Raw genomic sequence first — 230,686 nt, 5'->3', positions numbered from 1 at the left:
TGCCCGAACGTCAACGAGAAGACGACGTTCATCGGACCTGCGGCGATATCTCAGGTTCGCCTGTTCAACAGCCATCCGACAGGGGAAATGAATCAGGAAGAGCGGCTGGAGGCGTTGATGACGGACGACGGGCTGGAAGGGTGCGGGAACTCGCAAAACTGCGTACGTTCTTGCCCGAAAGGCATTCCGTTGACAACTTCTATTGCCGAAATGAACAAGGAAACGACCAAGCATATGTTCAAGCGCTGGCTGACTGTATAGCACTGGACAGCGTATAGGTTATGCCCAAACAGGCTTTTTCTCAAACTGGAGAAAGCCTGTTTTTTTGCGCTCAGGAATGATGGAGGGTAACATGGAGGAAGGAGCACGGGATAGCAGTTATGGTATAATTATGGTATTGTGTATCGTTTTTGGTGAAAAGGAGGCTGGACAGGTGACTGTACAACCGATAACGAATCGACCTGTCACTAGGTCGGATGTAATGAAGGGATTAAAGGATCTGGGAGTTCGGAGCGGCATGACATTGCTTGTTCACTCGTCGATGCGCAGCTTTGGACGCTTTGTTCCAGGCGGGGCCTCGGCCATTCTTGCCGCTCTAACCGAAGTGGTTGGCCCGGAAGGGACGCTGGTAATGCCGACACAGTCTCATGACTTGACTGATCCCTCGACTTGGATGAACCCGCCTCTGGATGAGTCATGGTGGGAACTGGTACGCGAGGAAATACCCGCTTATGATCCGGCTTGGACGCTGACCGGAGGGATGGGCGTCATTGTAGAAACGTTCCGCGGTCTGCCGGGAACCAAGCGTAGCGGACATCCGCATGTTTCTCTGGCGGCACGTGGACCTGCTGCTTCAGACTTGCTGGAAGCGCATGAGCTTGATTTTGGGCTGGGTGAGCATTCGCCCTTGGCAAAGCTGTATGAGGCAGATGCCTATGTACTGCTGTTGGGCTGCGGACATGACAGCAATACGTCCTTGCATTTGGCGGAATATCGAACAGCCTATAATGGACGAGAAGTGATCACGCATCAAGCTCCTATGATGGTGGATGGAGCAAAAGCGTGGGTATCTTTTCAGGATTTTAATATTACCTCAGATGACTTTGAGAAGCTGGGACTTGATTTTGAACGGGACTGTCCCTCAGCCTTTATGCGGGTGAACATCGGAGAGGCTTCATGTTTTTTCGCGAGGCAATGTGATTTGGTAGACTATGCGGAGCAGTGGTTGTCCAACTACCGCTAAAGCAGCTTCTGGACAGCAAGAATTTCTAAAAAGTGAGATCAAGGAATAGATTGCAGGGGGAATGCATATGGAGAAGACGCCGCACACCCGCCGCGAGAGTCAGGATGGCCCGCATCAGGGGGCCGCTATCCCTCCCGGTTCTTCGCGGCGTTCCATTTCAAATGAACCAGCCAATCCTTCGCGCCGCCATTTTTTGAAAAAAGCGGCTTTAGCCACAGCCGGAACCGCGCTTCTGGCTGGAGGATATGCTTCCTTATGGGAGCCTAATCATTTGGAAATTACACGCTTCAACTTGTCTCTCCCTCGTCTTCCGTCTGCTTTTGACGGAATCAGGGTCGTACATTTTAGTGATGTGCACTTGGGTTTTCACATGGATGAGCAGGATCTACGCGAGCTTGCGGACCGTATAGCAGGTCTGAAGCCAGATTTGCTCTGTTTTACAGGCGATATTGTGGATGACTATGCAGTATCCATGAAGGCTGCTGTTCCAGTTATGGCTTCTATGCACGCCACACTTGGCAAATTTGCTATTCTGGGCAATCATGATTATAGAGGTTTACCAGCCGGAGTACAGGAATTGTATCCGAAAACCGGGTTTACGTTGCTGAGAAACGAGCATGCGATTGTAGAGCTTGCGGGACAGCGTGTAGCCATGGTCGGTTTAGAGGATAACATCATGGGCAAGCCCAATCCGCAGCGTGCCATCCACGGACTACCTGATGAGATGTGCAAGCTCCTGCTGATGCATGAGCCGGACTATGCAGATGTGGCGGCGCAAATGTCCTTTGATCTTCAACTGTCAGGGCATACGCATGGAGGACAGGTACGCTTGCCGGTCATTGGAGCGCCGATGCCGCCTCCGGGTGGACGCAAGTACATCCAGGGATTATTTCATGTGGGAACGGAGAGAATGCCGCTGTATGTCAGCCGAGGCATTGGCATGACACATCTGCCGATTCGCGTGCTGTGCAGACCGGAGCTTAGTGTTATTACGTTAAAATCCGGCCAATAGGCCATGATCTTTTTTTCATCTTTATCATATATGTTGGAACTACATAAAGATGGCTTGAATGTAGTGTAGAGATGTAGTCGTTTCGGACAAAGGAGTGAGGTTCAGATGGATCGTATTGCTGTCATTTCAGATATTCATGGCAATTGGCCTGCCTGTGAGGCGGTGCTGGAGGATATTGCTTCCCGAGGCATTAGCCGTGTGTTTTGTTTGGGGGATCTGATCGGCAAAGGGCCTAGCCCGTGCGAGGTTCTGGATGCTGTCCGTCAACGTTGTGAAGTGGTCGTGCGGGGGAATTGGGATGAGCTGGTTAGTATTACGGATGATCTCAATTTTAGCTGGCAAGCTGAACGTTTGGGGGCAGAACGAGTGCAGTATTTGGCACAGTTACCGTTTCATTATGATTTCAGAATGAGCGGACGCCGTATCCGTCTGGTGCATGCCTCGCCGCAAAGTGTATATCACCGTGTGCAGCCATGGGATGAGCCGGAAAAACGGCTTGCCATGTTCGATCCGTTAGCAGAAGAAAATGGAAAAGTTGCTTTTGCTCCGGATGTCGTGGGATATGGTGATGTGCACAATGCTTTTATCCAGCATTTTCAGGGAAAAACACTTTTTAACGTCGGTAGTGTCGGGAATCCGTTGGATGTTACGCAGGCTTCCTACTGCATTTTAGAGGGGGAGATGGGAGAGGAGCAGCCTACGTCCTTCTCCATTCATTTTGTACGTGTACCTTATGATATAGAACTGGCGGTAAAACAAGCGGAGGAAGCTGCTGTACCTTCTTTGCCGTATTATATTCGAGAGCTGCGCACAGGAATTTACCGGGGGATTCAGGAACTGGATTAAGTATGGAAACATTCATTTCTAAAAGCCAATCCATCCGCAGGAGGGGACATTGTGCTGACCAGAGAAATGCTTCGTCTTGGGCTACCGGAGCTTTACGCCCGTCGAGTCCGATTGCGCCAGCTAAGAGCAGAGGATTATCCCGCGCTGGAGCGGATCCTATCCGATCCATTGGTGATCCAATATGTGAATCGAATTCGCAAGCCAGTCTATACACGAATGCGGCGTCTGGTTGCGCAAATTAAAGTATCTGCTGATTCACTAGATTCCCTGCATTTTGCGGTGGAATGGCATCAGAGAAATACAGGAGAAAGCAATTTACTTGGTGAGTCCAATGAGCCTACCTCCTCACCGTTGCTCGGTATCGTCTCTTTTCAGCAATGGAATGAAAGAATGGGTGAGGCGCAATTGGGCTATATTCTGGATCGTCCTTTTTGGGGACAGGGGCTGGCTACAGAAATAGTAGGAGAAATGCTGAATTTTGGTTTCGGATCTTTGAAGCTCAAGCGGATCGAAAGTCGTTGCCAAGAGGATAATCAGGCTTCCATGCGCGTGCTTATTAAAAATAAGATGCGCCTGCTGCGTACAATTGGTGCTTATGATCCCTCAGGCGAGGTACCGAGTGTATTGGTATTTTCGATGACCCAAGGGGATTATGCGTAGAAATGGCAGTGGAATATTTTGTTACAAAGATGAAATATAACTGCAAAACAACTCTAACACAGGACGGGTACAATACAGACATGACCCCCTTTTGAATAATATATGTTGCTGGGACCCGATGATTCGGGTCCTCTTTTTTTGTTATCCTATAGTTAGAACCGAACAGGAAAGAAGGGCTGGCATTGGCTTTAAATATATGGAGTGCAGACATTCATCATTTATTTGACCAATTCACTGAGCTTGTGGATGGTCATATTCATCATAAAAAATCGGAGCAACAACTCACGATTCCCCCGCATATGGGTAAGGGAAGTATGACTCGCACACGGATTCGTCCAGGTATGGAAATCGTGGTCACGGATCTCACCTTTGAACAGAATATGAAGCTTCATATTCAGGAGGCTTGTCCGCTCTTTGAACTCAGCTATTGCTTAAACGGTGAAATATACTGTGAATGGAACGGCAAAGAAAGTCATACCAATCGCTTGACCGGGAATGTTTTATATTTAGAGGATGAACTGGTTTATGAGGAAAAGAAGGCAGGCGTTCACCACCAAATGGTGGAAATAAGGTGTTCTCCCCAAGAGCTAATTTCTTACGCCGGAGATATTGCAGAAAAGCATAGTATAGAAACATGGTTACAGCGTTACAAAGGGAATATTGACGCCTACGCGGATACGCCCGCCATGCACAAGTGTGTTTATGACATGATACATTGTAACTACAATGGGACGATGAAACGGTTATACATGGAAAGTAAGGCAATGGAGTTTATTGCATTGTTTGGGGAGATGGATGGACATGTAACAAGGGGGACAAGCCATTTTATAAGTCGTGAAGATATTTCAAAGCTCCATAAGGCTCGAGAATTCGTCATACTTCATTTTGAGCACCCCTTGTCGATTCAAGCGTTGGCCCGAAAGGTTGGGCTTAATGAATTCAAGCTAAAGAAAGGATTCCCCCATTTATTCGGAATGACTATTTTTGAAATGGTGCGTAAGCAAAGAATGGAAAAAGCTCTCTGGTACTTGGAAGTTGAACAATTAAACATTGGAGAGACGGCATTTTCAATCGGGTACAGCAACGCCAGTAATTTTACGACAACCTTTCGAAAGTATTATGGTTGTAATCCTAGCGAATATATCAAAAAAATACGTAATCCAGATACATTTACGAATAAATTTTAATGAAACAATCCTTCAAGCATGTCCATCATGTTTGGAGGATTTTTTATTGGTGCTCCTTCTATAGGGATAGAAAATACCTTTGCAGGTAGAGACCCCCTTGCTTTATAGATGATAATGGTTATCAGTTTAGATGAGAAATGAAAAGATTAAAGATGCCCATTATAGGTTGGAGGAACTACAATGAAAGATCGTTTTGCCATAGCCATGACTAATCCTCAAGCAGTACAGCAGGTAGATTCGCGTCGCTGGTACGCATTAGCTCTTATTTTACTTCCTACTTTATTAATTTCACTGAACAACTATATGATGCAGGTTGCCCTTCCGATGATGCAGGCGGACCTGCATGCCAGTTTTTCAGAGGCACAGCTCATATTTACGGGATATTCTCTGGGATTGGCTGTGGCCTTGATATTGGGCGGCAAACTTGGAGATATGTATGGTAGAAGACGCATGTTATGTATCGGGGTGTTGGGATTTACATTGATGGCTCTGTTAGGGGGGATCGTATCGAAGCCTACGTTAATCATTATGATTCGTGTGCTTCAAGGGATATCAGCTGCCATGATTCAACCCCAGGTTCTATCTATCATGCAAAGCAGCTTTCTTCCCAAAGAGAAGGGACTGGTATTTGCAATTTACGGAGCTATCATTGGGGTTGGGTTTACACTTGGTTTAATACTGGGTGGATTTTTGGTAGACTGGAACCTTTTCGGCCTGGGCTGGCGCATCATTTTCTTTTTTAATGTCCCCTTTGGGCTGTTAGTGTTACTCTTTTGTCCTATTATTACGGAATCCTATGGCAGATCCGTGCCGAATATGGATTGGAGTGGGGCTTTTCTATTGCTTCTTGGTTTATTGCTGTTTGTCTATCCGTTGACAACCGGGCAAAAGCAGGGCTGGGCTTTATGGACATGGGGGTGTCTGCTGTTGTCCATTCTGGTTTTGGTTGCTTTTATAGTTACGCAGATGGGAAAAGAAAAGAGGGAAGGCTCGCCTTTTATTCGTCTATCTATATTTAGAAAGAGTTCATTCGGCGCAGGGATATTGACGGTAATTGTCATCTATCTTAGTATGTTTTCGTTCTTCTTTATTTTAAATTATTATGTACAATCCGGTTTGAAATACAATGTTCGATCCACAAGCATGGTCTTTTTGCCGCTTGGTGTTGGCTTTTTTCTCACCTCATTATGGTCGTCCAGGCTAGTAAAGAAGTGGGGGAATAAGGTGTTGAAATCAGGTATGCTAATCATGGGGATTTGTAGCTTTCTGCTCATTGGATCGTTACATCTAGATGCAATCCATTTATGTCATATTCAAAATATCATGATACTAGGTGTATATGGTCTGGGTCTCGGGATGGCCACAACGCCACTGGCCCATGTCGTCCTTGGTGCTATATCGGCTGAAGAGGCAGGAACGGGTTCAGGCTTGTTTACGACCTTTATGTACTTGGCTAATTCGTTGGGAGTCGCTTTGATCGGGTTCTTGTTCTCTTCCTTGCTCAATCACACGCTTTCAGAAGCTAATCTGTCAGATTATATCAGAGCATTCTCTATTTCTGTGGCAGTGAGTGGAGTTCTTGCCTTGGCTGGACTCATTTGCATTTCATTTTGTTACAAAGATGAAACATAACTGCAAAGTTACTTTAACATAGAGTGGGTACAACATAGATATGACCCCCTTTGAATTATATATATTGCTGGGACCCGAAGCTTCGGGTCCTCTTTTTTATGATTTTAGGAACGGTTCAGGCTGGTTATCAGCTCTGGAAGCCATTCATTTAGGGAGAGAAATGAGTACCCCTCTGACTGGGCTTTGGACGTATCCATGTACCACGATTGTGTAATACCAAATGGAGACATGTGCTCGTCTGCTGTTTTTTCTTTCACCACAGCTCGTTTTCCCGTTGCCTGCTCAATGATCGAAATGATCTCTCCAATTCTCACTGTACCGTCGGAACAAGCATTTACAGGGCCTATTAAAGGAGTGTGACCGAGCCAAAGCAGAAAATCTGCGGCTTCATCGGAACGAATAAATGAGATTTGTGCTGTGGAATTAGGTACTCCGATTTCTGTTCCTTCACGAACATGTTCGATATGAAAATGAAGCCTTTTCGTATAATCATCTGTTCCCAATACAATCGGAAAACGAACAGCGACTACAGGGAATGTAGCTTGTTGCATAAAAACTGCTTCCGCCTGCCGTTTAGCCTCCTGATATGTAAAATCGTCTTTCCCGCCCTTGCGAACCGGGTAAGCTTGAGGGTCGAAGATGCTCTCTGTCAGCACTTCCGGGCTCGAATCATAGACGGATAGGCTGGAGGTCACAATATACCTCCTGGCTTTAGCATCAAAAATCCGGCAGGCTTCGCTGGCTTCATCTGGAGAAAAGCAAATATTATCATAAACAATGTCCCACACTTGCTCACCTACCGCCTCTGCGAGCGCTTGCGGGTCGGTACGGTCTGCACAGATCCGCTGAACGCGGTCACCAAACGAATCGCTTGTTTGGCCTCGTGTGAGGATGGTAACGGAGTTCTCGGAACTCTCCAGCAGACGTTCCACTAGTCTCTTGCCAAAAAAGCGCGTTCCACCCAATACAAGTACCTTTTTCATACTTTAATCACTCCTTATAAACTTGTTTTCATAGATCAGGATTTTGCAAAATCCTCAAATATTAAGGTAGACGAAATAATGACTGAAAAGGGTACAGAGCGAATGAAAAGAGCTTAACATACTTTGATGAAGTGTTCTTAGTGCGGAGCCATTTTGCAATCTATCATATACTTAGTTTATTTACATAGTTCATCTAACAGTTAAGTAAAAAAAAGGAGGATCATATGCCATACGTAGAGATTCAGGATTTAGAAATGTATTACGAAAAAATGGGTACAGCTGTGGAGGCAATGTGGCTTTATACTGCGCGGTGAAGCACCCTCAAATGTTCGCAACCGTTACGACTATAGGCTGTAGTGGAGTCGCATGTCCTGAGGGGGCAGATGAATTTGAACCGGAGTGGCTCATCAAAAACGAACGTTATGAAATGATTCATCAAATGGTGGAACGGCATGAGGAGGCACATCAGGGGAATTGGCAAGAATTTATGCGACAGAGCGCACAGGATTGGCGCCAATATCCGCAATTGACACGTAACGAGCTAAGCAGCATTACGTGCCCTGCATTATTTATCGCGGGTGAACATGATGATTTCGCCACCGAAGAGCAGCTTCTGGAATTATGCTCATGGGTACAAGACTCACGTTATCTAATTGCCCCGGGTTGTAGTCATCGACCGCACATGCTTAGAGAGAAGCCGATCTTAATCAATGATTCTATTCTTTCATTTTTGAACAAGCATGCAATCCGTTGATCATAAGATCAAATTATTCGCATAGCGGTGGAGCGCCGCCTAATCTTACTCTCCTAGAAGCTTCAAGAAATTGGCCGGCACCGTAATTTGCTGATTATTAATTATAATCTTCCGAAGCTCCTCTATGGAGTCCTCTTCACCTCTAGCGTCTTTAATTTCCTTGATCTCACGATGTAGACGCTCCATTTGGAGATCTAGCGCATTAGCGGAATCCGCTGCGTTCTTTAATTCACGCGTCAGACTTTCGGGAACGGACTGGTTGTACTTATAAAAGATTTTATGCTCCAGGCTGGCCCAGAAATCCATCGCAATGGTTCGAATTTGCACCTCTACGCAGACTAGTTCCTCACAATCCGACATGAATACAGGAACTTGAACCAGCAAATGCAGGCTCTGGTAACCGTTCGGCTTGGGGTTCTTGATGTAATCCTTAATTTCCAGCACCTTCAAGTCACTCTGTCTCTGAAGCATGTTACTGACATCATAAATGTCAGAAATAAAAGAGCAAGTAATACGTAAGCCGGCGATATCCTTAATATGATTTTTGACAGCATCCAGGGATAACTCGCTATTTTTACGAAGCATTTTGTTCATGATGCTCTCAGGAGATTTAAGGCGTGATTTGGTATGCTCAATAGGGCTGTAATCGTGCAATGCTTGAAATTCCTGCTTTAATATTTCAATCTTGGTTTCCATTTCGTCGAGCGCAAATTTATAAATTAGCATAAATCGCGTGATGTCATGCTTTAGCTTTTTGATCTTGTCCATAGGATCTTCCAAGTGCATATGTAATTCTCCTCACACATAGATGTCATAATCTTGCTAAGCGTTCGCCTTTGCAATGGAATTATCACTATATAAATACAATCCCCAACAATCCCATTGCAACAGCGTTCGTAAGATCAAATGATTTGCGGAGCGGCAATTCCCACCTTAAATTTTAAAGCGCCACAGGAATTTTACGTTTTTCTTTAAAATAGACCCATTCCCGGAAGCCGATATCCTTCAGCATTGCCTTTACTTCTTCCCAATCATCGCCTACCCGCGAAGGCTTATGGGCATCCGAACCAAAAGTAACCTCTACACCAAAATGGTGCGCTCTTTCTAAAATAGAAGCAGACGGGTACCATCCGCCACTTAGCTTGGTTTTACCCGAAGTGTTAATTTCAATCGCCACATTGGATTCCGCAATTACCTGCAAGGTTTCATCAATGGCTTCATCGGCAGGAATGTCTGAAAAGGCAGGGAAGTTCCCCTTCATTGCGTCAATATGACCCAAAATCTGAAACATGCCACTTCGCGCAGATTCCTGAATGAGCGTATAGTAGGCTTGTTTGACCTCGATTTTACGAGCGTCGCTTAATTTGTTCCAACGGTTACGGTTAAAAATGCTGTCCCCTTCGACATTGTGAATCGACCCAATGAGGTAATCAAATGGATAAGGAGCCAGAGTGGAACGATATAATTCAGCAAAATCAGGAAAATAATCCGTTTCCAATCCGAGGAGCACGTCAATACGGCCTTCATATTCCTTTTTGAGCTGTTGTACCTCTTCTACGTATTCAGCAAGCTGTGACTTAGCCATATAAATTTTAGGAAAAGCCTGATCCTGTTCGCTACATAGAAAGGGGGAATGATCCGAAATGCCAATAGCTTGTAAGCCCGACTGAATGCCTGCTTCAATGTAATCTCGAATGTTTCCGTCTGCATGACCGCAGCGGAAATGATGGGTGTGCAGATCAAATTTCATAGTCTGTCTTCCTTTCGTAATCAGGGTTTATATTTCGTATGGTGTTCATAGCGAATTACGTTATTCAGAACTGGTGAAATTCGTCTCCGGCATCCCCTTCAGATCACTTAAAAATTGCTGCATGGCTGAGTTTAGATATCGGCCGGATTTATAAATCACTCCTACCGGATGACTAACTTCCAGCTCGGGAATATGGATCATTTTTAATGTGCCTGCACGCAGTTCAGAAGTGACCGATAGTCTGGAAATAATGGCAGCACCGAGATTAATTTCGACCATCCGTTTGACTTCCTCGCTGCTGGACAACTCGATCACGACATGAGGTACGATTTGGTGCTTTTTAAATACATCATCCACGAATTTTCGTCCCACCGTATCGGGAGAGAGCAGAATCAGCGGAATTTCCCGAAGGGCTTCAATGGTAGCATGTGGTTGTGAGGCCAGTGGATGAGTAGGAGACACGACTAGCTCAAAGGAATCGTAGTACAGAACCGAAGTGCTTAAATTGGGATTACGTTCAATCAGATAACCGATGCCAACATCAATAAGTCCGTTCTCCACCTGCTGATAAATCATTGAGGAAGCCATGGATTGAATGGAGGTTTTGATGAGAGGGAACTGATCCTGAAAGTAGGAAAGCACGCGCGGTAAAATTTGAATAGCGATGGATGTTGTGGTGCCCAGCGCAATGTGACCCTGCGGTGTTTCGTTTAGATCGTATAATTTTTGTCTTAATTCCTCAACAACCTCTAATATGCGCTCGGCGTGTTCCAAAAAAACAGCTCCCCGGTCGGTCAGGGTGACAGGCTGGTTGCGGTCAATCAGAATGGTTTTGAACTCATCCTCTAGACTTTTAATTTGGGCGGACACCGCCGGCTGCGTCAAATTGAGAAGTTCTCCGGCTTTGCGGAAGCTCATCGTTTTGGAAATCATGATAAGTGTTTCAAGTTGACTGATGTTCATGAAGTTCCTCCTCTCTTTTCTTAATCTTATCGCAGCTGTATAGAATGAATATTTTTAGCCAATCCATAGGTTCATATGTAAAACCGTCGTTATGCTTTATTTCATTAAATTATAGGTTATTCGAGCAGGAAGGGCAATGAATCGAAGCAGAGCACCTTAAAGTGTGGTATATTGGGAAATAAAGACTAAAGTCCTGATATCCTTCAAAAATAATCAATCTAAAACCGGTAAGAAGTAAAGATATAGGACATTATTCACATTTTTTGTGATTTAGCTATAAAAAATTACCGGGTAGCTGTCGATAAGTGATATAGAGAGCATTTTATTGAGGATCGATGCGTTTTACAGTAATATTTAATTAAAAAATTCTAATTTAAATGGGACTTTTGTTGTGTGTCTAAAAGCCCATCGTAAAGGGGCGCTTTGATCGTGAAGGCAGAAGTGATAAATCCTTTTTTGGAGTCGGCGCGACGGGTCATTGAACAATTGATCCAAGTATCTCCTTCACCCGGAAATCTTGGTGTGAAAAATGTCGAGCTGGTGGACGACCACATCTGGATTATGATCGGGATGACCGGACAGCTTAGCGGAAATATTGTGTTCGGCCTGAATGAACAGGTGGCGCTACGTATGGTATCAGCGATGATGGGCGGATTTGTGTTGACTGAAATTGATGAGATGGGAAAAAGCGCAATTTCAGAATTGGGCAATATGATTAGTGGTAATGCCAGTACGATTTTGTCCAATCAGGGAATTGTCGTGGATATTACGCCTCCGCAGGTCATGAAATCAGAAAACTTGACCACTTTTGTGCCTCAGCGTGCCCTTTATATTCCGCTCACGGTGGAAGGAATCGGTGAGCTGGATATTCAGGTGATGATCTCTTAATATTAAAGGAGCAAGTTTCTTTAGTGTGGAGGGATGACCGTGAGTATACTACAGGACAAGATAGTTGTGATTACAGGTGCATCTAGTGGAATTGGCGCCCTTTGCGCTCAGTTGTTAAGCGAAAAGGGCGCGATTCCTATTTTAACAGCACGCTCGCAGGAGCGACTGGAGCAAGTATCTGCGGGAATCAGCGGCAGGCATGAGCTTATCCAACTGGACGTCACCCGCCAGGAGCAGGTAGAGGCTGTTGCTGCACGAGTATTGGAACAGTACGGACGGGTCGATATATTGCTTAACAATGCGGGCTACGGAAAATTTGAGTATTTTAATGAAACCGACCTGACGGAGTTTGAACAAATGATGGACGTGAACTACATGGGTGTTGTTCGCTGCATCAAGGCGTTTCTGCCGCAAATGACAGAGCGGGGCCATGGACAGATTGTCAATGTAGCATCGATGGCTGGGAAAATCGGGACAGCCAAATCGTCTTCTTACACGGCGACGAAGCATGCTTTGCTCGGTTTCAGCAATGCGCTCCGGCAAGAGCTGCGCGGGAGTGGAGTGACTGTAACGACGATTAATCCGGGGCCGATCGACACACCGTTTTTTGAGCTGGCAGATCCTACAGGAGGATATGTTCGCAATGTAAGCTGGTTTATGCTAAAACCTGATAAGGTAGCACGGCATATCGTAAGAGCGATGGAGCTTGGCAAGGAAGAGGTTAATCTGCCACGGTGGGTATCTCCTTTTCTCAAGCTGTATCAGTTAGCTCCCAGACTAACCGACAAGCTGGGTCATGGCGTGATGAATAAGAAATAAAAGATGTCCCGTAAGCCATTAGCTATGGTGAGGGACATCTTTTATTTTTGTGATTTGGTAACAGGGCTATTTTCGCATATAATGGAGAGTAACGAATTTACGTATAGGGGTTGGACCTTTTCATGACATTGAATTTTGAATCGCTCGGCGTTGAACAAGATCTGTTGGACAAATTGACTGAGCATGAAATTACACAGCCTTCGCCAGTTCAGGCAGAGGCTATACCGGAAATAATGAAGGGAAAGCATGTTTTGGCGCGTTCACAAACTGGCACAGGCAAGACACTGGCTTATTTGTTGCCGCTGTTGCAAGCGATTGATCCACAGAAAAAGGCTACGCAAAAGCTGATACTAGCTCCAAGCCAGGAACTGGCCATGCAAATTGTACGTGAGGGTCAGCGGTACGGAGAGCATCGCGGAATCCGTGTACTCGGTCTGATTGGTGGTGCGGCTATCAAACGTCAAATCGAAAAGCTCAAGGATCATCCACAGCTTGTCGTGGGCACACCAGGACGTGTACGGGAACTCATCGCTTCGAAAAAGTTGAAAATGCACAATATTACAGCCATTGTCATCGATGAGGTGGATCAGATGTTCCAGCTCGGCGGAGCAGGCGATGTAACAAACATATTGGGCACCGCCCAACGTGATCGTCAATTGGTATTCCTGTCCGCAACGCTGAACGATGAGATCCAGTCGCTGGCGAAACGGGAGATGCGTGACTACGTAGAAATTGGGATTGATCCCGACCAGAAGACAGCCAGTGGATTGGAACACTATTACTTTGTATCTGAAGAACGGGATAAGGTGGATATGCTGCGCCGTCTGGTACGTCATTTTAATCCAAGAAAAGCGCTGGTGTTCGTGAATACAACCAATGCCATCGGGGAGATTGAAGCCAAGCTCAAGCATATGGGGCTGACTACGGCATCCTTGTATGGAGATGCGGATAAAGTCACGCGTAGCAACGTGTTGGCCCGATTCCGCGAGGACAAGCTCAAAGTGCTGGTCGCTTCGGATGTGGCAGCCCGTGGTCTGGATATTGAGGGCCTTGAAATGGTCATTCATTTTGACCCGGCTACGGATAGTCAAGCTTATGTTCACCGTGCAGGACGGACAGGACGGATGGGACGCAAAGGATTGGTGGCGTCAGTTGTTACCGACCGTGAAACGTTCATCATGCGTAAGTTCTCCCGTGAACTGGGCATTGACATCGCAGAGCGTGCGTTGCACGGAGGTCGAGTAGTTGTGCCACGTCCGGCGGATGCCAAGCGTGCACCTGTAAGACCATCCGAGGCCAGATCCATATCTGACGGAGCACAGACGGAAAACCGTAAGGCACCTGTTCGTACCGAAAACGGACGTCCTGGCAGGAATTCCGCGAACGGTTCAGCTCCGGGCAAGAGCAAAGGAGCAGCCTTGTCCAAAGCAGGAAAAGCACAGCGCGAGCGTGATCGCAAAAACAAGGGTGCACCAAGATGGCTGAAGGAAAAAGGATCAAAACCGAACGAGTAAGGGAGAAGAGGGGGAGCCATGGAACAACAGCCTGTGTTGCAAATTAACGGACTGACCGGCGGATATAGCGCCAAGCGCCCGGTGCTGCATCAGATTTCGCTGGATGTGAAACCGGGCGAAATGGTAGGATTGATCGGTCTGAACGGGGCCGGGAAAAGTACGACCATGAAGCATATTTTGGGCCTGATGACACCGCAGGCCGGAGAAATTCGTGTGCAGGGTCATAAGCAGGATGAAAATCCCGAGGAGTACCAGGGAGCCATTGCTTTTGTACCTGAATCTCCAGAGCTGTATCCTGAAATGACGGTGATGGAGCATATGGAATTCACGGCCAGAGCGTACGGAGTTAGCGAAGCAGATTTCCGCACGCGCAGTGATCAAATGCTGGACTTGTTCCGTATGCGGGATAAAAGTGGAAGTATGTCGATGCACCTGTCTAAAGGGATGCGCCAGAAAGTGATGATTATGTGCGCATTTTTAGCAGGACCGCCGTTGTATGTCATAGATGAGCCTTTTTTGGGTTTGGACCCGCTTGGTATTCGTTCCCTGCTAGACTTTATGTTAGAGATGAAGCGTTCGGGTTCGTCCATTCTGCTCAGTTCTCATATTTTGTCCACGATTGAAAATTATTGTGATCGTTTCATTGTACTTCATCAGGGTGCCATCATTGCACAGGGTACGCTGGACGAAGTGACAGCACAGGCGGGTAAGCCGGGCATGCCGCTGGAAGATGCATTTTATGAGCTGGTACAGGGCAGGGAATGAGCATGGATTTGCAACGTTTGCATAAAGAAAGACGTGTAGCGTTCTGGGGACAGGTGCTGCCCTATCTGGGCTATGTCATTCAGAGCGGTCTGGCAGTGGTCTTCGGCTTTGCACTGATTGCCTTTGCCGCATGGTACACGTCGCTGCTGATGCATACTCCACCGGATTTGCCCATCCGCTGGATCATGCTTATTGTGGCTATTCCGATTGCTCATGCGAGCTTTCGTACGTATCTAAACGCGGCGGATATTGTTTTCCTCCGTCCACAGGAGCACGCGATGCACGATTATTTTAAGGCCAGCCGGATTCGGGGTGTGGTGTATAAAATATTCGGTTTGCTATTGCTGTCTATTATCGTGTGGCCGCTGTATATTCGCAGTGATGTCGCGCCTAAGCCGCTGCTACTAACCCTGCTACTGTTCGTGCTGTTAAAGCTGCTATTTAGCTACGGCGGCTGGCAAGAGCTTCGCATGGTATCGATTGGCGGAAGTGTAGGCTATCGTCTGCTTCGGTGGGTGTTGGCTGTGCTGATGGTAGCCGCATGGCTATGGCAGCCTCCACTACACAGCGTGCCATTTATCATATTGGTCGGTGTGGTGTACGTGCTTGTTCTGCGTTTTCCGGTCAAGCTGCTAGTGGCTTGGGAAAAGCTGATTCGTACAGAGGGGATGCAGGCTGCTCGGGTGATGCGCACTTTGGGCTGGTTTGTCGATGTGCCCGCCCTTACGCAGAGAGTGACGCCACGTCGTTGGTTGTCCTGGTTGGGAGGTAACATACCTTGGAACAGAAGGGGAGCGTATCGTTACCTGCTGTTTAAGACGTTCCTGCGTACAGAGCCAGCAGGTATTGTCATTCGGCTTGGAATTCTGGGGTTGTTAATTATATATATCACCCATGCTAGCTGGATTGGTATTGCAGTATATTTATTTTTCATATTTCTCATTGGTGTACAGGTCACTTCACTAAGGCAGTATCACAAGGATTCGTTATGGCTTCAGTTATATCCGATTCCTGCGCATAGTCGTCGTGCGTCTTTTCTCGACTTTGTTGTTCGGTTGACGTTGCCGGCTGCTGTGGTGCTGTGGCTTCCTTTTCTGGCAAAAGGAACGGAAGATCTACTGTCTACACTGCTCACGCTGCTTGGGGGAGTTGCAGTAGTGTTCCTGTTGCGAGGCGCTCAAGCCAAAAAATGGCGTTTGGACGGCCAGGATGAAGAAGAAGTGTAATGTGTATCTATGTGAATAAAGTAAAGGCTAATTCGCAAGCAGCAAGAGCTGTCTGCGAATTAGCCTTTTTTTTGTACGCTCACTGCTATCGTAGCCGTGGGTGCAGATAATCGTCTGCTTATATGAAGATCGTTTTGCTGATGATAACTAATAAAATGAACAGTACCAGAATTGTTCCTGTGCTTGTAAATGCGCCGTAACCACCGTAACCGCCTCTTGTTTCTTCTGCTCCCATGCTCATTCTCCTCTCGGTCATTGTGATAAAGGATACATCGTATCTTATGAAGTGGATTTTCAGATTGCGTGGGCCAATGCTCAGTTGTGTTGCCGAATCGCCTTATATTTTTCATCAGATGTAGGGGAGGAGAGAGGAAAAGGCACGTATTATCGAGAATAGAAGAAGTACGTAGTCATTATCACTTGGAAAGTGGGAAAGACGAGATGCTGATAGATAAGCTGCTCGTGAACATATTTCTTGTGTTTGTACCATTATTAGTATATAGCGCTTTGTCAGATCATCGGCATAGGAAACATACCCCGTTGCTTATGGGAGGGGTGCTGGGTGTGTCTTCTGTGCTTTGCCTAATGTTTTCGTACATCTGGTATGGATTATATTGGGATCTTCGATATGTTCCTCTGATCCTTTCTGTTTTATATTTTGGTCCTAAGGCAGGGCTTCTGAATATAACGCTGATGGTGATGGCTCGTATGTATATAGGTCCTGAGTCTATAGTGGTAGGATTTCCTAGCATGATGTTGTGTTATTTGGGCCCTCTCTTGGTGAGAAAGAAGTTTATGCAGCTCAATAGTATGTTGCTTCGGGTGGGCATGAATATGCTAATGAGTATATGGACCAATATTGCCATGCTTATAATTCTATTAATACATTCCTGGGCCAATGGCAGGCTGGATAAGGATGAGATTGAGCTGATCCGGGCAATACTCTGGTTTGGTGTGATCCAACTCCTAAGCATTGGAGCCTCCTCTTTCTGGATGGAGTTTAGTTTGGAACGGGAAGAAATGAGAAGGAAGGTTAAATATGCTGAGCATCTGAATACGTTAGGTGAACTGGCTGCCTCTATGGCTCATGAAGTACGGAATCCATTGACCGTTGTTAAAGGGTTCCTGCAAATGGTTCAGTCAGGGCTAGAAGGGAAAAATCGCAGATATATTGCTTTGGCACTAGCGGAGGTCGACCGGGCCGAAAGAATTATTAGCGACTATCTGAACTTATCCAGACCGCAGATTGGGAACACAGAACTGATGGATCTGTCTGGCATGGTTCAACAGATTGTTTTGCTTTTGAAACCGATGGCAACCAAGCAAGGCGTAAGACTGTATACTGAGCTAAGGAGTGAAATATACGTACACACAGATCGTAATCAGCTGTTACAGGCGTTAATACATGTGACGAAAAATGCGATCGAAGCTGCGGATGATGGAGGCAGGGTATACATAAAGCTGGCGATTCAGGAAGAGAAGGCATGTCTGCATATTAGGGATACGGGAAAAGGCATGAGTCAGGAGCATCTGGAGCGAGTGGGCACTTTGTTTTTTTCAACCAAAGAGGTAGGAACGGGACTGGGAACGGTCGTCTCCTTTCGAATCATTGAAGCCATGAACGGAAGTATACACTATGAGAGTGAGCCCGGAGTCGGAACCGAGGTAGTCATCCTGTTGCCACTCGCACAGGAATCTTTGCTCGCTGCTGAAGGATAGTCTGTTTCGAAGTGTGATACAATGGTTCAGCTCATTAAAAAGCGGTATGCCGCAACATCCGGCATACCGCTAATGATGCTATATTTAATCTGTTACATATTAGGTGTTCAACAAGTCTTGTGCGCCACGGTAAACAATGTCATACAGGTCTTCCAGATACTCTTCCTCGATACATGAGAATGCGATTCGGAGATCATATTCACCCAGTGCAATCGTTCCTACCCCATATTGTTCCAGCAAATGTGTACGCAGTCGTTCAGCGGACAAGCCGTTCAGCTTGAGGCACATAAAATAACCTGAATTGAAAGGATAGTAGCTCCATACATCTCCGTATTTTCCACTATCGAGCAACGCTTTGACTTTGTTAGCCCGTCCCTTCATAATCTGGAACTTTTCCTTCTTCTGTTGTTCAAAGTCCGTTGACTTGAGGGCATCCAGGACGAAGGTTTGAGATGGATGAGGACCGCTCGAAATCGTTGCCCGAATAATCCCTAATGTTTTTTGTTCCAGTGCGCTCAGTACATCCTGATGTTCCGAAGCAAAGGTAATAAACCCGACACGGAAGCCCCAAACGAATTCTTCCTTGGTAGCTCCGTCAATTTTGACTGGTAGAATTCTCGGATGAAGTCCAGCTAACTGACCGAATAGTGATTCATGCAGGGAGTCCTCGAAGAACAGACCAAAATAAGCGTCATCCGTCACAACTACGACATTGATGCCCGCTTCCGCGGCTTCCTGGATGGCAGCAACAATTGCTTTACCCTCTTCCACTCCCGGTGTGTAGCCTGTCGGGTTATTCGGGAAGTTCAGCACAACAATCGCTTTGCCGTATTCTTTCTGAGCCAGTAGCGCCTCGCGTAATCCTTCACTATTAAAACGTTGATCCTCTGTGAACAACGGGAAATTCACCAAACGTCCATGACGGCGAATACCGAAAGTCAGCTCATAGTTTTCCCAGTTTTTATCTGGGTAAATGACAGCGTCCCCTTCATCCGTGAACAGATCGGCAACGATGCTCAAACCGTGGGTCAGCGCGTTCGTAACTACGGGAAGGCCGTAATTTTTCCCAGCCAATGAAGGGTTTTCCTTCAGCATTTTGTCACGCCATACACTACGAAGCTCAGGTTTGCCCGCAGGGGGAGCGTAAGGGTATAAATCCTTGGGATTGTAAGCGGACAGCTTCTCCTGAATGACCTCCAAATGCATAGGACCATTGCCTTCAGTAGCAATACCAATCGTGGCATTGTACTTTTTAGCAAGCTTCCCTGCTTCTGCGGATTGACTCAAAATCCCTTCTTTTGGGAAATAAATTTCTTTCCCTAAAAGAGAAAGCATTTGATATACATGCTCGTTGCCTGTCTGAATGTTTTGGTTTAACTGCGCTGCCAGTGGATTCATTCCCGTTTCATCCTTCCAAGTCATTTTGATTACATATTATAGCATTACACACGGTAAGCGTCACGCAAAAGCATCTGGAACATAAAAGTGCATTTTTTTGCTTAATGACGGCGCTGAGCTTATATTATAAATTAACGGGATAAAGGACAACCAAAGATGAACAAAGGAGGTGCAGATTTTGCTGGATACATCTGCGTCATCGTTTATCCTGTTGTCGGCCTTCGCCAAAATTGTGTGTGAGCCGGGCTGGAAGTGGCAGGTACGCGAGAAGCCGATGCCAAACTATGATTTATTTTATGTATGGAGCGGAGAAGGAACAGTGGTCTTAAACGGGACGTCGTATCCGGTAAGCAAGGGGAGTTGCTTCCTGTTCAAGCCGGGGGATGATACCCGTGCCACACATAACCCGCAAAAGCCGCTCATACTTACCTATATTCATTTTGATCTTATCGAACAGCCAAAGCTTATCCCTGCAAGCTACCGTATGCTGGAGGAAACGTTCGAGGTAGAGCATATGCTTGCCAGATACGTTCGACTACGTCTGGAGAGTGCTTACGGAGCTGACGAGGAAGGCAAGCTGATCCTGAAACAACTGATGATTCATCTGCTGCGTGCGGACCGCAAGGAGCCTCAGGAGCAACAGGCCAGTAACCAGCTCACCGAGGTCATACGGGAAACGGCCAACTATGTGCGTCAGCATCCGGGACTTCCTCATCGCGTCGAAGATTTGGCTGCACGGGCGGGGCTGTCACCGCGTTATTTTTCGATCAAATTCAAGGAGCTGCTGGGTGTGTCCGCGCAATCTCATATTATCAGCATGCGGATTGAGCGTGCACAGCATCTATTACTACATGCCGGAATGAATGTGACCGAGGTGGCAGAGGCTTTGGGGTATCGTGACATCTTTTTTTTCAGCCGCCAATTCAAGCAGTACACGGGGAAAAGTCCGTCTGAGATCCGGTAATGTTATGGACGGTGGACAAGCTGTTTCGGATTTAGGCGTAATGGGATTAACGAATAACGAATATAAAGGATAAATTCCAAAAAGGACCCGAGCAGTTACGCCGGGTCCTTTTTTTATGAGCAATTTAGCATCATCCGATTCCGATGCTCATATGTGTAGCTATAATACGGTTACAGTAAATCCACTTATGCTTTGGGATCATGTCGAAAGCAACCCAGACGTTGTCCCATTTTCACCGCATCCCCCGGTTTCAATGCGGGGTCTGGATCAAACGTACCGTTTTCAGTTAGCAAAACGACAGTTGATCCAAATTCGAAATAGGCGAGATCGTCTCCTTTTGTCCATGAGACGGCTTTATCATCCGTATATTTGATGCTACTCACATTCATTGCGCCAACCTTGACGACCGCCACCTCACCATATTCATGGGCAATGTACGTAATCTGTCGTTCATTGCGGCTAAGAACTGCTCGCATATGTTGCAAGCCGAAGTCATTTACTGGGTATACCTTGCCGCGCAGATGTTCTTTTTCTACCAGCGTACCGGATACTGGTGCATGAATGCGATGATAATCCGTCGGGCTGAGATAGAGCACAAAAGCATAGCCGTGTGTGTATTTTTCAAGACGCGGAGAGCGGTTAAGAAGCTCTTCCAGCGTATAGTCCTGCCCTTTGACATCCAAAAGAGTGCCGGACGTAATTGGGCCAGTGAAAGTAATCCGTGCATCCACCGGACTGGTCATCACCTCGGCGTTCGTATCAATCGGGCGCATGCCCGCTTTTAATTTGCGTGTAAAATAGGCGTTTAGGGAACGGTATTCCTTCCATTCCTGTTCCGCCTCATGCGTCTGGATCTGGTACGTACGTATAAAGGTGGGGATAAAAAGTCGGCTTGCACCGCTTTGCGCGAAGGAGCCTACAATCCGGCACACCCACTTGCGCGATGATAGCTCCGTCATGAGCCGCAGCCACTGTTTTGCCATTACAGATCCCCCTTGTTCATTTCCGAGCCGTCTTGGCCGGAACCTGTCCGGCCGCTCTGAACTATATTGACACAGAATGTGACGTAAATCAATACAGTGGACGGCCTGGTGAACGTTCGGTGTCTGACGAAGGCATCCGTTCGAGAAGCCAACGAGCGTAAGCCATCGGCTGAGAGTATGTTTCTTTCCAGACATTGTGCATGCCCGCCTGGCTGAAGCCATAGCGCTGGTCACGACCGTTACATTCGATAAAAACAATCTTGCCCTTATGGGTAATCCCCAGATCCAGACCGACGTCGGCGAGACGGGGAAGGTTTTGTGCCAGTCGGTGCACGATTTGTAACGAGAGTCGCTCCAGTTCATTCATCAGCCGGACTGCGTTCGAAGTCTGAACCGTCTCTGTTTGTGATAACACTTCCAGTAAGGAACGGGCCGTACCACCCTGTGCCACATTCGAGACGAAGGTGTGGGAAGGAGCAATTTTAGCATACATGCCTGTTACACCCCAGATACCGCCATATCCGCGCTGAACCGACACACGGACATCAAACGGACGATTGTTGTACAAAGCAAGCGGTATGGTTTCCTGTACGATATGAGGCGCATGCAGCAGTCGTTTGTGTAGAAATAATGGGAGTTCTTCGACATTCAAACGTAGTGTGGACCAACGCTCAGGTATAGCCGGATGAGCACATTGCAAAGTCCAGCCTCCGCGGGAATGCCGCAGACGCATAATTCCTCTACCCACGCTGCCGCTACTGGGTTTAATTACAACATCTCCGGTTTCCTCCATCAAGGTATGGATGGAGGAAAGGTTGCCTTGCAATGTTTTGGGGAGGTGTATGCGTAGCAAAGGGTCTTCCTGCAGAATTGCATGTATATGGTCTTTGTGGAAACGGTTTTGTTCATTAAAAATATAGAATCCCTTTTGGACAAGCTTGTTGATATCTTTAGCATTTTCATTTTGCCGATAGAGAGTCCGATTGTGGATGACCGGCGGCAACGGAAGAGTCATCTGCCGATACTCGTTGCCGTGTTTAACAAAAGCCCGGCATGTTCCGGTCGCTATATGAATATCCTCCAGACGAAGAAAGCAGGGGATGAGCTCGTGGCTTAACCCGGCGTCCTCGTAATTGGCGATAGATTCATATCGCGTCCTCATGGCGGGAATGCCCCGGTAGGTTGCCGGGTTGAGCATGACGCCGACATGCAACATGAGTATGTCCGCCCTCCTTGTAGTCACTCCAACTGATCATACTGTGATTCTAGTCCATCATATGTATCAAAGATCGGCCAGGCATGGACGCTAGCCTTGCGGTAAGCCCAAAGTTAGAAGCGAGGCACCTTTCAGGGAGGCAGACGATATGATACAAGATGATTGTTGAAGAGTGTTGGAATAGGGTCAGAAAGTAGGTGAGGTGATGCAGAGACCGAAGGTGGCAGTCGTTACACCGGGCTCCTTTGTTATACCTTCGCCCCGCAGCAGTTCTGTGGAACGGGTAATTGCCCACATGGTACCGCTGGCTAGTCATGAGCTCCAAGCGCAGATCTATGGCATAAAGGGAGCAGAGGCACCTGATCATGGCGATGTCGGCGGAATTCTCTGCATGCGTTATACGCGGGGAGCAGGTTATATTTCTGAGGTGATTGCTGATTTAAAGAGATGGTTACCAGCGGTAGTAGATGTACACAACCGCCCGGCAGTTGCGTATGCAATTCGCGAGGCTTTACCCGATAGTCGGGTTGTACTGACTTTGCATTCGACCACGTTCATCCGGGAGCCCCACCTCAAACGGGAGGAGATGGGTAGGCTGCTGGGATCGATGGATCGCATTATCGTGAACAGTGCGTATTTGGGGGCAATCGTAGCTTCTGACTGTCCCGACGCGGTCAGGGAACGCATCGTCATAAACAAGCTGGGTATCCATCCCGGCGATTTCCTGCCAAGATGGACTCCTGCAGCAGAAGCGGCCAGATCGGCGCGATTGGATGATTTCGGCTGGTCAGGCCGTCAAATCGTGTTATTCACGGGCAGACTGATGCCAGGAAAAGGCGTTCACCGACTGCTCAAGGCCTTGCGGCATGTCGTTCGCGCTTGCCCGGACGTACTGCTGCTCATTGCAGGTAGTGCCTATTACGGGCATGACCGCCTCACGCCGTACACGGCGTCGTTGCATCGGCAGATGCGTAAACTAAGGTTGGGGAAGCATGTGCAATTCCTAGACTATGTTCCGCATCCAGCATTGGCCTCGCTATATCAGCTAGCCGATGTGACCGTTGTTCCTTCAGTGAAGGATGAGGCCTTCGGGCTGGTCAATCTGGAAGCCATGGCAGCAGGAGTGCCTGTGGTCGCTTCACGAATCGGCGGTATTCCAGAAGTTGTACAACACGGCGAGACAGGCTGGCTTGTGTATCCGTCTCACGGTGAGCAGGAAATGGCCGATGCCATCATCAGGCTGCTCCAGCAACCTGGCTTGCGACGACGGATGGGAGAAGCCGGGCTTGGTGAGGTACGAAGACGATTTTTATGGCAGCACTCAGCACAACGCTGGGCACAAATCATAACGGACTGCGCAACGGAGTGACGTAGGCGCTGTTACGCGCATAGGCTATCTTATAGGCATTAGCCATGATTTCCAGCCGGGTGAATGAAGCGGGGCGACCGCTGGTTCACTCCTGTGCCAAAGGAGCGATCACCATGAACCATCGTACGAACCATAGCCCTAAGGATAAAAGAACAGCGCGGCGTAACCTTTCCAATGCAGTTCCCTCACCCGTTAACAAGGAGAAAGCGGCTTCGACTTCCGGCAGTCATAGACCGAGCCAGCGCGGGACGGCAACGGTCCCTGCCCCCGTAGAGAAGGATACCTCGGTTCAAGCTATAGAGGAAGCGGCATGGAAGAAGCATAAGCTTCCCAAAACGCTAGAGGAAGCGATGCAGATGAATCGAGCATCTGTACTGCTGTTGTCTGTGCCTGAGTCAGATACGGAATACAGGACGGATAACGACATACCGTCTATTACGACGGAAGGTCAGGCAGAGCAAGATTCGTTACTGGATTGTTCCATAACCAGTATTCACATTGCGGAAGGAAGACACCGCCCAAAGCAGCGCGTGGTCTTGCCCGAGCAAGATATCGATCTAGCTTTCGATACGGAGAAAGAATTAGAACTGAATGCCATTCACGACGGATCAGCGACCAGTGATGAAGCTTCTGACGATCATATGGCTTCACCTCAATATGGTAGCATTTCTTTTCACCTCCCGGCCCGAGCGGATAGGGCTGAAGTGAGCGTTGTATTTGAGAAGCCTTTTGTAGATACACAATATGTAATCACCGCCAATGGGAGTGTACCGGGAGTGATGGTATCCGTCACACAACGTCAGAGGTATTCGGCAGTACTTACTGTGGAACGCATACACTCGGGACCGATATGTGAAGGGTTGGTCCTTTGGATTGCCATGGGGCAATAATGAGAAGCTAGGAATATAAGTTGCCAATAATCAACTTCATACTAGAAAAAGGCGTCCCATAGTGGGACGCCGTATACATAAGAGGTAAGGGGGTAGACTTGTAATATCGGGGAAGTTTGTATTTATTACTTATCTCACACCTACAGCGTCAAAAGACTTAATAGCAGAGGTTACCGCTATTGAATTTTCACCATAACTATCTCTGGCCGCTTGGATAACAGCAGCACGCGCGGTGGAGAAGTTAGATGTGGAAGTCAGATAATTGGTGAAGGCATTATAATAAATATATACGGCTGCATCACGTCCGATTCCATCTACCTTGACACCATGGAAGGTGCCGCCTTGTGCCAGTAGATAGTAGGCTTTATTAATAATACCGCTATTAATGTGGGCTCCACCATAATCCTCGTTGTTGGGGTCAGGATAGAGATTACTGTAGTGATCGACTTGACCATATTTGACAGGATCGGAAAGGGAGCGTATTGCGTCGCCCTTAATATTTGGTGTATAAGCAACTTTACCAAAATCCCAATTGGTACGCTCAATGTCGTTGCCTATAATATCTGAGATGGCTTCACTTAATGCACCAGATTCAGCGAAATACACGAGCCCTGATGAATGCTCGGTCACACCGTGTGTTAGCTCATGGGCAACAATTTCGAGGTCGCTGCTGAAAGGGGCAAATAACGTGCCGTCTCCGTCTCCGTAAAGCATATGAGTGCCGCCCCAGTGGGCATTATTGTAGTTTTTTGCGCCGTAATGTACTGCCGAAGCGATGGCCATGCCATGCCCGTCAATGCTGTCGCGTCCAAATCTATCCTTGTAATAATCGTAAGTACGGATAGCGTAAGCGTGGGCATCCACCGCAGCCGGATCTTCCCATACGTTATCGGAATCTGTATACAGGGTGCCGGGGAGCGTCTCGGTGTTGTGGACGTTATAAGTTAAAATGCCTTTACCACGAGTCATATCCTTTAGTTGATACTTTTTGCCCGAAGCTGTTGTTTCAAATGTTTTGGTATCACCGAATACACCGCGCCCTGTGCCGATCACTTCGTTAAGGATGTCATACTTGAATACGATTTTTCCATCATTAGCGTCAATAAAGTAACGTGTGCGCAGCAGAGTGGGGTGTAAAGTATTAACTTCGGTTACATAGACTAGACGTGTTGAGTCTCCATCGGGATAGATGTACAGTTCTGCTTTAGGGTTCACGCTTGGTTCCAGATTGGCAATTTTGGGGATAGAAGATGCAGGCTCTACCGCTTCCAATTTACTGTTCTCCAGTTTAGTTGCTTTATCCAAATCCAAGGAGTCCTTATCAAAAGAGATTGATAATTCATTGTTAGATGCTTTTTCGTAAGTGTCTTTACTTACACTGCTTGTACCCTCGTAAGGTTCAGGAACGATTTGGACGGAGGAAGAGGGAGATTGAACCCGTATAGCTGCATCTTCATATGCGGTATATACAGCCTCAGTAGCACTGATTTTTGGAGTTGTATTTTCTTTAGCATCGGCTTGTTGATCTTCTGAAAGGACCGCTCCCAAATAAGAGGTGATTTGACCAGACTTGTTTACATGGATGGTCTGTTCGGCTCCAAATACGGGAATTCCGTCTACGTATTGTTTTAACCGATAATGCTTTGTACCAAATTTGTCACTGGTACGATCCACGATACGAAATTGCTCGCGCACATGGGAACCGATGTGGGTATTGTCCAGACTCAATAATGTTTTTTGTTGTCGATTTAAAAAGCTCCAGACCAGATTGTCGCCTGTTACCGTTGAAGGAGACTTCCAGTTGACCGTTTGGAATGTTGGCGTAAACTGAGTCGGATCGGAAACAGAATTTTCAGCTTCGGAGGTCCCCGGTGCTATAGATCCTAATAACATAGCTCCTCCTAGAAGTGAAACCCATACTTTTTTCAATTCATATCACTCTCCCTAATTAATGTTGGGGTAAAAACACCCTGTTTGCAGAAGCCTTGCATTATATATGTAAGTCTTGTTGCTCCTTTGAAACGTGAAGAGGCTGGATAAAAATTACCTTTTGTAAAATATTAAGGTTTATTTTTTTTGCAATTTCAACGTCTCGGCTCTGATATTAGCACAGAGGTTGTCGAACGAGAAGGTTAATTTTACAAAATACCCCAAAATGAATCTTTAGTCCCTGATTTACTGTTTATTTGTCTTATTTAGTCGAAAATGATCGAAGGGACCCGATGAACAAGAAAAGGGCGCCCCTTTGAGGGGACGCCATAAATAAGGGGGGAAGGGGCGCAGACTTGTACACTGCACCCCTATTTTTTCGTCCATTGTATGAGCAGGGCCAAGTGACAGTTGCACAACGGCAAAGGTCTATGGACGGGATATGAGGATTATAGCGTATATGATTTAGTTTACGCCTACAGCGTCGAAAGATTTGGCAGCTGCAGTTGCTTCTGCCGAGTTCGCACCGTACAGATCTTTTGCCGCTTGGAGCACAGCAGCGCGTGCGTTGGAGAAGTCGGAAGAAGAAGTCAGGTAGTTCGTAAAGGCACTATAGTAAATTTGGACCGCTGCATCGCGGCCAATTCCATTTACAGTTACGCCATGGAAAGTACCACCTTGTGCCAACAGATAGTAGGCTTTATTGATAATACCGCTGTTCGTATGAACGCCGCCGTTATCGGAGCTGCCTGTATACAAGTTGGAATAGTGATCTGGTTGATCGTACAGGGTAGGATTGGACATAGAGCGCAGAGCATCGCCTGCAATGTTTGGCGTATAAATATCATCGCCTACAAGCCAGTTTTTACGCTGAATGTCATTGCCGATGACGTCCGAGAAAGCCTCATTCAATGCACCGGACTCTCCGTAATATTCCAAATTCGAAGTATACTCTGTGACACCGTGCGTAAGTTCATGACCTACCACATCGGGGTCCCCGCTGAATGCGATAAATGTGCTACCGTCCCCGTCTCCATAAGTCATTTGGGAGCCATTCCAGAAGGCGTTGTTGTAGCGGCTACCGTAATGGACTGTCGAACGGAGTTGCAGGCCGCGTCCGTCAATGCTGTTGCGTCCGAATTTGGACTTATAGTAATCATATGTTTTGGCAGCATACGCATGGGCATCCACGCCGGCTGGATCATTCCATACATTATCGGCATCGGTTAGAAGGGTACCTGGGATGCTTTGACGGTTGGAGGCTGTATAAGTCACAATCCCGTTACCGCGTGTTGTATCTTTTAACTGGTAGCTACTGCCAGAAGCCGTCGTGGTGAATGATTTGGTATCACCAAGCACACCTTTACCTGTGCCTGTCGCTTCATTAATGATGTCATACTGGAATACGATGCTGCCATCATTGGCATCAATAATGTAGCGAGTACGCAGTGGGGCAGGTTCTAAAACATTGACTTCTGTTACATAAACCAGCTGCAGGTCATCCCCTTTAGGATAGAAGTACAGATCGGCTTTAGGATCTACTTCTGGCTGCAGATTAGCGATTTTGGCAATGGAACTTTTTTCTGCCTCCACCGCTTCAATTTTGCTATCTTTCAGGGCAGATGCTTTATCAAGACTCAGCTCGTCCTTATCAATAGATAGCGTTTTTTCGTTGTTAGCTGCTTCGGCGTAAGTGTCTTTGCTTACACTGCTTTGTTCCTCAGCATCTTTAGAAATCGTATCGTCGGAGGTAGGGAGGGCTTCAATCCGTGCAGCTGCTTCTTTATATGCAGTGTAGACTGCTTCAGAAGCGCTGATTTTTGGAGTTGTACCTTGCGTAGCTTCAGCTTGCTGATCCTCAGTAACCACCGCTCCTAAGTAAGAGGTGACCTCACCAGATTTGCCCACATGAATAGTCTGTTCAGCTCCATATACGGGAATCCCGTTTACATACTGTTTCAGCCGATAATGGCTCACACCGGACTTGTCGCTTGTGCGATCAACGATTCGGAATTGTTCACGTACACTAGAGTCGTCCGCACCCAGTAACGATTTCTTTTGCCGATTCAAATAGCTCCATACAATGTCGTCCCCGGATACCGAGGAAGGGGCTTTCCATTGCTCGGCGTGAAAGGTCGGTGTAAGCTGAGTTGGCCCCGAAACGGAACTCTCCGCTGATGCACCAGACGCGACAGACCCTAATAACATAGCTCCTCCAAGAAGCGAAACCCATACTTTTTTCATTAAAAATTCACTCTCCTCGATTAATGTCAGGATGAATCATCCTGTCTTGAATAAGGCATTGCGCCATTTATGTAGGTCGTGTTGTCGTCTGGAATAGAAGAAAATGGAACATGAAGAGAAATACCGAAGTGTTTTTCATGAAGCGTACGTGAAAAGAGGGTACTGCAATATGAAGCATGTAGCCTAAAAAGGTGACAAACTCCTCCTTTCCTGTCGTATATAAAGAAAATAGAATAATGGTGGATAATGGAAAAGAATTTCCTTATGCAAAAATAACAAATGTTGATTTTTTGAACTCCCATCATCTGGCTCTGATATTAGCACAGAGAATGACGGACGAGAAGATCTATGTCACAAATTTATCCAAAATGATTCTTTAGACCCTAATAACTCATTTATTTAATAGGATTAATAAGCTTTGTAAAATAAAGTCGAAAATTGCTGTGTCGAAAAGACTCCACGATTGCCGTTACACACGGCTTTTGGACCGCATAGGTTATGTTGAACTGTCCTAATCATGCTGTCCATCTATACAGCAGGAAGGGAGGTGAGACGGGAGCATGAAGAAGCAGGGAAGAGCTGGATACAAGATCAAACGGAGGCGGCATTCTGGCGCTTACTATCATTCTAAGATGTGGCTGCCGTTACGAATGCCGAACATGCATAAAAATCCGGTAGCCCCTGCCATGAGGGAGGTACTTGACACGAAGAGAGGGGCACAGATCGGCGAAGAGCGACCATCTGAACCGTCATCGGTGGGAAAGTTTTTCGTATCTGTCATTATCCCGGCCATGAATGAGCAAAAAACAATCGGAGCTGTGATTCGCGAAGCGCGCCGTGTCCATCCACATACAGAGGTTATCGTCGTTGAGAACGGATCACACGATAGAACGGCGAAGGTGGCAGCAGCGGCGGGAGCTCGTGTACTTTCTTTCCCGGAACCGCTCGGACATGATGTTGGCCGTCGTATTGGAGCGGAGGCGGCATCCGGACAGATCCTGCTTTTCCTGGATGGGGATATCGTCATTCCCTGCGTTAGACTCCGGCCGTTTATACACGCCATATGTGCAGGGGCGGATGTGGTGCTGAATGATTACCATGGACCTGTGAATCGTACGCCCGTACATCCTGTAGTGGAGGCAAAGCACGTATTGAATATCTTGTCGAATCGTGCTGATTTAGGGGGAGCATCTATGACTGGCATTCCACACGCTATAAGTCAAAAGGCTCTAAAGGAAATAGGTCTAAAGCCCCTGGAGAAACCTCCTTTATTTCAAGCTATGTCCATCGTCTCTGGGTTACGAGTGGTGACTGTATATGGAATAGCTGTCGGTAAAATAAATGCGACACGTAAAAAACAGAACGGCAAGGACCCGCTGGCAGATGTAATTGTTCAGGATCATCTGGATGCCATTGCCTGGCTTACATCGCGTCTGGGAACGCGTGCGGGATATACGGATTTGGGGCGCAAACGGATCAGAGACGAGGTGAAACCGTGAGTAGACAGTATCGCAGAGGGAAGCGTGAAGAACCGAGCTGGGGGATCAGACGTGTTCAGCGAAAACGAGGAACGACGACTTCAATGCATAGCCGTAGGGTGAGAAAGCCCACGCCTCGGGCGAAAGGAATGAGCGAAGTGACTCCGCCTGTGGAACGCGAAGTTCCGGGAGATATTGTGTTACAGGGAACGGCAGCGGCCGTGGTCAGCGCCTGTAATGAAGAGTCAACGATTGACCGGGTACTGGCCGAGCTGGAAAAACTTCCGCTTACGGATATCATTGTCGTATTGAACGGCTGCACGGACGGCACGCGCTCCACCGTAGCCAAACATCATCCCAGTGTGACTCTTGTCAACGTGCCGGATCGACTGGGGCATGATGTTGGCCGTGCAGTAGGCGCGCGTATGACGCAGGCTGATATTGTGCTGTTCGTGGACGGAGATTTGCCGATTCCAGCATCTGATTTGTTGCCTTTTCTCCACGCCGTGGATCAGGGAACGGATGTTGCGCTTAATGATCTGGGCAGACATTTGCCGCCCTATGCCCAGCAGGATAGCGTGACACGGTGCAAAGCATTCCTGAATCGCGTACTGCGCAGGCCGGATCTGGGAGCAAGCTCATTGACTGCCGTACCGCATGCATTATCTCGGCGTTTACTGGATCAGCTTGGCTCAGCCGTGCTTGCCGTACCGCCAAAAGCCCACGCCATGGCAATTCTGCATGGCATGATCGTGGCGGCAGTACATGCTGTCGATGTCATTAAAACAAACCGTAAGCGGACCTTCAATGTTGGCAAAGGGAACGCTATGGAACAGTTGATCGTCGGTGATCATGCAGAGGCACTGACGGCGGTATTTCAGGTAGCCGGGTATTCCCCGCTCGGGCCTGTTCCAACACGGGTAGACGTTGCCAAAGGGAGGAATGCACAATGAGTCTGACGAGCATCATTATTCCGACTTATAACGGCCTGCATCTGTTAAAGCCGTGCATTGAGGCGATTCGGACACATACGATAGATGTGCCGTATGAAATCATTGTTGTGGACAACGCTTCGAATGACGGAACGGATGATTTTTGCGCATCCGAGCGGCTGATCAGCATACATCTTCCTGAAAACAGAGGTTTTCCAGCAGCATGTAATACGGGGCTCCGGCTGGCTTCGGGTGACCAGTTCGTTATTTTAAACAATGATGTGACGGTTACGCGGGGATGGCTATCGAATATGTTGGCTGCATTACAGAGCGAAAGCATAGTGGGATTGGTGGGACCGGTGACGAATTATGTCAGCGGTATTCAGCAGATACACGGATTAGAAGGAGATTTGGCCAGTTGTCTGAGATATGCGGAGCAGAATAATGCAAGTAATCCCTCCAGATGGCAGGAGGTCAAGCGGTTGGTCGGATTTTGTTTGTTGTTCCGGCGCGATCTGATGGAACGGATCGGATTGCTGGATGAACGGTTCAGCCCCGGACATTATGAGGATGACGATTATTGTCTACGCGCACGCGTGCATGGCTACAAGCTGCTCATGTGCAACGACTGTTTTGTCTATCACGAGGGAAATGCGAGCTTCTCACGCTCGGAAACTTCCTGGATGGAAGAGCTGATCGAGCGGAACTATCGTTTGTTTATAGAGAAATGGAGTATAGATCCCAGAATGTTCATCGAAACTGGAAACGCTGGGGTTGTATGCACTGAACATGCTGTCGAAGGAGGAAGGAAGATATGAAAGGGGTTATTCTCGCAGGAGGAACCGGATCGCGCCTTCATCCGTTGACTACATTACTCAACAAGCATCTGCTTCCGGTCGGCAAGTATCCCATGATCGTATATGGTATCGAGAGGCTGCGACAGGCGGGGATCACCGATATGCTTATTATTATTGGTAAACAATCGGCCGGACTGTATACCGATTTTTTGGGCAGTGGCAGCGATTATGGTGTCCAACTGACATACCGGATTCAAGAAAAGGCGGGCGGCATTGCGGAAGCACTCGAACTGGCAAGAAGCTATATGCAGGCAGAAGAGAAATTCACTGTTTTGTTAGGTGATAATTTGTTCAAGGAAGACTTGGGACCTGTGATCGAACGGTTCAAGCAACAGCCCCCGGGGAGCGCCAGAGTGTTGTTGAAAAAGGTGGCAGATGCTCGTCGTTACGGGGTACCCGTATTTGATCCTGAGCGCCCGGAGAGCATTACGCGGATTGAAGAAAAGCCGCAGCATCCCCAATCCAAATATTGCGTTACGGGTATCTATATGTACGATACTGCCGTGTTCGATAAGATCCGGCAAATTACACCTTCGGCACGGGGTGAGCTTGAAATCACGGATGTTAACAACTGTTATGCCGCTGAAAGCAAGCTGGAGTATGATATTTTACGGCGCTATTGGAGCGACGCAGGAACCTTCGATTCCCTCCAGGAAGCTGGAGTGAAAATGAAAGGACTTCTACCCTAATCTCAATGAAACACCATCCGGCCGGGCCAGGCATATAGTATAGGCATAATGCCACCCGGAGGAGTGAACGGCATGAAACGCCTGAATATGCAAAGGAAACACAGCAAGCGGCTCGGAAAGAAAGGCTATTGGTCAGGATATAAAAGGGGCCAGGAGCAAGGCAACAGGTTGGGCCAGGCTTCGTTCGGCAAGGTTTTTGAAGGCGTCAGTATTATCATTCCGTCCTGCAATCAGCTTCAACAGCTCCGTGCATGCATTCACCGTATTGAGGAGAATACGAGCCATCCTCACGAAATTATTGTGGTGGACTGCGGCTCGACGGACGGGACATCCACCTATTTGCTCCGTAAAAGCATCGCTGTGCGTTATGCACTGCTAAAAAAGGATGTTCAAATGATAGGTAGCCTGAATCAGGGGCTGATGATGGCAAAAGGTACAACTATTGTGGTACTGGATCAAAACTCCATGGTGACCCCCGGCTGGTTGGATCGGTTGTTAGGGTGTTTATACAGCGATCCGCGTATTGGTGTTGTCGGGCCTGTAACGAATGGTCCATTCGAAGAACAGCAGATTGAGATTCCTTATATGAACGAAAATGGAGCACGTCAATTTGCCATGAACTTCAATATCCCCAAACCGGCTGCATGGCGAGAGACCGAAAGCTTAGCCGGATTTTGTTTATTGCTGCGCAGAGAGACACTTGAAAAAACGGGCTACTGGGACGAAGGCTGCCACAGTACTCAGGAAGCCCATGCAGATTGGCTACTGCGTGTGCGTTTGTTGGGGATACGTATGGCAATTGCCGGAGATGCTTTTATCCACTATGAAGAAAGAGATCGGGATACGGTGTATGGTTTTCCTCAAACGACCGAAAAAAGCGGTTCAATGGAGGAAAGCAGCCGGAACCGATCCTTTTTTGTACAAAAGTGGGGGGACACGGATAAGCTGTTACACAACCTGAAATTCAGTACAGCGGAGACGGGCGGCCAGATATCAACAGGTAAGGAAACACACGTATCAGCGGCAAGCTTTTATCCCATCGGAGCGGTTGTTCAGGGACCGTCTGGAGCAGTATTTCGGTTAGAGCCGGGAAGAAGGCGGTATCTGCATGGAGTCAGTACTGCGGGAGGTGAAAATGTGCACCCTGTTAGAGTGTCTCAGCTGGATTTGTTGGTGCTTCCCTTGGTAGGGAAGCCGGAGGCCACAGTTTCCGGCAGCATTGATGCACCTGTAGCTGAGCCGCCAGAGGAACCTATTCCTGTACTGGCGGCTCCCGATCTGAAGAACATGTCCATGTTGCCCACACTTCATATCCCGGCTCAACGTAAGCGATGGATCGAGTTACTGTATGCTGAAGGTGGGCAACTGTACCAAATCGGCAACGGCTGGAAAAGACCGTTTCTTACCCTCTACGCTGTGATGAGCTGGCGGGCTGAGGACTATCCAATTCAATTTTTGTCCTCCGAAGAATTGTCGGCATTGACGGAGAAGCAGCCTATTATTGCTCCACCGGTGCTGCGAGGACATTTGTAATGATTAATAGGCTTTTTTTAGGCGAACCGACTACTCGCTGCGGCATACGCTGTAGTAGCGGAAAGCCCGTAGTTATTTCGTGCGTTCCGCAAGGCGGAACACATAAAGGAGGGGCTTATGCATAACGAGTTAGATGATTTGCTGATCCATATTTCGCACTCGCAGCAGCAGATGTCGAGGCTGCTGGATGCGGAACGGCAGGTGGTCGTGCGCATGGCACAGATCATACATGAACTGCCGGATGAGGAGCCGCGATTTGATGGAATTCCGGGCATTCTCGATAGTTCGGGACAGGTAAACAAAAGTATTGTTGCCTATTTGAACGGTATTGCCGACCTTCAGGAAGCCATGGCTGAAATGCTTGTTCGTGTGGTGAAGGAGACGGCATACCCGGAAGAGGAGTAGTGTAACAACCGAAGGTAGGGAGTGAACACATGAGTAGGGAAAAAGCAATGATTCACATGCTGGACGCAGCTTCCAAGATGCAGCGGAATGTGTCTATGATTTTGGAGGCCAAGGCGGTCGAAGCTGAAAAAATGCGTAATTGGGCGCTGAACCATCTGGCGCCTTCCGCATTTGAAACCGATGAAGAGCAGTTGGGACGGCCTTTGGAAATTCATGAGCAGATGGTGGAAATGCTGGAGGGATTGACCCGGCTTCAGACTGGACTGTGCAGCAACCTTAAAGCATTGCTGGATCAGGATGAGCAGCAGGGTGGCGGCATGGAAGGGATGATGGGAGGAATGGGCTCGGGGGATATGAACTAATGAGCATGAGGCGTGAACGTGAGATCAAGCTGGATATGATGGAGTCTATTGCTGCCAGCCAGCACGCCGTTGCTCGGATGCTGACCAGTCTTGCGGACTTGACGCCCCATGTGGATATGTCGGCTTCCCGTCTGGAAGAGACCATCCGTCTACTCAGCAACTACCAGGGAAAAATCACGCAAATGCTGGCGGGTATTCCATTAAGACGACAGGTATATGGGAAACCGACTAAGCCGTGGCTCCATGTGCCTGTTCAGAAAAATGAAACCACCACAAGAAAGCAAAGGAGGAATGAAAATGAGTACAAGGTGGGAACGCGCCACTCGGGACAAAGCCCGCAAAAGACGTAAAGATGCCCGGCGTTCCAGCATGCGGAGATTAAAACGGAGAAGAAGACGTCTCCTTGCTCTAAGACGCCGTAAAAGAGGACTTCATTCTGCACGTAGAAGACATCCTCATTTGCGGCGGCGGAAAAAACCTCAAGCTAACCAGGCGGCAACCCCTTCTGCGGAGAATCCACAGCCCGGGACTGTTGTATTGGAGCATGATCCGCAGGCATTTCAGCAGGGATATGATGCAGCTTACAACGAGGGTTTTAATTCAGGCTTTGCCAAAGGTTATGAAGATGGACACCAGCTCGCTTACAAAGCTCAGTAAACTGTGCAAATCATCTATTACTGTTCTCCCCCCGAAGCTAACAGCTTTGGGGTTATTTGCGGTTCGGCAGTTGGACGGGCAAACGCCAATTTTGTCCGGGCAGTGGCAGTCGTCCATGATGCGTTTGACCCCTCCGCATATAGTTTAGGAGTGACAGAAGTTTATCCTACAACAGGACAGGGTGAAGGATGTGAACGATCAACAAAGCGGAAATGAACGCGAAGCGTACCGATGCGGCTATCGGGAAGGACGCAGAATGGGCGGTTGCGCGGCTGCTCTGTCACAGGTCGTGGCAATACAGCCTGCTGTTCGTCATTTGAAAGTGTTATATATTCCGCAAGGTTTCGCAGCTATAGACACAGGTGTGCAAGAGGCATTAGGCCAAATATGCAGCTCATGCGCCATCGGTACGCCTGCTACGATGCTAGCTGACGCCGAGGCTCAACGTCCAGACCTCGTGCTGGTCATGAACGGGCTGCATGTTTTTCCGGCGGATCATCTGGAGCAGGTACAGCAAATACGAGCCCTTGGCATTCGGACGGCCATATGGTTTGTAGATGATCCTTACTTTACGGAGGATACGGCGTTGATCTGTCAATCCTACGATGTCGTATTTACGCACGAAATTTCTTGCCTGCCGTTTTATCGCGATCAGGGAGTAACGAGGGTTCACTATTTGCCGCTGGCTGCGTCAACTCGTATCTTTTATCCCCGGCGGGTAGAGCGGGAACATCAGCATGATATTTGCTTCATTGGAAATGCCTTCTGGAACCGTGTGAAGCTGTTCGACTACCTTGCTCCCTTCTTGGCGGACAAAAGAGTGCTGATCGTAGGTGGGCACTGGGATCGGCTGACCCGGCGGGATGTGCTGGAACGCTTTATCCGTCCAGGTTTTATGGAGCCGGAAGAGACCGCTCAATATTATAACGGCTCCAAAATTGTCATCAATATGCACCGCCCGACAGACCCTGGACTGGATAATCGGAATACACACCAGCTTTCAGCGGAGTCCATCAATCCTCGGACATACGAAATTTCTGCTTGTGGCACGCTTCAAATGACGGATATTCGGAAGGATTTGAGCCGTTATTACCGACCAGGCTATGACATTGAAACCTTCTCTGGAGCAGAGGAACTGAAAGTGAAGCTGGACTACTATCTCAAGCATGACTGGGAACGCGAACGCATGGCCTGGCGCGCATTGCACACGACTATACAAAAGCATATGTACTCCAATCGCATGGAAGAACTGCTGGACAAGGCGATGGCCTAAAGTAAACACCATAAACAGTGAGGAGTGAAAGTGATGACGATATCTACGACAGGACCGTATGACCCGGCTGTTCACCAGACGGCGGCAGCCTCCTGGGAAAGGGGGAGAATTGCGGGAGTGCATGACGGATACGACGAAGGATATCTGCGCGGACGTGCTAACGCAATGGTTGGGCGGATGAAAGCAGTTTTCCCATTTCGACAAATCCATGTACTGTATGTCGTCTCCGGTAAAGGCCTTCCGTATTCTCCGCTGGATGAGGCAGTCATTACCACGTTGCAAAGCATGACGGCTCAGGTTACCGTAACAGACCCACGTCAGCCGGTAGGAGATATTGCCGCTCAGCTCCGTCCGAATCTGATGCTGGCACTGGATGGAATGGATCTTCCGTTGGAGCAGGTTACTGCGGTACGCCAGTTGGGCATCCCCACCGCCATCTGGCTAACGGACGATCCATATTATACCGACACGACGACCAAAATCGTTACGAATTATGATTATGTGTTCACGTTAGAAATGAACTGCCTGGAGCTGTACCGTCAGTTGGGTTGCACGTCTGTGCACTATTTGCCCTTTGGGGCATTTCTGACTCACTATTTCCCACTCAGCTCGCCCGCTTCGGTACGACGTGAGATTGGGTTTACAGGCTCAGCCTACTGGAACCGCATATATTTCTTCAATCCGATTATGCCTCAGCTCATGGCCCGTAACATTAAAATCAACGGAATCTGGTGGGATCGTCTCCCGGATTATCAGTCGTATGGTGACAAAATTGAGCTGGGTCGCTGGATGTCTCCGGTCGAGACCAATGATTCGTATAACGGCAGCAAAATCGTAATTAATCTTCATCGTTCCCATCAGGATGATTCGGTGAACAACAACTCACTGAAAATTCCGGGGGCTTCGCCCAACCCGCGTACGTTTGAAATTTCTGCCAGCGGCACGTTGCAACTGACAGATACAAGAGATGATCTGGCTCGTTTTTACAAGCCGGGGGAAGAGATAGAGACCTACAGCTCTCAGCAGGAACTGCTGGAGAAGGTTGAGTTTTATTTGACGCATGAAAAAGAGCGCCATGAGATTGCCCTGCGTGCTCTGGAACGAACCCTGCGGGAGCACACCTATGGTCACCGGATTGACCAACTGTTGTCGGTCATATTTCCATAAGGTGATTTACACGTCCGATGGTTGCTATTTTAAAGGAGGTGAACTCCGATCAAGCCGAAAATGATGCTATTCAGCCATGTTAGCAACGTCCGCAGTATTACGGGGGCAGAGAAACTGCTATTGCAATTTTGTCTAGACATGCGTACGTACTTCGATTGTATTCTCGTAACGCCTGGTGAAGGGCGGCTGACCTCAATGGCCCGCAAGCGCGGAATCACCGTTCTGACACAGAACCTGTTCATGCTGCATGGCATGTATACCCCATATGAGGGATTGGCGCAAGATGCGGAGAATTTGCGGACTCATGTGGCGTATGCACCATTGTTCCAGATGCTTCGGCATGCTCGACCTGATGTGGTGCTGGTCAATACCTGTGTGAACGTCATGCCTGCAATGGCTGCCCAAGAGCTTAATATTCCAGTGATCTGGAAAATAACCGAGGTCATTAACCAGAATGCCCATACGCCAGTTTCTGTTTCTATCATTGAGCGCTATAGCCAATGGGTCATCGGCATTTCGCAAGCTGTAATGCGTCCTTTGCATGGTGGGGGACTGACACGTCCGCATACGGTGTTGTCTCCCTGCCGGGATATGGATATGCCGTCTCCCAAAGAGCATGTGCTGGAACGGAAAAGAAAGCGTGAAAAACTGGGGCTGCGGGATTTTCATATTTGCATTGGTTATATTTCTTCCTTTATCTACGAAGCCAAAGGGCTGTTACCTTTTGTCCAAATGGCTCTAAAGCTGTGCGAAACCAATTCACGTTGTCGTTTCTGGATCATCGGCAGCTCGGTGGACTCGGAATATTACGTAAAATGTGTCTCTTTAATCCGCCAATCTCGTTATAGCCGCCGCTTCCAGTTCAATTCATTCGAGGAATCCGTGTCAACGGCCTATAGCGCAATGGATATTGTTGTAATCCCAAGTATGGTGGAGGAAGGCTTTGGCTTGACCGCCCTGGAAGGGCTAGTTTACGGTAAGCCCGTGGTAGCCTTTGCGCAGGGTGGACTTGTGGAATTGATGGAGGCGACCGGAAATACAGATTTTTTGGTAGAGCCGGGCAACAGCGACATGCTGGCGCAAAAAGTGGGCTATCTGCTCGATCACCCCGAGGAAGTGGAACGGATTGGTGTGCGTAACAACAGTGCGGCTACACGTGTATACGGACCTGATTCCTACCGAGGCAGTTTACACCTTATGGTCAGTCAATGGGTATGTCATCATCCGCATTGGTTCCCGTTGATTCAGCAGCCAGGTGGACCTGTATGGACGAGGGAAGGCGAAGGACTGCGTCAGGTCACTGCTATACCGGAGGGATATACCAGCACGATTCGAGAATTTCCCGAATCGGTGGTGTGTCAACTGCCTGTGCTGGGGCTGCCGCCAATCGAATATGCAGCCATTCAGGGCTTGCCACAACCAGCACCCCCTTTACCTGAGTCACCGCCCGAATTGCTCCAAGGCAAGCGTAGTGTTCGGGCGAGATGGGCAAAGGGCCGCAAGCGTACCAGATTGCGGAATCGCAGGTATAAGAGAAGCGGCGGCAAGAGTCGCCTCAAGAAAATTCACGGGTCCCCGTTGTCGAAGGGACTTTATCCGAAAGCTAAGTCCAGACAGAAGCTCAAGCGGAAATTCAAGCACCGGTCACGACGACACAACGCGCACAAGCAGAAGCGAGTCACGCTCAAGGCTGGACAGCATACAAAACAACGGTCCGGGTGAATCTACGCCGGACCGTTGAGATGAACGTTAAGCTGGAGCACAGCCAGTCTGCTGGATGGCTATCATTCATTGAACGCCACAATTCAATGAAACAACGACAGCAAAGGTGGGTTCCAAAACCATGAAAATATTGACCGTGCTCGGCACAAGACCGGAAATTATACGGCTCAGCCTGATCATTCCGAAGCTGGACCGCCATGCAGATGAACATGTGCTTGTGCATACGGGCCAAAATTACACCGAAAGCCTGAGCGGGCAGTTCTTTCGCGAGCTGGGACTGCGTGCCCCGGATTATGTACTTCAGGAGAAAGCGGGGACACTGGGCAAACAGTTGTCCGTCATGTACTCGCAGATGGAGGATATTTTAAACAAGGAACGCCCTGATCATGTGTTATTGCTCGGTGATACGAACAGCGCCTTATGTGCTTTGCTTGCGGAACGTATGGGTTACCCGGTCGTGCATATGGAGGCGGGGAACCGCTGTTATGATCTGGATGTGCCGGAGGAGAAGAATCGGCGTGTCATTGATGCAATATCCACCATTAATATGCCTTATACGGAGCAAAGCAAGCAGCACCTACTACGCGAAGGCTTTCCAAGTCAACGAATTATACTGACTGGAAATCCGATCTACGAAGTGATGCAGCACTATAAGAAAGAGGTATCGGGCAGTGGAATTTTGAAAAAGTTGGGACTGTCGCCAGGAGAATATTTCCTGGTCACTGCCCACAGAGCTGAAAATGTGGACCATCCACCGCATTTGCTGGCTATTTTAGATGGTCTTAACCGGGTAGCCCAGCAGTTCGGGCAGCGGGTCATTTGCAGTATTCATCCTCGCACTGCCGCCCGAATCGCAAGCCATCCGCCGATCCAGCTTGACCCGCTAGTGGAATTTCACGAACCGTTCGGTTTTTTTGACTTCGTTCTGCTGGAGCGGCATGCCCGCTGCGCTTTGACGGACAGTGGTACCGTACAGGAAGAATGCTGTGTCATGGGGGTACCGACGGTTACGATGCGCCGGACGACCGAACGACCGGAAACGGTAGATTGCGGCAGCAATATCGTGTCTGGTCTTGATGGCGAGATTATAGCAAACGCGGTAGCCATAATGACCGGGATGACCCATAAGTGGCAATGTCCTGCGGGCTATCTGGCGGAAGATGTGTCGGATAAGGTAGTTAAATTTCTGCTTGGAGGGAAACGGCATGTTTGAAAACCAACGTATCTTGGTTACCGGCGGTACCGGCTCCTGGGGGCATGAGCTGGTTGCCCAGTTACTGCCGCGTAACCCCAAAGAGGTCATTATCTTTTCACGTGGAGAATCCAGTCAGGTTGCAATGAACAGGCAGTTTGAGGATGAACGACTCAGCTTCTGTATTGGAGATATTCGGGATAAGGATGCGCTGACTACCGCTTGTCAAGGAGTGGACTATGTATTTCATTTGGCAGCGCTCAAGCACGTTCCCGTCTGTGAGGATCAGCCCTATGAGGCACTCAAAACCAATGTCGTAGGCACCCAAAACGTGATCGAGGCCGCTGTTGCCAATCAGGTAAAGAAAGTCATTTATATATCGACTGACAAGGCCGCGAATCCGTCCAATTTTTACGGCATGACAAAGGCGATTGGAGAAAAACTGATTGTTTACGCCAATCTGCTGAATAGCGATACACGTTTCGTGACGGTGCGCGGCGGTAATGTTTTGGGCACAAACGGAAGCGTGGTGCATCTGTTCCAAAGCCAGATTCGCCAGAAGGGTAAGGTTTCGATCACAGATATGAACATGACCCGCTTCTTCCTGACCTTGCGTGATGCGATCAGCCTCCTGTTCAAAGCCTCGGTGGAAAGTGTCGGCGGGGAAATTTTTATTATGACCATGCCAACCTGCCGTATTGTGGACTTGGCTGAGGTGCTCATTGAGGATTCAGGTGTGGAAAACGTAGAAATTGTAGAAAAAGGTGTACGTCCCGGCGAGAAAATTCATGAAATTCTGATGAGTGACTTTGAAAGCCTGACGACGGTAGTCTATGACGAGCAATATTTGGTCATTCTCCCAACGCTGAATATTCCTCAATTAAAGGACCGCTATACTCAGTGCCCTCCCGTGTCATTCAGCAGCTTTAGCTCGGAGTTCAATTTGATGTCGAAAGAGGAGATTCGCAGCATTCTCCAAAGCGGGGGGTTCATCAAATGAAGCTGCTTATTTTGGGTGGTAACGGTATGGCGGGCCATGTTCTGGTTAAGTATTTCCAAAACCAGAGCGGGTATAACGTGTTCTACACCACCCGTGATCCCGAAAATAAAGGCGGTCTGCTGCTGGATGTAAAGGACAGCTTTATGGTGGAGCAGCTGGTACGGAGTGTACAGCCAGACGTTATTATTAACGCGGTAGGCGTACTGAATCAGCATGCCGGGGAGGATCAGATTGCAGCATACCAAATCAATGGATTGCTGCCACATCTTCTCCGGCGGACAGCGGACAGTATCGGTGCCCGATTGATTCATATCAGCACGGATTGCGTATTCGAAGGAAATCGGATACCTGGTTTATATAAAGAGACGGATCAACCCGATGGGACAAGTGCCTATGCTTTGACGAAAATACTCGGAGAAGTAAAGGCCGCAGGGCATCTGACTATCCGTACCTCCATTATCGGGCCGGAAATTCGGCCGGGAGGCATTGGTCTGCTGCACTGGTTCTTGCAACAGAGCGGAGACGTTAACGGGTATCGCCGGGTCTTTTGGAACGGGGTTACGACGCTGGAATTAGCGAAGGCGATACAGGTGCAGATGAATGAGCCGCTGGACGGACTCATTCATCTGGTTCACCCTGAACCGATCAGCAAGCATGATTTGCTGCTGCTGTTCAAAGACATCTGGAAAAGGGAGGATATTCGGATCGTGCCGAAAGATGAGCCGGTGCAGGACCGGACGCTTCGTTCTACCCGGGCCGATCTGCACTACGATGTTCCTCACTACAGCATCATGCTGAAGGAGCTGCTGGAATGGACGGAAGCACAGCGGAACAACGTCGGCCTGTCATAGTCATTACTGGAGCGGCGGGCTATACCGGGATGCATGCCTGCCGCCATTTTGCAAAGCTTGGCTGGGAGGTAGCGGCGCTGACTCGCACTGTTGCTTCCGTCTCAGAACTGATCTTACTGGCTCGCGATGATGAAAATAATAGTCCAGAGGCGGAGACCCGTAGCTGTATTACGCCTTATGTGTGTGACTTGCTCGACAAGAAACGTCTGGGCGAAGTAATTAGACAGATTGCTCCGGATTATGTGCTTCACCTGGGTGGTAAAAATTCCGTCCCTGAATCTTGGCAGAGTCCCCTGCTATACATGGAATCCAATGTACTGTCCACCCTGTATCTGCTCGATGTACTGCGACCTTTCCCCAAAGCCAGAATTGTCGTGGCGGGTTCTCGGCTAAAGACGGCTTTGCAGGCTCCGTATCATCCAACACATCCATACAGCCTTAGCAAAAGCCTTCAAGAGGCAGTCGCGCTCTCGTGGGGCGCGCTGTTCGAACAATCCGTTATGCTGGCAGAGCCTTGCAACTTGATCGGTCCGGGTCCATCTACCGGATTTTGTGCATTACTCGCGGGGTATATCGTTCAGACGGAACGTCTGAAGGGGCAGTCCGTAACTGAAACTGCCCCGTTCCGGGTATCTTCCCGACATGCGCAACGTGATTTCCTCGACGTTCGTGATGCCGTTCGCGCATACGGTGTGCTATTGGAACAGGGTGTGCCAGGCCGAGTTTACTCGGTCTGCACAGGCCGCATTGTGGAACTGGGCAATATCGTGGAACGTATGGTTGCGCTGGCCCAAACATCTATTCCCATACAATGGGGGGATGTGGAAGAGTCAGCATCCACTGAGGCATACCGTGCGAAAGAGCTGGAGGACATGGGCTGGAAGCCGACCATACAGCTGGCGCAATCTCTGGAGGATATGATTCAATACCGCCGAGCTGGAAAGGAAGGAACGATATGAGACCGAAAGTAACGATCGTCATTCCCTTTTATAACTGTGCATATGTGGATCAGGCTTTGCAAAGTGCACTAGAGCAAACTTATGGGCCCCTCGAGATTATTGTCGTCGATGACGGGTCCACGGAACATGTTGATATGCTTCAAGCCTATCTTCCGTATATACATTATTTAGGCAAATCCAACGGTGGAACAGCCAGCGCCCTGAATCATGGTATCCGACATGCCAGCGGGGAATATATTGCCTGGCTCAGCTCCGACGATACCTATCATAGGGACAAAATTAATAATCAGGTTTCTTTTATGGTGGAAAACGGTGCATACATCTCCCATACCAATTTCAATTTCATCAATCAATACAGCCAAGTCACAAGCTATCAGGCAGCCGCCGTGTTTCCGTCTATGACGGAGTTTTACCGTTTTTTTCAGCAAGGAAATCCGGTTAATGGATGCACGGTTATGTTTAAAAGGGAGCTGTTTGAACATATTGGTTTGTTTGATGAACTGCTGCCGTACACACATGATCTGGATATGTGGTACCGAGTGATGCTGGCGGGATATCCATTTCCTTTTCTGAACGAGTCCTTGGTTAACTACCGCTGGCATGATGAAATGGGAACCAAAAAACATTGGCCCGCTGTGGAGCGGGAGTACAACATAACCCAAGCACGTTATCGAGATCGCTTCAGTCAGGTGTTGAGCGGTTTATCCTCATGAAGCCGAAAGTCTGTCAGGGGGGATTGATATGGTAGATACGGGGATTGTTATGCCACTGTACAAACAGGATATCGGCTATCTGCAAGTTGCGATCTCATCCGTACTAGCCCAGAGCTACAGGGCATTTCGCTTCATCATTGTTATTGACGGAGCGCCCGAAATGGTGGGGCCGGCGCTCCACGCAGCAATGGGAGACCCACGCGTTCAGTTGGTTACACTCCCTCAGAACAAAGGAGTATCCCACGCCCTTAACCGGGGATTCGATGAGTTGTTTAAAGATCCTGCGATCAAGTATGTGACCTGGGTATCCAGCGACAATGTTTATAATTCTTCCTTTATTGAACGATTGCGGCAGGAGCTGGAGCAGGGGCCAGACTCACTCGGCCTTGTGTTCTCTACCTTCCGCCAGGTTGACGCATGTGGGAACCCGTTGTATGACGAGCAGCATCAACAAGCTTTGATCCGGTACCAAGGTCAGCCGCATCATGAATTGCTGAATGCCAGCATTGTCGGGGTTTCATTTATGTACAAAAGCAAATATGCCCGCCAGATTGGCGGCTATCGGCTGCAACCAGTTGAGGATTATGATTACTGGCTGCGGCTGACCGAGACGTGCAGCATGAAATTCATCCCGGAGATCCTGATGGATTACCGGGTGAATTCCACATTTAGTGTATCGGCCGGCCTGCACAGCCAGAAGGAGCACCGACGCTGGCGACGCGCATTCCAAATCGCCAAGCATGAGGCGAGAGCACGTCGGGGCATCCCACTTGAAATGACGATTTTAATGCCTGTCACGGATATGGCTCAAGCTGAATCATTGCTGGATAATCTGCTGGAGCAGCACTACAGCAATTGCGTGGTACGGTTGCTGGATTTAACGCCAGAACAGGGAGCCGCCGCTTTCCTGTCGATGATGCTCGATCCTCGGTTAATCGTAACGCCACGTCAGCATTATTCGGTCCAGGAAGCACTGGTTCAGGCTATTGGTGAAACAACGACCCGCTTTGTTGTATGCTTCGGTGTCAAACCTTATATTGCCGTGACGGATTTGCTGTATCTGACAGATTTGTTGCGCCCATTACAGGATACACATGCCTTTTCCTACTATACAGATGACCACTCAACCATCGGCAGCGGCCGAGGGGTTCAGTCCGTACCGCCGGAATGGAATTACGTGTATTACACCCACAGATTGCATCAAGCACTGGAGCAGGGCAACTTTTAAATAACAGGAGACAGCGCCGGGATGGTGGTCAGTTCCGACTGAAGAACACGATGCTCCTGTACAACATTACCAAACTGATCCAGTCCAAAGTTGGAGAGCACAACATTGGAAGGTGCAGCGGAGACTACGTTGTATTGTACCTCATAGGCAAGAACCCCTTGCACAAAGAAGGTGCGTCGGGCAACGGAGTTTGCAGGTAAGTTAACCGATGTCACGTATAAGGGGATTTTGGTATCCGGTACAAGCGAGAAAAAAATTTGGATGGTCACGGTTGCCGCGTTCACTGTATCCTCGTTGACCAAATTTACAACGACATTGGAGCAGGCAGTACCAAAATCTCTAGTGTTGGTCATATATCCGGTTGTAAAAGCCAATCGAATCATCCTCTCAATAAGCAGAATATTGGAAAACCCCTGAAGGGATGCTTCTATACTATGAATCTATTGAAAAGAAAGCTTGTATGGTTGTCTGTAGACTGAGCTGAAAAAAGTACATTTTGATAGAAATACTTCAGGCATGTCCATTTATATAATGAAGGGAATGCTCGCGATGCCTTTGAATTTTCAGGTGACACCCAGCGGTTTGCCCAAATTTGAACCCAGTGTCGCCGTTAATTTGTTGAATCCGAATATTGTTGTGGCTGTCGCTGTTGACTTTAGTAGCGGGCCCCCGCTAATTGGACTGTATCGTTCCTTGGACGCCGGGGCGAACTGGACGGATACTTTACTGCCAATTCCACCGGGATATACAGGAGCCGAGGCAGGAATGGTAGCCTATCTGTTCCCGAATATTTTCATCATATCCGCACATGTGTTTCCGGGAAATGAGAACGGGGCTGTCGTGATCTATCGCTCTAAGGACGATGGAGCCACCTTTGATCCTCCAGTGGTCATTAACCCAGGCTATGGAGATTACATTAATAATGACTGGACCAATATTACGACGGATAACGCCGGGGCAAGTCCCTATCTTGGGCATGTCTATGTCACGTATAACCGACAATACAATGTAGAGTTTAATGCCCGGTCTGCGGCCTTTTACCAGCGTTCTACGGATGGAGGATTGACCTGGGATCGACCGTTATTGCTTTCCAATATCCAATCCTCCACGGAGCGGCCTGAGCCTGCGGTCGACAAATATGGCAGTGTGTATGTTAGTTGGATTCGTACAGGGCCGCAGATACCCGCTTTCTTTATCCGGCGCTCCTTTGATGGAGGGGCAACTTTCAGCGGGGATATTCTTGTGTCCAATATAACGCTGGTGCCCAATCCTTTGCCCGTTCCTGGTTATGACTTTCGGATATTGAATTTCCCTAGCTTGGCCGCGGACTGCTCGGGTGTGCCTTCCACAACAAATACGCTATATGCCGTTTGGCAGGATTTTGGTCAGGGATACAGCAATATTTTGTTGTCCAAATCAAGCGATTTTGGCGGTACCTGGAGTGCTCCGATCATTGTGACAGACAGCCCGCCTGGCTCGCAAAATTTCTTTCCTGCAATTTCGGTGTCGCCTAAGACGGGACTGGTCGTTGTCGTGTACTATACCAATCGCTTGGACGGCTTTAATCTGGATGTGTTCGCCGCCCAATCGTCAGATGGAGGCAACACCTTTACGAACAGTCGTCTCACAACGACCTCCTTTAATCCGAATGTCGGTGGAGGCGAATCAGAGCTGATCGGCGACTATATTGATGTCGCCATCGTACCGCCGAATAGTTACATTTCCGTCTGGACGGATACGCGTACAGGCAGTTTGACAATTTTTGCTGGTGTACCGGGAGGTGGGGCCTGATGCCGAACGTACAGCTTACGCCTAACGGAAGGCTGGCGCAGGAGCCGAGTGTAGCTTTCAACCTGCTCGACGGTACCATTGTGTCTGCGGCTACTGATTTTACGACAGGGCCGCCGTTGACGGCGGTATACCGTTCAGGTAACGGTGGTGCCTCCTTCACACAGCAGATTTTACCGCTACCAGCCGGCTATGTAGGAGCGGAATCCCATAGCGTCAGCTACGGTTTTCCCAACTTGTTTGTCATAGCCTGTCACGTATTTACCGCAGACGGCTTGAGCGGTACCATCGCTACCTATGTATCCAGAGATAACGGTAATACATTTGATCCGCCCGTGATTGCCCAGCGGGGGTATGGGACATTTGTCAATAATGTTGAGGTCAGCGTGAAATTCGATACTTCTCAGGTTAGCTCCTATACCGGAAACATCTATTTATGTTATACGCATCAGTATAATCCTGACTTTTTGGGTGGATCAGTCATGTTCTTCCAGCGTTCGCAGGATGGAGGCATCACTTGGGGTACACCCGTGGTGCTCACCGCTGGCTCCAATCAGATCACGCGGGGGGAAATCACCGTGAGCATTACAGGGGTGATTTATGTGGGGTACATTGTGACTAATCCGGTTAACCAATATCAGGTCATTGTGTCCTTCAATGGGGGGACAGCATTCAGTTCTTCGCTGCCTGTATCTTCTGTTGTCCCGGTTCCGAGTCCGTTGCCCGTGCCTGGGTTTGGCTTCAATGTGCTGCCGATGGCCAACATTGCGGTGGATCGCTCTACTAGCCCGAATCAGGGAACACTTTATGCGGTCTGGCAGGATAATCGGGCAGGGTATGCGGATGTGCTGCTCGCCCGTTCAGTGGATGGCGGATTAAGCTGGACTGCGCCGCAATCTGTGACAGGGGCTAGTGCAGGGGCACAGCATTTTTTCCCGGCTATTGATGTTTCGCCTGTGACCGGCGTAATTAAGATTGTATATTATACCAATCAAATAACGACCTCTTTCTTAGACGTATTTGTGGCCGAATCAACGAACGGAGGGAATACATTTACGAACCTCAGAATAACAGACAACTCCTTTAATCCTAACGGGATTAGTCCGGTTCCAGTCGTTACGATCGGTAATTTTATTGATGTAACGATCGTGCCGAATAATGGATTTTTTGCAGTCTGGACAGATGCGTTATCGGGTTTCCAGCAAATTTACGGAAGTAACGGAATGTAGCTCAGCGTACGAGACAGAGGAGGTGAGGCTGTTTTGAAAATTTTGTTGGCTACGTACTGGCCGATTCCTCATTTGGGTGGCGTATGGCCCTTTATGCTGCAAATTAAACGGAGGCTGGAGCTACTGGGTCACACAGTAGACTTGATGGGGAACGGACCGGATACACCTAAGTACCATATTGTTTTTGAAGATAGGGAGCTGCTGAAGGATCAACTGCTGCCCCTGCTGCATACGAAGCTGAATGAATCGGCTGTCCCTGTATTACATTTGGATTCATGGGTGCAGACGGTGGAAAAGGATCGATACTGTATGGAGCTGGCAGCGGCGTATTTCGGGGTTGAGCAGTATGATGTTATTCACACGCAAGATGTCATTGCGACGCGTGCTCTAAGTCGGGTCAAACGTAAGGACAGTGCGTTGGTAGCGAATATTCATGGCTCGCTGGCTCGTGAAGTCATGATGTCTCTGGAGCGGGATCATGAGGAGGGTTACCGTGAGACGTTGATGTGGAAATATTATTGGGCGCTGGAGCACTATGGCGCTCTATCCGCGGATATTACCATTACGTCTACAGAATGGATGAAACAGACGCTTGTGCGTGAGTTCGAAGTGCCTGAGCAGCAGATTGTTACTTTCCAATACGGATTGGATACCGAGCACTTCTGGGAAGTCCACGCCCGGGGAACGGACAGGGTACGACCTGAGGGGAAAAAAGTTATGATTTGTCCTTCACGGCTGGTCTATATCAAAGGGCTACATTATTTAATGAGCGCTCTTGGCCTGCTGAAAGCAAGTCGTACGGATTGGGTTTGCTGGATTGTCGGGGAGGGAGATAAAAGGGAAGAGCTTCAAACACAGGCGAAGGAGCTAGGGCTGGAAGAAGACGTGGTTTTTCTGGGGCATCGTGAAGATGTACCTGCTCTTTTACAACTGGCGGACCTTTTTGTCCATCCGAGCATACAGGACAATCAGCCGTTTTCGGTCATGGAGGCGCAGATTTTGGGGCTTCCGGCAGTGGTATCGGATGCAGGCGGACTGCCGGAAATGGTAAAGCATGGACACACCGGACTGGTCTCCCCGGTTGGCGATGTGGAGGCACTGGCAGCTCATTTACAGCATTTGCTGGCTCAGGATGAAGTGCGGATAGCTATGGGAAAACGTGCCAAAGCATGGGGGACTGCGCATTGGTCTCTGGATGTTATGATTGAACGACTCGTGAATATTTATGGGCAAGCGCTGAATCAAGTACGTTGAGTACGTTGATTCAATAGTTAGGAGGGAGAGCATGACTTTTCCTGTCGTTGGAGACTTGTACAACCGTATTTTTGAAACCCAGCAGTCGCACCCGGATCTGAAGGTCGATTACGCAATATGGAACCGAATTAACACCTCGTTGCCGGAAGATTATAAGCTGCCGGATGCTGACATTTTGGAACGTCTGAAATAATCCGCACCATAAGGGCACAGACCATATAAAAAGGCAGGTCGGGCTTAAAACTCCGATCTGCCTTTAGTTCATTTTAGCTCATTGTCCATCCAGTTTTTCGTCAATCTTCATAAACGGAGCCTTGAATTATGAGCGGCCCCGTAACAACAGCACGACGGTCAGCTGATTGTACGGTCAAGCAGTATACATAAGGCTCTGCCTGTTCTCCCGTTTCCTCATAGCTTAACTCTGCAAATCCCTCCTGATAACAGGAATCCTGCAACCAATCCAGCATAGGTCCTCGCTCATCATTGCGACGCAATCGAATGTCCAACTCCCCGATATCCCAGTTGAGCAGCGGATTTTCCCATGCCAAAGAGACTTCAATGACAATACGTCCTTCAGATTCACTTGCAGGAATGATTAATGTAGAGAGCACGCTCTCCTGTTCGGTGACCTGAAAAGGCAGTGCATATGTGCCTGGCTCAGCTTTGTTTTGAACTGAATATTTCAACATACCTTCTTCCTCCTCTGCCCGTTCATTAGGGCGTCACGGTAAAATGACTGGCTGTACGCTTAGCGACAATGTTCCCGTTTTCCAAAAATTCAGTCAGGATAAACAGCGTTTCCGGATTGTAAATACTCGTTACCACTCGCAGGTAAAAAGGATTTTGGGCGGTCTCCATATCCTTGAGTTCTAGCACGGAGCCAGCTTCGGGAGAAGGGTTCAATCGAAGGAGCTGCCGTCGGAAAACGCCACTGTCATTTCCCATTTCCAGCAACACATCGACGGCTCTCTTTTCACGATTGAAAAAGGTCACATGGCAGCTTTGTATATGGGCGCTGTGGTAAGCGAGATGGTGATCGACGGTTAAAAGAAACACGGACATATGATGATGCCTCCTTGAATTCCGTTAGGTTACCAGCCTTAATATGATATGAAAAATAGCCGGGATTGGACTGGATAGTTGTACGCCTCTTTGACAAAAAGCGCATCGGTGTCCAACCCTTTTCGCCGTGCTGTGCATGTAATGTAGAGTGGAACAAACTACGGCTTGAAGTCCCTTTTCGACTACAGAAGAAGGGCTGAGCAGGATCTGAGGGAAGGGTCGTATTAAAAAAGGAGGCACGGCTATGAGACTCGCACAGCTGGCAGGGGAATATGAAGCGGTCTTCAGTCTGGGACAAAACTGTACACCTGCCATTCAATTGGAAAAGAACCGTTTGCGGCCGTTTGCCGGGGTACTGGATTGGATGATGTCTGACACGCTGTCCGATGTGAACCGCTTGCTTGAAAATCGGTTTGCCGGATTTATGGATTTGCCCAATTTAAGTGTCGTTGGTACGAGCCAACTGAATTATATGGTCAGAGATATCGCTTATAATGTGATCTCGGTACATGATTTTCCGCAGGAACGTAATACGTCCTCAGATCTGGTGACCTACCCCGAGTTCAAGGAAAAGATAGACCGTCGTATTGAACGTTTTTTTGCAAAAACACAGATGGCGAAGCGTAGCTTGTTCGTCCGTATGCTGGGAACCTATGAAGAAGTAGAGGAACTGGAACGTATTTTGTCGGGCATGGTAGCGAATGAATTTCGTTTGTTGGTGGTGAATTGTTCCGGCGTAACGGAGTTGATGGAGGTGGATTGGCAGCTTCCGCATGTATGCGCGGTGGAAATGCCTTTTGCCGATGTATGGAATTACAAGAGTGATCCGCACTGGCGTACTCTTTTTAAAGGGATGACCTTGTCTTCGGAAAGGGGAGGGCGTCGTGCTTGAGCGGTTACAGGGGGAATATGATGCTGTATTCAGTCTGGGTGGACATTGCTTGCCTTCCATTCAGCTGGATAAAAACGGACTGCGTCCATATGCGGGGCCGCTGGACTGGATGATTTCCGGTAACTTGTCACAGATCAGTCGCTTGCTGGAAGCCCGTTTTACCGGATTTATGGATTATGACAGTCTGCGTGTCACGGGGCATGATTATGGCGAGCATAACTTCATGGTCGAGGATGCATCCTATGGGATTACAGCGGCACACCATTTTCCGGTTAGCCAGAATACATCGGAGCAGCTGACTTCCTACCCTGCATTCAAAACGACGCTTGATCGCCGCATCGCACGTCTACTGGATCAATTCACGCTTGCGTCCCGTCTGCTACTGGTTCGTCTCGGGGGCAGTCGGGAGCAAGCGGTGGAACTACATGATGTGTTATTACAGAGGATTACACATGATTTTCGCTTGTTATACGTGGATTATACAGGGACTGATGGTGTGACGGAGCTGGACTGGGGGTTGGAGCGGCTGGTTTCAGTAGAGCTGCCACCTGAGGATATATGGAACGGTCAGGATGAGCTGTGGCGTTATATGCTGAAAAACGTGAGACTGCATGTCTGAGGTGCTGAGATTCTAGAGACACATTATAGATTGTCTTCGGACTGTGCTTGTGCCTGCGCCAAGCTATAGGGAGTCGCATAACATGATGCGAAGGGAAGTCATATGCTTCGGTTCAAAAGGAGGGTGAGCTAGTGAAGGCTTTGGTCACCGGGGGAGCCGGATTTATTGGTTCTCAGCTGGTACGTGCGCTTGCTGATTCGGGCATCAGAGTGCATGTGCTGGATAATCTGACGACCGGGAATATTGCAAATGTGGACCCGCGCGCGGTCATGCATATTGCGGATATTCGCAGCTCTGAAGCTAGGACGCTGCTGATTCGGGAAAGCCCGGATATTGTGTTTCACTTGGCCGCACAGGCGGATGTGCAGCAATCCATCCATCGGCCCGATGAGGACGCGGATGTGAATGTGCTGGGGACGATTCATTTGTTGCAGGCTTGTCATGAAGCCGGGGTGTCAAAATTTATATTTGCATCCACGTCCGGTGTATATGGAGAGCTGCAAAAGCAATGTATACAGGAAGACGATCCCGTGGAGCCCATTTCAGGCTACGGACTGTCCAAGCTGACCGCAGAATCGTATATTCGACTTTTTTATCGGCTGTACGGTATGAACTACACGATTTTGCGTTATGGAAATGTGTATGGTCCCGGTCAGGCCGCGAAGGGAGAGGGTGGTGTAGTCGCTCTCTTTATGGAGCGGCTGAAAAAAGGAAGCCCCTTGCTCATTCACGGTGATGGGACACAAACCCGAGACTTTGTGTACGTCAAGGATGTAGTTCGAGCGAATATGGCGGCTATTCATGCAGCGGACCAACGCACAGTACATGTAAGTACGGGACGAACGACGTCCATCAATCGACTGGCCTACGATTTACTAAAGCTGCATGGTTCGTCTGTCCGTCCTGTGTATTCACCAGCGCGAGCGGGAGACATTCACCATAGCTGTCTTAGTAACGCAGTCGCCAGACATTGGCTTCGTTGGGAACCGCTATACGGCATTTCTGCTGGTTTACAGGAAACGTATGTGAGCAGTATGGGCTCAGGCAAAGAAGGTATGTCGTGATAAAGAGCGCGCAACTCAAAAAAGAGACTGAGGAAACTCTCAGCCTCTTTTTCATATGAATAGCAATTAGATGTTCTCGCCAGCCAGCTTCAAGGCTTGGTCTAGGACAGCTGCACCGTTTCCTCTACCATAAGCCAACGTGTCAATGACATCTACAGGGATACCATAGGGAGCTGCAATTTCGGTTACTGCCTTTTTACGCATCCGAACTTGGGGTCCGAGCAAAATAGCAATCACAGAATCTGTAACGGATTCTAGCTCTTCCTTAATGGTGCTCTCGGGGATGGCTTCGATGCTCAGCTCTATGGATCTTGCTATTGCTTCTTTTTTCATTTTAGAAACCAAAATGGATGTGGACATACCCGCAGCACATGCCAAAATAATTTTTTTCATATTTGAGCGCCTCCAGAATTCATTCTTAACTACTTATACTCTTCATCCAGATCAGCAATAAATGAGCGTTCCTTGATAGCGGCTTGATACCAGTAGCCGGATTTCTTCAAATGCCGACTTCGATCATTGTCCAGGTTAATTTCCACCAGTCCATAGCGATTTTTAAAAGCATTCATGGGAGAAACGTTGTCTGTAAAGGCCCACAGCATATAACCTGTGCAGTTGGAGCCCGCTTCTACAGCTTGTAACGTGTAGTATAGATGCTCAGTTATAAAGTCAATACGATAGTCGTCCTGAATGATGTGTTCCTCATTTTTGAAAGCAGCTTCATTCTCAATGCCCATACCATTTTCTGCGACAAACCACTCGATATTGTGATATTCGTTCTTGATACGCATTCCCATATCGTAGATGATTTTCGGATAAATCTCCCAGCCCCGTGACTTGTTCATTCTTTTACCCGGAAGATCAAAATGCTCATAGTAGTAAGAGGGGTGGAAGGGGTTGCTTTCGTTCCACGCTTTACTCTGTGCTTTGACCCGGTGGGGATAATAGAGATTGATCCCGACATAGTCAACGGTATTGTCCTTAATCACGGTCAGTTCTTCCGTTGTAGCTTCAAATGCAATATCATGCTTGCCCATGAGATCGAACAATTCTTGCGGGTATTCGCCTTTAATAAGCGGGTCCAGAAATACTCGATTGTAAAATAAATCATACACATGTGCCGCATACTGGTCATGAGGGGCGCTTGATCGGGCATAAGTGACTTCGGGATTCAGAATAACGCCTATTTTAGCCCCGTGCTGACTATAGTTTTTTGCTTTGAAAAGCTGTACGCACTTCGCGGTAGCCAGCGTTTTATTATAGTTCCATTGCATCCACTTCCGCGTATTTTGTTCATAGGGATAGCGGAGGGCATCTAGATAGACACGAGTTTGTACAACAATAGGCTCATTAAACGTAAACCAGTGCTTGACCCGATCGCCGTACCGTTCAAACACTTTTTCTGCATATTTTACAAACAGTTCCACGACATGCTTGGAGGACCAGCCCTCATATTTATCCATCAAATAAGCGGGTACCTCATAGTGCTCCAGACAAATCATCGGCTCGACTCCGCTTGCAATCAGCTCATCAATGACTCGGCCCATATAATCCGCATACGCTTCATCCACCACTACATTCTCATAATCCGTTAAGAAGCGGGACCAATTAATAGAAGTACGATAATGGGTTAAACCAATCTGTTTCATCAGCGCAATATCTTCGGCATAGCGATTATAAAAGTCGGTTGCAACCGCGGGTCCATATCCATTGTGCCAGACATAGCGGTCATTTTTGTACCATTGGTCTAGGTATGAGTCCTGCCCTTCTTTTTTACCGCTCCAGCCCTCCGTCTGCCAGGCGGAAGCCGCTGCACCCATGATGAAATTCGACGGAATTTGTATCGTATGTTTAGCCATGACATGTTTCTCCTTTTCATTGATAAAGAATGCGTTTTCAATTAATTGATGTATTTCTATAGTAGCGCATTATTCAGTCGTTCGCTTGTTGGCAATTTTGACGAACGGGAAATAAATGATAATGGCTACCACAATACAAATGATCTGAGTTACGACGGCGCCAATACTTCCACCTGTAGACAGGTAGGCATTAATAATAGGCGGAGTAGTCCATGGAACCATGACGACGGCTTTACCTGCAAATCCAAGCAACGTCGAAAAGTAACCAATCGTTCCTGTGATGAGCGGAGTAATAATGAAAGGGATAGCCATCAATGGATTCAACATAATCGGAAGTCCAAAAATGACAGGCTCATTAATATTAAACAGACCTGGGCCGAGCGAAAGCTTTGTTATTTCCTTCATATCTTCACGCTTGGAGGCGATCATAATACAAATTAAGAGGGCCAGTGTAATCCCTGAACCACCGATACTCATGTACACGTCCCAGAAAGGCATCGTAATAATGTTCGGAATGGGCAGTCCTTGCTCATAAGCAGTCATGTTGACGGTAATCGCGCCAAGCAGCAGGGGTTCACGAATGGGCTTTACCATTTGGTTCCCGTGAATACCGATCACCCAGAAAATTTGCGCAACCAGCATCAGCACCAGTATACCTGGCAGTCCCTGTACTACGGTCTCCAGAGGTTTTTGCACCACATTATAGACAGCATCGTACAGATAGAGTCCCGTAAACTTATGAAAAAAGAATCCAAACATTGAGAAGACAGTCACCGTAATAATGGTAGGAATGAGTGCGGAGAAAGAAACGGCCACATTGCTGGGAACACTTTCAGGCATTTTGATTTTTAGCTTATCAGACTTGCCCAGTTTGCTGTATAGCTCAACGGATAGGATGCTTATGAAGATACCTAAAAACAAGCTCTTGGTATCCGTAAATTGACGGGCTATGACGTCTGTTACTTTTTGCATTTCACCGTTAACCATCAACTCTATCGTGGTTGGTGTCACAGAGATAAAACAGATTAAAGCAAGCAAACCGGGGAAGAGATTTTTCTCTCCATTAATTTTTCCTAGCTCCAGACCAATCATGAAAACAGCCAGAATGGTAAGGATATTCAAGCTGGCATAGTTAATGCTCGAGAAAATCGGTTTGTACTCAGCCAGGAATGAGAATGGCTTAAAATGGGCCAAACCATTGACCGGGTCCATGACCATATTGGAAATCAGCACAGCAAAGGCACCGACAATAATAACGGGCATCAATGTGATAAAAGCTGATTTGATCGCTATAATATATTTAAAATTGTTGATTGCATTTGCTACCGATGTGAGGCCGTCAACCAGTTTGTCTTTGAAAGCCATGGGATAGCGCCCCTCCCTCTACGATTTCGGTACGAATTGATCAATGCGTTCATACAGGTCTACAAACTCTAAGGCCATATCGCGAATGGTGATGGCATTCATCAAATGATCTTGAGCATGCACCATCATGACGGACATCTCTGTTTTTTCACCCGCTGCTTCCTTACGGATGATTCTGGTTTGAATTTTGTGGGAGGACACCAGTTCTTTTTTTGCTGAAGCTAATTCTTCTTTGGCTTCCTGAAATTTCCCCGCCTTTGCAAGCTCAATCGCCTCCATGGCCGAGCTGCGTGCATTCCCTGCGTATAATATAATTTGGAATACAATCTCTGTATCATCCATGTCCTCCATGTTCACGTCGTGCTCTGTAGATTCATCATTATTCACGTGATCTTCTCTCCTTTCAATGATCCCTTCGTATGGCTATTATAATTTGGAATCGCTTTCAACATAACGCACATTATTTCCTCTTCTTAACGGAAATAAATCGTTCTTTGTAGTTGAAGTCTCTATCACTAAACATAAAAAGAGAGAAACCCCAGCCATGTAGGCTTTAGATTTCTCTTTTTTTTACATACTTCTTATATTCAATAATTTTTATGCAACACTTCTATGAATTCTATATACGATTTGCAGCGAATAAGCTGTTGGACGAGCTGTTCATTATTTAAAATTTCAAGCAAAATATGATACATAGTCTGTAAATCCTCTGATTTGGTGCGCTGTATGCAGAGCATACAAATAAACTGCACCGGCTTGCCATCCCAGTCGATAGCTTTTTGTAATGTACAGATGGCCCAAAACGTAGAATCTGCGAAAGGTTCCATTGGATGCGGGATCGCGACAAAGTTGCCAAATGAAGTGGGGGAAACGGCTTCACGCTCTATCACAGATTGCAGCAGGGGGCCTTTTACAAGATCTGCTTCGTGTATTTTTTCGGCTATAAATTCAAGCACTTGGAGTTTGTTCTCAAACTTCTGCTGAAGAAAGACCATTTTTTTTCGTACATACTGCACAGCAGGAAGTCTGGCCTCAGAAATGGCTTGTTCAATTTTAGTAATATCGGAACCGCCTAAAAATGTATTCACATGGATCATGGGGATTGAAAGCGGTTCTGAAATGGGGATCGTGCTAATGACAAAGTCCAGTGTATCCAACGGCATTTGTTTCAGTTTATAAAATTCAGTGGTTCCCACGATATCCAACCTGGAACCGAAGACCGATTGAAGCTTGTAATACAGCAGCTTAGCGCTGCCGAGTCCAGAGGCACATACGATCATACATCTTTTGGGCGCGTCCTCCATTTTCTTTCTTTCCATCGCGACTCCGATATGAATGGCTAAATACCCAATTTCATTTTCCTCGATGTGTATATGAAGCCGCTGCTTGATGACCTCCGCAGCAATAATACCTGCTTCAAAGGCAAGCGGGTAATTGGCTTTGATTTCATCCAGCATAGGATTACGCAAATTCATTCCGTATTGATAGCGGTTGATCACCGGTTTGAGGTGAAGGCAAAATGCAATCAGCAATTCTTGATCGTTATGGATGTTCATCTTCAACTGCTGATCAATTTGGTCTAATATTTCGATAGTCAGTTCGTAGATATCTTTATCAATGATCTTTTTAATTTCCACTTCATCCATACGGGCACTAACGACGGTCCTTATACCCAATAGGTGAACAGCAATGTACGCAACTTCAACAAGTGGAAAGGAGTACTTCATGTTTTGTTCCAAGGCGGATACGATCTCAGTCGCCACCCTAAACTCTTTTTGCGCTTCGATTTTTTTCATCTCTTGAGGATAATACGAGACATACCTTTCTTCGCGAATACGCTTACATGCAATAGCGATATGAATGACCAGATTGTTCAGGGCAATGTCCGACAGCTGAATATCATGGATCTCAATACGATCCAGAATCACTTCTCTTATGAATTCCATCTCTTCGTTAGAGATCAGAGGAGGGGGGGACATCTGCTGGTCGCCTATTTCATCTATCCTATTAAATATATAGTCGGAAATGCAATAACGCAGCCTGGCCTCATTACCTTTGACTCGAATACCATGATAGGGTCTATTCTCCAGAGAAAGTCCGTAAGTTGCCAGTAACTTGCGTAGTTCTTTGAGGTCATTCTGTAAAGTAGATCGACTAACATACAGGATCTCGGCTAAATCATCAAGTTTAACATATGCATTGGTAAGCAACAGCTTTTTCATTAAAAAACGATTTCTGGCTTCAGAGGAATTCGCTAGTGGATAGGGCACATTATTTTCATAATCCTTTAATTGCTTCAGCAGATGATGAAATGCTTGTTCGTCCCGAACCTCTAACTTGTAGCCCGTTCCTTTAAGGGATTTAACTGCTGCTCCATGCTTTGACAACAGCGCACCTAATTCCTTTAAATCTGTTCGTATCGTTCGAGAGGATACCTTCAATGCATTTGCCAAGTGTTCTCCTTTGACCATCTGTTCAGCAACTAATATACGAAGAATATCAAAAATACGCAAAACGAGCCCCCTTTCTTAGCTGTTCTGATGAACAGTATACAACGGTTCGAGCGTAACCAAAAGAAGGATTGACAACAGCGTAACTCCTAGATGACCTTGACACACCAGCAGATTCAGAGATATAGTAGACACAATAAGTCTTTGATTGAGGTGTAGTTATGAAATTTACAAAAGCTACAAATTATGCGCTGCACACCATGCTCATGCTCGTTGCTGATTCGTCGGTTAAGCCGGTAGGTGTTCAGCAATTGGCCGAATCCCAAAATGTTTCGCCAACTTATCTTTCAAAAATTTTGACGAGGCTTGTGAAGGCTGGAATGATCGAATCCGTTTCTGGAGCCAATGGAGGCTATCGCCTATCCCGTCATAAAGATGATATTACCTTTTTGGATATTATCCATGCCATTGAAGGTACGAATTCTTTGTTTGAATGTGATTTTGTCCACGGATCTGAGTGCCTGATTCAAGCTGTAATGAGGGAAGCAGAGGAAAAAATGGAACGACATCTAAAAAATACGAAATTGGTCGATTTGGCGCAAAAGCAAACGCAAGTTTAAAAGTAAGCAACTTTAGATAGAAGGAGGGTGGTTGCCAATTATGTAAAGCGTTTTTTCGTTTTAATAACAGATATAATAAGTCTTTAATATCTTCGAAAAGGAGTTGAGTGCTATGCTGTACGATTGCGCTATTATTGGCGGAGGGCCCGCCGGATTGAATGCAGCCCTCGTGCTGGGCAGGGCAAGAAGAAGTGTGGCTTTGATTGATAATAATCGGCCGAGAAATGCGGTTACGCATGCGTCGCATGGTTTTATTACGAGAGACGGCGTAACGCCAGCCGAGTTCCGCCGTGTAGCTTATGAGGAAGTGCTGCGTTATCCGTCTGTCCATCATCTGCAAACCGAAGTTGTTTCGATTATGAAGAACGAATCCGGATTTGAGGTGCTTGATTCATCAGGTCTTCGCGTTCAAGTACGAAAATTGATATTAGCGACGGGCATAAAGGAGATATTCCCCGAGATCGAAGGTTTTTACCCGTTATACGGAAAAAGTTTGTTTAATTGCCCTTATTGCGACGGCTGGGAGTTGCGGGATCAACCGCTTGTCCTCGTCTCTGAATCGGCGGCTATATTTCATACAGCCAAACTACTCCTGAACTGGAGTAAGGATTTGATCGTCTGTACGAACGGTCATGCATCCCTGTCGGACGAACAAAAAGAACGGCTTCAATCCAAGGGAATTGTGGTAATGGATCAACCTGTTGCGTCGTTCATCGGTCACAATGGGCAGCTGGAGCATGTGCGCTTTACGGATGGCACTCAAGTCCCGAGGGTCGGCGGCTTCGTGACTCCACAGTTTGTACAAAGTGCACCGCTTGGAGAACATTTGGGCTGTGAAAGAACGGAGTCGGGCGGGATCAAGACGGATGAAGCGGGGAGAACCTCCATACCTGGTGTATATGCTGCTGGGGATTCATCGTACTTCATGCCTTCTCAGTTGATTTTTGCCGCGGCCGACGGCAGTCGAACCGCTGCGAGCGTAAATATGGATTTGACAGAGGAAGATTTCAACGAATGACGAGAAATTGAAAATGTCCAATATGCAATTGGATGATTAAAAAAAAGGCCGCCTATATGGCGGCTTTATTTTTTAATCATAGAGACAGTAAGCAATAATAAACCAATGATCATAGGTCATTTCAAGGCTAAACAAGATCTTCTTTCAATAACCTCTGTATTCACAAGAACCTGAGTATGATGCCCCTGATGATTGTTAAGCCTCTCCATAAGCAAGTTGACAGCAGTTCGGGCCAAAATATCCTTTTTCACATGAATAGTTGTGAGTTCCGGGCTAATGACCTTGGCTTCATGAATATTATCAAATCCCATGATGGAAATTTGTTCAGGCACTCGAATGTTCATCTCCTGAAACGTTTTAATGGCACTGATCGCCATATAATCATTTTCGCAAAATAGGGCCGAAGGTAGCTCATTCAATTCATGAATAGCTGTTTTAAATGCGTCCTGTGACATCACAAGCATGGGATGCATATCAAATGTAAGCCCATTTTCTATGGAAAGATTGTGCTCCTCTAAAGCCGCCATAAACCCTTCCTTTCGTTTTTTAAAGTTAAGAATTCTGGTACTGGATTGTACGTATCCTATCTTTCTATGTCCTGACTGAATTAAATATTGGCCTGCCTGATATCCACCAAGATAGTTGTTAATAGATACGAAACTGGCATCGACGTGTTCAAAGCAAGTATCCAAAATCACAATATTGGAATGAATGGATTGTATGGAATGAATAATCTCAGAAGTTAAATTGGTGCCAAGCAGAAGTATGCCTGAAGAGGGCTGATCTTTTTCCAAAGCAGATAACTCTTCTTCGAGGCTATGGCTATCAAAAGACGAAAAAATCAAGGTGTTTCCATGTTCTCTCACCTGATTGGTAATATGATGAATTAATTCATTGAAAAATGGAAGTGAATCATAATGCTCTGTTACGATGTCTGTATTTTTACAGGCCACAAAGCGTATCACATGATGATTTTTAATAACTTCCTTGCTTGTCTTCATGGTGCGTGGTTTATATCCATGCTCTTGGGCAATTTTTAGAATTTGCTCCTTGGTTTCTTCACTGACTCCAGGTTTATTATTAAAAGCAAGAGAGACAGCAGATTTAGAAACACCTGCAAGCCTTGCAATATCATCAATTTTCAATGTGGAACCCCCTATTGAACTAAACTACATAAATTATATCATTACTTAGCAAGAAAGTTTAGCTTATAAACTAAACTAAACTAAATAACTAAAAATAAAAATTTGTTGACCATTTATGATTTGTAATGTTAATATTCAAGTGTAAAGCGCTTTAATTTAGTTTATTTTGCGAAATAATCATATAAATTTAGTTATTTATTTAGTTTTGTTTAGAGAATTTTGTGAATACAGCAAGAGAGGAACGGTGATTCATTTGAGTTTAAACATTGCTGAAAATCAAAGAAGTTTTACAAAAGAGGACAAACCTTTTTTTTATTTGGCAGATACGGTTTGGAGTGTATTTACCAACGCGACGATAGAGGAGTGGAGCGATTATCTTGACTATCGGAAGATGCAGGGTTTCAATGTGTTGCAAATCAACATGCTCCGACAATGGGATGCAAGTGAATCGGATCTGAATCTACAGCCGTTTGCATTACTGGAAAATGGGGATTTCGACTACCATACATTAAACGAAGCTTATTTTGACCGGGCAGAAACCATGTTGAAAATGGCTGTAGAGCATGGGTTTGTTCCGGCACTGGTTCTGTTGTGGTGTAACTATGTACCGGATACATGGGCTGAAATGTTCCAAAAGGGTAATAAAATGCCGTTTGAATGCGTGGAACCCTATGTAACGTACGTCGTAAACCGTTTTTCTCGATTTGATCCTATTTTTCTGATTAGCGGGGATAGTGATTTTCCGACTGAACGCGCCAATTCCTATTATTTAAAAGCACTGGAAATTGTACAACAATTAAGCCCTGCAAGCTTAACTACGCTGCATATTCAAGGGAGATTGAGAGAAATTCCTCCAGCCTTTGAGAAACACAAGGGTCTTGGATTCTATATGTATCAATCAGGACATAACTCCCAGTTTCAACATGTAGCCCATGAGATTGCTCAACATTTCTATCATAAGCCGGATATACGGCCTGTCATTAATGGGGAGCCATGTTATGAACAAATTAGTTACAGCCGCAATGTGTATGGCAGATACACAGCACTGGATGCCAGAAAAGCAGCATGGCAAAGTCTCCTCGCAGGCGGGGGAGCGGGAATTACCTACGGGGCGCATGGCATTTGGAGCTGGCACAAGAAAGGAAAGAAATTCGGCATTGTAGAAGGGGAAGGATTCGATAGTCCCTATGATTGGAGAGCGGCATTGCGATTTGAAGGTGCGTGGGATTATTCCTTTATTAAATATTTGTTTGAAATGTATAACCTTATTGGCATAAAGCCGCTAGATATTGTTTTAAACAAGTCAGAGGAAATTAGAGCTGCGGGGAACGAGAATACCCTTATCTTGTATGTCCCATTTAACACGAAGGTGCGACTAAGTATCAACGTGCAGGATTACAAGTTTACAACGATTGATTTAGCCGGGAAGCGGTTTGCCCAAACCGACGTGTCCGTCCAAAAGGATCAATCGGTGCTAGACATGCACAGCTTTGAAAGTGATGTTGTCATCATCGGAACGAAATAAAAACAGAGAAGAATGTGGATGGAGTGAAGCAACATGTGGAAAATCGGTGTTATTGGAACAGGATATTGGTCGGAAAAACATATAAAAGCATGGCAGTTTATCTCGGATGCAGAAATCAAAGGATTTTGTGATCGAAATAAAGGCTTACTTTTTGAAAAAGCAGCTCAATTCCATGTACCTACTGAATATTGTTACACCAGCCTGGAGGAGATGTTAAGCGAAGCGGATATTGATGTCGTGGACATCATTACACCTCCGGAGACACATCTGGAACTGGTTAGACTGGCGGCCGCAGCCGGAAAACATATTATGTGCCAAAAACCTTTTGCACGTTCTGTGGAGGAAGCTGAGCAGATTGTAGGTATTGCTGAAGCCGCAGGAGTCAGACTTATGGTGACGGAAAATTGGCGTTGGCTTGAACCTTTTCAAATTATAAAAAAATTGCTGGCAGATAATATCGTTGGGAATATGAATGTTATACGTTACACGCATACCGATTTTTATTCGCCGAGGTTTGCTCCGGAAAAAGAGCTGCCCCAGCCATTTTTCAGAGATATGCCCAAGCTCTTGTTTTATGAAATGGGAGTTCATTGGCTGGATACTTGGCGTTTCTTATTCGGTGAACCTCAGCGTTTGTATGCAGAAACCAAGCGGGTCAGCCCATACACACAGGGAGAAGACACAGGCATTATCATGTTAGGTTATGAACATTATTTTGGTCTTATGGACATGAGCTGGGCGACTCGTAGGGAACTGAATGGGCAGCTTCCAGAGCAGGTTCTTCCCGATCATAAAGAACAGCTGGTGATTGAAGGCGATGAGGCCACCCTCAAATTGTATAACACAGGTAAATTATCTCTCGTTAATAATCAGGGAGTCGAAAAAGTATTGGTTGAAAAGACTGAATTAAACTATGAGGAAAGCCATAAAAAGCTACAGGCTCATTTTATAGATTGTCTTAACACGGGAAAAGAATTTCAAACGAGTGGTCACGACAATATCAAGACCCTTCAGCTTGTATTCGACACCTATGACAGCGCAGAAAATCATAAAGTTCATGTGTATTAAGAGGCAACAGGATGTCCATTAACGATATTGTGATGTATGTTATCGCTCTTTTTTTAGTGCTGGGTGCATTGGATCAATGTTTGGGAAATCGCTGGGGTTTGGGACAAGCCTTCAACAATGGGCTCATGACCATGGGCTCTCTTGCTCTGGTCATGATAGGAATTGTTTCCTTGGCTCCTGTACTGGCCTCATGGTTGATCCCCATTGTTTCACCGTTATATGTGGCAATGGGTGCCGATCCGGCATCCTTTGCTAATACGATATTGGCGGTAGATATGGGAGGATACGCGCTTGCGGCAGAAATGGCGCACAGCCAGCAAGCGGGCTTGTTTTCCTGGGTTTTTCTGGGGACCATGTTTGGCCCAACGCTCGTATTTACGATTCCGGTTGCCCTCGGCATTTTGGGAAAAGAGGATCATCCATATTTTGCAAAAGGTATCTTGATCGGTATCAGTACAATTCCCGTTGGCTGTTTCATAGGGGGAATTACCGCCGGATTTGACGTGATTATGATTCTAAAAAATCTGATCATCCCCATTCTCCTTTCAATAATCATTATGCTGGGTTTACGTCTATTTACGGAGCTTACGATCCGATTGTTCAAGTGGTTTGGTAACGGCATTAGGCTTCTATCCCTTGTCGGTTTGGTAGCAATTGGGATCGAAACCTTAACTGGATTTGTGATCATTCCCAATATGGCTCCGTTGTCTGTCGGTGTGCAAACGGTTGGAACGATTGCTATTGTATTGGCTGGTGCGTTTCCGTTGGTTGCTTGGATTACAAAAACATTTAAAAATCCGCTTGAACGGGTAGGATATTTGCTAAACATAGATTCATCGGCTATTGCAGGTCTGGTAGCTAGTCTTGCACATAATATTCCTACTTTCACTTTAGTTAAAGAGATGGAGCCCAGAGGAAAAGTGATCAGTATTGCTTTTGCTGTCAGTGGATCTTTCGTTCTGGGAGGACATCTTGGCTTTATAGCAGGAATGGACAAGAATATGGTGATTGCCATGATCGTGGGTAAACTTGCAGGCGGGATAAGTGCCGTAATTGTCGCAGTTATAGCACATCCAGCTACTACGAATAGAAAAATAGAAAGCGCATCCAAGAAGGAGTGAACATGATGGATCATAAAAAAACAGCCAAAGAAGTATTGAGTGCCGTGGGCGGAAATGAAAATGTGAACAGTGTCATTCACTGTGTCACTCGATTGAGATTTAAACTGAAGGATAATCAATTGCCAGATAAAGAAAAGATCAAGCAGATTGACGGTGTCATTACCGTTGTGGAAAGTGGTGGCCAATTTCAGGTGGTCATCGGGAATGAGGTTCCCAAAGTATACGAAGCTCTTTTGGATACAATGGGAGTAAAGCATGGAGATCAAATGGTTGAAGACGACCAAAAAAATGAAAAAGCGAGCCTATTTAGCCGATTTGTCGATGTAATTTCAGGTGTGTTTATGCCCGTTGTGGGTGTGCTCGCTGCTGTGGGGATTCTAAAAGGATTATTGGCCTTATGCACATCCCTGGGCTGGATGACTGATCAGATGGGCACGTATAAAATTTTATATGCGACAGCAGACGCTATGTTTTATTTCTTTCCGGTTATTTTAGGGTTTTCAGCAGGTAAAAAATTTGGAGGAAACCCGTACCTGTCTGCTGTTTTGGGGGCCGCCTTGGTGTATCCGACTATTACTTCCGCCTTTACGGATAAAACGGCGCTGTCCTTTTTGACCATACCTGTCGTTCTGATTAATTATACTTCTTCTGTTATACCTATCATTATTGGATCGTTCTTGGCAGCTAAGGTCGAAAAAATGATAAGTAAGTATGCACCTGCTTCCATTAAAATGTTTATGGTGCCTTTTCTGACCTTGGTCATCATATCACCGCTTGTTTTTCTGGTTGTCGGACCGATAGCAACTATAATCAGCGATGGGTTAGCTAAAGGCTCTATGTGGATTTACCAGTTAAGTCCGGCTGTAGCTGGCCTCGTTCTGGCCGGGTTCTGGCAGGGCATCATCATCTTCGGTCTGCATTGGGCATTCATTCCAATTCTCCTGAATAATGTAGTTACAAACGGATTTGATCCGATTAACGGTATGCTTTTCTGTACGACTTTTGCGCAAACAGGTGCGGCATTTGCCATCGCTTTGAAATCACGCGACCCTAAATTAAAACCCATAGCCACTTCTGCCACAATTGCGGGTTTGATGGGAGTTACTGAACCAGCTATTTACGGGGTTACGTTACCCGCCAAAAAACCATTTATTTTAGCCTCGATCGCTGGAGGAATCGGAGGAGCTGCAGCAGGCTTACTCGGCTCAACGGCATATGGATTTGCCTCAGGCGGCATTTTTGGTATACCTCTATTCATTAATCCAAAAGGCATGGATGCAGGCTTCATCGGCTTTATCGTATCTTTGGTTGTAGCTTTTGTAGTCGCATTTATTCTGACCTATCTTTTCGGTTATAAAAATGTAAAACCTGCGTCTGAGATTAAGGTTGCAGATGAAAACAAAGAGGAAGAAAAAGCGGTATTCAGTCCTCTACACGGCGAGTTGATTCCTTTAACCGCAGTAAAAGATGAAGCTTTTTCCAGTGGCGCGATGGGCCAGGGAGCCGCTATTATTCCGAAAGAAGGAGTAGCCTATGCGCCGTTTAACGGAACTGTTGTTACCGTTTTCAAAACAAAGCATGCCATCGGGCTTATTTCTGAGGATGGAGTTGAACTGCTCATTCACATTGGAATTAATACGGTCAGCTTGAAAGGAAAACATTTCACCTCCTTTGTGTCTGAAGGGGATACGATTCAAAAAGGGGACAAGCTGGTTGAATTCGATCCCAAAGCTATAGAGGATGAAGGATATGATATTACCACATCCGTCATTGTAACCAATACAGCCGTGTACACGGATATCTTAGTTGAAGATTCCAAGGATATTCATGCAGGAGACCGCTTACTTAAGATTAGATAGATTCCAATACTCAAGAATAAAAGGCAAGTTAAAGCTGACGATGGCCCGTATATAAAAAGGGTTGTCGTCAGCTGTTTTTTTAGTTACCTCACACCCAGCGTGTTCATCATCTGCCGGAAGGAGCGCACATATTTGTCTGGTGCCAACAGGTTAACGATTCGCTCCAGCCCTTTTCTGCGGATAGATTCGCGTTGAGGTACGTTGTTCATCAGGTCTAGTCCTTGCAGTATCGCCTGCAAGATGTCTCCCTGCTGATAAAATTTACCGGTTTCGTTGTGGTCAATGAATGCTCGTACTCCGTCTGAATCAGAGCTTAATACCGGGCAACGACAGGCCATCGCCTCAGCAACCGCATAGCCGAAGCCCTCCACCAGCGAGGTTGATAGCAGGTAGCCACCTGAGTCGCCAATCATGGAGTAATACAGGGGCATTTGGGCATGAGGCACCCTTTTAAAGCGCTCGATAATTGAGGACATGCCAAGCTGAGCAAGCATGTTCTCGAATTGTATTTTATCCTCCGGCTGAGACAAGGTGTCATCATAAAACATCCAGATTCGAAGATCCGAACGGTTTTGCAGCATCCAGTAAGAAATGTCGACAAAATGCCTCCAGTTCTTGTTGGGCTCCAATCGCCCAACCCAGGCAATAATCGGATTGATCGGAGGAGTGTTAGGTACATAATTAAATACGCTGGTATCCAGTACGTTTGGAAACACGTAGCGATTAAGCCATGGACACATGCTGGAGAATAAGTTCACTAAATGAGTCGTATCTGGCAGGAGCACCGCATCGGCGTACTTTTGAAGATACGGAGCCGCATCCGCGACTACCCATGCCGCTTCCTCGTGTGGGCCAAAGCCTTGCGATTCATAGATTAATACCCCCTGATAGCCCAACATTCTCAGTCTGGGGAGCATGGGGTAGTCCGAAGAGACGATAATTGCATCATAGCGATGAGCCTCCACCAGTTTTCGAATTTCTTCTTCAGAAGAGGTCATGAACACTGGAATATCGCCGTGCAGGTTTTGCATCCCGGTCCCCTGCTGATAATAGAGAAGGTGACACTCAATCCCGTCCTGAATGAGCACTTTACAGCGTTGGCGGTTCAAGGTTTCCACACCGCCGCTGGGTATATAAAAAGTAAATAGAATTTTGATCTCAATAACCTCCTTTGCCAAACGCAAGCTCCTATACCAAGTTATTCAACCCACAGGACGGGGTGTGGGTTTCTATGGAAGCCTGGATTGAATCAGCGCATAATTATGGCTAAGGCGAGGGTCTTCCGGGGAGTGCTCTGTCGCTTCTCTCGCAAATTCAGAAGCTTTGTGTAAAAGGCCTAACTCGTAGCAAGCGAGGGCACCAAGATCATACAGTGTGGCGTCCCAGCAAAAATCCTCTTGCATGTACGTATCCGGTCGTGTTGAAATACGCAACGCTTCTTCAACCATATGATAGACAGCGGACCAGTTCCGTGTATGATAGGCCAGCTGAGCCATTTCCGTGTAAGGTTCACGTAAATACGGTGCTTCCGCAATAGCCCGGTATAACCAACGTGTTGCCTCCTGCCATTGTTCACTTGCTTTATAGGCTCTAGAAATAAAGCGCATCGAAGCGCTGCGTTCATCTGCCCAGCTTGCCTGCGGCATGGCAAGATGTTGTTGCAGTGTAGCAATGCACTCGTCCCAACGGCCATGATACATATATTCCCGCCCCAAGTAATGCATGTTGCGGTCATCCTCGGGAAACTCGCGCACAGACTGCTCTAGCAGTGGAAGGTATTGGCTGCGGGACTTGTGCGGATCGGGATCATGATACAAGCGGAGCTGGTCTGATCGGATGCTGCGTTCTTCACCCACCCCGATATATTCAAGCACCTCGTGAACCGGGTGTACCCAGCGGTAACCGTGACGAGTGTGTATTTTTTCTTTCCAGAACCATGTATAAATGGTATCTTGCCCAGGCTGTCCATGTGTAAAGGCATATAGCATCCGGGTAGTTCCTACCCTCCAGTTGCGTTCCAGCCGCGACCGCCAACCTTCCTCCCAGACTTCGTCCAGATCCGTACAGACACAAATATCTATATCGTCAGGGACCAGCCGTAGGGACTCATTACGAGCCTTGTCAAAACGCCAAGGGTTTACCTGGATGCGATGCACCTCTGCACCCGCTTCGCGTAGCAGGGAAACAGTATCGTCTGTAGAGCCGGTGTCCGCTACAATGACAACATCGGCTTCACGCATGGTGTGCATCCAGCGTTTGGCGAATCGGGCTTCATTTTTGCTAATGGCATAGACAGCTATCTTGTACCGATTCGATTGTTGCATTCCGCTTGCTCCTCCTTTGACTTACTAAAAGATTGAGGGGGGGTATGGGGGACACCTTTATTGGGGAGGATTCAGGATTGAGCTGAAAAATTGCCGATTATGCAGGACATGCAGGTCGTTGGGAATGTACGTGGCAGCTTGCTCGTTGTGCCAATTCGCACGTGTGTAATCCTTCATCCGAAAATGGCAAATGCATAGCTGGATATGAGGAAACCACGTTTGGTACGCGTCCTGTACCGGGCCCATCGTGTCGGGAGGATTCAGAGTGGTAGCCATGTCGTACCAATAAATAGCTTTGGAGATCTCGTTTTTATGCAAAAAATAATGACCTATCCGACAGCATAGATCTGCCCTGGGCGTATCGAAGGTCAAACTATGGAGAGCCGCGGTAATACTTTGCTCCAGCTTGCCAAGTTGTTGCAGACAGTCGGCCATTTTGCTACATGCACTAATCGCATCCTCTACCCAGCATTGTCCGGTATCCAGAAAATTTCGGTAAGCCTGCACGGCCTGTTCATATCTTTCATTATCTCTTAACTCGTTAGCGTAATAGTAGAGGTCACGAGGAGAGAAGGCATGACCTTGGGCGAGCAACTTCTCATAAATTCGCAGATTTCTTCCTGGAGAGACTGTATGTGTTCTGGTGTGAGTTATGGCGATATCGGCATGTTGAATATTTCCGTCTACGGCGAGGTACTCATGCACGGCTCCGTGCCAACGGAATCCGGCAGACCTTTTGATCAAGCGGTTTCGGCGAAAATGTAGGGTGACATTGCCATGATCATCAAAGCCATAATGATAATTCATAGACACGGAATCGACGGTTGGTACGGCTGAGGAATCAAGGGTATGCTTTAGCTCAAGCAGCTTGACGGCATCTTGCTCCTTCAAAATATCATCGGCATCAAGCCAGAGAATGTACTCCTTCGTAGCTTGCTCAAACGAATAGTTACGTGCAAGGGCAAAATGATCTACCCATTCAAATGGAAAAATTCGATCTGTAAATCTGCGGCATATGTCAATGGTCTGATCCTGTGAACCTGTGTCCGCGATGTTGATTTCATCCACAATATGATGGACCGATTCCAGGCAACGGCCAATGGTATTTTGATCATTTTTGACGATCATGCACAGGCTGATACTGATCAATTGAGCATCACTCCTTTGGGAACCATCTAAGGATTCAGGTCAAACATAAAGTTGGATTTAAAAGAGGCCTGAGTTATAGAAGCCCTGCCGCAATCGCGGCAGGGCATGGATGACAAAGCCTTAATATGCTGTGCGGCTTTGTCGATAAGGTATGGTACATCGCTTAAACATGATGTGACAGAAAAAGGAGGTTAGAGTCCGGTAGGCCCCGTAGGTCCAGTCGGTCCCGTAGGTCCAGTTGGTCCAATCGGTCCTTCTGGGCCTGTGTCTCCTGTTGGCCCAATCGGTCCAGTCGGTCCTGTAGGTCCAGTAACACCAGTGTCGCCCGTGGCGCCAGTAGGTCCGACAGGCCCAGTAACACCAGTGTCGCCCGTGGCGCCAGTAGGTCCGACAGGTCCAGTAACACCAGTGTCGCCCGTGGCGCCAGTAGGTCCGACAGGTCCGGTAGCACCTGTGTCGCCCGTGGCGCCAGTAGGTCCGACAGGTCCGGTAGCACCTGTGTCCCCCGTGGCGCCAGTCGGCCCGACAGGTCCGGTAAATCCAAGGCCGAATGGTCCAGTAGGTCCAGTCGGCCCGATAGGTCCGGTAGCGCCTGTGTCGCCAATAGGCCCGATAGGCCCGATAGGTCCAGCAGGTCCGGTAACACCTGTATCACCCGTAGCGCCAGTAGGTCCGACAGGTCCAGTAACACCAGTGTCACCCGTGGCGCCAGTAGGTCCGACAGGTCCGGTAGCACCTGTATCACCCGTAGGCCCGACAGGCCCGGTAAATCCAAGGCCAAATGGTCCGGTCGGTCCAGTCGGCCCCGTAGGCCCGGTATCGCCAGTAGGCCCGACAGGTCCGGTAACGCCCGTGTCACCTGTGGCACCAGTAGGTCCGACAGGTCCAGTAACGCCAGTGTCACCTGTGGCGCCAGTAGGTCCGACAGGTCCTGTAGCACCTGTATCACCCGTGGCACCCGTAGGCCCGACAGGTCCGGTAACGCCCGTGTCACCTGTGGCGCCAGTAGGTCCGACAGGTCCGGTAACACCAGTGTCGCCCGTGGCACCAGTAGGTCCGACAGGTCCGGTAACACCAGTGTCGCCCGTAGCGCCAGTAGGCCCGACAGGTCCGGTAACGCCCGTGTCGCCCGTGGCGCCAGTAGGTCCGACAGGTCCGCCAATGCCCGTGTCGCCTGTGGCACCCGCAGGCCCCGTAGCACCTGTAGTGCCACTAGCGCCAGTAGCACCCGTAGGCCCGGCAGGTCCGGCTGGACCCACAGCTCCAGTTGCACTTGCTTTAACAAGAGCAACGGCATCAATGGCTACATCAGCAGTGTTAGCCAAGGCATTTTTACTAATAACCAAAAAGGCATAGGCTGCGTTGGCTGGAACAGGAGCTGTTACTTCATATAGGCTTTGCCATGTTCCGTTCACAGCGTCTGGCAGTGTGCCTGCGCTCAAATAGGTAGTTAGCCCCGTGCCAAGGAAGCTAAAGGCTGCGTCATAGTAATACAGAAATATGTTAACTTGAGGACTGGACAGGCTTCCTATTTTTGCAGCTGAAAGGCTTAACGTATAGCTTTCGCCTGGTGCAGCAAAAACGACCTGGGAAAGAGATGCATCTACTGCGCCTGCTGCCAGGATCGCACTATAAAAGTTTGTCTTTTTTACAGATAAGTTAGTGACAGTCACATTGACAGAGCTCCAAAAAAGGGTTGATCCGATCTCGAAGTCGCCGTTAGAAACTAGATTGGTAAACAATACACTCATCGCTTTTATACACTCCCTTCACACGTTGTAATGATAGTAGATGCGAATCCATATCCTAGCGAACCGTACAAGTTTACGAGGGCAGATGTGTATTTTTGTGTTCACATTTCAGACACATTATTTTAAGCTTCTATTTAAGTGACGTTAAGCTGGAGTTATATGTGGGGGATTATCATTAGAATTTAAAAGTGTAGCATAAGGTGCGGGGAGACCGCTCCGGGAAGGCTTGGAGCTTCCGATCGCTGCTACCTGCTACTCATGCAACATTTTGGGGTAGGGGAGCAGCAGGGAGAAGATTACGATAAAGGAAAGGGTGGAACATGTGCTCAAAGTGCAGCAGGTGAGCAAGTGGTATGAGGGCAACCGGGGTGTACATAAGCTGGATTTTGAAATGCAGCGCGGTGAAATTGTTGGTTTTCTGGGGCCGAATGGTGCGGGTAAAACGACGACGATGCGCATGATTACAGGGTATCTTCAACCCAACGAGGGAGTAATTACGATTGACGGTATCCCGATTCAGGATAAGGGCAGACAGGCCCGTTCCAAAATCGGTTATCTGCCAGAGACTCCCCCTTTGTATGAGGATATGTCCGTAAGATCCTATTTAAAGTTTGTAGCTAGTATTCGGGACGTGCCTGCGAGAGAGCAGAAGCTGCGTATTTCGGAGATGATGTCCCGATTGGGACTGAATGGGAGGGAAAAACAATTAGTCCGCAGTTTGTCCAAAGGGTATAAACAGCGCTTGGGACTGGCAGGTGCGATTATTCATAACCCGGATTTATTGGTACTGGATGAACCAACCTCAGGTTTGGACCCCAATCAGATTTTGGAGATTCGTCAGCTCATTCAGGAGATTGGCGAAAATCATACGGTATTGCTAAGTACGCATATATTGCCTGAGGTGGATGCTTTGTGTAATCGTGTTCTCATCATCCATGAGGGGAAACTGGTCATGGATGGGCGCCCTGACGCGCTCGGCGGTTCGATGGAAGATGGATTCAAGGTGAAGGTGGAGGTTAAAGGCAAGCGGGAGCAGGTGCTGGATGTCCTGCGTACTTGGGGAAAAGTAGAGGTTGAATCTATGGCTACCATGCTATCTACAGCGAACACGGAGCTGACTGCCGCAGAGCCAGATATGACCGGATTGCTACTCACAGGAGACTCAGGTGAGGATTTTCGCGAAGAACTATTTTATGTGCTGTCTGATGCGAAGCTTCCGATTTTGGAGATGAAAAAAGAAAGCCTTAGCTTGGAAAATATCTTCCAGCAGTTAACGACCCGCGAGACGGAAGAAGGTCAGGTCAGCGATCCAGCAGTACAAGACCTACATTCCTCGGAGAATGCATCCCCTACAGCTATCACGGTGGAGCATGGAGATGCTGCGTCCGGCGACGATAAGGCTGAAGAAGATAAGGATACAGGAGGTAATCGGTCATGAGGCGTTTGTTCGCGGTCTGTCAAAAAGAGCTGCAAGCCTATCTGTGGACACCAACGACCTATTTTGCGCTTGCAGTGTACATGCTGCTGACGGGGTTACTTTTTTATACAAATTTTGTTATGTATCAGCCTAGCATTCTGGACTATCGGCTGGTACTCGGTGACACCTTGTCCATGCTGGTGTTCGTCGTCCCATTGCTCACGATGAGGCTGGTTGCGGAAGAATTCAGACAAGGTACGGATGAACTGCTGCTTACCTCACCTGTGAGTGTGACGGAAATGATCGTGGGTAAATTTTTGGCGTCGCTGGGCATGTTGCTCATATTGGTGCTATGCAGTCTAGCGTATCCGGTCGTGATGTCCTTTTATGGGTCGCTGGATTGGACGCTGGTATTAACATCTGTGATCGGTCTGTTTATGCTTGGCGCAGCCATGATGGCGATCGGCTTATTCGCTTCGACGCTTTCACAGCATCAGATGATGTCGGCGGTCGTCAGTTTTATTATTTTACTTGTGTTCTGGATGCTGGATTCGTTTGGAGGCCAGACGGGTGCATCTGCGGCGGTACAGCAATGGCTGGAACCTTTTTCACTAACCGCACGGTTTGACAGTTTCACCAAAGGATTGCTGAATGGAGCCGATGTGATGTACTACGTGACGGTGGCGGTGCTCTTTTTGCTATTCAGCATCCAAGTGGTTGAACGGAAACGGTGGAGGTAATGAATATGAAAAAATGGCTGGGTCATACCAATAGTGTGGTACTATCGATTGCTGCTGTAGGGATTTTTATTTTATTGACGTTATTTCTGCGGTCGTTGGGTGGCTTTCAACTGGATCTGACGGCAGGCAAGCAGTATACGCTGTCTGACCAAACGTTGACGACCATCCAGGGTGTAAAGGAAGACGTACGGCTCATTGCTTTTACCGTATCCACTTCACAAAATCAGAAGCTGAACCAGGATGTTACGGATATGCTGAATGAATACGCCAAGCGTAACAACAAGCTCAAGGTCGAGCAATACGATCTGAATCAGGAACCGATACTGGCCAAGCAATATGGTGTTACTTCAGCGTCTATTGTGTTGGTGCAAGGGGAGAAGAAGCGGGTTATAGATATTGGGAGTCTATTTACGCAAGCTCAGGGGAGTGGTGAAGGGGCATACCAATTTACCGGGGAAGAAAAGCTGACTAGTGGACTGCTGGGATTATCATCTACCCGTCAAGGGAAAGTGGTCTTTCTGACTGGACATGAGGAAATCCCATTGTCCCAAATGACTGAATTAAGCAGCTCACTGTCACAAGATAATGTGAAAACAGAGGAAGTTCAGCTCAATCAGGCGGGGAGCGTGCCCAAAGATGCGTCTGTATTGGCTATTGTCGGACCAGAACGTGATATCAGTGCAACGGAACTGAAGAGTATTCGTACGTATCTGAATGATGGCGGAAAGCTTTTTATGGCACTAGGCTTTCACCCGAACATGGGGTCCGATTGGAAAAACCTTGATGCATTAGCGGCTGATTATGGAGTGAAGGACACTCATGCCATCGTGGTGGATCAGGAACAGACGAATACACTTGGACCTCTATGGACGGTTCCTACCTTCGGCAGTCATGCGATCACCGATAAGTTGGCGGCTTCCAATCTGTACCCGGTTCTTTCACTGTCTATTGCTTTGCAGGCAGGGGAGCCAAAGGATTGGAAGACGACGCTTTTGATGAAATCTTCTGCAGCCAGCTATGGTGAAACGAATATCCAGGGGCTGCTGAACAACGAAACGCAGAAGGATGACAAGGACCCGCAGGGGCCGCTGAATCTTGGTTATGCAGTAGAAGGGAAAGACGGTAAGCCCAAAGCCGTTATTCTCGGAACGTCTGCCCTTTTAAGCGACACTGAGATCAGCACAGGAGGCAATCGAGACTTTGTGCTGAACAGTCTGAATTATGTGCAGGAACATTCTGATGGGCTCACCATTCGTCCTCGTCAGGAGCAGGATTATAAGGTAGCTTACTTGACTCCTGCACAAGCAAAAACGATATTGACCATATCTGTCATCGGATTGCCGTTGCTATTCGCGGTCATCGGAATCTTATTATGGTGGAGGCGAAGAAGAGCATGAGAAAATGGATACCCACAGTGCTACTGTTAGTTGTATTGGGAGCGGGTATAATCTATGCAAAAAGCCAAAACTTCTTTCGTGAACAAGCGCCAGCTGCTCGCCAGCTGGTTCAGCTTACGCAAGAGAATATTACGTCTTTCGCGATCACTGGAAAGGACGGCAAGTCGGTGGAACTTGAACAACATGATGGTCAATGGAGTATGAGTAAGCCACGGACTTACCCGCTAAACCAATATACAATAGGCAATTGGCTAGCAGCGATTCAAAATGTAAAGTTGGGTGAAGTGGTGGAATCTTCTCCTACAGACGTAGCCAAATATGGGATCAGCGCTACCCATGATCAGATTGAGATTAAGACCAAGAAGGGCGACGTTCGTACCTTTGCCTTCGGTGAAACGTTGCCTTCCGGAGATGCTGTTTATGTATTATCAGACAAAAAAGAGATAGCTTCTGTACCTATAGATACACTTTCAGGGTTGTTGCTGGGTGCTGATGATTTTATAGATACAACGCCGTTCGATTGGGACGATACCAAGCTGAGCGGAATAGAGTGGGAAGGCCAAAATGCTTCATGGATGCTCAAATCCTCCGGTAACAGCGGAACCGGAGACAGTGCTTCCACATCTTGGACACTGAACGGAAAGTCAGTGGCCAATGACACGGCGACTTCCCTCTCGCAGCAAATCAAAAACCTGGCCAGCAGTCAGGCCTTGCGCAAAGCCTCCGAGCTGAGCAAGCCTGTTCACCGCTTTACGCTGAGTATATCGCTGGGTAAGGATGATTCCCAGCTGGTCTATCAGGGCTGGACGCTTAACGATGATCCAGATACCGTATGGGTTGTGCCGCCACAAAGTAACTGGGCTTATGGTCTGTCAGTATCTGACGTGAACCGTACTGAACAGAATGGCCACGACCAAGCTCAGACTGGAAAATAATTATTAGAAATTAAATTAGCTGCACAAAGAGGCTCCAACGGCGGATGATCGTCGTCTGGAGCTTCTTTGTGTTCGTTATTCGTCAGGTTTGCTGCTTTTGGAAGAAGAGCTGTTCGTGTCGTTTAAATCTTGGATAACCTGAATCAGCTCATGAAGTGAGAGATCCAGCTTATCCAGCTTTTCTTCCATCGTGTGCAGGATGTGCCGCAACAAAATAAAACAAAGTCCAACCGGAAAGCCTACGTTGGTAACCAGAGAAAGAGCATCATCCATTTGCAATGTATTCCCTCCTTTTTAGCCATATATAAAGGAAGGTAAATTAAAAGAACCATATACAACTGCATGTAAAAATAGTATAATAAATAAGAACAAATGTTCTGTTTTGGTTGTAAAATAGGTTTGCAAATTACCCTATAGTATGAGGATTTAGAAAAAGTCAAATCCAAAGAGAAAGGGTGATTTACAATGGATAAGTCTCAGCTAACATTGGTGGAACAATATCGAAAGAAGCTGTACCGCATTGCTTGGAGAATCCAGTATCGTGCTCGGGTACAAACCAATCATGAATTTGTAATGGAAAAAAACGAAGCCGTCAGCTCCCCATCTTTTACAGAATCTTCAAACTCTAATATGTACACACTACAGCTTATCAACTCTCTATCTTCTGAGATCGGAAAAATGATCATCTTTGACCTTTACATACTAGACAAAACCGAAGCACAGATTGCAAAAGAGTTAAAGCTATCCCAACAGGCGGTGAATAAATGGAAAAAGAAAATGCTCAAAGAGTTATTTCGGATGCTGAGTTCGTCCAATTGCTAAAATTAGTACGAAGTGGAGATCAGGAGGCCATGTGTAGGATACTTCAATTGTTCGAGGAAGACATTCAAAAGACCAGTCGATATATTCGTATGTCCCGTGAAGATGCTGTCCAAAGCATTGTGACTGATTTTATAGAAGAACTGCAACAAGAGTTAAAGACAGTAAAAAGTGGACAATGGATATAGCCTTGGCTATCCTTATTCGTAGGTTTACTTATTTAACGGAGGGCTTATATGTTTACGAGTGATAACAGGGCTTCTTTTGAAAAAAGTATGAAGATGTACCCAGTCAACAGTATTCGTTCCAATGTCATCATTCTTGTTTTATTATTGTTAGATCTGTTTCTAGTTATCCCCTTAGTGGGAAATCCATACATTGCAGTTTACGTTTATGTACTGTTGCCACCGATTGTTATGATAAACATTTGGGCCCTTGTACTGGTTATCATGCCACGCAAATTGCAGTTGAATTACATTTTATTCCGTGGTGTATTTGGTTTGGTTTGTTCTATTGGCTTCATGATCATGACACAAAAGTTTGTTTATGGCATGTTGGGTCTGGATACTATATGGTATTTTATAGGTTCTTTTGCCCTTTATGGAGTCGCCTTGTATTACTTTATAAAATATAATTTGGCGAAATTCAAAGATCCTTCAAATCATAAGAAGAAACCAAAAGTTAAGGAAAAAAACAAGAGAACACTTGTAGTAACTATCACCACATTTACTGGGGCTGGTTATCTGATAGCTAATGTTTCCCTCGGGTTCGCTACACAACAATTAGTTGCCACAGTATTGATAAGTGTATACTCGATGCTAGCATGTGTTCTTTTTCATTTTATTATGGATTTACACCGCTACTATTGGCTTCATAAGCTGAGGAATCAGACAACGGATTGATCACAACGAATGGCTTACAAAGTATTACCTCTATCAAGCTGTTTTGTAATGAAGAAAAGCCTGCAAATGCCCCAACTATAATGGGGGTTCGCAGGCTTTTTAGGTTGTAGATTTATTTAGTCAACATACTTGTTTCCGTCAGCATCAATATAAATGGATTGAACAGCTGTGCGGCGGTACGGATATCCGGCCTCTGTGGTGCCGCTAATTTCATAGGTTACAGAATAGATGCCAGGCTTGTCCGCTTTGGATAGCTCAATTTGTCCGGTAGGGTTAACGTTTTTTTGCTGTACCGTCAAACCTTTGGATGCAGAAGTGACTCCTTGCTGCGGATCACCATAATATTGAACTTGGTAGGTAACTTGTGTAACGCTGTTCGGGGAATCCTGTGATTTCAGATTTAGCTTCGGGCCCACTGCATTTAAATTGTATTTCAGCTCAGGAACTTGAACAGCCTGGTAACGTGCAATCAGGAGATACGCTCCATTATCAGGAACCGTGACGTTCAGTTTATAGGTGCCCGGTTTTGGATTTTGAATGATGGCGTTATGATGCCAGGCACCAGCAAAAATATCGTCATCATAGCCTGCTTTCAGATTAATAATTTCACTGGTACCGTCAGGCTTGGTTAGTTCCAGTTTACTCACACGTTTATCACTGATCCAGTCCAGATCAATGGATTTTACACCATTTTCAACAGTGAGGGTTTCTGAGGCTTTTCCATTATAATCGCCGCCTCGGATAAAATATGAATTATCGATCTCGCTATAGGTGGATTGTAAAGCAGAAGCAGTCAGGGAAGATGCTGAAAGTGCCTCAGTTTCCTGATTCAATGCTGGAGTGTTCGCTTGGAGGTAGGGTTGGATCAGGGAGAAGACGTAAGAACCAGTGCGAACCTTGGCATGATCCCAAGATCCGACTTTAACTACACGTCCGCCGGGAAGCTTAGCGTTGTCGACTGTGACCACTCCATCATTCTTACCAAAGGAGGAGAGGTAAAGTCCACCCAGTATGTAGGAAGCAGTGCCGCCAGACCAGTTATCACCAGCAAACGTGAAGAATGGAACTGTAGTTGCATTACTAAGTGCATCGGTCTTGGTTCGGAAATACTTCATATAAGATGTTTGTAAAGTGGAGGTACCGGGATTTTGTGACCCGACGATATCTGCCAGCCATCCGGCCCAGCTACTGTAGGCGAGATCTGCAAGTTGTGAGCCATGATGAGGACTGCTGAGGGTGATGACACGTTGTACATAAGGAGCGGCTCCATTATATACGAGAGCGGTTTGAGTATCCACTCCACCTTTGCTGTGGGCGATGACGATAAGCTTTTTACCAAAGTGATTGCTGATGACCTTAATTTTGTCGGCCAGAAGCTTACCATTGTCCCACATATCTTGGGATGTGCCAGTTGTATCGTACAGATTAACGGTGGCTGTCTGGTATCCGGCGTCTCGTGCACGCTGAAGCATATCGTTATTATTCTTGGTCCAGACTTCAGCGCTACTGTTCAAACCATGTACGAACAATAGTGCGGGCTTAGCTGGATCAACGTGATTAGGCGGTGGACCTTCTGCCCAGCTTCCGGCGGGATCTTTCGGAGGTTGGGGTGTAGTGGAGCCTGCAAAAGCGCCAACGGGGACAAGAGTAACTGATAACAAAAAAATGAGCATCAAAACGGTGATCTTTTTCAAACTGAAAATCCTCCTTTGTAAAATAAAGTATTTTTCAAGCTTATTATACATGCCATCTTGTGGTAAATCATCAATTGTATTTCATATTTACATTAAAATTTTATTTTTTTAGTCATTTTTTAGTCAGGATATCCCTATGACTCATAGCGCATGATAATCTCGTCACACATTTTATAATGTATGGAGGATGAGTTCATGCCAGGAACTAAGAAGGTCATTAGTTTTACGATTTCTGCTGCTTTACTCGCCAGTATGGCTGCTTTGACCGGGTGCGGAAATGCCGATCATAACGTTCGTACGAACAGTACACGCTATAACGCGCAAAGCACACCTCATATGGATGGTGTGAACCGTTATGGTATGGATGGTGTGAATCGTTACGGGGTAAAGTCCAATGGTATGGACGGGATGGCATTGAATGAAAATGCCAACCGAACCGGACATCCAGTCCGTAATCTGCAAGTCGATCGCAATTTGTCCAAACGTATATCCGAGATGCCGGATGTAAAGTCTGCGACAGTGCTGGTAGGTGAACGACATGCCTATGTAGCCGTTTCCTTGAAAGACCAAGCCAACGGAACAGGTGTCGGTGCTCCAAGTGTTGACGGTACTCCAAGTGCTAATAGTATTGGACGTAACGGTAATGTACCGAGTGTGAATGGCGTTAATGGTACTAGAGGAAACCGTACTACGGATACTACAACGCCTGGAATGACAGACAATGGAGTTACCGGAAATGGAACACCTGCGCGTCGTGATGACGGTTTATTCGGTACGATGGGTACAGGCTCGTATGGTATGTTGCGTGGCTTGGCGAACAATAATGGCACAGATAACGGAAACACCACAATCGAGGGAGCAAGAACTGCATATGAACCAAGTGATGCAGTCAAGAGCCAAATCGCGAATAAAGTGAAGCAATTTGCACCTTCGATTGAACAGGTGTATGTATCGGCTAACCCGGATTTTGTCAAACAAGCCACTGACTTTACACACAGTGTGCAAAATGGTCATCCGATCAGAGGCTTGAGCAATGAAATGGTGGATGTGATTGAACGTGTATTCCCGACCCCGGCGGCTGGTACAAACCGTCCAATGGAAAATACAGCACCCACACGCCCACAAAATCATACGCCCGCGCCGATGAATCATCGCTAATTCAAACCCTATAAGTGTGTGCAATGCCAAAGAAAGAGCTATCCATCTCAGCGAATACGCTGGTGGATAGCTCTTTAGTTTTGGGGAATGATAACTATAACTGAATTATTTGCGCAATCCTTTAATCCATACGCCTTGCAGCTTTAAGTCTCCATCCAGTAACAGGATGTCTGCTTGTTTACCTGCTTCAAGCGAACCTGTACGATCAGCAATGTACAAGGATCGAGCCGGATTCAGGCTGGCCATTTGTGATGCCGCGGGAATACTTATACCCACATGTTGAACCAAATAGCGGAAGCCTTCAATCATCGTTAGTGTGCTTCCTGCCAAAGTGACCCCATCCTCCAGTCGCGCTACACCGCCCTGCACGATCACCGGCAAATCGCCGAGCGTATAATGACCGTCTTCCAGACCAGTAGCAGACATGGCGTCTGTGATGAGAATGAGATTATGATCCTGCTTTAATCTAGCGAGTAGGGAAATGGCGGCGGGATGCACATGAATGCCGTCCGCGATGATTTCTGCTTCAATGCGCGGATCAGCGAGTACGGCTCCGGCGGCTCCCGGCTTGCGATGATGCAGCGGAGTCATCGCATTAAATGCATGCACCGCATGATTCAGCCCCGCCGTCGTTGCCTGTTCAACCTCTTCATACGTAGCATCTGTATGACCGAGAGCCGCGGTAATGCCATGGCTGCGCAGCCATGCAATCAGTTCCAGCGCTCCTTCCCGTTCGGGCGCAAGCGTGAGCTGGCGAACAAGGCCTGGATAGCGCTGCTCCCATTCTGCCACCCATGAGAGATTCGGTGGCACGATATGTTCTGGGTTTTGCGCTCCAGGCCAGTTCGGACTGATGAACGGCCCTTCCAGATGTACGCCCTCCAACTGAGCATAGGGCATAGGTAGTGCCATGTATGCGTGAACTTCACTCAATACCCGGTCAATCTGTTCCTTGGGCGCGGTCATGGTGGTAGCCAGCATAGCCGTCGTTCCTTGTGAACCGTGAAAGGAGGTGATCGTATCCAGCACCCTTGGACTAGAGTCCATAAAGTCCTCACCGTTACCGCCGTGAACATGAATATCAATAAAGCCTGGCAGCAGATAGCCTCCTTCCAAACGCACAATGTTTGCGGTTTTCACTGCGGTTTCTTCCTGATTTGCCAAGACTACCGCTGTCCAATCGGCGGGTAAATGCTCTTCTGAACCAGCGTATACAATGGATTGCCCCTCAATGACGACAACCCCTTTTTCAATGATGTCATTTCCAACGACAACTTGCCCATACAGTAGCTGGGGTACGTTACCACTCATTTCATTTGACTTCAATTGAACCATCCTCCTGCTTTCTGATCCAGTAAGATAAGTACGTTGGGGTGACATTGCAGCAGTGAAGCCGGACACTCAGTCGTGACGGGTCTAGTTAAAGCCTGCTTTATAATATCAGCCTTATCCGCACCAAAAGCCACCAGTATAATTTGCTTCGCCTTAAGAATCGTGCCTACTCCCATCGTCACTGCTTGCCTGGGTACAGCATCTATATCGCCAAAAAATCGAGCATTCGCCGAGCGCGTACTTTCTTTCAAATCTACAACATGTGTGGCTCCAGTCAAGCGGTGACCAGGTTCGTTAAAGCCAATATGACCATTATGACCAATGCCAAGCAATTGCAGATCCACGGGTCCACGGTCCAAAATGGCCTGCTCGTGCGCTGCACATTCTGCTGCCAGATCCAGTGCATTCCCGTCAGGGACACGTGTATGGGATATCGGAATATCGATATGCTGGAACAAGTGCTCATTCATAAAGCTTCGATAGCTCTGCGGATGTTCTGGGGGAAGACCAACATACTCATCAAGATTCACGGAATAGGCTCGTGCAAAACTGACCTGTCCCTTGCTGTACATATCTGCAAGATGTTGGTAAATGCCAATCGGCGTACTACCGGTGGCCAGGCCAAGCATGGCCTGTGGTTTGGATAGCAGCAAGCTGGCGATCACAGCGGCGGCAGTAGCGTTCAGGTCCTCACGGCTGTTCAAAATGCGTATGTTCATCTTAGTGACCCCCTGGTTGTTTTTTGAGCTTGCTCACTTGTTGATATGAACCTTCCAATCTCGGAATATATTTGTCAAAATCTGCGCTCACCATACCTGTAAACAGAATGTCTATGATATGAAGCTGGGCGATGCGGGAGGCCATATCCCCACGTCGCATTCCTTCCTCCAATGAGGAGGAAAATAGCGCAATATCCGCAAGACCTGCCAGCGTATTGTTTCCGAAGGAGGTCAGGGATAATGTCTTAGCCCCCTGTTCCTTTGCACAACGTAGAGCCGCAATGGTCTCCTGGGTTTCTCCTGAATAAGAGACGGCAAAGGCGACATCTCCTGCTCCGAGCGAGGAGGCAGAGGTAATCTGCATATGCGAATCTGCAAAGGCGGTACTGTTCTTGCCAATACGGATGAGCTTCTGGTAAAAATCCTGTGCCACAATCGACGATGTCGCCATCCCATAGAGATCAATGCGGCTCGTGGCTGACAGCCATGCAATGGCCTGCTCCAGCTTGTCGTAATCCAGCAGTCGGGTCGTGTCCGCAATGGATGCGGTATGGTTCGCCTGAATAGCCTGCACGATTCGGGAAAGTGAATTTCCGGCGACAATATCCTGATAGGATTCTTCACCATTACGGTTGGAATGGGACAACTCGGCGGCCAGCTTCATTTTGAAATCGGGATAGCCTTTAAAATGTAGTGATTTGCAAAACCGCGTAACGGTCGCCGCACTCACACCACAACGCTCTGACAGCTCCCGAATACCCAGATGCAGCACATCTTCCGGGGATTGCAGGATGGATTCCGCCAGCTTGCGCTCCTGTACGGGAAGCTGCTCCAGTCTATGGGCTAATGTATGAAGAATGGGGGTCATGAGCTGTGCTCCTTTGGCTGTAGAGTGTTTGATTGAAAATAAGTATCACATATAAGAAGAATATAAAGAAAAACATTTTCATGTGTATTGTAAAATAATTCTGCCGCTCATGCAAGAGATGTGAGGAGAATTTTTATTAGACTTTGCGAAAAAATAGCCAGCGAAAATTGTAGAAGTTATCATACATTAATTTACATATTGCGAGTTTTATTTACAAAACAACCTATTGACTTGTCTCTTCATTGGAGGAGTATAATTGAATAAAGTTCCAGTGAAGGGATTTATCTAGGAGCTTTGCAGAGTACATCGTTGGGCGGAACGAATAGAATCTCATTCACAAGGAGGAATTTGCTATGCAAAGCCAAGTGATTGAAATGATCAGCGCGGTCAAGGAAGATCCTGAACTGGTCGCTAAGCTGGATGGACATTCGGACATTATTCATGATGCCGGACTGGATTCGTTGCAGTTGGTTCATTTCATGCTGCAAGTGGAGGATGCGTTTGATGTGGAGATTGATTTTGATTCCTTTGAGCTAGAGCATTTGAGCTCGGTAGATGCGTTTTGCAGCTACATTCAGGGGATCAGCGATGCGGAACAAGCGCCGCACCTGGAGGGAATGGAGACGGTCTGACGTACAGCTTGGTACATGTGCCTGAAAATCCATTAAACGAGGTGTTAGCATGCAGCCCAAAAGCAATGTGCTGATTGATGAGAAAGCGTTCAAGCTCATCAAGCGTAACCTGAAAAACGCTTCTGTATCTTACCGTAACGCCACACAGGACCCTACTTTCAAAACGGACATGCCCCAGACGATCGGCATTAAGCTGACCAACCGCTGCAACCTGAGATGTACACACTGCTTTGAATGGAACGAGGAAGGCTACCATCACCAAATGGATAAAGAAGAACAAAACATGGATCTTGCTCCGGACATGCTCCGGCAGATTTTGAGCGAAACCAAGGAAGCCAAGTCCAGACTGTACATGTGGGGCGGCGAACCGATGTTTCACCGGCGTTTTGATGAAATTTTGGACGTGCTGGCGGAAGATCGGCGCGAAATGACCTTTTGTACTAATGGATTACTTATTGATAAATATTTGGACCGGATTTTGGATTTGTCCGAAAATCTGGAATTATTAATAGCGATTGAAGGTTTTGAAAGAGAACACGATCTAATTCGCGGTAAAGGCACCTTTCAAAAAACAATGCGGCAGATGGATAAGCTGATTGAACTGCGCGACCAGGGATTGTACAAGGGACGGGTAACTGTCCATGCGGTCATTAACGATAACATGATCGGACGGATGTACGAATTTCTGCAAATGCTGGAGGACAAAAAGCTGGATCTGGTGCTGCTGACGTTCCCCTGGTACATTTCCAAAGAGACCTCCCTCAAAATGGATGAATATTTTACACATAATTTCTCCTGGCTCCGACAACTTGAAGAACAAAATATTAGTAGCTGGCATGCTTTCAAATATAAAATCAACCCGGATAACATCGATCCTCTGATGCAGGAACTACAGCGGATCAATGAGCGAGTATGGAACATTCGCGTGCGCTATCAGCCCGGTTTGGATTATGAGGAAATTGATAAATTTATACATGGCGAGGAAATGGTCAGCCGTTGTTCCAATCATTGTTTGGCGCTCACCTCCAGAACAGATATTTTACCAGACGGGAAGGTCATGCCTTGCAAATTTTTCAGTGAGTTCACGATTGGAAGCATGCGTGAGCACAGTCTGAAGGAGATATGGAACTCGGATGCGTATGAGAAAACTCGTCAAAAGATTAATCATGAAGGATTGACTCCGGTGTGCTCCAAATGTAGCGTATTGTATCTGCACGGGGCAGGCTCTCTGAAATACATTTAGTTTTCTATGGATGTTGTTTGTTACTGGATGGAAGAGAGAGGGATGATGATAAGACGTGACGACTAAAACTATTAACCTTGTGGAAGCGCTTGCGCATGAACGGGACCATGGAGTCCTGATTTGGCTGTTTAATATCGGCGCAGAGCAAGTGTGGCATCCATCCCCCCGCAAGGGGGGCATGGTAGACCGGGATGAACAGCAAGTCGTAAACCGGATGGAGGAAATGAATCTCCTGCTATGTCGAAGTCAGGATGTCATTGTACTTCGGGAACGGCCGGATGAGGCATTTCTGGACATGCTTCAGCGGTTGGGCTTTAGCCTGCCGCGTATTGAGGTGCCGGAGCCTTCTGATCCGCTAACGCCGATTTCAGAACTGGTGCTGGCGGACGAGGCGCTTTTGGCACGACTGCGCACGGTTGCAGATGCAGGCCACAGTAGCGGCGGAGCCAAAGCGTGGCTCGTCCCCTATGCGGTCACACCGCAGGAGGAAGCGATTGCGGAGCTTTGCGGGCTGGAGCTGATCGGCGCTCCATCCGCGGTCAGTGCTCAGGTGAATGATAAAATATTCAGCCGCCTGACCGCGCAAAAGCTTGGTTTTGCTGTCAGCGAAGGCGCTGTATGTGCAGACGAATCGGCGATCCGCAGGGAGTGTGCCAGACTGGCTGACTTATCGGATGGACCTGTGAAGCTGATTATCAAGCAGCCGCACGGTGCCTCAGGACAAGGCATGTATATGCTGGACGAGCTGTCCAAGCTGGACACACTGCTGAGTGTGATGAAGCGTTTTGGCGGCTCATCGCCATCTTCCGGCGGCTGGCTGGTGGAGCGCTGGCACAATAAGCAGATGGATCTGAACTACCAGCTCTGCATTGACGAGGGCGGTGGTGTGACAATGTTTTCGCTAAAAAGACAAAACGTGGATGGCACCGTATATATCGGATCTCAAGTACCGGCTGAGATTGGCGATGCGCTGGAGGAAGAAGTGAGACGCTGCGCCTATCAGCTGGGTACGCATCTCTATTCCATTGGGTATACGGGAATGGCCTCTATTGACGGTTTTGTTGACGAAGAAGGTTTGCTGGTTCCAGTCATTGAGATAAATGGTAGATTTACGTTGTCTACCTATATTTCGTTCCTGTCATCCGTCCTGGGAGAACAGCATAAAACATTATCCCGTTATTACCGCAACGTTACCGCTACACCTCTCACCTACAGCCGCTTGTGCGGGTTGCTCGCGGAGGAGGGCTTGCTCTATACGCCCGAACGTCCAGAAGGGGTGTTTGTGTATACGGCGGGTACATTGTCTGGTATTCCTGTGAAGCGGGGCTATGTGAACCGGATTTTCACACTTATTTTGGCAGACAGCTGGCAGGAAGCTGATGCTTATGCGCACAAATTGGAAGGTATCATTGCTGGATTAGGATGCTCATAAATTGGAGGGAATCAAGAATGAAAACAACAGATGTATACCATGTAGTACCCTTGCTGGAAAAGATTTTGAAGCTGGATTCGGGAGAGCTGGAACAGTTGACTCCGGATCAGGATCTGCGAACCTTAGGGCTGAATTCCTTATCCGCTGTGGAATTAATTGTAGAGTTGGAAAATGAGCTTGATATTACGATGGAGGACGACGATCTAGTGCTGGAGCATCTATCTACACTGCAAGGCATCGAGCGTCTGCTAGGCAAATATGCATAAGGGCGCTGAAAAGACAAGTTTGATGCAGGAATCCGATATGGAGACTCGTCAAGATTCTGTTGTGGACTATGGTGCAGAAGAAGTGGCAAACGCTCTTCCAGGGAAACATTGTGTATATTCTTCCCTGCGTACCTCATTGCGGAGGTACGGAGTGACCATGGCCGAATCCGAGCTGTTCATGCTGTGTGGGAGTATGTGCGCGGAGTATGGTGGAGATTTGAAGCGCTTCGGACCTGAGAAATATCCGGAGCAGCTTCAAGAAATGGCAGCCAGTGGCGGACCTGTTATTCGGGTGGAACCGTGGGTCGCTGGTGTCAGCGATGAAACCGACCTGTTGCGGGTACTCACATCGGGCTACGGTACCATGCTGCATACGTCGAGCACCGCTTTAACCTATCACGATGTATATGTGAAAAATTACCCAAGGGGCCACGTGATTGAGTTGTGCGGGTTGGACTTGCAAGAACGGACAGCACAGGTGAATGATAGCTTCCTGCTCGATTCCTCGGGACATGCCATGACTTATGTGGGCTCAGCCCGGCTCGACGATCTGATGCAGGGCATTATTGAGTATGCATGGCTGGTGGAGCAGCCTGCCCCGCTTTCGCCAAGTGAGATGCATGCTGCGTGTGCTCATCATATTCGACAGTATGTAACTGGACACGAAGCCATCTGGAGAGGCGTACCTACGTCTAATGAGTCGTTCAGTCAAACGGGGAAAGTTGTAACAGGCAAGCAGGTCAAGCGGGGAGATGAGGGGTACCGGGCATTTGTCGGTGACTTCCATCTGTTGGCAGACATGGAGGATCAGGATTTTCGGACGTACTGTCATGAAATCTATTACAATCTGCGATTGGGCAGTGCTCTTCATTTGACGGATTATACAGCTGATTATTGCCTGCTGCATCAAGCCACGCTGGGACCACAAACACAGCATGTAATTGAATTGGCACAGGCGCTGTACGCGGATTGGCACAAGCTTAATCTGCATATTTACAAAACAGGGCTTCAATTGCGCAAGCATCGGATGCCTGAAATTACGGAACGAGCTTTGCATTTAATTGAAAGACAGCGGCATATGCTGGAGGAACTGATGATTTTAGCAGAGCAAGCAGCTGAGTAGTTCAGAGCACTCGGCCTTTCAGGCACGTTCATCCAGGGGTTACGCACAGAGGAAAGAGGAGGGGAATTGATTGCCGTCCATTACATTAAACCAATTGTCGAAAACGTTTACGTACTACAAAAAGGAGCCGGGCGTGCGCAAATCGTTACAAAACTTGTTCAGGCGTGAGCAGTTGACCAAAGAAGCTGTACAAAATGTCAGCTTTAGCATTGAGGAAGGAGAAATTGTCGGATTTCTCGGTCCAAACGGGGCGGGCAAAACAACGACGCTCAAAATGCTGTCTGGCATTCTCCATCCGACAGACGGGGAGGCATCGGTACTCGGCTTTACCCCGTGGAAACGACAAAAAGAGTTTAAACGTCAGTTTTCCATTGTAATGGGACAGAAAAACCAGCTCTGGTGGGATTTGCCTGCAAGCGAGTCATTCGAGCTGAACAAGCTTATCTATGAAATCGATGATAACCGTTACAAAGAGGCACTAGATGAACTGGTCACTCTGCTTGGGGTGGAGGAGCAGCTTCATGTGCAGGTTCGGCGGCTGTCGCTCGGCGAGCGTATGAAAATGGAACTGATCGCCGCGCTGCTGCATCGTCCACGGGTTATTTTGCTGGATGAGCCGACGATCGGACTGGATCTTGTTTCTCAGCGGCGGATTCGAGAATTTTTCAAAGCCTATAACCGCACGCACCGGACGACCATCCTGCTGACAAGCCACTATATGAAGGATATTGAGGATTTGTGCAGTAGATCCATCATTATCAGCGGGGGCAGATTGGTCTATGACGGAGATTTACACAAGGTGAATGAGGTCATCGGTGCCCGTAAATTACTTAAGGTTCGACTGGGGACCCCTGTATCCAACCTAACGTTGGCGAGCCTTGGCAAACTTCGCTCCAACTCGGAGCTGGAGGCGGTATTTGAGCTGGATGCAGAAGATACCTTGGCTTGGTCCAAAAAGATTTTGGACGCACTACCTGTCGTTGACTTTACGATTGAGGACGTCCCGCTGGAAGAGGGGATAGCCAATTTGTACGATGGGGGCAGGCTGGCCGATGCGAAATAACAAATATGTGAAGGTACTCCAGCTTGGCATGCAAAACGAAATGGAGTATCGAGCTAATTATTGGCTCCAGATGGCGGGATTTATGCTGCCCATCATGACGCAAATTTTTCTCTGGCTAGCTGTATTTGGTTCTTCGGGACGAGCAAGAGTGGTGGACTATTCTCTGCCGGAAATGCTAGTGTATGTGGTTATGGCAGGAGTAACTGGAAAACTGATTGCGACGGGCTTTGAATACGAAATTGCCACAGATATCAAGGAGGGTGGACTGGCAAAGTTTATGGTACAGCCTGTGCATTATTTTGCTTACCGTTTTTGCCGGTTTATTGGAGGCAAAGTCATACAGTCCGCAGTTGTGCTGCTGGCGGCTGCTATTTTGCTGTTATGTCTTAGCCTGGAAGGACAAATCAGCTTCGAGCTATCGTACATTCTGCTTTACATATTGGCGTTGCCGGGAGCACTTGTGCTTAATTTTGTGGTCTATTATGCGCTGAGCGGCATAGCCTTTTGGATGACGGAATCGGCGGGACTTTTTTATACACTGTCGCTTGTCATTTATGTAGCTAGCGGTACCGTGTTTCCGCTGACGATTTTTGGAGATGCTTTGGCCCGTCTGTTCAGTCTGCTACCGTTCAGCTACACCGTATTTTTTCCGGTCAATGCGTTAACGGGCAAGCTGACTTTACTGGAAGCCGCTAAGGGCATTGGCGTGCAATGGCTCTGGATTGTGGTGCTGGCGGCCGTATCACGCTGGGTGTGGCAAGCCGGGGTCAAACGCTTTGTCTCGGTGGGGGGTTAACATGAAAAATGTTTTCCAAAACATTACGCGCTACATCAGACTGTACTGGAAATTTGTCCAGTTTTCCGTCATGTCACAAATGGAATATCGCACTAATTTTATAAGTGCATGTCTGGTTGAAACAGCTTATTTGTTTATCAAGCTGCTGTACGCATCGCTTCCATACCGTGCTGGGACGGACATTAACGGCTGGTCTCCTGACGCCATGTTGTTATATATCGGCGTGTTTACGATGATGAGCGGATTTTATAGTGGATTGTTCTACAGTAATTTTACAAGCCTGCCTGACAAAATTCGTACCGGCTCACTGGACGTGCTCATGACCAAACCCGTATCGCTGCAATTTATGGTGACACTGCGTCAATTTGAATTGGGCTATACTGTGCCGAATGTAATTGGCGGCGGAATTATGACGGGGGTCGGCTGGCAACGACTCGGATTGCCGTTTAATTTTGAAACTGTAGGAGGGTTCTCTGTGCTGCTCGGATGCGGGGTGCTTACGGCATACTCCGTATTTTTGCTCCCCCAACTGCTGGCCTTCTGGATTATCCGCACGAACGGCGTTACGGAGCTGTCCAACAGCATTTTCGAGACGAACTATGTGCCGATGGCCGTGTACAGCAACTTGATTCAACGTATCGGTTTGTTCGTGCTTCCTGTGTTTGTCATTTGTAATTTTCCGCCCATGTTCATTCTCGGCAAAATGGATACCGGGTTGGTGGTATGGGCATTTCTCGCACCTCTCTGGCTGCTGGCGATCATCCGCCTGATATGGCAGTTTGCTCTACGTGATTATACGAGCGCGAGTCAGTAGCGCTACCGTGTAGTGGGCCAATAATGAAGCAGGAAAGGAAGCGAATCATATGAATGCGATACCGAATCAGCGTCATTTGTATATGGGAACATTCGAAGCGGAGGCTTACTGGCGGGATGCCCAGTTAGCTTCCCTGCCAGCTCTGCCTGACCGGGCTTCTTCTGCGATTGTAGCAGCCATGGATGAACTGCTGTTCAGCTTTTGCCAGCCGGGAGATGCGTTATTGACCCGTTATGCCATTTCGCCCGTACATCGTCAGTATATCGCGCAGTTGGGCTTCCATCCGGCTGTCAACGAACGGGATTTGACCGATGGCAAGGAGCGTGCAGGCAACGTGTCGACCGCATCAGTATTTGAACTGCTGGGCAGTCGCAAGGCCGATGCCGGAGAGGGGTTTCCTCAACTGGAAGGCTGTGTGCTTAGCCCGTTTGCGGGTTTACCGCATGTAGAGGAGGCTGCACGTGCTTGGGGAATAACCCTGCATCAGCCGCCGCTGGAAACGATTCGCAAGGTAAATGCCAAAACGTATTCCTCTGATCTGAAACGCAGCCTTGGTCTGCGCAACCCGGGCTATATTGTGACTTCGTTTGCAGATGTCGCTGAGGCGGGGCGTAAGCTGCTACGGGATGGAAGCTTTTTAATCAAGGATGATTTTGGCGTATCGGGCAAAGGAAACCTGCACATTACCTCGACACAAATGCTGGACCGGATCGTATCGTATTTGCGTGGACAGGAGCGTAAAGGCAAACAGGTGCTTTTCCTTTTGGAGCCTTTTCTGGAGAAAGAGCAGGATTTTTCATGCCAATTTACGATTGGTGATGATGGAAGTGTCGATATCATATCTGTACAATGGCTGGCTAACACTCAATTCTCCTATCGGGAATCCTTGTCCCCGGACGGGGCATTTTTGGAGCGGCTGGAGCGCGAGGGCTATTTTAGCTTGATGCAGGACGTGGGGCGGCAATTGTATCAGGATGGTTATTACGGCGATGTTTGCATTGATTCCATGACACTTCGTGGTGGGAAGCTGGAGCCTATTATCGAAATTAATGCTAGAAAGTCGATGAGTTTGATCAAGCATCAGCTCGATACCTTTCTGGCCGGGAAAAATATGCGTGGCACGCTGACGAATTATTCGCTGTCCCATGATGGCAGTCTATCCTATGAAGAACTGCTGGAAGGGCTGAAAGGTGAAGGATTGTTGTTCACAGGTGAACGTGAAGAAGGCGTCATGCCTCTGGGTGCCAATACGTTATATGTGAACACAGGTGGACGAGATGGCGAGAACAAGATTGTGGGCCATACAAGCACGCCAAGCAGAAATGCAATCGGGCGCGGAGGCAGATCATCTGCCAAGCAGGTTCGTGTGAGCGGGATTGGGGCCAGCGATGGCGGATCAGAAGGGAACGGCATGGCTAAGCCGGACTTAATTGGTGAAAAAGAAACCGCTGGAAGCGAACGGGCACGAGGCAAGGGTCGTCTTTATTTGGAACTGGTTGCTGCGAGCGATGAGGAAAAAATGCGATTGACTACAAAGCTGGAGCGTTTTTTGGCAGAGCATCATTTTACAGTGCTGAATTAAACGGGAGGCGTATGAGCATGCGTAAGAATGCGGATAAGCTTATGAAGGTAACGATTTTGTGTTCCGGTTTCGGATTGGGCTTTTATACCCCTGGCTTGTTGTTGCAAGCAGGTCTTCGCAGGCTGGGCGTGGATACGGCGATTCATGTATTTGAAAATGTGCTGCCAGAATCGGCTCGTCTCAAGGTCGACAAAAGCCGCAAAGCTTACCATGACAATTTTGCGGTGGCCTTAATGTCACAAAAGGTTCCGCAGGATATGCGTAATTCACTGGATCTCGCTGCAATGGAAGTGCTGCTGAACCAATGGATGGAGGAGGATCGGCGGTATTTTATATGCTTATCCGGTCATTGGATGTATGTACTGGAGGAGTATCGCAAGCGCAGAGAACCGGAGTTGGTGCATGTGGACATTGTGTATATGGATTCGACACCTTCTCCTTCCTGGAAAAATCTAGCCAAGCATAACCCACGTTTTGCGGATGGCTGTGGAGAAACGACCTTTTTTGAAAATGATAACAATAGAGTCAGCCACTATATTGATGTCCCGGCTGTGGAGTATGTTCCATTTGAAGAGCGGCAATCTCGCTTATTCGTACATGGCGGCGGCTGGGGCATGGGCACCTACCGTGACAAGGTTGGACGGTTGGAAGAAGCGGGCTGGGAGCTGGATCTGCTGTTGTATGATCAGGATCAACCGGATGAACAGCGGGACAGTATACGCTATTTTCAGATGGACCCGCAGTGGAGGACATGGCAGCGAAATGAAGCCGGGGAGCATACATTTCCGCCTTTCGGAGAGGTGAAAAAGGGCGAGAAGACAGTGTATCAGGTTGGACCGGATTACCATAGTATGCTGGATCAAGCATGTCGTGTCCAGGCCATTGTCAGCAAGCCCGGTGGTGGCAGCCTAACCGATTCGTTCGCTACAGCCACTCCACTCATTATGCTGGAGCCATTTGGTGTGCATGAAAAGCATAATGCGGATCTATGGGAACGGCTGGGGCTCGGTATGCGGTACGATACGTGGATACAAACCTATGACGGTAGTGCTCAGATACTGGAGGATATGCATCGTAGGATCGTAGAGCTGCGCAGTCGGACGCCGCGTTATATAGAGTGCTATGTGAATAGTATCCAAATGCCAGCAAGCTCCCCGGGAATGGAGCAGGGGTCATGAACGCTGCCGCTGTTGCGCAAGAGCCTGCAATGCGAGATATTCGCTTTGGGATCATTGGCTGTTCTGCCATTGCTCCCCGTGCGTTGCTGGAACCGATCCGACATGTTGCAGGGGCACGCGTGACGGCGCTTGCGAACCGCACGGTTGCCAAGGCGGGAGAAATGGCAGATCATTTTGGCGTCAGTGTCGTTTATCGGCATGCTGAGGATATGCTAAAGGACCCGGAGATCGATGCTGTATATATTGCGCTCAGCAACGACTTACATGCCGAGTGGATTAACAAAGCACTACGGGCTCATAAGCATGTGCTGGTGGAAAAACCGTTATGCCTGAATACGGCTGATCTGGCTCCCTTGGCAGCGACAGTCGAACAGAGTAGCGCTTACCTGCTGGAGGGAGTCATGGTGCAGCACCATCCTTGGCAACATGAGCTGCGGAAGATCGTAGAATCGGGGCGTTATGGTCGCTTATGTTCCATCGAGACGAGTCTATGCATTCCGGCAAAAGAGGGACATGCGGACAATTACAGATCCCGTCCGGAGCAGGGCGGGGGATGCTTTTGGGATCTGGGCGTGTACTGGCTACAGCTGCTTCAAGCCGTCGTTGGATTGGAGCAGGCTGAATTCCACAGTCAATCGGATTTCGATGGTCCTCATGGCTGTGACTGGACATTTCGTGCGCAAGCCCGTTATCCGAGCGGATTGAAGGCATCTGCCCTCTTTTCATTTGAGCGCCCTTATCACTGTGCTCATGTACTGACCTTTGATTCGGCAGTGGTCACCTTGAAGGACTGCTTTCGGGCAAATTTAGGCTTTTATAAAATGACACTCAAGACGGAAATAAAAAAGGATCTCGCGTCAAATATAACGGATGCGGACGCACTGCCTGTGTTATCACAGACATCTTCGCATACCAAAACGGTTTTCGAGCCTATGAACTATTATGTCAATCAGTTGAATACCTTTTGCAGCATCATCCGGGGGGAAGCGGAGCCCATTCCATTTCGCGAGGCTGCTGAACGCGTCAGACTGCTGGCAGCCATTCATGAAGCTGCACGCTCGGGTGAGACGATCTATGCAGTATGAGTATGATTGTGTTTTCGAGCGGTGGGGAACGAATGATGCAAAATACTGAGTATCAAGGCAAAGAGAGGAGGGGAATTCAGTAGATGGATAAAAAGGACGAAGCCTTACTGGAGCGTTTCGGCAAGCATCCGACGCCATTTTACTATTATGACGGGGATGCGCTGCATGCTCATGTCAGCTCGTTGCTATCCCGATTGCACCCGGCCGTGCGTGTACATTACGCGCTCAAGGCTAATGGTAACGTAGCCTTAGCTGGGTTGCTGCGCTCGTTAGGTTGTGGTGTTGAGATTGCTTCGGCTGGAGAAATGTTCGTCGCTATGGAGGCTGGGTATGCTGCGGAAGACGTGCTGTACGCCGGACCGGGAAAAACAATAGCCGAGCTGAACGAGGCAATAGCCTGTGGAATCGGCTGTATTCATGTCGAATCGGTGAGGGAGCTGCGTCTGCTGGAGGACATTGCTGCCCAAGCGGGCCAGCTTGTCAGGGCAGCGGTTCGCATCAATCCCGATAACGATCTGTCTGGAGCAACGATTAAAATGGGCGGCGTTCCGCGCCCCTTTGGAGTGGATGAAGGGCAGCTGGATCACTTTTTTAAGGTGCTGGAAGGTTGCCCACACGTCAATTTTCAAGGTATTCAGGTATATACAGGTACGCAAATGCTGAAATCGGATCAGATTTTAGCTTCATTTGCGAATACGCTGCAGTTGGCAGAACGGGTACAGGCTCAGTATGGTGTGGCAATGCATACGGTCAATTTGGGCGGCGGGTTTGGTGTACCTTATTTTGCTCATGAGCAACCGCTCGATATGGATCACGTCATTGACGGACTGAACGCACTCGCGGAGCAGACCCGAACCCGCATGCCCGGGGTTAAGCTAATCATCGAAAGCGGCAGATATCTGGTCGCTCAATCGGGCATGTATGTCTGCCGAGCATTGTATACAAAGGAATCCAAGGGGGAGAAGTTTGTCGTGGCTGATGGTGGCATGAATCACTACGCCGCAGCTACTTTTCGAGGACGCCGCATTAGGGACAACTACCCGGTGCGAATTATGCGCAGGCAAGCGGGAGAATTGAAAGAGCCCAAAGAACGAGAAGTGGAAGCAACCCTATGGATGGGGCAGAGAGACGCTTCTGCTCAAACGGCTGTTGCTGTCGAACAATCATTAGAAGAGGTTGCAAACCGAATAGGAGGGCCTCTGGAAGAGGCATCCATGGAGCTTGAGACGGTAAGCATTGTCGGTCCGCTTTGTACACCCGAGGATTGTATTGTGAAAAAAGCGCAGCTTCCTCCGATTCACGAGGGCGATTATATTGCCTTTCCGAATGCAGGTGCCTATGGATTGAGCTATAGTCCACTACAATTTCTGGGACATGCTACCCCGGCGGAGCTGCTCGATTTTCGTGGGGAGGTGCATGTCATTCGTGAACACGGTGACCGCACGGACCTGCTGCATCATCAGCGCATGATTCCGTTGCCTGAGGATGTGCAGTAAGTATGTAAAAAAACGCCAAACTCATGGGAACCGATACAAATCGGACCTGTGATTTGGCGTTTTTTACATGATGAGTAGGGTAGTATCGACTTATTGTTGCTTGGAGCTGCGCATTTCCTGACGCACAAGCTGCCATACCATAAAGATCAGTACAGCGATTTGTGGGACAAATGTTTCCCAAGTTGGATACATTCCCAGCCAGCTAATGGACGGAAGCGCGGAGGCAGTGTGCCCCGGAAGCATACCAGCCACCTGAAGCGAATGAATACTTTCGCCCAGGAATCGGAATACGAGATAGTAAATCAGTACAGTGGCAGTCAGGAAAAAGGCGCGAATTGGCAATCGTACACTGAATTTAATGATCGCAAACGCAAGAATGACCAGAATAATCGTCGCTGAGCCAATGCCGATCAGCAATTGCGAGGTTTCGATGGCTGGAGCCATACCGACATAAAAGATAGCTGTCTCGGCTCCTTCACGCAGAATTGCGAGCGCAGAAACCGCAAATAACGACCACAGGCTTCCTCGTGCCAGCGCGTTGCCCACGCTGTTTTCCACAAAGCGGTTCCATGCGGCAGCGTTGGATTTGCTATGCAACCAGCTACCAACGGTCAGCATCAGCACGACCGCCACCAGCCCGGTGACACCCTCCAGCAGCTCACGCATGCTGCCCGATGCGGCTGCTGCTACTAGTGTAGTGAACAGTACTGCCAGAATTCCGCTCAGCACCAGCCCCGTTCCGGCTCCTGCCCATATCCAACGTCCAGCCACGGCTTCGCCACTTTTTTTGGCATACGCCAGCAGAGCTGCGAGCACGAGGATGGCCTCTAGGCCCTCACGCAGCAAAATCAGCGCGGCATCCCACGCAGTGTAAGAACGTTCTTCCGTCAACGGACGGAGCCTGTCCAGCATCTGATCAAGAGTCTGAATGGCTTTGTCTGTATTCGGTGGAGAAGACAGCAGATATCCGGAAGTTTCGGTCATTTCATTTTCAATCGCAGTGTAAGACGTCGGATCGGAAATTTGTACATGTCCTTCGACGGAAGGCCATAGAGCGATAAACTGCACTACCTTATCAGCCGCTTGCTCTGATTGATTAGCTACAGCATCTTGGCGTGCGGATTCGAGCAAGGTGACTGCATCGGTCAGAGAAGCTACCGAACCATTCGCCGTTCCGGCAGCTGTATTGCCTGCATCTGTTCCTTGGCCTGTGTTCACAGACTTGCCCTGACTATAATCAGACAGCAGAGTCGTTAATTCCTGCATTTCCTTAAGAGCCTGTTCTTGGCGAATGGGCTCAGCTTGCACGGAGATGCGAATGAGACTGATTTTAGTTTCGAGCGAACTGTATACCGGAAAATTGTCCAAACGAATCGGTGTTTCTACCTGATACCAGGCTTTGACGATTCGATCGTAATCCACCCGGGCAGCAGCCCAATCGCCTTTTTGCATGGCGGCTAGACTGCCCTTCGCCATAGGAAGCAGTTTTTCCGCTGCTTTGGCTCCAGCCGGGGCTGGTTTGTCCCCTTCGGCCGCAGTGACGTACTCATTGACCGAGCGCGCCAGCACGGATAAGGCAGCTTTCGCTGGTTCCCCGCCGCCACTGGCGAGTGTCTGCTCCGCATCGGTGAGTGCTTGATCTACAGCCGCGATGTGAGTTGAATCTCCGCCATTCGTTTTGGCTTCCTCCCACAGCGTGCGGAATTCTTGCAGATCCTTGGAGGCTTCCGTCCATTGAGCTTGTCCCGCCTCCACCAGCGCTCCCCCCACCACAGGCATTAGCTGATCATTGGTGACAGCTTTGGCATCCGTTTGTGCAAAAGCGACCGACCCGGAGCCGGACATGAACGGAGTGACGGTCAGCAGCAGAGCCGCCACCAGCACAAACACCCATCCCAAGCCTTTATTGCACCGATTCATATAAATCCCCTTCCTTGCCTGCTGCTAAAATAACGTATCCCCGATGTAGCCGCCTTGCGATACACCCGGGAAGCAGGCGAACACCGCACTGCCTTTGTGTACAATATATTCGTTCAGCTTGTCATTGCGTGCAAGCTTCTCCTGAATATGAACGAACTGCTTGAACAGATCACGCTGGTAGCTGATGAACAGCAGCCCGGCATCCAGCTGTCCAGTTTGCTTGTCCAATCCGCTTGAATACGAATAAGATCTCCGCAAAATATTAATGCTCCCGTCCCCATGAGCCAAAGCCACATGAGAGGTGGGAGGTGTAACCGGCTTGCCTTCCGGATTTTTGGCCGCCAGATCAAGCTTGTCGAACTCCTTGACCTTACCGAGTGGGGCTCCGCTGCTGCGATGACGTCCAAAAGTATCCTCCTGGTCGCCCAATGTTGAGCGATCCCACACCTCTACCCGCATGCGTACACGGCGTACAGCCATATAGCTGCCGTTACCCATCCATGCTGGTCCGTCACTGGTTTGTGTCCACACCAGTCGATTCATCTCGTCTGCCTTGGAGGTATCCGGGTTCCCCGTACCGTCCTTGAAGCCCAGCAAATTGCGTGGTGTGCTTCCCGCAGGATCAGCCTGTGCTGTTCGCTGGAAGCCTTCCTGCGTCCAGCGAAGCACCGCCGTTCCTCTGGCGATACGCGCCAAATTACGCAGGGCATGGAAAGCTACCTGCAAGTCGTTGGCACATACCTGCACTCCGATATCGCCGCCGCACCATTGCTCCTCCAGGGCGTCCCCTTGAAAACGGGGCAGCTCACGGAACTCGGCAGGTTTAAGCCCTGCCAGGCCGTATCGTCCATCAAAAAAGGATGGGCCCACACCAAAGGTGATCGTCGTACGGGATGGCGACAATCCTGCCGCCTCGCCCGTATCGGAAGGAGGGAGGTTGAGGTTTTCATTATCGTTGCCAAGGAGCACGCCAGAAGTCATTGTAGCGCTTGCTTCCGTCCAGGCTTTGAAGAGGCTGCGCACCTGTTCCTTGTCGCTGGTTGTTAGATCGAAAGCGGCGAAGCAGATGAAATCCTGCGCCGGAGTCACAATACCTGCCTGATGCTTACCGTAAAAAGGGATTACATCTTTGGTATCCGCATCCGTCATCATGCTTTCGAGGCGTTGACCGGCTGACAGCACGGCTCCCACGCCCCCGCCGCCAAGCAGGAGGCCTAGCCCACCTACCCCGGCCAGCTTCAATAGGTCTCGACGTGATACGGATTTGCTTTTTTCTGACGGCTCATCTTCCACTAGCTTCGCATCCTTTTTTACCAGATCAGCCTGTTCATTATGGGATTCCGCATACTGCGGCTTTTCTAGCCCTTTTTGCCGCTTAAAGCCTTTCATATCATTACACTCCTAACAATTTCCCCATTTGGGACAACGGTTCTGCCAAGGCATCGAGGTTTTGGCTCAGTTTTTTAACTTCTTCCGGTTTCAGTTTTGTATACGATACATAGCCTTCTCCGTCCTTAAAAGGAGCCAACTCCTGCTGTAAGGCCGTAAAGCGCTCACCGATTTGTTTTTCCAATGCCGCATCTTTTTGGTTCAGATCTGTTTTCAAAATGTCATATATCTTTTGCGCGCCTTCTACATTGGCAGCAAAATCGTACAAATCCGTATGGGAATATCGCTCCTCTTCACCCGTTACCTTCGAGGTAGATACTTCATTTAACAACTCGACTGCACCCGTTACCATCAGGCTGGCGTCAATATTAACTGTTTCTACTTTGGCACGCAGCAGCTTGGCATCACTCAGCAGTCGGTCGGAAAACTCGTCCATTCCTTTGGTTGTGTTTTCTTCCCATAATGTTTTTTCAATACGGTGAAAGCCGCGCCAATCCGCTGCATCCACATCACCGTCACGTGCATCAATATTCGGGTCAAGATCACCCAGCGCTTCTGCAATCGGTTCAATCCGTTCATAGTACATACGTGCAGGAGCATACAGCGCCTTGGCTTTATCCAGCTCGCCAGCTTTGACCGCGTTCGTGAATTCTTCTGTCTTCTTCACAAACGTATCGCATTGCTCGATAGCATAGGTTCGGTAAGCGGCTACCGCTTGATCAAAATTGGGAGCAGAAGCGGCAGGAGTCGTTGTCTGTGTTGTGGCTCCTGCATCTTTGGTCGTTGCGGCAGGCTGCTGAGTAGCAGTTTCGGTTTGCCCGCAACCTGCGAACAGAATAGAAGAGACCAGCACTCCGGCCGGTACGGCATAACGTAGTTTCATAATCAATGAACACCCTTTCTGGCCAAACTGGCCCTGAACCATAGTCTGTTGCGCGATATCTATATCGAATTTTTATTTTGATAATGATTATCAGTCGCGGTTTTTCTTATCATAAGGCTGGCCCATATGCCTGTCAATACATAATTTAGACACAAAGTCCAACCCATCATTAAAGCAGCAAGTAAGGTGCCTATGCCCATTTTTATCCGCATATTGAACCATACCCGAGCACATGACATAAAATGTGTTGACTGTATCCCTTAACCTTGTTACACCACACAAAACCCGAGCAAGGAGGGGTGAAATTGACGAAGGGTAACGACCACAAAAACAAGTTTTTGTTAACTCACCGTGAACGTGAAGTATTTGAACTGCTCGTGCAGGACAAAACAACACGTGACATCGCCGGACAGCTATTTATTAGCGAAAAAACGGTCCGAAACCATATTTCCAATGTGATGCAAAAATTGAACGTAAAAGGTCGTTCACAGGCGGTCGTGGAATTAATCAGGCTTGGCGAATTAAAAATCTGACCTCTCGTTCCTTGCGGGGTACAAAGTCTTCTCGATGATCCTTCGACAGTGAAGGGTGGTCGGGAAGGCTTTTGTTTTGTGGTATGTAAAAAAGTAAAACGATTAAACCGCTGAAATATGTGGGAATTTGCGTGTAAATGATGTACTATATATAGAAGGAAGAAACTACCATTAGAGATCATAGTGCAACTAACAGGAGTGATCAAAACATAAGACTGTACCACAAAGTTATACTAAGATAGAAATGCATCTGGTGATAGTCTAAGAATATAAATCCCTACAAAAGCAGTATTCAGCATGACGACAGGATGGAAGATGGTTTAGGTTTTGAGCTATACTTTTATATATAGGTGTTGAAGAAGAATCACAAGGCAGAAAAAGCTCATTGCTTCAGGTAGTAGGAAGTAGCTTTTGCCTAGAGCTACCTGTGGTATATTCTTGATCGGAGGTGAATGTTAAGACATATGACACCCAACCAACACTTGATGACTTATACGCTGAACAGCGGTATAAAGGGAACTGTCGACCTAACCAGTAAGCAGGTGCAGGAATGGATCAAAGCATATCGAATTGGCAGCAAGTTTGTAACGGTTGTGGGGAAACAGTATTTTGGTTTAAACCCTGAGTTGGTAGCAGATTTCAAGGTACATAATGAATACTCGGAGCAGAGAGAACACATATCCATAATACAGCCTGTAATGGAACGCAAAGCTGTAGAACTGGACCCACTGGTAGAGGCGTACAGCCAGTATAAAACATTAATTCAGGTAGAATGTAAATGTGGTGCTTCCTATATAGAAGAGTCACCGCATAAAAGAACCAAGTGGTCATGTAAGGAGTGTAATAACATTGTGTTCCTGGATCGTAAAAAGGGCATGGTGGATACGGATAAAGGCAAGGCATGGTACATGACCAACAAATACTATGTAGAAAGACAAAGCAACTGACGGATTGTCAGTTGCTTTTCTAACAGACTCGCACGCGTCTTTGGTGCATTTCACAATATATTAAATCCATACCTGGAAATGCTACTATATCTTTTGCCAAATAATAAAATTGATGTTTTGTACGCTTTGTAGTACATTATCAAGTGTATTATAAGGAGGCTTCTCATGTACGGACATAGACAAGATGATACTTTATACATCATGACTTACACATTAAATAGTGGTATCAAGGGCACAGTGCCTTTGTCTAATCAACAGATACAGGAATGGCTCGAGTGCTACAGAATCGGCAAGAAATTTGTAACCGAGATTGGCAAAGAGTTCTTTGGACTGCATGCAGAACTGGTGGCTGATTTTAAAGTGCATAATCAGCATTCAAGCTATCAGGAGGTTATTATCCCGATTCAGCAGCCGGACACTGGCCTAAAAGAGTTGTCCCAGGCTTACAAATCAACAGAAACCTTAATTAAAGTAGATTGCAAATGTGGTACATCGTATGTAACAGAATCTCCCTTTAAGCGGACCAAGTGGTACTGCACCAAATGCCGGGAGATTGTTTTTCTCGACAACAAAAAGGGAATGGTGGATACCTCAAGAGGCAAGGCCCATTATATGACCAATAAGTATTTTGTGGAACGGGAAACAACTGGCGTATAAGCCGGTTGTTTTTTTGTTCGTAAGGTTTGTACATGTCCTGACTTTTCAAAGCCGATTGCGCTATATTGGAAAAGGGGAAAGATAAATCTTGATATAACGATAGTCAGGTGGTGAACGTCATCCGGGAAGATCATACCAATGGTACAAGAAACCGCATGAGCACGAACAATGTATACATAAACGAAACGCTTCATTTGGAACAAATCATAAGTGACCTGCGGGTGATGGGCTATGTGGCTTTTCATCATCATCCGCAAATCACAAGTGAGATTGAAGAGCTGGAGGTGTTAAAAAAGCAACTATTATCGTTTTTTCAACAGCATCATGTATTGTGGATTGAGCTTGACCCGCTGACGCAATATGTGGTGGTGAATAACATGGGGAAGGCAACGGTGCTCAAACTCATGGGTCGGAAAATGAACCCGCTACGGGACCTGAGAGCAAACGCTGCTTTGGCTGGACAGCCGCTGCATGAGTTGGATCGGGAGATAGAACGGCTCAATCGGCTAGCTCACCTGTTGCGCTACACCCGTTTTTCTTAAGCGACGGGACTAACTTAAAAAAAGCATTCACGAAGCATGGATGGTTCCATGCTGTGAATGCTTTTTGGTTTACTTACACCGATTTCAAAAATTCTACAATCGTCAGCAGACCCTTGTCAAAATTGTCCAAGTTAAAATGCTCGTTTGGCGCATGTAGGTTCTCATCTGGCAAGCCGAAGCCCATCAGCACGACTGGGGCAGTCAGCACACGGGAGAAGGTTTCCACGATTGGGATAGAACCTCCATCCTTGGTAAAGAGGGCACGCACACCGTATACCTTCTCAAAAGCATCGGCTGCCGCTTGCAGAAACGCGTGTGACGGGTCGATGTTAAAGGCGTTCGCTTTTTCACCCTGTTGAATATCCAGGGTAGCTCCTGCCTGAACATGGGCGCGCAAATGGCGCTCGATTTTGTCCAGAATGTCTTGCGGATTCTGGTTAGCTACCAAGCGGCACGTGATTTTAGCATGAGCTTCTTTTGGAATGACCGTTTTCGTGCCTTCCCCTTGGAAGCCGCCGTATACGCCGTTCAGCTCCAGTGTCGGACGCGCCCCAACACGCTCAACGAAGCTGAATCCTTCTTCGCCATAAAGGGAATCAAGTGCAAGATCTTGTTGCAGCTTGCTCTCATTGAAGCCTTGCTTCACGAATTCTTCTCTCATCTCTGCCGATAATGGAGCAACATCGTCGTAGAATCCTTCGACGCTTACGCCGCCTTTGTCGTCATGCAGGGTTGCCAGCAAGGACACCAGAGCATGCAGGGCATTCGGCACGCCGCCACCGAAAGAGCCGGAGTGTAGATCTGTGTTCGCCGTGTGAATGGCGACTTCCAGTGAACATAGTCCACGCAAACCTGTGCAAATGGCAGGCTTCCCTTTTTCGATCAAGGAAGTGTCGGACACCAGTACAGCATCGGCAGCTAGACGTTCAGCTCCAGTTTGCAAAAACTCAAGCAAGTTCGGACTGGATACTTCTTCCTCGCCTTCAATGCAGAATTTGATGTTCAGCGGCAATGTGCCTTCCTGCTTCAAAATGGCCTCAACTGCCTTAATGTGCAAGAAAACCTGCCCTTTATCATCTGTCGCTCCGCGCGCATACAATTTTCCATCACGGATGGATGGCTCAAACGGTGGCGTCTCCCACAGGTGAAGCGGGTCTACGGGTTGTACATCATAGTGTCCATACACGAGGATCGTTGGTTTACCAGGTGCGTGCAAATGATCCGCATATACCAGCGGGTGACCTTTGGTTGGAATGATTTCAACGTTTTCCAGACCGGCAGCAGTCAGTTTGGCAGCCAGCCAATCAGCTGCTTGGTTAATGTCCTTTTTGTGCTCCGATAATGCTGAGATACTCGGAATGGACAACCACTCCTGTAACTCGCCCAGTTGTTGCTCTCTGGCTTTTTCAAAATAATCAGAATAACTCATAAACTATGTATCCTCCTTTTTCAATGTAAATCGTGTGAATGTTGCGCTATCCTCCGAACCGAGGTCGTGGACGATATGTCTAGTTTACTACGTTTTGTGCTGAACGAAAAATAGGGAGACAAAAAAACGATTCTACCCGGGTCTGTCCAGACCTGAGCAGAATCGCCCTTAACCAAGCATATGGATGCACTTATGCGCGAATGTCCAGTTGACCGCCAAGATGAGGCTGTACGCTTTTTTCCATCATCTGCACTAAAGCCTGTCCTTGTTCACTGGCCTGATCCTTAGCCATACTTAATACCTTCACACTTACAGCTTGAGCCAAGCTGGCCTGACTCATACCTGTTGATAATGCTGCGATATCCATGTTCCAACCCTCCCTCATTGTGAAGACTCTTTCTCTGTATTTATCGGTTGGAACGGTTATTTTGTTTCATCTAATTGGAATTGTGTCAGTAAATCTTGAAGTTGCTCTGCCAGACGGGTCAAATCTGCGGCAGACGAACCGATCTCTTCCATGGAGGCGAGCTGCTCCTCTGCGGCTGCGGATACGGTCTCCGTATGGGATGCCGCTTCTTCAGCGATGCGTGTAATTTCCTCCATGCTGCTGACGACTGAACTCGTTCCATCTGCGACTCCAGCGGTAGAAGCTGCGACGTTATCGAGCTGCTTCGCTGATTTGGCTACCGCTCTACGGATGCGAGAGAAGGAGCGACCGGATAGGTCAATGGAATTAATACCATCACTTACGCGTTCCTTGGCGGATTCCATAGCGATCAGGGCTTCAGATACACCGCTCTGTATCCCTTGAATCTGTTCACGAATTTGTTGTGCGGAATAAGCTGAGTTTTCAGCCAGCTTGCGGACCTCTGTCGCCACGACAGCGAAACCTTTGCCATGCTCGCCTGCACGTGCTGCCTCAATAGAAGCGTTCAATGCGAGCAGATTAGTCTGGCTGGCGATTTCCGTAATGACGGTGACAATCGTTCCGATTCGTCCAGAGCGGTCACTCAAAGCACTGATGATGGTATCCAGTTCTTCCACGGTAGTACGAATGCCGTCAATGGAGACGACGCTGTTGCCGATATGCTCACTGCCTGCATCCGACGCCTGAATGGCCTGTGCGGAGTAAGTGGTCATTTCAGCCATGGTTTCGGTCATAGCGGTAATGTCTGTTGCCATGCCGCTAATCCGTTCCTGATTATCTTTAGCGCTGCCCACTTGGCGCTCACTGCCTGCGGCCACATCTTGAATGGCTATGGTCACATGCTCAATGGCACGGGTCGTTTGTTCTGCACCTGCTGCAAGCTCTTGCGAGGATGCCGACAAATTGCCTGTCATCGCTTGGATTTTTCTAATCATGTTACGCAGGTTATCTACCATTTGTTGGAAATATCTTGACAACTCACCAATTTCATCTGTACTGGTCGTAGCCACGTTAATCGAAAGATTACCTTGGCTGATGGCATCCATAGAATTACGTAATCTTTGGATGGGCTTAAGTATACTGCTGATTAGCCACATTGCGAGCACACCGATGATGATGGCTGCAATCACCAACACTACGATCGTTGTGATAAGAATCGGTTGGGCGGAGGCACTGGTTTCTGCTTTGTCCATCGTTCCAGCAATTCTCCAGCCTGTCAGCGTATTGGTTTTGAAAATCAGGTGTTTATCTACGCCATTAATATCGTAACTAAAGCTGCCTTCTTTGGAGGCAAACAATTTGGGTATCGTTTCTCCCATTTTGGTACTTCCGCTGACTTCTGTCGGGTGGGTAACGATACGTTTGGTACCATCTAATATCATAATATAGCCATTTTGTCCGATTTTTAAATTTGTGATTTCTTTTAAATTATTTAGGTTCAGGGAAAGACCGAGAACACCACTGTTGTCAGGAAGTGTACGTGAAATATATACAACGGGGACCTTAGCCGTATTGAGTCCGACAGGGCTGATTACGGTTTGTCCGGGTTTCTCCATGGCCTGCTTGTACCACGGACGTTCACGAGGGTCGTTTGTGGAGCCTACGGCTTTGCCAATAATGAGTTTTCCTTCGGGAGTTCCTACAAACATATCAACAGCTTCCGCATGCATTTTCAAATATACTTGTAACCTTTTCAGGATGTCTTCATCTGCTTCGGCACTGTTATCACTAGCCGTCATCGTCGTAGAGTAATATTCGAGATCAGCGATTTTGGCTTGAATCGTTTGAGTAACTGCACGGTCGGATGCGGTAACGCTAGTTGTCGCACTATCGAGTAATTGTTGGTCCGTCTGGTTATATGCTGCTTGATAAGAAAAAGAACTTACAATAATGCTTGGAACAAGCATGACCAGTAGAAATGCTGCTGTCAATTTCTTGCGTAGTGTTAATGTTTTGAGTCGTCTCAGTTGTTTCATCAAACCCCTGCTTTCTATCTACATATTCATTTCTAAAATTTATATCATATGTATTTACTATCGGTTATTTTGAGCTGAATTGATAGATTTATTACTAATTTGTCCAATACGCTAAAGAATTTCTTGCATAGCATGGAGTATCTTGCAATTTGGAGGGATAGGGTATGGGTTTTTTTCTGGATATGAGAAGCTCCACCAATTCATCAAAAACAGGTGAGGGTCCCGATATACAGCTGGGTCCTATACCGGAGCGCTTCGGTTTGATTACCCTGCGGACCTTTCTTGTGCCGAGTCCGATTGTAACTTTTAGTGGTTCCATTGGTCTGCTCGGTGAGCTTGGCGATACGTACGCGGTTGAAATCGTGCGTGGAGCCGACTATGATCCGAGTGAGGTAGTCTACCGCGCCGAGGGGGTACTGGGCGTGACTGGATCTAATGAAACGCAAGCTTTTAATGCACAGGATCTGTCTGCTCCCTGGGCAATACAAACAGTATATTCTTCTTATATTTCTGGTGTATCGACCACTGTTCGTAATGGTCCAGAGGTATTCACGGGCATTGCTTCGACTCCGTTTTTGTAAATATATCAGGTGATTATTTCTATAGTAAATGCTCGCTGCCTGTTCGTGATAGTCCGCTGCGCCCAAGCTTAACTAGCCACGAGCATAGACAGACATCTGCTGCAGACTCGTGGCTATAATTCTCAACAACAACACCCAGAGCACAAATGACCTAGTTGTTGTAATTTCCTTTATGAGCGTGTACTACAGAGTTAATTGTGCTTCTCGGATTCTATTTCTTTAGAATCTCTCGCAAATACACTGTCAACTCATCTGCTGCTTTGGCATGGGCGGAGAGCCCGGGATGGCTACGAGATCCTATCGTTTCTTCCGTCGTGTTAGGCAGTTGGAATACGGACACATTCCGATCCCTCGTTCTTTTCTTGTACGCGTCTACCGCTCGGTAGATTGAGGGCATCATCGGAGTACCCAGCATCCCATAGGCCCACACAATATGGGCAGCAGGATTGCAGGTCCGAAGCTTGATAAGAAAACGTTCGATAGCGCTTTCAAAAGATTGTAAATCTTCTTCATTGAATGTGCCGTCCTCGTTCAAGCGTTGCTTGTACACTTTCCCGCTTGCTGGGTCCGTCCATGCAGGAGAATAAAAGGCTCCCCCGTCATTAGTCCCCAAATTCACTACGACCACGTCCGGCTGCCATGAGGGAAAATCATGATCTGAAAATGCCCCTAATGCTTCATTTCTCTCACCAGTCAGCACACCACATATCTGCTCATAATATGCCGGTATGTTCGCATGCGGATTATTATCCCAGCTTGTTAGGACACCCCATCCGCTTTGTGATAACACTCGGTAGTCCGCATTCAGTGCTTCGGCTGTTATGACTGTATAATTGCGTAGTGCTGTGAACAGCATGGGAACCCAGTCTGTCTCCTCCTTCGCTCCAATCGTTCCTTCTCCCGAGGTAATGCTGTCACCGATAAATTCCACCTTGAGGGGCTTATCAGTGACTGGCAGCAATTCCCCGTCAACCTTCAGGGCATGAATTTGCAACAAGCAGCGCGAGTCCGAACTCATAGGCTGGACATCCTTGACCACACGGACATTTTTGACCGTGTCAGGGTTCAATCCTCTCAAAAGACAGATCCAATGCCGTCCTGCGGTCACCATCAGGCGACTCATCGGAACCCCATTGATGACAATACTGATCCAGGGCTCATACACCTGGTAATCAGCTTCAATTTCAATCCACAGCTCTGAGCCTTTGATATTCAATTCAATGCCACTGCCTGTCCAAAATAGAGTAAGAGGTGTACGTGTTTGCGTAGTTCGACCATGAACCTTTACATGCTTTGCTTTTGTAAGTGGATATGTCTTCAATCTCTTGTTATGTGACATTTCAACATCCTCCTCATGATCTCTTAATGAATGCTAGTTTCTGTAATATTGTAAAAGAAGTGATAGGGAATCTCAAATTCTATTTCAAAACAAGCAAGGGCCCAAAGCTTTATATGGATTATTCTTTTTGATGACGGACTTTAGAACAACATATGATATCAAAAAGCACCAGCCAACTGAAATTTGCTGGTGCTTTTTGATATACGGAGCAAAGATTACTTACTAAGTGTATTTTTCACAAAACTATTTTATCTATTAATTAGCTTTGCCAAACATGACGATATTAATCGCCTTGCCGAAGTCTATACCTACTTTGCCAGTTAGCTCTGCTGTTTTTTGTGCTAACACGACTGCATTGACACCACAAGAGAACAGCGCAATATCAAAGTCATCTTTGTGTGCTGCAATCCATTGGAGTGTTTCAGGCATTTGTTCATATTGATGAAATGCCAGTGTGTGCGCGATATTCAGCCTGTACGGATCGGCCTCAAGAACAGGCTTTACTTCAGCGGCCGTCCGGGTGACCAGCAGAATGCGTCGATTTTTCAGCATGTCCCAGAAAGCGGGTGTCTCAGCCAAATAACGATTCAGGCAGGCGTGGCAGGTCAGCGCGGGGGAAAGAGCATAGTGAGCAAAGACCTGATCGGTCAGCTCCCGCTTCATATAGGATGGTGCTTTAATAGATTCGTCATCATATGGCAAAATGCCAGCAATGCTGGCTTTGCTCACTGCCTCAGCCACCGCGTCCCGTAGTTCCGTATTCGGTAGAAACAGTCCCTTTTGACCGAGATTGGCTTTAACCGCCCAACGTTCCCGTAATACCTTTTCCATCGGCCAGACGGTGTCCTGCGACAACACCAAATTTTCACCATCCCCGATACGAATGAGCGAAAAGGACTGTTGCTGATCGAGTGCCAGCTTCAATCGTTTCAGTACCTCGTCAATCTCCAGATACCTTGGATTCGTCATAACATGTTACCTCCCTGTCGTTCCTGCTTGTTCAACTTTTCAGATGGAGCAAAAAACTTTGTATTCTATCATATGTCGAAAGCAAAAAGGTTTTTGTATGAACGGCTATTATTTTTGGATTCTACCTATTTTTACAAGATTCGTTGCATCTGTACGTGCCGTTTCAGAAGCGTCTTCATAACTTGAGAGAAGACGGTTGAAAGGGAGGAAGATCAATGAATCGCAAGATTGTAATTGAAATTAATTTTAATAACTATGGGATGAATCCCAACCGCCTGACACGTGAGTGGATCAGTGAGCGACTGGATATATTCAGAACCTTTACGCTACGTAGTTTACTCAGTCAGACAAATACGGATTTCTTATCTGTCGTCAAGCTGGCGGGCGGATGCAGTGACATTGTGGAAGAGGAACTAGCCCGACATGAGCCCATTCCCGACCACATCCGTTTTGGTACGAGCATCGAAAGTAAACGTCGTATTCATGCGTACATCGAAGGCGCGGACGAACTGCTCATTGCTCGAATAGATTCCGACGATTTGTACCACCAGTCGTTTGTACAACAGTTACATGATTACAAGTTTCAACCGGAGACGGTTGCGCTGGTGAACCAGATGGGTTACCTGTGGGATGCGGTTGAGGGACAGATGGCACCGGTGTTTCACCGTTCGCCTTCTTTTTATGTGTTTCGCTATCAAGTGGAGGATTTTCTAAATGATTACCGTGTCGTCATTCCTGGGAAGGGTACGCACGGATATGTAACGGAGCTGCCGCATGAGGTCATTCCACTTCGCAACTATGTGAACGTCATTCATGCCGCAAATACTTCGGTGAAAAAAGTGCCAGCGAAGGATCGGCTGTCAGAGAATGAAATGAATGCCGTGCTGGCTGAATTTCTGGGAACAGGCATTGCCAATTCGTAACGGTCAGGAGGAGATTATATTGTTCAAAGGAAAAAAACTGCTGGTGACCGGAGGAACGGGATCTTGGGGGCAACGCCTAACGGCTGAATTGCTGAAGGAGGGACCAGCGGAAATTCGTATTTTCTCACGCGGTGAATTTGCACAGATTGCCATGCAGCGGCAATTTCAATCTGATCCTCGCCTGAATTTCATGATTGGAGATATTCGAGATCTTCAGGCATTGCAGGAGGCATGTCGCGGAGTGGACTATATATTCCATTTGGCAGCATTAAAGCATGTCCCTGTGTGTGAGAAACAGCCGGAAGAGGCCTTCAAGACAAACGTTCATGGTACGGAAAATGTGATTCGGGCCAGCATAGAGCAGGGAGTCGCCAAGGTAATTGATGTCTCTACAGACAAGGCGGTAGACCCGGTAAATGTATACGGGATGACGAAGGCGATTGGCGAAAGATTGATGATCCGCGCCAACGCCTTAAGTGAGCGTACTCGCTTTGTATGTATTCGCGGCGGCAATGTGCTAGGGACGAGTGGAAGTGTCGTGCCCCTGTTCAAACGCCAGATTGCGGAAGGTCAGGATTTAACGCTGACGAGCCCAGATATGACACGTTTCTTCCTCACGCTCGGAGAGGCGATTGGCTTGCTGCTGAAGGCTTCTGTTACGGCGATTGGTGGAGAGACGCTAGTAATGAAAATGAAGGGTTGCAATATTGCGGATTTGGCAGAAGTGATGAAAGAACAGGCGGGACAGCCTGCGTTGAAAGTGAAGGAAATTGGTATACGTGGTGGGGAAAAGCTGCATGAGGTGCTGATTTCGCCCTATGAGGTGCCGCACACGTATCGCTATGATGATCGTTATTTTGTTATTCTTCCCCAGCAAGCAGACAAGCGTTTGTTGAGTCAATATGGTGGTTTGGAGCGGGTGAACTTCGAACAATATCGCTCGGACGACGAGTTAATGGATCGTGCTGGAATTGCTGAGCTACTGCGAGGCATGGAGTAACGATGAAAGAGGTGGGTATTTTGCAGCTTATGGAAAAAATAACAAAAGGAACTGTAAAGGTGGCTGTGATCGGCCTCGGTTATGTAGGGCTGCCCATGGCAGTGGAAATGGCACAGGCTGGTTATGATGTATATGGTGTAGATTCCGATCCTGTCAAAGTAGCCAAGCTGCTTCAAGGAAAGTCTTACATCATAGACATTGGCGATGATGCCTTGGAAGGTCTGATCGGGCAGCAATTGCATCCAGTTACGGATATCAAGGTGCTGGAGCACGCGGATATCGTCGTGATTTGTGTGCCTACGCCGCTGACAGACGGACATCAGCCGGATACGTCCTATATTGAGACGGCAATTGATCAGGCCATACCTCATTTGCGTAGACAAACGCTGTTGATCCTGGAAAGCACCACCTATCCGGGAACGACCGAAGAACTGATTCGGCCGGTGATAGAGCAACGCAGGGGATGGACAGTAGGTAAGGATTTTTATGTGTGCTTTTCACCGGAACGTGTCGATCCGGGTAGCGTCCATTTTAACATTCGCAACACCCCTAAGGTGATCGGCGGTTGCACACCGGATTGTCTGGCAGCGGGAGTGGGTTTTTATGGCTCCTTTTTGGATCAGATTGTTCCGGTCAGCTCGACAACCGTGGCGGAAGCCGCCAAGCTGTTCGAAAATACGTTCCGTAGCGTCAACATTGGAATGGTCAATGAGCTGACAGCCGCCTGTGAGAAAATTGGCATCAATATATGGGAGGTACTGGATGCAGCGGCAACCAAGCCATTCGGCTATATGCCTTTTTATCCGGGACCTGGCATCGGGGGGCACTGTATCCCGGTTGATCCGCTATACTTGTCATGGAAATCCGAGCAGCATGGTTTTCCACTGGAATTCGTGGACTTGGCAGATCGCATGAATCGGCGTATGCCGCTGTATATTGCGGAGCGAATTGAAGCCATGCTCGCTCAGAAAGGTAAAGCCATAAACAAAGCCAAAATCATTCTGGCAGGTGTGGCCTACAAAAAGGACATTGATGATGTTCGGGAATCCCCAGCTCTTGTCCTGTTTGAACATCTAATAAAAATGGGAGCTTCGGTGAGCTTCACCGACCCATATGTATCGAGCTTTAAGCTGAACGGTGAAGCAATCCCATCTCGAACGGCAAATGCTCAGCTATGGGAAAGTGCAGATATCGTAGTCATCACGACAGACCATTCTGTGGTGGATTACCAACAGCTGGTCGACCATGCCCCGCTAGTCTTCGATACACGTAATGCGACTGCACATTGCACAGGTGGACATGTCGTGATCTTGGGGCATCCTGGTGATGGAGGGGGCGCCGCTGTTGGCTAACCGTGATCAGGTAAACGAACGTTATTACGGGCAAATCAATTCGGAGGAGTCTCATGAAGCCACCCGCAATAGAATTCACTGGATTTGCCGCCATGTACAGGGCCATACCGTGCTGGATGTAGGGTGCAGTCAGGGGATAACGTCCATTTTGCTTGGACGGGAAGGCTTTGAGGTAACGGCTATTGATTTGGAAGAGGGCAGCATCTCTTATGCAAAAAAAGAACTACGTCAGGAATCCGCACCCGTCCGGGCAAGAGTCCACTTTCGGTTAAAGGACATTTCACAATTTGAGCGTCCTCCCGGTGGATTTGACACCATTATTTTAGGGGAGGTTTTGGAACATTTTGCGCATCCCGACACCCTGCTCGCTCATGCTTACCGTTTGTTGAATAAAAAGGGAACGCTCGTCTTGTCTGTACCTTATGGATACCATCCGTTCCATGATCACAAGCGGACTTACTATGCTGGGAGCCTCTCCCGTGTGTTGTATCCTTATTTTGAAGGAAAAGCGCTAGAGGTGCATCACAAATATTTGTGCTTTGCAGGCCGCAAGAAGTCGAAAGAACTGCGTGAGGTCAAACCAGAGGCAGAGCATCTGAATGAGTGGATGAAACTGGACGAGGAGCAGTTTCGACTGGTGGAGCAGCAACATGTTCGCAAAATGAATCAGCGAAAGGCCGCACTCGACAAGGCGGTACAGCGAATCCGGCATATGGAGGAACAACTTTTGCCATTGGGAAGGTATGCACGTGTCGAACAGCTAGACAAGACGCAGGCTGAAAGGAGAGGTGCATATACTGGTGGTGAGTCTACCACAAAAACGATGGCAGATTCAGCCAATGGTAAAGGGGGATGACGTGAAGTCATGACTGAGCATCCAATGACCATCAGCTTGTGCATGATCGTAAAGAACGAGGAGCAGACACTTGCACGCTGTCTGGATTCGGTCGCAGACCTGATGGATGAAATCATCATAGTGGACACGGGATCGACGGATCAGACGAAGGCGGTAGCATCCCGCTATACGGATCGGCTATATACGTTTGAATGGAAGGATGATTTTGCAGCTGCCCGTAATGAATCGTTTGACAAGGCGACGTGTTCCTACATTATGTGGCTGGATGCGGACGATGTGCTGCTGGAGCCGGACCGTGAGCGCCTGCGTGCCTTGAAGCAGCGTTTGTCTATGGATATCGACGCAGTGGTAATGCCACTTCATTTGGCAGAGGGGGAGCAGGGTGAACTGTTGTTCACCTCACGCCGTATCCGTCTCGTGAAGCGTGAGCGACAATACCGCTGGAAAGGGCGTCTGCATGAGGATCTGGTGATACCTCAGGGGCAAATCGTGCATTCGGATGTGGCAGTAACTCACCGCCGAATGCAAGACCACACGCTCCGCAACCAACGTATTCTCGCCCGGTGGATCAGCGAAAGCGGCAAGCTGGAGGGGCGTCTGCTGTATTTGCATGCCAATGAATGTTTTGACCGTAAAGAATATGCCGAGGCGGCAGAGGCGTTCAACCATCTGTTGGAGGAGCCGAGCGGCTACCGTGAGGATCGGATTACCGCTTGTGCGCGGTCGGCGGAATGCTATCTTCACCTCGGGAAGCCGGAGCAACAGCTGGATAGTCTGTTACGCTCCTTTCGATACGATGTACCGCAATCAGACTTGTGCTGCATGATCGGTGACTGGTTTTTCACACGAAACGAATGGAGCACTGCCGCATACTGGTATGAAAAGGCATTGGAGCAACAGCATCACCTTCCGGGTATGAGACCTATTCCACTACCATGCTATTCCTGGTTACCTCATGTGCGGCTGAGCCATTGCTATGCCCACGCAGGTAAGCTGGACGCTTCGTATGAGCATAACCAAACCGCTTTACGCTATTTACCTGACGATCCGTATTTACTGGATAATGCACGCAAGCTCAAGGAGGCTATCTCCAACTCCTCATCCTCAGCCTGTTCCTCAAAATAGTTCAAGCTGTTCAGGCCCGTTATCCTCTTCGGGTGGCTTGCGAGGTGGAAAAGGTTTAGGGTCCATCCCAAGCATGGTCATGAGCTGCTTGGCGTTAGCAGCGGCGTCTCCACCTGAGTTGTTGTTGAAAATAACGCACACCTCACGGCTTTGCTGCTCCAGCTCCAGCAATCTGTCTCTCCATTCGGTCAACTCTTGTTCATTGTACCGATACAGATAACGAACCTCCCGCCAATTAGGCGCGGAGCTTTGATTCCAACCCGATATGTTCCGCCCGTGGAGACGTACGACTGTCAGATTACCGTCTGTAGCCAACGGCACAATGGGAACCGACCCCGGTCCTGCCTGCGGCTCGTCGCATACGCTGTGTATCCAACCTTCTTCACGCATGAATGCCAGCGTTTGTTTCCGAAAATCGGGTGTGAACCAGCTTTGATGTCTGAATTCAAGTACGGATGGGACCTCTCCCATCCTTTTTTTCGTGTCTCGCAGTACAGCGACATTCTCACGTGTACAGTCGAACCAGGGTGGGTACTGAAACAGTACGGCTTTGAGCTTACCCGCTTCGCGAAGAGACTGTATGGATGCATGCAGTGCTTCGTACATGGCATCTATTGTTTTGAAGTAAGGCTGCTTGCCGCGGGTATGTCCAGTCATGCCTTGATAGGCTTTGACTAGAAATGAAAAAGAGTCAGGGGTTTCCGCCGCCCAGCGTGCCATACGATCTGTGGGCTGCACCGCATAGAAAGAACTATCCATCTCTACTACCGGAAAATGGCTTCCATAAACGCTTAGTTTTTGGTTAGCTTTGGTGCCGGTTGGATACAAGTCATCATGATCGCCCCAACCCGTAAGTCCAATTTGAATCATAACTTCCCCGCTCCTTTCTCTTATGAATACTTCTAAAGGCGTTCCCATGAATCATTTTAATGATAAAATGGGGTGAATCACATGAAGTTGGTATGAAGTTCCTATGAATATTTAAGCTCAAATACGGTTATTGTAACATGTTTGTTGTTCAGGATTTTGCAAAACTCTTATTCGTTATGCTTTTGAGTTTCCAGTTTGAAAAAGCTAATATAGTATGTAATAGAGCGAAATGAGTTCATGGAGGAGAAACGATATGGCAGAATGGTACGAGCAAAGCTTTGGGGAAGATTATTTATTGGTATACAAGCATCGCGACTTTCAGGGAGCCTATCAGGAAGTGCAAAAAATGATCTCCTGGCTCAAATTACCGCAAGGCTCCAGCGTATTGGATTTATGCTGTGGGATGGGACGTCATTCGCTTGCGCTGGCAGATGCAGGTTATAAGGTGACAGGTGTGGACCTTTCCAATGTGTTGCTGAGAGAGGCTCGTGCAGCAGATTCCGAAGGGCGGGTAAGTTGGCATCAAGGGGATATGAGAGAGGTGCCGCTGGACGAAAGCTTTGACGCGGTGATGAATTTGTTCACCTCCTTCGGTTATTTTGAAAAGGATGAGGAGCAGCTTAAAGTACTAAAGGAAATATATCGGCTGTTGAAGCCGGGAGGACGTTTTATTATAGATTATTTGAACCCTGCTTACGTAACCGCTCATTTGGTACCGCATTCGTCACGGGAGGATGAAGGGAATTGGATTGAGGAGCACCGGGTCATTGAAGATGGCTTTGTGAAAAAACAAATTGCGATTCGGTCAGCCGCATCCGTTACGGCCACTGAGGCAGCCTCTGCTATGGGCACGACTCCTACTGAGGGAGAACCCGCGCGCGTGTATCATGAACGAGTGAAGCTATATCCGTATGAAAAGTTTCGTGGATTGCTAGAGCAAGCCGGACTATCCGTAGAGCAGGTACACGGAAGCTATAATGAAGATCAATATATCGAAGATGCTTCGCCTCGAATGATTTTTGTCGGCGTGCGGGCTTGAAACAGAAAGGCGGATGGGAAGCCATGAAAATGCCAGAGCTTACACCGTGTGAGCGAATAGACGGAGGCTTTCAGGTCAAAATATCCATGTCCTTTCCGCTACGCTGGGTCAATAGCTATGTGCTCAAGGGACAGCACGGTTTTACGATTGTAGACCCGGGGCCGCGCAATATGGATACCGAGGCAGAATGGGCACATGTCTTCCAACAGCTGGGGATATCCTTTGAGGATATCTCTGACATTGTGGTAACTCATCATCACCCCGATCATTATGGATTGGCGGGCTGGATGCAGCAGCAAAGTCAGGCTCGTGTACATATGTCAGCTCGAAGCCATAAGGAAGCGATGATGATGTGGGACGCTCCAGAATCGACGGTCGCAATGGAGAACAGGCTTCCTAGCTTTTTTGTCCAGCATGGCTTTCCTTTGGAGCAAGTATCGGCCTTGGATTTACATATGCGGCAGGCTTATTTGCAAGTGAATCCACAGCCTGAGATTACCGTTATTCCTACTGGAATAGACGCTCGTCTGGAATGGGGTGGACGCAGTTGGCTGCCCGTCGAGACAGGAGGACATGCGCCCGGACATGTGTCCTTATTTGATCCGAATAGCGGCGTTATTCTCTGCGGTGACGCAGTTTTGCCGCAGATTTCTCCTAATATCAGTCTGCTGCCAGGCAGCGATGCCCAGCCGTTGAGGTCTTATGTAGACGGCTTGCAGCGTCTAGGCGAGCTGGAGGTAGCGTGGGCATATCCGGGGCACCGCAATCCGTTTGGTTATTTTCGGGAGCGGACGCAAGCGTTGCTGGCGCATCATGAAGAACGGCTGGATAAATTCCAACAGCTGATCCGACCGGAGGGCAGCACAGCCTATGAGCTGTGCATTGCCATGTTCGGTGGCAAGTTGGGTATTCACCAGCTAAGGTTTGCCATGTCCGAGACGCTGGCTCATCTGGTGGAGCTGGTGCGCCGTGAAAGGGCCTCTATGAGCGAGACGGACTCAATCACGCGCTTCTATCCCCTTTGCCGTTAATAGTCGCAGAAAGCTACCCAACAAGTGACATGACGAAGCAACATGACAAGCGGCATGCATGCCGGAAAAGAGGATTTTATGAATTTGCTGCTGCTGGGAGCTACCGGACGCGTAGGACGGTATATATTAGATTATGCATTAGAGGACGGTCATGCCGTTACTGTCCTTGTTCGTTCACCGGACAAGCTGGAGGATTACGCACCCGGATACGGGAATCAGCTGCAAATCGTACAAGGCGATGCCACTAATGCAGAGGACGTAGCACAAGCGCTGAAGGGTGGGGCGAAGGCTGTAATCAGTGCGCTGAATACGGATGGAACGACTACCTTATCCGTTAGTATAGCCCTGCTGGTCCGGCTCATGCAGGAGCAGTCCATTTCCCGGCTCATTACAGTAGGAACGGCAGGGATTTTGCAAAGCCGGACCGAACCGGACCTGTATCGGTACGAGTCCTCCGAAACCCGGCGACGCAGCACTCGTGCAGCCGAGGAACATCGGCGAGTGTACGAATTGCTGCATGAATCGGCACTAGACTGGACAATCGTATGTCCAACCTATCTGCCAGATGGAGCGCGGACAGGTATTTATCGCGTGGAAAAAGATTTTTTGCCTGAAGGGGGCTCACAGATTACCACTGCGGATACTGCTGATTTTACCTATCGTCAATGCAAGAGTTACGAATTTATCCGTACACGGGTAGGCATTGCCTACTGATCGTGGAACGCCAAACATAGCTTCATTTTTAAGCATTCAACCAGAGCGCGGTAAGTGTACCTACTCATTGCGTTCTTTTTTATTTGACAAACACTCAGGCTTGGAATACTATGGTTCTTAACTGAAACAATGTTTCCTGGAATCTTGTGTAGATTTTTAATTTGTTATAGTAGCATCAAGCAACAGTTTTTAATAAGCAAAAGGAAGTGTATTGAATCATGTCCGAGCCATCGCATCCCTATAAAACCTATTCGGAAGTGAAGCTACAGCAGCAGCAATTGCTACGTAAAAATGTCATTGATGCCGCATGTATCCTTCTTGCAGAAGAAGGGCCAGAGGCCGTGACCGTGCGACGAGTTGCCCAGAAATTAAGCTGTTCCACCAAGATCATTTACAGTATTTTTGGCAGTAAGGATGGTCTTGCCAATGAGATGTACCTGGATGGATGTCGGCTATTGGCTGAATCCTTCCAGCAAGTACCTGTTACCGAAAGCGTACTCGCTGATCTTGAAGCTTTATGCTGGGCGTACTGGGAATTTGCGCAGCTTCATTCAGCCTATTACAAAATGATGTTTGGCGGGGCATTATCTGATTTCAAGCCGGATGAACAGAGCTTGGAGGGTACCACAACGGCCCTGTCTCAAATCCTGCAAACCGTCATACACGCTATGGAGCTGGGAGCATTGAAAGAACATGATCCGCTGCTGGTTGTCCGGATGTTTTGGTCTGCTTTACATGGAGTCATACATCTTCAGTTTGCAGGTCATTTTTCAGATGTAGATATGGCTCAAGGAGTGTATGCATTTACACTGAAGAATGCGCTCGTAGCATTTAAAACATCCTCATCTCCATCGTAAATATGAAGTGTACTGAGGTCGTCATAGTAGATGACTTCAGTTCATTATAGAGTAGTGGTAACAATGTTTCTAAAATAAAACAACGATATTATGGAGGTTGTCATCATGTTTATGTACGCAAATAAAATAGCTCTGATTACAGGGGCTTCATCCGGTATTGGCGAGGCCTTTGCCTATTCGCTTGCAGCTAAGAAATGTAATCTCATTTTGGTAGCACGCAATGAAACCAAATTAAAGTCACTGGCTAAAGAACTCTCAGCTAAATATAACGTAAAAGCAACGGTGATTGCGTTGGATCTTTCCACACCAGGAGCACCCCAAGCATTGCATCAGGAGGTTCAAAAGCAACAGCTAAAGGTAGATCTCTTGATTAACAACGCGGGTTTTGCCACCTATGGGTACTTTGAGCAGGTTTCAGGAGAACGACAGCATGAGGAAGTGATGCTCAATGTGGCTGCTTTAGTCGACATCACACATGCATTTATGCCTGATTTATTGCGTAAGCGGGATGGTGGATTAATCAATGTTTCTTCCACAGCTGCATTTCAGCCCGATCCTTATATGGCGGTGTATGGAGCAACCAAAGCATTTGTGCTTTCTTTTACTGAAGCGCTATGGGCCGAAAATCGGAAACGGGGGCTTAAAGTTCTGGCCCTTTGTCCAGGCTCAACGGAAACGCCGTTTTTTGATATTGTTGGCGCAAGTGAAGCGTCAATTGGAACTAGGGAAACTCCCCAAACCGTTGTGAAGAACGCGTTGAGAGCATTTGAAAAGGGGCGTAGTCACATCATTTCCGGTCGCCAAAACTATTGGGTAGCTCAGGTGTCCCGGTTCTTCTCTCGTCAATCCACGCTGGGAATTGTAGAACGTGCACTGCGTCCACAAAATGGATTGTAATTTATGAATGAAGGTAATCGGAGCTTGAAATGTTAGAATTGCTAATGAATAAGCTGTGAGTATTATGCACCGGGTCTGATCGTTTATAGCTCGACTTGAATCAGACCCGGTGTTCCTATTTTGTATAGATCAAGCACTTAGATCCTATTCTAGTCCTCGGGAATATAGTAAAATTCCATCCCGTTTCTCCCAGCCGTTAGCTGACCAGAAGCGTTGACCCCCTGCGTTATGCTCCATCACAAACAGATGACATTTATCAATGCCTTCTCTCAGCAAAGCAGATAACGCTTTATCCACCAGTCTGGGTGCGATCCCTTGACCACGATGTGCTGTGGCTACACCCAGATGATACAGAAACCCCCTGCGACTATCGTGACCCGCCAAAATCGTGCCTATGATGCTTCCATCATGCTCACAGACAAAGCTAAGTCCTTCGTTCCGTTGTAAAAAGCGTGCAATCCGCTCCGGTGAGTCGGCCTCGCTTAATCCCAATCCGTCTAAGCCATTCCAAAGGTCAATGGCCTGATCATAATCGTCAGCCTGCATCGTACGGAATGTATATCCTTCAGTTACGTTTGCCATGTCTAGTTCTCCTCTAACCCTGTATATATCTGTTGTATTCCAAGCGTTGTTTGTTATTTAACGTGTTGTATTCGGTGCACTTTCTTCCCCAAGCTCCTGCTCGCGCTCTGCCTGTTTGCGATGGGCGATACGGCTGCTGGCCGAAGCTGCGATAGCGCCCACAATGTCGTCCAGGAACGTATGGATCGGCCCGAGGCTTTTGTCATTCAAGCGTTCCAGCACACCCGGTTTGAGCTTATCGACATAACCGTAATTGGTAAATCCAATGCTTCCGTACACATTTACAATGGAGAAGGCCAGAATTTCATCGACCCCATATAATCCCTCATCATTCTCAATCATATCCTGCAATGGGGGAAGAAGAGCGCCCTGTTCAGCAAGGATATCCAGTTGGATGCCCGTGAGCACGGCATTTTGAACCTCGCGCTTCATCAGTACCTTGTCCACATTCTCCATACATTCTTCCATCGTTAGGGTCGGGTAATATTTTTTCTGTAAAAGCATGACCAGTTCTGCGATTTCAGTCATGTGTACACCACGCTTGTGCAGCCACTCGCGGGTGGCATCGGCTACCTTTTTACTATTCAGGCTGTATGGTGCTTTTTTCTTGTCCATAAAGTTGAAATTCCCCTCCTCGTATAGCTCCTGATTTCTACTGCAATTATGACCAGTGTGTCCAGTCTGCTGAAAAAGTAGTTATTTTTTACGCGAGGCTCGTATACATATTAGTACAATCTGTACAAAATTGTTAGGGAGGAACTTCACTTATGAATATAAAACACCCATGGCGTATGACCTCTGTAGCTGGACTGCTATCCCTACCCCTGTTGTTGTCAGGCTGCAGCCTTTTCGGCAACGAATCGGCATCCATTGACCCCCCGCCGTCCACGACAGAGCAGTCCATGATTAAGGCTGTAACAGGAAAAGCACCCGCCAGTACGGGGCAACTGAGGGCTGTTTTTTTGCAAGATCATAACGGTTTGCTGGCCCCTGTATCTTTACCGATTGCTACAGGTGATGTGCAGGCAGATGCCAAGTCAGCGCTGGAAACATTGGTTGAGGGCGGGCCGTATGCCGGATTATTACCAGAGGGATTTAAAGGTGTAATCCCCCAGGGTACGGAAGTGAAAAGTGTGACGGTGGACAAGAACAACAAACTGGCTGTTGTCGAATTCAACAAATCTTTCGCCAACTATAAGCCACAGGAAGAACGAAAATTAATGGAGAGCTTGACCTGGACCCTGACCGACCGTCCCGATATTGAGAGCGTACAGATCTGGGTGGATGGCAAAAAGCTGAACGAAATGCCTGTTGGCGGCACACCGCTGGATCATCCGTTGACGCGTGCAGTAGGTATAAATTTGGAGATTGGTCATGGCGTAACACCACTGGATTCCAGTCCAGTCACCGTGTATTTCTCTTCATCTTCTCCTGCTGGAGTTCAATACTATGTACCTGTAACACGGTTGGTCAGCCCTGAAAAAGATCGTGTCCAGTCAGCACTGCATCAATTAATTCAAGGGCCGCAGACCAAGGATGGGTTACAAGAAGTGATGACAGGGGAGACGGCGCTGAAATCGGTAGAACGCTCCAAAGATAACGTAATTACGGTATCGCTCTCGGACGATATGTTTGCTAAGGGAGAAGCCGTGCCTGCTGAATTTTTGGAATCGGTTGTGCTGACAGCGGCAGATAATTCAGATGATGCGGTCAAAACAAAAATTCGGATTGAACTGAATGGTGAAAAAAGCGTGATTGGACAAAATAATCAAAATTATGGAGAGCCTGTAGCCAAGCCGCAACATATTAACGAAATCCCTCTTTAAGGGCGGGAATCGTCCTTGGGGTGCTTTTGCCTGCACACTTTGGTAAAATAAACATATAAGAACAGGTTGCATACGACGTAGGAGGAAAAAGCATGAGTAGATCTAACGGACGAAACGGTGATGAGCTGCGCCCGATGAAATTGACAGCAGGAGTAAATAAATACGCGGAGGGCTCTGTTTTTATAGAGGTTGGCGAGACGAAAGTCATTTGCACGGCTACTGTAGAAGAACGCGTACCACCCTTTATGAAGGGACAAGGAAAAGGCTGGGTGACCGCAGAGTATTCCATGCTTCCGCGTGCGACTCATAGCCGTAATCAGCGTGAAGCTGCGCGTGGCAAGCTGACAGGCCGTACCATGGAAATTCAGCGTCTGATTGGAAGAGCGTTGCGTTCGGTGGTCAATTTGCAGGCGCTGGGTGAACGGACGATTACGTTGGATTGTGACGTCATTCAGGCGGACGGCGGAACACGCACAACCTCAATTACCGGTTCTTTCGTAGCGTTGGCGATTGCGGTCAATAAAATTGCCACCCAGCACAAGCTGCCTGTTTTTCCAATTACCGATTTCCTGGCTTCCGTCAGCGTAGGGGTTGTTGGTGAAAAAGCATTGCTGGATCTGAACTATGAAGAGGATTCCAAGGCCAAAGTGGACATGAATCTTGTCATGACTGGCAACGGAAAATATGTCGAGCTGCAAGGTACAGGTGAAGAAAGTCCATTTGACCGTAACGAATTGGATCAACTGCTTAGCTTAGGCGAACAAGGGATTCTGCAAATGATTGAGCGCCAAAAAGAAGTGCTTGGACCGATTGCTGATAAGATCGGTGCTGGACGTACAGGAGCTGGCGCCTAATGCGGCTGGATGGCCCGGTCGTTATTGTCGCTACGAAAAATAAAGGAAAGGTGCGGGAATTTGCGCATGCTTTTGCGCCGTTTGGCAAGGAAGTCAGAAGCATGTACGATTATCCCGACATTCCTGATGTCGCTGAAGATGGCAAAACCTTTGCCGAAAATGCACTGAAAAAAGCTAAAGCGGTTGGAGATGTGCTCGGATTGCCCGTGCTGGCCGATGATTCCGGCCTCTGCGTGGACTTGCTGGACGGTGCGCCGGGGGTATACTCTGCCCGTTATGCTGGAGAAGGTGCCAGCGATCACGAAAACAATATTAAGCTGCTCGACGTTCTGGAATCGAAGCAGCTGGGTGATGATACGGGACAGCCTTTGCTAAGCCCGGCTCAATTCGTCTGTACCTTGATTCTATATAATCCGCAGACTGGCGAGACGTTGGAATCGACAGGCTCCGTGGAGGGCTGGATTACTACTGAAACCGCCGGCAGCGGCGGGTTTGGGTATGATCCGCTGTTTTATTTGCCAGAGTTTGAAAAGACAATGGCCGAGCTGACGTTGGAACAAAAGCAGGCTATCAGTCACCGAGGGATAGCTCTGCGTGATTTGGCAACAAAGCTGAGTAATCCACAGGCATAGCTTGGTAACAGGGGCGAAATCATCCCCCCCATTCACATAACGAAAAAAAAGGCTATCCGTCAGTCATGAGCTGCGGATAGCCTTTTTGGTACTTTCTGTTCCCCATATAGTACAGAGCGAAAAATTGCCGCTGCCGCTTAGAAGCTCTATTGCTTCAGCATTCAGTGTAGCTTATCGAATAGCTACCTTGTAAGTGCGCAACCAGTTATCCACTTGAGCCAAGTAGGCAAACAACTGGGGACCCGACATCAGCTGACCAAACCAAGGCAGATTGGTGGATGCCTCCGGTGAGGCGGCAATATCGCGTACCTTTTGCGCATCGATCAGCTTGAGCAGTGGGGAAGAGGAATCATCCAGCAGCTGCAGCGCTTGCTTTTTCACAGCCTCAAGATAGGAAGGGTTATGCGTTTTGGGATATGGGCTTTTTTTGCGATACAGCACATCATCCGGTAATACGCCCTCCAGCGCCTTGCGCAAAATACCTTTTTCACGTCCGCCTGTCATCTTGATACTCCACGGAATGTTCCATACATATTGTACCAGTCGATGATCGCAATATGGCACCCGCACTTCGAGTCCGGCTCCCATACTCATCCGATCCTTACGGTCCAGTAGAGTAGGCATAAAGCGGGTGATGTTCAAATAGGACATGACGCGCATTTGCGCAGCTTTTCCTGTTTCCCCTGGTAGCTTCGGCACTTCTCCTACCGCTTCTGAGTAGCGATCGTTCAAATACTCCAGCGGCTTGATCCAGTCCCGTACCTCGGGAGACAACAGACTGGCTCTCATATCGGGTGCAACTGCCCACGGAAATGTGCCCGAATTCAGCATATCCTCCCGGTGGAACCATGGATATCCGCCAAAAACTTCATCCGCAGCCTCACCGGAAATAGCGACCGTAGCTCCTTTTTTAATCTCCCGGCAAAAGAGATATAGCGACGAATCCACGTCCGCCATTCCGGGTAAATCCCGCGTTAGTGTGGAGTTGTTCAGAGCTGCTACGACTTCTGGCGTATCGAATTCAATCCAGTGATGATTTGTCCCTAATTCATCCACCATCCGCTGAATCCAGGGGGCATCGGCTCCGGGTTGAAACGCATGGGCTTTAAAATGCTTGTCGTTATCCACATAATCGACCGAATACGTATGAACTTGTCCCTGCCCGGTACGTTTGTAATAATCGACAGCTAATGCGGAGAGAGCGCTTGAATCCAGCCCGCCAGACAATAAGGTGCACACTGGAACATCCGAAATGAGCTGCCGCTCCACCGTATCCAGCAGCAGTTCTCGTACCTTAAGTGCCGTTTCTTCGGTGTTATCCTCATGTGCAATGCTTTCCAGTGTCCAGTAAGCTTGAATGCGCACGCCGTCGCGGCTGTAGGTTAGCGTATGCCCGGGGCGTAGCTCCTTCATGGACGAATAGACACCATGTCCGGGGGTACGCGCAGGTCCGATGATAAAAATTTCGGCCAATCCCTCGGCGTCCACTGCTGCTTCTACTGCTGGATGCTGAAGCAGTGCTTTGGGTTCTGAGCCAAATACGAACACTTCTTCGGTCTGGCTATAAAATAACGGCTTCACTCCCAGTCGATCCCGTGCCAGAAATACCTGCTCCCGCTCACTATCCCAGACCGCAAACGCAAAAATTCCGTTTAACCGATCCACACATTCAGGGCCCCATTCGATATAGGATTCGAGCAGCACCTCCGTGTCGCATTGTGTACGGAAAAAATGCCCGCGCTGTTGCAGCTCTTTTTTCAGCTCAGGCGCGTTATATATTTCCCCGTTATATACAATCGTATAAGTGATATCCTCAAGCTGCCGGATCATGGGCTGAGCGCCATTTTCCGGGTCCATTACGCTCAGTCTTCGGTGTCCGAAGGCACACGGGTTGGATATCCAGGTACCCGCAGCATCCGGTCCGCGATCGGAGAGCGTTTGTGTCATATTCAGCAGCAGCTCAGATTGATGCATTAAGTCTCCGTTCCACTGTATGAAACCTGTAATTCCGCACATGTCTGTTCATCCTCTCTTTGTCGTGTTCATCCAGTGTTGGAATGAATCAAAAACTAAATCCCCAGTTCATCAGTATATATGCCGAAAAGAAGCATAAAATGTCTGTCCGTTCCGAAAACTACAGATGGGGAAACCCGTCTACTCGCAAGGAAGGAGGGAGACCATGTACTACATCAAGGATGCCAAAATACGCCGCTTCACTGAACTTGACGGAGTGCGCTGCGCTGAGGTAGAGGTGCGGCCCGGTGCCGCAGATGACCCGGAATTGCTGGTCTATATCACGGCCAAGGATCAGACGGATGGTCAGTATGACTATGACATGGTACGGATCATCCGCAATGACGCCGATCTGGAGCTGGATTGGTACGACAATAATCTGCATTCGGCATTTGAGGAAGTGACAGACAAGGCTTTTACCGACTCTACACACATTACTGCTGGTGAGGAGCGAGAGAAGTTTAAAAAAGAATTGCTCTCCTATGGGCAGCTCAGCACAGAGTTCGCCAAGGAGTTCGGGGCATGAGGATATGGTGTGCTATGCCTCGACTTTTGTTGATTTGGGCCCCGGCGCCATCGCCGGATCAGCGTGAAAGGAGGGGGAAATCATAGACGGCAAAGCGAAGTATAAGAAAAATAAAGGCAGCAGTTATATTCATAACAATGAGTTCGCGGAAGAAGTGCTGGAGAAAAACGTAAGACATGAAGTACGAAGAAGTCCTAAACGCTTTGGGAATAAATAAGAGCCATTGAACTAAATAGCAACAGCAACTCATCAAAAATGACCCTAAAGAAGCCTCCGTATCCCGCCAAATTTGCGGAATGCAGGAGGCTTCTTTTTGAACTAAGCCGCTTCACGCAGCGTCATAATCCCTTTGTAGATGTTATAAACAAAAACCCCGAGATAGACCACTACGAATAGCAGTACAAACCCGATCACTGAACCTGTATGATTCGCCGTAATAATAAAATACACGAGCGGAATTGCCGCAATAATGGGGAAAATATGCGATAAAATAGCCTTTTTTGCATGTCCCTGAACATATTCGTCCCGTACTGCAATCCACACAATGACAGGCACTAGAAAAGGTGCGAAGAAAATGCTGAAATAACAAAGTGACGACAAAAGACCTTTCACGGATTAACCCCTCCTTTATGCATGGTTCTTTGTACATAATACCCCGTTAGCGTCCAAATGATTCCTTTTGCAGCCAGCTTCCCTATATCATAAAAAAATGCTTTTGACAGTTGCCCGAAATGTGATATAATAATCAATGCGCTGAATACATAAGGTTTTATTGATCGCCATCTTGTCCCAGTAGCTCAGCTGGATAGAGCAACGGCCTTCTAAGCCGTCGGTCGGGGGTTCGAATCCCTCCTGGGACGTATAGCAAAAAGCTTCCTACATGTAGGAAGCTTTTTTGTGTTCCAGCAGGATGATTGCTGCTAGCTTTATACCGTCGCCTTCTCCTTATGAGCAAAGAATTGAGGTAGATGCTCTTTGTGTGCTTCTAGCAATTCATCCAGTACGGTTTGAGCAATGTCCCCGCTTGGTACGAGCGGATTCAGGGTGAAGGCTTGCAGTGCTGTTGCATAGTCACCGGTGACCGCCGCTTCAATCGTCAGCTCTTCCATTGCCTTCATCACTTGCAGCAAGCCTCGCTGTGCAGGTGGGAATTTGCCAAAGTTGACAGGTTCGGCACCATGGGCGCGAATGACACTGGTCACTTCGATGGCGCTATCATAAGGAACATCATCAATCGCACCATTGTTACGTGTACTAACCACCATCAATGTGCCTTTGTTGTTATAAATGGAATTAATGATCTCACAGGCTGCATCGCTGTAATGCGCACCGCCGCGTTTGGATAATTCCTCTGGTTTGTAATCCAGATTCGGATCTTTATACAATTCAAACAGACTTTCTTCCAGACGTTTGACCACTTGGCCCCGAGTTCCTTCGTTTTTGGCTTCCTCTAATTCTTCCTTGAGCATGTTATCCGTCATATAGTAATACCGATGGTAAGGACAAGGCAGCATTTTCAATTGACGAACTTGATCATACAGGAAGCGCATGTTCTTAATATTTTCAACGACTTTCTCTGGCTTTGCGCCCGGAGCGTACAGTCCTTCAATGACTTGCTCTGTTAATTCGGCTCCTGTTTTGTCATAAACTTTGTGCCAATGAAGGTGGTTAATCCCTGCAAATTTAAAGAACAGCTCTTCTTCTGGTTTGTCCAGCACAGCCGATGCACTCTTGATCGCGCCGATTGGAACATTACATAATCCGATGACTTTATCCCACTGACCATAACGAAGCACAGCTTCGGTGACCATACCCGCAGGGTTAGTAAAATTAATCAACCATGCATTCGGACACAGTTCTTTCATATCTTCGACGATACTGAGGATAACGGGTATGGTGCGAAACGCTTTGAACATTCCTCCGGCACCATTGGTCTCCTGACCGATCATGCCATGTTTTAACGGAATACTTTCATCCTTAATCCGGGCTTCCAGCAAGCCTACCCGGAATTGGGTCGTTACAAAATCGGCGTCCTTCAACGCTTCCCGACGATCCAGTGTCAAATGTACCTCACAATCAATGCCTGCGGCCTTCACCATCCGTTTGGCCATGGCGCCTACGATCTCCAGTTTTTCACGTCCTGCCTCAATATCTACCAGCCACAATTCCCGAATGGGAAGCTCTGCATAACGTTTGATGAAGCCTTCTACTAATTCTGGTGTATAGCTGGAACCTCCGCCAATGGTTGCAATCTTTATGCCTTTTTTCATGGTTAGTGCCTCCTAAGTATGTTTTTTAACCGCTTTCTTAAGCACAAATTCACTGTAATCCCTGTAATGCATTACAGGTCAAGCGCTTTTATAAAACTTATTTTGGGAAGGTGACAATTATAGGGCGGGCACTACGAACATGCTAAACACGAACATGCTAAAATAGGAAGAACGAGGTGAGAAAAATGGCGAATATTCATGAAATTGCAAAGCTGGCAGGTGTATCCTCGGCTACGGTGTCCCGTGTCATCAACAACCATCCGTACGTAAGTGAACCGACAAGACAGCGTGTGCAGGAGGTCATAGACCGACTGGATTATGTCCCTAATTTAAATGCGGTATCTTTAAAAAAAGGCATGACCAAGCTTATAGGGATTATTTCACTTTCTTTTAATGACTCATTGGGTTTATTTGTGCGTGGATTTACAATGTATGCCCAGGAGCATGGCTTTAATATAGCGCTGTTTATTACGAATGGGGAGAAGGGGCGAGAACTTGAAGCGCTGGAAATGTTGCGGAGAAAGCAACTGGACGCCTTGGTCTGTATGATTCGTGTTAATGAGTGGAGTGTGATTGAGCATTATACAAAATATGGTCCGATTGTGACCTGGCAGCGTGTAAACATTGAGGCAATCCCGTCTGTATTTATGGATCAGTATCAGGGCTATACGCTGGCGTTGGAACATTTGTACGCCCGAGGATATCGGAAAATTGTGAATGTGTACGGCAGCATGCGGGGGTTGAATACAAAGGAACGCATTCGAGCTTATCATGACTTTTGCGAAAAATACGATTTGGATGCTGAGGCCTTCCCGCATTTTTATGATTTAAATTCAATAGAAGCTGGTGAACAAATAGCTCATTGGTGGGCAGTACGAGAACAAACAAATAGACCGGATGCCTTTGCCTGTTCTACCGATTATTTGGCAGCAGGTCTTTTGACTGAAGCACGGAGACTTGGTGTTTCTGTACCAAGCGATTTTGCAGTAGTAGGCTTTGATAATACTGAAATATCGCATTTGCTTGATTTAACTACGATTCATTACCCGATAGACAAGCAAGCGGAGAATGCGTTCATTATGATTTGCAATGCCCTTGAAGGGCAAGATGAAACGATACATCATCTGGAATTCAAATTAGTAGAGCGAGCGACCACCTGATTCCAAAAGGGACTTCTTGTTAGTGGTTATTAATTACCATATTCAAGTTTATATAGTAGGAATAATGGAAGAAAAATGTTGACACATGTTAATAATTGGTGAATAATTTGAGGTGAAAGTATAAAATTTGGATTTTTTGTATGAAGGGTGGTTATGACTTGGGACATACACCTACGATTTTGGCGAAGTTAGAGGATTATTTAGGGGAAAATAATTTGACGCTGGCACAATTTGCCGAACATTCAGGTGTTCATCAAAGAACACTTAATAATTGGATTGCCAAGCATCGTCCTGTTGCGATACATCAGCTAGATCGAATCACTTGGGCTATGGGACTACCAGAAGGTTTTTTTTACGAACTATACATAGATAACTACATCATTGAGCGTTCCCCGGATTGGAGGCGAATTGAGCCGTTGTTGTTTCGCTGTGCGGAACTGGACAAGTTGGATGCTATCCAGCTTGTAGTGGGACATATTATGGACAATCTTCTATATTCCCCAAAGTTATTTGATGCAGCAGAAAAATTATTCGCACAAGGTCAGCACAATGCTGCATTGTTGCTCTACGAAGGGATTGCGGAAGGCGAGAAGTACCAGCACTCTGAACGCTTGGCTATCTGTCAGTATCGTCTATTTACCATTCAGGTGGGGAACAATCAGATCCGAAATCTCAAGGCGGCTACACGATTTGAACCCTTTGTCGAGCGTCTGAATGAAATAGATCAACTTGATGCGTTAAAAGATTTGGCGAATGTGTATCGTTCTCTGCGTGAATGGGACAAGCTCGATGCAACTGCTCGAAAAATGAGAGCCAAAGCGGAGATCCAATATTCTTTGAAACATCAACAGAAAAAGCGAGAGTGGGAGGAGTCTGAACAGAGGCTGAGTCGCCCGATGTTTGTGTACATTACCTATGCTGATTTACTGTGTGCGAGTGTCTGTGAAGCGCAAGGCGATTATCAGCAAGCACTACAATTTACAAATGCCTACTCTGATTTAGATTGGGTGATCGAGACAGACCAGGAAACCCAACACTGGGTCAACTTGTTCAAGCATTGGGCAGAAGGTAATATTTTTGTAAATAGGCTCCTATCTGGAGATACCAATGTGCTTCCTCATTATGTTGAATATATTGCATCCACATCAATCACTACCGAGAATGAAAAGCTATCCAAGTTGCTGAACGTTATGATTGCTGCTAACCGATATGCAATAGATATCAATGATGTCCTTTCACGTTTTGAAGTGGAGATTAATTCTTTTGCTCTGCTATCACAATCTGCTGATATGTACACCCAACAAGTGATGCCAGATTATTTTGCATGGTTTGGTTACGAACTGGCTTATTACTATTTAAGACGGGGAATGTACAATGATGGCTTTAAACACTTAATATATGCATTGGTAAAAGCCCACATACTAAATAATGAGACTTATTTTATAAACTGTACGGGGCTTTTTGCACATTTCCAAGCACACGCGCTTCCCGAAACAAGGGAAGAGTATTTCAAACTATTAGAAAAGGTGTGGTTAGACAATGTTGAAAAAAATGATTCTGCTGATCATCGCTGCTAGCTTCTTGTTTATTTTAGCAATGCCTGTTCAGTCGCATAACCAAAATCAAAGAATAACGCCTCACGTACAAATTGGAGGTGCTTAAACGGCTAGAAACAAAGACAACTCTCACCGACTAGTTCAAGTTTGGGGAGTTCAGCGGCTATTAGAGATCAAACAACATAAGGTAAATCTCTAAGTCAGATTTGATTGGTATGCTCTATATTCATTGGATCTTTTTATGCAAAGGGCCTCTGTTCCACTTAATTAGTGGAAACGGAGGCTTTTTTATGTGGATTTAGGGGCATCTTTGTTTATGCAAACTTTTGGGATGTTCTTTTTTTGTTAGGCGCATCATTTGAGAATCCAAAAAACGTCTTTTTGTCATAAAATATGACATATAGGAGGGATCATGCTGATGAACCAAGGTGTGACTTTACTTTGTGTCGAACGAGCTAGGAAGAAACTGTACCAGGTCCAGAAAAAGTATGGATTTTTAACACATCCCAAAGTAATAGAACAATCTAAAAAGCTGGATGATCTGTTGAATCTTTATCAAACATGTAGATCGGATCATTGAGAAATGAGACCATATTTTTCTTTAATTCCTTGACCGCACCTCTAACCTGTTCTGACTGTGTCACGGCTGAAATCACCGCCACACCATCTGCACCTGCACGTGCGACTTCCTCAATACGGTCCACTGTAATACCTCCGATCCCAACAATCGGCACATCAATTCCCGCTTTACGCATCTCATATATAATTGCCGGTCCCTGTACGGCATGGACATCATCTTTCGAGATGGTGGGATAGATTGGCCCGACGCCGAGATAATCCGCACCTTGCAGGATGGCACGACGTGCTTCCTCAATGGTATGGGCAGAGACGCCTAGAATTCGATTTCCGATTCGCTCGCGGACGGATTCGGCGGATTCATCGTCCTGACCGATGTGAACGCCGTCGGCGTCGAGTTCAAGAGCCAGCTCCACGTCGTCATTGATGATGAAGGGGACACCAGCGTGGCGGCACAGTTCCTGTAGCTGGCGCGCAAGTTCGAACATAGGAACGCCCGTTAACGCGCCGTGGCCCTTTTCTCGAAACTGGACCATGGTTGCGCCGCCAGCCACAGCCTCTTGCACGACCCAACTTGGTTCAGCGAGGCAGTTCACGCTTCCAAGCACCAGGTACATCTGTAGCTGGCGGCGCACCACCTCTGGCAATATTCTGCTGCTCATCGGAGTACCTCCTGACGACGGCGGTAGGCCCAATGATTGGTTGGGCCATGTCCCTGTCCAAGGTGTAAAGTATCCTCAATCGCCGCCTGGATGAAGGCTCTACCATTCGAGATAGCTTCCAGTACAGACATTCCTTTCCCTAATTCAGCAGTTATCGCTGCCGAGAAGGTACATCCTGTTCCGTGTGTATGGACAGTCCGTACCCGCTTGCCGCTCAGCTCTGTAAAGGCGGTTCCGTCAAAGAGCAGGTCAACAATCTGTCCGCTGCTCTCGCTCTCGTCAGCGTGGCCGCCCTTGATCACAACGAATTTTGGTCCCATACTGCTAATATGTCTCGCAGCCTCGCGGCGATCCTCCATCGTACGGATGCTGATCCCTGTCAGGGCTTCTGCCTCCGGGATATTCGGTGTAACGACTAGGGCCAAGGGAAACAGGTCGTCCTTCAAAGCCTGCACCGCTTCCAACTGCAGCAGTTCAGCACCTCCCTTGGCAATCATCACGGGATCGACGACGACCTTTTTCCAGCCGAACTTTCGGATCTGCTTGCTCACAAGACGGATGATACCCGCATTAAACAGCATGCCAGTCTTTAGGGCATCTACTCCAAGGTCTAATCCTACAGCTTCGATCTGTTCCGCTGTTGCTTCCTGTGGCAGCGGATATACGCCGTGAACCCCTAAGGTATTCTGTACGGTAATGGCCGTAATAGCCGACATGCCGTACACGCCAAGTTCTTGAAAGGTTTTGAGATCGGCTTGAATTCCGGCCCCGCCGCCACTGTCCGAACCGGCAATCGTCAGTGCTCTGGGTACACGAACGTCTGTCATCGCGCACCACCTGCTGTGGTTGTTCCTGCTTCACGGACAGTGACATGCCCCTCCAGCGAACCTGTATGTAGTTTGGCGAGCTCGTCGAGAAAGGCAATCTGGAAGCTGCCGGGCCCCAGCTCTGCGGTACGTGCTGCGGCTCGGGAAGCTGCTGCACCGTAAAATGCCAAGCCTGCTGTACCTGCGAGCAGCAGGTTGGGTTCAACAGCTGCAAAAGCACCTAACACAGAGGTCAGCAGGCAGCCTGCTCCGGTTACCTTCGTGAGCAGCGCGTCTCCGCCGCTAATCATTCGTGCTTCGGCCCCATCGGTGATGACGTCCTCTTTTCCAGTGATGACAACCATTGAATTGAGCGTTTGAGCAGCCCGAATTGCCAGATCGACATTGCCGCTGTCAGCACTGTCACCAGCATCTACGCCTTTAATCTCACGCGCTTCTCCAACAAGATGCGCGACTTCGGCTGCATTGCCCCGCACCAATGAGATTTTGACTTCTCTCAGGATTCGCAGTGCCGACTCAGTTCTAAAGCTCGTTGCTCCCGCACCGACCGGATCTAGCAGGACCGGAACACCGTGTGCATTCGCCGATTGTCCAGCAATGATCATGGCATCCACCAGTTCGCGGTGCAGCGTACCGATGTTTAACACGACGGCTCCCGCTATTTTTGCCATATCTGCTACTTCCTCGGGTGCATAGGCCATCACTGGGGAGGCGCCCAATGCATACAGGCCGTTGGCCGTAAAGTTAGTGACTACCACATTGGTCATATTGTGAACGAGGGGTTTGCTGTTTTGTACCTTCGTCAGGAGAGCTGAATAACTTTTTTCCCATGTACTCATAATGATTATCCTCTCTATAGTTGGTGGTTCAACATGGCATTAACCGTACTTCACGCATCGAATCGCCAGGATGACTATTCTAAGACCGCTGCCTGCATCTGGACCGGCCATTCTTCCTGGTTATAAGCCATGTCCCAGAACTTATATTCCAGCTGGCAACTCAGTACAAAATGCTCAATCATCCGCTCTCGCTCAGCAGCCGTTGCGCCTTCTGCCCAAGCATCTACACGTTCTCGGAACTTGAGTGTTGTATCATCAAGCTGGTCTCCATAGAAGCCCATCCATTCATAGAACGGATGAGACTCATCCGGCTTTACTTCATCCAGCAGCCTGCGGCCAATCTCGGCATACGTCCACATACATGGCAGCAGCACAGCCAAGATCTCGCGCAAACTGCCCTCATGCGCGATCGTCAGCATGTGACGGATATAGTGATGGGCCGAAGGAGCGAGTGGATATCCCTGCAACTCTTCATAGGTCACCCCTGCGACAGCACAGAAATTTTGATGCGGATGAACCTCGCTGTGGAGAATAAAAGAGATTTGTTCATTAAATACTGCCATGTCCTCCCGATTCGTGCATTTGGAGATTGCGATGCCGTATATCCGCATGTAGGCGTTCAAATATTCAAAGTCCTGTTTTACATAGTGAATCAGCTGTCCCCTTGTCAAACTTCCTTCAGCAATACCTCTCACAAAGGGATGCTCAAAAATCGCTTGAAAAATGCCGTCCGCCTGCCGACGGAGTTCTTGTGTAAAACTCAATTTCCCCACCTCCATTAATTGAAGAGCAAGAAGTCCTGTAAGGATACAATTCCGAAACAACGCTAAAAAGCCGCCCCGGAAAAATGGAGCGGCTTCAACATAGGCCCAATGCGCAAAAAACGCTTGAAACCTTATATACGAAGGCTCCACTTTCCTACGCTAGTACGAACTAGATCAGGTTCAAAGGGTCCAAGATACATTCTTGTCTCAGCCATATTGGCTCCCCTAGTGGACTTCTATTCTTTTGACTATTACTGTACATACGTTCATACGCTATGTCAAACATAGTGTGCAAAATATTAAATTTCCTCTAGTTAGGTTTTTGGGGCTTAGTGAGGGTGATGAATTACACTTTCCACGGCTTTGACCTTGGCATATTCCGGTTTCCACATTGCATCTCGTATAGCTTGTTCCACATCTGAAATGTGCGCCTGAGCTACCTGATCCTGAATCGCGGCATTTGCAACCGCAACCGCAACAGCGTACGAAACTTCGCGTAATTTTCGGATATGAGGGAGTAGCGCACCGCCAGGCGTATTCGAATCTACACCATTGGCAACAGCAACTGCTGCGGCTGTAAACATCGCAGGGGTAATCCTTTTGGCTTTAACCACAATCGCACCTAGACCCAGTCCCGGAAAAACAAAGGCATTGTTCGCCTGTCCAATCTCAAAATTTGTATCGTTATAGGTGACGGGCTCAAAAGGACTTCCGGTTGCGATCAGTGCTCTGCCATCTGTCCACCGGATCAAATCCTCGGGTACTGCTTCTGCAAGGTTTGTAGGATTGGACATGGGCATAATGATCGGGCGTTCTACATGCTTCGCCATCTCCTTGATGATTTCTTCAGAAAAGGCACCTGCTACACCGGAAGTTCCAATCAATATCGTAGGCTTCACCTGACGGATGACCTCCAGTAGCGGTATTTTGCCGTCACCCGACCGGGTCCATGAGCTGACTTCATCCTTTTTGCGCACATACGGTTTCTGATACTCCAATACGTCTTCCATATCTTCCGTTAACAGCCCACGATAATCAAAGGCCCAAAAGGACTTGAATGAATCATCTGCGGAAAGGCCATCCTCGATCATAGCGCCCCGAATTTGGTCAGCGTTACCGATCCCTGCAGCCCCTGGGCCGAAAACAAGTATTTTTTGTTCACGCAGCGGAGTCTTGGTGACACCCACCGCCGAAAGAATCGCAGCCAGGGTCACCGCTCCTGTACCTTGTATATCATCGTTGAAGGTGAGAATGCTTTGACCGTATTTTCCTATAATATGGCGCGCATTTACGCTACCCACATCTTCCCAATGTAAAAGCGCCTTCGGGAATTGCGCTAACGTTTTGCTGATAAAAGTATCAATAAACTGGTTATAGGCTTCTCCGCGAACCCGTTTATGGCGGTTTCCGATGTACAGTGGATCATTCAGCAGCTTTTCATTATTCGTGCCCACATCCAGTACAATTGGCAGCACCCGCCCGGGATGAATGCCTGCCGCAGCCGTATACACTGCAAGCTTGCCAATCGCAATGTTAATCCCCCCGACGCCCCAGTCACCAATCCCCAAAATACTTTCGGAATCTGTCACGACGATCAGATCCACATCCTCGCCGCTTAATCCAGAGTTATAGAATGCTTGTCCGATGCCATTCGGGTTATCTATCGACAAATATACGCCTCCAGGGCGGTTGTACTCGTGACTATACTCTTGAATCGCGGTTCCTACGGTCGGCGTGTAGACTACGGGCAGCATTTCACTCAAATGATCGGTTAGCAGCCGGTAGTAGAGTACGACATTTCGATTGTGAAGGTCGTTGAGAGAAGCATTTTTACGCAGCATGGTGGGTTGTGCGAGAAACTGCTGATATGCACGTACGCTCTGTTTCTCCAATGAAAGGACGGTTGGAGGAAGGATTCCTTCCAAACCCAGATCTTTGCGTTCTTCTTCTGTAAAAGCGACACCTTTGTTCAAAAGAGGATTTGCCAACACATCCTTTCCCCGTAATGGAGTAGATAATGACCCATCGCGATTGACATAAAATGCTTCCATAGAAAGACCTTCCTTCTCTTCATTTTCATAACGAAAGGATTTCACAAAATTCGATTCCAGTCGCTCCGAAGTGCAAGATATAGACGAACTAAACCATTTCGATCTATATCTTGTTCATTGAAAGTCGCTTATCGGATTTTTGCAAAATCCTCAAGATGACATGTTGTCCATAGTATGGACGTGCAAATCTGTTTTATTCTTCTATTTATCTATGACAAAATAACCATATATATTTCCTTCTGTTGATCTAAAAGAACTAATTTTCGATATAGATGCGCTACCTAATTCTGATGGTTTTGGTTCTAATGAATCAGGTCTAAATACTCTGTTTTTATTAAATATGAAAATCAGTTTTTTTTCTCTTATATCCTTATATATCATGGAGTGTCAGCTATTTTGTTAAGGAAATATGAAGTATTTGGACATTAATTTAACTCCTATAAGCAAACATTCTTAATTCTTTTTCAACAAAATAGAACTATTCGGAGGAAAAGGAGAGGTTTGTGTGCAGGGACCTATAGCCATTTTTAGCGATAACGACAGGGCTATTGATTATCCCAATGTGATTTGTTTTTACCAATATATACAGTGCGAGGACACGGAGGCAGCTTCAGTCTACGAGAACGCATGTTGTTGCCTGATTGATTATAGGGAGCCGGGGCAGGCGGTGCAGAAAGCCAATCAGATCCGTAGCCAATTTCCGCAAATGCCATTGTTACTGGTGACGGATGTAACAATTCCGTTCAGTGATCAGCATATGGTGCAAATCACCGGAGTAGGCCGTTTGCGCCTGCTATTTTGGCAAGCCAATGACACCGAAGAAATGCTTTCGGAAATACAAAGCTTGCTCTATCCCGAGTATTCGACCAAAAGCCAACATATTGCATTTATCTTGTCTGTATATAACGAAGAGCAACGTTTTGTTCATGTCAAAACCTTTGCTGAACGACTGCAGGCCTTTATCCGCAGCCATATTATTGAAGGTTCGATTTATCTCATTGATGATGGCAGCCACGATGGTACCAATGCCTTGATTAAAGCGCTGGAGGCAGCAACGGACTTGTCCGTAAACCGGATTAATCAGAATCTTAGCCCGCTGCTTCAAACAAGGGAATTGGGACGCAATACACGTAAGGCAGGGACCTATCTGGAAGGGATGCGGACCATTGGTGCGGATTACTACGTATTTGTGGACGCGGACGATTCCTTTTTTATTGAGGATATTGCCAGAATGATTAATGTTGTTCAGCAGGGCTATTATGATGTCGTGATTGGAACCAAGGATATGACCGCCGAGAATCGATCTTTATTGCGATCTGTTGTCAGCTTTGGTAAACGGGTCATTTCACGTCCTTTTTTACCAACAGGTGTGGTGGATTCGCAGACTGGGCTTAAAGTGATGAGTTCGGTTGCAGTGAAACGGATGTTTCCGCATTTAAAGGAACAGCTCGGACTGGCGCTGGATCTAGAGATGATGTTTATTGCCAAGCGACTCCAGCTTCGTGTGCTGCAATTACCCGTCAAATGTATTGACCGCGATGGATCGCACATCCATGTCTGGAAGGATTCTATTCGTTTTTTACGCTCCATCATTGATATTTGGCGACTGGATCGGCGGGTGAGATAACAACGTGAACAACCGATTGCGATCGTTGATGTTCCCTCTCTTTAACGTGCTGCTTAACGGATTTAATTTTTTCTTCCACATTGCAGCGAGTTGGTATCTTACGGGACAAGCTTATGGCCAGGCGAATGCGCTGCTGGCACTTTTTGCACTTTTATCCGTTTTGGGTTTATCCATCCAGCTATTAACCGCCAAACTGGTCTCTAAGGGAGACCAAAAGCTTGCGCTACGAAGCTTACCACTCGGTTCTCTATTACTAAAAGCACCTCTGGTGCTAACCGTGCTTGCCATGGTCATTTTACTCATCTTTCATCCGTTACTGCGTTCGCTATTAGGCGTCGAATCCGGCCCGCTGTTCATGCTGTATGGCTTGATCGGACTGCATATTCTTGTGAGTTCGTGCCGCGGAGATTTACAGGGCAGGGAACGCATGTTGGCGCTCAATGTGAACTATTACATTGAGGTATTAGGGAAGCTGAGCCTATTTTTTGTTCTAGCTGCACTGGGGTTAAAGCTGGAAGCCCTACTGTTAGCGAGCTGTGGAGGAATGTTGCTGTCGCTGCTCCACGGTTGGATCGTTTCAGCTCGTGGCTTGTCCTTATTCACATACAGTGGAGAACATATCCCTTCTGGGCTATGGAAATCATTGGGCCAGGATTTCACCGATAGCCTTATGACGAATTTATTCATTTTGTTTTGTATCTCCATCGACATGTTGTATGTACAGCATTACTTTCCCGAGCAGGCTAGCAGCTATGCCATTGCGCTGAAGTACAGCCAGTTGGTCTATTACGTTTCGTATAGCCTAATTGCTGCCTTTATTCCAAAGATCGGTGCGCAGGGGCATGACCGCCAAGCTTTGGGCAAGTTGATTGCCGTCTATGCCGGTTTAATGGCTATAGCTGCAATCTGTGTATATGTGGGCACGACCTTTGTGTTCCCTTCCTCTATTCCCATATTATTCGGAGCCTCTTACCAATCGGCCGAGGCCTATATTCCATGGGGAGGATGGGTGTACTGGCTATTTTCCATCGTGCTGTTTTTTGTGCATGTGCATGTATTGGTGGGCAGACGCAAATTTATGTTCAGTCTGATGGCAGGAGCCGCGGCTTTATTAGTAGCCTTTCATATTGCCCACACAGATCCGGTAGATTTTTTGCTATCTGAGTTCATAGTTTACGGGGCTATGGCTCTCTACTTTGTGATAGACGCCTATGTGCATTTGTTCAAAATAAAGATAAAGGGGGATTTACCCCATGAATACCATACATGAACAGGACGGTAAAACCGTAGTTCTATTGCTTTCCTGGCGTGACATTCGTTCACCTAAAAGTGGGGGAGCAGAAATTTTCACCCACGAAATGCTTAAACGCTCACAGCAAGGCCGCTTCCAGTTCATTCATTTTTCACCCCAATTTGAGGGGATGCCTGAGCATGAAGTTATTGACGGTATTACGTATATTCGAAAAGGGAACATATACAGTGTTATTTATTATGCGATGCGCTATTACCGTCGTCATCGAGGGAAGATCGATTATGTGATTAACCAGGCAAATACGCATCAATTCTTTACCCGGTTTTGGGTGGAGGCATCCAAGCGGATTTTTTTCATACATCAGCTAACAAGGGAAATATGGTTTGAGAACGCCAAATTCCCGCTAAATGTTATTGGGTTTCATATGGAGCCTTTGATGCTTAAGCTGGCTCGTAAGGATCGGACGCTTACGGTATCTCCGTCTACTCGATATGATCTACTTAAGCTGGGCTTTCACCCGGAACGTGTCCATCTTTTACCGGAAGGCATTGAGTTTGATCATTGGCCGCGTGAACAATTTTTAACGAAGGAGCCTAATCCGACCTTTATGTACGCTGGGCGCTTCGTCAAATATAAAGGCATTGATCTGGTCGTTGAGGCCTTTGGGCAGCTCAAGGAAAAGTTCCCTCAGGCTATGTTATGGATTGCCGGAAAAACCGATAAAACCTATGTGGCAGAACAATTGTTACCGATTATGAAACGATATGGATTGACATACGGAGAACCGGATGAACAGGGGCGATCGCAAGCCGATATTACCTTTTACGGATTTGTTTCAGCAGAGTATAAGCTGGAGCTGATGAGTCGTGCCCACGCGCTGGTGTTTCCTTCCTTGCGTGAAGGCTGGGGGTTGACGATTACCGAAGCGGCAGCCGTTGGAACCCCCAGCATTGTCAGCAATTCACCGGGTCTGGTGGATGCAACGGATTTCGGGAAAAGCGGGTATCTATGCTTTCACGGCGACATCCGGGGATTATCTGAACAGATGGAAAGAGCAGCGAAGGGTGGCGAAGATTACATGGCCATCCGTGAGCGGGCGTATCAATATGCGTTAAGATTCCATTTTGATCATACGGCTGCTGCGTTTGAGCAGTTGATGAAAGATTGGGTAGAGGAGGCGGAACAGAGTGGACAAAGTGGTCATTCTCTTCTCCACGTACAACAATGAACGGACGATAGAGCCTTGTTTGCGAAGCTGTATGGGGCAAAATTACAAGGATCTGCATATTGTAATTGCTGATGATGGCTCCAATGACCGGACCGTTGAGACGATTCGTATGCTGTCGGCAGGGAGTTCAGTACCCGTAACGGTATTGGAGCTTCCCCATGGGGAGCGGGGAGTCGCTAGGGTCAGGGCGGTTGAGGAAGCGAAACGCTTGGGTGCCGAATACATATTTGTATTGGATTCCGATATGATTTTAGCCGAACATCTGATTCAGCAGAGCATTGACTTTTTTGACGATCATCAGGATATTGGCGCCTTGGTCGTTCCGGAAGAGGCGTATTCGGAAGCAGACAATTTTTTTTCGAAAGTAAAGGTTTTTGAGCGAAATGTGATTAACAACGCGGGTGAGACCTTGGGAAAACGCTCCATTGAAGCCGCACGCTTCTGGCGAATGAGCGCTTACGAATCGACGGGCGGATTTAATGCGGAGCAGATTGCATTTGAAGAAATACAGCCAACCTTGCGTTATATAGAGTCTGGCGGAGTCATTCGCCGGGCGGTATTTACACGGGTATACCATGATGAAAAACAGGTGTATCTGCACGATGTATTACGTAAAAAAGCCTACTACTTTTCGGTGATGGATCGTACGATGTCATCTGAAGAGGGAGGATTACGAAAGGCACTGGAACGTTGGTATTTCTTCCGTCCGGTGCTGTATACATGGGGGAATTTGAAAAACTATATCCGTCACCCCTTGCTGACGATGGGGATGTTGTGGATGTATGTATGCCTGACTGTGATTGGGGTAGCCGCCGTGTTAAAGGGCGGCACCCGTCACTCAGGCGATCTCGCTAAGGCGGATAAGGCGTAACGATAAATGGCTGAGGGTCAGTGTATCCAGCGTGTACAAGTCGGGATCGGAAGATTCCGACTCCTCATACGGTATATATAATGAATGCGTGGTTAACTGAATACCTTCCCCGTCAGGATGACGTAGTGAGCAGCCGACAGGATACAGCTCAGCGAGTGCAATGTGTACAGCAGTTACGATATCTTGTTCATTCAGCAGCACATAGGGTCGGTACGGTGCATTCAAAATGCTGTCTATAAAAACTGACAGGTCGGAAGCTACGTTCTGGTCTGCATGTAGGTTGTTTCGGTTGAGTTTGGCCTGATCAAGCGCCTCATACAGTATTTTTTTTAGCGTATCATCATCCAGCTCCAGCGGTTTCGTCAAAAAACGGAACACACCGACTTGATTAATCGCCGATAAAATGGACTGCGTATGCAGGTGACCAGACAAAATGATTCGTACGATATGTGGATAATCCTTCTTAATCATGCGAAGGAAGGTAATACCATCCAGACCAGGCATGAGCAGATCGGAAACGACCACATCAATCGGGTGCTGTTCCAGCACTTGTAAGGCTTCTTTGGGCGTGTGAGCGGTATGTAAGGTGAATGCTTCTTGCGTCAAGGTCCGTTCAAGCAGGGACAGAACCATAGGGCTGTCGTCAACAAATAGAATGTTTTGGGGTGTCATAAGAACTGCGCAACTCCAATCAGGAAGTAAGAAATGAGGAACTACATGTATAATATCAGCGTTTTGGCATTTTTGAAAGATGTCAATACAGAACGGGCGTTGCGTCTTTTTTGTGAACGATTTGATTCGGCTGAACATGCCCTCTGGGAAAAAGGTATGCGTCTCCTTCATCAGTATCATGCTGCACGGCATACAGGAGTGACTCTGGCTGTCTCCAGCGCACTTCAGCATATGGACGATCGTCATGATATTTACGTTGTTGATCTGCGAGAATACGGCGAGGAAGAGCTGGATCGCTTATATATCGCAAAAACATGCGAGTTGATCCTACTGACGGACGGGGCAACGGAAACCGCTGCGAGGTTTGCTGCACTCCAGCGCCGTACTCCCCGGTTGCTGTGCGCACGGCTACCGCTGGTCAGCTACGAGTTGGAATGCCTGATGCAGGCTATTTTGAGCCGTCTTGAACAGAATGGAGGGGACAGGGAAGCATGAAGCAATGGGCTTTGTTGAAACCAAGTTGGCAAAAGCTGATCCTGTACCTGATCGTTCTGGGTGTGACTGTGTTTTTGGCCGCTGTGCTTCAATGGTTTGTTGTGCGACAATTCAGTGTTCACTTGGCGGAGATTCAGAACGAGCAGCTCCAGTATGAGGTACAGGAACTTTCCAGCAGCATAACCGAGCGTTATGCCGCATGGCAGGCTGAACTGAAGGAGCTGTCGTCCAGTCTGGGCAGAGATATGCTGAATCAGGGAACACGCCAGTATCCTGAGGGGTTTAAGCGTGAAAGCGGCGGGGACTTTTATGTGCTGGATGAGCAGTATCATGTGATGGTCGGACGAGACAATCGTGAGATGAAAAGTGCGGTCCAGCAGATTAAATGGCTGCAAAATGGTTGTGCAGTAAGCTCTTTTGTGACAGAGGATCATCAGCCTGCCCAGTATATAGCATGCAGGATTCAAGGAGCGCAGATGGGCGGTTTTATGGTGCGCACGGTTGACGCTGATATGCTCAGCGGGATTATTAAAAGTAAACCGGTTAATCAGCATGAGACTTTATTTTATAACGGTCAATTTAAGGTCGTAGCTTCCCGAAGTACTCCGGATATTAACCGAACGGACATCACGAGCGTAACCCGTAGGCTGCTGGAGGGCAATACAGGTGTCATTGCAGATGACGGTGAGAAACACGGAATAGGATTCAGCCGCATTGGGGAAGAGGCCCTTTACATATCGGTTAAGGATGTCAGCGAGGATACAGCACAGCGAATCAGCTCCTTCCGTAAACAATTGTGGATGGTCATGGTTCTGATATTGTTCATTCTGTGGGCCATGCTCGTAAAGTTCCGCAAAAGGATTGTAAAGGATGCCATCGTGAACAATCAGGTGCGTGACCAACGGCGAGATGAAGATATGCGGCAGCAGCAGGACACATATTATTTGCCGTTAATGCAGACGATTGAGCAGCAGCTACAAGAGCTGCAAGAGCAGACTAGCCGTCTCACAGGCGGTGATGATTTGAAGTTGCTGGGATTTTATCATGATCTAGCAAACCGCTTTGAAGCGGCTTCCAGCCAGGGAAAAGGAGCCTCTCATGAGGAACTGGAGTATTTTCGCGAGTTGAATGAAAATTTCATCCAGGGTCGTCTCAGACAGGAATCCTCACTGGGAGAGTTACTGACGGGAGTCCGTAGCTTGCGCGATGAGCTGGAAGAGAAGATGCATGATAATAGTGGAATTAGCTTTACAGATATGAATGAAGTATTGTCTGAGTCGCTGAAATGGGCAAACCGTTCATTGAACATGAAGAACATTCAAGTGATCTTGCGGCAAGAGCCTGTTCCATCGATTGCAGCACAAGCACCCATGCTGTACAAAACGATTCAGGGGTTGTTGGAAAATGCAGTTCAGGCCATGGGCCAAGGTGGAGAGCAGCCTGAGAATCAGGAAAAGGGCCGAACAGGTCTGCGATCCAAGCGACAATCTCAAGTGCTTAAGGTTAGTTCACGGCTGGAAGAAGGAGAAATTATTATTAACATTGAAGACACGGGCGGCGGGATTGATGATAAAATGCGTTGGAGCTATTTCCAGCCAGACTATTCCCAAAACTCGCAGGAGCATGCGTTCAGCCTGTATCATATGGATGCATACCTGAAGACCATAGGCGGTCGTTTAAAGCTGCGTAATACCGATCAGGGCTTGCAGGCAATCGTTCGTTTGAGGAGATAGGCCCAAGATAACCGACAGATATTCGAGAAGTTCAAGAGAGGGGGACAAGCATGAAAAAATGGATATTTCGCTACCGCTACGATATGGCGGCAATGATGTTGATGCTGATTGCGATCGTTGCATATCTTGCACCCATCTATGGACCAGGGCAAATTGTGTTTAGCGACATTGCTTTTGGAGCCACCTCTCATCGGTATCTGGAGGAAATAACCGGAGTATGGAACGAGCGATGGTCTACCTCGACCTTGTTCAATGCTCCACGTATCCTGTACATCTTGCCCTTCTATGGACTGTCACTCTTATTTGACGAAAGCGGCCCGGTCTTGCTCAAGTCGTTTATTACAGGCTTGTTATTTGTTTCGGCATTTTCGATGTATGCCTTTGCCAAGCGTCTGGTTAGCGTGTATTATTCACCAAGCTTTACGAAGACCCGTATTTTTGCCATCATGGTCGGCTCGTTGTTTTATGCGCTGAATCCGTGGGTTATTTTCCGCATTCAGCATATTTATTTGCTCTGTGGGTATAGTTTGTTTCCGTTAATGCTGCGATTCTTTTTCAGTGCGGTGGACCCCAAGTTTCAAATTCAACAAATTAAAAACTATCATCCCCACAAGTTGTATCAGCGAAACTGGATCGACCTGTTCCTGTTGGCTGCGGTATTCACCGTTAGTGCTGCGGCAATTCATTATTTTTTCTTCGGCATGATTTATTTGGGATTGTTCACCATGTTGCTATTAATCAAGTTGACCTGGACCCACCGTAAGGCCGGTCGCACCTATTTGCAGCCGTTATACGGCAATTTTTTGCGTAAAGGGATCATTTTTGGCGTGTTTTTCGGTCTGCTCAGTTTTTATTGGTTGTCTCTATATGTCGGTAGCATGTTGATGGACGCTCAAGCGTCTCAGCATAATATCAACGTCGTGGATACGTTGTCTCTGTTCAGCCGCAACAGCAGTTTATATAATGTGGGTTATTTACTGAGTTATTGGTGGCCTATGTTTTCCTTGTCCTCACTGCCTGTCATGTTTTATGTAGGAGGGGGATTTTTGTTGCTATTGATCGGGTATGCGATGGTGACACGTTCACATAAAAATCCGATTATTCTGATCTTCTCGCTACTTACGTTGCTGTTTCTGGTTGCAGCTACCGGGACGACGTTCCCATCCATTGCCAAGTGGTTTGTCATTTTGGTTACGAAAACTCCTGTGATTGGTTCGGTTTTCCGTGATCCTAACAAATTTATTGGACTGATTGCCCTTAATTTCGGGGTGTTGTTGACCTTTGGTGTTATTCAATTTATGGAATGGTTTGGATCATCCCCGTTGCAGCGTGTATATAAAAAGCTGGCAGTAGTTATCGTTGTCTTGTGCCTCGGGGTATATTTTGCTCCCTTGCGTACTCAGTTCATTGAGGGGTACTACAAGCCGGTACAAGTGCCGGAGGCTTATAGTCAAATGGCTGAAAAGCTGACTGACCCGGATCGTTTCGATAGCAAGGCATTATACTTTCCGATTGCTGACAATATGATTCAGAGCTATAACGGAGTAGCCACGCCCAAATGGAATAAAGGGAAGACCGCAAACGAAAAGGCAACTGGAGATTTTCAGGTATACTCTTCTCCTAAAAATACGATCTTTCATCATGAGGGGAATGATCCCGGCATTACATACTATATGAATTTTCTGCAGTATGTCATGGACAATGGATTAAGCTCTCGATTAGGCTGGCTATTCTCTACCTTTGGGGTCAATCAGTTGGTCTACCATGATGAATATGAGGGGCAGGAGAAGCGGCAGGATTTCCACCTGTCTCAGCTGGAAGGTCAGACTGGGCTGAAACGTACGTACCAGAACGGGCTATTTTCCATATTCAATCTAGATCAGACACCGCCCTATATGAACATCCTTGCGAGTAAAATTGTAACACCTTACGGTTTTAGCCGACTGGAGAGCTACAGTCATCTGCCTGGTTTTGATTTTAGCCGCTTTGGAGTGCTGTTCAGTGCGTTAAAGCCTGAGCTAAAAACCATCCAGACGATTAACAAAGGGGATTACGTGGAAGCGGCGTCCTTTAATGACCTGTTGTTGTCACAGCTTCCAGCAGAGGATTACTTACGGCCTTTTGATGCCATTGAGGATGGTAATGCTTTTTTAAAATGGTCCAAAACCTTTGCCTCGACTAACGATTGGTTATGGTATTTATCCTCCCAAAATATACGGAACTTTCCGTTCGATATGGAAATGGATGCAGGGATTGCGGTCACCTTTGCCAGTAAGAAGTTGGATGTGGCCCCATATCAGATGAGCAGCATCGATGGGAAGACGGTCGTGGACTTTGATTCCATGTTGCGGACCGAAACCTTCTTCAAGCCGGATAATCCGCAGTTGTTCAGTGTGCAGGCTAATCCCCGTGAGGAATTGAATGATGTGCCAACTCTGCACGGCGAAATTATGAAGGGAGACCCGAGTAATATATGGCAGGTCGCTAGATCGGGTTTGCTGGAAGCCAAGGAAAATAATCCGTATCAGTTCCAAATTACTGTTTCCGGTCGCGGGACAAACAAAATGCATGTGAAAATGAGATTTTACGATAAGCAAATGCGTGAACTGGGGGTTAGCTATGTCGTGGCGCCTTCGGAGGGATATAATTTTGACAGTGTGAAATTTTACGGGGAATACGTTTCGCCGCCAGGCAGCTATTGGATGCGAATGGATTTGTTAACCCTACAGCGTCCACAGCAAAAAAATTACTGGTGGATTCATGACATCCAGCTACGTGATTTGGGGCAATATAGCAAGCCTAACACGTTTACGATGCACAAAAAACTGGATCAACCTCAAACCTCGCATGTATTTGCTAGAGTGTTTATGAATAAGGCGGGCGGGAAATTGCAAGTCACACTGCCCGACAAAGTGGTTAATATCAAAACTCAGGATGATGGCTTGAACCAATTCCAATGGGTCGATCTGGGAGTGCATGCTTTTCCCAAAGGAGATACCCCGGTCACGGTTAATAACCTGCAAGGCTTTAATGCGGTCAATCAATTTGCGATTGTGCCTACAGACCAGCTAGATCAGCTATCTTTTCCCGTGGAGCAGGCATTGAAACGGGGCAAGCTCTTTTTCACCTTGGAGGCAGAGAACGATTTTAACGCCCAAGGGAATGTGCAGACGGAACGTGCTTTACCAAGACTTAGTATGGGGCGGGGAATCAGCTATCAGAAGGGGACGTTAAGCAGGGATGTGGAAGTCGCCAAAACAGGAACCTATGCCACAGCTATTTTAGCTAATCTACCTGCAGGATACCATGGGTCATTAACGATGAAGTGGGTGAATGAAGAGACGGGAAAGGTGCTGACCAGAACGATTCGTACGGAGGAGTCGTATAAGCGGCTACCCGCGACCTCTTTATCCGAAAAGCAGGTTATTGAAACGGTTCCAGATCAGGATGGTTTTGCCAAGAAAATCATACAAATTCCCGGTCTGCTGAATGACTATGGCCGAGTAGAATTCAAAAATTTGTTCCTTACCAAGGGAAAGTATCACTTAACCCTTGTGCTGGACAGTCAAGTACCGTCATTGAGTAGCTTTGGAGATATTCATCGAATGGCTGCGCAAGAAGTGAAGGTAATGCCTGAAGAGAACACGAAGGAGTCATTAGGCACGGATGTCGGATGTGTAGCGGATATACGACCTGGCCAGACGAACCTATCAATCATGGACGAAGGACTCTCTATCCGTTACGCACCTAGCTATTCCTGTGACTGGAATATTTATGCGTCCAAGAAAATGAAGGCAGAGCCGCTGCAAGAGTATGCCGTGCAGTTGGATGCGCGATCAGAACAAATTGGAAGTCGGCATATGAAGGTCATTTTTTTGAATAAAGCGTCCCAGGTTCTCCAAACCTCCTATATTGATGAGGTGGAGGAGAGAGATAAGGAACAATGGAATCATTATGATCAAATTGTGAAGGCTCCGGCAGGAACTGACTTGATGCAGTTTCAGATTTTGGCGCATGCGCACAAGAAGCAGTCAGGCTTATTTCAAATGAAGCAATATTCCATCATCCCTTATCAAGCGATGATCACTGTGGATCAATTTACGTTGTTTGAGGGAACAGATATGGATACCTTTTTTATGGCTCCACATGCTTCGGAAAGCATTCAGGCTACTCGTGAAAATTCCATGGAACGCAGTTTTACGCTATATAATCCAACGCATGAGCAGGTGCTGATCCGGGAGACCGAATCACCGAATCCACTGTGGGAGTTCAGGCTGGGTAGCGAAAATCAGCGAGCCCGTCTGTCCGTCAATGGAGTGACTACCGGATTCATTACCAATGGTAACGGGAACGGGAAAGTCGTCGTTATTCTGGCTTCCGCCTACCGTTTCGGCTGGGTACTGTTCCTCATAGGGGTACTGGGTGGAGCAGCTTGTTTTCTTCCTTATCGGCGATGGAAGAAGCGAAATCTTCCATAAAAAGCAAGCTGCTCAGTGGAGAGATGGGTAGCCATGATACGGCTACATCTCATATTTGTAGCCTCTGCCCCAGACGGTACGGATATGCTGAGGATTTTTAGGGTCACGTTCTATTTTTTTGCGGAGGCTGGAAATATGTACGTCGATAGTACGATCCAGATAAGCGCCATCCCCGCCTTTGATCCGATCCATCAGCTCACTGCGGGTAAAGACTTTACCTGGATTGCAGGACATCTCTTTTATAATAGAAAATTCGATTTGAGTAACTTCTATTTCTTGGTCATCGACTAACAGGCAGTGACGGTAATCATTCACCCAAACCCTTAACTTTTTAATCTTTTGAGTTACCGTTTGTGATTCAGTGGGCATGTTGCGACCGCAGCGGCGCAGCAGGGCTTTGATGCGGGCATTTAACTCTATCAGACTGAATGGTTTGCATAAGAAGTCATCTGCTCCGTCGTCCAGAGCCTTTATTCTTATATTCAGCAGGGTGTTATTAGAGATGACCAGCATAGGGACCGTGGTAAATTGACGGATTTGGCTGATCAGCGCACATTCGACTTTACCGGAAAACATTAGAGCGGTCACAATAATATCCGGCTTAAAACGCATAAGTGTAGGAATTGCAAGTTTAGAGTCATAAATAAGCTCGGTATGATAGCCTTCCTCCTGAAGATGAAGAGCAATCATATCTGCCAAACTTTTTTGATCTTCAATGACGAGTATTTTTATGGGCATGACTGACATCTCCTGTACAGACAAAGATACAATTACATTGCATAAGTATGTATTTTCTACGATAATACATACTTATGTATTCGGCAAAAACACGAAAAACAAATAGTCCTATATAGTAAGAAAAATATGAATTTAGAGGAAGAAGGTTGCGTCTTTGCGAATGATCTTATTATCCGGAGGTTCGGGTAAACGTCTTTGGCCATTATCCAATGTGAACCGCCCCAAGCAATTTCTTTCTATTCTACGTCATGATGAACGGCCGGAAAGTATGCTGCAACGAATATGGAGGCAATTGGATGAGGCGAATTTAGCAGATGAGGCCTATTTTTCAACGAGTGGAACTCAGGCTGAGCTGATCCGGGGACAAATTGGCGGAGATGCAGTAGTCATTGAGGAGCCGACTCAGCGGGATACCTTCCCGGCTATTTCCCTGGCTACGGCCTACTTGCATGACGTTGCAGGCGCATCACTCGACGAGATCGTAGGGGTCATGCCTGTGGACGGGTATGCGGGGGATGAATTTTTTGAGCATCTGCGCAGGCTTCCTTCAATATTAGAGCAATCAGGAAGCCATATCGCATTAATGGGGGCTGTCCCAACGGAGCCCTCAGATAAATACGGATATATTGTGCCTTCAGCCTCTCCTTCACTTGACCAGCCATATTACAGGGTTAGTTCATTTGTTGAAAAGCCGGATCTGATCCGTTCAGAAGCGTTGATCCGTGAAGGGGCCTTATGGAATTGCGGGGTGTTTGCTTTTAGACTGGGCTTTTTGTTGGATATTCTGGGGCAAATGGGTTTACCAGCCGACTATGAATCTCTTTCGACAAATTACGCAGACTTACCTAAAACTAGCTTCGATATTGCGGTAGTAGAGCATACTCATAAGCTCTCCGTGCTTCCATATCATGGAGAGTGGAGAGACTTGGGCACATGGGATTCGTTGGTACGAGAAGTAAGCTCGAAGCTGAGTGGCCCCGGGTATATTTCAGAAGCTTCACATGACTCGCATATCATCAATGAACTGGAGATTCCGGTTAGCATCTGGAATGTTCCAGACATTATTGTCGTTGCTGGTCCAGATGGCGTGCTGGTTACGGATCGGCAGTCGTCAACAGGAATTAAGGATATGGTGGCAGAAATTGAAATCGGCCCGCGTTTTGAGGAGCGCTTCTGGGGAAAGCAAACCGTATTATCCCATCAACAGGCGGCAAGTGGATTGCAGACAGTGACCAAACGCGTGGTCATTTCAAACGGGAGATTTATCAGCTATCATGAGCATCAGTTTCGTAAAGAAGTTTGGACCATAGTTTCTGGAACGGGAAGTGTCTCTATCAATGGCGTGACACAGACAGTCAGCCCCGGTGAAGTCATCGTGATAGAACCCGGTACAAAGCATTTTATAGGGGCAGTAGAGGGAGATTTAGAATTCATTGAGTCACAAATCGGACATATCGTATCCGAAACGGATATTATCCGATATGAATTTCCTGATTCGATTGACCACCATACTCTATGAAGTGTCTACAATATAGGGACTAATAGATACAAACGAGGTTTATCAGAAGGCAGTGAAGAGTAGTAGGAACTATTTTTTATTAGAGCTTAGATGACCTGTACATTCCTAAAAAAGGTATTCATGCGCTACACGAATGAATACCTTTTTTGCATAAACATTTCTTTGTGTTTGTAATGAAATGAATAGAAAAGAGACTTATAAAATAATTTTCTTAGAAGTCAGCCACTCTTTTACAGCGTCCGTACTGAGGTCTCTTTTAGGCGTCCATTCTATTTTATCAACCAGCTTGCCGTTTCTGAATTCTGCAATGGTGGGGGTGTATTTAACGTTGTAATCCTCTTTGAATTTATTCCATTGGGGCTTGTCCTTATGGATTTTGTGAACGTTCAGAAAAGTAATTTTAGAGCCTAGATTATACTGTTCGATCATCTTGTTAAAGTTAGGCTCAAACCGATTGCAGTCGCCACAACTCGGTCTGCCGACATAGACAAATACACTTTGATCCTGTTGAATCAAACTCTTAAAACCATCAAATGTAACCGCATTCAAGTGGTCATATATTTCTGGGTAATTGCTTTTGCTCGCTTGGATTTCTTTGTCTTTTTGTTGAACAACCTGCTCTAGGTCTTGAAATTTAACGACAGCTGAAATAGCGATACCAATGACAAGCAACACAATGACACTTAACCCGGCGATATATCCTTTTTTCACAGAAATCCTCCTTTTTTTACATTCTTACACTTACAATAAATGATATTTCCATTTTTCGCTGTAACACTTGTCTCATTATGTATAAAAAAAGAAGCTTTCCATGGGGAAAGCTTCTTTAATCAGCATTTTGCATAATTCGATCCCCAACGCTTGTAAGTACAGTATATAGACGAACTAAAGCGTTTCGATCTATATACTGCTGATTTGAAAACGCTCCTGGGATTTATGCAAAATGCTCTAATCTGAAAGTTAAACGTTAGACCACAACAGTCAACAAGTAATCCTCACGCTTCACTTCAGTTTCCATTGTGTTCAACACATCCAGGTATTGAGCGGAATTTGTTACGATAATCGGCGTAGACGTAGTATAGCCTGCCGCCTTAATTTGCTCGATATCAAATTCAAGCAACAGTTGTCCTTGCTTAACTATATCGCCTTCCTTGACGCGCTTGTCAAAGAATTGTCCTTTCAGCTTCACTGTATTAACACCCACGTGAATCAGAATTTCTGCTCCGTCATTGGAAGTAATACCGATTGCATGTCCGGTCGGGAATACTGTCGTAATCGTTCCATTGACAGGGGATGTCAGCACACCCTCTGTAGGATCAATCAGGATTCCTTTCCCCATAGCACCTGAAGCAAAAGCAACATCAGAAGATTGTTCCAAAGGCAATACTTTACCTTGCAGTGGGCTTACGAGAATTTCTTTCTCGATTGCCACTTCTTTCTTTATGGGTGCAGCTTCTGTTTTTGCAATTTCTTCTTTTGGATCATCAAAGCCCAAAATCATAACCAATACAACTGCAAGTACAAAGGCAACGAGCAAACCGATGACTACCCACAAGAATCCAGGTCCGAAATAAGTCGGCAACGCCAGTAGACCCGGTAATGCAAAGGATTGTGCGTGCGCTCCGCCAGAAGCGATAATCGCCCCGCCGATTGCCCCGGAAATACAAGCATAAATGAACGGCTTTTTCAATTTCAAAGTTATGCCATAAATTGTTGGTTCTGTAATCCCGAAAATAGCGGCCAGCGTAGAGGAACCTGCCAAAGCCTTCATCTGAGTGTTCCGGGATTTCAGGAATACCCCCAATGTTGCACCAGCCTGAGAAAGTACGGCTGCTGTAAGCATCGGAAGCATCGTGTCATAGCCCAATGTTGCAATATTCGACAGCATGACCGGAACGAAGCCCCAGTGTACACCGAAAATAACAAACACTTGCCAGAATGCCCCGGCAACAGCCCCGGCAATTAGTGGGCTTAAATTGTATACCCATGTAAAACCGTTTGCCAAGCCCTGACTGATCAGGTTACCTACTGGACCAAAGGCCAGAAATGTTAACGGAATAACGACCAGGAGCGAAAGCATCGGCACGATAATGTTTTTAACCGATTGATGGATAAAGGAATTGAACCAGCGCTCCACATAGGACTGAACCCAGACCGCGAGAATAATTGGAATGACACTGGAACTGTAATTAATCAGAATGATCGGAATACCTAGAAATGCCAATCTTTCTGGGTTGCTTACCGCCGCTATAACTGCTGGATAGACCAGAGCTCCGGCGATTGCCACCGATACAAAGGTGTTTGTCTTAAATTTACGGGACGATGTAATAGCCAAAAACACAGGTAGAAAATAGAAAACACTGTCGGAAGCTGCACTTAGGATCAGGTACGTACCGCTTTTATCATTAATCCATTGAAAAGATAAAATTAACGCCAGTAGCCCTTTAAGCAAACCTGCCCCGGCAAGAGCACCGAGAATGGGAGAAAAAATGCTGGAAATGATATCGACCGCTTTGCCAAGAAAATTCGTTTTTTCAGAAGATTCTTCCTTTTTGGCATTAGGATTATCTGCATCCTGCAAATTCGTTTCTGCCATCATATGCTCAAACACTTGACCTACATTATTACCGATGACCACTTGAAACTGGCCGCTGCTTTCCACTACTGTAATGACACCAGGGGTTGCTTCCAGTGCGGCTTTGTCTGCTTTTGTACGATCATTTAATTTAAATCTCAAACGTGTAGCGCAATGGAATACCGAATTGACATTCTCTTCGCCACCAACGAGGGTCACTATTTTTTTAGATAGTTCTTTATCACTCATATTCAGAACTCCTTATGGGTTATTCTTGCTACTGATAGGATTTACTGTTTACATCTGTTGCTAAGATGCGCCGGCGTGCACCTTTTTAAACTTGTAAACAAGAAAAACCTAAACTCGTGGTGAAAACTACGTACTCTCCTATAGAAGAACGTCGATTTCACCATCAGTTTAGGTTTTGCCTGCCTTACCAGTCACAATCCATGAACGATGAGGATATGAAGTTGTTAGTGTTATATGTTATTACGCTCAGTTACCCGATGAATATGGATAGTTAGATATACGTATTCATCCTTGCTTAAATATTGATCGTATGTTTTTTCCAGATACTCATTGATCTTTTGGGCACACGCAAAAGCTTCGCCATACGTCTGCTTCACCTGGTTGTACAAAAATTCTTCACCACTGTGAATGACTTCTTTGCGAATCACTCGCATCGCAAAATATTGCAAATGTGTCAAAAATCTCGAATAGCTAAAAGAAGACTCATCCAGCACAATTCCGTAATGATACGTAATAATGTTCAATATATGTTGGACAATCTCGGTCATTTTCAGTGTAGATTTCATTTCGTTACCGTCGATCCGTGCATTCACCATATGCAATGCAATAAATCCCGCTTCATCTTCGCCCAATTTTACTCCGAGCGTATTTTCAATTTTTTGGAGAGCATCCAGTCCAACTGCAAATTCTTTTTTGTAAAAGCGTTTAATTTCATACAGCATCGCGTTTTGGAGTGCCAGTCCTTTTTCTTGCCGTTGTATGGCAAAATGAATATGATCGGTCAACGTTAAATAAATATTATCGCTTAACTCCGTATCCAGCACTTCCGTTGCATGGGTTACGATTTCATTCACGACCTCCAGATGAGACACTGGAATATCGTTCAGCAGCTCAGTTAGTTTAGCTGTGAACTCGTTTTCATTTAACATGAAAATCTTATCTATTTTATCATCATCGACTTGATCGCCAGCCACCTTTTTGAAGGAAATACCTCTTCCCATCACGATGACCTCTTTGCCTTTATCGTTTTTAGTCAATAGGACGTTGTTATTGAGCACCTTCTCAATAATCATTGAAGTTCCCCCTCCCATCCTTTACCAATAAAAAATGCCTAAGCACAATTCAACACTATTGTTAGCAATAGCACTCAATTGAACTCAGGCATTGCCCGCATCACCGGTCACAATCCTTCGATATAGTGCTATTGTAGCACAAAAAAAAGCGATTTCAACATATTTTATTCTGATTCGACAAAAAATATTTCATATCAAGGCCCTTTTGCCTAATTTGCAAGTAAATCGTTACCTTACGTGGTCGTACGTTCAATGAGGCTATACTCTAGCGAATGAAGCTCCATTTGGCGTCCAATCAGCTGAGGGGAAAGCATGAAAAAAGCATTTTGGGCTTGAGCCATGATGGGATTTTGAATCGTCGTAATCCCCAGCGTATGCGCCAGCTCCGTGTTATCGAATCCGACAATCGCCAGATCTTCCGGTACGTTAAGCCGTTGTCTGCGTGCTTCGCAGAGAATACCCACTGCTACATAATCGTTAGCACATAAAATAGCCTCTGGGAATGCTTCCCGACGCTGTAACAAATCCCGTACGACCTGTTCGCCATCACGGATATTATAAATAGAAGAGTGATTCCAGTGTTGCGACACTGGCAGATTGTGCTCACTCATGATTTGTTCGTAGGCTCGTTGTCTGCTATGGGTATTGATGCTGCTCGGACGACCAAAAGCATTGGCTATACGAGTATAGCCTTTTTGTATCAAATGTTTGAGCGCTAACATATATCCTTCATACTGGTCCATAGCGACGGAGCGAATATCGGTATGCTCCATTCGTTGCCACGAAACGATCGGGCCATATTTGCAATAGGTACTCAAAAAATCAGTGTCATTCACGCAGGAAATGATGACCAGCGCATCGACTCTTTTTCTTTTTAAATCCTCAAAGGCTTGAAGCTCTTTCTTTTTGTCTTCTCCCGAAGTATAAATAATGGTTTGGAATCCATACTGGCCGGCTACTTCCACAAAGCTGTCCAGAAAAGCGAGAACAATTTCATTAATAGTTGAAGTAATGATACCGATCTGAAGCGTCTGACCCTTGGATAGAGAAATGGCATTCCGATTAGGAACATAATCTAATTCCTGCATGATTTTCAAAATCTTAGTTCGTGTTTCGTGACTGACATGGGGGGACTGATTTAATACTCTGGATACCGTAGCTTTGGAAAAGCCCGCCAGTTTTGCAATTTGATCAAGATTCGACATGGTGCTTCTCCTCACATAAGAAAAAAATACTTGACATGAAACGCGTTACAACGATTAGGATGCTTATGAAGGCATTACGTCTATTTTAAAGCATCTGTCAATGCTTTTCAAAGGAGAACGGTTACCGTCTGGCAGCAGCGAATTTGTCTAAAAGCCACTCCCTACACAAAAGGGGTATTATGGTAATTGATCTATTTAGGAGAATTAGGTATTGATTCACATTTGAAGCACTTGATGGGATTACTGGACCAAAGTAAAAATCTTAAATACGGAAAGAGGTTTTTATACCATGACGAAGACGCTAAAAGGATTTCCAAAAAACTTCTTGTGGGGTGGTGCAACCGCAGCTAACCAACTGGAAGGCGCTTTTGACGTAGATGGAAAAGGATTGTCCAGTGCAGACATGGTTGCCTATGTACCCAAAGCAGAGCGCAAGAACGATCATGCTATGGAGATTTCGTCCGAGCGACTCGAAGACATTTTGGCAGGCAAAGTCAATGCCCGTTTTCCAAAGCGTGAAGGTGTGGACTTCTTCCACCACTACAAAGAAGATATTGCATTGTTCGCGGAAATGGGCTTTAAGGTATTTCGTATGTCCATCCACTGGTCGCGGATTTTCCCGAATGGCTATGATGCCGAGCCGAATGAAGCAGGATTGCAATTCTACGACAATGTATTTGATGAGCTGCGCAAATATGGTATTGAACCGCTGGTAACATTGTCACATTATGAGACACCGCTGGGTTTGACTCAGAAGTATAATGGCTGGCTGGGTCGTGAAGTTATACAGCACTACGTAAATTATGCCGAAACTGTGTTCACGCGTTATAAGGATAAAGTAAAATACTGGCTGACCTTTAATGAAATCAACGTAATGACCATGAGTCCGTTTACCGGTGGCGGGGTGGTCATTGACCGTGTAGAAAACAAACAACAAGCGATATATCAAGCACTGCATCATCAATTTGTAGCTAGTGCACTGGCGACCAAACGGGGACATGAGATCATCCCGGGCGCTCAGATCGGCTGTATGTTGGCTCGTTTGGAAAGCTATCCACATACGTGTAACCCAGAGGATATACTGAAAGCCCAGCATGAAAATCAGATGAACCTGTTCTTTACGGATGTGCATGCCCGTGGGGAATATTCCAACTACATGAATCGTTATTTTGAAGAAAATAATGTTGTTATACACACAGAACCAGGCGATGCCGAAATTTTAAAAAATAACACGGTCGATTATATCTCATTCAGCTACTACATGACCTTGACCGTTTCTGCAGGTCCAGAAGGTGAGAAAGCAGCAGGAAACCTGATTGGTGGCGTGAAAAATCCATATTTACAGTCCTCTGACTGGGGATGGCAAATTGATCCGATCGGTCTGCGTGTTACACTGAACACGTTATATGACCGCTACCAAAAGCCGCTGTTCATCGTGGAAAATGGCCTAGGTGCTTATGATAAGGTAGAAGAAGACGGTTCTGTGCATGACACATATCGTATTGATTACTTGCGTCAGCATATTGTTCAAATGAAGGAAGCGATTGCCGACGGTGTTGATCTGCTTGGCTACACCAGCTGGGGTCCTATCGACCTTGTGAGCATGTCTACTTCCGAAATGTCCAAGCGCTACGGATTTATTTACGTTGATCTGGATGATGACGGTAACGGAACGCTCAAACGCTCCAAAAAGGACTCATTTAACTGGTATAAAAATGTGATAGCAACCAATGGTGAAGAATTGTAATACTATATCGTCTCGGGCGGGTATAGCAGAGGACATCCTAAGGATGCAATCTGCTGTACCCGCTTTTTTGATAGACACAATAATAATATTTCAGCGGGCTTCACAAACTTTTCACTTGTAATAAGCTGAAAGTTTTCTGTATAATAAATAAAAATTTCATATGTCTGGTTGATGTTTGCGGGAGATGGAACGAAAGTTCCGACCGAAGGGGCAAAACTCTCAGGTGCTTAGGCTGATTACAGCAACAAGCGGGGACCGTAAACGGACAGAACTCTGGAGAGACCCTTAATTGGGCGCCGAAGGTGCACCGCAGAGAATATCTGCTTAAACTCTCAGGCAAAAGGACAGAGACGCGAATAACCTGTGACAGGGAATGCCCTAGGCTTTTTTATAAGCTATTAGAGGCAGAAACCTGCACAAGATGGTTGTATTTTTTCGTGCCTTTAACCTCTCCAGGAGTCGAATCAGCGGATTTGACTCTTTTTTGTTTTCTAATATGCTGGAGGAGCGGGTTGAAATGAATTTGGTACATGTGTTAGAAGCGATTAGCAGTTGGATATGGGGGGCGCCTCTCATCATTCTTGTCATGGGAACGGGGTTGTGGCTGACCATACGTTTGAAGATGCTGCAGGTATTCCGCCTGCCCCTGGCGATCAAGCTGATCGGTAAGGCACCGAATGAAGGCAGCGGGGATGTAAGTAGTTTTGCGGCTTTGAGTACAGCGTTGGCGGCTACAGTTGGCACAGGAAGTATTGTCGGCGTAGCGACAGCCATTAAGCTGGGCGGGCCGGGTGCCTTGTTCTGGATGGTCGTTGCAGCCTTTTTTGGGATGGCGACGAAATATGCGGAAGGTGTACTTGCGGTAAAATACCGGGTGAAGGATCGGAATGGGCAATTTTCCGGCGGCCCGATGTATTATATTGAGAAAGGTCTGGGACGCCGTTTTAAACCGCTGGCGATGCTGTTTGCTTTTTCGGGCATGCTGGTAGCGTTGTTCGGGATTGGAACGTTTCCGCAGGTCAAAGCGATTGTATCTTCGACTGAAAACAGTTTTGGCGTTCCGCCCATTGTAACAGCACTGATTATTGCTATCCTTACAGGACTTGTTACTATTGGAGGACTCAAAAGCATTGCCAAGGTATCGACGAAGGTCGTTCCTTTTAAAACAGGCTTGTACGTACTGATCTGTCTCATCGTACTGATTCGGTTTGCTGACCAACTTCCTGCTGCAATTGCGCTGGTGCTCCATTCGGCATTTTCAACTACATCTGCAACGGGCGGATTTGCCGGAGCTACGATTATGCTAGCGATGCGAAGTGGGGTAGCCAGAGGTATTTTTGCCAATGAGGCCGGATTGGGAAGCGCACCGATTGCAGCTGCAGCTGCCAAAACTAATTGGCCTGCGGAGCAAGGGCTAATTTCCATGACAGGCGTGTTTATTGATACGATGGTTATTTGTGTGATGACCGGGTTGACGCTACTGGTTAGTGGTGTGTGGAGCGGGCCAACCGACGCGGGCCTGATGACTCAGCAAGCATTTTCCAGCGCATTCCCGCTGGGGGCAGAACTACTCACAATCATTCTGATTATGTTCGCGTTCACCACCATGCTCGGCTGGAACTATTACGGGGAACGCTGTGTTGAATATTTGCTTGGGGTCAAGTGGATTAAGCCATATCGTTATCTGTTCATCGTACTGGTTGCCGGGGGTGCGTTCATTAAATTGGATGCGATTTGGCTGCTGGCAGATATATTTAACGCAATGATGGCTTTCCCGAACCTGATTGCACTGCTCGGCTTATCAGGAATTGTAGTCGCAGAAACCCGAACCTATATGGATTCTCTGAATTCTAGTAAGAAAAAGGGCATTCTTGCAGGTGCCAGTGTAGGGGCAGCTATTCAAGTAGAAGAAAAAGGGCAAACGGTTAATTCATAAATTCCAAAAGGGAGTGCCCTCAGCCATCACAGGCTTGAGGACACTCCCTTTTGAATGTTATAACGATGCGTGCAAAATAGCTGAAATATCTTCTTGATTCAGCTTTTTATAATTACCGAAGCCTCCGTATTCCATTTCACGGGCTGCAATGTTTGCGACTTTTTCCAATTGCTCATCATTAATATTGTAATCGGCCAGGGTGGAAGGGGCACCGAGACTTGTCCAGAATGCCCTCAGGCGATCAATCCCCTCCAAAGCAATTTCCTTATCCGTTTTACCAGTGGTATCTAAATCAAACATGCTGAGCATCAGCCGCTTCATGCGTGCAGCATCCTGATCCACCGTATGTCTCATCCAGTTGGGGAACAGGATCGCCAGACCGCCAGCATGAGGAATATCATATACAGCGGATAGTGCATGTTCAATCGTATGCGAAGCCCAGTCCCCGAAGTAGCCCATTTGCAGTGTTCCGTTAAGGGCAATCGTTCCGGCATATAAAATCGTTTCACGATGCTCGTAGTTGTGCAAATCTTCCAGCAGCTTAGGTGCAGTTTCGATCACGGTTTGCAGCACGGAAAAGCACATACGATCTTGCAACGGTGTGTTTTTAACATTGTGAAAATATTGTTCAAACACATGGCTCATCATATCCACCATGCCATATACCGTCTGATCACGTGGCACAGAGAAGGTGTTTTTTGGGTCCAGAATCGAGAATTTCGGATGCGTCACCGCGCTGCCCCATACGTATTTTTCGTTCGTTTCCCAGTTGGTGATAACAGAATCCGGATTCATTTCTGATCCGGTGGCGGCGAGTGTGAGGATGGTGCCGAATGGCAGAGCCTCGGTCGGCATGTGCTTTTTGTTGATAATATCCCACACATCGCCGTCATATTCAGCCCCTGCTGCGATGGCTTTGGTGCAATCAATAACGCTTCCACCGCCTACAGCAAGTAAGAAGTCGATTTTTTCATTTCGGCAAATGTCGATACCCTTCTTAACGGTGGACAAGCGCGGATTCGGTTCTACACCGGACATTTCATGAATGTTGAGATGTAGCGGTTCTAACGCGTTTAATACCTGGTCATACAGACCATTTCGTTTGACACTTCCACCTCCGTATACCAGCAAAATGTTTTTGCCGTAATTGAGCAGCTCCTGCTGCAGTTCTTCAATTTGATTGTCTCCAAAAATTAATTTGGTGGGGTTATAATATGTGAATTTGTTCATCTGGTAAGTTCCCCTCAGTTCATAGTTCATAGTTCATAGTTCATGTTCAAATCGTAAATCGCTTAACCTGATTTCCTGTTGGATACCTAACTTCATCATGTAAGCTATTTGAAATGACGATTAACCATTATACATGAAATGAATAAGGGGATTCAAGTAAATCTAATCTTTGACCGCTCCGGCGGCAAGATCGGAAATAAACTGGCGGCTAATGAAAAGAAATAAAATAATAAGTGGAAGTACAGCCAGCAGGGTGCCCGCAATGACCATCGCATAATCCGTATTGTAAATCCCGTTTAATTGTGACAGTGCAATCTGGAGCGTGAATTTACGCTCATCCGTTAAGACGATTAGCGGCCATAAATAATCATTCCAGGCTCCTATAAAGGTAAACGCGCCGAGAAAAGCGAACGCAGGACGTAGAATAGGCAGTGCTACATTCAAGTACAGTCGAAAAAAGCTGCATCCGTCCATCCGGCCCGCATCCAGCAGTTCCTTTGGAATGGATTCTTCCGCATATTGACGAATCCAGAAAATGCCGAAGGCATTTACCATCCCCGGGATGATAAGCGCTTTGAACGTACCTACCCATCCAAAGGAGGCCATCATGACAAAGGAGGGGACAAGCGAAAGTTGTGAAGGGACCATCATCGTAGCTAGCAGAACGATAAATAGCACTTTTTTGCCCGGAAAATCAAACTTGGCGAATGCAAAACCTGCTAGTGAATCGAAAAACAGAACCAATAGGGTAACCGAACCGGCTACAAAAAGGGTATTAAAAAAGGCTCCGGCAAAATTAATCTGTTGTAATACTCTCGTTATGTTATCGAAGAAGTGGCTACCAAACCACAATTGCGGTGGAAAACGATAGATGTCTGAGGTTGTACGGGTTGCCATGACGATCAGCCAGTAAAATGGAAACATCGACAGGATGATTCCCACCAACAATCCGGCATATAAAACAAAGGATTTTGCGCGTGTCTGCATCATGTTGTGAAGCTCCTTCCCATCGTTATTTTTTACCTTGAACGAGTTTCCAGTTTATGATGGAGAATAGAGCAATGATGAGGAACATGCCCCATCCGACGGCTGCACCATATCCAAAATAGTTATTAATGAACGACTCGCGGTACAGGTATAAAACGATGGTCATGCCACTTGCCCCGGAACCGCCGTCATTACCGACCAGGACCTGTGGCTCGGTGAAGAGCTGCATACCGCCGATGGTGGACGTAATGACCGTAAACAGAATGACTGGGCGTAGCATGGGGATAGTGATGCGGAAAAAAGCTTGCGCTCCGGTTGCCCCGTCTATTTTGGCGGCCTCATACAGCACATGCGGAATACTTTGGAGTCCAGCCAGATAGATGATTGCGTTATAGCCCATCCATCTCCATACGACCATAGAAGAAATGGCAATTTGGATACCCCATGGCACATTCAGCCATTGAACCATGGGGAGTCCCATGAGTTGCAGCAGGTAGTTGAGAAATCCAAAATTGTTGGCAAATAAGGCACCAAATATGATGGCAACAGCCACAATAGACGTCACATTTGGCAGGAAGAATCCGACTCGCCATAAGGTGCGCATTTTCACAAAAGGGGCATAAAGCAGAAAGGCAATAATCAGTGCGAAGAATAGCATCGGAATTGTTGCATACACCCAGATCACAAAGGTGTTGCCTACAGCCTGCCAAAATTCATGATCTGTTACAAGGTAGCGAAAGTTGCCCCAGCCGTTGTAGGTCATGTCTCCGATCCCGTCCCATTTGTGAAACGCTAGATATAATGAAAAACCAATCGGAAACAGTCCAAAGATGCCAAACAGCAGATAAAACGGCGAGATCGCAGCATAAACGGCACGGTGCTTCCAGATTTCTCTCAGCATAATGTCCACACGCCTTTTTTGAATTTTGTTTTTATCGCTGTAATTCCCGTTCGATTCGTTCCATGGTTTCCGTCCATAATGCATCGGAATTGGCATCCTGCTTGGCGACATTAGCAAGGCGACGGGTCACAATGCCGTGGATGACAGGATAGCGCTCGCCGAAATAGCTGCTTTTCACATTACGTGCGGAGGTGGCAAAGATGAGTCCGGTGGGCTGACCACCAAAGAAAGGCTCGGGTGTCCCCATGATAGGATCGTTATAGACGCCGGGAGTGGACGGGAACAGTCCGATTTTGTGGTAGGCTTCCAGCTGGTGTTCCGGGTTTTGCAGCCAGGTCAGGACTTCAAAGGCTTCTTTGGGATGTTTGCTGGATTTGAGGATAGAAATGAAAGAACCACCCAGGTTGCCATCTCCTCCAGGAGCACGGGCGACTCTCCATTTACCCGCTGTATCCGGCGCGGCCTCTGTGAGAACTTGCTTCATCCAGATAGCCCCTACAAAAGAGGCAATTTTGCCGTTATTGACCGAAGCGTTCCATTCGGGAGTCCAGCCATCCGCATTGGCGAGCAGATGCTTTTTGTGGAAATCGACAGCGGTTTTCCAGCCCAGACGGATGTCAGGAGATTGATTGCCGATATAGCTGCCATCCGGCTTGAAGTAAAGGGTTGTATGCTGAGCGAGCAACTGATTGTAAACGTTTACAATATTGTCAGCCAAAAATGAACGGCTTCCGAATTTCTGGCGAAGTTGTTCTCCGGCCGCCATGTAATCATCCCATGTGCGAATGGAGGCACTAACCTTTTCAGGATCACTAGGCAAGCCTGCTTGTTCAAACAGATCACTTCGGTAGAAGAGGGCGGTAGGTCCTGTATCCATGGGAAATGCAATCATTTTACCATCAGGAGTGATCCCCTGATTCCATTTCCATTCCAAATATTGATCCTTCAAGCGGTCTGCTCCGAGTTCCCTTAAGTCATAAAAACGATCCGCACTGGGGAACAGCTCCACCATCCAATCGTTCAGAGCTACGATGTCTGGTTCACCGGAACGAGCTGCGAGCGTTGTCTTCAGTTTGGCTTTGAAGTCACCGCCTATTTTTTGAGTTTTTAATTCAATGTTGGGAAATTGTTTTTCCGCTTGGGCGAGTAGTTCATCGTCAATAGAACGGTTCCAGTACCACAATGTAAGCGTTATCTTTTTTTCGTTTGACAAATTAGTTTCAGATGATTGACTTTCAGAGAACGAGGGTCCACTACAAGCACTGAACATCGTGAGAAAAGCAAGACATAATACCAGCCATTGTACTGTCTTCACATCATTTCCCTCCTTGCTGTCTGAGATAATCTGCCTGCTAAACAAGTTGTAAATGGTTTAGCTCCATCATATGAAGCTGTTACCCATTTATGTGCATTGCCTTAACCAAAAACAAAAAATTTGAAACGTTTATCAATAAATAAAAGCACGTGCGTCTGTTATATGAAGAGCGCACGTACTTAAATAAGTATTCAGCTCATGACATCAACCGCTGTATTTCATCTTTCAGAATTTCGGACCGAGTCCCGAAAATAACCTGCAGGGTACCGTTACCAAGCCTGATGATTCCCGATGCTCCGAGCTGCTTGAGAGCTTGATCATTAACCGCTTTGTCGTCTTTGACGACAAGACGCAGCCGTGTGATGCAGGCATCAATGCTTTGAATATTGTCTGAACCGCCGAGATAGGTTAGTATTCTGCCTGCCTGACTGGATTGAGTGTCGGATATGGCGCTTGCCTTTCCAATGGGTACAGATTCGTTAGCCTCAGACAGGAGACTGTCTTCTACATCATCTTCACGCCCAGGAGTTTTTAGGTTGAATTTGAGAATGATGAATCGGAACAGAAAGTAATAAATGAGGGCGAAGACAAGCCCGACCGGGATCATTCGCAATGGGTGGGTGGAGAGTTTCATATTGACCAGATAGTCAATGAGTCCTGCTGAAAAAGAAAAGCCGAGTTTGACATCCAGTAGGTATACGACCAGGCCGCTCAGGCCTGTCAGCAGAGCATGAACGCCGTAAAGCAATGGTGCAATGAACATAAACGAAAATTCGAGGGGCTCGGTAATTCCGGTCAGGAACGATGCCAGTGCAGAACCGATGAAAATGGAAGCGACGGCTTTACGTTTTTCCGGTTTGGCCGTATGAATGAATGCGAGGGCTGCTGCTGGCAGAGCGAACATCATAATGGGGAAGAAGCCGGACATGAATATACCCGCCGATGTATCGCCTGCGAAAAAACGCGTCAGGTCACCATGAACGACCTCACCGGCAGCATTGGTGTAGTCACCAATTTGAAACCAAGCGATCGAGTTCAACACATGATGCAAACCGAGTGGGATCAGCAGCCGATTGGCAATCATGAATACCATTGATCCGACTCCGCCAAAGCCGACAATCCAGTTGCCGAAGGCTGCAATCCCATCTTGTATTGGACTCCAGATCATTCCGAGCAGAATGGCCAGAATCATGGTCGTGAAGGCGGTGATCATGGGGACAAAACGTTTGCCCGAGAAGAAGCCAAGCCAATCTGGAAGTTGAATATTATGATATTTTTTAAACAGAAAAGCAGACCATCCACCGATAAAAATACCACCCAATACGCCCATGTCCAGCTTGACGTCGTCTGGAATATATGCAAATATACCCGGCACTGCCGCCAAAATACGTGTCAGCACCATATAGGCAATGACTGCCGATAATGCGGCTACTGCGTCGCCTGCCAGACCAATGGCAACACCGATGGAGAAAATGAGCGCCAGGTTCCCGAAGATGGCCCCCGCCCCCTCGTTCAGAAAAGGAGTGACATAATGATTCAGAAATCCGCCAACTCCGGGACCAAGCGGTATATCCGTTTCATAATTAATCAGTGCTAATCCTTGTAAAATCCCTGCGGCGGGTAGAGTGGCTACTGGAAGCATTAGCGACTTGCCGATTTTCTGCAGAAATTTCAGCATAACATTCTTCCCTTCTTCATCGAGTTTGAGAGTGTCGTATTCATCCTGAAACCTTCACATTAAACCATTTTTTTACATCATAAATCGGAGAAACTAACATGGTCAACGATTATTTTAAGCTATGAAAAGACGTAAATCCGCAGTTGACATCGCTTACATGCTTATATAGTATCAAATTTAAGTTAATAATCGTGACGGAGATAAGAGAGCCACGCAGACACCCATGGTACAGCACAGGGTTGGTTTGTGATGGCTTTTCTTTTTTTGCGCGATGAAAGCGATCGAAATCGGATGATCTATTGAGGAGGTAGGTTGTATGTCGCCATACGCAGCCGAATTCATAGGGACAATGATTCTTATTGCCCTAGGTGGCGGAGTGTGCGCAGGGGTGTCCCTGAAAAAGTCATTTGCTCACGCTTCCGGCTGGATTGTGATTGGAATGGGATGGGGGCTCGCGGTTGCTATTGGGGTGTATGCAGTGGGTGAAATCAGCGGAGCGCATTTGAATCCGGCAGTGACACTGGCGTTGGCATTTCAGGGCATTTTTCCGTGGCAGGACGTTCCCGGCTATATTGTTGCTCAGCTTCTCGGGGCCATGGCGGGTGCGATAATCGTCGTTTTGCATTATTGGCCTCACTGGAAAGAGACGGAGGACACTGCAACCAAACTTAGTGTATTTGCGACAGGACCGGCTATTGATCATCCGTTTGCCAACGTGCTTAGTGAAATGATAGGGACTTTCATCTTTGTTCTTGCTCTGCAGTCATTTGGTGCCAATTCATTTACAGGGGGCTTGAAACCGCTGATTGTGGGTTTTTTGGTTGTCAGTATCGGTTTATCCTTTGGAGGCACAACGGGCTATGCCATCAATCCAGCGAGAGATTTTGGGCCGCGTCTGATGCATTATTTACTACCGATTCCCGATAAGGGAGCATCCAATTGGAAATATGCCTGGGTGCCCATTGTAGGGCCGCTGTTGGGTGGATCTTTCGCAGGGCTATTTTATCAGGCTGTTTTTAAGGGGAGTGTGACTCCGGCTTTCTGGATTTTACTAGGGATCATCGTGATTGTACTCTTGATTACCTTCCGTATTAGTCGTACTTATAAAAGTCATAAAACGGATCACAAACTTACAGCGTAAAAACGATGGATTTACACGGGGAGAGATGAACAATGGGAAAATATATTCTGTCACTAGATCAGGGAACGACAAGCTCAAGAGCGATTTTGTTCAATAGCGAAGGAGATGTAGTGTACTCGGCTCAGCGAGAATTTCCGCAATATTTTCCTCATCCCGGCTGGGTAGAGCAGAATGCGAATGAAATCTGGAGCTCTATTCTCGGAGTCATTGCCTCCTGTCTTTCCGAATCCGGTGTAAAAGCAAATCAAGTGGCTGCCATCGGCATTACCAATCAGCGAGAATCGGTGGCTGTATGGGACAAAAATACAGGAGTACCTGTGTATAACGTACTCGTATGGCAATCACGCCAAACCTCGGACATCTGTGAAGAATTGAAGCGGCAAGGGCACGAGGAGCTTTTTCACAGCAAAACAGGACTGTTGATCGACCCGTATTTTTCAGGCACTAAAGTAAAGTGGATACTGGACCATGTGGAGGGCGCTCGGGAAAAGGCAGAACGAGGTGACCTGTTATTCGGTACGATTGACTCGTGGCTGATCTGGAAACTATCCGGCGGAACGGCACATGTAACGGACTACTCTAATGCAGCCAGGACGCTGATGTACAACATTTATGAACTAAAGTGGGACGAAGAGTTGCTGGACATTCTGGGTGTTCCGAAAATCATGCTACCTGAGGTAAGACCTTCTTCCGAGGTATATGCGCACACCGTGGATTATCATTTCTTTGGTCAGAATGTACCAATCGCCGGTGCAGCAGGTGACCAGCAGGCAGCCTTGTTTGGTCAGGCATGTTACGAAAAAGGGATGATCAAAAATACTTACGGCACAGGCTGCTTTATGCTGATGAATACGGGGGATCAGCCTGTTGAATCCAAGCACGGTCTGATTACGACCATCGCTTGGGGACTGGAGGAAGGCAAAGTACAATATGCACTCGAGGGGAGTGTGTTTGTAGCGGGGTCGGCGATCCAGTGGCTGCGAGACGGGTTGCGCATGTTCCGTGAAGCGAAGGACAGTGAGCCTTATGCCGCCCGTGTTTCGTCTACAGAAGGAGTGTATCTTGTACCCGCTTTTGTCGGACTGGGTAGCCCCTACTGGGATAGCGAGGTGCGCGGAGCGATGTTCGGCCTGACACGCGGGACCACGAAGGAGCATTTTATCCGCGCCACATTGGAGTCACTTGCTTATCAGACCAAGGATGTGCTTGCAGCCATGGAGATTGATTCAGGTATTTCAGTGAAGATGCTGCGGGTGGATGGAGGAGCTGTATTGAACAATTTTCTGATGCAATTCCAGAGCGATATTTTGGATGCAACAGTGGAGCGGCCAGTTATCCATGAGACGACGGCACTGGGGGCTGCATGTCTGGCAGGTTTGGCTATTGGATATTGGGAGAGCACGGATGAACTTCGTAAGCGGGTGAGGGTGGAAACCTCTTTTGCCCCGGATATGGATGAATCAACACGTGAAAGCTTGTATGAAGGCTGGAAAAAGGCTGTGAATGCGACGATGGCCTACAAGTGATAGATTAAGCGATGGGTCTCTGAATATTAAACTGCAAAAAGATGACTTCTGAATTTATCAGAAGTCATCTTTTTTAAGGCATGTGCTAACTCTTGACCTTCGTATGGTTCCAATGTTGCCGGGCTCCGCAGGAGCTACGAATGACTAGTTCCGGCTCTACTTTAATACATTTTGTATCCATTTGTTTATTCATCAGGTCAAACAGCACCATAGCGGCTAGACGGCCTATTTTTTGCTTGTCTTGTTTTACAGTCGTCAGTGGAGGATCGGTATAACGACAGGCTTCTATATCATCACATCCCACTACAGCAATATCCTCGGGTACCCTCAAGCCGCTTTCCTTGAAAGCACGTATGGCACCAAAGGCAAGCAGGTCGGTAGCCGCAAAAATAGCTTTTGGTAAATTTCCTTGCTGTATCCACGCCTTCGCGATCTGGTATCCATCTTCTGCCGCGTAGTCCTTACCATACACGATCCATTCAGGTCTGACATCAAGACTAAACCGTTTTAGTGAAGCGATAAAGGCCTCCTCTCTCTCTTTAATAACCAAGGAGGGGCGTTCAATGCCTATAAAACCCATTTCGCGGTATCCATTCATGTAAAAGTGCTCAACAACCTTCATTGAAATCTTCTGATTGTCGGACATAATATAGCAGGAACTGGCTCCGGTTAGTTCAATATCGACACCGATGCAGGGGATAGGGCTGGCGTCGAGATCAAAAACACTCTTCTCCACCTCATCTCCAGCAATAATAATGCACCCGTCCACTGAAAAATATTTCGAGCGAGCCAAATAGTCCTCTCCATTATCCAGAAATTTCTCATTTGAAAAAAACAGCAGATCGTAACCGAGCAAGCCAATCTGTTTTTTGAAGACATTAATGATATCTACAAAAAAAGGATGACTAAAATCAACATTCAGCTTGCCGGCAAATATAACGCCTACCAGATTTGATTTTTTGGTAGCAAGCGTTTTAGCCGAGGAGGAGGGTCTATAGCCTGTTTCCTCCATGATTTTAAGTACCCGCTGCCGGGTTTCCTCACTGATGTCCGTGTAATTGTTAATGATTTTCGAAACCGTTGCCACTGAAACGCCTGCCATGCTAGCTATTGTTTTTATATTCATGGAATCCTCCGCAACTAAACTGATTTAGTTAAATTGACTTTTCTTTTTAAACTTAATGGTTACTCGTATTCTATGCTACCTCATAGAAGTGAGTCAACAGTGCTAATAAAGGATGTTGTCTAATATTTTAAGGAGTAATAACGATAATTTGTGTTTTTTTTGATAATTTACAAATCTCTATTTACAAATACAGGCTATCGATACATAATAGTAGCTGTAATTAACTAAACCGCTTTCGTAAAAGTGAATGCATTTATTCTAAGATTACAGGGGGAATTTTGCAATGCTGAAAAAGTGTTTTTCTTTACTTATTGTAACCGCTTTAATAGTGGTGCTGGCTGCTTGCGGCAAAGGTAGTGAAGCTGGACAGAACGGGAATAAAAAGGTCACGTTAAAGATTATTCATTGGCAGCAAGAAAATATTAATAACTATATAAAGGAATTTAATAAAAAGTTTGAAGAGAAGTATCCTGATGTTCAGGTGGAGTATACGACGGTTCCTGCTGATTCAACGTATGATCAACTGATGCAAACGCGTATGAATGCTGGTTCAACCGGTGATGCAGACATTATTCCTTTGAAATTCAGCTTCGTAGGCGCACCGCAGGAATGGTCTAAGGGAGCAGCTGATCCGATGTGGAAGCAGTGGATTGAGGGAGGACTCATTGCAGATCTGTCGGATCAAGCTTTTATCAAAAACTATAATCCTACAGATGTCAAAAATGCCATGACCTACAACGACAAAGTATACGGTGTAAACATGGGGAAGGTGGCCCTGACAGGTCTGTTTTACAACAAAGATATTTTCGAAAAATATAATCTTACTGTGCCGACGACATGGGACGACCTAGTGAATGTGATGAAGGTGCTCAAGGATAATGGCGTAGAACCGCTTGGTTTTGGCGGTAAGGATGTATGGCCTATTAACCTTGCTGTCCAAGGACTTCAAGCCTCTATCCATGATGATCAGTTGGAATATATCAAAGGGCTGTGGACAGGTAAGACGAAGCTAACAGACCCCGTCCAGCTCGAGGTTTTGGAAAAATCACAAATTTTGATGAACAACGCCATTAGTGGATTTATGGGGATTGACTATGGAACCTTGCCAAGCTTGTTTGCTTCAGGTCGTGTGGCCATGATTGCGGATGGTACATGGGATGCAACTACGATTCAGACAGCCAATCCAGAGATGAAATTTGGATATTTCCCGATTCCAGGTAGTAATGATCCTGCCAAAAATAAAAATCTAGCAGGAAAATACGATATGACATGGATGGTTCTGGAAAAATCACCGAATAAGGAATATGCGATTAAATGGCTTGAAATGCTTTCTGAGAAGCAGAACTATACAGATTTCGTGAACGTTGCTGGATTTTTGCCAACACAGCCTGATGTGAAGATAAAAAGTGATTTTGTTGCTGAAATTCAGCCGTCACTTGAAAACTTCAAGCTCTCTTGGGATCAGTTGTTTATCAACCGTAAGAATGCTGGGCAATACGTTAAGGATGCCAGTGCACATGCAGAATTCTTGGCTCCTGCTGGTCCGATAAAGACTCCTTTGGAACTTGCTCAGAAATCTCAGGCTGATTGGGATGCGGCTGCTCCTAAATAATGCATAGATTTTACAGGAAAACAATTGGGCAACTGCAAGACCTTAAATAATGTAAAAAGGTGTGAGGCACATGTATCCCTTCGGAAAGGGTGCGGCCCGGATAATGCCCTATCTTTTGCTGGGTATTCCGGTTCTGCTCTATTTGCTTCTTGGTTTTGGACCCTCTATGGTAACGGTGCTTTTTTCCTTTACAGATGCTACCGGGGTTCCGGGACAGACATGGAGTTTTATCGGATTCGAGAATTACACAACTTTCTTCACCTCCTCCGATTCTGGAGATCGCCTCGCTTCTATAGGACGTTCCTTGTATTTTGCCGTAGCGGTGGTTGTAATTCAAAATGCGGTAGGGCTGTTCATGGCCGTCCTGATTAATAAAAAGCTTAAAGGTGATATGTTATATCGCTCTGTATTTTTCCTCCCTGTTGTACTCGGGGTAACGGTATCCGGCCTGATTTGGCAGTTGCTTGCCAATCCGCTTGGGGGTCCTGCGCAAGCTTTGATGAACTTTTTTGGAACGAGCTCTAACTTCTTCGGGGATTACAATATTGCATTTGAGTTGATTATTTTTGTGCAAATTTGGATGTATATGGGTTACTCGATGACTATTTTCTTAGCCGGACTCCAATCTATCCCCAGTGACTTATATGAAGCAGGGTATATGGACGGTGCCTCTGGATGGAAAGCGTTCAAAAATATTACCTTTCCGATGATTGCACCGTCCTTTACCGTCAATATGCTGCTGTCCATTATCGGTGCCTTGCAGACCTTCGACATTATTTATGTGCTGACAGGTGGTAAATTCAACACAACAACCCTTGCGTTTGATGTATATGCAACAGCCTTTGGTACTGGAACGTCAGATTACGGTCTTGCTTCCGCAGTTGCTATGATCCAGTTCGTGTTCGTATTTACAGTATCGATGATTGCCTTGTATTACTTACGTAGAAGAGAGGTGGAAATGTAATGAGCAGTACCAAAGGGACCAAAATACTGAGCTACATCATCGTACTGCTCATGCTTTCGTTATATGTGTTCCCTCTTTTTTACCTTTTTAATGTATCCATGAAGACTCAAAGTGAGTATTTGATGAATCCTGTAGCTCTAGCCAAGAGTCTACATTTGGAAAATTTCATGGATGCTTGGGAGAAAGGGAACTTCTCTCAATACATGTGGAATAGCATTTTGTATACAGGCGTATCTACGTTATTAACACTGATTATATCCGTGTTCGCAGCTTTTCCGTTGGCACGGGGATACGTTAAGTTCAGTACCTTCTTTTATGTGTTTTTCCTGATATCTATGTATCTCCCGAATCCTCTGATTCCGCAATTTGCTCTTATTAATAGTCTGGGACTTTACAATACACAGCTTGGTTTTATCTTACTGAAAACAACAGGTACCGGCATCGCCTTCCTGATGTTTGTAGGGTATATCAAGTCTGTCTCCCGAGAGCTGGATGAAGCGGCTGCAATGGACGGGTGCGGATATTCACGATATTTGTTTACGATTCTTGTCCCGCTGATGAAGCCAGTGTTGGCGACAGGCATTATTTTGACAGCTATTGGGGCGTGGAATGACATTATAGGTCCTACTATTTATTTGTCTGATCCTGCTTATCAGCCAGTGACCAAGGGATTGTTCTCCTTCTACGGACAATACATGAACAACTGGCCGCTGCTCGCTTGCGGCATTCTGATTGTTACACTACCGCTCGTGATTTTGTATATTTTCCTCCAGCGCTTTATTGTCGGCGGTGCAATGGCCGGAGCTGTGAAGTCTTGATACCTGAAAGGATGATACCGAGTATGAGTGAGAATACCTATACATTCCCCACCACGTTTATGTGGGGAACTTCGACCTCTTCTTATCAAATTGAAGGTGGCGCGGATGAGGAAGGGAGAACGCCTTCTATTTGGGATACTTTCTGTCGAGCACCCGGGAAGGTGATAGGAGGGGACTGCGGAGATGTGGCTTGTGACCATTTTCACCGCTTTAAGGAAGACGTGCAATTAATGAAGCAACTTGGCTTTTTACATTACCGTTTTTCCGTGGCCTGGCCGCGCATTATTCCCGCACCCGGTGTGGTTAACGAACAGGGGCTACTCTTCTATGAGCGTCTGCTGGATGAGATTGAGTCGGCCGGGCTAATTCCAATGCTGACGCTGTATCATTGGGATCTACCGCAGTGGATTGAGGACGAGGGCGGTTGGACGCAGCGAGAGATTATCCAACATTTTAAAACGTATGCCTCTGTAATTATGGATCGATTTGGACAGCGTATAAGCTGGTGGAATACGATAAATGAGCCCTACTGCGCCTCTATTTTGGGCTATGGCACAGGCGAGCATGCCCCCGGCCACGAGAACTGGAGGGAAGCCTTTACTGCGGCTCATCATATTCTGATGTGTCACGGGATAGCCATGAACTTACACAAGGAAAAGAGCCTGACGGGCAACATCGGTATTACGCTAAACATGGAGCATGTCGATGCAGCCTCTGAACACCCCGAAGATGTAGCCGCTGCTGTCCGGCGGGATGGTTTTATTAATCGTTGGTTTGCCGAGCCATTATTTAACGGGAAATACCCTGAGGATATGGTGGAATGGTACGGGGGGCACTTGAACGGATTGGATTTTGTACAGCCTGGTGATATGGAGCTGATTCAGCAGCCAGGGGATTTTTTGGGCATCAACTACTACGCCCGCAGTATCATTCAAGCGACTACAGACGCTTCGTTGCTTCAGGTCGAGCAGATTTCCATAGAGGAACCGGTAACGGATATGGGATGGGAGATTCACCCTGAATCCTTTTATAAGCTGCTAACGCGGATTGAGAAGGATTTTACCAAGGGATTACCTATCCTGATTACGGAAAATGGAGCAGCGATGAAGGACGAACTGGTGAATGGAAAGATTGAGGACATTGAGCGTCAGCATTACATTGAGGAACATTTAAAGGCATGCCATCGCTTTATTGGGGAGGGAGGTCAGCTTAAGGGCTATTTTGTCTGGTCGTTCCTCGATAACTTTGAATGGGCCTGGGGATACAGCAAACGTTTCGGTATTATACACATCAATTACGACACACAGGAACGGACTCCCAAACAAAGTGCGCTGTGGTTCAAACAAGTGATGGCGAATAACGGGTTTTAAATAGAAAAGGGGGATACGATGCAGCAGTATTATTTTGACGATCAAGGACGTTTTGTGATTGAGAATTATGCGCAGGTCAAGCCCTTTTCCAGTTTTCTACCCGGTATTGCTGGGGTTCAGGGGATTCCTCTGTGGGCATATTATGTTAATCGTGGACAAGGAATTGCGAGCTTTGGTGTGGAGGATAAGAATGGAGCAATCATGGAGTTTTTTCCGGCCAACCGCAGCTATAGTCTCGTGCCGATACATGGCTTTCGAACGTTTTTAAAGGTGAAGATGCAGGGGGAGTGGAGCTATGTGGAGCCATTTTCGGCTGTGCATCCTATGAAGCGTGAACAGCAAAAAATGCTGATATCCCGCCACATGCTGGAAATACATAGCTCAAATCCAGACACAGGTCTTGAGGTGCGTGTGCAATATTTCACGCTTCCTCATGAAAGTTACGCTGCTTTGGTGCGTAAGGTGGAGATTGTCAATCATTCCGCTCAAGAGCTTGAACTGGAGGTGCTGGACGGCATGCCTGCCGTGTTGCCCTTCGGTATTGATAATGGGGCATACAAGGAGCTTGGGCATACACTGAAAAGCTGGATGGATGTGTATAATCTCAACAACAGCATTCCTTACTATAAGGTACGTGGAAGTACAGCGGATACAAGTGAGATTCATCAAATTGAAGCGGGACATTTTATGTACAGCTTTGTGGAGGAGGAGGGCAAGACCAGGCTATTGAGTCCAATTGTCGATCCGTCCGTAATATTTGGTGAAAATACGGCACTGACCTTCCCGGATCGCTTTATCCATTCACGCGTCGAAGACTTGGTTTCACAGCAGCCTGTGACGACGAATAAAGTGCCTTGTGGGTTTAGCGGCTACACAGCACGACTAGCGGCAGGTACTGCCGTCAATCACTGTACGATCATCGGGCATGTGAATGATATTCACTCTATTAATGAACGGATTACGGAAATTGCAACCATGTCTTATATTGAGCGGAAGGCGGAGGAAGCCAAAGCGTTGATCGATGAGTTGACGGATGAAATGGCAACGCGTACATCCATTCCGTTATTTGACGAATACTGCCGTCAGAACTATCTGGATAACCTGTTACGCGGTGGTTATCCATTGCTGCTGGATAACGGCACCGAGCAACCATTTGTATATCATGTATTTTCGCGCAAGCATGGGGATCTGGAACGGGACTATAATTTCTTTAAGCTCCAGGCGGGATATTATTCTCAAGGAAATGGTAATTTTCGCGATGCAAACCAGAACCGGAGAAATGATGTGTGGTTTAACCCCGGCATAGGAGATTTCAATATCCGTTTGTTTATGAGCCTGATTCAGCCAGACGGCTATAATCCGCTTGTTGTAAAGGGGTGTAGCTTTCAAATACGAGAGTTGGAACCGTTGCTAGGACAGGTGGAGGTGGCAGCTCATTCGTCTTTGTGTGCTTTTTTCCAATCGTCGTTCACCCCAGGTGAGCTGATTCAACATATCATTCATGACAACATCACGCTAAAGCAAACGGTTGAGACGTTTGTAACCGAAGTTCTCAAGCATTCCGAACAATGCTATGAGGCTGATTTTGGTGAAGGGTTCTGGATCGACCATTGGACTTATAACATGGATCTAATCGAAAGTTATCTAAGTATCTATCCAGACAAACAAAAGGAGCTCTTGCTCGCGACCCGAGAGTACATGTATTACGATAGTCCGGCATGGGTACAGCCACGTCGAAACAAATACGTGCAGATGAAGGACGGACGTATCCGTCAGTACGGGGCGGTCGTAGAGAGCAAGGAGAAAGAAGCTCAGCTGCACGCCCGGGATCGCGATGTTCATTGGGTTCGAACCGAACATGGAAGCGGAGAGATTTATAAGTCCAATTTATATGAAAAGCTGCTGTCATTGGCAGCCATCAAGCTGTCCACGCTGGACCCGGAGGGCTTGGGAATTGAGATGGAGGCGGGCAAGCCGGGATGGAATGATTCCATGAACGGACTTCCGGGGCTGTTTGCTTCTGGATTCAGTGAACTGTGTGAATTACAGCGACTCGTAAGATTTTTAATAAATGCACAGGTGAAGCTTTCGGGCGATTCTGTGCTACGGTTGCCGAGAGAAGTTGCTGAGTTGATCCAACAGCTGAGGCTCACAATGGAGGAATACTACCACGCTTCTGATGAGGCTGATTACAGGAATGAAAGCAAGGATTACAGCTTCTGGTCACGAATTTCGGATGCTAGAGAAGCGTATCGAGAAACAGTTCGTTTTGGATTTGAAGGGGTAGAAACACCACTAGCGTTTGATGATGTGCTGGTGTTTTTGCGCCAGGCTGAACGTAAGCTCCAACAGGGGATGGATAAGGCTCTGCTTATCGGTGAGGGGATATACCCAACCTTCTTTTATTATGAAGCCAGAGAATTCGGGGTACAGGAGGATGACTGCGAAGGCAAGCTCGTAAACATACATTCCTTCGAACGTAAGGATACACCATATTTTCTGGAGGGACCGACCCGGGCTATGAAAGTGGTTGGTGACATTGTAAATGGGCAGAAGCTGTATCGGCAAATCAGACAGAGCGGGCTTTACGACAGGAAGCTGGGCATGTTTAAGGTGAATGAAAGTCTGGCGGGGCAGCCATTCGAACTCGGTCGTTCCAGAGCTTTTACGCCGGGGTGGCTGGAAAATGAATCTATATTTATGCATATGGAATATAAATATTTACTTGAATGCTTAAGGGCGGGTCTATACACTGAATTTTTTTCAGACATTAAAAAAGCGTTACCGCCTTTTATGGACCCAGAGGTCTACGGAAGAAGCACGCTGGAGAACAGCTCCTTTATTGCTAGTATGGCTAATCCTGATGCAAGTTTGCATGGAACGGGATATATTGCGAGGCTGAGCGGATCTACGGCAGAATTTATTCATATGTGGATATGGATGATGACCGGCGGGCAGCCGTTTGGCTATGATCATAGGGGCCTATCCTTGAGACTGGAGCCCAAGCTGCCAGGCTGGCTGTTTACAGCTACAGGTGAGTTATCTTTCTGTTTTCTCGGAAGCTGCCAGGTGACTTATTTTAATACGGGCCGCAAGGATACTTATGCACCGGAATGCATAGTGACCCAGTATGTACTGCATTACGCCAGTGGCGAAAAGAAGACGATAAGCCAGGTTGCATTAGATCAAAAAGAGGCACAAGATGTGAGAGATCGCTTGATTTCCCGTATCGAGGTATATTTGGGGACATAGCTCCATGAATTAAAGCCGTCATGCTGCAATAACAGAGCATGACGGCTTTTTAAGACTTCATAAATTATTGTTTCAGGCAGGGGGACTATGCTGAAATATCTTGCAAATCCAATATCACAGGGCAGTGGTCACTGCCTGTAATATGACAATCAATGCTCGCATCCATCAATAGCGGACGAAGTCTCTCCGAGACGAGGAAGTAATCAATCCGCCAGCCGATATTCCTTTCTCTCACCTTTGGCATGTAGGACCACCAGGAATAAACATCCGTCCGGTCAGGATAAAAGTATCTGAAGGTATCTATAAATCCGGCGTCTAGCAGCTGTGACATGCGTTCTCGTTCCTCAGGCGTAAATCCGGCATTTCCGTAGTTAGCTTTGGCATTTTTGAGATCGATCTCCTGATGAGCTACGTTCAAGTCTCCACAAACGATGACAGGCTTCAAAGCATCCAGTTGTTGCAGGTAGCTGCGAAAACGGTCTTCCCATTCCAGTCTGTAGGGCAGTCGGGATAAGTCCCGTTTGGTATTCGGTGTGTACACATTGACGAGATAAAATTTTTCGAATTCCAGAGTAATGGTTCGGCCCTCCGGTTCTTCATTTTCTTCAAGTCCATAATGCACAGAGAGCGGCTTGATTTTGGTGAAAATAGCCGTGCCGGAATATCCTTTTTTCTCAGCATAATTCCAGTATTGTGTGTATTCCTCCATGTTCTCCATATGGATTTGACCTGCTTGAAGCTTCGTTTCCTGTACGCAAAAAATATCGGCATTTGTTTCTTTTAGATAAGTATAAAACCCTTTGGTCACACAGGCTCTTAAGCCATTTACATTCCAAGATATTAATTTCATTTGATTAATCTCCTTGCTAATTCACGCGGTCAAGCGATGTGATTTGTATATCCTTTGTTGACATAAGTTTATAAATGTCTTCTATCTGGACTTCATAGGTCTTTTCATCAAAATGGTCCTGACCAAACATATAATCGTTTATTTCTATTGCCTTAAGGTTTCGTTTGGTATTCATAGTCGAAGGGAAGTATTCGATATCTAATGAGGCTTTATTTCCGGCCAACACTGTCTTGAGAACTTTCACGGTTTGTAATACCCGTTCTTTTTCCAATGGCAATCCTGAGTCAGTTAGATCCTCGAATACAATTATACGAATATACTGATCGCCGACCGCTTCGGGATTCAGTTTAAAATCGTCGTATTCTTTGATCATTTTATCCGTATTCCCTTCTTGCACCCCAGAATGAACAGCGGCTGAATCATCGTAAAGCTTCTGTATAACGGGTTTGAGTTTCATGTCCAGTTGGCTCTCACAAAGGGCGTTAAGATAATTTTCTCTAAATGGGACATCCTCATAAGGACGCTTGGTCATATTAAAAAGGACAGAAGGATGACGATTAGAGATCGCCTCCATGGTATATTCAGTGAAGGGAATACTATGATAGCTAATATTTTGAATTTGAAAGTCCTCTCCGTATTTCTGCTCCAGATATTGCTCTGATTCTGCGGCTACGTTGCGTTTATTTTCACCTGTTTGTGTAAAAGGCTCGATAATATCTACGTATTTCATTGTGACTGCAAGAAGTAGAAGTGTAGCTCCCAAAGCGAGACTGAGCAAAGTGCGCCATTTGGAAGGCAAGTATGCAACCGTCGGTGCTCTCTCCGCATGGTGTGGAATTTGAAAAGACCGTACTGTAAAAACAATGCCTAAAATGTGAAAAAAAATGGCCAACGGTCCAGAGATAATAAGCAGGTATCCGAGAGAAAACATTGTAAAATAGATCAGAATTCCCTGTGTGATGATAAGAGCCGCTCCTCCAATCATATAGGAAGGAATGGCGAGATAAAACATACCCAATCCAGTACCTAATATGGAAAGCAAAGTGGCAACAAACCGATGAATTTCCCGCGATTTTGGGAGTTTATTCGTAGTCAAGGGAGTCAGTTTACCTCCTTTACTTAAAAATGGTGCAACATGATAGATGATAGCAATTTCTGCGTTTTTTTGAAAGAGTAGAGACTGAAACTAGTGCCTAAAGTAGCGTTGGGCAGACTACTCTTTCTACATTTTTATATTGAAAAAAAGCTTCCTTGCGGAAGCTTTTTTTGGTGTAATATATCCGGAGAGAACTCTCCTATGGTCGACTGCGAAGTATAGGCTAAATGATGCCGATGGCCCGACGTTCCCCCGTGGTTTATCTCATGAGAACAAAAAAAGCCTCCATTATGGAAGCTTCTTGTTATGACGTCCCAGGAGGGATTCGAACCCCCGACCGACGGCTTAGAAGGCCGTTGCTCTATCCAGCTGAGCTACTGGGACATAAAATTCAAGCGAATATTAATATATCATATGGATAAAAGAAATTCAAGCCTTATTTTGCATATATCGCTTATTTAAGCTTTATACAGCATAAATTCTGAGTAGAAGTAGTTTTTTTTGCCTTATAAAAGGGTATGTTAGAATACAGGTGAATATGTGTAAGACGAGTGGTTGGACTTCAGCTACTGTTTCTCATATAATCTACAAATACTTGAGCTTGCGAAGGAGAGGGGGTGCCTTGAATAAAGGACTCCAAGGTGACGACAAAAGAAAATAATATTGTATTGTTTCCGAAGACACTGGACTATTATCAAATTCAACTTACTGTGATGCTTGAAAACGAACGTTACGGAGAGGCGATGGCGATGCTGCGTTTTTTAATGCAGTGTCAAGGACAGGAGCAGAAGCAATACGATGAATGGAACGCTCTATTACAATGGCTGGAAGCTGCATTTCCACAGTACGCTGACAGCGGGGCGGTAACGGACGCTGTGGAAGAAGAAGTCAGTGAAGTAGAGTTAGCTCGCCGTCATGCACGCTTTAAGCAGGAGCAGGATGCAGGCTACGGCAACAAGCTGTTGCGGATGGCTATGGATGAACCCTTATCCGAACAGACGATTTTAGCGTTGGAGCAGTTGTCCTATCTGGAACTCCCAGAAATCGACGATGCCTTGCTTCGCTGGATTACGGAACGGGAAATCCATCCTTTACTTCAATTCCGTGTTCTACAGACAATGCGACGACGCGGAACGGAAGGGACGATAGAAATCAGACGGGGTGATGAACAAGCGGAAATCGACATTGAAACGGTTCCGTTACAGCCAGGTGATTTTCCAGAGTCGATTATGCGTATTTTGGAACGGGTGGCTGATCAGACTGAGGTGCACGAGCCTACACTATTCTATTTTGCACAGGAGCTGTGGTCACAGTTTGTGATGGCAGTATACGGTACGAAAGATTATAGATCAATGTTGGTGGAAGAGGACGGAATGCCGGATATTTGGGCTGCAGCACTCCACCAGACAGTTTCGGAAAGTTTGAACGGAAATAATAATGAGGAAGAAACCCGTGCTATATATGGCATTACAGATGCGTTGCGTTTCCGTTTTGAGCAGGCGTATCGGTCGATGCGACTATTCGTAGCGGCGGGAATGAACACTCCTTAATGACCGGAAACGTTTTCCTGTGAAGCATTCAAAGGGCTGCTCTTGAAAAAGACAGTAATGTTAGATATACTATAGTGGTTATTTTGTGTGCGTTGATTGTAATGAAAACTAAGTGAAGATTTTGTTGGAGGGGAAAGCATAAAATGAAAGCAACTTGGGAGAAAATAGAGAAGAACCTTGGGGTTCTTGAAGTTGAGGTTGACGCGGATCGTGTAGCCGCTGCACTCGACAAAGCTTTTAATAAAGTGGCAAAACAAGTAAGTGTACCAGGATTCCGTAAAGGTAAAGTACCACGTCCTATCTTTGAAAAACGCTATGGTATTGAAAGTTTGTACCAGGATGCAATTGACATCCTGTTACCAGAAGCTTACAGCCAAGCTGTAGAGCAAACGGACATCTTCCCGGTTGACAGCCCTGACGTTGAAATTGATCAATTTGCTAAAGGCGAATCTTTCAAGTTCAAAGCGAAGGTTACTGTTAAACCTGAAGTGACTTTGGGCGATTACAAAGGCGTAGAAGTGCCTGTAAGCAAACTCGAAGTAAGCGACGAAGAACTGGCTCAAGAACTGGAGCGCCTGCAACAACGTCATGCTGAATTGGTTGTCGTTGATGAAGATGCTGCTCAATCCGGTGATACAGCTATTATTGACTTCGACGGTTCCGTGGACGGTGTACCATTCGAAGGCGGACAAGCTGAGAAGTATTCTTTGGAACTGGGATCTAACACATTCATCCCTGGTTTTGAAGAGCAAGTGGTTGGTTTGCACACTGGCGATTCCAAGGACGTTGAAGTAACGTTCCCTGAGAACTACCATTCTGCTGACCTCGCTGGCAAACAAGCGGTATTCAAAGTGAAAGTTCACGAACTGAAACGCAAAGTTCTTCCTGAACTGGACGATGAATTTGCTAAAGATGTAAGCGAATTTGACACACTGGCTGAATTCAAGGAAGACTTGAAAAAGCAATTGTTGGATCGTAAGGAAAACGAAGCTAAAGCAGCCCGCGAGGGTGCTGTAGTGGAGAAAGTTGCTGAAAATGCAACAATCGACATTCCTGAAGCAATGGTGAAGAGCGAAGTGCAAAACATGGTTCGCGATTTTGACAACCGTTTGCGTAGCCAAGGTATGAACCTTGAAATGTTCCTCGGATTCTCTGGTCAAAGCAAGGAAGACCTGGAAGAGCAAATGAAAGCTGATGCTGAGAAGCGCGTACGTAACAACCTCGTGCTGGAGCAAGTGGCTAAAGCGGAAAACATCGAAGTTTCCGAAGCGGAAATTGATGAAGAACTGAACAACATGGCTGAAGCTTACAAACGTTCAGTTGAGGAAATCCGCAGCATTCTGGAAGGTAACGGCTCGTTCGCTAACCTGAAAGAAGAAATTTCACTGCGCAAAACAATTGCTTTGTTGGTAGAAAACAGTAAAGAAGTTGAAGCGCCAGTTGAAGCTGCTGAATAATTCAGACGATAAAATATACGGAGTATGCTGTAACAAGCTGCAACGTAGCAATTAGATAGGGATAAGGCACGTAGTGAAAGTTACGTGCCTTATTTTTACCTTTGGTAACCCAAATTTTAGTCGTTTATGGAAAGTGCTGTGAGTCGTGTTTTTTGTTTTACATAAGTCACTACCGTATATTTGCACATACATACGAAACATGGTTAAATATGAGAAGGTCTCGGCAGAGTGTACTGTAAACAGCCCGCACTGCATATATGAGCGCATGCAAATATGACACGAGACTCTGAACATGTTAAAATATTTTGTAAGGTGTTCACGTTTCATGATTGCTGCTTCCGTTTTAATGGGACATAAGGAAGCGGATGAATACAGGTGTTCATTTTAATAAAGAAAAGAGGTTGGTCGTGATGAGTCTCGTCCCTATGGTTGTGGAACAAACGAATCGAGGAGAACGATCTTACGATATTTACTCGCGGTTGCTTAAGGATCGTATTATTTTCCTAAGTGGCCCGATTGATGACGATGTCGCCAATCTCGTCATTGCACAGCTATTGTTCCTTTCTGCGGAAGATCCAGAGAAGGATATTAATTTGTACATTAACTCGCCAGGCGGTTCTGTAACTGCGGGCATGGGTATATATGATACAATGCAATTCATTAAGCCGGACGTATCGACGATCTGTGTAGGCATGGCTGCAAGTATGGGTTCGTTGCTGCTCACAGCGGGTGCACCAGGCAAGAGATACGCGCTTACCAACAGTGAAGTCATGATCCATCAGCCGCTCGGTGGCATTCAGGGGCAAGCCTCCGATATGCTGATTCATGCGGACTGGATTATCAAAACACGTGCTAAGCTGAATCAAATCTATGTAGAGCGTACGGGTCAGCCCCTCGAAAAAATCGAACGTGATACTGACCGGGATTTCTTCATGGAAGCGGAAGAGGCAAAAGCATACGGTATCATTGACCAGGTGCTGTCTAAACCGATTAATCTGTAAAGGGGTGGCTCTATGTTTAAATTTAATGATGAAAAAGGACAATTGAAATGTTCTTTCTGTGGTAAATCTCAGGATCAGGTTCGCAAGCTTGTTGCTGGACCGGGCGTATATATATGTGACGAATGCATTGAGTTGTGCACGGAGATTGTAGAAGAGGAATTGGGTCATGAAGAAGAAGTAGATCTGAAAGACATTCCGAAACCAATGCAAATCCGTGACATTCTGGACCAATATGTCATTGGTCAGGATCAAGCGAAAAAATCGTTGTCTGTAGCGGTATATAATCACTACAAACGTATTAATACTCAAAACAAAATTGATGATGTGGAACTGCAAAAAAGTAACATTTTGATGCTTGGACCTACAGGTTCGGGTAAAACGTTGCTTGCGCAAACCATGGCTAAAATTCTGAACGTTCCTTTTGCTATCGCAGATGCCACTTCCCTTACGGAAGCAGGTTATGTGGGTGAAGACGTTGAAAATATTTTGCTGAAACTGATTCAAGCTGCCGATTATGATGTGGAAAAAGCCGAACGCGGCATTATCTACATTGACGAAATTGATAAAGTAGCCCGCAAATCCGAAAACCCGTCCATTACGCGTGACGTATCGGGTGAAGGTGTACAGCAGGCGTTGCTTAAAATTTTGGAAGGCACGGTTGCTTCTGTACCTCCGCAAGGCGGTCGCAAGCATCCACATCAAGAGTTCATTCAAATTGACACCACGAATATCCTGTTCATTTGCGGTGGTGCCTTTGATGGTCTGGAGCAAATGATCAAACGCCGTATCGGCAAAAAGGTCATCGGCTTTAACGCTACTAGCGAACAAAAAGATCTGAAACCAGGCGAATATACTTCAATGGTATTGCCTGAGGATCTTTTGAAATTCGGTCTGATTCCGGAATTTGTAGGACGCTTGCCGGTAATTTCTACGCTGGAGCCGCTTGATGAGAACACATTGGTTCGTATTCTGTCCGAACCAAAAAATGCGTTAACGAAGCAATACCAGAAGCTGCTTGAGCTGGATAATGTACAACTGGAGTTTAAGCAAGATGCTCTGGAGGCCATTGCTCGCGAAGCGATCAAGCGTAACACGGGTGCCCGTGGCCTTCGCGCGATCATCGAAGGTATTATGCTGGACGTAATGTATGAAGTTCCTTCCCGTGAGGATGTGACTACTTGCGTCATCAATGAGCAGGTTGTAAAAGACAAAATCGCACCGGAACTCGGTGGTACAGATAAGGATAAAAAACAAGAAGAGAGCGCCTAAGGATTGATACTTCGCGATCTCTAAAACATGAGAAGCCGGATCTCCACTTCACTAAACCTGTATGAGGTTTTAAGGGGTGGAGGTTTGGCGTTAATGGGAGAGAAAAGTACATGTTCTTAAGACAAGACACACGTCCCGTTAAAGTCGGGAATCTGACGATTGGCGGCAGCAATGAAGTCATCATCCAAAGCATGTGTACAACCAAAACAGCAGATGTGGAAGCAACTGTAGCCGAGATTCTTCGCTTGGAAGAAGCCGGATGTCAACTGGTACGGGTTACCGTCAACAATGAGGAAGCTGCCGCAGCCATTAAGGAAATAAAAAAACGGATTCATATTCCGTTGGTTGCAGATATTCACTTTAATCACAAGCTGGCTCTACTGGCAATTGAAAATGGAATTGATAAGGTTCGCATTAATCCAGGTAACATTGGACGACGTGAAAAAGTGGAAGCTGTCGTTAAGGCGTGTAAGGAAAAAGGGATTCCAATTCGGATTGGTGTGAACGCCGGGTCGTTGGAACAACATTTACTTGATAAGTATGGCTACCCTACGCCAGAAGCGATGGTAGAAAGCGCACTGTATCATATCGGGATACTGGAAGAGCTTGATTTCCATGACATTATTGTGTCACTGAAGGCGTCTGATGTTCCTATGGCGATTGCCGCTTATACGAAGGCCGCTGAAATTATTAAGTATCCGCTCCATCTGGGTATTACCGAAGCTGGTACGCTCTTTACGGGTACGGTTAAAAGCGCAGCAGGTATGGGCGCTTTGCTGGCATCAGGCATCGGCTCCACAATGCGTATTTCGCTCAGTGCTGATCCGGTGGAAGAAGTGAAGGTAGCACGTGAGTTGCTCAAGACGTTTGGATTGATCACAAACGCAGCTACACTGATTTCTTGTCCGACTTGCGGACGTCTGGATATTGATCTGTTCTCTATTGCCAACGAGGTAGAAGATTACATTGCAAAACTCAAGGTACCGATTAAAGTGTCGGTACTGGGTTGTGCAGTAAATGGCCCGGGTGAAGCGAAGGAAGCTGATATCGGAATTGCCGGAGCGCGTGGTGAAGGCCTTTTGTTCCGTTATGGAAAAATGATTCGCAAAGTACCTGAGGCTGATATGGTCGAGGAATTGAAAAAAGAAATTGATATCATCGTCAAGGCATATGAGGAAACAGGGAAAATCCCTGGACGTGAAGAACGTCATACCGCCGAGAAGGTGTAGGCAAAAGCAGTTATTATAAAGAGGCATAGTCATAATCTATTGTCATCATTTATACGCCGTGGAGAGCAGCTCTGCTACAGAACTGTTCTTCGCGGTGTTTTTGTATTTCTCTCTGATCTTTTGAAAGACCGCCGTTTAGCTATCGCGGAAAAGGAAATACTGTTTTTCATAGAGCGGCATTTTTCAAATTGCTGAGATGAGAAACGGAGGAAATACGATGGACTTGACTATGATTTTGTTATTGGTGCAAATGTTTTTCGGGATTGTTATTGGTCTGTATTTCTGGAACCTCCTGCGGAGCCAGAAAACGAACCGTAGTGCGGTGGATCGAGAATCCCGGAAGGAATTAGATAAGCTACGCAAATTGCGTTCAATTTCACTTACCAAACCATTGGCTGAACGCACACGTCCTGCCACATTACAGGATATCGTGGGTCAGAAGGACGGATTGCGCGCGCTCAAGGCGGCGTTATGTAGTGCGAATCCGCAGCATGTCATTATTTATGGCCCGCCGGGTGTAGGGAAAACGGCTGCTGCACGCGTGGTGTTGGAAGAGGCTAAGAAGAATCTGTCATCCCCGTTCAAGGGAGATGCCAAATTCACGGAGATTGATGCCACGACGGCCCGCTTTGACGAGCGCGGTATTGCGGACCCGCTGATAGGTTCAGTACATGATCCAATCTATCAAGGGGCAGGAGCGATGGGAGTGGCGGGTATACCGCAGCCTAAGCCTGGAGCTGTAACGAAGGCCCATGGGGGTATGCTGTTCATCGATGAGATTGGTGAGCTGCATCCAACGCAGATGAATAAACTGTTGAAAGTGCTGGAGGATCGCAAGGTGTTTTTGGAAAGTGCGTATTACAACTCGGAAGATTCACATACTCCTGCTTATATCCACGATATTTTCCAAAACGGTTTGCCAGCGGATTTTCGTTTGGTAGGTGCGACGACCCGTTCGCCACATGAACTGCCACCTGCGATTCGCTCCCGGTGCATGGAAATTTATTTCCGTGCCTTGCAGCCACAGGAGATTGCCCGTATTGCTGAGGATGCTGTCCACAAGCTAGGCTTTGGTCCTTGTCCTGAGGCGGTAGAAGTTGTACAGCGTTACGCCACGAACGGCCGGGAGGCGGTCAATATGATCCAGCTTGCTGCTGGTTTGGCACTTACCGAGAAAAGGGAACGTCTCAATGCTTCCGACGTGGAATGGGTAGCGGGCAGCAGTCAAATTCAGCCGCGTCCTGACCGAAAAATACCGGGCTTGCCGCAAATCGGATTTGTTAACGGATTAGCTGTATATGGCCCAAACATGGGAATGCTGCTGGAAATTGAAGTTACCGCGGTTCCGGTTCCTGAGGGGAAGGGGAGCTATAATATTACGGGGGTCGTGGACGAGGAAGAAATCGGAGGTGGATCCCGCACACTGCGCCGTAAGAGCATGGCTAAAGGTTCTGTGGAAAATGTTCTGACCGTTTTGCGTACGCTCGGATTGGCTCCGTCGAATTACGATCTGCATATCAATTTCCCCGGGGGTACGCCGGTAGATGGCCCGTCCGCAGGAATTGCGATGGCAACAGCTATTGCTTCCGCGATGCGGGGAATTCCGGTGGATCATGAAATTGCTATGACTGGCGAAGTTAGCATCCATGGTCGTGTCAAACCGATTGGTGGTGTGTTAGCCAAGGTTGAAGCCGCTTTTCAGGCGGGAGCCAAAAAAGTGATCATTCCGCAGGATAACTGGCAAGCTCTTTTTGACAGCATTGAGGGTTTAAAAGTCATCCCCGTACAGTCGGTTACCGAAGTGTTCCGACATGTGTTTGGGGAAGAGATGACATCGGATTTGCCTGTGCATGCGCCAATTGAGACTTTTCGCCCATCCCAATCTTCCTTGTTACAGGCTGATGGAACGCATAACGGGACGATATCAGATACAGGATCTTGCTGATAAACTACCCTTTCATTGGTTTTTTCATAAAACATTTGATAAAATATGAAAGATAGCAACGTGAGGATTGTAAAATCCGGAACCTGAGAATCACTGGAGGTGCGAAAGCGATGGGACCCACCAAGACAAAAGGTCGTCGTTTTCCTTTGCTGCCTTTAAGAGGGCTTCTGGTCTACCCGAGCATGGTTCTGCATCTCGATGTGGGCCGGGAAAAATCGGTCAAGGCTTTGGAAAAAGCGATGGTTGAAGACAATTTGATTCTCCTGTGTTCTCAATCAGAAGTAAATATTGAAGAACCCACACAAGAGGATATCTTTCGAGTCGGCACGGTAGCCAAGGTACGCCAGATGCTCAAGCTTCCTAATGGAACCATTCGAGTATTGGTGGAAGGGCTGGAACGCGCCGAGATTATTCAATATACGGACAATGAAGAATATTACGAGGTAATGGCGAAGGAGCTGCACGAGGCAGAAAACGTACAGCCTGAGACAGATGCGCTTATGCGCACTGTATTAACTCAGTTCGAGCATTATATCAACTTGTCCAAAAAGGTAACACCGGAGACTCTCGCTGCGGTATCCGATATTGAGGAGCCAGGACGGCTTGCAGACGTGATCACAAGTCACCTGACGCTCAAAATTAAGGAAAAGCAGGATATACTGGAGACGATCGACGTTACTCAGCGTCTGGAGAAGCTTCTGGATATTTTGAACAATGAGCGTGAAGTACTGGAGCTGGAACGGAAAATCAACCAGCGTGTGAAGAAGCAAATGGAGAAGACGCAGAAGGAGTATTATCTGCGTGAACAAATGAAGGCGATTCAAAAGGAACTTGGCGAGAAGGAAGGCCGCGCAGGAGAAGTTGAAGAACTGCGCAACCAGCTAAGTGAACTGGAGCTGCCTGTTCCGGTGAAGGAGAAGGTCGAAAAGGAAATCGACCGTTTGGAAAAAATGCCGGCAAGCTCTGCCGAGGGTGGCGTCATCCGTAATTATGTTGATTGGTTGTTAAGCTTGCCATGGAACAAGTTTACCGATGATGATCTGGATATCGTCAAAGCTGAAGAAGTACTCAATAACGACCACTACGGACTGGATAAACCCAAGGAGCGTGTATTGGAGTATTTGGCTGTACGTAAGCTGGTGAAGACCATTAAGGGACCGATTCTGTGTCTCGTAGGTCCGCCAGGGGTCGGCAAGACTTCGTTGGCCCGTTCGATTGCCAAATCCATGGGTCGGGAATTTGTCCGCATCTCTCTCGGAGGTGTGCGGGATGAAGCGGAAATCCGTGGTCACCGCCGGACTTATGTTGGCGCGATGCCGGGGCGGATCATTCAAGGGATGAAGACCGCAGGAACGTCTAATCCGGTATTTTTGCTGGATGAGATTGATAAAATGGCTTCCGATTTTCGAGGGGATCCATCGGCGGCATTGCTCGAAGTGCTTGATCCTGAACAAAACAATACGTTCAGTGACCATTTTGTCGAGCTGCCGTTTGATCTGTCCAATGTGATGTTTGTAACGACAGCCAATGCTGCACACAACATCCCGCGTCCGCTAATGGACCGCATGGAGACACTCTATATTCCTGGCTACACCGAACTGGAGAAGCTGGAAATCGCCAATCGGTACCTATTGCCCAAGCAGAAGAGAGAGCATGGCTTGGACGAGGAACAACTGGTTATCGGGGAGGATACGTTACTGCGTGTCATTCGCGAATATACCCGTGAATCCGGTGTACGGAATCTTGAGCAACAAATGGCTTCTCTGTGCCGCAAGGCGGCGAAGTCCGTTGTATCTGGTGGCGAAGGCCCGATTCAAATCACACCGGATAATCTGAAGGATTATCTGGGTATCGCTAAATTCCGTTACGGTGTTGCAGAACTGGAGGATCAGATCGGTACGGTTACAGGCTTGGCATGGACAGAGGTCGGTGGTGAAACACTGATGATTGAAGTGACGGTCGTACCTGGTAGCGGTAAACTGATTCTTACGGGTAAACTGGGAGACGTTATGAAGGAATCAGCACAGGCGGCATTCAGCTACACTCGTTCGAAAGCAGTTGATCTGGGTATTGAACTGGACTTTTACGAGAAGAATGATATCCACATTCATATTCCTGAGGGTGCGATTCCGAAAGATGGCCCATCTGCGGGAATTACTATTGCTACCGCATTAATTTCAGCTTTGACCAACCGCCATGTATCCAAGGATGTGGCTATGACGGGCGAAATTACACTGCGCGGCCGTGTATTGCCGATTGGTGGTTTAAAAGAGAAGTCGCTGGCTGCCCATCGGGCAGGCTACAAAAAAATTCTGCTTCCCAAAGATAATGAACGGGATTTGAAGGATATTCCCGACAGTATCCGGCAGGATGTTGAATTTGTCCCCGTTGCCCATATGGATCAGGTGCTAAAGCATGCTTTGGTTGAGCAGGCAAGGGTACATTAGAGAGGAATTAAGGACATAATGAAAGTAACAAAAGCAGAATTTATAATAAGTGCGGTTGGCCCTGATCAGTTTCCTGTGGACGCTTTGCCAGAGATTGCTCTGGCGGGGCGCTCCAATGTAGGAAAGTCTTCACTGATTAATCGGTTGATTAACCGTAAGAATTTGGCGCGTACCAGTTCTACGCCAGGTAAAACCCAGCAACTCAATTATTACCGGATTAATGATGATCTCTATTTTGTCGATTTTCCTGGTTACGGTTACGCCAAGGTATCCAAAACGTCCCGTAAGGCTTGGGGGCAGATGATTGAGTCCTATTTGCTGGAGCGTGAGCCACTCAAACTGGTGCTTCAAATGGTGGATTTGCGCCATCCGCCGTCCAAGGACGATATCATGATGTATGATTGGCTGCGTCATAATGGGCTTCCCGTATGTGTTGTAGGCACGAAGGCAGATAAAATCCCTAAAACGCGACGAGAAAAGCATTATAAGGTAATCAAGCAGGAACTCGGAATACTTCCCGGGGGATTGTTTATCCCCTTTTCATCCGAAGAAGGTATGGGCAAGGAAGAGCTGTGGTCTGTCATCTCTAGCTATATAGAGAATGACGACGAAGAGCAGACGGAATTGTAAGGCTAGGGACGTCCTTAAGGGCGTCCTTTTTTAATGATTCGAGCTTCAAAAAATAAACTCACTAAAATGGTAGGAATAATATATAATAACTAAAGGAACTCGTGGAATTTAAGCAGAAAAGTGAGTATATGGGGGATAATGCAGTCTCAACCCCATTATTTTTTGTTTTTTTCGATGTATGGCGGAAATTTATGATTTGATGGGCAAGAAAAGCGCTGTAGGTCTGATGTATAATAAAGCTTACAGCTTAAACTTATAGGTTCAGGAAAGAATTGAGGAGATTGGTATGGCTCAGCGGTTAGCCACAGAGTATGTTAAAACCACTTTGACCTTGTCAGAAACTCAAATGGACGAATTTTTTCGGGCAATGGATGATCCCCAGGTGCATTATCACATTAAAGTTCTGGATAACGGAAGACAGGAAATCGTTCTGGAGCATAGTGCGGGTGAGGAAGTTCATTTGTTTTTTGAAGTCAAAGAGGGAGCGTTTGTGTGTGAATTGACTTGCCGCTTAATTCATCCGCAACTAACCCTGTTTATACGCAAACTTTTTGTTCGTTTTAAGGGTGAAGGCATCGTTTACCGAATGTATCAAGGATTCACTATGGTGTATTTTTATAATGAAGGTACGGTTCGTAAAATTATGGAGAAGAATGCCGCAGGCTCTAAGCTGGTATTTGAATATAAAAATACGGTGCAGGAACTGCAACAGCTTTTTCAGCATCAGAACGTCGAAAATGAAATATCAGACGTATATGATCTCATTAATTCGTTGCTTGACCAGCGGAATTTGGCGCGCACTTTCTTGGAGTTGGAACAGATTGACCACAAGCTTCGAATGAGTTGCTCAAAATTATTTGCACTGGAAGCTTAATAAGGCATGAATATATGGAATGAATCGTTATGCAGTGTGGTCCCTTTCTTTACCGAAAGGGGCTTTTTTATTCCAAAAAAATGATTGCATTTGCTGCACATAGATGTTATTTTTAATCTCGTTGAAAATGAATATAGGAACCAGGATTCACTCAGGACATTGAATGTTGCGAGAGGTTATTCCCTCGGGAAGTGAATGACGTAGGTCCTAGCGGATGAAATTTTTTCAAACATTTTATTCCTAGGAAGGGGGAACCGAAAGATGGAATTGGAGTACTCAACTTTCGGAAGACACGTTGCCGTAGATACTTGGGGTGTTGAGTTTGAATTACTGAATGATGCGCAGTTTTTGGAGGCTCAATTAGTTGAAGCAGCTGAAGCTTGCGGAGCAACGGTGATGTCCGTTCAATCCAAGCAATTCGAACCACAGGGAGCTACCGTGCTTGTACTGTTGTCGGAGAGTCATCTCTCTATTCATACGTATCCTGAGAGAGGATTTGCCGCTATTGATTGTTATACTTGCGGTGAGACTGTCGATCCGCAGCTGGCTATTGATTACCTGGTATCCGTTCTAAAACCGAAAAAAACATATGCGAAGAAGCTGATTCGCGGCTTGGGAGAACTTCAGGTGGAATCACCAGAGTGCAAGCTGGCTGAGTTAGTGTAAATCGTTCTTTATGGAGCCATTTGTGCGTCCTATATTATAACCATGGAACATTTCCATGGTTATTTGTTTTAAAAGTGGTTTACACTAAATCAAATATACAGAACGTGCTAGATGTCATGAAAGCCATCCAATTTTCATAAACAATTCATAAAACAGCCGGAGGAGATTCGGACTTCTGTGATATAATTAACATAGTTTATGATATCAGTGGTTATTCTTATTACAGTTTAGGCAGGTGAATTTGCAATGCACATCGTCGTTGTTGGGTTGAATTATCGTACGGCGCCTGTGGAAGTCAGAGAGCGTTTTACATTTGCAGAACAAGATTTGCCAAAAGCGCTGGAACAACTCAAACTTACCAAAAGTGTGTTGGAGGGCGTAGTTGTCGCAACCTGCAATCGGACTGAAATATATGTTGTGGTGGACCGCCTTCACATGTGCGGTTATTTTATACGCAGTTTTATGGAGCAATGGTTTGGCATTCCGCGTGATCAATTTACACAACATTTATATATATATGAGGACGAGCAGGCGATTCGGCATTTGTTCCGTGTGACTTGTGGTCTTGATTCTATGGTAATCGGAGAAACACAAATTTTGGGACAGGTAAAGAACGCTTTTCTTCAGGCTCAATCCCAGAAAATTACGGCAACGTGGTTTAATATGTTGTTTAAGCAGGCCGTCACATTGGGCAAGCGTGCCCATTCGGAGACGTCTATTGGAGAAAGTGCCGTATCTGTTAGCTATGCAGCAGTTGAGCTGGGCAAACGGATTTTCGGGATGTTTACCGATAAAAAGGTACTGATTCTCGGTGCTGGTAAAATGAGCGAGCTTACTGTTAAGCATTTGTACAGCGGCGGAGCAGCCGAGGTTATTGTAGCAAATCGAACCTTGTCCCGTGCGGAAGACCTTGCCTCCAAGTTCCATGGAACGCCGGTTACGATGGAGGAAGGCATGAATCGGTTGGCGGATGTAGATATTGTTATTAGTTCGACAGGTGCCCAGGGTTATATTCTGGATCGGACTCGGGTTGAAGCAAGTATGAAACGTCGACAGTCCCGTCCTTTGTTTATGATTGATATTGCGGTTCCGCGTGATCTCGACCCGGCTATTGGTGAATTAAAGAATGTTTTCCTGTACGATATTGATGATCTGGAAGGGATCGTGGAGAGCAATTTGGAAATGCGCCGTACCGAAGCTACAAAAATCGAGCATATGATCGAAGATGAGCTTAGCGAGTTTTATCAATGGTTGAAAACGATGGGAGTGCGCCCGGTGATTCGTGCATTACAGGAAAAAGCGGAGTCTGTACATCAGGATACGTTGGAAAGCTTGTTCAATAAGCTTCCCGAGCTGGATGAACGGCAACGCAAAGTGATTAGCCGCTTGACGAAGAGTATGCTGAATCAGATGATGCATGATCCGATCAATCGGGTAAAGGAACTGGCTGTCCAAAAGCAGGGAAATGAGGCGCTAGACATGTTTAGCCACATTTTTGCTCTGGAGGATCGTTTGGATGACGCCGCTCAGAAAGTAGATAAAAGCGATGCATCTGCGTTAATGAAACCGGAAGCCGGTGTTCATGAAAAAACCGTTCAGGCTCAGGCTTTGCCAGCGTCGTTTGCGCCGGCCAGCCTGTAAAGGTGGGTGAACAGAAGTGGCTTTAGGTATGCTTATATATGATTCAATGATTTATGTTTTTGCCCTGAGCCTTCTGTTTGTATTCTCGGATGGGATTCGTCGCAATGCGAATGCTAAACGGACAGGTACAGGGCTTCTTGTTGTCGTTCTGGTGCTCCAGCTTGTTTATATGGGGATAAGAACCTGGAATGAAGGGCATCTTCCGATTTTCGTGACCTACGATTTTCTATTTCTGTTCTCAGTTATTTTGGTACTGATTTCTTTGATTCTGACACGTTATCAGCGATCCGAATTTGCGGTATTGCTGCTTAATATTATTAGTTTTGCAGTGCTGGTGCTCAACAATATATGGATGGAGCCTCTCGACAACCCGCTTGGAAATTGGCATACAGTACATGGGCTGCTCCTGATTCATATTGCGCTGGCTAATCTTGGTTTTGTAGCAATGACGGTAGCGGCTGTATTTTCGGGGTTATATCTGTTTTTGCATCGTAAATTGAAAGTAAAGAAATGGAATGACACGATCAGACGCCTGCCGAGTCTGGAAATGATGGATCGGTATACGCATATGGCGCTGTTGATTGGTACTCCTTTGCTGGGAGTCTCTATTGTAGTTGCCGTTATTTCTATTATTGCCGAGGAACGCTGGCGTCTCTTGCTCGATACCAAGGTGCTGATGACAGCAATTGCCTTGTGCGTGTATATTGTATTTTTAGTGAGCAAAAGATTGAATCAGCGTTCAGGGCTTGTGATGGCAAAGTGGGCATTGGTCGGCTACACGCTATTGATTCTTAATTTTTTGCTGAATTCCTGGTCTGTATTTCATCAGTGGACGGGAGAGTGAAAAGCCTTTTGCAGCATTTTGTCCCGATTTCGTTGAATTGTAAGAATAAGATCTGTTGTGTTGTAGGTGGCGGTAGGATTGCGGAACGAAAGGTAAAGGGGATGATGGAAAGTGGGGCATTCATTACCGTCATTAGCCCGAATATAACGCCGGATTTACAGGTTCTGGCGGATCACAAGCAGCTCCACTGGGTAAATCGCGTATATCGCGAGGGTGACCTCCAGGGAGCCTTTCTTGTATATGCGGCGACGAACCAGAGAGAAGTGAATTATGAGGTTGCACATGAGGCCAGACAAAGGGGTATACTGGTAAATGTAGCGGATCGATCGGAAGATGGAGACTTTATAACGCCGGGTATCATTCGACGAGGAAGACTGACGATTAGTATTTCCACAGAAGGGGCTGGCCCTGCTGTGACCTCTGATATTACATCAGCTTTGGATACGTTGTTTGGTAGCGAATACGAGCCATATCTGGATTTCATGCACGATATGCGACAGATCATCAAACATAAGATAAGTTCCCCGCAGCAAAGGACCAAACTACTGAGGCGCTTGGCGAATAGCGATATTTTAGATCAAATACGTCGTCATGAATTTATGGCTTGGACCGAAAAAGAAATAGACGTATGGATTGCGCAAAATCAGGAGGAATAACATGCGAACAATTGTGGTAGGCAGCAGACAGAGTGCGCTGGCGTTAACTCAGACCGGGCATGTCATTGAAGATTTGAACGCGCTATGCGCGGAGCATGGAATGGATTTGCAATTTGTTGTGAAGAAAATCCTCACCAAGGGTGATCGAATATTGGATGTAACCTTGTCCAAAGTGGGTGGCAAAGGGCTTTTTGTCAAAGAAATTGAACAGGCCATGCTGGCTGGTGAGATTGATATGGCAGTACATAGTATGAAGGATATGCCTTCCGAATTGCCGGAAGGGCTTGTCAACGGCGCTGTGCCGCGCCGTGAGGATCCACGTGATTGCCTGATCACATTGGGCGCCAAGAGCCTGGAGGATTTGCCTCAAGGGGCAAAGGTGGGCACGAGCAGCCTGCGCAGAGCCAGTCAAATCAAGTCCATGCGACCTGATCTACAATTGGAGCCTGTGCGTGGTAATATTGATTCCCGTCTGAAAAAGCTGGAGACGGAAGGTTTTGACGCTATCATTTTGGCGGCAGCAGGCTTGCATCGGATGGGCTGGAAAGAGCGAATTACGTCCTATATACCGGAAGAAGACTGTTTGCCGGCGGTTGGGCAGGGAGCGCTGGGTATTGAATGTCGTGCGAGCGACGAAGAGCTATTGGCCTTGCTTCGCCTTTACAACGACCGGGATACCTCGGCTACCGTTGCGGCAGAACGAACCTTTCTGGGCGTGCTAAATGGGGGATGTCAAGTGCCGATCGGGGCTCATGCGGTCTGGGCTGGTCAAGAAATCAGCCTCACAGGCATGGTAGGATCGCCAGATGGCGAGGTTATTTTGAAGGAAACGCTCCAGGGAAATGATCCGCAAAAGCTGGGAGAAGCGGTGGCGGCCAGTTTGATAGCCAAAGGAGCGGAACAGATTCTGGCGCAGGTGAGGGGATGATAGTATGGCAGGAAAAGTATATTTGGTAGGTGCAGGACCCGGAGACGCAAGATTAATTACGGTCAAGGGTTGGGAATGCATTCAATTGGGCGATGTCATTGTGTACGATAGACTGGCAAGCCCACGCCTCTTGGGACTGATGAAGCCAGGTGCCCAAAAAATATATGTCGGCAAGTTGCCAGATCGTCACACTATGAAGCAAGAGGAAATTAATCAGCTGCTGGTGGATTTGGCCTTAGAGGGCAAAACAGTTGTTCGTCTTAAAGGGGGAGACCCCACTATATTTGGACGAGTCGGCGAGGAAGCCGGGCTATTGCGTAAACACGGTATTTCCTATGAAATTATACCCGGTATCACATCAGCAATCAGTGTGCCCGCCTATGCGGGCATTCCGGTCACACACCGGGATATGGCCTCATCGCTGTCTATTATTACAGGTCATGAAAGTCCGGATAAACTCGACAAAAGTATTCATTGGGATAAAGTGACGAACGCTACGGGCACACTGATCTTTATGATGGGTGTAGCAAAGATCGGCTATATCAGTGAACAGTTGATAAAACACGGCAAGCCGTCAAATACTCCTGTTGCCTTGATCCGCTGGGGAACCCGCGCCGAGCAGGATACGCTGGTGGGTACGCTGGCGGATATTGAAGCTAAGGTGAAGGCCGCGAATTTTCAACCTCCCGCCGTCATCGTTGTCGGAGAAGTGGTCAATCAACGTGAACAGTTAAAATGGGCTGAGGACATGCCTTTGTTTGGTAAGCGGATTTTGGTTACTCGCGCGCGTGCGCAGGCCAGCAGTCTGGTTCACCGGATTGAGGAGCTTGGTGGCGAGCCTTATGAATTTCCAGTTATTCAGACTGTCGCCCCTTCGGACGAGCCAACCAAACAGGAAATTAAAGAGGCATTTGCACGACTGCCTGAATATGATTGGGTGTTTTTTACCAGCGTTAATGGAGTGGAATACTTTTTCACGCACTTAAAGGAACAGGGCAAGGACGTACGCGCGTTGTTCAAAGCGCGTATTGCCGCAGTCGGACCGGCTACAGCAGCCGCGCTTCGGACGCACGGAATTGCGGCAGAACAGATCGAAGGCCCTTTTCAGGCGGAGGGCTTGCTCGAAGGGTTTGAGCAGGATTTGCAGGCAGGGCAGAATGTATTTCTCCCAAGGGGTGATCTAGCTCGGTCGTGGCTGCCAGAAAAGCTGAGGGAGATGGGCCTTCATGTGACCGAGGCTGATTTGTATCGAACTGTGCTGGCAGCGAACACACAGGATGACGAGCTCCTCAAGCTGCTTGAGGAACGTGCCATTCACGCGATTACGTTTACGAGTTCCTCAACCGTCACCTTTTTTCTGGAAGCGCTCAGGCAAATGGGGATCCATGATCCGTTGTCGCTGCTGGAGGGAGTTGCGATTGCTGTGATCGGTCCTTTGACCGGTGAGACAGCTGCCCAAGCCGGTTTGACTGTGAGTTTTATGTCAGAGAAGGCAACCATTGAAAGTCTGATTCAATCGTTATGTGACTGGAAACGATCAAGTACTCTTATGACATTATAATTTTTTGTTTTTGCTAATGAATGTATAAAAAATGGAGGTTTGTATTCATGAGTGTTCCTTTTACTAGACATCGTCGTTTGCGCCAGTCGGCTGCAATCCGCAGTATGGTGCGTGAGACGGTATTGAATCCCGCTGATTTTATCCAACCGATTTACGTAACATTTGGTACTGGGGTGAAACAGGAAATTAGCTCTATGCCAGGTGTATACCGTTTTTCTCTGGATCGGCTGGAGGAAGAACTGAAAGAGATTAGTGAGCTTGGCATTCCCGCCGTGCTCCTGTTTGGCATACCGGAAACAAAAGACAGTGTAGGGACTTCGGCTTTTGTGGACGATGGTATTGTTCAGGAAGCTACTCGTTTGATCAAGTCTCGTTATCCCGAACTGCTGGTTGTGGCTGATACTTGTTTGTGTGAGTTTACGGACCATGGACACTGCGGTATGGTACACATGCATGAGCATGATGGTGAGGTATGCGGTGAAGTATTGAATGATGAATCTCTGGAGGTGCTGGTACGTACAGCCGTTTCTCAGGCCAGAGCTGGTGCGGATATTATCGCGCCATCTAATATGATGGACGGTTTTGTACAGGCGATTCGGCAGGGGCTGGATCTAGAAGGCTTTTCACATATTCCGATTATGTCGTATTCCGTCAAATATGCGTCTGCTTTTTATGGTCCTTTCCGGGAAGCTGCTGATTCTGCACCGCAGTTTGGTGACCGTAAATCCTATCAGATGGACCCTGCCAATGCACGTGAAGCATTGCGAGAAGCGGAATCTGATGTGCTGGAGGGTGCGGATATGCTGATGGTGAAGCCTTCTCTTTCTTACCTGGACGTGATGCGCACGATTAAGGATCAATTTGATCTGCCTATGGTGGCTTACAACGTTAGTGGTGAATATGCCATGGTCAAGGCAGCAGCTCTTCAAGGCTGGATTGATGAAAAAGCAATGGTGCTAGAGATTTTGACAAGTATGAAGCGTGCGGGTGCAGATATGATTATTACCTATTCGGCCAAGGATGCGGCAAGATGGTTGAAGCAATAAGTCTATTTTCAGAAGATAGGAGTGGTCAGAATGATCGACGAACAACGAACAGTGCGCAAGGATAAGAACTCCAAAGTAGCCTTTGACGAGGCAAAACAATACATTCCGGGTGGTGTAAACAGCCCGGTACGGGCTTTTAAATCTGTTGGGATTACACCTGTATATATCGACCATGGTGAAGGATCGCGCGTATATGATATTGATGGTCAATCCTATTTAGACTATGTATGTTCATGGGGACCGCTTATTATGGGGCATGCACATCCCGAAGTGGTTAAAGCTTTACAGGCTGCTGTTGTAAAAGGAACCAGCTTCGGCGCACCAACGTTGGCAGAAACTGAAATGGCCAAGCTCGTTTGTGAACGTGTTCCTTCCATGGATATTGTACGTATGGTTAACTCCGGAACTGAGGCGACTATGAGTGCGATTCGACTTGCACGCGGATTTACGAGCCGTAGTAAAATTCTTAAATTTGAGGGATCATATCACGGTCATGCGGACAGCTTGCTGATTAAAGCAGGCTCTGGTGTTGCGACATTAGGCTTGCCTGATAGTCCGGGTGTACCTGAAGTTGTGGCCACCCATACAATCACCGTCCCTTATAATGATTTGGCTTCGGTGAAGCTAGCTTTTGAGAAATTTGGCGAAGAGATTGCCGCAATTATTGTCGAGCCGGTAGCAGGCAATATGGGAGTTGTACCGCCACAGCCTGGATTTTTGGAAGGTTTGCGTGAGGTAACCCAGCAATACGGAAGTCTGCTGATTTTTGATGAAGTGATGACTGGATTCCGGGTTGGACTTCATTCGGCTCAAGGTCGCTTTGGTGTGACGCCAGATCTTACCTGTCTGGGTAAAGTGATTGGTGGCGGACTCCCTGTAGGTGCTTATGGTGGACGTCGCGATATTTTGGAGCAGATTGCGCCATCGGGGCCCATTTATCAAGCGGGTACGCTTAGCGGAAATCCGCTGGCTATGGCAGCAGGTTATTCGACACTTAAATTGCTGACGCCAGAAGTATATGATCGCCTGGAAGAGCGGGCAGCACGGCTTCAAGCCGGATTCGAACGTAATGCGAGCGAGCTGGGTATCCCTGTTACGATTAATCGCGTGGGTTCCATGGTTTGTCCATTTTTTACAGAAGAAAAGGTTGTCAATTTTGACACAGCTAAAACGAGTAATCAGGACCACTTCCGTCGTTACTTTACTGAAATGGTGAATGAGGGAGTCAGTGTGGCACCATCTCAATTTGAGGGTATGTTTGTATCGGGCGTGCATACGGTAGAGGATATTGATGCCACCATTGAGGCGAACTATCGCGCGCTCAAACGTCTATGAGCTGGCAAGGTGGCTGGAAAAGAAGAGGACCGTGGCTGGAAGTCACGCCAGGGCGGGAAATCACAGACGGGGAAAAAAGCAGCGCTGACGCTGTAGATCAGTGGTTGCTGAATCGTATGGAATTACCGGAAAAGCTGTGGCGCAGACTGCGCCATGAAAAAGAGATTGAACTTACAGGGGACCGGCTGCGGCTGGCCCTTTTTCCTGTAATGAACCTTGGCATCACCCCTCGTTGGTATGATTTAAAGGTACTGTATGAAGATGATTTTTGCCTGGTAGTACATAAACCAGCAGGTATGGCAGTACATCCGGACGGCGCTGCGCAGCATGGTCCGCTGACGTTGGATCATGCTGTCGCATCCTACTATGAGATGAATGGTATTCAGGCGGCGGTGCGGCATGTACACCGTCTGGATGTGGATACGACGGGTCCAGTGCTATATGCCAAAAATGAATTTGCGTTGCTCAAGCTAGACGAGCAAATGAGAGCTAAGGATATCGGCCGCAGGTATGTAGCTTTGGTACGAGGGAAAGTACCTCCATCGCTGCGAACGTTGGATTGGCCAATTGGCAAGGACAGGCATCATAAGCAGCGCCGTCGTGTATCTCCGACTGGGCAGAAGGCGGTTACCCATATTGAACTCGGGGAAGTATGGGGAAACGGTTCAAGTGCAGTAAGTCTCGTATATCTGACGCTGGAGACCGGACGGACGCACCAGATTCGCGTGCATCTTAGTCATGCTGGCTATCCGTTGCTTGGGGATGTATTATACGGGGGCCGTGCTACTGATTTTGAGAGGCAGGCGCTGCACGGAGAGCGTCTTATCTTCTGTCATCCGCTGAGTGGCGAAACGATTACCGTGGAGGATGCTTGGCCGGATGATTTTCAAAAGCTGCACAAACAGCTATAAAAGATGGCATGCCTTCTATTTTGGCGCATATACTTGAACCTAGAAACGGTTTGCAATATGGAGTTTCCGTGCGCCTGACCAGAAGTCAGAGGATGTGCGGAGACTGCCCAAAGGAGGATGCCATCCTTGAACAAACAACAGAATGATCAGCCGCAAGGCTTGCGTTTTGATATTTATGAACGCATTCATTTGACGGAGGAAGCTGCCGGGATTGCTGAGTTGGAGGAAATTGAGCTTCTGCCACGCATTCAGGTTGTAACCCACGGCGACCATGCCGCTTTGCGAGGGCATTTGCTGCTGGAGGGCGTGTACCGCACACCTGAACAGTTCACGAGCGAGCTTCATCATTTGATCCCTGTGGAAATTACCATTCCGCTAAACCGCGTTGGGAGATTGGAAGATATCTCTGTCGAGATTGAAAATTTTGATGTGGACCTGCTTTCTTTACGTAGTCTAAACATTACAGGCGTTCTTTCTTTGCATGGTGTGGAAAGCTCGCACGCGGAAGAGACGGCGGTCTGGTTGGATGAGGAATTTACCGTAGTGCATGCACCTGAGCATCCGGTTCAATCCCTTTCCGCCGATGAGGAGCATCGTCAGGCAGAGGCCTATTCTACCAATGACTCGACCTCTGATTACGTTACAGATCCTGAATCCTCCTACAGAGTGCCAGCACAACAGGAGCCCGTTTCCTGGGAACCGCTGTCTGAGGACCATGGGGAACAGAAGTCATCGTCAGAACAGCAAGCTTATGAGTCGGCAGTAGATCCTAACCGATTCTATGAGCCTTGGACGGGCAAAGCAGTTGAAGACAGCTCTCCCGAGGTCAAGCATGAGCATGGGTCTCCGGAAGTATGGGGATTTCAGCAAGAGGAAGCATGGACAGGGGGAAATGAGCCCAAAGTATCTTCAGCATCTCCTAATGTAGTATATGACCCATTGCTGTCTGAACCGCATCCTGCTACGGAGTCTGAAGTCTATCTGGAGCCACAGTTGGAAGCGAGTCAGGTAGATAACTTCGACTTCAGGCCTGAAGCGTCAGAACAGGTGAACCATGAGGCCCATGACACCTTTACTGAGGATAAGCCAGAGATGCGTGTGGCGCTTAACAGTAAAAAGGATGAAGGGGCAGACGAGCCAGACCCGGTTGTCTACTCATCATTGCTCCAATCCAGCCGTTCGGTGAAGGAAGCGGAATACCAGCAACAGTTGGAGCAGGAGCCGCAAGATCAGGATCAGAAAGCCGAAGAAGAGCGGGAGAATGCCAAGTGGAAGAACCTTTTTTTTCATACACAGGATGAGACACCTTTTCGTAAGGTGCGGTTATGCATAGTACAGCGTGAGGATACACTGGAAACCATAGCTGACCGTTATCAACTCAGCACACGTGAGCTTCAACTGTACAATAGATTGGCAGAGCATCATGTGGAAGAAGGACAGGTATTGTACATCCCTTGATCCGGTTGCTGAAAAATGCACAGCGGGTGTTGACTATAGTCAATGGGAAATGTATGATGTGGTATAGTTATTGAAAGACTGAGATCGGGAAGAGTAGGCAGCAAGCCCTTCAGAGAGTGGAATTGCAGCGCTGTGAGGTTCCGCAGGAAGCTACTGGCCGAAGTCACCCGGGAGTCGCCTGTTTGAACGGTTCCTCATTTAATTCCTACGGAAGAAAGAGGTTCACGGTAGAATAAGGCCGGTCCGCAACCGTTATCTGCATAAAGTGTCACACCATGTGTAATGGATCAGTGGATACATACACTAGGGGTGAAACAAAGGTGGTACCGCGAGAGAACAGCCTTTCGTCCTTTGAGGATGAAGGGCTTTTTTTATTTGCCAATTGAAAAATCATGGAGGTATCCTGATATGTCAGAACAAGACAACAAGACAACCTTGGAAATGCCAACAACGTACGATCCAAAATCAGCAGAACAAAAATGGTACAGAACGTGGATGGAGAAGGGCTATTTCCGCGCCGGGCAACATCCAGAGGCAGAGCCTTTTACAATCGTTATTCCACCACCGAATGTTACAGGTATGTTGCATATTGGACATGCTCTTGACTTTACTTTGCAGGATATTATTATTCGCGCCAAGCGGATGCAGGGTTATGATGCCTTGTGGCTGCCAGGGGCAGACCATGCGGGTATCGCTACCCAAACAAAGGTAGAGCAAAAGCTGCGTGAAGAAGGCCTGACACGTTATGATTTGGGCCGCGAGAAGTTTTTGGAGAAGGTGTGGGAGTGGAAGGATCTTTATCTGGACAATATCCATAATCAATGGGAGAAAATGGGTTTTTCTCTCGATTATTCTCGTGAACGTTTTACATTGGATGAGGGACTGTCCCAAGCGGTACGCGAGGTATTCGTTAAACTGTACAAGAAGGGTCTGATTTATCGCGGTAAACGCATCATTAACTGGGACCCTGCTGCACGTACTGCATTATCGGACATTGAGGTGGAATACAAAGAGGTGAACGGAAATCTGTATCACCTGCAATATCCACTGAAAGACGGTAGCGGATTTATTACGGTAGCCACTACACGTCCTGAAACGATGCTGGGCGATACAGCTGTAGCTGTACATCCAGAAGATGAACGCTACAAGCAAATGATCGGCAAAATGCTTGTGCTCCCAATCATCGGACGGGAAATTCCGGTCATTGCGGATGACTACGTTGATAAAAATTTCGGTAGCGGTGCGGTTAAAATTACACCGGCTCACGACCCGAATGACTTTGAAATGGGACAACGTCACCAACTGCAACAAATTACAGTGATGGACGAAACGGGAACGATGAATGCCGAAGCAGGCAAATATCAAGGCCTTGATCGCAGCGATTGCCGTAAGCAAATCGTCGCTGATCTGAAAGAGCAGGGCGTACTGATTCGTATTGAAGAGCACGTACACCAAGTAGGCCACAGTGAGCGTACAGGTGTAGTTGTAGAGCCTTATCTGTCTACACAATGGTTTGTGGAAATGAAGCCTTTGGCAGCTAAAGCCATTGAAGTACAGAAGGCCGGCAACGGGGTAAACTTTGTACCGGATCGCTTTGAACGTACTTATTTGCACTGGATTGAAAATGTGCGTGACTGGTGTATTTCCCGTCAATTATGGTGGGGACACCGTATTCCAGCTTGGTACGATGAGGAAACCGGAGAAGTTATTGTATCGGCGGAGGACCCTACAACTTTGCCTGAGTACGCTGGCAGAAAGCTAAAACAGGATGAGGATGTGCTGGATACTTGGTTCAGCTCGGCTTTGTGGCCGTTTTCGACACTGGGCTGGCCTGAGCAGACAGAGGACCTCAAACGTTACTATCCGACTAATGTCTTGGTTACAGGCTACGACATTATTTATTTCTGGGTATCGCGTATGATTTTTACCGCGCTGGAGTTTACGGAAGAGATCCCGTTCAAGGACGTACTTATGCACGGGTTGGTTCGTGATGCGGACGGTAGAAAAATGTCCAAATCCCTCGGCAACGGTGTTGATCCGCTCGACGTGATTGACCAATATGGTACCGATGCCATGCGTTATATGATTTCCACCAGTAGCACGCCAGGGCAAGACCTTCGTTTCCGCTGGGAGCGGGTGGAGCAGGCCCGTAACTTTGCCAATAAAATCTGGAATGCGTCACGCTTTGCGCTGATGAATCTGGAAGGCGTCACTTCGGCAGATATAGACATTACTGGTGACTTGAGTACCGCTGATCGTTGGATTCTGCATCGTCTAAACGAAACTTCACGTGACATCACGCGTCTAATAGATGCTTATGAATTTGGCGAGACAGGCCGCCTTCTGTATAACTTTATTTGGGATGATTTGTGCGACTGGTACATCGAGTTTGCGAAGCTTTCCCTATATGGCGACAATGCAGAGGCGAAAAAGAAAACGCAATCCGTACTTGCATATGTATTGGATCGGACGCTGCGCATGATTCATCCGTTCATGCCGTTTATCTCTGAGGAAATATGGCAGCATCTCCCGCATGAGGGAGAAACGATTACACTGGCCGCTTGGCCTGTTTATGATCCGGCTTTTGAGGATAAGGATGCAGTCGCTGAAATGAATTTGCTGATCGACGTAATTCGCGCTGTACGCAATATCCGCGCTGAAGTCAACGTGCCGATGAGTAAGAAAATTGAATTGCTCATAAAACCCGGCGATCAAGCCGTTCTCGATATCATTAACCGCAATGGGGAATATGTACGTAGATTCTGTAATACGTCTGAATTCGACGCAGGATTAGAATTCACCGTTCCAGATAAAGCGATGACATCTATAGTTAGCGGCGCAGAGCTATACCTGCCGCTGGCCGGACTGCTTGATATTGCCCAGGAAATTAGCAGACTGGAAAAAGAACTTCAGCATTTGAACAGTGAAGTGGAGCGCGTGGAGAAAAAGTTATCTAACCAAGGCTTTGTGGCGAAGGCACCAGCTAAAGTCATCGAGGAAGAAAAGGCCAAGCAAGCCGATTACTCAGATAAGCGCGCTAAAGTTATCGCACGTATTGAAGAACTCAAGGGATAATTTCACTCACAATAAAATGACCTGAAGGTGAAGAGGATGTCAGATACGATCAGGGGCGGAGATACGGCTCCTTTACAAAGCTATGATGAAGCAGTGGAATGGATTAACGGCTTGATTCCGTTTGGTATCAGACCCGGATTGGAACGAATTGAACAGCTAATGAGTAAGTTGGGTGATCCGCAACGGCATCTGAAGTTTGTGCATATTGCGGGAACCAACGGTAAAGGCTCGACTTGTGCCTTTCTGACCTCTGTGCTTCTGAAATGTGGGTACGATGTCGGAACTTTTACGTCGCCGTACATCACCCGCTTTACGAACCGTTTTCAATTCAATGGGACCGATATTCCCGATGAAACGCTGGTTTTGCTTGCCAATCGCTTGTATCCGTTGGTGAAAGAAATCGCAGATAGTGAATTGGGATCACCTACGATGTTTGAGGTATCGACAGCGTTGGCTATTTTATACTATGCTACGGTATCTTTCCCAGATGTTGTGGTATGGGAGACAGGTCTCGGGGGAAGGATGGATGTAACTAATATCGTGAGTCCAATCGTCTCGGTTATTACGAATGTCGGCTATGACCATACGGATATTTTAGGAGATACGCTCGAACAGATTGCAAGGGAAAAGGCCGGCATCATCAAACCGGGTGTACCTGTCGTCAGCTGTGTTTCCCAACCCGAGGCTATTCAGGTCATACGTGACACGGCGGCAAAGCAAGGAGCTACCTTATACCTGGCAGGAGAACAGTTTACGTATGAACGGCTAAATGGGGATGAAACAGCTCAGACCTTTTCATTTGCGGGGCCCTTCCGACATATGGAAATTGACATCACGTTGTTAGGCGAGCACCAATGTTCTAATGCGGCAGGAGCTATGATGGCACTTGAGGTCCTACGTCAGTATATGGCTTTTGTGTTGGATGATGCAGAACTGCTGGAGGGCTTTAGGCAAACTGCCTGGGCAGGGCGTCTCGAACAAGTCAGTACCTCTCCGAGGATTGTCCTTGATGGAGCTCATAATCCAGAAGGAGCACAGACGCTGGCCAAGAGTCTTCCTCAAGTGTATTCGTACAAAAAATTGGTTTTAATGATGGGGATGCTGTCAAACAAGCATCATGAAGCATACTTGCAGCATATACTGCCACTAGTGGATACGCTTATCCTGACCGAGCCCGATTTTCGCCGCAAAATGAATGCCGCTGAATTGGCTCATCTCGTGGAGAAGCTGCGGCCGTCTTATGCCAAAACGGATTTAAAAATAATTGTAGAAGGTGACTGGAAAAAGGCTCTTGGCCTGCTTCAGTCACATACGGAAGCGGAAGATCTGGGGGTGGTGTCCGGCACGCTGTACCTTATTGCGGATGTACGGGCTACCCTTATGTATCAAACCGATTCGGAAAAAGGTTGGTGAAATTTGTTGATTACTTCGGAACATGTTCATTTTATCGGTATCGGCGGCTACGGGATGAGCGCGATTGCTCGGGTCATGCTGGAGATGGGTTATACCGTGACTGGCTCAGATGTGGCATCACAAGAGCTGACAGAAAAACTGGCGGCAAAAGGCGCAAAAATATATATTGGACACACGCCTGAGCATATTGCAGGCGCGGATATCGTCGTCTATTCAACAGCATTGTCACGTGACAATGTGGAGCGGGTTGCAGCGGAGGAATTGAATATTCCAACTCTGCACCGTTCGCAGATGCTGGCTCGCTTGCTTAACGAACGTAAGGGAATAGCTGTTGCGGGTGCGCACGGTAAAACGACAACCTCTTCCATGATCGCTCTGGTTATGGAGAGATGTAACGTTGATCCAACGTATATTATTGGCGGCGAAATCACGAATTTGGGGACGAATGCCAAAGCAGGTAAAAGTGAGTTTGTCGTTGCTGAGGCGGATGAGAGTGATGGTTCTTTCCTGCAATATCATCCTTGGCAAGGCATCGTAACCAATATTGAAGCGGATCATTTGGAAAATTACGATGGTGACTTTAATCGTCTGAAAAGTGCCTATGTACAGTTTTTGAGTCAAATTCGACCGGATGGGGCGGCTATTGTATGCGCAGATGATCAGAATATCCGGGAAATGCTGCCTCAACTCCAGACGCGGGTCATTACTTATGGAGTGGAGCATGAAGCGGATTATATGGCGACAGATATCCAATTAGGTGACCGTCGATTAAGCTTCACTATGAGCCGCAAGGGAACAGCACTCGGAACGATCGAACTATCAGTGCCGGGTAAACATAACATGTATAATGCGATGGCGACTGTGATTTCATGTTTGGAAGCAGGGATTCCCTTCGATCAAATCGCTGCGACAATTGTGGAATTTCACGGCGCGAAGCGTCGTTTTCAAGTACTAGGTGAAAGCAATGACATACTGATTATTGATGACTATGCGCATCACCCAACAGAGATTGAGGCTACGATTAGCGCAGCGAGAGCGACTGGCAAACGTATTATTGCTGTATTCCAGCCGCAACGCTATAGCCGTACCTTTTTCCTGCTCGATGCGTTCAGCCGCGCGTTTAGCGAGGCTAGTGAAGTTATAATTACCGATATTTATTCACCAGCGGGAGAAAAACAGATTGAAGGCGTGCATTCTTCCAAGCTCGTGGATTTAATCGTCCAAAACAGCAATGCGAATGCAATCTATTTGCCGACCAAAGAAGCTGTGATTGAGGAGTTGAAAGATCGCTTACAGCCGGGTGATCTTGTGCTGACGATGGGAGCGGGAGATATCTGGAAAGCAGGTGACGCGTTAGCGCGTCATCTTCGCGGACAGCAAGTATAATACGTATAAAAAAAAGCTGTTACGCCAATGAATCACATTTATTCAAGGGTATTCCGAACACGATTGTGTTTCGGGATACCCTTTTTTTGTAATGCTGGGGCATATATTCTTAGCTTGACTCATACAACAGACTATGAGGAAGTATGGGACAAGGAGGGAGTGCATCCATGAACAAGACCAAGATGACATTCCGGTTCGACCAACAGTTGCCGGAGACAAACCGGGAGGATAAGCTACAGGTGCTTCCGTACAAAAACGAGTCGATTACGAACGAACAGCGTAAAACTGATAACCCGCATAAAGGAACGGAACGGAACAGAGGAATGAAGAAAGATACTGTAGCTACGCAAGAACCAGAGATCAATGAGCATGAGGATCTGAATAAACGCATTTCAAGTCGTCGTTTTGCTCCGACATTAAGAGTACAAGAGGGATGGGATGACCCCTTTGGTCGTTCGGCGGCTTCCTGGTCAGATGCGGAAGTTCTACCAGATAGCCTGGAAGAGGATGAGGAAGCTTATCATTCTGTCCAAGAGTACAGGAAGCGTCCGCCCCATCCTTCTAGATGGAAACTGGTTGGCTCTGTAGCCAGCGCGCTGGTGACCGGAGGCATGTTTGGATATATTATGTTGTTACTGTTTAACGGAGGAGGCATGGTCCCGGGATCAGATCCATCAGTAGAGGAGGCAGTACCGGTCTTTAAAGAATCTGTTGGTGTGGATGCAATATCTGCAAAAGAGAATTCTGTCCCTGTCACTGTCATAGAGGCTCAGGTACCTCCACAAACCTATTATTTACTGCAATATGGGGTTTTCAGCACTCCAGAACGGGCCTTACAAGCAAAAGAAGAACTGTTGAAGGCAGGCATTGCAGCAGGTGGGGATACCGAGGACCAAAACCGGGTATATGCAGGAATATCGCCGGATAGGGAGCAAGCCAAGTTGCTCAGCAATCAGTTGAAAACACAAGGAGTCGAATTGTATGTTCGTGAGCTTGAATTGCCTGGAATCGAAAAAGCGGCTTACCGAGGCGAAGGTGATAAACTCACTAGCTTTTTTCAGTTAAGCAGTTCATTGGTGGGTAAGTTGAGTGGACTTTCCTCAACCTTGCTCGGAGAAGGAGGTCCGAGTACGGTGTCAGCCTCCGACATGAAGGAGCTGAACGACCTGCATCAGCAGTGGACACAAAATATCACTGCACTTCCCGCTGGGCTATCGAAGGAAGCGGCTGTCTCCGCAACCTCACTTGAAAAGGCAATGAGCAGTGCGATCTCAGCAATTGGGGAATATAATAAGAACACAGCCAAGGAACACATTTGGGAGATTCAGTCCTCCATGATGGAATATGTTTTGCGTGAGAAGGAATTTATCCAATTCATAAAACAATAAGCTAACCATATTTTCCGGCAAGGAACTGGAAATAGTTCCCCATGCCGGATTTCTGTTTGTATTGCAGTACAAATCACCGTATAATAATGAAGGTGTCAAAAAATGGCGAGGGAAGATCAGGATGAAAAAAAATGTAGGAATGCTTATATTGTTTTTGTTGCTCGGTTGGCTCTTGGGTGCATGGATTGCCAAAGCCCTTCAATCGATCAAGTTCCTTTCCTTTCTGACTCACCCCACTAGGATATCTTGGTCGCCGAGAGCGGACCTGGATATTATCAGCTACAACATAACGATAAATTTTGAATTGAGCCTGCTTAGTCTGATCGGCATCATTGCCGCGTTCTGGCTGTACCGCAGGCTCTAACTGATGAAAAGGAGCTTCCCTTATGGACGGGAAAATTACGCCCCGCATTATTCTGGCATCGACTTCACCAAGAAGGAAGGAATTGCTCGCATTTTTGAGACTCCCCTTTGAGGTGGTGCCGAGTCATGCGGATGAGAGCACGCCTGAGAGCTGGACGCCTCAGCAAATCGTGGAGACCCTTGCGGCACGCAAAGCCGAAGCGGTCGTGAACACCGCCGCTCAGTCGAAGGAAGCCGGACTGGTGATTGGCAGTGATACCATTGTCGTGCTGGATGGTTCGGTGTTGGGCAAGCCTGCCGACCACGCGGACGCGGTTCGCATGCTGACTGCATTGCAGGGAAGGACACACCGTGTGTACACCGGGGTAGCCTGCATACATACCGGAACCGGCGAAATGCTTGTCAGACATCGCCAAACGGAGGTTACAATGAAGCCTCTGAGTCAAGAGCAAATTGTGGCATACGTGAATACTGGTGAACCGTCTGACAAAGCAGGAGCGTATGGCATTCAAGGCATGGGTGCTACGCTGGTGGAATCTATTCAGGGTTGTTATTTTAACGTCGTAGGATTGCCGCTTTCCTTGCTGTCGGACATGCTGTCCGATTTTGGAGTGAATGTGTTGCATCCATAAAGGGGATAAACATATGCTGGAGTCGCCAATACTGATGCTTCGCGACCTCCCCCATGAAGAACGACCAAGAGAGCGCATGATGACATATGGGGCGGATGCCTTAAGCAACGCGGAGTTGCTGGCAATATTGCTGCGTACAGGAACGCAAAATGAGTCTTCGGTGCATTTAGCGCAGCGTATTTTGCAGCAGGCAGGAAATTTGCGTCAACTGGTGGATATGAGCATGAGCGAGTTGACCCAGATTAAGGGCATTGGGGATGCTAAAGCGATACAGCTAAAAGCGGGTATCGAACTGGGGCGTCGATTAGCATTGTCTCGCCATTTGGAGACCCCGGTGATTAGTTGCCCGCGGGATGTGGCAGATCTGCTGTTTGAGCAGCTTCGTTATTTGCAGAAAGAGCATTTTGTATGCTTGTTCCTTAACACTAAAAATCATGTCATTGCTCAGGAAACACTATCTATGGGTAGCCTGAATTCTGCCATCGTGCATCCTCGTGAAGTATTTCGGGCAGCAATCAAATGCAGCAGTGCTTCAATAATTTGCGCTCATAACCATCCGAGCGGTGATCCGAAGCCAAGCCCGGAGGATGTCCAGTTGACTCGCCGCCTGATGGAAGCGGGCAACATCGTGGGTATCGACGTTCTTGATCATATTGTGATCGGGGACGGGACCTTTGTAAGTTTGAAGGAACAAGGTCTGATATAATATAATATTTAAATCAAACATTTAAATACGACCGGATAATCCGGCCTGAATAAACCGTATATACATGGATAACAGATTTCAGGGAAGAGAAAAGGAGATTACATCATGCTGGGTGGCTTTACAAAAGATTTGGGAATAGACTTGGGGACGGCAAACACGCTTGTATACGTAAGAGGTAAAGGAATTGTGGTTCGTGAACCATCTGTAGTCGCTTTGCGTACAGATACAAAAACCATTGAGGCTGTTGGTGAATCTGCGAAAAAAATGATCGGTCGCACACCGGGAAATATCCGTGCGATTCGTCCGATGAAGGACGGTGTCATTGCTGATTTTGATACGACAGCAACGATGATCAAATATTTTATCCGTCAGGCGCAAGCCCAACGCTCTTTGTTTCCACGCCATCCGAACGTGATGGTTTGTGTACCTTCAGGCATTACTGCGGTGGAGCAGCGTGCTGTTGAAGATGCGACGAAGCAAGCAGGCGCAAGAGAGGCATATACGATAGAGGAGCCGTTTGCAGCAGCAATTGGCGCTGATCTTCCTGTATGGGAGCCTACAGGCAGTATGGTTGTCGATATCGGTGGAGGTACAACCGAGGTGGCAGTCATTTCCCTGGGCGGGATTGTAACAAGCCGCTCCGTGCGTGTGGCTGGCGATGAAATGGACGAGTCCATCATCCAATACGTGAAGCGCCAATACAATCTGATGATTGGTGAACGGACTTCAGAGCAACTGAAAATGGAAGTTGGTTCAGCTATGCCATTAGAGCAAGTGGAAACCTCGGAAATCCGCGGACGTGATCTGGTAACAGGTTTGCCGAAGACGATCACGATTACTTCTGATGAAATTAGTGAAGCGTTATCGGATACAGTCAATGCAATCGTGGATGCGGTCAAAGTAACACTGGAAAAATGCCCTCCCGAGTTGGCAGCGGACATCATGGATAGAGGAATCGTACTAACTGGTGGTGGAGCACTTCTGCGTAATCTGGATAAGCTGTTGGCAGGTGAAACCGGAATGCCGGTGATCGTAGCGGAAAATCCTCTGGATTGTGTGGCAATCGGTACAGGTAGAGCGCTGGAAAATATTCATTTGTTCAAATCGCGCAGCAGTTCTGCCGTCCGTTCCAAACGTTGAATCGGGGGTGTAGGAACTGTTTAAGCTGTTTGGCAATAAAAGACTATTTGTTCTATTGATCGGAATCGTTCTGTTTATTGCCCTTATGGGGATTACACTTGGACAGAGAAATTCCTTAACCTGGCCCGAGAAGTTCGCCAGAGATTCAATTGGCTTTGTGCAAGGTATCTTTTACAGGCCCGCTTCAGCAATAGCGGGCTTCTTTGAAGATATCGGAAATATGCGCAGCATCTACGAAGAAAATGAACGGTTAAAAATTGCTGTAGCAAAGCTGACTCGTGACCAGATTCAGACCCATAATTATGTTGAAACAAATGCCAGACTGCAGAATGAACTGAAGTTCACCCAAACGCAAAAGGCGAAGAATAATTATGATTATCGTGTTGCTCAAGTGAACAGTGTCAGCAATGATTCCAAAACGCTTGTGATCGATATTGGTGAGAAAGACGGAGCGAAGGTTGGTCAGGAAGTCAGTTCGCTTGAAGGATTTGTAGGAGTCATTAGTCAAACGGGGAATTTTACGTCCACCGTTACACTGTTGACTACATTGGATCCTAAAAATCCGAATTCTTATGCCATTGCAGCGACAGTCTTGGGCAAGGAAAATCAATCGTTTGGTATGATTGAAAGCTATGATCCGGGTACGAACAGATTTCAAATGACTCGCATTGAGGAAAAAGATCCAATCGCAAAGGGTGATCAGATTATTACGTCTGGCGCAGGCGGGAAATTCCGCAAAAACCTAATGATCGGAACGGTAGAGAAGATTCAGGTTGGGGAGTTTGGCAAAACACGGACAGCGATTATTAAACCGGCAGCCAGCTTTGTGGATTGGAAAGAATTGCTCATCCTCTACACTCCTGAGGTACCGGAATAATGAAGATGCGCGGTCAGGTTCTAATACTGCTGCTGTTTGTACTGTTTATAGCTGAAGGGACGATTCTTCCGTGGCTTCTTCCGGATAGTTGGCATTCAAGAATGGTTCCGAATTTTGTGTATGTTGTGATCTTGTTTGTGTCTGTGTATTACAGCCGTCATACAGCATTGGTACTAGGTATTGTTTTTGGACTTATTCATGATGTAGTGTTCTACGGGTTTATCATTGGACCTTATTCTTTTGCAATGGGGTTGTCTGCATACTTATTGGGGCTTGTTTTTACAGCTCGACGTGCGCAGATGCCCATTATGATGGCAGCCGTGTTGATTGGTAGTTTCCTGCTGGATTCTATGCTATTTGCCATTGATCAGCTGTTCCAGCTGAATCATCAGACTTTCAATTGGGCGCTTGCTCAGTATATGATTCCTGATTTATTTATCCATTTTCTGTTCGCCCTCATCATTTATGTCCCAGTTCGCAAGCAATTGCAGCGTTTGGGTACCCGTGTGAAAAAGGAAGAGGCTGTCTAGGTCTTTTTACACACATTTTGTCCGGGTTAGCAGGGATTTGACGTCCCGGGGACGAAATGATTGAGATAGGAGGGACAGGCTAATGGCGGTGAAATCGAATCATGTCACGATTAAAGGCATCAAAGATGGCCTGGTATTCCTGCTGGACGATCAATGCGAGTTTGAGGATTTGCTGGGTGAGCTGCGTTTTAAGCTGGAGCACAGTCATCAAAATATTTTAACAGGCCCGATCATTCATGTGGATATTAAGTTGGGAAGCCGAGAAGTGACAGAGGAACAGAAGGAAAGTATTCTGGAGATTTTGAAGCAGAAGGGGAATCTGCTCATCAGGTCTGTAGAATCACCTGGACTGCCTGTGGAAGTGCAGGGAAAGCCCCCTATTCACACGGTGACAGGAATTATCCGTTCTGGTCAAGTGCTTCATCACAATGGGAACCTACTCTTTTTAGGAGATGTAAACCCGGGTGGAATTATAACATGTACTGGTGATATTTATGTCCTCGGCGCTTTGCGAGGCATGGCGCATGCGGGGATGGAGGGAAATAGTGAAGCGATTATTGCGGCTTCCTATTTTGCACCGACACAGCTGCGAATTTCCGAAATGATCAGCCGTCCACCAGATGAATGGGAGACACGTGAATCCGGTATGGAATTTGCGTATCTCAAGGATGGCGCTATGCAAATAGATAAAATGAGCAATATTGTGCGTCTGGGCCGCGATTTTAACGTGTTCAAAGGGGTGTAGCACATGGGAGAGGCTATCGTCGTCACTTCAGGAAAAGGCGGCGTCGGCAAAACGACGACGTCAGCCAATATAGGAACAGCGCTTGCACTGCTCGGCAAAAAGGTATGTTTGGTGGATACGGATATCGGTTTGCGTAATCTAGACGTTGTGATGGGTCTGGAAAACCGGATTATTTATGACCTTGTTGATGTAGCGGAAGGTCGTTGCCGTTTAAATCAGGCACTGGTTAAGGACAAGCGTTTTGAGGAGCTGTATATGCTGCCAGCCGCTCAAACCAAGGACAAGAGTGCTGTTACGCCGGAGCAGGTTAAGGATATTATTTTGGAGCTTAAAAAGGATTTTGAATATATATTGATCGACTGCCCTGCGGGTATTGAACAAGGCTTTAAAAATGCCATTGCCGGGGCGGATCAGGCCATTGTTGTGACCACTCCAGAAAATGCAGCCGTACGCGATGCAGACCGGGTAATTGGTTTACTGGAAAGCTCACATGTGATATCACCCAAGTTGGTGGTTAACCGCATTCGCAATAGCATGGTTAAATCCGGAGATATGCTGGATATTGATGGGATTTTACAAGTGCTTAGCATAGACCTTATTGGGATTGTGCCGGATGATGAAATGGTAATTAAAGCAGCTAATACAGGGGAGCCTACTGTTATGAATCCAGATTCACAGGCCGCGATTGCTTACCGTAACATTGCGAGACGGATTTTGGGCGATACAGTGCCCCTCATGCAGCTGGACCAGAAGAAAAGCGTGATGACACGCTTTAAGAAGTTTTTTGGTATGGGTGGATGAGGAAAACAGGAAGTTATGGCTGGTAAATTGCTTCCACACTTTCTATGTGATTTTCCATTGGTTCTAAGGTAGGAGCTGTAGTAGTATTCATTTGTAATACTAGACACTTAAATAAGTAGTAATCTTATTTAAGTGTTTTGGCTTGTTTTTTTAATTTCCATAATACAGTTTCTCAAAATTTAGGGTCACTACATAAATATCATAAATACAAAACATAACCGGTGCGCTAGCGCCGGTTTTTTTTTGATTTTCAGGTGCGTATTCCCGAACCGGACAACATAAGTTGAAGCCCGTCCTCATAAGATGTATCAAACATACCTCGCCGAGGGGGCTGAACAGGATGAATAAAAATTCCGGAATCAAGCAGCGCAGAGAAGAACGTATACAGCAGCTAATCGCGGGAAGCAAAGCGGAGACGTATCCCTCTGGCATATATCAGAACAGGCACGGGGATAAAGATATGAAGTCGATGCCTATAGTCAGTGCCAACTCGCCCAGAGACCCAGAAACTGAGTGGAAAAATGAGCGGCAACGCTGGCAGCAATCTTTTGGGACGAATCGTGGTCCGTCTTTTTGGACTTCCTTTTGGCGAAGATCAGTCATAGCAACGGTATTATTTGGAATGGTATGGGGAATGTTTCGTTGGGATATTCCCTATGCAGTGAATTTGAGAATGTTTATTGCAGATGCCTTGAATAAGGATATGGACTTTGCAGCCGTCGGACAATGGTATGAAACTTATTTTGATGGAGCTCCTTCCTTTTTGCCGATTTTTGGCGAGGAGCATGAAACGCACAAGGTAGACGCAAGTCGAAAGGGATCTCCACCGATCGAAGGCAACATAACACAGCCTTTTGTACTGAGCCTTAAAGGGGTAGAAATTACGCCGAATGTTACCGACAACGGGGCAATCGCTGTTAAAAGTATAGATGCAGGACGAGTATTAGACATATTAAATCATCCTGAAAGCGGGATTTCGGTTACAGTTCGACACACAGGCGGTATCACAGCAACTTACGGAAGGCTTTCCCGCTCTACCTTAAAAGTGAACGACTGGGTTCAGGAGGGAGATGAGATCGGTGTACTGCCAGCAAGTCACAGTGGCAGCGAGGCGGCAACTTTGTTTTTAGCAGTTCAGAGAGGGGATCAGTACATTGACCCGTCGGAAGTGGTAGCCCTTGATTAATGTCCGAGGGGTGACCTTATCACTACATCCACTGTTTGTATTGGTTATGCTGACCTCTATATTAACTGGACATTTTATCGAGATCATAACTTTATTTACATTGGTGTTTATTCATGAGCTAGGTCATGCGACAGCTGCTTCATTGTTGGGCGCGCGGGTGCTTTCCATACAGATGTTACCCTTTGGGGGAGTGGCGGTCATTGAGGATCAGGGGAAGCTCAATGCGTGGAAGGAGATTGTCATTGCGCTAGCGGGGCCCCTGCAAAACGGAATCATGATCATCATCCTTTTGTGGTTCAGAAATGTGAGTGGGCTGGAGTATAATTATGTAAATTATATAATTCAAGGGAATGCAGTTATTGCACTGTTTAATTTGCTGCCCATTTTACCACTTGATGGTGGAAAAATATTGCAGTCAATGATTAGCTTATCTTGTTCTTATCACCGCACATTAGTGTGGACTTTTAGAGCCAGTATCGTAACGAGTCTGCTATTTTGTATGTATGGTATTTCGCCGTTGTTAAGGCAAAATGGACCTATGCATTTAAATCTGCTGGCGGTAGGGATTTTTTTGCTTTATTCTAATATTGTGGATTATCGGAATATCCCTTACCGTTTTATACGGTTTTTGCTGGGGAGGGACGAGCTTTTTTACCGCGAAGTAGCTAAGGGGAGCATTGCCTTACCTATTATATCCCTGCCAGTGAAACATTTGGAGCCTATTTTGCGTCTTTTCAGAAGAGATCGGTATCATATGATTTATGTTATGAATGAACAGGGACGGATTGTAGCCGTACTGCCGGAGCAACGTCTTATTCGCTCTTATTTTGCGACACGCCCGCCAGATGGTGGAGAACCCAAGCCCAAATAATGTTTTATGAGTTAAGGAAGAGGCTGTATCCAGAGAGGTTGAAAAACCATGAAGCAAATGATTGTACAATGCCAGCAGCAGATGACCCAAATGGCGCTGTTGGAAGAGGGACGATTGGTTGAATACGCGGCTGAACTACCGCGAAAACGGGGAATTCTAGGTTCTTTTTTCAAAGCGAGGGTGGTCAATGTGCTACCAGGTATGCAAGCCGCCTTTGTTGACATTGGACAGCGAAAGAATGCCTTTTTGTATGTAGATGACGTACTTCATGCTCATTTGGACAAGCAGCCGGAGGTAAAACCATCCATTTCTGAAGTGTTAAAGGTGGGGCAGGAAATTGTAGTGCAGGTATTAAAAGAGGCTGTTGGTAGCAAAGGAGCCAGGGTCACCACTCATTTTTCACTTCCGGGTCGCTGGATCGTATATATGCCCCGTGCTGATTATGTGGCCGTATCCAAGAAGATCGAACGTGAGGGCGAACGTACCCGTTTGAAAGCAATGGGAGAGCAGCTACGAACAAGTGAGGAAGGACTCATAATCCGTACCGTTTCGGAAGAAATGAGTATAGAGGCGATTGAAAATGATTTAAATCAACTGCGTAAGCAGTGGGCGGCTATTCAGCGTAAAGCTGGTGAACACTCGGCTCCGTGCGAATTACATCGGGATTTAAGTATCGTTCAGCGATTGATTAGGGATGTGTTTACACCTGAACAGGATGAACTGGTTATTGACAGCGAAGAGCAAGCAAAGGATGCAGAAATAATGCTGCAACAGATTGGTCCTGCGAAAGCTCATGTAAGTATATTTCGTGGTGCAGAAGAAACGATTTTCAAAGCTTATGGCATTCATGAGCAGCTGGAACGCGATTTTGCGCGAAAGGTATGGCTGCAGGGCGGCGGATACATTGTCATTGATCATACGGAGGCATTAACCGTCATTGATGTGAATACGGGGAAGTTTACGGGAGGCAGTAATCTGGAAGAGACGGTGACCCGGACTAACATTGAAGCAGCTGAAGAGATTGCCCGCCTGGTACGTGTACGTGATATTGGTGGTATCATCATCATTGATTTTATTGACATGGAACAAGAGGAGAACCGTCGGGAAGTATCCTCTGTGCTGGAAGCAAGATTGAAGAAGGATCGAACCAAATCTTATGTTGTCGGTTGGACGCGGTTAGGTTTGCTGGAAATGACCCGCAAAAAAGTGCGTGAGGAAAAGACGCTCGTGTAGAGCGATGCGTAACCAAAAATCATTTTAAAACTAAAGGTTGAATGTGTACAAAGCTTGTGCTACAATCATTTAGTATGTGTGATGCGTAAGATTGGCTGCACATGCTGTAACCGCTCCAATCAGGTACTGAAGTGCAGTATCCTAAGGGAATCTGTCACCTGCTATTAGGCGAGTCTGAGACATAAGGAGGTGCAAGCAAATGTACGCAATTATCGAAACAGGTGGTAAGCAATACAAAGTTCAAGAGGGCGACGTATTGTTCATCGAGAAGTTGGAAGCTAATGATGGTGAAACTGTAACGTTTGATCGTGTTCTGGCAGTGTCCGGCGACAATGGCTTGACAGCAGGTACACCGCTTCTTTCTGGAGCTTCTGTAACAGCTAAAGTTGAGAAGCATGGTCAAGGTCAAAAGGTCATCGTATACAAATACAAACCTAAAAAGAACTACCATGTGAAGCAAGGTCATCGTCAACCGTACACGAAAGTGACGATTGAAAAAATCCAAGCGTAAGAGGGTGCGATAAGTGATTATCGTGCGTATTACACGACTGGAGGATGGCAGCATACAGGGGTTTTCCGTTAAAGGGCATGCGAATTTCGCTAAATCTGGCGAGGATATCGTATGTGCTGGCGTTTCAGCGGTAACGGTAGGAACTGTCAATTCGATTGGGGCTCTTACGGACGTTGAGATGGAAACGGAAATGGAAAACGGCTTTTTAAGCGCGTATCTTTCTCCTGAAAGTTATCATGATGCGAACGCACAGGTTCAACTGTTGCTGGAGTCCATGGTGATTATGCTGACAAGTATTGCTGAATCATACGGTAAGTATATTCAAATAGAAAATAATCAAAGAAGGAGGTAGACATCATGTTGAAATTGACATTGGATCTTCAATTATTCGCATCGAAAAAAGGTGTAGGTTCCACAAAAAACGGACGTGACAGTAGATCGAAACGTCTTGGAGTGAAACGTGCTGACGGTCAAGCAGTTACCGGCGGTAGCATCCTGGTTCGTCAACGCGGAACGAAAATTCACCCGGGCACGAACGTGGGCATCGGTAAGGACGACACTCTGTTCGCGAAAGTGGACGGCGTTGTGAAGTTCGAACGTTGGGGCCGTGATCGCAAAAAGGTGAGCATCTACCCGATCGACGTTGCTCCAGTAGCAGCTACTGTAGAAGCTTAATAGCGGCTTAGACACGCTGAAAAGCCTCCGGCACTTTTGTCGGAGGCTTTTTTGCATGATGGTAATGAACTGGAAAGTTAGTCTGTGCTATACTGGATTAAGGTTCTTTAATAATCCATTTAATTTCGCAGAACGGAGAGAAGCCATGTTCCAGCGGATAAGAGCGCCTTATCTGGCGTTGGGTTCCATTCTGATTCCTTTGGTTTTTTCACTGCTCTATCCTGAAGTATTAACGATTATTTTATTAGCAGTATGGTCTGTAGTTGCTGCATGCTTTGGTATGTGGTATACGCAAAGAAAGGTTGAGTATGAGCGGAAAGCTGCTTTGCGTTCTTTTGAGCGTACAGCGATTTCAATGCTTAACCATCATCGGCATGACTGGATGAATGACTTGCAGGTGCTTTATGGATATATTCGTATGAATAAGCATGATAAATCTGTTGCTTATGTGGAAACAATAAAAGGGCGCGTGGCGGAAGACAGTAAAATATCTAAGTTGGGTATTCCCTCACTGGTGTTTTATTTGCAGTCTTTTCGCGTGAATGCCGGTAATTTACAGTTGTCGGTACAGGTTGAGGAGCAGTTAAAGTTAGACGCTGTCATGTCTCCCGAAGACGGCGAGTCGCTTGCCTCGGCCGTCATAGAAACGGTGCGTGCGTATCAATATGGCGGGGGCCGGTCGTCCTGGGGAGAAGTGCGCAGATTGACACTTTTTTTCGGTATGGATCAGAATGATGTTATCGTCCGTTTTGAAGGAAGTGACATACCTGCTGATTTGAATATCCTAAAGCGGGTCAGATCCGTACTCGGAAGTGAACGCATTCGAACAGAGAAGCTCCCTACGGGCGAAATGCTTCAAATTCGGATGCAGTGCCAGACATAAGGAAGGTGTAACCATGTTTGTAGATAAAGCGAAGATTTTTGTTAAAGGCGGTGACGGTGGAGACGGATTGATTGCGTTTCGCCGTGAGAAATACGTTCCTGAAGGTGGCCCAGGTGGTGGTGACGGAGGGAACGGTGGAGACGTAATTTTCCGTGTAGATGAGGGTTTGCGTACCTTGATGGATTTTCGGTACCAACGTCATTTTAAAGCCCAGCGTGGAGTAAAAGGTCGCAACAAAAGCCAACACGGAGCCAATGCGGAGCACATGATCGTACGAATACCACCGGGAACGGTCATCATAGATGATGATACTGGTGAAGTAGTAGCAGATATGACACGTCATGGTCAACAAGTTGTTGTAGCTAAAGGAGGACGCGGAGGACGCGGGAACATCCGTTTTGCTACGCCGAATAATCCAGCGCCTGAGTTGGCTGAGAACGGCGCTGAGGGACAAGAACGTTATATCACGCTTGAGTTAAAAGTAATGGCTGACGTAGGTTTGGTCGGGTTCCCTAGTGTAGGGAAGTCTACCTTGTTGTCGGTTGTATCTTCCGCAAAACCGAAAATTGGGGCATACCACTTTACAACGATTACTCCGAATTTGGGCGTTGTGGATGTGGGTGATCATCGTAACTTTGTGATGGCGGATTTGCCTGGTTTGATTGAAGGAGCTCATGAAGGTATTGGGCTGGGTCATGAATTTCTGCGGCACATTGAGCGGACACGTATTATTATCCATGTCGTGGATATGGCGGGCTCCGAAGGACGTGATCCGTTTGAAGATTGGACTAAAATTAACGACGAATTGAAGCAATATAATGCAACATTGGCTGAGCGTCCACAAATTGTGGCGGCCAATAAAATGGATATGCCGGAAGCTGAAGAAAACCTGACTCACTTCAAAGAGCAGATTGCTTCTATACGTCCTGATCTTGAAATCATGCCTATTTCCTCACTGACACGTCAAGGTGTGAAGGAATTGCTCTACCGGGCTGCTGATTTGCTGGATCAAATACCGGACGAGCCGGTTGTTGAGGAAGTAGCAGAAGTCAATGAACGTAAGGTATTTAAGCTGGATACAGCAGAAGACGATAGCTTTACAATTGTACGTGAAAACGATACATTCGTGGTGCAGAGTCCTAAAATTGAGCGCATGATGAAGCGCATGCAGTTAAACTCGCATGATGCCATTTTGAAATTAGCAAGAACGTTACGCCATATGGGTGTGGATGCTGAGTTACGCAAGCGTGGCGCCAAAGATGGTACATCTGTACGCATTGCTGATTTCGAGTTCGAATTTGTTGAAGGCAGCAGCTACTACTAAATTTCAAATAAAGGTCTAAAACCTGAACGGTTACTGTACTATAGGAAACTCTATAGAAGGCAGTAGCCGTTTTTTGCATTGTTTGCTTGCCGATTTTCAAGAGTTTCGATATAATGTCCTCTATACAAAAACATAAGTCTTTGAGGAGAGGACGTTCTTGAAAGAGCGCTATTACTTGGTACGGGAAGATATTTTGCCTGAAGCTATTGTTAAGACCATACAGGTGAAACTGCTGCTGGCTTCAGGAGATGTTAAAACCGTGCATGATGCCGTGGAGCAAGTTGGGCTAAGCCGAAGCGCCTTTTATAAATATAAGGATGGCATACATTTGGTTAACCAGCTGGAGCGTGAGCGAATTGTCAATATCTCTATTGATTTAGAGCATCAATCCGGAATGTTGTCCAGGGTGCTTGGCAGAGTGGCTGATTTCGGAGGCAATGTGCTGACGATCCAGCAAAGTATTCCACTGCAAGGCAGAGCCAACGTAGTCATCTCGGTAGAAATGTCCAGACTCAGTGAAGAGTTGGGTGTTCTACTGGAGGGCTTGGAAGACATCTCTGGAGTTAAACGTGTTCGCCTGATTGGGCAAGGTTAAGGCAATACAGTTCATTAGACATAAGTTCGCGGGAGGGGAATGGATGAAACCGGTCAAAGTAGGATTGTTAGGTTTGGGGACGGTTGGAACGGGAGTCGTTCGAATCGTAGAAGGCAATCAGGAAGACTTGAGCAGACAAGTCGGTTCACCGATCATCATTGAAAAAATAGCTGTAAAAAACATAGAAAAATATCGTTCCATTGAAGTAGAGACGGCCAAGCTTACTGAGGACCCATGGGAAGTTATTCGGGACCCTGAAATTGATGTAATTATTGAAGTTATGGGCGGCGTTGATCAGACGAAGGAGTACATTCTTGAAGCGCTGGAGCGGGGGAAACACATCGTAACAGCAAATAAGGACTTAATGGCTTTGCACGGTTCTGAAGTATTAGCAAAGGCGCAGGAAAAGCAGTGTGATATTTTTTATGAAGCTAGTGTAGCGGGTGGTATTCCGATCATTCGTACATTAATTGAAGGCTTTTCCTCTGACCGCATTACCCGCATTATGGGGATTGTGAACGGTACGACAAACTTTATTTTAACAAAAATGAGTCAGGAAGGGGCCTCGTACGAGGAAGTTCTCAAGGAAGCGCAGGAGCTTGGGTATGCTGAATCGGATCCGACCTCAGACGTGGAAGGACTGGATGCAGCTCGCAAAATGGCAATTCTCGGCACGCTTGGTTTCCGCTCTAATGTAGAGCTCAAGGATGTAAGTGTCAGCGGCATTTCAAAGGTAACCAGTGAAGATATTGCTTTTGCTAAAAAACTAGGATATGAAATGAAATTGCTCGGCATTGCAGAGCGCCAAGGTGATGAATTTACGATTAACGTTCAGCCGACCATGGTACGAAAGCAGCATCCACTGGCTTCAGTGAATGGGGTATTCAACGCGGTGTATGTGCATGGTGAAGCAGTGGGTGAAACCATGTTTTATGGTGCGGGTGCAGGTGAAATGCCGACGGCAACATCGGTTGTAGCCGATTTAGTAGCTGTAGTGAAAAATCTCAAACTTGGTGTCAATGGGCTTAAAGCCATCGTTCCTTACAATCCTAAAAAAATTAGTAACGATGAAGATGTGTATTTCAAAAACTTCGTGCTTCTGCATGTGGATGATAAAGCAGGGGTGTTGGCACGGATTACGCAAGTATTTGCTGAATTTGATGTCAGTCTGGCATCTGTTGTGCAGCAACCGAATGAGGTTAACCCCGATGCTGAAATTATTATCGTGACTCATTTAGCCAGTAAAGCGAGTATGAAAAAGGTTTTGGAGCATTTTGAAACTTTGGACGTCATCCGTCGCATCAAGAGCGTATATCGAGTAGAGGGATAGTCAATAAAAGCAGGAGGAATTGTCTGTATGACCGTTTTAAAAACAGCAAGAGTGCGTGTGCCTGCGAGTACGGCCAACTTGGGTCCCGGCTTTGATACATTGGGCATGGCATTGTCCTTATATGCATGGATTGAAATGAAGGAGGCCGAACAGACGGCTTTTCATTTATACGGAAATGAAATGAATGGTGTTCCCCAAGATAAAACTAATCTGATTTTCAAGGTAGCACAAATGGTTTTTCGGGAAGCAGGTGTATCTGTTCCTGAGCTCGATATTTCGATGTACTCGGATATTCCGCTTACTCGTGGTTTGGGCAGCAGTGCTTCTGCCATTGTGGGCGCTTTGGTCGCTGCCAATACGTTGATTGGCTCGCCTCTGCCGGATTCCAAGCTGTTTGATATGGCAAGCGCCATTGAAAAACATCCGGATAATGTTGGAGCTTCCCTGTTTGGTGGTATTATTACAGCGATGTGGGATGGCGAGCATGCTAGGCATTTACGACTTGAACCGGATGCTAATCTGGAGGTTATGGTAGTTATTCCAGATTTTCAGCTGTCCACGTCGAAAGCCAGAGAGGTTCTACCCGCGCATGTATCATTGAAGGATGCCGTATATAATATAAGTCATGCTTCCATGCTGGTAGCAGCATTGGCGTCGGGAAGAACCGATTTAATTGCCGAAGCGATGCGTGATCAGCTTCATCAGCCTTACCGTGCGGCGCTTGTGCCGGGTATGACAGAGATCCTGCAGGATGCGCACCATTATGGTGCCTTGGGTGTGGCTCTCAGTGGGGCTGGACCGACGCTGCTGGCATTGATGGATCAACGGGAGAATCGGAAAGCGGAGCTGGAGCAGTATTTAACGGATACCATGAACAAAGAGGGGATCACTGCTTCTGTTTTAAAATTGCGCCCTGAGAGTGAAGGAGTTAAAGTATATACAGAAGGGAATACACTCCCTTTTATGGATATGATTAAAGGGGAACTTACGATATGAAACGAATTGCACTTCTTCCTGAGGGGACCGTTTCTCATGAAGCGATTAAGTATTTGTTAGGAGATATGCCCCATGAATTACTGTTTTACAAGCATATTGCGGACGTATTTCAGGCAGTAGACAAGGGACAGGCAGACTATAGTGTAATTCCCATTGAAAATACGATTGATGGCTCTGTAAGTTTGCATATGGATTGGCTTGTACATGAAGTAGACATTCAAATGCAGGCGGAATGGGTATATCCTTCAATTCAAAATCTTATTGGACATCGTAGTGAGTTTACGAAGGATTTGGACAAGCTGGATTTGAGCAAAGTGGTCAAAATTATGTCTCATCCTGTAGCGCTTCCCCAGTGTAAAGAATTCATACAGACTTCCGCACCTCAGGCGGAGCTGGAGAGTGCAGGAAGTACGGCAGAAGCCGTCGAAATTGTTAAACATAACCCCGGTAAAGGCTGGACCGCTCTCGGAACCAAGCTTGCGGCTGCCAAACACGGATTGGATATTTTGGCCAGTAAAGTGACGGATCACGATAACAACTTTACCCGCTTCGTCTTGATCGGCCATCAACCTATAAGTCTCCCGGGTACGCCTGAAGGTCAACGAACCAGTATTTTGGTCACGCCGCCGCAGGATTTCCCGGGAGCGCTGCACCAGGTTTTATCCGCATTTGCATGGCGCAGGTTAAATCTGTCCCGTATTGAATCGCGTCCGACCAAAAAGCAATTGGGGAATTATTATTTTTACATTGAAGTTTTGGAATCTCTGCATTCCGTTCTGCTTCCGGCAGCCTTTGCAGAGATCGAGGCTTTGGGGTGCCATGTACGTATTCTTGGCTCTTATCCAAGCTACAAGTATGTTGAAGCAGCGATCGAACCTATTTTAAAGGAACATTAATCGGAGGTGTGGTTTTAATGGCAGAACAATGGATCTATCTGGATGGGCAGCATGTGACTAAGGAAAATGCAAAGGTTTCCGTATATGATCATGGATTCTTGTACGGAGACGGTATATTCGAGGGCATTCGTATTTATAACGGGAATATTTTTAAATGTAAGGAGCACTTGGAGCGTCTGTATGATTCTGCGAAATCCATTCAATTAAACATTCCGTTGTCTCCTGATGAAATGTTGGAAGCAATGGCTGAAACGATTCGTCTTAACGAAATGCGTAACGGATATATCCGTCTGATTGTATCCCGAGGTGCAGGAAATCTAGGTTTAGATCCTCTTCGTTGTGCGAAGGCGAGTGTTATCATTATCGTGGAGCAGCTCGCCATTTACCCGGAAGAAGCTTACTTGACTGGCCTGAAGACAATTTCTGTCTCTCAGCGTCGCAACATCCCAGATGCTTTGAATCCGAAGATTAAATCATTGAACTATCTCAACAATATCCTCGTGAAGATCCAGTCTAACTATGCTGGTGTAGGTGAGGCTATTATGCTTAATTCCCAAGGGTATGTGACGGAAGGCTCTGCGGACAACATTTTCATTGTCAAAAACGGAGTGTTATATACACCTCCTTGCTATTTGGGAGCGCTTGAAGGGATTACTCGTAATGCTATTATCGATTTGTGTACTAAGCTTGGATACCCCCTTAAGGAACAACCTTTTACACTGCATGATGTTTATGTTGCGGACGAGGTGTTTTTTACAGGAACTGCTGCAGAAGTTATTGCAGCTTATGAAGTGGATGGTCGTACGATCGGCTCCGGCGTTGCTGGCCCAGTGACTTTGGAACTCCTGGCTGAGTTCCGGAAGATCGTGGATCAGGATGGCTACAAAGTGTGGCAGGACTAAAATAAAACCGAATCCTTTTAACTGAATGCTCGTGAGAGTATTCGGTTGAGAGGATTTTTTTGTTTGTATGGGGTCATTCGCCCGGGAGGTGCATAGGATGTAATAACAGAAGCCGGGCGTTTATCCCGCCCGAACGAAAGTCTAGGAGGTTTGTGACCTGTGAAAATACACATCGTCAAAAAAGGTGACACTCTGTACTTGCTGGCACAGAAGTATAATGTGACGCTGGAGAAAGTTATTGCCGCCAATCCCCAATTGGCAGACCCTAATCAGTTGAGCATCGGCGAGAAAATTAAA

General features: G+C 47.1%; 213 protein-coding genes, 2 tRNA genes, 3 riboswitches and 1 other annotated feature (2 of these 219 running past the window's edge). Of the genes, 153 read left to right on the top strand and 62 right to left on the bottom strand.

The window, feature by feature from the left end:
- The 7 genes from sdhB to KAI37_RS20810 form a co-directional block, all read left to right on the top strand.
- On the top strand, nt 1–261 hold the final stretch of the coding sequence (gene sdhB, locus KAI37_RS20840) for a succinate dehydrogenase iron-sulfur subunit (RefSeq protein ID WP_023990143.1). It extends 507 nt beyond the left edge of the window; 261 of the gene's 768 nt are visible here — the last part of the coding sequence; its start codon lies beyond the left edge, outside the window; the stop codon is at nt 259–261.
- 172 nt (nt 262–433) lie between these two features.
- Entirely contained in the window at nt 434–1,243 is an 810-nt protein-coding gene (locus KAI37_RS20835; RefSeq protein WP_076294262.1) for an AAC(3) family N-acetyltransferase, read from the top strand.
- Between the two features lie 67 nt (nt 1,244–1,310).
- Nucleotides 1,311–2,255: a metallophosphoesterase gene (locus KAI37_RS20830; protein WP_220030149.1), complete on the top strand. Its 945-nt coding sequence runs from the start codon at nt 1,311–1,313 to the stop codon at nt 2,253–2,255.
- A gap of 105 nt (nt 2,256–2,360) precedes the next feature.
- On the top strand, nt 2,361–3,101 hold the full coding sequence (locus tag KAI37_RS20825; RefSeq protein ID WP_220030148.1) for a metallophosphoesterase family protein: 741 nt from the start codon (nt 2,361–2,363) through the stop codon (nt 3,099–3,101).
- A gap of 51 nt (nt 3,102–3,152) precedes the next feature.
- On the top strand, nt 3,153–3,761 hold the full coding sequence (locus KAI37_RS20820; RefSeq protein WP_220030147.1) for a GNAT family N-acetyltransferase: 609 nt from the start codon (nt 3,153–3,155) through the stop codon (nt 3,759–3,761).
- 182 nt (nt 3,762–3,943) lie between these two features.
- On the top strand, nt 3,944–4,948 hold the full coding sequence (locus KAI37_RS20815; RefSeq protein ID WP_220030146.1) for an AraC family transcriptional regulator: 1,005 nt from the start codon (nt 3,944–3,946) through the stop codon (nt 4,946–4,948).
- A 180-nt stretch (nt 4,949–5,128) separates the two neighbouring features.
- Entirely contained in the window at nt 5,129–6,580 is a 1,452-nt protein-coding gene (locus KAI37_RS20810; RefSeq protein WP_220030145.1) for an MFS transporter, read from the top strand.
- 104 nt (nt 6,581–6,684) lie between these two features.
- On the opposite strand, the gene KAI37_RS20805 is transcribed toward KAI37_RS20810, so the two are convergent.
- Nucleotides 6,685–7,563 carry an NAD-dependent epimerase/dehydratase family protein gene (locus KAI37_RS20805; protein ID WP_220030144.1) on the bottom strand — a complete coding sequence of 293 codons (879 nt, stop codon included), beginning with the start codon at nt 7,561–7,563 and terminating at the stop codon, nt 6,685–6,687.
- A gap of 229 nt (nt 7,564–7,792) precedes the next feature.
- On the opposite strand from KAI37_RS20805, the gene KAI37_RS20800 reads away from it, so the two are divergent.
- Nucleotides 7,793–8,317 carry an alpha/beta fold hydrolase gene (locus tag KAI37_RS20800; RefSeq protein ID WP_289779918.1) on the top strand — a complete coding sequence of 175 codons (525 nt, stop codon included), beginning with the start codon at nt 7,793–7,795 and terminating at the stop codon, nt 8,315–8,317.
- Between the two features lie 45 nt (nt 8,318–8,362).
- On the opposite strand, the gene KAI37_RS20795 is transcribed toward KAI37_RS20800, so the two are convergent.
- The 3 genes from KAI37_RS20795 to KAI37_RS20785 all read right to left on the bottom strand — a co-directional run bounded on the left by KAI37_RS20795 (nt 8,363) and on the right by KAI37_RS20785 (nt 11,030).
- Nucleotides 8,363–9,103, bottom strand: coding sequence for a GTP pyrophosphokinase (locus KAI37_RS20795; RefSeq protein ID WP_220030143.1), 741 nt, complete (start codon nt 9,101–9,103; stop codon nt 8,363–8,365).
- A gap of 154 nt (nt 9,104–9,257) precedes the next feature.
- Nucleotides 9,258–10,067 (bottom strand): histidinol-phosphatase, encoded by an 810-nt coding sequence (locus tag KAI37_RS20790; RefSeq protein WP_220025961.1) that lies wholly within the window; start codon nt 10,065–10,067, stop codon nt 9,258–9,260.
- A 60-nt stretch (nt 10,068–10,127) separates the two neighbouring features.
- The gene (locus KAI37_RS20785; protein WP_023990132.1) at nt 10,128–11,030 is read right to left on the bottom strand and encodes a LysR family transcriptional regulator; all 903 of its coding nucleotides are present in this window, start codon (nt 11,028–11,030) and stop codon (nt 10,128–10,130) included.
- Between the two features lie 429 nt (nt 11,031–11,459).
- Between KAI37_RS20785 and KAI37_RS20780 the strand changes: the two genes are divergently transcribed.
- The 5 genes from KAI37_RS20780 to KAI37_RS20760 all read left to right on the top strand — a co-directional run bounded on the left by KAI37_RS20780 (nt 11,460) and on the right by KAI37_RS20760 (nt 16,242).
- A complete protein-coding gene (locus KAI37_RS20780) occupies nt 11,460–11,918 on the top strand; it encodes a chemotaxis protein CheX (protein ID WP_023990131.1) in 459 nt (152 codons plus the stop codon).
- Between the two features lie 39 nt (nt 11,919–11,957).
- Nucleotides 11,958–12,737, top strand: coding sequence for an SDR family NAD(P)-dependent oxidoreductase (locus tag KAI37_RS20775; protein ID WP_071642772.1), 780 nt, complete (start codon nt 11,958–11,960; stop codon nt 12,735–12,737).
- A gap of 122 nt (nt 12,738–12,859) precedes the next feature.
- Nucleotides 12,860–14,251 (top strand): DEAD/DEAH box helicase, encoded by a 1,392-nt coding sequence (locus tag KAI37_RS20770; protein WP_025722363.1) that lies wholly within the window; start codon nt 12,860–12,862, stop codon nt 14,249–14,251.
- Nucleotides 14,252–14,269: 18 nt separating this feature from the next.
- The gene (locus KAI37_RS20765) at nt 14,270–15,016 is read left to right on the top strand and encodes an ABC transporter ATP-binding protein (RefSeq protein ID WP_013311782.1); all 747 of its coding nucleotides are present in this window, start codon (nt 14,270–14,272) and stop codon (nt 15,014–15,016) included.
- A gap of 2 nt (nt 15,017–15,018) precedes the next feature.
- Nucleotides 15,019–16,242 (top strand): ABC transporter permease, encoded by a 1,224-nt coding sequence (locus KAI37_RS20760; RefSeq protein ID WP_071642768.1) that lies wholly within the window; start codon nt 15,019–15,021, stop codon nt 16,240–16,242.
- A 118-nt stretch (nt 16,243–16,360) separates the two neighbouring features.
- Here KAI37_RS20760 and KAI37_RS20755 read toward each other — a convergent pair whose 3' ends face one another.
- Complete coding sequence (locus KAI37_RS20755) at nt 16,361–16,477, bottom strand: hypothetical protein (protein WP_023990126.1); 117 nt, start codon at nt 16,475–16,477, stop codon at nt 16,361–16,363.
- Nucleotides 16,478–16,683: 206 nt separating this feature from the next.
- Here KAI37_RS20755 and KAI37_RS20750 point away from each other — a divergent pair, with 206 nt between their 5' ends.
- Nucleotides 16,684–17,961, top strand: a complete 1,278-nt coding sequence (locus tag KAI37_RS20750) for a sensor histidine kinase (RefSeq protein ID WP_220030142.1) — start codon at nt 16,684–16,686, stop codon at nt 17,959–17,961.
- A 99-nt stretch (nt 17,962–18,060) separates the two neighbouring features.
- Here KAI37_RS20750 and KAI37_RS20745 read toward each other — a convergent pair whose 3' ends face one another.
- Nucleotides 18,061–19,359, bottom strand: coding sequence for an aminotransferase class I/II-fold pyridoxal phosphate-dependent enzyme (locus KAI37_RS20745; RefSeq protein ID WP_220030141.1), 1,299 nt, complete (start codon nt 19,357–19,359; stop codon nt 18,061–18,063).
- A 178-nt stretch (nt 19,360–19,537) separates the two neighbouring features.
- Here KAI37_RS20745 and KAI37_RS20740 point away from each other — a divergent pair, with 178 nt between their 5' ends.
- Complete coding sequence (locus tag KAI37_RS20740) at nt 19,538–20,323, top strand: helix-turn-helix domain-containing protein (protein ID WP_220030140.1); 786 nt, start codon at nt 19,538–19,540, stop codon at nt 20,321–20,323.
- A 185-nt stretch (nt 20,324–20,508) separates the two neighbouring features.
- Here KAI37_RS20740 and asd read toward each other — a convergent pair whose 3' ends face one another.
- Together asd and KAI37_RS20730 are read right to left on the bottom strand one after the other, a co-directional pair.
- A complete protein-coding gene (gene asd, locus KAI37_RS20735) occupies nt 20,509–21,306 on the bottom strand; it encodes an archaetidylserine decarboxylase (protein WP_028541464.1) in 798 nt (265 codons plus the stop codon).
- An 88-nt stretch (nt 21,307–21,394) separates the two neighbouring features.
- The gene (locus KAI37_RS20730) at nt 21,395–22,522 is read right to left on the bottom strand and encodes a YheC/YheD family endospore coat-associated protein (RefSeq protein WP_220030139.1); all 1,128 of its coding nucleotides are present in this window, start codon (nt 22,520–22,522) and stop codon (nt 21,395–21,397) included.
- 205 nt (nt 22,523–22,727) lie between these two features.
- On the opposite strand from KAI37_RS20730, the gene KAI37_RS20725 reads away from it, so the two are divergent.
- Nucleotides 22,728–23,891, top strand: a complete 1,164-nt coding sequence (locus KAI37_RS20725; RefSeq protein WP_220030138.1) for a glycosyltransferase family 4 protein — start codon at nt 22,728–22,730, stop codon at nt 23,889–23,891.
- 113 nt (nt 23,892–24,004) lie between these two features.
- Complete coding sequence (locus KAI37_RS20720; RefSeq protein ID WP_220030137.1) at nt 24,005–24,781, top strand: WIAG-tail domain; 777 nt, start codon at nt 24,005–24,007, stop codon at nt 24,779–24,781.
- Nucleotides 24,782–24,910: 129 nt separating this feature from the next.
- Here KAI37_RS20720 and KAI37_RS20715 read toward each other — a convergent pair whose 3' ends face one another.
- The gene (locus KAI37_RS20715) at nt 24,911–26,710 is read right to left on the bottom strand and encodes a M4 family metallopeptidase (protein ID WP_220030136.1); all 1,800 of its coding nucleotides are present in this window, start codon (nt 26,708–26,710) and stop codon (nt 24,911–24,913) included.
- Between the two features lie 465 nt (nt 26,711–27,175).
- Nucleotides 27,176–28,954: a M4 family metallopeptidase gene (locus KAI37_RS20710; protein ID WP_071642750.1), complete on the bottom strand. Its 1,779-nt coding sequence runs from the start codon at nt 28,952–28,954 to the stop codon at nt 27,176–27,178.
- A gap of 560 nt (nt 28,955–29,514) precedes the next feature.
- On the opposite strand from KAI37_RS20710, the gene KAI37_RS20705 reads away from it, so the two are divergent.
- From KAI37_RS20705 to KAI37_RS20620, 18 genes are all read left to right on the top strand, one after another.
- Nucleotides 29,515–30,453, top strand: coding sequence for a glycosyltransferase family 2 protein (locus KAI37_RS20705; RefSeq protein ID WP_071642748.1), 939 nt, complete (start codon nt 29,515–29,517; stop codon nt 30,451–30,453).
- Nucleotides 30,450–31,385 (top strand): glycosyltransferase family 2 protein, encoded by a 936-nt coding sequence (locus KAI37_RS20700; protein ID WP_071642746.1) that lies wholly within the window; start codon nt 30,450–30,452, stop codon nt 31,383–31,385. Before KAI37_RS20705 ends, KAI37_RS20700 begins: the two co-directional genes overlap by 4 nt.
- Complete coding sequence (locus KAI37_RS20695) at nt 31,382–32,182, top strand: glycosyltransferase family 2 protein (protein ID WP_220030135.1); 801 nt, start codon at nt 31,382–31,384, stop codon at nt 32,180–32,182. Before KAI37_RS20700 ends, KAI37_RS20695 begins: the two co-directional genes overlap by 4 nt.
- Complete coding sequence (locus KAI37_RS20690) at nt 32,179–32,910, top strand: sugar phosphate nucleotidyltransferase (protein ID WP_220030134.1); 732 nt, start codon at nt 32,179–32,181, stop codon at nt 32,908–32,910. The genes KAI37_RS20695 and KAI37_RS20690 overlap by 4 nt, the downstream gene beginning before the upstream one ends.
- A 72-nt stretch (nt 32,911–32,982) precedes the next feature.
- Nucleotides 32,983–34,443: a glycosyltransferase family 2 protein gene (locus KAI37_RS20685; RefSeq protein WP_071642742.1), complete on the top strand. Its 1,461-nt coding sequence runs from the start codon at nt 32,983–32,985 to the stop codon at nt 34,441–34,443.
- A gap of 117 nt (nt 34,444–34,560) precedes the next feature.
- Entirely contained in the window at nt 34,561–34,848 is a 288-nt protein-coding gene (locus KAI37_RS20680) for a hypothetical protein (RefSeq protein ID WP_013311765.1), read from the top strand.
- Nucleotides 34,849–34,877: 29 nt separating this feature from the next.
- Entirely contained in the window at nt 34,878–35,210 is a 333-nt protein-coding gene (locus tag KAI37_RS20675; protein ID WP_071642740.1) for an alpha-helical endospore appendage domain-containing protein, read from the top strand.
- Nucleotides 35,210–35,560, top strand: coding sequence for a hypothetical protein (locus tag KAI37_RS20670; RefSeq protein WP_025722614.1), 351 nt, complete (start codon nt 35,210–35,212; stop codon nt 35,558–35,560). Before KAI37_RS20675 ends, KAI37_RS20670 begins: the two co-directional genes overlap by 1 nt.
- On the top strand, nt 35,508–35,867 hold the full coding sequence (locus KAI37_RS20665; protein WP_220030133.1) for a FliH/SctL family protein: 360 nt from the start codon (nt 35,508–35,510) through the stop codon (nt 35,865–35,867). Before KAI37_RS20670 ends, KAI37_RS20665 begins: the two co-directional genes overlap by 53 nt.
- 181 nt (nt 35,868–36,048) lie before the next feature.
- Entirely contained in the window at nt 36,049–37,140 is a 1,092-nt protein-coding gene (locus KAI37_RS20660; protein WP_220030132.1) for a CgeB family protein, read from the top strand.
- A 33-nt stretch (nt 37,141–37,173) separates the two neighbouring features.
- On the top strand, nt 37,174–38,307 hold the full coding sequence (locus KAI37_RS20655) for a CgeB family protein (RefSeq protein ID WP_025722611.1): 1,134 nt from the start codon (nt 37,174–37,176) through the stop codon (nt 38,305–38,307).
- A 60-nt stretch (nt 38,308–38,367) separates the two neighbouring features.
- Nucleotides 38,368–40,029 carry a glycosyltransferase gene (locus KAI37_RS20650; protein ID WP_220030131.1) on the top strand — a complete coding sequence of 554 codons (1,662 nt, stop codon included), beginning with the start codon at nt 38,368–38,370 and terminating at the stop codon, nt 40,027–40,029.
- Nucleotides 40,030–40,150: 121 nt separating this feature from the next.
- Nucleotides 40,151–41,242: a non-hydrolyzing UDP-N-acetylglucosamine 2-epimerase gene (gene wecB, locus KAI37_RS20645; protein ID WP_071642732.1), complete on the top strand. Its 1,092-nt coding sequence runs from the start codon at nt 40,151–40,153 to the stop codon at nt 41,240–41,242.
- The gene (locus KAI37_RS20640) at nt 41,235–42,221 is read left to right on the top strand and encodes a polysaccharide biosynthesis protein (RefSeq protein WP_025722608.1); all 987 of its coding nucleotides are present in this window, start codon (nt 41,235–41,237) and stop codon (nt 42,219–42,221) included. The genes wecB and KAI37_RS20640 overlap by 8 nt, the downstream gene beginning before the upstream one ends.
- Nucleotides 42,218–43,072, top strand: a complete 855-nt coding sequence (locus tag KAI37_RS20635) for a dTDP-4-dehydrorhamnose reductase family protein (RefSeq protein WP_071642730.1) — start codon at nt 42,218–42,220, stop codon at nt 43,070–43,072. The genes KAI37_RS20640 and KAI37_RS20635 overlap by 4 nt, the downstream gene beginning before the upstream one ends.
- Nucleotides 43,033–44,031: an NAD-dependent epimerase/dehydratase family protein gene (locus KAI37_RS20630; protein WP_076294201.1), complete on the top strand. Its 999-nt coding sequence runs from the start codon at nt 43,033–43,035 to the stop codon at nt 44,029–44,031. The genes KAI37_RS20635 and KAI37_RS20630 overlap by 40 nt, the downstream gene beginning before the upstream one ends.
- Nucleotides 44,028–44,744, top strand: coding sequence for a glycosyltransferase (locus KAI37_RS20625; RefSeq protein WP_071642726.1), 717 nt, complete (start codon nt 44,028–44,030; stop codon nt 44,742–44,744). Before KAI37_RS20630 ends, KAI37_RS20625 begins: the two co-directional genes overlap by 4 nt.
- A 28-nt stretch (nt 44,745–44,772) precedes the next feature.
- On the top strand, nt 44,773–45,972 hold the full coding sequence (locus KAI37_RS20620; RefSeq protein ID WP_071642724.1) for a glycosyltransferase: 1,200 nt from the start codon (nt 44,773–44,775) through the stop codon (nt 45,970–45,972).
- On the opposite strand, the gene KAI37_RS20615 is transcribed toward KAI37_RS20620, so the two are convergent.
- Nucleotides 45,969–46,355 (bottom strand): hypothetical protein, encoded by a 387-nt coding sequence (locus KAI37_RS20615; protein ID WP_252508950.1) that lies wholly within the window; start codon nt 46,353–46,355, stop codon nt 45,969–45,971. The two genes, KAI37_RS20620 and KAI37_RS20615, sit on opposite strands and share 4 nt — an antisense overlap.
- A 166-nt stretch (nt 46,356–46,521) precedes the next feature.
- On the opposite strand from KAI37_RS20615, the gene KAI37_RS20610 reads away from it, so the two are divergent.
- The 4 genes from KAI37_RS20610 to KAI37_RS20595 are packed head-to-tail and all read left to right on the top strand — an operon-like array spanning nt 46,522 to nt 50,436.
- Complete coding sequence (locus tag KAI37_RS20610) at nt 46,522–47,763, top strand: sialidase family protein (RefSeq protein WP_220030130.1); 1,242 nt, start codon at nt 46,522–46,524, stop codon at nt 47,761–47,763.
- On the top strand, nt 47,763–48,989 hold the full coding sequence (locus KAI37_RS20605; RefSeq protein ID WP_076294199.1) for a sialidase family protein: 1,227 nt from the start codon (nt 47,763–47,765) through the stop codon (nt 48,987–48,989). Before KAI37_RS20610 ends, KAI37_RS20605 begins: the two co-directional genes overlap by 1 nt.
- A 33-nt stretch (nt 48,990–49,022) precedes the next feature.
- Complete coding sequence (locus KAI37_RS20600; protein ID WP_220030129.1) at nt 49,023–50,243, top strand: glycosyltransferase family 4 protein; 1,221 nt, start codon at nt 49,023–49,025, stop codon at nt 50,241–50,243.
- A 31-nt stretch (nt 50,244–50,274) separates the two neighbouring features.
- The gene (locus tag KAI37_RS20595) at nt 50,275–50,436 is read left to right on the top strand and encodes a hypothetical protein (protein ID WP_179085948.1); all 162 of its coding nucleotides are present in this window, start codon (nt 50,275–50,277) and stop codon (nt 50,434–50,436) included.
- 100 nt (nt 50,437–50,536) lie between these two features.
- On the opposite strand, the gene KAI37_RS20590 is transcribed toward KAI37_RS20595, so the two are convergent.
- Together KAI37_RS20590 and KAI37_RS20585 are read right to left on the bottom strand one after the other, a co-directional pair.
- On the bottom strand, nt 50,537–50,932 hold the full coding sequence (locus KAI37_RS20590; protein ID WP_220030128.1) for a hypothetical protein: 396 nt from the start codon (nt 50,930–50,932) through the stop codon (nt 50,537–50,539).
- 25 nt (nt 50,933–50,957) lie between these two features.
- Nucleotides 50,958–51,305 carry a hypothetical protein gene (locus tag KAI37_RS20585; RefSeq protein ID WP_220030127.1) on the bottom strand — a complete coding sequence of 116 codons (348 nt, stop codon included), beginning with the start codon at nt 51,303–51,305 and terminating at the stop codon, nt 50,958–50,960.
- Nucleotides 51,306–51,549: 244 nt separating this feature from the next.
- On the opposite strand from KAI37_RS20585, the gene KAI37_RS20580 reads away from it, so the two are divergent.
- From KAI37_RS20580 to KAI37_RS20570, 3 genes are all read left to right on the top strand, one after another.
- Complete coding sequence (locus tag KAI37_RS20580; RefSeq protein WP_220030126.1) at nt 51,550–52,197, top strand: DUF1796 family putative cysteine peptidase; 648 nt, start codon at nt 51,550–51,552, stop codon at nt 52,195–52,197.
- A complete protein-coding gene (locus KAI37_RS20575; protein ID WP_220030125.1) occupies nt 52,190–52,816 on the top strand; it encodes a DUF1796 family putative cysteine peptidase in 627 nt (208 codons plus the stop codon). Before KAI37_RS20580 ends, KAI37_RS20575 begins: the two co-directional genes overlap by 8 nt.
- A 131-nt stretch (nt 52,817–52,947) precedes the next feature.
- Nucleotides 52,948–53,880 (top strand): NAD-dependent epimerase/dehydratase family protein, encoded by a 933-nt coding sequence (locus KAI37_RS20570; protein WP_025722218.1) that lies wholly within the window; start codon nt 52,948–52,950, stop codon nt 53,878–53,880.
- Between the two features lie 66 nt (nt 53,881–53,946).
- Here KAI37_RS20570 and KAI37_RS20565 read toward each other — a convergent pair whose 3' ends face one another.
- From KAI37_RS20565 to KAI37_RS20545, 5 genes are all read right to left on the bottom strand, one after another.
- A complete protein-coding gene (locus KAI37_RS20565) occupies nt 53,947–54,273 on the bottom strand; it encodes a PTS sugar transporter subunit IIB (protein WP_220030124.1) in 327 nt (108 codons plus the stop codon).
- A 29-nt stretch (nt 54,274–54,302) separates the two neighbouring features.
- Nucleotides 54,303–55,739 (bottom strand): glycoside hydrolase family 1 protein, encoded by a 1,437-nt coding sequence (locus KAI37_RS20560; RefSeq protein ID WP_220030123.1) that lies wholly within the window; start codon nt 55,737–55,739, stop codon nt 54,303–54,305.
- Between the two features lie 69 nt (nt 55,740–55,808).
- On the bottom strand, nt 55,809–57,104 hold the full coding sequence (locus KAI37_RS20555; RefSeq protein WP_025722215.1) for a PTS sugar transporter subunit IIC: 1,296 nt from the start codon (nt 57,102–57,104) through the stop codon (nt 55,809–55,811).
- Nucleotides 57,105–57,122: 18 nt separating this feature from the next.
- On the bottom strand, nt 57,123–57,455 hold the full coding sequence (locus KAI37_RS20550) for a PTS lactose/cellobiose transporter subunit IIA (RefSeq protein ID WP_218638842.1): 333 nt from the start codon (nt 57,453–57,455) through the stop codon (nt 57,123–57,125).
- A 236-nt stretch (nt 57,456–57,691) separates the two neighbouring features.
- Nucleotides 57,692–59,617 carry a BglG family transcription antiterminator gene (locus tag KAI37_RS20545; protein WP_220030122.1) on the bottom strand — a complete coding sequence of 642 codons (1,926 nt, stop codon included), beginning with the start codon at nt 59,615–59,617 and terminating at the stop codon, nt 57,692–57,694.
- 158 nt (nt 59,618–59,775) lie between these two features.
- Between KAI37_RS20545 and KAI37_RS20540 the strand changes: the two genes are divergently transcribed.
- Nucleotides 59,776–60,174, top strand: coding sequence for an Rrf2 family transcriptional regulator (locus KAI37_RS20540; RefSeq protein ID WP_013311738.1), 399 nt, complete (start codon nt 59,776–59,778; stop codon nt 60,172–60,174).
- 112 nt (nt 60,175–60,286) lie between these two features.
- Nucleotides 60,287–61,192: an NAD(P)/FAD-dependent oxidoreductase gene (locus tag KAI37_RS20535; protein ID WP_220030121.1), complete on the top strand. Its 906-nt coding sequence runs from the start codon at nt 60,287–60,289 to the stop codon at nt 61,190–61,192.
- A gap of 116 nt (nt 61,193–61,308) precedes the next feature.
- Here KAI37_RS20535 and KAI37_RS20530 read toward each other — a convergent pair whose 3' ends face one another.
- Entirely contained in the window at nt 61,309–62,337 is a 1,029-nt protein-coding gene (locus tag KAI37_RS20530; protein WP_220030120.1) for a LacI family DNA-binding transcriptional regulator, read from the bottom strand.
- Between the two features lie 244 nt (nt 62,338–62,581).
- Here KAI37_RS20530 and KAI37_RS20525 point away from each other — a divergent pair, with 244 nt between their 5' ends.
- From KAI37_RS20525 to KAI37_RS20510, 4 genes are read left to right on the top strand one after another with little or no spacing between them, the layout of a single operon-like run.
- The gene (locus KAI37_RS20525; protein WP_071642703.1) at nt 62,582–63,862 is read left to right on the top strand and encodes a glycoside hydrolase family 140 protein; all 1,281 of its coding nucleotides are present in this window, start codon (nt 62,582–62,584) and stop codon (nt 63,860–63,862) included.
- Nucleotides 63,863–63,895: 33 nt separating this feature from the next.
- Nucleotides 63,896–64,930 carry a Gfo/Idh/MocA family protein gene (locus KAI37_RS20520; protein ID WP_071642701.1) on the top strand — a complete coding sequence of 345 codons (1,035 nt, stop codon included), beginning with the start codon at nt 63,896–63,898 and terminating at the stop codon, nt 64,928–64,930.
- 11 nt (nt 64,931–64,941) lie between these two features.
- Nucleotides 64,942–66,051 carry an ethanolamine utilization protein EutH gene (gene eutH / locus KAI37_RS20515; protein ID WP_220030119.1) on the top strand — a complete coding sequence of 370 codons (1,110 nt, stop codon included), beginning with the start codon at nt 64,942–64,944 and terminating at the stop codon, nt 66,049–66,051.
- 5 nt (nt 66,052–66,056) lie between these two features.
- Nucleotides 66,057–67,910 carry a beta-glucoside-specific PTS transporter subunit IIABC gene (locus KAI37_RS20510; protein WP_104498051.1) on the top strand — a complete coding sequence of 618 codons (1,854 nt, stop codon included), beginning with the start codon at nt 66,057–66,059 and terminating at the stop codon, nt 67,908–67,910.
- 83 nt (nt 67,911–67,993) lie between these two features.
- Here KAI37_RS20510 and KAI37_RS20505 read toward each other — a convergent pair whose 3' ends face one another.
- The 4 genes from KAI37_RS20505 to KAI37_RS20490 all read right to left on the bottom strand — a co-directional run bounded on the left by KAI37_RS20505 (nt 67,994) and on the right by KAI37_RS20490 (nt 73,134).
- Nucleotides 67,994–69,088 carry a glycosyltransferase family 4 protein gene (locus tag KAI37_RS20505; protein ID WP_071642697.1) on the bottom strand — a complete coding sequence of 365 codons (1,095 nt, stop codon included), beginning with the start codon at nt 69,086–69,088 and terminating at the stop codon, nt 67,994–67,996.
- A 51-nt stretch (nt 69,089–69,139) separates the two neighbouring features.
- Nucleotides 69,140–70,234, bottom strand: a complete 1,095-nt coding sequence (locus tag KAI37_RS20500) for a glycosyltransferase family 2 protein (protein WP_220030118.1) — start codon at nt 70,232–70,234, stop codon at nt 69,140–69,142.
- 57 nt (nt 70,235–70,291) lie between these two features.
- Complete coding sequence (locus tag KAI37_RS20495) at nt 70,292–71,383, bottom strand: glycosyltransferase (protein ID WP_220030117.1); 1,092 nt, start codon at nt 71,381–71,383, stop codon at nt 70,292–70,294.
- Nucleotides 71,384–71,574: 191 nt separating this feature from the next.
- Nucleotides 71,575–73,134 (bottom strand): NTTRR-F1 domain, encoded by a 1,560-nt coding sequence (locus KAI37_RS20490; protein ID WP_158659123.1) that lies wholly within the window; start codon nt 73,132–73,134, stop codon nt 71,575–71,577.
- A 322-nt stretch (nt 73,135–73,456) separates the two neighbouring features.
- Here KAI37_RS20490 and KAI37_RS20485 point away from each other — a divergent pair, with 322 nt between their 5' ends.
- Genes KAI37_RS20485 through KAI37_RS20470 form a run of 4 tightly spaced genes read left to right on the top strand, consistent with a single transcriptional unit; the run spans nt 73,457 to nt 77,623 of the window.
- Nucleotides 73,457–74,572 (top strand): ABC transporter ATP-binding protein, encoded by a 1,116-nt coding sequence (locus tag KAI37_RS20485; RefSeq protein WP_258383006.1) that lies wholly within the window; start codon nt 73,457–73,459, stop codon nt 74,570–74,572.
- Nucleotides 74,569–75,291, top strand: coding sequence for an ABC transporter permease (locus KAI37_RS20480; protein ID WP_029518315.1), 723 nt, complete (start codon nt 74,569–74,571; stop codon nt 75,289–75,291). Before KAI37_RS20485 ends, KAI37_RS20480 begins: the two co-directional genes overlap by 4 nt.
- Before the next feature lie 5 nt (nt 75,292–75,296).
- On the top strand, nt 75,297–76,688 hold the full coding sequence (locus tag KAI37_RS20475; RefSeq protein WP_220030115.1) for a GldG family protein: 1,392 nt from the start codon (nt 75,297–75,299) through the stop codon (nt 76,686–76,688).
- Nucleotides 76,685–77,623 (top strand): DUF4340 domain-containing protein, encoded by a 939-nt coding sequence (locus KAI37_RS20470; protein WP_220030114.1) that lies wholly within the window; start codon nt 76,685–76,687, stop codon nt 77,621–77,623. The genes KAI37_RS20475 and KAI37_RS20470 overlap by 4 nt, the downstream gene beginning before the upstream one ends.
- A 75-nt stretch (nt 77,624–77,698) precedes the next feature.
- On the opposite strand, the gene KAI37_RS20465 is transcribed toward KAI37_RS20470, so the two are convergent.
- Entirely contained in the window at nt 77,699–77,902 is a 204-nt protein-coding gene (locus tag KAI37_RS20465) for a YvrJ family protein (RefSeq protein ID WP_220030113.1), read from the bottom strand.
- A gap of 186 nt (nt 77,903–78,088) precedes the next feature.
- Here KAI37_RS20465 and KAI37_RS20460 point away from each other — a divergent pair, with 186 nt between their 5' ends.
- From KAI37_RS20460 to KAI37_RS20450, 3 genes are read left to right on the top strand one after another with little or no spacing between them, the layout of a single operon-like run.
- The gene (locus tag KAI37_RS20460; protein ID WP_220030112.1) at nt 78,089–78,445 is read left to right on the top strand and encodes a sigma-70 family RNA polymerase sigma factor; all 357 of its coding nucleotides are present in this window, start codon (nt 78,089–78,091) and stop codon (nt 78,443–78,445) included.
- Nucleotides 78,388–78,630 (top strand): helix-turn-helix domain-containing protein, encoded by a 243-nt coding sequence (locus KAI37_RS26720; RefSeq protein ID WP_071642683.1) that lies wholly within the window; start codon nt 78,388–78,390, stop codon nt 78,628–78,630. The genes KAI37_RS20460 and KAI37_RS26720 overlap by 58 nt, the downstream gene beginning before the upstream one ends.
- 48 nt (nt 78,631–78,678) lie before the next feature.
- The gene (locus KAI37_RS20450; protein WP_220030111.1) at nt 78,679–79,344 is read left to right on the top strand and encodes a hypothetical protein; all 666 of its coding nucleotides are present in this window, start codon (nt 78,679–78,681) and stop codon (nt 79,342–79,344) included.
- A gap of 116 nt (nt 79,345–79,460) precedes the next feature.
- Here the strand turns inward: KAI37_RS20450 and KAI37_RS20445 are convergent, their stop codons facing one another.
- A complete protein-coding gene (locus tag KAI37_RS20445) occupies nt 79,461–81,038 on the bottom strand; it encodes an esterase/lipase family protein (protein WP_220030110.1) in 1,578 nt (525 codons plus the stop codon).
- Between the two features lie 195 nt (nt 81,039–81,233).
- Here KAI37_RS20445 and KAI37_RS20440 point away from each other — a divergent pair, with 195 nt between their 5' ends.
- Complete coding sequence (locus KAI37_RS20440) at nt 81,234–82,196, top strand: YhcN/YlaJ family sporulation lipoprotein (protein WP_220030109.1); 963 nt, start codon at nt 81,234–81,236, stop codon at nt 82,194–82,196.
- A 105-nt stretch (nt 82,197–82,301) separates the two neighbouring features.
- On the opposite strand, the gene nagA is transcribed toward KAI37_RS20440, so the two are convergent.
- Genes nagA through KAI37_RS20425 form a run of 3 tightly spaced genes read right to left on the bottom strand, consistent with a single transcriptional unit; the run spans nt 82,302 to nt 85,115 of the window.
- Nucleotides 82,302–83,522: an N-acetylglucosamine-6-phosphate deacetylase gene (nagA, locus tag KAI37_RS20435; protein WP_220030108.1), complete on the bottom strand. Its 1,221-nt coding sequence runs from the start codon at nt 83,520–83,522 to the stop codon at nt 82,302–82,304.
- Complete coding sequence (nagB, locus tag KAI37_RS20430) at nt 83,519–84,247, bottom strand: glucosamine-6-phosphate deaminase (protein WP_220030107.1); 729 nt, start codon at nt 84,245–84,247, stop codon at nt 83,519–83,521. The genes nagA and nagB overlap by 4 nt, the downstream gene beginning before the upstream one ends.
- A 1-nt stretch (nt 84,248) precedes the next feature.
- On the bottom strand, nt 84,249–85,115 hold the full coding sequence (locus tag KAI37_RS20425; protein ID WP_071642672.1) for a MurR/RpiR family transcriptional regulator: 867 nt from the start codon (nt 85,113–85,115) through the stop codon (nt 84,249–84,251).
- Nucleotides 85,116–85,468: 353 nt separating this feature from the next.
- On the opposite strand from KAI37_RS20425, the gene KAI37_RS20420 reads away from it, so the two are divergent.
- From KAI37_RS20420 to KAI37_RS20365, 12 genes are all read left to right on the top strand, one after another.
- Nucleotides 85,469–85,747 (top strand): acyl carrier protein, encoded by a 279-nt coding sequence (locus KAI37_RS20420; RefSeq protein ID WP_013311713.1) that lies wholly within the window; start codon nt 85,469–85,471, stop codon nt 85,745–85,747.
- A gap of 49 nt (nt 85,748–85,796) precedes the next feature.
- Nucleotides 85,797–86,990, top strand: a complete 1,194-nt coding sequence (locus tag KAI37_RS20415) for a radical SAM/SPASM domain-containing protein (protein WP_025719471.1) — start codon at nt 85,797–85,799, stop codon at nt 86,988–86,990.
- Nucleotides 86,991–87,045: 55 nt separating this feature from the next.
- Nucleotides 87,046–88,422, top strand: coding sequence for a preATP grasp domain-containing protein (locus KAI37_RS20410; protein WP_076294458.1), 1,377 nt, complete (start codon nt 87,046–87,048; stop codon nt 88,420–88,422).
- 17 nt (nt 88,423–88,439) lie between these two features.
- Complete coding sequence (locus KAI37_RS20405) at nt 88,440–88,688, top strand: acyl carrier protein (protein WP_025719468.1); 249 nt, start codon at nt 88,440–88,442, stop codon at nt 88,686–88,688.
- A gap of 37 nt (nt 88,689–88,725) precedes the next feature.
- Nucleotides 88,726–89,811, top strand: a complete 1,086-nt coding sequence (locus KAI37_RS20400) for a hypothetical protein (protein WP_258383005.1) — start codon at nt 88,726–88,728, stop codon at nt 89,809–89,811.
- Nucleotides 89,812–89,881: 70 nt separating this feature from the next.
- Nucleotides 89,882–90,874, top strand: a complete 993-nt coding sequence (locus KAI37_RS20395; RefSeq protein WP_076294455.1) for an ABC transporter ATP-binding protein — start codon at nt 89,882–89,884, stop codon at nt 90,872–90,874.
- Nucleotides 90,864–91,670, top strand: a complete 807-nt coding sequence (locus KAI37_RS20390) for an ABC transporter permease (RefSeq protein WP_071642662.1) — start codon at nt 90,864–90,866, stop codon at nt 91,668–91,670. Before KAI37_RS20395 ends, KAI37_RS20390 begins: the two co-directional genes overlap by 11 nt.
- Nucleotide 91,671: 1 nt before the next feature.
- Complete coding sequence (locus tag KAI37_RS20385) at nt 91,672–92,484, top strand: ABC transporter permease (protein ID WP_220030105.1); 813 nt, start codon at nt 91,672–91,674, stop codon at nt 92,482–92,484.
- A gap of 49 nt (nt 92,485–92,533) precedes the next feature.
- Complete coding sequence (locus tag KAI37_RS20380) at nt 92,534–94,066, top strand: hypothetical protein (RefSeq protein ID WP_220030104.1); 1,533 nt, start codon at nt 92,534–92,536, stop codon at nt 94,064–94,066.
- Between the two features lie 17 nt (nt 94,067–94,083).
- Nucleotides 94,084–95,244 (top strand): UDP-glucuronosyltransferase, encoded by a 1,161-nt coding sequence (locus KAI37_RS20375; RefSeq protein ID WP_071642659.1) that lies wholly within the window; start codon nt 94,084–94,086, stop codon nt 95,242–95,244.
- Nucleotides 95,241–96,329, top strand: coding sequence for a Gfo/Idh/MocA family protein (locus tag KAI37_RS20370; protein ID WP_220030103.1), 1,089 nt, complete (start codon nt 95,241–95,243; stop codon nt 96,327–96,329). Before KAI37_RS20375 ends, KAI37_RS20370 begins: the two co-directional genes overlap by 4 nt.
- Before the next feature lie 83 nt (nt 96,330–96,412).
- Nucleotides 96,413–97,825 (top strand): type III PLP-dependent enzyme domain-containing protein, encoded by a 1,413-nt coding sequence (locus KAI37_RS20365; RefSeq protein ID WP_220030102.1) that lies wholly within the window; start codon nt 96,413–96,415, stop codon nt 97,823–97,825.
- A 90-nt stretch (nt 97,826–97,915) separates the two neighbouring features.
- Here the strand turns inward: KAI37_RS20365 and KAI37_RS20360 are convergent, their stop codons facing one another.
- From KAI37_RS20360 to efeO, 3 genes are read right to left on the bottom strand one after another with little or no spacing between them, the layout of a single operon-like run.
- The gene (locus tag KAI37_RS20360; protein ID WP_220030101.1) at nt 97,916–99,745 is read right to left on the bottom strand and encodes an FTR1 family iron permease; all 1,830 of its coding nucleotides are present in this window, start codon (nt 99,743–99,745) and stop codon (nt 97,916–97,918) included.
- Nucleotides 99,746–99,769: 24 nt separating this feature from the next.
- Nucleotides 99,770–101,134, bottom strand: coding sequence for an iron uptake transporter deferrochelatase/peroxidase subunit (gene efeB, locus KAI37_RS20355; protein ID WP_220030100.1), 1,365 nt, complete (start codon nt 101,132–101,134; stop codon nt 99,770–99,772).
- A 4-nt stretch (nt 101,135–101,138) separates the two neighbouring features.
- Nucleotides 101,139–102,017 (bottom strand): iron uptake system protein EfeO, encoded by an 879-nt coding sequence (efeO, locus tag KAI37_RS20350; RefSeq protein ID WP_071642654.1) that lies wholly within the window; start codon nt 102,015–102,017, stop codon nt 101,139–101,141.
- A 305-nt stretch (nt 102,018–102,322) separates the two neighbouring features.
- Between efeO and KAI37_RS20345 the strand changes: the two genes are divergently transcribed.
- The 4 genes from KAI37_RS20345 to KAI37_RS20330 all read left to right on the top strand — a co-directional run bounded on the left by KAI37_RS20345 (nt 102,323) and on the right by KAI37_RS20330 (nt 104,696).
- Complete coding sequence (locus KAI37_RS20345) at nt 102,323–102,550, top strand: helix-turn-helix domain-containing protein (RefSeq protein ID WP_007431813.1); 228 nt, start codon at nt 102,323–102,325, stop codon at nt 102,548–102,550.
- Nucleotides 102,551–103,014: 464 nt separating this feature from the next.
- Entirely contained in the window at nt 103,015–103,497 is a 483-nt protein-coding gene (locus tag KAI37_RS20340) for a hypothetical protein (protein WP_023990049.1), read from the top strand.
- A gap of 165 nt (nt 103,498–103,662) precedes the next feature.
- Nucleotides 103,663–104,154, top strand: a complete 492-nt coding sequence (locus KAI37_RS20335; protein ID WP_071642649.1) for a hypothetical protein — start codon at nt 103,663–103,665, stop codon at nt 104,152–104,154.
- A 155-nt stretch (nt 104,155–104,309) separates the two neighbouring features.
- The gene (locus KAI37_RS20330) at nt 104,310–104,696 is read left to right on the top strand and encodes a hypothetical protein (protein WP_220030099.1); all 387 of its coding nucleotides are present in this window, start codon (nt 104,310–104,312) and stop codon (nt 104,694–104,696) included.
- 73 nt (nt 104,697–104,769) lie between these two features.
- Here KAI37_RS20330 and KAI37_RS20325 read toward each other — a convergent pair whose 3' ends face one another.
- The 3 genes from KAI37_RS20325 to KAI37_RS20315 all read right to left on the bottom strand — a co-directional run bounded on the left by KAI37_RS20325 (nt 104,770) and on the right by KAI37_RS20315 (nt 108,528).
- A complete protein-coding gene (locus KAI37_RS20325) occupies nt 104,770–106,125 on the bottom strand; it encodes a dipeptidase (protein ID WP_025721870.1) in 1,356 nt (451 codons plus the stop codon).
- 190 nt (nt 106,126–106,315) lie between these two features.
- Nucleotides 106,316–106,492 carry a YjfB family protein gene (locus KAI37_RS20320; RefSeq protein ID WP_023990044.1) on the bottom strand — a complete coding sequence of 59 codons (177 nt, stop codon included), beginning with the start codon at nt 106,490–106,492 and terminating at the stop codon, nt 106,316–106,318.
- 56 nt (nt 106,493–106,548) lie between these two features.
- On the bottom strand, nt 106,549–108,528 hold the full coding sequence (locus tag KAI37_RS20315; protein ID WP_076294444.1) for a methyl-accepting chemotaxis protein: 1,980 nt from the start codon (nt 108,526–108,528) through the stop codon (nt 106,549–106,551).
- 164 nt (nt 108,529–108,692) lie between these two features.
- On the opposite strand from KAI37_RS20315, the gene KAI37_RS20310 reads away from it, so the two are divergent.
- A complete protein-coding gene (locus tag KAI37_RS20310; protein ID WP_071642645.1) occupies nt 108,693–109,109 on the top strand; it encodes a hypothetical protein in 417 nt (138 codons plus the stop codon).
- Nucleotides 109,110–109,320: 211 nt separating this feature from the next.
- Here the strand turns inward: KAI37_RS20310 and KAI37_RS20305 are convergent, their stop codons facing one another.
- Nucleotides 109,321–110,448, bottom strand: coding sequence for an SGNH/GDSL hydrolase family protein (locus KAI37_RS20305; RefSeq protein WP_071642644.1), 1,128 nt, complete (start codon nt 110,446–110,448; stop codon nt 109,321–109,323).
- 255 nt (nt 110,449–110,703) lie between these two features.
- Entirely contained in the window at nt 110,704–111,417 is a 714-nt protein-coding gene (locus KAI37_RS20300) for a GT-D fold domain-containing glycosyltransferase (protein WP_220030098.1), read from the bottom strand.
- A 215-nt stretch (nt 111,418–111,632) separates the two neighbouring features.
- Here KAI37_RS20300 and KAI37_RS20295 point away from each other — a divergent pair, with 215 nt between their 5' ends.
- From KAI37_RS20295 to KAI37_RS20275, 5 genes are read left to right on the top strand one after another with little or no spacing between them, the layout of a single operon-like run.
- A complete protein-coding gene (locus KAI37_RS20295; RefSeq protein ID WP_076294441.1) occupies nt 111,633–112,340 on the top strand; it encodes a glycosyltransferase family A protein in 708 nt (235 codons plus the stop codon).
- Between the two features lie 19 nt (nt 112,341–112,359).
- The gene (locus KAI37_RS20290; protein ID WP_076294440.1) at nt 112,360–113,340 is read left to right on the top strand and encodes a polysaccharide biosynthesis protein; all 981 of its coding nucleotides are present in this window, start codon (nt 112,360–112,362) and stop codon (nt 113,338–113,340) included.
- Between the two features lie 2 nt (nt 113,341–113,342).
- The gene (locus KAI37_RS20285) at nt 113,343–114,692 is read left to right on the top strand and encodes a nucleotide sugar dehydrogenase (RefSeq protein ID WP_076294439.1); all 1,350 of its coding nucleotides are present in this window, start codon (nt 113,343–113,345) and stop codon (nt 114,690–114,692) included.
- Nucleotides 114,685–115,548 (top strand): class I SAM-dependent methyltransferase, encoded by an 864-nt coding sequence (locus tag KAI37_RS20280; RefSeq protein ID WP_220030097.1) that lies wholly within the window; start codon nt 114,685–114,687, stop codon nt 115,546–115,548. The genes KAI37_RS20285 and KAI37_RS20280 overlap by 8 nt, the downstream gene beginning before the upstream one ends.
- 9 nt (nt 115,549–115,557) lie before the next feature.
- A complete protein-coding gene (locus KAI37_RS20275) occupies nt 115,558–116,673 on the top strand; it encodes a glycosyltransferase family 2 protein (protein WP_071642639.1) in 1,116 nt (371 codons plus the stop codon).
- Here the strand turns inward: KAI37_RS20275 and KAI37_RS20270 are convergent.
- Nucleotides 116,665–117,543 carry a DUF72 domain-containing protein gene (locus KAI37_RS20270; RefSeq protein WP_220030096.1) on the bottom strand — a complete coding sequence of 293 codons (879 nt, stop codon included), beginning with the start codon at nt 117,541–117,543 and terminating at the stop codon, nt 116,665–116,667. The genes KAI37_RS20275 and KAI37_RS20270 overlap by 9 nt on opposite strands.
- Before the next feature lie 253 nt (nt 117,544–117,796).
- Here KAI37_RS20270 and KAI37_RS20265 point away from each other — a divergent pair, with 253 nt between their 5' ends.
- From KAI37_RS20265 to KAI37_RS20245, 5 genes are all read left to right on the top strand, one after another.
- On the top strand, nt 117,797–118,582 hold the full coding sequence (locus KAI37_RS20265; protein ID WP_220030095.1) for a class I SAM-dependent methyltransferase: 786 nt from the start codon (nt 117,797–117,799) through the stop codon (nt 118,580–118,582).
- 23 nt (nt 118,583–118,605) lie between these two features.
- Nucleotides 118,606–119,613 (top strand): MBL fold metallo-hydrolase, encoded by a 1,008-nt coding sequence (locus KAI37_RS20260; RefSeq protein ID WP_220030094.1) that lies wholly within the window; start codon nt 118,606–118,608, stop codon nt 119,611–119,613.
- Nucleotides 119,614–119,691: 78 nt separating this feature from the next.
- On the top strand, nt 119,692–120,327 hold the full coding sequence (locus KAI37_RS20255) for an NAD(P)-dependent oxidoreductase (protein WP_076294468.1): 636 nt from the start codon (nt 119,692–119,694) through the stop codon (nt 120,325–120,327).
- A gap of 218 nt (nt 120,328–120,545) precedes the next feature.
- Complete coding sequence (locus KAI37_RS20250) at nt 120,546–121,184, top strand: TetR/AcrR family transcriptional regulator (protein ID WP_076294436.1); 639 nt, start codon at nt 120,546–120,548, stop codon at nt 121,182–121,184.
- 105 nt (nt 121,185–121,289) lie between these two features.
- Nucleotides 121,290–122,081 (top strand): SDR family NAD(P)-dependent oxidoreductase, encoded by a 792-nt coding sequence (locus KAI37_RS20245; RefSeq protein WP_028541530.1) that lies wholly within the window; start codon nt 121,290–121,292, stop codon nt 122,079–122,081.
- Nucleotides 122,082–122,225: 144 nt separating this feature from the next.
- On the opposite strand, the gene KAI37_RS20240 is transcribed toward KAI37_RS20245, so the two are convergent.
- The gene (locus KAI37_RS20240; protein ID WP_071642634.1) at nt 122,226–122,663 is read right to left on the bottom strand and encodes a GNAT family N-acetyltransferase; all 438 of its coding nucleotides are present in this window, start codon (nt 122,661–122,663) and stop codon (nt 122,226–122,228) included.
- A gap of 57 nt (nt 122,664–122,720) precedes the next feature.
- A complete protein-coding gene (locus KAI37_RS20235) occupies nt 122,721–123,278 on the bottom strand; it encodes a phosphatidylglycerophosphatase A family protein (RefSeq protein ID WP_069080429.1) in 558 nt (185 codons plus the stop codon).
- A gap of 152 nt (nt 123,279–123,430) precedes the next feature.
- On the opposite strand from KAI37_RS20235, the gene KAI37_RS20230 reads away from it, so the two are divergent.
- The 3 genes from KAI37_RS20230 to KAI37_RS20220 all read left to right on the top strand — a co-directional run bounded on the left by KAI37_RS20230 (nt 123,431) and on the right by KAI37_RS20220 (nt 125,975).
- Entirely contained in the window at nt 123,431–124,489 is a 1,059-nt protein-coding gene (locus KAI37_RS20230) for a GerMN domain-containing protein (protein ID WP_023990027.1), read from the top strand.
- Nucleotides 124,490–124,581: 92 nt separating this feature from the next.
- The gene (rph, locus tag KAI37_RS20225) at nt 124,582–125,343 is read left to right on the top strand and encodes a ribonuclease PH (protein WP_071642632.1); all 762 of its coding nucleotides are present in this window, start codon (nt 124,582–124,584) and stop codon (nt 125,341–125,343) included.
- Nucleotides 125,343–125,975, top strand: a complete 633-nt coding sequence (locus KAI37_RS20220; protein WP_220030093.1) for an XTP/dITP diphosphatase — start codon at nt 125,343–125,345, stop codon at nt 125,973–125,975. The genes rph and KAI37_RS20220 overlap by 1 nt, the downstream gene beginning before the upstream one ends.
- Nucleotides 125,976–126,146: 171 nt before the next feature.
- On the opposite strand, the gene asnB is transcribed toward KAI37_RS20220, so the two are convergent.
- Nucleotides 126,147–127,991, bottom strand: a complete 1,845-nt coding sequence (gene asnB, locus KAI37_RS20215) for an asparagine synthase (glutamine-hydrolyzing) (RefSeq protein ID WP_029518362.1) — start codon at nt 127,989–127,991, stop codon at nt 126,147–126,149.
- Nucleotides 127,992–128,154: 163 nt separating this feature from the next.
- On the opposite strand from asnB, the gene KAI37_RS20210 reads away from it, so the two are divergent.
- Complete coding sequence (locus tag KAI37_RS20210; RefSeq protein ID WP_220030092.1) at nt 128,155–128,514, top strand: hypothetical protein; 360 nt, start codon at nt 128,155–128,157, stop codon at nt 128,512–128,514.
- A 318-nt stretch (nt 128,515–128,832) separates the two neighbouring features.
- Here KAI37_RS20210 and KAI37_RS20205 read toward each other — a convergent pair whose 3' ends face one another.
- The gene (locus tag KAI37_RS20205; RefSeq protein WP_071642629.1) at nt 128,833–129,126 is read right to left on the bottom strand and encodes a magnetosome magnetite crystal formation protein family; all 294 of its coding nucleotides are present in this window, start codon (nt 129,124–129,126) and stop codon (nt 128,833–128,835) included.
- A gap of 174 nt (nt 129,127–129,300) precedes the next feature.
- On the opposite strand from KAI37_RS20205, the gene KAI37_RS20200 reads away from it, so the two are divergent.
- A tRNA-Arg gene (locus KAI37_RS20200) sits at nt 129,301–129,374 on the top strand.
- Between the two features lie 66 nt (nt 129,375–129,440).
- Here KAI37_RS20200 and KAI37_RS20195 read toward each other — a convergent pair.
- The gene (locus KAI37_RS20195; protein WP_013311670.1) at nt 129,441–130,784 is read right to left on the bottom strand and encodes a 6-phospho-beta-glucosidase; all 1,344 of its coding nucleotides are present in this window, start codon (nt 130,782–130,784) and stop codon (nt 129,441–129,443) included.
- Nucleotides 130,785–130,969: 185 nt separating this feature from the next.
- On the opposite strand from KAI37_RS20195, the gene KAI37_RS20190 reads away from it, so the two are divergent.
- From KAI37_RS20190 to KAI37_RS20180, 3 genes are all read left to right on the top strand, one after another.
- Complete coding sequence (locus KAI37_RS20190) at nt 130,970–131,944, top strand: LacI family DNA-binding transcriptional regulator (RefSeq protein WP_220030091.1); 975 nt, start codon at nt 130,970–130,972, stop codon at nt 131,942–131,944.
- 158 nt (nt 131,945–132,102) lie between these two features.
- Complete coding sequence (locus KAI37_RS20185) at nt 132,103–133,521, top strand: helix-turn-helix domain-containing protein (protein ID WP_220030090.1); 1,419 nt, start codon at nt 132,103–132,105, stop codon at nt 133,519–133,521.
- A gap of 391 nt (nt 133,522–133,912) precedes the next feature.
- On the top strand, nt 133,913–134,080 hold the full coding sequence (locus tag KAI37_RS20180) for an aspartyl-phosphate phosphatase Spo0E family protein (protein WP_071642625.1): 168 nt from the start codon (nt 133,913–133,915) through the stop codon (nt 134,078–134,080).
- Here KAI37_RS20180 and thiE read toward each other — a convergent pair.
- From thiE to KAI37_RS20155, 5 genes are all read right to left on the bottom strand, one after another.
- The gene (gene thiE, locus KAI37_RS20175; protein ID WP_220030089.1) at nt 134,025–134,738 is read right to left on the bottom strand and encodes a thiamine phosphate synthase; all 714 of its coding nucleotides are present in this window, start codon (nt 134,736–134,738) and stop codon (nt 134,025–134,027) included. The two genes, KAI37_RS20180 and thiE, sit on opposite strands and share 56 nt — an antisense overlap.
- Complete coding sequence (thiD, locus tag KAI37_RS20170) at nt 134,735–135,565, bottom strand: bifunctional hydroxymethylpyrimidine kinase/phosphomethylpyrimidine kinase (protein ID WP_071642623.1); 831 nt, start codon at nt 135,563–135,565, stop codon at nt 134,735–134,737. Before thiD ends, thiE begins: the two co-directional genes overlap by 4 nt.
- A complete protein-coding gene (gene thiM, locus KAI37_RS20165) occupies nt 135,562–136,404 on the bottom strand; it encodes a hydroxyethylthiazole kinase (RefSeq protein WP_199767823.1) in 843 nt (280 codons plus the stop codon). Before thiM ends, thiD begins: the two co-directional genes overlap by 4 nt.
- 74 nt (nt 136,405–136,478) lie before the next feature.
- Nucleotides 136,479–137,168 carry a thiaminase II gene (tenA, locus tag KAI37_RS20160; RefSeq protein WP_220030088.1) on the bottom strand — a complete coding sequence of 230 codons (690 nt, stop codon included), beginning with the start codon at nt 137,166–137,168 and terminating at the stop codon, nt 136,479–136,481.
- A 134-nt stretch (nt 137,169–137,302) separates the two neighbouring features.
- Nucleotides 137,303–137,405, bottom strand: a riboswitch (TPP riboswitch).
- A gap of 92 nt (nt 137,406–137,497) precedes the next feature.
- A complete protein-coding gene (locus KAI37_RS20155; RefSeq protein WP_071642620.1) occupies nt 137,498–139,219 on the bottom strand; it encodes an NAD-dependent malic enzyme in 1,722 nt (573 codons plus the stop codon).
- A gap of 505 nt (nt 139,220–139,724) precedes the next feature.
- Here KAI37_RS20155 and KAI37_RS20150 point away from each other — a divergent pair.
- Genes KAI37_RS20150 through KAI37_RS20135 form a run of 4 tightly spaced genes read left to right on the top strand, consistent with a single transcriptional unit; the run spans nt 139,725 to nt 144,197 of the window.
- Nucleotides 139,725–140,846: a glycosyltransferase gene (locus tag KAI37_RS20150; protein WP_025720385.1), complete on the top strand. Its 1,122-nt coding sequence runs from the start codon at nt 139,725–139,727 to the stop codon at nt 140,844–140,846.
- A gap of 4 nt (nt 140,847–140,850) precedes the next feature.
- Nucleotides 140,851–142,116 (top strand): polysaccharide biosynthesis protein, encoded by a 1,266-nt coding sequence (locus KAI37_RS20145; protein ID WP_076294425.1) that lies wholly within the window; start codon nt 140,851–140,853, stop codon nt 142,114–142,116.
- On the top strand, nt 142,100–143,326 hold the full coding sequence (locus KAI37_RS20140) for a glycosyltransferase family 4 protein (protein WP_071642618.1): 1,227 nt from the start codon (nt 142,100–142,102) through the stop codon (nt 143,324–143,326). The genes KAI37_RS20145 and KAI37_RS20140 overlap by 17 nt, the downstream gene beginning before the upstream one ends.
- Entirely contained in the window at nt 143,286–144,197 is a 912-nt protein-coding gene (locus KAI37_RS20135) for a glycosyltransferase family 2 protein (RefSeq protein WP_071642617.1), read from the top strand. The genes KAI37_RS20140 and KAI37_RS20135 overlap by 41 nt, the downstream gene beginning before the upstream one ends.
- Here the strand turns inward: KAI37_RS20135 and KAI37_RS20130 are convergent.
- Entirely contained in the window at nt 144,165–144,869 is a 705-nt protein-coding gene (locus KAI37_RS20130; RefSeq protein WP_071642616.1) for a response regulator, read from the bottom strand. The genes KAI37_RS20135 and KAI37_RS20130 overlap by 33 nt on opposite strands.
- 45 nt (nt 144,870–144,914) lie before the next feature.
- Between KAI37_RS20130 and KAI37_RS20125 the strand changes: the two genes are divergently transcribed.
- From KAI37_RS20125 to KAI37_RS20115, 3 genes are read left to right on the top strand one after another with little or no spacing between them, the layout of a single operon-like run.
- Nucleotides 144,915–145,364, top strand: a complete 450-nt coding sequence (locus tag KAI37_RS20125; RefSeq protein ID WP_023990008.1) for a hypothetical protein — start codon at nt 144,915–144,917, stop codon at nt 145,362–145,364.
- Nucleotides 145,361–147,097: an ATP-binding protein gene (locus KAI37_RS20120; RefSeq protein ID WP_220030087.1), complete on the top strand. Its 1,737-nt coding sequence runs from the start codon at nt 145,361–145,363 to the stop codon at nt 147,095–147,097. The genes KAI37_RS20125 and KAI37_RS20120 overlap by 4 nt, the downstream gene beginning before the upstream one ends.
- Nucleotides 147,098–147,147: 50 nt before the next feature.
- Entirely contained in the window at nt 147,148–151,575 is a 4,428-nt protein-coding gene (locus tag KAI37_RS20115) for a glycosyltransferase family protein (RefSeq protein WP_220030086.1), read from the top strand.
- A 42-nt stretch (nt 151,576–151,617) separates the two neighbouring features.
- On the opposite strand, the gene KAI37_RS20110 is transcribed toward KAI37_RS20115, so the two are convergent.
- Nucleotides 151,618–152,313, bottom strand: coding sequence for a response regulator transcription factor (locus tag KAI37_RS20110; protein WP_071642613.1), 696 nt, complete (start codon nt 152,311–152,313; stop codon nt 151,618–151,620).
- Between the two features lie 160 nt (nt 152,314–152,473).
- Between KAI37_RS20110 and KAI37_RS20105 the strand changes: the two genes are divergently transcribed.
- A complete protein-coding gene (locus KAI37_RS20105; protein WP_220030085.1) occupies nt 152,474–153,832 on the top strand; it encodes a sugar phosphate nucleotidyltransferase in 1,359 nt (452 codons plus the stop codon).
- Nucleotides 153,833–154,027: 195 nt separating this feature from the next.
- Here the strand turns inward: KAI37_RS20105 and KAI37_RS20100 are convergent, their stop codons facing one another.
- The 4 genes from KAI37_RS20100 to KAI37_RS20085 all read right to left on the bottom strand — a co-directional run bounded on the left by KAI37_RS20100 (nt 154,028) and on the right by KAI37_RS20085 (nt 158,934).
- A complete protein-coding gene (locus KAI37_RS20100) occupies nt 154,028–154,543 on the bottom strand; it encodes a thioredoxin family protein (protein WP_071642611.1) in 516 nt (171 codons plus the stop codon).
- A gap of 256 nt (nt 154,544–154,799) precedes the next feature.
- Entirely contained in the window at nt 154,800–156,656 is a 1,857-nt protein-coding gene (locus tag KAI37_RS20095) for a beta-glucoside-specific PTS transporter subunit IIABC (RefSeq protein WP_220030084.1), read from the bottom strand.
- A 230-nt stretch (nt 156,657–156,886) separates the two neighbouring features.
- On the bottom strand, nt 156,887–157,729 hold the full coding sequence (licT, locus tag KAI37_RS20090) for a BglG family transcription antiterminator LicT (RefSeq protein ID WP_071642609.1): 843 nt from the start codon (nt 157,727–157,729) through the stop codon (nt 156,887–156,889).
- 233 nt (nt 157,730–157,962) lie between these two features.
- Entirely contained in the window at nt 157,963–158,934 is a 972-nt protein-coding gene (locus tag KAI37_RS20085) for a LacI family DNA-binding transcriptional regulator (RefSeq protein ID WP_071642608.1), read from the bottom strand.
- Between the two features lie 289 nt (nt 158,935–159,223).
- On the opposite strand from KAI37_RS20085, the gene KAI37_RS20080 reads away from it, so the two are divergent.
- A complete protein-coding gene (locus tag KAI37_RS20080) occupies nt 159,224–160,681 on the top strand; it encodes a glycoside hydrolase family 1 protein (RefSeq protein ID WP_071642607.1) in 1,458 nt (485 codons plus the stop codon).
- A 168-nt stretch (nt 160,682–160,849) separates the two neighbouring features.
- Nucleotides 160,850–160,926, top strand: a riboswitch (glycine riboswitch).
- A gap of 18 nt (nt 160,927–160,944) precedes the next feature.
- Nucleotides 160,945–161,039: riboswitch (glycine riboswitch) on the top strand.
- A gap of 159 nt (nt 161,040–161,198) precedes the next feature.
- Complete coding sequence (locus KAI37_RS20075; RefSeq protein ID WP_335582748.1) at nt 161,199–162,617, top strand: alanine/glycine:cation symporter family protein; 1,419 nt, start codon at nt 161,199–161,201, stop codon at nt 162,615–162,617.
- A gap of 57 nt (nt 162,618–162,674) precedes the next feature.
- Here KAI37_RS20075 and KAI37_RS20070 read toward each other — a convergent pair whose 3' ends face one another.
- From KAI37_RS20070 to KAI37_RS20050, 5 genes are all read right to left on the bottom strand, one after another.
- Nucleotides 162,675–163,847 carry an iron-containing alcohol dehydrogenase gene (locus KAI37_RS20070; protein WP_220030083.1) on the bottom strand — a complete coding sequence of 391 codons (1,173 nt, stop codon included), beginning with the start codon at nt 163,845–163,847 and terminating at the stop codon, nt 162,675–162,677.
- A 162-nt stretch (nt 163,848–164,009) separates the two neighbouring features.
- Nucleotides 164,010–164,837 (bottom strand): carbohydrate ABC transporter permease, encoded by an 828-nt coding sequence (locus KAI37_RS20065; protein ID WP_071642604.1) that lies wholly within the window; start codon nt 164,835–164,837, stop codon nt 164,010–164,012.
- Nucleotides 164,838–164,859: 22 nt separating this feature from the next.
- Complete coding sequence (locus KAI37_RS20060) at nt 164,860–165,735, bottom strand: carbohydrate ABC transporter permease (RefSeq protein WP_071644391.1); 876 nt, start codon at nt 165,733–165,735, stop codon at nt 164,860–164,862.
- Between the two features lie 31 nt (nt 165,736–165,766).
- On the bottom strand, nt 165,767–167,050 hold the full coding sequence (locus KAI37_RS20055) for an ABC transporter substrate-binding protein (RefSeq protein WP_220030082.1): 1,284 nt from the start codon (nt 167,048–167,050) through the stop codon (nt 165,767–165,769).
- A 196-nt stretch (nt 167,051–167,246) separates the two neighbouring features.
- On the bottom strand, nt 167,247–168,728 hold the full coding sequence (locus KAI37_RS20050; protein WP_076294418.1) for a PTS transporter subunit EIIC: 1,482 nt from the start codon (nt 168,726–168,728) through the stop codon (nt 167,247–167,249).
- 316 nt (nt 168,729–169,044) lie between these two features.
- Between KAI37_RS20050 and KAI37_RS20045 the strand changes: the two genes are divergently transcribed.
- Both KAI37_RS20045 and glpK read left to right on the top strand, forming a co-directional pair.
- A complete protein-coding gene (locus KAI37_RS20045; RefSeq protein ID WP_220030081.1) occupies nt 169,045–169,869 on the top strand; it encodes an MIP/aquaporin family protein in 825 nt (274 codons plus the stop codon).
- Nucleotides 169,870–169,901: 32 nt separating this feature from the next.
- Nucleotides 169,902–171,395, top strand: coding sequence for a glycerol kinase GlpK (gene glpK, locus KAI37_RS20040; RefSeq protein WP_220030080.1), 1,494 nt, complete (start codon nt 169,902–169,904; stop codon nt 171,393–171,395).
- A gap of 85 nt (nt 171,396–171,480) precedes the next feature.
- Here glpK and KAI37_RS20035 read toward each other — a convergent pair whose 3' ends face one another.
- Entirely contained in the window at nt 171,481–172,521 is a 1,041-nt protein-coding gene (locus KAI37_RS20035) for a LacI family DNA-binding transcriptional regulator (protein ID WP_071642599.1), read from the bottom strand.
- A 283-nt stretch (nt 172,522–172,804) separates the two neighbouring features.
- Between KAI37_RS20035 and KAI37_RS20030 the strand changes: the two genes are divergently transcribed.
- The 5 genes from KAI37_RS20030 (at nt 172,805) to KAI37_RS20010 (ending at nt 180,537) form a co-directional block, all read left to right on the top strand.
- On the top strand, nt 172,805–174,133 hold the full coding sequence (locus KAI37_RS20030; protein WP_104497857.1) for an ABC transporter substrate-binding protein: 1,329 nt from the start codon (nt 172,805–172,807) through the stop codon (nt 174,131–174,133).
- Nucleotides 174,134–174,203: 70 nt separating this feature from the next.
- Nucleotides 174,204–175,097, top strand: coding sequence for a carbohydrate ABC transporter permease (locus tag KAI37_RS20025; RefSeq protein ID WP_028541563.1), 894 nt, complete (start codon nt 174,204–174,206; stop codon nt 175,095–175,097).
- Nucleotides 175,097–175,915, top strand: a complete 819-nt coding sequence (locus tag KAI37_RS20020) for a carbohydrate ABC transporter permease (RefSeq protein WP_028541564.1) — start codon at nt 175,097–175,099, stop codon at nt 175,913–175,915. Before KAI37_RS20025 ends, KAI37_RS20020 begins: the two co-directional genes overlap by 1 nt.
- A gap of 23 nt (nt 175,916–175,938) precedes the next feature.
- Nucleotides 175,939–177,285, top strand: a complete 1,347-nt coding sequence (locus KAI37_RS20015; RefSeq protein ID WP_220030079.1) for a GH1 family beta-glucosidase — start codon at nt 175,939–175,941, stop codon at nt 177,283–177,285.
- Between the two features lie 18 nt (nt 177,286–177,303).
- Nucleotides 177,304–180,537: a cellobiose phosphorylase gene (locus KAI37_RS20010; protein WP_220030078.1), complete on the top strand. Its 3,234-nt coding sequence runs from the start codon at nt 177,304–177,306 to the stop codon at nt 180,535–180,537.
- 85 nt (nt 180,538–180,622) lie between these two features.
- On the opposite strand, the gene KAI37_RS20005 is transcribed toward KAI37_RS20010, so the two are convergent.
- The 3 genes from KAI37_RS20005 to KAI37_RS19995 form a co-directional block, all read right to left on the bottom strand.
- Complete coding sequence (locus KAI37_RS20005) at nt 180,623–181,387, bottom strand: exodeoxyribonuclease III (protein WP_071642594.1); 765 nt, start codon at nt 181,385–181,387, stop codon at nt 180,623–180,625.
- Between the two features lie 16 nt (nt 181,388–181,403).
- On the bottom strand, nt 181,404–182,483 hold the full coding sequence (locus KAI37_RS20000; RefSeq protein WP_220030077.1) for a hypothetical protein: 1,080 nt from the start codon (nt 182,481–182,483) through the stop codon (nt 181,404–181,406).
- Nucleotides 182,484–182,793: 310 nt separating this feature from the next.
- Nucleotides 182,794–182,867 (bottom strand) — tRNA-Arg (locus KAI37_RS19995).
- 257 nt (nt 182,868–183,124) lie between these two features.
- On the opposite strand from KAI37_RS19995, the gene KAI37_RS19990 reads away from it, so the two are divergent.
- The 45 genes from KAI37_RS19990 to KAI37_RS19770 all read left to right on the top strand — a co-directional run.
- Nucleotides 183,125–184,033 (top strand): hypothetical protein, encoded by a 909-nt coding sequence (locus KAI37_RS19990; protein WP_023989974.1) that lies wholly within the window; start codon nt 183,125–183,127, stop codon nt 184,031–184,033.
- Between the two features lie 143 nt (nt 184,034–184,176).
- Nucleotides 184,177–185,490, top strand: a complete 1,314-nt coding sequence (gene tig, locus KAI37_RS19985; protein ID WP_220030076.1) for a trigger factor — start codon at nt 184,177–184,179, stop codon at nt 185,488–185,490.
- Nucleotides 185,491–185,900: 410 nt separating this feature from the next.
- Complete coding sequence (gene clpP / locus KAI37_RS19980) at nt 185,901–186,491, top strand: ATP-dependent Clp endopeptidase proteolytic subunit ClpP (protein WP_016324659.1); 591 nt, start codon at nt 185,901–185,903, stop codon at nt 186,489–186,491.
- 12 nt (nt 186,492–186,503) lie between these two features.
- Nucleotides 186,504–187,760, top strand: a complete 1,257-nt coding sequence (gene clpX / locus KAI37_RS19975; protein ID WP_013311623.1) for an ATP-dependent protease ATP-binding subunit ClpX — start codon at nt 186,504–186,506, stop codon at nt 187,758–187,760.
- Nucleotides 187,761–187,870: 110 nt separating this feature from the next.
- A complete protein-coding gene (gene ispG, locus KAI37_RS19970; protein WP_023989971.1) occupies nt 187,871–188,989 on the top strand; it encodes a flavodoxin-dependent (E)-4-hydroxy-3-methylbut-2-enyl-diphosphate synthase in 1,119 nt (372 codons plus the stop codon).
- Between the two features lie 217 nt (nt 188,990–189,206).
- The gene (gene lonB, locus KAI37_RS19965; protein ID WP_023989970.1) at nt 189,207–190,934 is read left to right on the top strand and encodes an ATP-dependent protease LonB; all 1,728 of its coding nucleotides are present in this window, start codon (nt 189,207–189,209) and stop codon (nt 190,932–190,934) included.
- Nucleotides 190,935–191,044: 110 nt separating this feature from the next.
- On the top strand, nt 191,045–193,381 hold the full coding sequence (gene lon, locus KAI37_RS19960; RefSeq protein WP_023989969.1) for an endopeptidase La: 2,337 nt from the start codon (nt 191,045–191,047) through the stop codon (nt 193,379–193,381).
- An 18-nt stretch (nt 193,382–193,399) separates the two neighbouring features.
- Nucleotides 193,400–194,011, top strand: coding sequence for a ribosome biogenesis GTP-binding protein YihA/YsxC (gene yihA, locus KAI37_RS19955; RefSeq protein WP_013311619.1), 612 nt, complete (start codon nt 193,400–193,402; stop codon nt 194,009–194,011).
- 286 nt (nt 194,012–194,297) lie between these two features.
- Nucleotides 194,298–194,885, top strand: coding sequence for a non-ribosomal peptide synthetase module (locus tag KAI37_RS19950; protein WP_076294409.1), 588 nt, complete (start codon nt 194,298–194,300; stop codon nt 194,883–194,885).
- A gap of 267 nt (nt 194,886–195,152) precedes the next feature.
- Complete coding sequence (gene speD / locus KAI37_RS19945; protein ID WP_025365654.1) at nt 195,153–195,551, top strand: adenosylmethionine decarboxylase; 399 nt, start codon at nt 195,153–195,155, stop codon at nt 195,549–195,551.
- A gap of 246 nt (nt 195,552–195,797) precedes the next feature.
- Nucleotides 195,798–197,192, top strand: a complete 1,395-nt coding sequence (gene hemA / locus KAI37_RS19940) for a glutamyl-tRNA reductase (protein ID WP_053325974.1) — start codon at nt 195,798–195,800, stop codon at nt 197,190–197,192.
- Between the two features lie 16 nt (nt 197,193–197,208).
- Complete coding sequence (gene ccsA / locus KAI37_RS19935) at nt 197,209–198,036, top strand: cytochrome c biogenesis protein CcsA (protein WP_071642591.1); 828 nt, start codon at nt 197,209–197,211, stop codon at nt 198,034–198,036.
- A gap of 8 nt (nt 198,037–198,044) precedes the next feature.
- Nucleotides 198,045–198,692 carry a precorrin-2 dehydrogenase/sirohydrochlorin ferrochelatase family protein gene (locus KAI37_RS19930; RefSeq protein WP_071642589.1) on the top strand — a complete coding sequence of 216 codons (648 nt, stop codon included), beginning with the start codon at nt 198,045–198,047 and terminating at the stop codon, nt 198,690–198,692.
- 1 nt (nt 198,693) lies between these two features.
- Entirely contained in the window at nt 198,694–199,620 is a 927-nt protein-coding gene (gene hemC / locus KAI37_RS19925) for a hydroxymethylbilane synthase (protein WP_025722717.1), read from the top strand.
- Nucleotides 199,621–199,624: 4 nt separating this feature from the next.
- Complete coding sequence (cobA, locus tag KAI37_RS19920) at nt 199,625–201,181, top strand: uroporphyrinogen-III C-methyltransferase (protein WP_076294407.1); 1,557 nt, start codon at nt 199,625–199,627, stop codon at nt 201,179–201,181.
- 47 nt (nt 201,182–201,228) lie between these two features.
- On the top strand, nt 201,229–202,227 hold the full coding sequence (gene hemB, locus KAI37_RS19915) for a porphobilinogen synthase (RefSeq protein ID WP_028541574.1): 999 nt from the start codon (nt 201,229–201,231) through the stop codon (nt 202,225–202,227).
- 30 nt (nt 202,228–202,257) lie between these two features.
- Nucleotides 202,258–203,562 carry a glutamate-1-semialdehyde 2,1-aminomutase gene (gene hemL, locus KAI37_RS19910; RefSeq protein ID WP_076294406.1) on the top strand — a complete coding sequence of 435 codons (1,305 nt, stop codon included), beginning with the start codon at nt 202,258–202,260 and terminating at the stop codon, nt 203,560–203,562.
- On the top strand, nt 203,559–204,473 hold the full coding sequence (locus KAI37_RS19905; RefSeq protein ID WP_220030075.1) for an RluA family pseudouridine synthase: 915 nt from the start codon (nt 203,559–203,561) through the stop codon (nt 204,471–204,473). Before hemL ends, KAI37_RS19905 begins: the two co-directional genes overlap by 4 nt.
- 126 nt (nt 204,474–204,599) lie before the next feature.
- Nucleotides 204,600–205,931 carry a LysM peptidoglycan-binding domain-containing protein gene (locus KAI37_RS19900; protein ID WP_220030074.1) on the top strand — a complete coding sequence of 444 codons (1,332 nt, stop codon included), beginning with the start codon at nt 204,600–204,602 and terminating at the stop codon, nt 205,929–205,931.
- Between the two features lie 408 nt (nt 205,932–206,339).
- On the top strand, nt 206,340–209,006 hold the full coding sequence (locus KAI37_RS19895; protein WP_220030073.1) for a valine--tRNA ligase: 2,667 nt from the start codon (nt 206,340–206,342) through the stop codon (nt 209,004–209,006).
- Between the two features lie 36 nt (nt 209,007–209,042).
- Nucleotides 209,043–210,419, top strand: coding sequence for a bifunctional folylpolyglutamate synthase/dihydrofolate synthase (locus tag KAI37_RS19890; protein WP_071642575.1), 1,377 nt, complete (start codon nt 209,043–209,045; stop codon nt 210,417–210,419).
- Between the two features lie 6 nt (nt 210,420–210,425).
- A complete protein-coding gene (gene murC / locus KAI37_RS19885) occupies nt 210,426–211,805 on the top strand; it encodes a UDP-N-acetylmuramate--L-alanine ligase (RefSeq protein WP_013311605.1) in 1,380 nt (459 codons plus the stop codon).
- 167 nt (nt 211,806–211,972) lie between these two features.
- Nucleotides 211,973–213,193: an SPOR domain-containing protein gene (locus tag KAI37_RS19880; protein ID WP_220030072.1), complete on the top strand. Its 1,221-nt coding sequence runs from the start codon at nt 211,973–211,975 to the stop codon at nt 213,191–213,193.
- A gap of 121 nt (nt 213,194–213,314) precedes the next feature.
- Nucleotides 213,315–213,557 (top strand): DUF4321 domain-containing protein, encoded by a 243-nt coding sequence (locus KAI37_RS19875; RefSeq protein ID WP_023989955.1) that lies wholly within the window; start codon nt 213,315–213,317, stop codon nt 213,555–213,557.
- A 22-nt stretch (nt 213,558–213,579) separates the two neighbouring features.
- A complete protein-coding gene (locus KAI37_RS19870) occupies nt 213,580–214,188 on the top strand; it encodes a Maf family protein (RefSeq protein WP_071642572.1) in 609 nt (202 codons plus the stop codon).
- A 13-nt stretch (nt 214,189–214,201) separates the two neighbouring features.
- The gene (radC, locus tag KAI37_RS19865; protein ID WP_081366859.1) at nt 214,202–214,894 is read left to right on the top strand and encodes a RadC family protein; all 693 of its coding nucleotides are present in this window, start codon (nt 214,202–214,204) and stop codon (nt 214,892–214,894) included.
- Nucleotides 214,895–214,999: 105 nt separating this feature from the next.
- Nucleotides 215,000–216,034, top strand: coding sequence for a rod shape-determining protein (locus KAI37_RS19860; RefSeq protein ID WP_013311600.1), 1,035 nt, complete (start codon nt 215,000–215,002; stop codon nt 216,032–216,034).
- 55 nt (nt 216,035–216,089) lie between these two features.
- Complete coding sequence (mreC, locus tag KAI37_RS19855; protein ID WP_023989952.1) at nt 216,090–216,911, top strand: rod shape-determining protein MreC; 822 nt, start codon at nt 216,090–216,092, stop codon at nt 216,909–216,911.
- Nucleotides 216,911–217,441: a rod shape-determining protein MreD gene (mreD, locus tag KAI37_RS19850; protein ID WP_023989951.1), complete on the top strand. Its 531-nt coding sequence runs from the start codon at nt 216,911–216,913 to the stop codon at nt 217,439–217,441. The genes mreC and mreD overlap by 1 nt, the downstream gene beginning before the upstream one ends.
- Nucleotides 217,442–217,523: 82 nt before the next feature.
- Complete coding sequence (minC, locus tag KAI37_RS19845; protein WP_013311597.1) at nt 217,524–218,186, top strand: septum site-determining protein MinC; 663 nt, start codon at nt 217,524–217,526, stop codon at nt 218,184–218,186.
- 3 nt (nt 218,187–218,189) lie between these two features.
- Entirely contained in the window at nt 218,190–218,987 is a 798-nt protein-coding gene (gene minD / locus KAI37_RS19840) for a septum site-determining protein MinD (protein WP_013311596.1), read from the top strand.
- A 340-nt stretch (nt 218,988–219,327) separates the two neighbouring features.
- Nucleotides 219,328–220,173 carry a peptidoglycan DD-metalloendopeptidase family protein gene (locus tag KAI37_RS19835; RefSeq protein ID WP_076294402.1) on the top strand — a complete coding sequence of 282 codons (846 nt, stop codon included), beginning with the start codon at nt 219,328–219,330 and terminating at the stop codon, nt 220,171–220,173.
- Complete coding sequence (locus tag KAI37_RS19830; protein ID WP_071642568.1) at nt 220,166–221,044, top strand: M50 family metallopeptidase; 879 nt, start codon at nt 220,166–220,168, stop codon at nt 221,042–221,044. Before KAI37_RS19835 ends, KAI37_RS19830 begins: the two co-directional genes overlap by 8 nt.
- 48 nt (nt 221,045–221,092) lie before the next feature.
- A complete protein-coding gene (locus tag KAI37_RS19825; RefSeq protein ID WP_071642566.1) occupies nt 221,093–222,277 on the top strand; it encodes an Rne/Rng family ribonuclease in 1,185 nt (394 codons plus the stop codon).
- A gap of 98 nt (nt 222,278–222,375) precedes the next feature.
- Nucleotides 222,376–222,463 (top strand) — a sequence feature (ribosomal protein L21 leader region).
- A gap of 13 nt (nt 222,464–222,476) precedes the next feature.
- Complete coding sequence (rplU, locus tag KAI37_RS19820; RefSeq protein ID WP_013311592.1) at nt 222,477–222,788, top strand: 50S ribosomal protein L21; 312 nt, start codon at nt 222,477–222,479, stop codon at nt 222,786–222,788.
- Nucleotides 222,789–222,801: 13 nt separating this feature from the next.
- Nucleotides 222,802–223,140, top strand: a complete 339-nt coding sequence (locus KAI37_RS19815; protein WP_013311591.1) for a ribosomal-processing cysteine protease Prp — start codon at nt 222,802–222,804, stop codon at nt 223,138–223,140.
- Nucleotides 223,141–223,145: 5 nt separating this feature from the next.
- On the top strand, nt 223,146–223,463 hold the full coding sequence (rpmA, locus tag KAI37_RS19810) for a 50S ribosomal protein L27 (RefSeq protein ID WP_013311590.1): 318 nt from the start codon (nt 223,146–223,148) through the stop codon (nt 223,461–223,463).
- 145 nt (nt 223,464–223,608) lie between these two features.
- A complete protein-coding gene (locus tag KAI37_RS19805) occupies nt 223,609–224,346 on the top strand; it encodes a Spo0B domain-containing protein (RefSeq protein ID WP_071644385.1) in 738 nt (245 codons plus the stop codon).
- A 13-nt stretch (nt 224,347–224,359) separates the two neighbouring features.
- Nucleotides 224,360–225,670, top strand: a complete 1,311-nt coding sequence (gene obgE / locus KAI37_RS19800) for a GTPase ObgE (protein WP_076294401.1) — start codon at nt 224,360–224,362, stop codon at nt 225,668–225,670.
- 157 nt (nt 225,671–225,827) lie between these two features.
- Nucleotides 225,828–226,265 (top strand): ACT domain-containing protein, encoded by a 438-nt coding sequence (locus KAI37_RS19795; protein ID WP_013311587.1) that lies wholly within the window; start codon nt 225,828–225,830, stop codon nt 226,263–226,265.
- A 43-nt stretch (nt 226,266–226,308) separates the two neighbouring features.
- Entirely contained in the window at nt 226,309–227,595 is a 1,287-nt protein-coding gene (locus KAI37_RS19790) for a homoserine dehydrogenase (RefSeq protein WP_023989944.1), read from the top strand.
- Between the two features lie 27 nt (nt 227,596–227,622).
- Entirely contained in the window at nt 227,623–228,591 is a 969-nt protein-coding gene (thrB, locus tag KAI37_RS19785) for a homoserine kinase (protein WP_071642564.1), read from the top strand.
- Nucleotides 228,588–229,487, top strand: coding sequence for a prephenate dehydratase (pheA, locus tag KAI37_RS19780; protein WP_071642563.1), 900 nt, complete (start codon nt 228,588–228,590; stop codon nt 229,485–229,487). The genes thrB and pheA overlap by 4 nt, the downstream gene beginning before the upstream one ends.
- A gap of 17 nt (nt 229,488–229,504) precedes the next feature.
- Nucleotides 229,505–230,389 carry a branched-chain-amino-acid transaminase gene (gene ilvE / locus KAI37_RS19775; RefSeq protein WP_076294400.1) on the top strand — a complete coding sequence of 295 codons (885 nt, stop codon included), beginning with the start codon at nt 229,505–229,507 and terminating at the stop codon, nt 230,387–230,389.
- A gap of 159 nt (nt 230,390–230,548) precedes the next feature.
- A protein-coding gene (locus KAI37_RS19770) for a LysM peptidoglycan-binding domain-containing protein (RefSeq protein ID WP_076294399.1) crosses the window boundary here: on the top strand, nt 230,549–230,686 show its start. It continues 1,473 nt past the right edge of the window; 138 of the gene's 1,611 nt are visible here — the first part of the coding sequence; it begins with the start codon at nt 230,549–230,551; its stop codon lies beyond the right edge, outside the window.

Origin of the sequence: Paenibacillus sp. S25, assembly GCF_019454085.1 — a bacterium.
GTDB classification, from domain to species: domain Bacteria; phylum Bacillota; class Bacilli; order Paenibacillales; family Paenibacillaceae; genus Paenibacillus; species Paenibacillus polymyxa_B.
The sequence above is the reverse complement of the archived record's forward strand: the minus strand, read 5'-3'. Positions and strand labels throughout refer to the sequence as shown.

What these genes read in the sequence shown, in the direction of transcription:
- KAI37_RS20015 (WP_220030079.1), top strand. Translation starts at nt 175,939, where the DNA reads ATGAGTGAGAATACCTATACATTCCCCACCACGTTTATGTGGGGAACT.
- KAI37_RS20805 (WP_220030144.1), bottom strand. Translation starts at nt 7,563, where the DNA reads ATGAAAAAGGTACTTGTATTGGGTGGAACGCGCTTTTTTGGCAAGAGA.
- thrB (WP_071642564.1), top strand. Translation starts at nt 227,623, where the DNA reads ATGACCGTTTTAAAAACAGCAAGAGTGCGTGTGCCTGCGAGTACGGCC.
- KAI37_RS20260 (WP_220030094.1), top strand. Translation starts at nt 118,606, where the DNA reads ATGAAAATGCCAGAGCTTACACCGTGTGAGCGAATAGACGGAGGCTTT.
- KAI37_RS20240 (WP_071642634.1), bottom strand. Translation starts at nt 122,663, where the DNA reads ATGGCAAACGTAACTGAAGGATATACATTCCGTACGATGCAGGCTGAC.
- rplU (WP_013311592.1), top strand. Translation starts at nt 222,477, where the DNA reads ATGTACGCAATTATCGAAACAGGTGGTAAGCAATACAAAGTTCAAGAG.
- KAI37_RS20665 (WP_220030133.1), top strand. Translation starts at nt 35,508, where the DNA reads ATGAGTACAAGGTGGGAACGCGCCACTCGGGACAAAGCCCGCAAAAGA.
- KAI37_RS20630 (WP_076294201.1), top strand. Translation starts at nt 43,033, where the DNA reads ATGGACGGAAGCACAGCGGAACAACGTCGGCCTGTCATAGTCATTACT.
- KAI37_RS20475 (WP_220030115.1), top strand. Translation starts at nt 75,297, where the DNA reads ATGAAAAAATGGCTGGGTCATACCAATAGTGTGGTACTATCGATTGCT.
- KAI37_RS20710 (WP_071642750.1), bottom strand. Translation starts at nt 28,954, where the DNA reads ATGAAAAAAGTATGGGTTTCGCTTCTTGGAGGAGCTATGTTATTAGGG.
- hemL (WP_076294406.1), top strand. Translation starts at nt 202,258, where the DNA reads ATGATCGACGAACAACGAACAGTGCGCAAGGATAAGAACTCCAAAGTA.
- KAI37_RS20640 (WP_025722608.1), top strand. Translation starts at nt 41,235, where the DNA reads ATGTTTGAAAACCAACGTATCTTGGTTACCGGCGGTACCGGCTCCTGG.
- thiD (WP_071642623.1), bottom strand. Translation starts at nt 135,565, where the DNA reads ATGACAGACGTTCGTGTACCCAGAGCACTGACGATTGCCGGTTCGGAC.
- mreD (WP_023989951.1), top strand. Translation starts at nt 216,911, where the DNA reads ATGAAGATGCGCGGTCAGGTTCTAATACTGCTGCTGTTTGTACTGTTT.
- KAI37_RS20440 (WP_220030109.1), top strand. Translation starts at nt 81,234, where the DNA reads ATGCCAGGAACTAAGAAGGTCATTAGTTTTACGATTTCTGCTGCTTTA.
- hemA (WP_053325974.1), top strand. Translation starts at nt 195,798, where the DNA reads ATGCACATCGTCGTTGTTGGGTTGAATTATCGTACGGCGCCTGTGGAA.
- KAI37_RS20335 (WP_071642649.1), top strand. Translation starts at nt 103,663, where the DNA reads ATGTACGGACATAGACAAGATGATACTTTATACATCATGACTTACACA.
- KAI37_RS20390 (WP_071642662.1), top strand. Translation starts at nt 90,864, where the DNA reads ATGCGAAATAACAAATATGTGAAGGTACTCCAGCTTGGCATGCAAAAC.
- KAI37_RS20045 (WP_220030081.1), top strand. Translation starts at nt 169,045, where the DNA reads ATGTCGCCATACGCAGCCGAATTCATAGGGACAATGATTCTTATTGCC.
- KAI37_RS20065 (WP_071642604.1), bottom strand. Translation starts at nt 164,837, where the DNA reads ATGATGCAGACACGCGCAAAATCCTTTGTTTTATATGCCGGATTGTTG.
- KAI37_RS26720 (WP_071642683.1), top strand. Translation starts at nt 78,388, where the DNA reads ATGGAAAAAGAAAATGCTCAAAGAGTTATTTCGGATGCTGAGTTCGTC.
- KAI37_RS20720 (WP_220030137.1), top strand. Translation starts at nt 24,005, where the DNA reads ATGAACCATCGTACGAACCATAGCCCTAAGGATAAAAGAACAGCGCGG.
- KAI37_RS20810 (WP_220030145.1), top strand. Translation starts at nt 5,129, where the DNA reads ATGAAAGATCGTTTTGCCATAGCCATGACTAATCCTCAAGCAGTACAG.
- KAI37_RS20585 (WP_220030127.1), bottom strand. Translation starts at nt 51,305, where the DNA reads ATGTCCGTGTTTCTTTTAACCGTCGATCACCATCTCGCTTACCACAGC.
- KAI37_RS20470 (WP_220030114.1), top strand. Translation starts at nt 76,685, where the DNA reads ATGAGAAAATGGATACCCACAGTGCTACTGTTAGTTGTATTGGGAGCG.
- KAI37_RS20750 (WP_220030142.1), top strand. Translation starts at nt 16,684, where the DNA reads ATGCTGATAGATAAGCTGCTCGTGAACATATTTCTTGTGTTTGTACCA.
- KAI37_RS20190 (WP_220030091.1), top strand. Translation starts at nt 130,970, where the DNA reads ATGGCGAATATTCATGAAATTGCAAAGCTGGCAGGTGTATCCTCGGCT.
- KAI37_RS20245 (WP_028541530.1), top strand. Translation starts at nt 121,290, where the DNA reads ATGTTTATGTACGCAAATAAAATAGCTCTGATTACAGGGGCTTCATCC.
- KAI37_RS20320 (WP_023990044.1), bottom strand. Translation starts at nt 106,492, where the DNA reads ATGGATATCGCAGCATTATCAACAGGTATGAGTCAGGCCAGCTTGGCT.
- KAI37_RS20155 (WP_071642620.1), bottom strand. Translation starts at nt 139,219, where the DNA reads ATGGAAGCATTTTATGTCAATCGCGATGGGTCATTATCTACTCCATTA.
- asd (WP_028541464.1), bottom strand. Translation starts at nt 21,306, where the DNA reads ATGGCAAAACAGTGGCTGCGGCTCATGACGGAGCTATCATCGCGCAAG.
- KAI37_RS20020 (WP_028541564.1), top strand. Translation starts at nt 175,097, where the DNA reads ATGAGCAGTACCAAAGGGACCAAAATACTGAGCTACATCATCGTACTG.
- KAI37_RS20415 (WP_025719471.1), top strand. Translation starts at nt 85,797, where the DNA reads ATGCAGCCCAAAAGCAATGTGCTGATTGATGAGAAAGCGTTCAAGCTC.
- efeO (WP_071642654.1), bottom strand. Translation starts at nt 102,017, where the DNA reads ATGAAACTACGTTATGCCGTACCGGCCGGAGTGCTGGTCTCTTCTATT.
- KAI37_RS20535 (WP_220030121.1), top strand. Translation starts at nt 60,287, where the DNA reads ATGCTGTACGATTGCGCTATTATTGGCGGAGGGCCCGCCGGATTGAAT.
- KAI37_RS20730 (WP_220030139.1), bottom strand. Translation starts at nt 22,522, where the DNA reads ATGTTGCATGTCGGCGTCATGCTCAACCCGGCAACCTACCGGGGCATT.
- KAI37_RS20770 (WP_025722363.1), top strand. Translation starts at nt 12,860, where the DNA reads ATGACATTGAATTTTGAATCGCTCGGCGTTGAACAAGATCTGTTGGAC.
- KAI37_RS20130 (WP_071642616.1), bottom strand. Translation starts at nt 144,869, where the DNA reads ATGACACCCCAAAACATTCTATTTGTTGACGACAGCCCTATGGTTCTG.
- KAI37_RS20005 (WP_071642594.1), bottom strand. Translation starts at nt 181,387, where the DNA reads ATGAAATTAATATCTTGGAATGTAAATGGCTTAAGAGCCTGTGTGACC.
- KAI37_RS20675 (WP_071642740.1), top strand. Translation starts at nt 34,878, where the DNA reads ATGAGTAGGGAAAAAGCAATGATTCACATGCTGGACGCAGCTTCCAAG.
- KAI37_RS20360 (WP_220030101.1), bottom strand. Translation starts at nt 99,745, where the DNA reads ATGAATCGGTGCAATAAAGGCTTGGGATGGGTGTTTGTGCTGGTGGCG.
- KAI37_RS20210 (WP_220030092.1), top strand. Translation starts at nt 128,155, where the DNA reads ATGTACTACATCAAGGATGCCAAAATACGCCGCTTCACTGAACTTGAC.
- KAI37_RS20080 (WP_071642607.1), top strand. Translation starts at nt 159,224, where the DNA reads ATGACGAAGACGCTAAAAGGATTTCCAAAAAACTTCTTGTGGGGTGGT.
- KAI37_RS20695 (WP_220030135.1), top strand. Translation starts at nt 31,382, where the DNA reads ATGAGTCTGACGAGCATCATTATTCCGACTTATAACGGCCTGCATCTG.
- KAI37_RS20580 (WP_220030126.1), top strand. Translation starts at nt 51,550, where the DNA reads ATGAGACTCGCACAGCTGGCAGGGGAATATGAAGCGGTCTTCAGTCTG.
- KAI37_RS20555 (WP_025722215.1), bottom strand. Translation starts at nt 57,104, where the DNA reads ATGGCTTTCAAAGACAAACTGGTTGACGGCCTCACATCGGTAGCAAAT.
- KAI37_RS19825 (WP_071642566.1), top strand. Translation starts at nt 221,093, where the DNA reads ATGAAGCAAATGATTGTACAATGCCAGCAGCAGATGACCCAAATGGCG.
- KAI37_RS19880 (WP_220030072.1), top strand. Translation starts at nt 211,973, where the DNA reads ATGAACAAGACCAAGATGACATTCCGGTTCGACCAACAGTTGCCGGAG.
- KAI37_RS20030 (WP_104497857.1), top strand. Translation starts at nt 172,805, where the DNA reads ATGCTGAAAAAGTGTTTTTCTTTACTTATTGTAACCGCTTTAATAGTG.
- KAI37_RS20305 (WP_071642644.1), bottom strand. Translation starts at nt 110,448, where the DNA reads ATGTCACATAACAAGAGATTGAAGACATATCCACTTACAAAAGCAAAG.
- KAI37_RS20565 (WP_220030124.1), bottom strand. Translation starts at nt 54,273, where the DNA reads ATGAAAAAAATTATTTTGGCATGTGCTGCGGGTATGTCCACATCCATT.
- KAI37_RS20265 (WP_220030095.1), top strand. Translation starts at nt 117,797, where the DNA reads ATGGCAGAATGGTACGAGCAAAGCTTTGGGGAAGATTATTTATTGGTA.
- KAI37_RS20330 (WP_220030099.1), top strand. Translation starts at nt 104,310, where the DNA reads ATGAGCACGAACAATGTATACATAAACGAAACGCTTCATTTGGAACAA.
- KAI37_RS20760 (WP_071642768.1), top strand. Translation starts at nt 15,019, where the DNA reads ATGGATTTGCAACGTTTGCATAAAGAAAGACGTGTAGCGTTCTGGGGA.
- pheA (WP_071642563.1), top strand. Translation starts at nt 228,588, where the DNA reads ATGAAACGAATTGCACTTCTTCCTGAGGGGACCGTTTCTCATGAAGCG.
- minC (WP_013311597.1), top strand. Translation starts at nt 217,524, where the DNA reads ATGGCGGTGAAATCGAATCATGTCACGATTAAAGGCATCAAAGATGGC.
- KAI37_RS20375 (WP_071642659.1), top strand. Translation starts at nt 94,084, where the DNA reads ATGCGTAAGAATGCGGATAAGCTTATGAAGGTAACGATTTTGTGTTCC.
- ilvE (WP_076294400.1), top strand. Translation starts at nt 229,505, where the DNA reads ATGGCAGAACAATGGATCTATCTGGATGGGCAGCATGTGACTAAGGAA.
- KAI37_RS20605 (WP_076294199.1), top strand. Translation starts at nt 47,763, where the DNA reads ATGCCGAACGTACAGCTTACGCCTAACGGAAGGCTGGCGCAGGAGCCG.
- efeB (WP_220030100.1), bottom strand. Translation starts at nt 101,134, where the DNA reads ATGAAAGGCTTTAAGCGGCAAAAAGGGCTAGAAAAGCCGCAGTATGCG.
- KAI37_RS20070 (WP_220030083.1), bottom strand. Translation starts at nt 163,847, where the DNA reads ATGAACAAATTCACATATTATAACCCCACCAAATTAATTTTTGGAGAC.
- radC (WP_081366859.1), top strand. Translation starts at nt 214,202, where the DNA reads ATGCTGGAGTCGCCAATACTGATGCTTCGCGACCTCCCCCATGAAGAA.
- rpmA (WP_013311590.1), top strand. Translation starts at nt 223,146, where the DNA reads ATGTTGAAATTGACATTGGATCTTCAATTATTCGCATCGAAAAAAGGT.
- clpP (WP_016324659.1), top strand. Translation starts at nt 185,901, where the DNA reads ATGAGTCTCGTCCCTATGGTTGTGGAACAAACGAATCGAGGAGAACGA.
- KAI37_RS20725 (WP_220030138.1), top strand. Translation starts at nt 22,728, where the DNA reads ATGCAGAGACCGAAGGTGGCAGTCGTTACACCGGGCTCCTTTGTTATA.
- KAI37_RS20425 (WP_071642672.1), bottom strand. Translation starts at nt 85,115, where the DNA reads ATGACCCCCATTCTTCATACATTAGCCCATAGACTGGAGCAGCTTCCC.
- KAI37_RS19790 (WP_023989944.1), top strand. Translation starts at nt 226,309, where the DNA reads ATGAAACCGGTCAAAGTAGGATTGTTAGGTTTGGGGACGGTTGGAACG.
- KAI37_RS20115 (WP_220030086.1), top strand. Translation starts at nt 147,148, where the DNA reads ATGAAAAAATGGATATTTCGCTACCGCTACGATATGGCGGCAATGATG.
- KAI37_RS20180 (WP_071642625.1), top strand. Translation starts at nt 133,913, where the DNA reads ATGCTGATGAACCAAGGTGTGACTTTACTTTGTGTCGAACGAGCTAGG.
- KAI37_RS20745 (WP_220030141.1), bottom strand. Translation starts at nt 19,359, where the DNA reads ATGAATCCACTGGCAGCGCAGTTAAACCAAAACATTCAGACAGGCAAC.
- hemB (WP_028541574.1), top strand. Translation starts at nt 201,229, where the DNA reads ATGAGTGTTCCTTTTACTAGACATCGTCGTTTGCGCCAGTCGGCTGCA.
- KAI37_RS20325 (WP_025721870.1), bottom strand. Translation starts at nt 106,125, where the DNA reads ATGAGTTATTCTGATTATTTTGAAAAAGCCAGAGAGCAACAACTGGGC.
- KAI37_RS20405 (WP_025719468.1), top strand. Translation starts at nt 88,440, where the DNA reads ATGAAAACAACAGATGTATACCATGTAGTACCCTTGCTGGAAAAGATT.
- KAI37_RS20385 (WP_220030105.1), top strand. Translation starts at nt 91,672, where the DNA reads ATGAAAAATGTTTTCCAAAACATTACGCGCTACATCAGACTGTACTGG.
- KAI37_RS20620 (WP_071642724.1), top strand. Translation starts at nt 44,773, where the DNA reads ATGGTAGATACGGGGATTGTTATGCCACTGTACAAACAGGATATCGGC.
- thiE (WP_220030089.1), bottom strand. Translation starts at nt 134,738, where the DNA reads ATGAGCAGCAGAATATTGCCAGAGGTGGTGCGCCGCCAGCTACAGATG.
- eutH (WP_220030119.1), top strand. Translation starts at nt 64,942, where the DNA reads ATGTCCATTAACGATATTGTGATGTATGTTATCGCTCTTTTTTTAGTG.
- KAI37_RS20595 (WP_179085948.1), top strand. Translation starts at nt 50,275, where the DNA reads ATGACTTTTCCTGTCGTTGGAGACTTGTACAACCGTATTTTTGAAACC.
- KAI37_RS20060 (WP_071644391.1), bottom strand. Translation starts at nt 165,735, where the DNA reads ATGCTGAGAGAAATCTGGAAGCACCGTGCCGTTTATGCTGCGATCTCG.
- KAI37_RS20550 (WP_218638842.1), bottom strand. Translation starts at nt 57,455, where the DNA reads ATGGAGGACATGGATGATACAGAGATTGTATTCCAAATTATATTATAC.
- licT (WP_071642609.1), bottom strand. Translation starts at nt 157,729, where the DNA reads ATGATTATTGAGAAGGTGCTCAATAACAACGTCCTATTGACTAAAAAC.
- KAI37_RS20235 (WP_069080429.1), bottom strand. Translation starts at nt 123,278, where the DNA reads ATGGACAAGAAAAAAGCACCATACAGCCTGAATAGTAAAAAGGTAGCC.
- KAI37_RS20125 (WP_023990008.1), top strand. Translation starts at nt 144,915, where the DNA reads ATGTATAATATCAGCGTTTTGGCATTTTTGAAAGATGTCAATACAGAA.
- KAI37_RS20420 (WP_013311713.1), top strand. Translation starts at nt 85,469, where the DNA reads ATGCAAAGCCAAGTGATTGAAATGATCAGCGCGGTCAAGGAAGATCCT.
- KAI37_RS20500 (WP_220030118.1), bottom strand. Translation starts at nt 70,234, where the DNA reads ATGCAACAATCGAATCGGTACAAGATAGCTGTCTATGCCATTAGCAAA.
- KAI37_RS20705 (WP_071642748.1), top strand. Translation starts at nt 29,515, where the DNA reads ATGAAGAAGCAGGGAAGAGCTGGATACAAGATCAAACGGAGGCGGCAT.
- KAI37_RS20270 (WP_220030096.1), bottom strand. Translation starts at nt 117,543, where the DNA reads ATGATTCAAATTGGACTTACGGGTTGGGGCGATCATGATGACTTGTAT.
- yihA (WP_013311619.1), top strand. Translation starts at nt 193,400, where the DNA reads ATGAAAGTAACAAAAGCAGAATTTATAATAAGTGCGGTTGGCCCTGAT.
- asnB (WP_029518362.1), bottom strand. Translation starts at nt 127,991, where the DNA reads ATGTGCGGAATTACAGGTTTCATACAGTGGAACGGAGACTTAATGCAT.
- KAI37_RS19950 (WP_076294409.1), top strand. Translation starts at nt 194,298, where the DNA reads ATGGCTCAGCGGTTAGCCACAGAGTATGTTAAAACCACTTTGACCTTG.
- KAI37_RS20480 (WP_029518315.1), top strand. Translation starts at nt 74,569, where the DNA reads ATGAGGCGTTTGTTCGCGGTCTGTCAAAAAGAGCTGCAAGCCTATCTG.
- KAI37_RS20195 (WP_013311670.1), bottom strand. Translation starts at nt 130,784, where the DNA reads ATGAAAAAAGGCATAAAGATTGCAACCATTGGCGGAGGTTCCAGCTAT.
- KAI37_RS19905 (WP_220030075.1), top strand. Translation starts at nt 203,559, where the DNA reads ATGAGCTGGCAAGGTGGCTGGAAAAGAAGAGGACCGTGGCTGGAAGTC.
- nagB (WP_220030107.1), bottom strand. Translation starts at nt 84,247, where the DNA reads ATGAACATACGCATTTTGAACAGCCGTGAGGACCTGAACGCTACTGCC.
- KAI37_RS20560 (WP_220030123.1), bottom strand. Translation starts at nt 55,739, where the DNA reads ATGGCTAAACATACGATACAAATTCCGTCGAATTTCATCATGGGTGCA.
- KAI37_RS20050 (WP_076294418.1), bottom strand. Translation starts at nt 168,728, where the DNA reads ATGCTGAAATTTCTGCAGAAAATCGGCAAGTCGCTAATGCTTCCAGTA.
- KAI37_RS20340 (WP_023990049.1), top strand. Translation starts at nt 103,015, where the DNA reads ATGACACCCAACCAACACTTGATGACTTATACGCTGAACAGCGGTATA.
- KAI37_RS20450 (WP_220030111.1), top strand. Translation starts at nt 78,679, where the DNA reads ATGTTTACGAGTGATAACAGGGCTTCTTTTGAAAAAAGTATGAAGATG.
- KAI37_RS20510 (WP_104498051.1), top strand. Translation starts at nt 66,057, where the DNA reads ATGGATCATAAAAAAACAGCCAAAGAAGTATTGAGTGCCGTGGGCGGA.
- KAI37_RS20250 (WP_076294436.1), top strand. Translation starts at nt 120,546, where the DNA reads ATGTCCGAGCCATCGCATCCCTATAAAACCTATTCGGAAGTGAAGCTA.
- KAI37_RS20220 (WP_220030093.1), top strand. Translation starts at nt 125,343, where the DNA reads ATGCGGCTGGATGGCCCGGTCGTTATTGTCGCTACGAAAAATAAAGGA.
- KAI37_RS20315 (WP_076294444.1), bottom strand. Translation starts at nt 108,528, where the DNA reads ATGAAACAACTGAGACGACTCAAAACATTAACACTACGCAAGAAATTG.
- KAI37_RS20655 (WP_025722611.1), top strand. Translation starts at nt 37,174, where the DNA reads ATGACGATATCTACGACAGGACCGTATGACCCGGCTGTTCACCAGACG.
- KAI37_RS20400 (WP_258383005.1), top strand. Translation starts at nt 88,726, where the DNA reads ATGGAGACTCGTCAAGATTCTGTTGTGGACTATGGTGCAGAAGAAGTG.
- KAI37_RS20520 (WP_071642701.1), top strand. Translation starts at nt 63,896, where the DNA reads ATGTGGAAAATCGGTGTTATTGGAACAGGATATTGGTCGGAAAAACAT.
- KAI37_RS19895 (WP_220030073.1), top strand. Translation starts at nt 206,340, where the DNA reads ATGTCAGAACAAGACAACAAGACAACCTTGGAAATGCCAACAACGTAC.
- cobA (WP_076294407.1), top strand. Translation starts at nt 199,625, where the DNA reads ATGGCAGGAAAAGTATATTTGGTAGGTGCAGGACCCGGAGACGCAAGA.
- hemC (WP_025722717.1), top strand. Translation starts at nt 198,694, where the DNA reads ATGCGAACAATTGTGGTAGGCAGCAGACAGAGTGCGCTGGCGTTAACT.
- lonB (WP_023989970.1), top strand. Translation starts at nt 189,207, where the DNA reads ATGGACTTGACTATGATTTTGTTATTGGTGCAAATGTTTTTCGGGATT.
- KAI37_RS20610 (WP_220030130.1), top strand. Translation starts at nt 46,522, where the DNA reads ATGCCTTTGAATTTTCAGGTGACACCCAGCGGTTTGCCCAAATTTGAA.
- KAI37_RS20615 (WP_252508950.1), bottom strand. Translation starts at nt 46,355, where the DNA reads ATGATTCGATTGGCTTTTACAACCGGATATATGACCAACACTAGAGAT.
- KAI37_RS20590 (WP_220030128.1), bottom strand. Translation starts at nt 50,932, where the DNA reads ATGTTGAAATATTCAGTTCAAAACAAAGCTGAGCCAGGCACATATGCA.
- wecB (WP_071642732.1), top strand. Translation starts at nt 40,151, where the DNA reads ATGAAAATATTGACCGTGCTCGGCACAAGACCGGAAATTATACGGCTC.
- KAI37_RS20690 (WP_220030134.1), top strand. Translation starts at nt 32,179, where the DNA reads ATGAAAGGGGTTATTCTCGCAGGAGGAACCGGATCGCGCCTTCATCCG.
- KAI37_RS20025 (WP_028541563.1), top strand. Translation starts at nt 174,204, where the DNA reads ATGTATCCCTTCGGAAAGGGTGCGGCCCGGATAATGCCCTATCTTTTG.
- KAI37_RS20370 (WP_220030103.1), top strand. Translation starts at nt 95,241, where the DNA reads ATGAACGCTGCCGCTGTTGCGCAAGAGCCTGCAATGCGAGATATTCGC.
- KAI37_RS20310 (WP_071642645.1), top strand. Translation starts at nt 108,693, where the DNA reads ATGGGTTTTTTTCTGGATATGAGAAGCTCCACCAATTCATCAAAAACA.
- KAI37_RS19875 (WP_023989955.1), top strand. Translation starts at nt 213,315, where the DNA reads ATGAAAAAAAATGTAGGAATGCTTATATTGTTTTTGTTGCTCGGTTGG.
- KAI37_RS20295 (WP_076294441.1), top strand. Translation starts at nt 111,633, where the DNA reads ATGAATCGCAAGATTGTAATTGAAATTAATTTTAATAACTATGGGATG.
- KAI37_RS19890 (WP_071642575.1), top strand. Translation starts at nt 209,043, where the DNA reads ATGTCAGATACGATCAGGGGCGGAGATACGGCTCCTTTACAAAGCTAT.
- glpK (WP_220030080.1), top strand. Translation starts at nt 169,902, where the DNA reads ATGGGAAAATATATTCTGTCACTAGATCAGGGAACGACAAGCTCAAGA.
- KAI37_RS20140 (WP_071642618.1), top strand. Translation starts at nt 142,100, where the DNA reads ATGAATACCATACATGAACAGGACGGTAAAACCGTAGTTCTATTGCTT.
- KAI37_RS20680 (WP_013311765.1), top strand. Translation starts at nt 34,561, where the DNA reads ATGCATAACGAGTTAGATGATTTGCTGATCCATATTTCGCACTCGCAG.
- KAI37_RS20830 (WP_220030149.1), top strand. Translation starts at nt 1,311, where the DNA reads ATGGAGAAGACGCCGCACACCCGCCGCGAGAGTCAGGATGGCCCGCAT.
- tig (WP_220030076.1), top strand. Translation starts at nt 184,177, where the DNA reads ATGAAAGCAACTTGGGAGAAAATAGAGAAGAACCTTGGGGTTCTTGAA.
- KAI37_RS20085 (WP_071642608.1), bottom strand. Translation starts at nt 158,934, where the DNA reads ATGTCGAATCTTGATCAAATTGCAAAACTGGCGGGCTTTTCCAAAGCT.
- KAI37_RS20650 (WP_220030131.1), top strand. Translation starts at nt 38,368, where the DNA reads ATGATGCTATTCAGCCATGTTAGCAACGTCCGCAGTATTACGGGGGCA.
- KAI37_RS20105 (WP_220030085.1), top strand. Translation starts at nt 152,474, where the DNA reads ATGATCTTATTATCCGGAGGTTCGGGTAAACGTCTTTGGCCATTATCC.
- KAI37_RS20625 (WP_071642726.1), top strand. Translation starts at nt 44,028, where the DNA reads ATGAGACCGAAAGTAACGATCGTCATTCCCTTTTATAACTGTGCATAT.
- KAI37_RS20790 (WP_220025961.1), bottom strand. Translation starts at nt 10,067, where the DNA reads ATGAAATTTGATCTGCACACCCATCATTTCCGCTGCGGTCATGCAGAC.
- clpX (WP_013311623.1), top strand. Translation starts at nt 186,504, where the DNA reads ATGTTTAAATTTAATGATGAAAAAGGACAATTGAAATGTTCTTTCTGT.
- KAI37_RS20785 (WP_023990132.1), bottom strand. Translation starts at nt 11,030, where the DNA reads ATGAACATCAGTCAACTTGAAACACTTATCATGATTTCCAAAACGATG.
- KAI37_RS20380 (WP_220030104.1), top strand. Translation starts at nt 92,534, where the DNA reads ATGAATGCGATACCGAATCAGCGTCATTTGTATATGGGAACATTCGAA.
- minD (WP_013311596.1), top strand. Translation starts at nt 218,190, where the DNA reads ATGGGAGAGGCTATCGTCGTCACTTCAGGAAAAGGCGGCGTCGGCAAA.
- KAI37_RS20110 (WP_071642613.1), bottom strand. Translation starts at nt 152,313, where the DNA reads ATGCCCATAAAAATACTCGTCATTGAAGATCAAAAAAGTTTGGCAGAT.
- KAI37_RS20255 (WP_076294468.1), top strand. Translation starts at nt 119,692, where the DNA reads ATGAATTTGCTGCTGCTGGGAGCTACCGGACGCGTAGGACGGTATATA.
- KAI37_RS19870 (WP_071642572.1), top strand. Translation starts at nt 213,580, where the DNA reads ATGGACGGGAAAATTACGCCCCGCATTATTCTGGCATCGACTTCACCA.
- KAI37_RS20825 (WP_220030148.1), top strand. Translation starts at nt 2,361, where the DNA reads ATGGATCGTATTGCTGTCATTTCAGATATTCATGGCAATTGGCCTGCC.
- KAI37_RS19860 (WP_013311600.1), top strand. Translation starts at nt 215,000, where the DNA reads ATGCTGGGTGGCTTTACAAAAGATTTGGGAATAGACTTGGGGACGGCA.
- lon (WP_023989969.1), top strand. Translation starts at nt 191,045, where the DNA reads ATGGGACCCACCAAGACAAAAGGTCGTCGTTTTCCTTTGCTGCCTTTA.
- KAI37_RS20365 (WP_220030102.1), top strand. Translation starts at nt 96,413, where the DNA reads ATGGATAAAAAGGACGAAGCCTTACTGGAGCGTTTCGGCAAGCATCCG.
- KAI37_RS20120 (WP_220030087.1), top strand. Translation starts at nt 145,361, where the DNA reads ATGAAGCAATGGGCTTTGTTGAAACCAAGTTGGCAAAAGCTGATCCTG.
- KAI37_RS20635 (WP_071642730.1), top strand. Translation starts at nt 42,218, where the DNA reads ATGAAGCTGCTTATTTTGGGTGGTAACGGTATGGCGGGCCATGTTCTG.
- KAI37_RS20075 (WP_335582748.1), top strand. Translation starts at nt 161,199, where the DNA reads ATGAATTTGGTACATGTGTTAGAAGCGATTAGCAGTTGGATATGGGGG.
- rph (WP_071642632.1), top strand. Translation starts at nt 124,582, where the DNA reads ATGAGTAGATCTAACGGACGAAACGGTGATGAGCTGCGCCCGATGAAA.
- KAI37_RS20285 (WP_076294439.1), top strand. Translation starts at nt 113,343, where the DNA reads ATGAAAGAGGTGGGTATTTTGCAGCTTATGGAAAAAATAACAAAAGGA.
- thiM (WP_199767823.1), bottom strand. Translation starts at nt 136,404, where the DNA reads ATGAGTACATGGGAAAAAAGTTATTCAGCTCTCCTGACGAAGGTACAA.
- KAI37_RS20685 (WP_071642742.1), top strand. Translation starts at nt 32,983, where the DNA reads ATGAAACGCCTGAATATGCAAAGGAAACACAGCAAGCGGCTCGGAAAG.
- KAI37_RS20540 (WP_013311738.1), top strand. Translation starts at nt 59,776, where the DNA reads ATGAAATTTACAAAAGCTACAAATTATGCGCTGCACACCATGCTCATG.
- KAI37_RS20275 (WP_071642639.1), top strand. Translation starts at nt 115,558, where the DNA reads ATGACTGAGCATCCAATGACCATCAGCTTGTGCATGATCGTAAAGAAC.
- KAI37_RS19805 (WP_071644385.1), top strand. Translation starts at nt 223,609, where the DNA reads ATGTTCCAGCGGATAAGAGCGCCTTATCTGGCGTTGGGTTCCATTCTG.
- KAI37_RS20035 (WP_071642599.1), bottom strand. Translation starts at nt 172,521, where the DNA reads ATGAATATAAAAACAATAGCTAGCATGGCAGGCGTTTCAGTGGCAACG.
- KAI37_RS20670 (WP_025722614.1), top strand. Translation starts at nt 35,210, where the DNA reads ATGAGCATGAGGCGTGAACGTGAGATCAAGCTGGATATGATGGAGTCT.
- KAI37_RS20460 (WP_220030112.1), top strand. Translation starts at nt 78,089, where the DNA reads ATGGATAAGTCTCAGCTAACATTGGTGGAACAATATCGAAAGAAGCTG.
- KAI37_RS19835 (WP_076294402.1), top strand. Translation starts at nt 219,328, where the DNA reads ATGAATAAAAATTCCGGAATCAAGCAGCGCAGAGAAGAACGTATACAG.
- KAI37_RS20230 (WP_023990027.1), top strand. Translation starts at nt 123,431, where the DNA reads ATGAATATAAAACACCCATGGCGTATGACCTCTGTAGCTGGACTGCTA.
- KAI37_RS20490 (WP_158659123.1), bottom strand. Translation starts at nt 73,134, where the DNA reads ATGAGTGTATTGTTTACCAATCTAGTTTCTAACGGCGACTTCGAGATC.
- obgE (WP_076294401.1), top strand. Translation starts at nt 224,360, where the DNA reads ATGTTTGTAGATAAAGCGAAGATTTTTGTTAAAGGCGGTGACGGTGGA.
- KAI37_RS20010 (WP_220030078.1), top strand. Translation starts at nt 177,304, where the DNA reads ATGCAGCAGTATTATTTTGACGATCAAGGACGTTTTGTGATTGAGAAT.
- KAI37_RS20300 (WP_220030098.1), bottom strand. Translation starts at nt 111,417, where the DNA reads ATGACGAATCCAAGGTATCTGGAGATTGACGAGGTACTGAAACGATTG.
- KAI37_RS20095 (WP_220030084.1), bottom strand. Translation starts at nt 156,656, where the DNA reads ATGAGTGATAAAGAACTATCTAAAAAAATAGTGACCCTCGTTGGTGGC.
- KAI37_RS20755 (WP_023990126.1), bottom strand. Translation starts at nt 16,477, where the DNA reads ATGGGAGCAGAAGAAACAAGAGGCGGTTACGGTGGTTACGGCGCATTT.
- KAI37_RS20795 (WP_220030143.1), bottom strand. Translation starts at nt 9,103, where the DNA reads ATGCACTTGGAAGATCCTATGGACAAGATCAAAAAGCTAAAGCATGAC.
- ispG (WP_023989971.1), top strand. Translation starts at nt 187,871, where the DNA reads ATGTTCTTAAGACAAGACACACGTCCCGTTAAAGTCGGGAATCTGACG.
- KAI37_RS20765 (WP_013311782.1), top strand. Translation starts at nt 14,270, where the DNA reads ATGGAACAACAGCCTGTGTTGCAAATTAACGGACTGACCGGCGGATAT.